The following is a 230,686-nucleotide window of genomic DNA, read 5'->3' as shown; positions in this document are numbered from 1 at the left end:
TTGACCAGGCGTCCATGATTGTACTTGGACAGCATTTGATAAATCATCTGTAATAACCAAACCATCAAAGCCTAATTGTTTCCGTAGTAAACCATCAACCATTTTGGATGAAAAAGCACCGGGAAGATTAGGGTCAATTTTATCATAAATAGCGGTTGCGGTCATAATCGAAGGTGTCCCAGAAGAGATTAAATCTTTGAAAATTTGAACAGATTCGCTATTGGAATTCGTTTGGTCATCTCTAACACCTGCACTGATATCTGTATTGCCTGTCACCGCTCCAAGCCCTGGAAAATGTTTAGCAGTTGTCAAAACCTTGGCTGCTTTCATGCCTTCCGTAAATGCTTGAGCATGGCTTATGATACTTGCTTTATCATAAGCATATTGGCGACTCCAATAGCCAATTGGAGCATTTTGTGGAGCAAAGTCGGCAGATAAAACTTGGTCAGCAACTGGTGCTAAGTCAAAATTCACTCCAGCTGCGTAAAGTTCACTTCCCCAAGTTTGTGATTCCTTTTGTAATTTATCAGCTGCCCAACTTCCTTGAGTTAATCCATCAGGAATCTGTGAAAAACCCTGACCTTGGAGAACTTGAACATTTCCTCCCTCTTGGTCACAGGATATCAAGAGTTTGCGATTAGCCGGTGCTAAGCCTTGTAGTTTGTCAGTAATATCTTTCATTTCTGGGACACTGAGATTAGAGCGACCAGTCAAAATAATACTACCTACTTGATACTTTTCAATCGCATCAAAAGTTGCCCGAGTATAGTTATTTGCTGGCATTCCTGTCATAAATAACTGACCAACTTTTTGTTCCAAAGTCATCTGCTCAATATTTTTATCCATATTTTTTGGGGAAGTTGAACTCCTTTTAGTTTCTGACAATTGACTTTTCTTTTTTGTTTTAGACGATTCTTGTTCGTTTAAATGCCCCGCCAAACCAAGAACTCCTGATAAAATTAATGCACAACCAAGAACAAGAGCTAGAAAAACAACTGGTTTTGCTTTTTTCTTTAAGCGCTTAGTCATTTTTGGTTGACCTCCTTATAACTTGCAAATACTGCATCAGCCATAAGTTGATAACCTACGTTATTTGGGTGGAAATGGTCTTCTGTATAAAGTAAGTTATTGGAAACTGCATCGGATGTACTGCCAGATTCAACCGCTTGTTTATCTCCTGAACCCTTATAAAGTAAGTCATTGATTGGAATAAAATAAGTGTTCTTTTCTTGACTTACAACGCCAGCAGTCGCTGTATTCCAGCTATCAATCACATTCTGCATGACTGTAAGCTCAGGAAAATTAAGATAAAAAGGATTGTAAATTCCGAGGACATAAATCTGCGCTTTGGGATTGTCTTCGCGAATTTTATCTAATAATTTTTTCACCCGTGCTTGATAAAGTTGCTCTGGCTTAGTAAAATCTTTTTCTGTCATTGATGAGAGTTTGCTGACATTATCACGAATGACTTTTAAGACGTCATTTCCTCCAATGGTAATCGTAATGATATCAGCCTTTTTTAAGCCGTCAGTAATTTTTTTACTTTTCATCATACGATTATAGATTTGAGTACTTGTATCTCCAGCTTTCCCAAAATTTTGACTACTGACAGAGCTATCTGTCTTATTCTCAATATCTTTGGCAAATAAAGGGACAAAACCACCTTGTCCTGTGGCATCTCCAACTCCTTCTGTCAGTGAATCTCCTAAAGCTGCATAAGTCAGATTTTTTGCTGACAGAGTTGAAACTTTTTTGTCAGCTAAAAATCGGTCCCCTGCCTTTGGAAAAAGGAGCAAAAAGAAGCCCAAAATTAGCAAAATTGCCAGCAACAAGCCGGCAAATGTATGTATAAAATTTTTCATCATATTTTTAGATTTATCATTCATAATCAATCATAATTGCCCAAGCTCCAGGACCTGTATGAGTGGCAATTGTCGTGTTGGTATCTAAAATTGAAATAGGTTTTTCAACAAATTTTTGCAAAACTTCTTTCGCTTTTTGTGAAAATTCTAAACCTTGAGCATGAGAAATTCCAATTTCACGGATTTTACGTCCAGAACTACTAATAGAATCTGAAAGTTCTTCAAGCCATTTATAAAAAGTTTTACTTCCACGTCCACGTAAAAGAGTATTCAATTCACGGTCTTTCAAAGTTCCAATAACGCGAACTTGTAAAAGACTTCCAAATAGTCCTGTCATTCGACTGACACGACCACCTTTAACCAAATTTTCTAATGTTGAAAATCCGATAAAAAGCTCTGTATTTTCTCGAATATATTTAATTTTTTCTAAAATTTCTTCTTTAGATGCTCCTGCTTTTGCTAGGCGCGCTGCTTCAACCACTTGGAATTTTTGTGCTTGGTCAGTAAAGTCACTATCAATGACCGTTACGTTACGACCTGAAAGCATTCCCCCTTGGCGTGCTGCTTCTACTGTTCCTGACAATGCTTCTGTTAAATGAATGGAGATAATCTCATCATCCTCAGCAGCAATTTTTTCATAAACCTCGGCAAAAACACCAACTGGTGGCTGACTTGTTTTAGGCAAGTTTTTTGATGCAGCCATCTTGACCATGAAATCTTCAAACTTCAAGTCGTCGTCTGAATACATTGTTCCATCGATCGTTACTGACAACGGAACAATAGTAATGTCAAGTTCACGAGCAATTCCTGGCTCAATCGTAATGGATGAATCTGTCACAATTTTTATTGGCATATTTACTATCTGAACTCCCATTTTTCTCATAAGAGAAAGTCGGCAGTCCAATTCCTTTTCTATACAATTTGTGCTATCATATATTATAACAAATTTTCAGTTGGAAAGAGCAAAAAAGGTTGATAATATTATTTTTTTGATTCCAAAAACAAATTAAAAATTGCTCAAAAGCTGAATAAATCAATAAATTGGAGAGACCAAATGGAAGAAACACAAGGTTCAAAAACCTATCAGATTCTCAATGAGATTTTCAATGCAGTTACTCATGGAGCAGGAACTGGTCTAGCAATTGCAGCATTAGTTCTTCTTGTCATTAAAGGTGCCGCATCTGGTTCTGCACTTGAAGTGGTTGCTTTTACAATCTATGGAGCTTCGTTAGTCATTCTTTTTCTATGTTCAACTTTAGCGCACAGTTTACATTTTACTAAAGCAGTCAAAGTCTTTCGAGTTTTTGACCACAACGGAATTTTCTTTTTGATTGCTGGAACTTATACCCCTTACTGTTTAGTTGCTTTAAACAATTGGCTAGGTTGGATTGTCCTAGCAGTTATTTGGATATGTTCTATTTTAGGGATTGTTTTAACATCAATCTACTTACCAAAATGGGGTAAAACACCAAAATTATCAACCATTTTATACGTCGTTCTCGGTTGGATGATTTTAATTGTCATTTATCCTTTATGGAATGCCCTGCATCCCGTAGGTTTCTGGCTTTTAGTCGCTGGTGGCGTTGTTTATTCTGTTGGAGCACTCATCTATCACTTTAAATTTCCTTTTGCCCATGTGGTATGGCACCTCTTTGTTTTACTGGCTGCAATGCTCATGTTCTTCTCTGTTTACCTTTATGTGGGATAAGATAAAAAACCGTTCGGATGAACGGTTTTTTTATTTATAAATACCAGCTATAACATACCCTTCCAGCCTTTTTTGTAAAATCTCCGATTCTTCCACATAAATTTTGGTTTGGATTGTTTTTTTTAAATTTGAATAGTGAAGAATCACTTGATGAGAACCCGGAAATTCACGCAAAATTTGTGAAATTTTTTGATTATACTTCTCATCTTTTAAATTTAGCCAAAGTTTTCTATCCGTTTCCAAAGCTGGGCTTATTCGGTCAGCAACCATCTGTAATTCATCATTACGTTCTGTTACTTTTCCACTGATGAGATAAAATTTTCCTTGTTCAAGTTCACTTGAAAATTGACGATAAATCTCTGGAAAAAGTGTCACATCAAATTTTTCACGACTATCAGATACTGTTAAGAAGGCCATTGTTTGCCCTGTCTTTGTCCGATGCGTTCTAATGTAATTGATTTCAACCAAGATAGTCATTCGTCTATTTTTCACAAGTTGAACAAGTGGTGTAAAATTATCTTCAAATCTGCGAGCTAGATTTTGCAAAGGATGTGGTGTTACCCCAATTCCTAATAAATTTTTTTCAAAATCGTATTTTTCAGTTTCTGAATAATCTTCTGCCTCATGATAGGCAAAGCCCCCACCAGAACTTGCCATAAAAATATCATCACTATAATAGTTTAATAAATTAGCATGGTCAGCCAAATTATAAGCTAATTTCCCTCGATTTGAATCTGCATAATCAAAGGCTCCAATCTGAATCAAAGGGAGAATGTTTTCTTTTTTATGAAAATTATTAGGTAGTTTTTCGACAAAGTCTGCTAAATCTTTGTAGGGTTGATTTTCAACAATCCATTTTGCTAAATCACGAGAAATTCCTTGAACGTGAGCCAATCCTAAACGAATCTTTTTATTTTTTACAAAATCGCCAATTTTCATCAGATTGATGCTTGGTTTTTCTATTTCAAACCCATTTTCTAACGCATCTAAAATCATTACTTCACGTTTGCGATCACGTAATTGAATTTCATAAAATTCATCAGGAAAATGTGCCTTAAAATAAGCAATTTGAAAAGCAAGTGCCCCATAAGCAAAACCGTGTGAACGGTTAAAACCATAATTAGCAAAACGTTCAATTAAGTCATAGATTTCTTCTGCTTTTTCTTTAGAATGGCCATTATGGCTTGCTGAATCTAAGAAATCTTCACGCAACTTTTCTAACTCAGACCCTTTTTTCTTAGAAATTGCTCGTCTAAGAAGGTCAGCTTTCCCAAGAGAAAAGCCAGCAAAAGCTTGAGCCACCTGCATAATTTGCTCCTGATAAATCATAATTCCGTATGTTGGCTTTAAGATTTCACTAATAGAATCATCCACAGTAGGCACAATTTCTTTCCCATGTCGTCGAGCAACAAATTGTGGAATAAACTGTGATGGACCAGGACGGAAAATTGAAGTTGCATCAACAATATCATCAAATTTACTTGGGGCAAGATTTCTTAAAAAACGTCGCATTTGTGGATTTTCAAACTGAAAAATTCCCATGGTATTTCCAGACCGAAAAAGGGCCAATGTGTCTTCATCTTCCAAATTTATTTTTAGTGGATCAATATCAATTTTTTGACGTCTTTTCACCAAATCACGTAATCTAGAAATTATTGTTAAATTACGTAATCCCAAAAAGTCAATTTTCAAAAGTCCAATTGCTTCAACATCTGGCGCCTCATATTGCGTCAAAGCCAAATCTTCTGACGGTTTTAATGATACATAATTCACCAAAGATTCTTCAGAAAGAACGACACCTGAAGCGTGTGTTGAAGTCTGACGGGGCATTCCCTCAATTCGTCTTGCAACTTCATAAATTCTTTTCAATTTTCCATTTTTTAACACTTCAGCTTTAAAACGTTGATTATTTTCATACTCATCAGCCAAAGTTCCAAAACGACGCACAAGCATCCGAGTCAAATTGGATAATTCAGCTTCAGTCATTCCAAAAGCTTTACCAACATCTCTAAGCGCCTGTCTTTTACCCAAGGTTGAAAAAGTAACAATTTGTGCGACATGGTCTGAACCATATCTGTTTTTCATATAGGCCAATAATTCAGCACGACGGTCATCTGGCATGTCAATGTCAATATCGGGCATGGCGACACGTTCTGGATTCAAAAAACGTTCGAAGAAAAGATTATGTTGAACAGGGTCAACTTGTGTAATTCCTAAAACATAGGCAACTAAAGAACCGGCCGCTGAACCACGCCCCATTCCACAATAAATTTCTTGTTCACGGGCATAACGCAACAAATCCGCGACAATCAAGAAATAGTCATCAAATCCCATTTGATGAATGACTGACAACTCTTTTTCTAAACGTTCTTGATAAACTGACAAATCTTGCAAATTTACTGACGAGACTTCTGTCAGTAAATTTTTTTCTTCAAGTCGAGCTGACAAACCTAAAGTCGCTTCTTCTCGTAAATGTTCAACTGCCTGTCTCTTCTTATCGAATCTAGGAAGCTCCAATTTTTCATCGAACTGATAAGCAATCTTTGCTGTTAATGCTGACAGATTTTTCAAAGCCTGTGGAAAATATTTCAGGAAGTAAGTCTCATAAGCTTCTGGTCTTTGAAGAAGTTCATTAGAACTGATTGTTAAACTTTCATCGAAAGAAACTCCATCACGCACTGCATGCAAAATTGCTAAAATTTCATTATCAGCAAAATTCAAATAGCGAATAGCAGGAAAAGGAAGTGTTGGTAAATTAAATTTAGCCCCTTTATCTGTCAGTTGATCAATCCCAATAAAAGCTTCATCAGCTACTGACGAAAGTTCTGTCAGCTCGCTCAAACTTCCGTAAGTTTCAGGAATAATCAAGGCGATTCCTGATAAATGATTTTGAATATCAGAAAATTGACGGCGTCCATAGTTATGAAGCGTCGAAATCCGAAGTAAGTTTTTATAACCTTCAGTATCTTTAGCAATAAAAGAAAAAGCAATTGGTAAACCCCGCCATTCAAAATTTAGCTCAATACTAATAATGGGTTGCAAATTAAATTTTTGAGCTTTTCTGACAAAACGAAAAGCAGCATGAAGATTCCCAACATCGCAAATTCCAACCGTTTGATAACCTAAACGGTGCGCCGTTTCCAAATAGTCATCAACTTTAACGACACTATCTAAAAAACTATATTCAGTTTTTGTATTCAAGGGTGCAAACATATTTTCCTCCTTTCTTGCTAAAACGACTGGTATTTCTTAATTAAAAGATATTAATTTTATTATACTATATTTTAGCTTGAACTTGGGATAAGTTTAGACAAACTAAGAACAAAAAAAGCGTCAAATTTTAGTTATTAAACGCAAACAAAAGTAATTAAATTTAACTAAATTGATATCAAAAAAACAACTTAACGGCTGACAACGTCCAACATTTTTGACATTTTTTGATTTTAAAACTGCTTTCATTCTTATTTTTAATTCGTTTTTATTACAAAAAACTAAGATGTTTCACCTTTTTATTAATCGTAATAAAAAAATTATAAAAACTAAAAGAATCCTTTAACAACAGCATTTATAGGTTATAACTTAGCAATTTGACGAGAACTTTTTTTTGCACTATAATGAGCAAGCCATGTTTATTTATTACTAATTTTTAATTAAACAATCACTAAAACTAAAAATAGAATGGGAAAGGTGTAATGACAGTGCTAGTATTAGCTGGAACAATCGGAGCAGGAAAAAGCTCTTTAACTGAGATGTTGGCGGAGGAATTGAAAACACAAGCTTTTTATGAGAGTGTTGACGATAATAAAGTTTTGCCATTATTCTATGAGAACCCTCAAAAATATGCCTTCTTATTACAAATATACTTTTTAAATAAGCGATTTGATTCAATCAAAAGAGCCTTGTCTGATAATAATAATGTATTAGACCGCTCGATTTATGAAGATAGTCTGCTTTTTCATTTGAACGCCGATTTAGGACGAGCAGATGAAACGGAAGTCGAGGTTTATGATGACTTACTTAACAATATGTTGGAAGAAATTGATAGTTTATCTTTCAAAAAAAGGCCTGATTTACTCATTCATGTCAAAGTTTCTTTTGATAAAATGCTAGAAAGAATCAAAAAAAGAGGACGTCAATTTGAACAATTGGAATACGATCCAAGTTTATATGACTACTATAAAGAATTAAATAGCAGATATGATACTTGGTTTGAAGACTTTGATATTTGTCCCAAAATCCAAATTGATGGCGATAAATATGATTTTGTGGAGGACGAACAATCAAAAATTCATGTTTTGCAACAAATCAAAGAAAAATTAAAAGAAATTGAAGGAGAAAATAATTAATGAATGTCACCGTCTTTCTTTCTTCAAGAGATGGAAAAAATCCAATCTATAAAGATACAAGCGAAAAATTAGGAATATTACTTGCTAAATCAGGCCATACCCTCGTCTATGGTGGTTCCGAAGAAGGATGTATGGGAATGGTCTCAGATGCAGTCATTCGTCATCAAGGTAAAGTTATTGCCGTTTATCCTGATGGAATTCTCCCTTTAGAACCACCTCGTCAAAATGCCAGTCAACTTTATTTAACAAGTGGAATGGATGAGCGCAAACGTAAACTCATTGATTTAGGAGAAGCTTTTGTCATTTTAGCTGGTGGATTTGGGACAATGGAAGAAAGTTTTCAACTTTTAACTGAGATGTCTATCAACCAAACCGCTGTCCGCCCAGTCATTTTTGTTGGTCGAAAATTTTATCAACCTCTTTTTGACCTACTGCGCTTGCAACTTAAGGAAGGAATGATTTCTAAAGAAGTCATAGATGCCATTTCTCTTGTTGATACCGCCGAAGAAACCATAGAATTATTAGGAGATTTGAAACTTGAACAAGTTGTTTAATCAAGCAGTTAACGTTAACGTTTACCTTGCCGCACCATTTTTTAGTGAAAGTCAAATAAAAAAAGTTGAACTTTTAGAAAATGCACTTTCAAAAAATAAAACAGTAGCAAACTTTTTTAGCCCAATGAGATGTCAACATCCTGAATCTTTACCACAAGAAGTTGAAGCTTTTACCCCTGAATGGGCCAAAGCGACAATGGAAAATGATGTAAATGAGGTAAATAAAGCAGATATCATTGTTGCAATTGTTGATTTCGATCATCAAGATACTGATTCTGGAACAGCTTGGGAGCTTGGCTACGCCATTGCTTTAGAAAAACCAACCTATCTTATTCGTTTTGAAGATACTATTCCAGCAAATATAATGCTCACTGAGCGAAATAGAGCTTTCTTCACCCAGATTGAACAAGTTGAAGAATATGATTTTTTAGAGTCTAAACTAATCCCATATAGTGGAAAATACCAATAGTAAAGAGATAAGTACCTGCTTATTTTTATCTTCTCCTTTATATATAAAATTTGAAATTTGTCATAATTTGTACTATACTATAGGCGGATAGAAAATAATGGAAAGAAGCGTAAATATGAAACTTATTGTCACACTTTTTTGGTCGCTTGCTCTTGGACAAGTTGTAGGTTATGTTGCAACTGCTCTTGCTGGCGTTCCAGACCCTGAACTTTGGACAACGATTATCTCGCTTATCTTTGGTCTTTTTGTATATCTTTTCCAAGCTGTAGCTGTGGAAAAAGAGGCTAAAGCAAACTAAATTACTGATATTTTATCAGGTTCTTTCGCTAAAAAGTGTTTGAAAATAAAAACTCTTGCTCTGCAGGAGTTTTTATTTTAGTCCTGAGGCTTGCAAATTTCTTAAAATACCTTATAATTTAATATGGACATATTTAAACTGTCCTTTAAAAACCTAAATGAAAGGAGAGCGCTCAAGCTTTGAAAGGTCGACCCAAACCCGCAATTATTATGATTACTTATTCTGTCAAATTGACCAAGAGTAGATTGGCGCTCTTCTTGTGCCAACTTTTTGATTTTAATTCAAAAAACTTGACCCATTTCACAAAATAAGAAATTAGATTTTACAAGCTTGAACCATGCTATAAAATGGCTCCAACTCCAATTAATAAAAATAAAGTCGTCTGTCTTGTTAACGGTCGTGTTCATCGCCGGTCAGGAGGAGATTTCCTTGAGAATCTTGACCCTAGCCTTCAAACCGTTATCATGCGCGATTACCCAGAAGCAACCAGTCATGATTTCATCTGTAATGAACATCAGGTTAAATTCCGTTTGGAGGTCTTAGATACCCTTTTTCATCTTGACCTGCAAAAAAACTTTACCGTTAATGATTTACTTAATGAAGAATTAACTAAGGCAAATTTTGAGATTCATGACGTGGAAGAACAACTTCAAACCCAAGAAACTATCGGTGAACGTGTGGCTGATAAAGTTACTGAATTTGTCGGTTCGTGGGCTTTCATTCTAACTTATCTTGGAATTTTAGTCGTTTGGATGTTTGTTAATGTCTCTGGTATTTTCGGAGTCGAGTGGGATAAATATCCATTCATTCTCCTCAACCTTTTTCTATCGATTACGGCCGCAATGCAAGCCCCTTTGATTATGATGAGTCAAAATCGTGCTGCACACCATGACCGCTTGTCTGCTAAAAATGACTTCCAAGTCAATGTTAAATCAGAAAAAGGGGTAGCTGCCCTCCATGAAAAACTTGACCATTTGATGATGGATGATCAAGCTTCAAATATGCAAATTCAAAAAATTCAAACCGAAATGCTTGGAGATATCCAAATTCTTCTTAACGAAGTTTATCAACAAAACCAAGATATTCGTGAGCGTTTGGATGATGTCGAAGATCAACTTGATGATTTTGAAGAAACCTTTGATAGTTTTGAAGAAACTCTTGACAGTATTGAAGAAAATACTGACGATGAGGAAGAGGAAGACATGGCTAATTCTGATTAAAAAAGTCTGTTCAAATGAACAGGCTCTTTTTTTAACTAAAATAATCTATTTTTTCCTGAATTTCACAGACTGATTGTTTGAGCTTAACTTCTTCTTCAAAAGTTAAGGGAAATTTTACAAGGGCCTCTACTCCCTCTTTACCAATCAAAACAGGGGTAGAAATATAGGATTTAAACTTTTCATCATAATGTGAACAGATAGCAATACTCTTAGCATCAGAAAGCACCAGATTCATCAGAGATACTGTTGCTGCAGCTATGGCAACATTAGTATAACCTTTCGTATTAAAGACAGCAAAGCCTCCTTGACGCGCTTTTTCTTCTAGATCTTCTAAATCTAGATTTTTTTCTTTAGCAATCTCTAAAAAAGATTGTCCCCCAACTCTGACCGTTGACCAAGCGGTAAATTGTGAGTTTCCATGTTCTCCAAGGACATATCCTTCAATAGCCCGCCCATCAATCTTTAATGCTTTACTTACTTGTGCTTTCATTCTTGCAGTATCTAAATATGTTCCCGTTCCAATAATATGACTTTGAGGGAGGTTCAGTAATTGAGAATAGAGATTGACAATCACATCATTTGGATTAGTTGTTGCAATCAGAATTCCTTTGAAATTAATCCTATTTAATTGCTCAGAAACTTCTTTAATTTCTGGAATATTTGCTTTTAATTCTGTAAAACGGTCTCCGCCAGGTTTGATTAGTTCAATATGGCCTAAGGTCGATAAAATGATATCGGCATTTACTAAATCAGTATATTCTCCAACATAAATTTTGACATAGAACGGCAAAAGAGAAAGGGCATCTAGCAGGTCTAGAACCTCTGCTTCAGCTTTTTCTCTTTTTTTATCAATAATGACCAACTCATCTACAAGACCTCCTTGAACAATATCAAGAGCCACCGTTGCTCCAACATGACCACAACCAATTAGACCTACTTTACGCATCTTTTCACCCCTTTTTCTTCAGATTTAAATTGAATATATTATAATACAAAAAGTATGGGAAAACAAGCTATATTTTAAATATTCTGATTATTTAAAACAAATAAAGAACCTCCTAATCTCGGAGGTTTTTTAGCCTATATTATTTACTATTTTCAACCGCTACACGAATGAATTCTGTGTAGAGTTCTTCTGGACGGTTTGGACGTGATTGCAATTCTGGGTGATATTGACATGCCACGAAGAATTTTTTATCAGAAAGTTCAACGATTTCAACCAAACGGTTATCTGGTGAAACTCCTGAGAATACGAAACCAGCTTTTTCAAAGTCTTCACGGAATTTGTTATTGAATTCATAACGGTGACGGTGGCGACGTTGAACCACTTCAGCATCATTGTAGGCTGCTTTAGCGCGTGAGCCATTTTTCAATTTAGCTGGGTAAAGTCCAAGACGTAGTGTTCCACCCATGTCTTCAACATCAACTTGGTCACGCATAATGTCAATGACTGGATATTTTGTTTCAGGGTCTAATTCAAATGAATGAGCTCCTTCAAGTCCAAGAACATTACGAGCGAATTCAACTGCTGTCAATTGCATTCCAAGACAGATTCCAAGCATTGGAACGTCATTTTCACGCGCATATTTAATGGCTGCAATCTTACCTTCTGTGCCACGATGACCAAATCCTCCAGGAACAATAATCCCTGCAGCATCACCAACAAGATCAGCAACATTTTCATCAGTTACATCATTAGCATTAACCCAGTTAATATCAACTTCGGCATCAGATGAATAACCTGCATGTTTAAGCGCTTCAGTCACTGAAATATAAGCATCTGGTAATTCTACGTATTTACCAACCAAAGCAATTTTTACTTTTTTCTTGAGGTTCATGACATGGTCAACCATTGCTGACCATTCTGTCATATCTGCTTTTGGTGCATCAAGTTTTAAATGGTCACAAACGATTTGGTCCATATTTTGTGCTTGAAGGTTCAATGGAATTTGGTATAAGTGTTCAACATCAAGCGATTGAATGACTGCTTCTGGTGCTACGTCACAGAACATCGCAATTTTATCACGCATTTCTGTCGTGATTGGAACTTCACTACGTAATACGAGCATGTTAGCTTGGATACCATATTCACGAAGTGTCTTAGTCGCATTTTGGGCGATTTTAGTTTTCAATTCTCCAGCAGCACGCAAGTGAAGAATTGGAACAGCGTGAATGTACATGACGTTGTCCGCACCAACTTCGGCTTTCATTTGGCGTAAAGCTTCAATAAATGGCAAGCTTTCCATATCGCCAACCGTTCCACCAACTTCTGTGATAATGATATCTGCATCAGTTGTTGTTGCTGCACGTTTAATTTTTTCTTTCAACATGTTAGTCACATGCGGTACCATTTGGACAGTTGCTCCGAGATATTCTCCCTTACGTTCTTTACGAAGAATCTCACTGTAAACTTTACCGGAAGTAACATTTGAATATTTATTTAAATTGATGTCAATGAAACGTTCATAGTGACCAAGGTCAAGGTCAGTTTCAGCACCATCATCAGTAACAAAGACTTCACCATGTTGATAAGGGCTCATTGTCCCTGGGTCGATGTTAAGGTATGGGTCAAATTTTTGGACAGTGACTTTAAGCCCACGATTTTTAAGCAAACGACCGAGCGATGCCGCTACGATCCCTTTACCCATTGACGAAGTACCACCACCAGTGACGAAAATATACTTAGTTGACATCTAAATCTCCTCTAATCTTTTTACAAAACAGAAATAACTGGGAAAAACAAAAACAGCTCCCCAGAGGGGAGCCTACCGTTACTGATTTTTTATAATAAAAAACCAGTGCCCGAAAATAATTATATCTGATTTTTCCTTTTTTGTCAAAAGTCTGTTTTTTTATTTTTCATGAACCATTGTAATATCAGATTTTTTCTTTTTATTTGTATTAGAAGCTATAAGCTTCACTTCTTTTTCAATTCAGAGCTTCTAAAAAATCTTCTTGTAAATTATTTTTAAATGCAATACCAAAATCTTCTAATACTTTTTGAAGCGCATATAGACTGTAAGCCACTTTATTTGGTCTCGCATTCTCTCCCATGTGCCCAATTCTTAAAACTTTACCTGCCAAATAATCAAATGATCCTGTGATCATCACTCGATAGTTCTCACGCATTTTCCTTAAGATTTCTTGATCATTCAGACCTTCTGGCACTTTAATAACAGAAACGGTGTTTGAATAGCCATTCTGCAAATAAAGTTCCAAAGGAGAATTTTCAATTGCTTGTCTTGTCGCATGACCAATCATCGCATGACGTTTCAAGATTTCTTGGTCGGCAAGAAGATTATCTATCGCTTGGTCTAATCCATAGATATCAGAAATTGGCATGGTATATGGAAACCATTTTTTTTCATAATAATCTTTAAAAGTAAGGAGATTACAATAAAAACTTGCGATGGGGCTTTTTCTCTCTGTCATCGCTTGATAAGCCTCTGTTGAAATAGATGCAATTGTTAAGCCTGGTGGAGCTGAAATCACTTTTTGAGAGCCACCAAGAGCGATGTCAATTTGCCACTTATCAACTTGTAAATCTTCACCACCCATCGCCGCAACCGAATCAACAACGGTTAGAATTCCATATTTTTTTAAGAGAGGACAAATGCTTGAGAGGTCATTTAAGACGCCTGAGGGTGTATCACAATGAACGACTGTTGCATATTTAAAGTCATGGTCTTTTTCTAAAAATTTTTCTAGAATTTCTAAGGAAAATGCTTCTTTTCCTGAACTCTCCAGTAGAATTGCTTCACCTCCGTAAAGCTCAATGAAATCACTAAAGCCATGACCAAAAATACCATTATCAAGCACAAGTACGCGGTCACCTTTTTCGGTTAACGAAGCACAAGCCGCTTCCAATCCTAAAATTCCTTCACCAGCTAAAACTCTGACATCGTTTTTGGTTTTTAAAAATTGAGCAAGTTTACTACAAGTTTTTTTGTAAAAGTCATAAAAATCTAAATCAATATCCGGATTCGTTGTTGCCTTTGCTCTTGCTAATCGAACATTTTCAGCCACCTCAGTCGGACCTGGGGTCATGATTAACATCTCTTTCATTTATTTGTACCTCGCACGTTCTCCACCAATGAGTTTAGGACGTGATTTAAGAGCTGTTACATGAGCGCCACCAAGTTCTCTTAAAATTGGACGGACGGGAATTTGGACGTGCTTTACGTGCATTCCGATACTAGTATCACCAATATCTAAACCGGCTTTGGCAACAATATGTTCTACCTCAACTGGAGATTTAAAGAGCTGGTAGGCGGCAACTTGACCACTTCCACCAGCGTGGAGTTGCGGAATCACAGAAACGATTTCCCAGTCTTTTTTTTCGGCTAATTCTTCTTCAATGAGTAGGGCACGATTAAGATGTTCACATGCTTGGACCGCCAGATAAATTCCTTTGTCTGACAAGGTCTTGTGTATGACAGAAACAATGACCTGACCGATTTCACTAGAACTGGCATGGCCAATTAAACCACCATTTACTTCTGATGAAGATAAACCAAGAACAAAGACTTGACCAGCTTTAATTTCTGTTTGTTTTATGACATCATCGATAATGACTTGTGTGTCTTTTTTAAGCTTTTCTAAATCCATTTAAAATACCTGTCCTTTCAATGAGCGGGCTCAAGACTTTTGCTAAAGCAAAGCCAACCACAACTTGAATAATATTTACCCAAAGTCCCGCAATGGCTGAACCCCAGCCATACATTAATCCACCAACAATAAAATATCCTCCAACCATAAAGACAAGACTGACCAAAAAGTTAAGCCATTTGTATCTTGTTAATCCTGCGAGATAGCCTTGCCCGCCATGAATAATTAAGCTGAAAAACATGTAGTTACTGTAGCCTGCAGTCAAATCAAGTAGAAAGGCTGCAAAGCCCCCAACTATTGCCGCCTCTCGTTTACCAAATAGAAAGACTGCTGTATAAATTCCGACATCCAAAAGAGTTAATATATTACCGGCTGAACCTGGAATAGGGAAGGTAAATAGGCGACCTAGAACAAAAGTGACTGCTGTCCAAATCGCAAGTAAAGTTAATTTTTTGATATTTCTGTTGTCCATGAGTTTCATCTCCTACTTTTCCTAGAAGTTTGGTTTACTTTTGGAAATTTATTTTTTATTTTGAAAAACACCATATTCATTTGCATTTTGAATGGCTTGATAAACGAAGTCTTTTGCATTCTTGACTGAATCTTTAAAGAGGTGATTATAAGCCATATTAGCCGCAATCGATGAAGCAAAGGTACAACCTGCTCCGTTGTTATTATTTTCTATAATCGGGCTTGATAATTCATAAAAAGCTTTTCCATCATAAGCAAGGTCAATGGCTTGTTTTTGGTCAAATCGATTTCCTCCTTTGATGACGACATTTTTTGCTCCAAAATCATGCAAAAGTTTGGCTGCTTCTTTCATCTCTGATTTACTTTTTACTGACAGCCCTGTCAGTATTTCTGCTTCTTTGAGATTCGGGGTAATTACAGTCGCCAAAGGAAAGAGTTGGCTGATGAAAAGGTCACGCATTTCATTGACCGAATAGTCAGCATTTTCTTTAAAAACAATGACTGGGTCTAATATAATTGGAGTATCAGATTTCACTGACAGAGCTGTCAGCCAGTTTTTGGTCAGTTCAAGTATTTCTTTATTGGGTAATAGTCCTATTTTTATGGCTGAAAAGTCCACATCGCTTAAACTTTCCAACTCTTCTTGAAAGAGTTCTTTTTCTACTGGATGAACAAAAAATTTATCTTCTTTGACAGTTACAATGCTTGTTAAGGCGCAAAAGCCATAAAGCCCATTGGCTGCAAAAGTCGCTAAATCAGCTTGCATCCCGCCTCCGGATAGGATATCTGAACCTGCAATTGTTAGAATTTTTTTGCTTTCATTTAAATTCTTTGGCATCTTCTCTCCATTAATTTTACTGACAGTAGCTTTTAGATGTCAGTATTTTCCGCATATTTGACTTCTTTCAAATATAAACCTTCAGGTGCCGCTGTTGGTCCTGCAAAATCTCTATTTTTAGAGGTCAATATTTTATCTATTTGGCTGACAGGCATTCGGTCATTACCAATTTTAATGACTGTTCCAACCATGTTTCGCACTTGTTTATACAAAAAGCCATTGCCACGAAAAATAAATTTGAAATTTTCTTCGTCAAGACGGATAATTTCTGCCTGATAAATCGTTCTTACTTTGTCATCAACTGATGAACCCGATGCTGTAAAACCTGTAAAATCATGTTCTCCAACCAACTTTGACATTGCTTCTTGCATCCGCTCAAAATTAAGTGGATAGCGAAAATAGGCTTTAGAATGTCTTTGAAATGGACTTCGTGTAATTGAATTTTCTAGATAATACTCATAGGTTTTTTCATGCTTTTGATATCTTGCATGCCAATCATCTGGGACAAGTTCCACTTTTTTTACTGCAATATCTGCTGGGGTTTGAGTGTCTAAACCAAATCGCAGACGTTCCAAATCACGAACTTTGCCCTTTAAATCAAAATGAATGACTTGACCAAAAGCATGAACTCCAGAATCTGTTCGGCCTGAGCCTTGTAAAATAACTGGCTCAAAAGAATTTAACTTCGTCAGTATTTTTTCAATTTCTTTTTGAACTGTTCTTTGATTTGTTTGGCTTTGAAAACCTACAAAATCTGTGCCATCATAGGCTATTGTGGCTTTGTATCTTGTCATTTTTCTATTATAGCACAATTTTTATTAGGACTTTATTTTCTTTTTTTATAATGGTTTATCCTTTTTTAATATGTTTCTTTTAAATTGCTTTTCGTAAAAAAGTATAAAAAAATGCCCCACTACGAAGGTGGGGCGAGGTTTGGCACCATGATCCGAGGGGGATTCGAACCCTCGACCGTTCGCTTAGAAGGCGAATGCTCTATCCAGCTGAGCTATCGGACCAAATTATTTCTGTCAGTAAATTTTTAAGCTAAAATTACTGACAGAAACAAGTTTATCATATTCTCTTATTTTTTTCAATTATTGACTTGTACCGTAGCCATAGTTCCCTGTGTTTGTATCATCTGTTCCATAGCTAGATGTTGTACTGTCATTACTATTATTATAGCCATCATTGTAAGTATTATCTTGTTGATAAGTAGAATCAGAACTTGAGGTTGCCGTGGAATCGCTTGATGAGCTAGAGGAGCCAGAACTTGAATCTGATTGAACTGAGCCACCACTTGTCGAAACATAATTCCCTGAATTTTTGGAATTCAAAGAAACAAGATTTCCTTGCGTATCAACACCATAAGTCACCGTTGATTTTCCTTTTTCAGTTACAGTAGCTGACGGAAGATAATAAAAAGGTGCTGTTCCTGAGCCAAAAACTGATTCATAAGTAATCAAACTGCTTGGCAAAGTGGTCACTGTTGATTCATCAAGCGATTTCTTCATGATATTTTGCATCGCGAGATAAATATCTGTTGGCATAAATTGATAAGAAGCACCATCAACCATTTCACCAACGCCTTCATATTGAATAGAAACTACTTTGTTAAAGCAATCTTTATAACCTAGTAATGAAGTAATTGTTGAAGCATTAATTGGGATATTAGTTCTAAAATCTTTTGAGGCTTCATTCAAAAATTGTTCATAGCGTGTGATATTATCTAAGGCTAAAATTTTCTTCATGAGTGCTGCAATGACTTCACGTTGGTGAGCTGCCCGACCATAGTCACCATTTGGTAAATGATGTCGGTCACGGGTATAAACTAAGGCTTGGTCACCATTAATATGTTGTTTTCCAGGTGGAACTTTCGCAGTATATTGCGGCTCTGTATCTGAAATATAGAGAGTTTGGCCTGTGGTATTGTTAATATCAATCCCACCAACATTATCAACCATATTAACTAGTCCATCAAAATTGACTGTTGCAAAACTGTCAATATTAATACCAGTCTGAGCACTAATAGTTTTCATAGCATAACTTACGGCATTTTTTAAACCGTCAGAAGATGACCCTGAGTTATAACCTAAGGGATAGGCTGCATTCATTTTTTGCTTAGAAACAATGTTTCCGTCAGCATCTAAAATGTTAGTCATCGTATCACGTTCAATTGAAACCATTGTTGTCGTGTGCGTTTTAGGATTAAGTGTCATCAGAATTTGTGAGTCAGAATTCCCATTCCATGAATCGGAAGTTCCACGCCCTTCGCCTCCTGTGTCAACCCCCATAAGTAGGATTGTTAGAGGTTCAGTTGCCTGAATGACTTGTTCTGTCTTTTTATTCCCAGCATTAGTGTAAGTCATTTTAAAGGCTTTTGTTGTACTGTTCAGAACGGTTAATGTATATCCGCCTGCAGCAATTGCCGTTACTAAAATAATACTTCCAAGCATGAGAAGTGTTTTTATCCAAAGCTTCATATTAGCATTATATCAAAATTCTGATTTTTCACAACAAAAAAAGAAAAATTATATTTTAATTTTTCTTTAATTATATTTAATTTTACTGACAAAAGGGTCAACTATTAGTCAAAAAATAAAACATATTCGCAAACATCAATTAATTGACCATTTTCATCTCGGGCGCCCCATTTTTTGACATTTTCTAATTCAAAATCAAACTTTTCATAAAGATGACATGCTTTTTTATTACGTGCTTGGACAGTTAATTCCAAACGTTTGATTGTTCCAACTTCTTCTACCCACTCAAGTGCATCTTCTAGTAGAATCGTCCCAATGCCATAGCCTTGATAATCTTCTGACACAGCGATAAAAAGTTCCGCAATATGACGTACTCGATAATGATAATCCGCCGTCAAATGCAAAATACCAGCAATTTCATCACCAACGAATGCAAGAAAATAAGCATTATTATCTTTCTCAGCTTGTTGATTTAAAAAGTCCGTCATTTCTGCTTCAGAGATTAAAATTCCTACTTCATCAATGGTCAAAAAATTACTTTCTGTTCCAACCTTATTGAGAAATTCAATGACTCTAGAACTGTCGGCGCCATTTGCTTCTCTAACAATTAGCTCTGTAGTCATAAGTTATTAACGAGCTCCTCATATCTTTTTCCATGTGGTTTCAAAATAATTTCACGTTCTTGATCGTTGACCAAATCTTTAGAATACTTATCAAAAATGACTTCCAGATAATTTTCTGGCAAATCATCGCCTAACATTTCGCCCCATTCAATGACCGAAACCCCATCACCGAATAAATAATCATCTAAATCAAAACTATCCGGATCATCACCAATGCGATAAACATCCATATGATGGAGTGGCAAACGTCCTTCCAGACTTCTGACAATTGTATAAGTCGGACTTTTAACCATTTGATGAATCTCTAAACCCAAAGCCAAGCCTTTGGTAAAAGTTGTTTTTCCAGCCCCAAGCTCGCCAGTTAAAACAATAACATCTTGAGCTTCTAATTTTCTTCCCAATTTTTGTGCAAATTGTAACATTTCTTCTTCGTTAAATTTCATGATTTTATTATAACACATCCCCTAAGACACTATCTAACGTTTGCAACTGATGAATCTAAAAATAGTCAAACCATAGAAAATTCCAGTGTTGCCACTTCAAAAAGTTTATCTCCTACATTATCACAGTCTTTAACATAAAAGCTGTCAGTAAATTTTACTGACAATTTTTCAAAAATTTGGGCAAAATAAAAAACCTTAAATGGCTTTTTATCTTCTTCTGCGACGATATTCTTTTTGTTGTTTTTTATGATTTTTGAGCAATTCATCCGCCTGCATATTAATTTGCTGAGTTTCTGTCAGTGCTTTTTCTTCATTTGGCGTTTTTTTAGAACTTACTGATGGCTCAGCTATCATTGAATTTGAAGGAGTTTTCCCATTTTTAGAACTTTGTGCCTTACTGACAGGATTTTTCTTCTTGCCACGGCCACGCAAATGACGCACAAAGGCAATAATTCCCCCAATGATTGTGACTGATGCTGACAAACTGGTCAATGTCATCAAAAGAATATTGTTCCCCTTTGCATTATTGTTGACGGTTTCATTAATAATTGTGGTTGAATTTTTAGTTTCTTTTTGACTGCCAGAATTTTTATCTGTTGAACTGTCTCGATTTTCTACTACCGGAGGCGTTTGATTTTGCCCAACATTATCTGTCTGATTTTGAGCAGTTGTACTTGTTTGTGTTTGATTTTGACTTGTCGAATTCGTTCCTTCAGAGGAACTTGTATTTTGTGAACTACTGCTAGCTGAATTTGAGGTACTTGAAGTCTCGGTTGAGCTTTGAGCTGTTGCATCTCCTGAACTTGCTGAAGTCCCGGTTGCCGTTTCTCCATAAGCAATCGTTCCAAAATTAAGCAAGGATATCAGAACTATACTATAAATAATTTTCTTCATAATCAAATTCTATGATAGTTTTCTTAAACGAACTTAAAATTCATTAATGTAATAAATAAACAATGAGGTATTTTGATATTTCTTTCAACCCTTTTTTGGTACAATGAACTTATGAATAAATCAACGTTTTCTTTAAATGATACTGCATGGGTTGATTTTTATCAGCTCCAAAATCCTCGTCAAAACGAAAATTATACTTTTCCTGCTATTATTATCTGCCCTGGTGGTGGTTATCAACATATTTCACAAAGAGAATCTGACCCTCTTGCCTTAGCTTTTCTCGCCAAAGGTTATCAAGTGCTTCTCCTTAATTACACCGTGATGAACAAAGGAACAAACTATAACTTTTTATCACAAAATCTTGAAGAAGTTCAAGCTGTTTTTTCTCTGATTCATCAAAATCATAAAGAATGGCAAATCAATCCTGAGCAAGTTTTCTTACTTGGTTGCTCTGCCGGAGGGCATCTGGCCGCTTGGTATGGTAATTCTGAACAAATCCATCGACCAAAAGGAGTTATTCTCTGCTATCCAGTAACTTCCTTCACTTTTGGTTGGCCTAGTGATTTGTCACATTTTAATTTTGAAATTGAAAATATCTCAGAATATAATATTTCGGAAAAAGTTACTTCCTCAACTCCTCCAACCTTTATTTGGCATACGGCTGATGATGAGGGTGTTCCTATCTATAACAGCCTTAAATATTGTGATCGACTCTCAAAACATCAAGTTCCTTTTGAAGCTCACTTTTTTGAATCTGGACCTCATGGTGTCTCTTTGGCTAATCGTACAACCGCTCCTTCTGATGCATATTGTCTTCCGTCAGTACATCGATGGATTTCTTGGGCATCTGATTGGTTGGAAAGACAAATCAAAAATTAAAAAATACCACTCAAAGGTGGTATTTTTTATTGGTTTTATGTAATTTATTAATTACGAATTATTTTTGCTTTTGAAGCCAAACTTCTTTCAAAAATTCTAATGTATAGTGTGAAGTATCAGGCACAATGACGATATCATCTCCCAAATCTTCTGGGCGCCCTACACCAATTGGTAAAGCCCCTGAATCTTTGATGGCTTGAATTCCAGCTTGAGAATCCTCTAACCCAATTGATTCAGAGGGGGCAACACCCACTGCATGTGCTGCTGCAATAAAAATATCTGGTGCTGGTTTTGATGCTGCAACTTCAGCCGGATCAGCAATTGCATCAAAATATCCAGTTAAATTCATTCTCTCTAATAAAAATGGACCATTCTTAGAAGCCGACGCTAAAGCAATTTTGATTTTATTTGAACGTAAATCTTTGAGTAATTGTAAAATTCCAGGATAGACATCGGCTGGCGACACATCCTGAATCATTTTCACATAATTATCATTTTTTCTCTTAGCAAGTTCTTTAAATTCCTCAGCTGATACTTTTTTATCAGCTAAATCTAGAATTTTCTGAAGCGAGTCTTCTCGTGAGACCCCTTTTAATTGCTCATTAAATTGGCGGTCAACACCATTAATGCCAATTTCTTCAGCCAAAGCTTTCCAAGCTCTAAAATGATACTCTGCGGTATCTGTAATTACACCATCTAAATCAAACAATACTGCTTTAAACATCTTTTTACCTTCTTTCTCGTCATTTTAAAAATATATTTTTAAGCAATGACTTTCCAAAATTACTGACAGAAATTCTGTCAGTAATTTTTTTATTAAAAAATAATTGTAAATCCTTGTATCAAAACTTTATTAAGAGTAAAACCATTTATTTTAAATCAAATTTAGTCTGCACTCCGGCTTTTAATTGAACCTCATCATCATAAACTTTGGTCAGTAAATCCGCCGACGCTGTCAGTAATAATTGTCCATTTTCAATCAAAATTTCAACTTTAGTTCCTCTAAAAATTTGATTAAATTTCAATTTTGTCCAGCTTTTTGGTAAATAAGGAGCAATTGCAAATTGGCCATCTCGCAGACTCAGACCAGCAAATTCATTTTGAATCACCTCGAGCGTTTCGCCCATGACCCCAATATGAACCCCTTCGGCCGTTGTTCCCCCTTGAATATCATAATAATCACTGCCAATTGCTGTAATCAAGAAATCCAACGCTTCATCAAAATCCCCTAATTTCACATCAATCCCAGCAAAAACCGGACGTGAAGTCGTTGAACCGTGAACAGTCCTAGCAAGATAATAATCACGGTTGACTTTCAACCAATTTTCGGGCAACTCATAAGCCAATTGTTTGACCAACTTAGTCACATGCTCCTGACCCAAATTGTAGATTAACATCAGCGTATCAGCCTGTTTAGCCACTTGATATTCGTCAGGGGAAATACCTTCGGCCTTCATCAAACGGTCAATGCGATGAATATCCCCATATTTTGCTTCATAAGCTGCAAAGTCCACTTCCTTAAGCTCAAAATATTTAGCATATTGCGCAATCACACCATTTTCATCAATATCTAGATACAGTTTTTTCCGAACTTTTTGAGCTTTTTCAAGTAATTCCTTAGGAATTTCAAATCCTTTTTCTGATAATTCTGTCAGCCAATTTAATTGCCAAGTGAGCATTAAATTAGTATAGGCATTATCACAGATTCCCCCTTCTTGCCCAGGATAGGCCTCATGATATTCATCAGGTCCCATGACCCCATCAATATGATAACGGCCGTCATCTCCTAATTCGGCTTTATTTAACCAAAACTTTGTCGTTTCAATGATTAAATCTAAACCACCGTCAGTCAAAATGCTTTCATCTTCTGTCAGTTGTGAGTAAATCCATAAATTATATACAATGGCTAAACTAACATGCCTTTGACGCCGGCTATTATCTGGTTCCCATTCATTATTTACTGTGTTCAAATGAACAAATTGCGATTGTTCATCACCAATTAAGCCGGACTGCCAAGGAAACATAGCTCCTTTTTCTCCATCAACCTTCGCATTTTCCTGCGCTGCGGTCAATCGATTGATTCGGTACAAGAGCAAATCACGCGCCGTTTCTGGCTCATTAGCCGCATAGTAAGGAAGAACAAAAATTTCATCCCAGAAGATATGGCCCCGATAGCCTTCACCAGTCAAGCCACGTGAACCTACTGATGCATCTAAAAACTGATTAGCACCATGCTGTGCCGCTTGACGAATATGGAAAATGTTCATCCTGACCATTCTTTGTAAATCTTCATGGTCTGATTCGATAACAATATCGGCATCTGACCAAACTTTTTCCCAATAATTCGTATTATTTTCTTGAATTTTACTGACAGAAGTTGCTGACAGCTCTGTCAGTACAAACTCAACAGGATTTTTACTTTCATAAGAACTTGCAATGACAATCGTTTTGTCAAACTGAACTTCTTGATTTTTTTGTAAGTCAATTTCAATTGCTTCTGCTAAAATCTCATCATTCTCAGAATCTATTTTTTGGAAAGCCAATCCATTCAAAAATGATTTAGAAGCAATTGCAAGTTCAATTTCACTTGTTCTTGTTTTAGCAACCAAAAGTCCTTTGGAAATTTTTGTTACTTCAAATTCTTTACTATCAAAAGCCCGATAACGTTCAACATTTTGATTTAAAACTGAGCCATCAGTAAAAGTTTCAATTCTTAATTTACAAGAGAAGTCAGCAATAATTTCACCAACAAAACCAAAATCATGAAAATTAATTGGATCTACAAACTTTGTTGTTACTAAAGTCAAATTTCCTTTGGCCAATTTCACCTGATAACGTTCAATTTGCAAAGCATTTTTAAAATCAATTGTAGCTTGCTTTTCAACTGACGCTTCAAAATCAACCAATTCACCATCAATATATACTTTTATTAATTGAGGATTTGGCCAATTTACCATATCTTCATTAATGACATCATGTCCTGCGACTTCTGTACTCGTCCGGTTGAAGACACCAGCTACGTACAAGCCAGGATAATGATTGTCAGAACAAGTTGACCATAAAGGCGCACCTCGAAGCCCTAAATAACCATTTCCCAATGACATTAAAGATTCTTGACCATAAGAACGTTTCCCTACTTCTTTTTTATCATATTGGATTATCCAATCTTTTTCAGTCATTTTTCCCCCTCATATAAAACTAAAGGAAGCAGAATTTATCAGCACTGCCTCCAACTGAGTTTATTAATTATTTAACTGCATCTTTAAATGCATTTTTTTGTTCAACACCTTCTCCCATTACATCTGTATCTTTATAACCAAAGAACCAAACCAATAGGAAAGTTGCAACCGCACATACCGCAGTGGCGATCCAGAAGAGCATCAAGTTACCCGCAGGAGCGTGATGTGTCAAAGGATTAGAAATAAAGTTAGGGAAACCAATCAAAGAACCTGAGAACCCAAACATTTGTAATCCGCCAAATCCAGCAACACCTGCACCAATCGCGGCACCAATTGAAGACATGATAAAGACACGCACATATTTCAAATTAATCCCATACATTGCCGGTTCAGTTACCCCACAAAAGGCTGAAATTGCTGCTGGAGCAGAAAGTCCTTTGAGGTCTGCTTTTTTAGATTTAAAGAAGACAGTCAAGGCACCAACCCCTTGAGCGAGCATTGTGAAAGAAACAATCATATTGAGTGAACTTGCTCCAGTAGCCGCCAATTCTTGTGAAATAAGTGGTACAACCAACCAGTGCAACCCAAAGATAACCAAACATTGATACAAACCACCAACGATAATACTTGCAATTCCTAAATTCAATGACAAGATATGATCAATCACAAATGACAATCCAGAAGAAATTGTAGAAATAACTGGACCTACCAAAAGTAAAACAATTGATGCGGTAATAAAGAAAGTAATCATTGGTTGGAAAATTGGACGCAAGGCAAGTGGTAAAACTTTTTTCAACCAAGCATTCAGTGGTTTAGCAATTGCCACGGCTACAATGATTGGGAAAATTGTATAAGCATAGCTTGGCAAAGCAACGGGGATTCCAAAATAACTTGTATTAAAAGTTACTCCAAGGAAATTTGCAACAGGAGCAGCTGCTTCAACAACAACATTTTTACCTGCCGCATTCGTTCCAACATGCGCATTTACCAAGTTAGTAATCCCTGGATTAATCATAAATCCGCCGACTGCAGCACCAATAAATTGTAAAACAGTATCTTTAGGTGCCAATTGTTTTGCTGCTGAAAAACCAACCAAAACAGGTAAGAAGTAAAAGGGCGTCATTGCCAGTGTTGAAATAATGACATAAGTTGAACTTGCAGGATCAATCACTTCGATTAAGCGATTTCCCTTAACAAAGATACTAAGTAAACCATTAATCATCCCACCAGCTGCAAGTAAACCAATAATAGGAATCATTGACCCAGTAATTGTTCCAATGACCACTTGGAAAGCATGAACAATCGGATTTTGTTTTTTACCATTAGCTGGTGCTGTTGCAGCGACTGCTTGTGCCGTTGCCTCATCATCAACTACCGCATCACCAAGTTGTTCAACAACTTCATCATAAACATCCTCAACCGCTTGTCCAATAACCACTTGATATTGATTCAAGTTTGAATTATAAACCGCGCCTGCCACACCAGGTAAGGCTTCAATTGCTGCTGTATCGGCTTTATCCTTGTCCTTTAAAGTGAAACGAAGACGAGTGATACAATGAATAACTTTTGTGACATTTTCAGCGCCACCTACATTTGCGATAATATCAGTCGCAAGTTGTGAATAATTTGCCATAAGTTCTCCTTTTGCTTCATTATCTATGAAGCATTTCATAATATAAAATAATAATTGACGAGTTTAATAGTCACAAAATCTATATCCAAAGTTCTCGTCTTCTTTGTGCTATAAATTTATTGGTTGATATTTTTACTTACTTAACACTTGCCTGACCTAATTCATCACGTGCATTGGCTGAACCATATTTAACCTCAAAGCCAGATAAAAGGTCTTTAGTATTTGTAAAAATAACCATTGTTGTCTTATCCAAACCAGCAGCTTCAATCTGCCCCCAATCAACAGTTCCCAGCTCATCACCACCATTAACAATATCATCCACTTTAACTTTAATTTTAAATGGTGCCCCTTTAAGAGCTACTGTATCAATACCTAGATGTAAAAGAATATCTAAGCCATCAGCACGTTTAAAGCCAATTGCATGTCCCTGAACCAAAGTTACTTTTGCAGAAACTGGAGCAAAAATTTTATTTTCTTTGGGCTCAACTGCAAAACCATCACCCATTATTTTCTTTGAAAATACCGGATCGTTTACTTTTGAAAGTTCAATAACTTCTCCAGAAACTGGATTATATAGCCCTTTATCGTCTTTCAATTCTTTCTTTTTTCCTATTCCAAACATAAGAATCTCCTATCTTTTGAAGTTGTACGTACAAGTTAACAAAATCATTGTATCATATAAAAACGTTTTCAGCAAGCGGTAACAATTATTTTTATGATAAAATATAAAGTATGAAGAAATATGAAGTGATTTTGCAAGATTTAGAAAAAAAGATTTTTAACGATATCTATAAAACGAACGATATTCTTCCAAGTGAAAATGAGCTCTCTGCTAATTACGAGAGCAGTCGTTCAACAGTCAGACAGGCTTTAAAAATTTTAGAAGAGAAAGGGCTTATTCAAAGACGACATGGCTATGGTAGCATTGTCCTCGCTCACGATAGGCTCCTTTTCCCTATCTCTGGCTTAACTTCATACAAAGAACTACAAACCTCTATGGGTTTCCATAGTGAAACTGAGGTCATTCGATTTGAAAGACTTGAAATTAACCCTAAACTTTCAGAAACAACTGGTTTTGCCGTTGGTGAACACGCCATAAGTATTCTCAGAAGGCGCAAAGTAGATGGCAAATTTTCAATTTTAGATTGGGATTTATTTTTAGAAAAATATTCCGAAGGTTTAACTCCAGAACATGCTAAAATTTCAACCTATGACTACTTAGAAGATACTCTAGGGCTTGATATTGCCTATGCTCAAAAGGAAGTCACGATTGATTTTGCCTGCGAAGATGACTTTAAATATCTTGACTTAAATCCCAAAGACCATCATGTCGTTTCTGTCAAATCCCATGTTTATCTTGCTGATAATACTCTTTTTCAGTATACTGAATCTCGACATCAAGTCGACCGCTTTCGTTTCACAGAATTTGCCAGACGACAAAAAAGATAAAAAAGCTCTCCCAATAAGGAGAGTTTTTACTTGATAATAAAAAGCAAGAACAAAATCAGTTCTTGCTTTTTTTCTTTATTTTACACCAATTTCTGCTTCAACAACTTCAACAATGGTATCTACAACATGATTGACCTCTTCATGAGTTGGCGCTTCAGCCATGACACGCAAGAGTGGTTCAGTTCCTGAAGGGCGAACTAAAATACGACCTTTCCCATTCATTGAAGTTTCCATTTCTGAAATTACTTTTTGAATCGCTGGCACATCCATTGCTGATTTTTTAGCTGCATTATCTTTTACCCGAACATTAACTAATTTTTGTGGATAAATTGTAACTTCACTTGCTAATTCAGATAAAGATTTGCCAGTTTCACGCATTACTTTCAACAATTGAATGGCTGAAAGTTGACCATCTCCTGTTGTATTGTAATCAAGGAAAATCATATGACCCGATTGTTCACCACCGAAGTTGTAATTATTTTTCTTCATTTCTTCAACAACATAACGGTCACCAACGGCTGTAATCACTGAATTAATCCCTGCTTCTTCAAGCGCTAAATGGAATCCAAGATTAGACATCACAGTTATTACTAGCGTATCTTGAGCCAATTTTCCTTGTCCAAGAAGATATTTCCCAACGATAAACATAATTTTATCGCCATCAACAATTTCTCCATTTTCATCAACGGCAATCAGGCGGTCAGCATCACCGTCAAAGGCAAGTCCGAGGTCACTTCCTGTTTCGACAACTTTTTTAGCCATCGCTTCAGGATGAGTTGAGCCTACTTTTACATTGATATTGAGTCCATCAGGATTTTCACCAATAACTGTCAAATTCGCTTCTAAATCAGCAAAAACGGCACGAGCAGAAGTATAAGCTGCACCATTAGCTGTATCAAGAACAACCTTATAGCCTTCAAAATTACCTTCTGCTGTTGTTTTTAAGAAAGCTTGATATTTACGAACACCTTCGATATAGTCATGCAGCATTCCTAAGCCTTGAGCAGATGGACGTGGCAATGTGTCTTCTTCAGCGTCAATCAATGCTTCAATTTCAAGTTCTTTTTCATCCTCTAATTTATAACCATCACCACCAAAGAATTTAATTCCATTATCAAGTGCTGGATTATGGCTGGCTGATATCATGACCCCAGCAGAGGCACCATCTTTTTTAACTAAATATGCTACACCTGGTGTTGCAATGACTCCTAAATCATAAACTTCAATCCCAACAGACAAAAGTCCTGAAATCAAACTGCTCGCAAGCATTTGTCCAGAAATTCGTGTATCGCGACCAACATAAACTTTTGGTGTACCTAATTCATGTTGACTAAGGACATAGCCACCAAAACGACCAAGTTTAAAAGCCATCTCCGGCGTTAATTCAACATTTGCTTCCCCGCGAACACCGTCTGTTCCGAAATATTTACCCATTTTTTCTTGTCTCCATTTTTATTATTTTTATTTGACTCTGAAAATTTATCCACTTATTTTTACAGGTGTTAATGTTACTTCAACTTCTTGTGGATCAGCACTTACTCCTGTTGCACGTATAGGAACAGTTACTTTCGTTTCTTTTACAACTCCAGAGATATCCACTGATGCTTCAACCTCGTTGATTGCTTCTAAAGCACTTTTTTCTCCTGAGAGAGTAACTGTTTTATCAGATACTTTTGTCTTAATAGATGATAAAGTCTTATCAAGCGTTCCTTTTTGTGTCACTTTAACCGGCACATCTTTAGTTAATTTATTTACTACAACTTTTAAATGAGTCGTTGAAGGTTCAATTTGTGCTGGAAGAATTTTACCTGTGCTGTCTACGGCATGAAGAGTGACTGTGCCTGAATAATTTTCATTTAAATTAACATCATTTGGTAAAGCAGCTTCAATTGCTTGAATTTTTTTGATGCTCTCTTCCCCGGCAGTCACTTTTACCTTTTCATCACTCACTGAAAGTGAATCAATTGTAAAACCTTCTGGCAATTGAGTTGAATCAGCTTTTGGTGTTACTTCAAACTCTTTCTTCACTTTGTCTTCTAAAGTGATATTCATTGTTTTAGGTTCAATCGTTGCCGTTACTCCGCCAGGCAGTTGTTCAATCCGAATTGGTACATCAAATTTTCCTGTTTTTAGTTTGGTCAAATCAACACTTAAAAAGAAATTTCTTGTGTCCGAATTTTCTTCATTAGTGATAGACAAGCGATTATATCCAGAAAGATGAACCGTCGCAGTGCTGTTATAACCACTAACGAAATATTTATTAGAATTATATTTTAATTCTACTGGAACGTTATTAATTGTGGCTGTGTAAACTTCTCCAGACTGATTAGTTCCCTGATTACGGATGGATGTTGCATTAGCATTAAAGAAAAGGACAATCGCAAAGAAAACAGAGGCAAGGATATAAAATGTTTTGGAATTAAAAAATTTATTTGCCATTTTTCTTTCCTCCTGCTTTATTTTTTCTATTCTTCCCTGTTCCTTTTTCATTTTTTTCAACTTTAGGAACTAAAATGGCCACTAGAATATCATGGAATTTTTCTTTGGAAATATCCGCGAAAAATTCTCCATTGTGAGCGATTGAAATTCCACCAGTTTCTTCGGAAACCACTAAAATTAAAGCATCTGAGACTTCAGAAAGTCCAATTGCAGCACGGTGTCTAGTCCCAAATTGTTTTGAAATCCCCGATTTTTCGGTCAAAGGAAGATAGGCAGAGGTTACAGCAATTTTGTTTCCCTGAACAATGACCGCGCCATCGTGCAAAGGTGTATTTGGAATGAAAATATTAATAAGTAATTCGCTAGTAATATCCGCATCTAAACGAATCCCTGTACTTACAAATTCATTTAAATTTTGCCCTTGCTCAATCGCAATCAAAGCGCCAATTTTTCGCTCAGACATGTAAGCAAAAGATTTCTCGTAAGCTGAAATATGCCCATCAGGGCTACTTTTTCTCGTTGGTGTAAATAATGTGGTTGTTCTTCCTAAGCTTTCAAGCGCTCGCCTAATTTCAGGCTGAAAAATGATAACTCCGGCGATAACCCCATATGTAATAACTTGGTTGAGTAACCACTCAACTGTTGTAAGTCCAATAAGTCCGGCAATAATTCTGATAAAAATGAAAATAATCACACCACGAACAAGCGTCATTAATTTTGTTCCTTGTACAAACCTAATCGCTTGATAAAGGAAAAAACTGATAATTGCAATGTCTAATATTGCAATAGCAATTCGCAGAGGTGATTCATTCAATTCAAAAATCTTTTGCCAAAACTCAAGGTTAAAAAATTGATTGAAGTCGGTCAAAAGTCCCCCTCCTTTTATATTGTTAGTCTAATTATACCAAAATTTTACGTGAACTGCTTTATTCCCAAATAAAGATTTATCATCTTGTTCTTATTCCCTTAATCTATCTGTAATTTTTACATTAGCAAAACTGTAGTTTTTAGCTGACGAGAATAAAAAAGTTACTGACAAAAATTCTGTCAGTAACTTTTCATTAGTAAGAATATATTATTTTTTAGCCTCACGTTCTGCTTTACGAGCAGCTCGTCTTGCTTCACGCTCAGGATCAACTGGACGTTTCTTACGTTCTTTTGGCAGAGTAACTTCTATAGTCCCCTCTGATTCAGGATTTTTTTTCGCCAGTGCTTTTGCTTCACGTTCTAAATACTTATCTAAATCTCCTGATGTTCTAGCATAACGCATAAATCGTTTACGAGAATCTTTGACAGCTTTAGCATACAAACTTTCTGCATGTTCAGCATCAACTTTTAATAGATTACCAAAACGAGATTGTGTCAATAAGAAATCTCTAACTTTACTAAAATTAGGTTTTTTGAAATCAAGAATCATCGGATTTTTACCCAAATCTTCAAGAAGAGGATTATAGCGATAAAGTTGCCAATAACCAGAATTCACGGCTTCTTTTGCTTCATCAAGTGCTAAATGTATTCCTCCATATAAACCATGTGAAATACATGGAGTATAAGCAATAATGACTGAGGGACCTTTAAATTTTTCAGCTTCATCAAAAGCACGGATTGTTTGCATCATGTTTGCTCCAGAAGCAATCTGAGCCACATAAACATCTCCGTAGGTCATTAGCATCGCTCCTAAATCTTTTTTCGTATTAGATTTACCGCTAGCAGCAAATTGTGCAATTGCTGAAGCTGGAGTTGCTTTAGAAACTTGTCCCCCAGTATTGGCATAGACTTCGTTGTCCATAACTAAGATATTAACATCAGCACCTGAAGCTACAATATGATCTAAACCGCCAAAACCAATATCATAGGCCCAACCATCTCCACCAAATATCCATTGGGTTGGTTTTACAAATTGATCTTTTTGTTTATATATTTCATCCAACTTAGCTGAGTTGAAGTGTTCAGAAGCAAGCATTCCCTTCATTTTTTCGGCTCTTGCTCGTGTTCCTTCTGAATCTTCTAAGTGTTCTACCCAGTCTTTCGCCAATTTTTGCAAATCATCTGACATTTCTGGCAAGGCTTCAAGGACTTGGGCTGCTAATTTTTGACGTCTGGTTTGAGAAGCTAACCACATTCCATATCCGTATTCCGCATTATCCTCAAAGAGTGAGTTTGACCATGCAGGGCCTTGTTCAAACTCATTTGTTGTATATGGTGTTGCTTGTGTTCCACCATAAATGGCTGAACAGCCAGTTGCATTGGAAATCATCATTCGGTCACCAAACATTTGTGTCAATAATTTAATATATGGTGTTTCACCACAGCCTGAGCATGCTCCTGAAAATTCAAAAAGTGGTTTTTCAAATTGACTAGCGGCAATTGTACCTGGACGAGCTGGATTTTCTTTTGTTTTAAGGGTTTGCGCAAAAGCCCAATTGACAGATTCTTTTTCTTGTCCCTCATAAGGAATCATTTTTAAAGCTTCACCCTTTTTAGGACAGGCTTCAACACATAATCCACAACCTGTACAGTCTTCAACAGAGACCTGAATCCGATATTTTAAGCCATCAGCTCCTTTATAATCCATAACATGGAAACCTTCTGGTGCTTGATTCCATTCGTCTTCGTCGACTAAAAATGGTCTGATGGCAGCATGAGGACAAACAAATGAACATTCATTACATTGAATACAAGCTTGGGCATTCCATTCAGGAATTTCTAAGGCAATTCCCCTTTTTTCAGAAGCACTTGTTCCCAATGGTTCATCTCCAAAAGTCATTTTGTTATCGACTAAGGTTTGTACCGAAAGTTCATCACCTTCAAAGGCATTGGTTTTATTTACAATTTCAAAAACATATTTTTTACGAGAACTTTCTGTCGTAAGAACTTTCGTTTTTTCTTCTTGAGTTTCAGCCCAGCTTTCTGGAATCTTTACTTCATGCAAGCCGTTCAAAGCAAGTGCCATTGCATTCAAATTTTGTTCAACAATGGTTGGTGATTTCTTTGCATATTTTTGAGCATCCTTTTTCAGAATCTCATAGGCTTCATCAAAAGGCATAACATGAGCCAATTTGAAAAAGGCGACCTGCATAATCGTATTAATTCTGCGTTCCATTCCGGTTTCATGAGCAATTTTCATGGCATCAATCGTATAAAATCGAATTTGATTTTCGGCAATGAATTTCTTCATTTCATTCGGAAGATTTTTTGAAAGTTGTTCTAGATTCCAACTTGTGTTTAATAGAAATAGGCCTCCAGCTTTCAAGCCTTTGGTCAAGTTATATTTACGTACATAAGTCATGTTGTGACAAGCAACAAAATCAAGTGTAGCTGTCATATATTCAGAAGTAATTGGCGAATCACCAAAACGTAAATGTGAAATGGTTAATCCACCTGATTTTTTTGAATCATATTCAAAAGCGGCTTGAACATATTTATCAGTATGGTCACCAATAATTTTGATTGCTGCTTTATTGGCACCAACTGTTCCATCTGAACCAAAGCCCCAGAATTTTGCTTGAAATGTATCTGCTGGTGTTAAATCAAGGACTTTTGAATTTGTCAGAGACAAGTTTGTAACATCATCATTAATTCCGATTGTAAACATACGTTTTGGTTGTGCTTTGACTAATTCATCAAAAACACTGACGATGTGTTCTGGACGAGTATCTTTTCCACCAATTCCATAGCGGCCACCAATCACTTGTTTAACATTAGAATTGAAAAGCGCTGATTGAACGTCAAGGAAAAGAGGTTCTCCATTTGAACCAGATTCTTTTGTACGGTCTAAGACCGCTACTGATTTGACTGTCTTTGGTAATTTTTCAAGAAAGTTTTCCAATGGAAATGGACGATATAAGTGAACATTGATAAAACCAACTTTTCGGCCTTGTCCATTTAAATAATCAACTGTTTGCTCAATTGTCCCAGCAACAGAACCCATAGAAACAATGACTTCTGTCGCATCAGGTGCGCCATAATAATTGACTAAATCATAATCTGTCCCACGAAGTTTATTGATTTTTCCCATGTATTTTTGAACGATTTCAGGAAGAGCTTCATAGTAAGAATTGACCGTTTCCCTTTGTTGGAAATAGATATCTGCATTTTGATTTGTCCCTGAAACTGTAGGATGATCAGGGTTCATTGCACGGTCACGAAAATCAGCTAATTTTTCTTGATTAACCATTGGTAATAAATCTTGATAATCAATAACATCAATTTTTTGAATTTCATGAGAAGTTCTAAAACCGTCAAAGAAATTCAAGAAAGGAACTGAACCTTCAAGTGTTGCTAAGTGGGCAACTGCTGACAAGTCCATCACTTCTTGAACAGATGACTCTGCTAACATGGCAAACCCAGTTGTTCTGGCTGACATCACGTCAGACTGGTCTCCAAAAATATTAAGCGCCCCAGCCGCTACGGCACGAGCTGCGACATGAATAACTGCTGGCAAAAGTTCACCAGCCATTTTATACATATTTGGAAGCATTAAAAGGAGCCCTTGCGAAGCGGTATAAGTTGTCGCAAGCCCTCCTGCTTTAAGAACACCGTGCATGGCACCTGCTGCACCGGCTTCTGATTGTAGTTCTATAATTTTTACTGTTGAGCCCCAGATATTTTTACGACCAGCAACTGACCACGCGTCAGTATAATCTGCCATTGGTGAACTTGGGGTAATTGGATAAATTACGGCAATTTCTGAAAAGGCGTAAGCAATATGTGCTGCCGCCATGTTTCCGTCCATTGTTTTTTTCATTTTTTTCAAACCTTCTCAGGAGAGCATTTATTCGACATTTTTACGGCATAAAGAGCGGTGTCGGTGTTCTTTATGTGATTTAGTACTAAATCGAAAAAGATGAGAGCTTTCCTAATAATATTATTTTGACTAAGTTAATTTTAGCATTTTAAGCCTGAAAAGTTGAAGCTGCTTAGTGTCAATTATCTTTGACATTATCGTTGAAAAGCCTTTATTTACAAGACCTATCAGTAATTTTTTCACTTACAAACTAAAAAAGATTCTATCAATTAATGACAGAATCTTTAGAGATAAGAGGGCGTAAATTTTAATCAATGATGCGATGTTCAGTTTGAGCATCAAAGAAATGTGATTTGTTTAGGTTCAAAGCCACTGTAATTTTTTCTCCTGGATTGCGGAAATCACGCGCTTCAACACGAGAAACAAATTCAGTTGAACCAGCTCTAAGATAAAGCATAGTTTCTGCTCCAAGAAGTTCAGAAACGACAACTTCAGCTTCAATTGTTTGATTTGGATAGGCTTGTTGTGCCAAATTGCTTGCTTGAATGTCTTCTGGACGAATTCCAAGAATCACTTCTTTTCCTTCATACCCTTGTTCTTTAAGCAATTTTGCTTTTCCTTCAGGAAGGTCCATATTCAAACCTTCATTATTTGTTAATTTTCCAGAAGCAACTTTGACATTAAAGAAGTTCATCGCAGGACTACCGATAAAACCGGCAACAAATTTATTAGCAGGTTCATTATAAAGCTCTTGTGGTGTTCCGATTTGTTCAACACGACCAACTGTCCCTGTTTTATCAGAGTTTGGTGATGATGACATAATAACAATACGGTCAGCAAGAGTCATCGCTTCAGTTTGGTCATGGGTTACATAGATTGTTGTCGCTCCAATTCGACGGTGAATTTTTGCAATTTCTGTACGCATTGAAACACGAAGTTTAGCATCCAAGTTTGACAAAGGTTCATCCATGAGGAAAACTTTGGCATCACGGACAATCGCACGTCCCATTGCTACCCGTTGACGTTGACCACCTGATAAGTCAGCAGGTTTACGGTCAAGCAAATCAGAAAGACCAAGAATTGTTCCAGCTTCTTCAACACGACGTTTAATTTCATCTTTTTTGAACTTACGAAGTTTCAAACCAAAGGCCATGTTATCAAAAACGGTCATATGTGGATAAAGCGCATAGTTTTGGAAAACCATGGCAATATCACGATCTTTTGGTGCGACATCATTCATGATTTTACCGTCAATTTTAAATTCGCCTTCAGTAATATCTTCAAGACCAGCGACCATTCGCAATGTTGTTGATTTACCACAACCTGAAGGACCAACGAATACAATGAATTCTTTATCTTTGATATCAATGTTGAAATCTTCAACAGCGTATTGCGTCGCATTGGGATATTTTTTGTAGATTTTGTCTAAACTGAGTGTTGTCATTTTTTCTCCTCTAATAACATTTGTTCTTTAATATTATTCTACTGTAAACGTTTTCTGTTTTCAATCAGTGATTTGCCTAAATTAATTGTACAAGTTGCACATTTTACTGACAGAATTATTAATGTAGTTGACAATTCTCTTAGCCTCAACTAAAATGCTCCGAGCCGTCGTATTTTACTGACAGAAAAAGTTACTGACAGATCTGTCAGTAACTTTTTAATCTTCTTCATCTTCATCTTTAATTTTATTGGCTTCTTCGGCAAATTTTTGCGCAACTGCTTCTAATGCCAAGGTTTCTTCGTCTCCAAGGTAATGGTCATCGTTGATTTCATCAAGGTTTACATACATATCCAAATGACCTTTGAGATTATCAAATTGAACTGGAGCATCTCCACCATATTCTCCATCTAAATTAAGAAGAATTTTTTGACCGCCTAAGGCTTCGATTTCTATTTTACTTGTTTTAATGTATTCCAAATTAACATCATCCAAATGTTTTCCATTAGCTACAATCGCAAGTAAAGCAATAAGTTCAAATAGATTATCTGTTTTCACCAAAATCAGTGTGAAAAGTCCATCATCTAATTTAGCATCAGGTGCAATCTTTTCAAAGCCACCAACTGAATTAGTAAGTGCGGCAAAGAACATTGAAATATCACCCTCAAATACGCCTTCATCATGAACAACACGAACCGGTGCTTTACGCACACGAGGTAAAAGTTCTGCACCCTTTGCTAAATAGGCCAAATAACCAAAAGCCGTTTTTAAATGACTGGGAACACTGTAAGTAAGTTCTGTCAAACCGCCCCCAGCAGCGATATTAATAAAATACTGTTCATCTTGTGTTTCTCTGATTACGGCATGACCGACATCAATATTTAGAATCTGATTTTTACCAATAATTTCAATCGCTTCAAGCGGTTTTCCTCTTGGAATTTTTAAAGCCCTAGCAAAGTCGTTTGTCGTTCCCGTTGGAACAATAGCTAATTGAGGACGTTTCTCAAAAGGAGAAATTCCAGCTACAACTTCATTAATAGTACCATCACCACCAGCCGCAATGATTAAATCAAAGCCAGCTTCTGTTGCTCTTGCCGCCTCTTTTTTTGCGGAATCTTGTTCTGCTGTGGTTTGATAAGCACTGGCCTCATAACCATATTGCTCTAATTTATCCAAAATATCTGCAATATGTTTTTTTATAATTTCTTGACCCGATGTCGGATTGTAAATCAATCTCGCCTTCATCATTTTCTCCGAAACCTTCTCTCATCCATTCTTAAAAAATAATTTACTGACAAACTCCCAAAAGAGTGACCCCACCAATTGAACCAAAGTTCAAATTTCTGTCAGTAAATTTACGCTCTCACTAAAGTCTGTCAGTAATATTCAATACAAATTAGTTTATAAATCAAGCAAATCTTGCTCTGACCAGATTTCAATTCCTAAGTCTTGAGCTTTTGTCAGTTTGCTACCTGCTTCTTCTCCGGCGACTACCAAATCAGTTTTCTTAGAAACAGAACCAGAAACATTTGCTCCCAACGCTTCCAATTTTTCTTTTGCTTCTGAGCGCTTCAAAGTCGTCAATTTACCTGTTAAGACAACTGTCTTACCTGATAATATTCCTTCAACATTAACAGCCCCTAAATAATCAAAATTTAAACCAGCATTTTCAAGTTCATCCAGTAAAATTTTTGCTCCGTCAGTTTCAAAATAAGAAACGACAGCCGTAGCAATGACCCCACCTAAAGATGGAATTTCAGAAATTTCTTCTTCTGTTGCTTTAGAAAGCGCTCGAAGATTAGCAAAACGTTCCAAAAGTAATTTAGCCGCTTTACCACCAACATGACGAATTCCTAAACCAAATAATAATTTTTCCGCCGAATTTTCACGACTCTGCGCAATTGCTGACACAATTTTTTGAGCCAATGTTTCTTTGACCTTATCTAATGTCAGTAAATCTTCAATCGTCAATTGATATAAATCAGCAACATCAGCCACCAATTTTTTATCAAAAAGTTGTGAAATGACTGACGGGCCTAAGCCCACAATATTCATAGCATCACGACTAGCAAAATGAATTAGTTTTTCCCGAATTTGCGCCGGACATAAGGGGTTAACACAGCGTAAAGCCACTTCATCTTCAAAATGAATTAACTCCGAACCACACTCTGGACATTTCGTTGGAATTTCTAAGCCTTCAAGACCTTCTGGCCGTTTGTCCAAAAGTACTTTCCCAACCTTCGGAATAATATCCCCTGCCTTATAAATCAAGACATGATCACCAATACGGATATCCTTTTCCTCAATATAATCTACATTGTGCAAAGTTGCTCGAGCAACCGTTGTCTGTGCTAAAAGAACCGGGGTCATATTTGCTGTTGGGGTGACAACTCCTGTCCGACCGACAGTCCAGTCAACAGACAAAATTTCTGTTTCTGCTTGTTCAGCTGGAAATTTGTAAGCAATCGCCCAGCGCGGTGCCTTAACCGTAAAACCTAATTCCTCCTGCTCAGCAAGATTATTAACTTTTACAACAACCCCGTCAATGTCATAGGGCAATTCGTCACGCAGACGGGTAGCCTCTTCAATAAATTCCCAAATTTCATCCATATTTCGAGCAAATTTACGTTCAGGATTGACTTGGAAACCAAGTTCTTCAAAATATTCTAAGACTTCTTCTTGAGTGTCATTGGTTGCTGGACTTGCTTCTTGATAAAGGAAAGTTGCAAGACCACGTTTGGCAACTATTTTTGTATCAAGTTGACGTAAAGTTCCAGCTGCCGCATTTCTTGGATTAGCAAAAGGAGCTGCTCCTTCAAGTTCACGCTCTTTGTTCAGTTTAGCAAAATTCTTACGTGGAAGATAAGCTTCACCACGTACCACAATATCAATTGCTTCTTTAAGCTTTAAAGGAACATCCTTGATTCTTTTCACATTTTCTGTGATATTTTCACCCGTTGTTCCATCGCCCCGAGTCGCTGCAGTCATAAGCAAACCATTCTCATAATAAAGAGACAATGAAAGACCATCAATTTTTAATTCACAAATATACTCTGGATTAGCAATTTCCTTGCGAACTCGTTCTTCCCAAACTGCTAATTCTTCACGCGAAAAAACATCCCCTAAACTATAGAGATTATAAGGGTGTCTAAATTTAACAAATCCGTCTAAAATAACCCCACCTGTTCGGTGCGTTGGAGAATCCGCTCTAGTTAGTTGTGGATTTTCAGCCTCCAATTTTACCAATTCTTGATAGAGTCGATCGTACTCACTGTCTTCTACCGAAGGCTCATCTAAAGTATAATATTCATAAGCATACTGATTTAATTTTTCCGTAAGCTCTTTAATTTTTGACTCGATATTCATAGCTCCTATTTTAACACAAAAGACCAGTCAGTATGATTACCGAAGCACATCAAAAAGACAAATTTCTATTAAAAAAATGATGTAATTTAAAACAAAAAAACCTGCTTTTCCAAGCAAGTATCTTTTTTTATTAAGGCGACGGTCGGATTTGAACCGACGATTAAGCTTTTGCAGAGCCATGTGTTACCACTTCACTACGCCGCCACAACATTAACTATTATAGCGGAAAAATAAATTTATGGCAAGCATGAGCTCACTCTACTTCCAGTTAAATCATTTGAGTCACGACCGACAGGCTTTAACAATCATTTGCTAACTCCAAATCAATAAAAAATGACTTGAGCTATGCAACTTTTCTGTTTTAATTACCAATTTTAAAATTTGTTTCTGTGTCCATAAAGACCAAATCCCGCTGAACATTTTCTCTGCTGACAACATGAAATCTTCTTCCATCTTTTTGAATCAAAAAATCGCCAACTAAAGCCAAATCTCCTGAAATTGACTCAAAATTTAAAACGTTTTTATTCCATTCATTCCAAGAAAGCCGTTCTTGTTCAAAAGCCTGCCTAACCCATATTTCATGAATTGGTCGATGCGAAATTTTCCAGACTTCTACAAGCTGTCCCCTATATTTTGCTTGCATAAAACCCCTTTCTGTTACACATGAACTACTCAGTAAAGATATTTTAGCAAAATGAACAAATTTGTCAAAAGCTAGTTGGAAATTTAACCCTTGTTCTTTTCATATCGGAAACGTTTTTACATGAAAATAACTTATAATCTGATATTTTTACTTTATTAGGCTTTAAAGTTCACCAAAAATTAATAAAATACAGTTACGTACCCTTTATACTACTTTTTCCACTTTTGGAGTGTTTTCTTTACATTCCAATAAAAATAAAAAGACACTTTCGTGTCTTTTATTTTTAAAGTTCTTCACCATTTGTTGCGATAACTTTTTGATACCAAGTAAAGGAGTCTTTTTTCGAACGTTCTAATGTCCCATTTCCTTCGTTATCCTTATCTACATATATGACGCCATAGCGTTTTTTCATCTCACCTGTCCCAGCAGAAACAAGGTCAATAAAGCCCCACGGAGTATAACCCATTAAGTCAACTCCATCATAATCTACAGCATTTTTCATTGCTTCTATATGAGCTTTTAAATAATCTACTCGATAAGGGTCATGAATACTTCCGTCAGCTTCAACTTCATCTACAGCACCAAAACCATTTTCAACAATGAAGAGTGGTTTTTCATAACGTTCATAGAACCAATTCATTGCATAACGTAATCCTAAAGGATCAATTTGCCAGCCCCATTCAGAAGCTTTAACATATTCATTTTTGACTAAATCTTTATCTTCATTGTAATCAAAAGTAGGAGCTTTACCATGGTCTTTAATTGCAAAACTCATGTAGTAAGAAAAACCAATATAATCTACTTTTCCTTCTTCCAATGCTTTCAAATCATCATCAAGAATATCAAGTTTAAATTCCTTACGGTCAAAATAGGCTTTTAAATAGCTTGGGTAATGTCCGCGAACATGAACATCTGCAAACCAATAGCGACGTTGCATAGCAACGGTTGAAGCCATCATATCTTCTGGTTTACAAGTTGCAGGATAAATCGGACACATGGCAATCATACATCCAATTTGGAAATCTGGATTGATTTTATGTCCCAGAGCGACAACTTTGGCAGAAGCAACCAACTCATAATGAGCCGCTTGATACATCATTTCTTCACGTTCTTTTTCGCTTGCTCCTTCTGGGAATTTTAAACCAGAATTAGTAAATGGTGCAAAATCACGCAAATAGTTTGCTTGGTTGTTGATTTCATTGAAAGTCATCCAATATTTAACTTTATCTTTATAACGATTCATTACGACTTCTGAAAAATGGACAAAGAAATCAATGAGTTTACGATTACGAAAGCCACCATATTCTGTCACTAAGTGATAAGGAAGTTCAAAGTGAGATAGAGTAATTACAGGTTCAATCCCATGTTTTAAACACTCATCAAATAAATCATCATAGAATTGCAATCCTTCTTCATTAGGTTCTGCTTCATCTCCATTTGGAAAAATACGAGTCCATGCAATGGAAGTTCTAAAACAATTTAATCCCAATTCATCAAAGAGTGCAATATCTTCTTTGTAGCGATGATAAAAATCAATAGCTTCATGATTCGGATAATTTTCTCCCTCAATTACCCCATCTGTGATTTTTCTCTCTACTCCATTGCTCCCTGCTGTCATGACATCAGCAACAGAAACTCCCTTTCCGCCGGCATTCCATCCTCCTTCAAGTTGATGTGCAGCAACTGCTCCTCCCCAGAGGAAGTCTTTTTTTAAAGTCATAATTTCTCCTTTTAAATTTTTAGAATTAACATTTTTAATAAGATAAGCTCAAGAATTCTTGAGCTCATCTAAAATTTGCTATTATTCAGCAGCATTAATTTCAGCTTCTGTTTCAGCTTCTTCTTTAAGAAGAATATTGTCATAAGCTTTGGCAAATGGCCAGTAGAGAAGTGATGTCAATGCAAGGATAATAACTTGCCAAACCATACCTTGCCAGCCACCTACAAGGTATCCTGAAAGAACTGCAGGTGTTGTCCATGGAACATAAGCTCCGTTAAATGGTGGAATGATTCCTAGATAAATCACTAAGTAAGTCAAGATTCCTGAAATCAATGGTGCTAAGATAAATGGAATTGCAAGAATAGGATTTAAGACAATAGGAAGACCAAAGAGAATTGGTTCATTAATATTGAACACTGCAGGTCCAATTTCCATACGTCCTAAAGTTTTACCTTGAACTGATTTTGCACTCACTAAGAGGAAGATAACCAAACCAATGGTCAAACCAGAACCAGTAACTGTCAAGTATTGGTCCATGAATGATTGTGTAACGATGTGGGCTCCATTTGAAAGACTGAGATGTCCTGCTTTATAGAGGGCAGCATTGTCAGCAGAGTTGGCTTGAAGCAATGGTCCCATAATCCCACCGATGATTGTCGCTCCGTGAACACCGAACCACCAGATAAATACTGGCATAAAGGCAATAACGAAGACGCCGACAGGACCATCAGTTACGTGTTGTAATGGAGTTTGAATCCATTTATAAACTAATTCAATGAAAGTTGTGTTGAATCCGATTGTTGTAATTCCGTGAACAACTCCAGCTAAGGCAATGATTGCTCCTGCAGGAACAAGTGAAGTGAATGATGCCGCAACGTTTTCTGGAACTTGTTCTGGCATTTTAATTGTGATGTTACGACGCATAAAGCCAGTGTAAATCCAACCGACTAAGAGTCCGACGATGATTGAAAGAACCATCCCTTTCCCACCTAACCAAGCTCGGTCAATTACTCCCCCTACTTGATAAGCAGTTGAAACTTTAGTTGGGTCAGTAACAGATGTTACTTGATGAATTGTGTCTGGTTGCAACAAGATGTGAACGATAATACCAGTTAAACCAGCAGGAACTCCTTCATAACCTGCATCTCGAACCCACGCGTAAGCAATACCGAATACGGCAAGCAAGGCCATAATACCAAATGAAGCATTATTAATTTGTAAAAAGAGTGGGCCCAATTTGATTTTGTTCATGAAGTCTTGGCCTGCTTGGAATGGCAATTGACCAAGAATCAAGAATACTGAACCAATAATGATAAATGGAATAGGATAAATCATACCATTTTTGATTGCCGTGACTGCACGGGTATTCAAAAATTTCATCATTGGAGGCATGATTTTGTTTTGAATAAAATTGTTCATGGTTGAACAGTCTCCTTTACTTTTTTTGATGAACTGGTTTCACGTTCATCTTTTCTACATTTTCATTATAACACTAAAGAGCAAAAGAAAGAAAGCGGTTTCTCGTTTTTCCAAAACTTTGGTTCTGTACCACTCGTGAAGACTAATGTGCCAAAAATGTCATATAAGTTTCCTTTAAGGTTGCGAAAATTAGCCTTTCAAATTATATTTGTTATCTCAATTTAACTTTTTTTGTTTTATCCATCAAATGATTAGGAACGGCTGAGCAGATAAAAAAGCCAATTTGGCTTTTTAATTTGATAATTGATAAACCAAATCTGTTAAACGCTCAGTCAAATAAACTGTTGGTAATTGACTCGTCAAATCATAATGCGTATTGATTCGGTGTTCATTAATTCGATAAGTAAGGACAAAATCGCTCAGTTCAGCAATACTTGAATTCAATTTTGGTGTGATACATGAAATATAGACATCTTTATTAGAGCGCAGACTGGTCAGTACTTCAATGATTTCATTCGTTTCCCCAGAGATGGATAAAGCAATTACCAAAGTGTTGGTTGTATTTTGTAATTTTGAAGCAATTGGATAAGTCACATCACTAAATGAAAAGGTATTAATTCCAACTCCCGCTAATCTTCTGGCTGCATAATCACAAATTAAACCGCTGGAACCTACTCCTGTAAAAATGATATTGTCACTTTCAATGACTCGATGTGCCAGATTATCCAAACGTTGTTCAATATCGTTAGAGAAAATATCTAGTGAAAAGGGAATTGCCGTATTTGAGCTTCCTTTTTCCAATTCTTTTTTATCAATAATGTACTCTTTAAAATCTGTATATGAATCATAACCCATTTTATGAATGAGACGCATGACGCTAGAAGTTCCAACATGTGCTTCCAGAGCAATGTCACGGACTCGCATATAAGGAATTTTATCAACATTATCTCGTAAATAACTATAACAAGTTCTTTCCGTGTAGGTTAATTTTTGAAAGTCAACATTTCCAAAAAAACTCATCATTCTCTCCTTTCTTCTTTAAACTTTTTGGTTAGAAAAAAGTTGCGTCTCCGCAACTTTTAATCTTGCTTTTCTAATAAGCTAGGAGCTATATTATTTGTTTTCAAGTGCTTGCAGGCGTTGTTCTTGACCGACAACTTCTACAGCAAGGTCTTTAAAGGTAATCGCATTCATTAAGTGGTCTTGAGCATGAACCATGTAAAGATTCCAACCAATTTTTTCGCCTTGAGCTAAACGTGTCAAAAGGTCAGTCTGAACGTCATGTGCTTCACGAAGTTGTTCGCTCGCTTCGTTTAATGAACTTTCAGCTTCGGCAAATTCACCAGCTTTGGCTTGTTGAATGGCTTGGAAGGCTAAACCTTTGGCATTTCCTCCACTCATGATAATGCCCATTACAACACCCATGTAGTCATCACTTGTTGGATTCTCGTATTTATCAGTCATTTCTTATCTTCCCATTTCTCTTTGCTTAGATTTTTACATAGTAAAAGAGCTTTCGCTCTTTCACAAGTTTGAAATTTTCAAACCTTAATTCATCAAGTTTTCAGCTGCTGCAAGAACTTTATCTCCGCGCATCATTCCATAATCTTGCATTTTGATAACGTCCATTGGAACACCAGCGATTTCAGCTTTTTTAGCAACTTCACCTTTCATGAAGGCAACTTGTGGGCCTAAAAGAAGAACGTCAGGTTTTGGTGAGCCTGTTCCGGCAAGCATGTTATCAATGTCCGCTGTTGATTTTGCGAAAATTTCGTAATCTTTCCCGTTATCTGCTGCTGCTTTTTGCATTTTTGATACCAAAAGTGATGTTGACATACCGGCTGCACATGCAAGTGCAATAACTTTATCTGCCATAATTATTTCTCCTTATTCTTAACGTTTTATAATTTAACGTTCTTTATAAAAATAATTATAACGTTTTCATTTTCATAATGCAAGCGTTATCTATTTTTTGAAAGTGCTTTAAAAATTTTACTAATTAGTTTATTTTTCGCTTTATAGCAAGCTTTAGGAGACTTTTATGTCATAAAATAAAAAAGCTACTATCAAATAGTAGCTTTTTGAAATATTTGTTTCTCTTTTTGGAACAAATTTATTATTTTTTAAGATGATAATCAATCGATTTATGAGCTAAAATTTCTAAAATAGCTAGTACTGGGAGTTGCGTGGTCAGATTTCCTAAAGGATACTGTTTGGACCATTCGTTAACAAGATTGTACGAGAGTTGGTAATCAGCAAGTTTAGCAACGGTGCAATCTTCATTATTTGTAATCGAAATAATTTTTGCTCCGCCCGCTTTAAACTCCAATTCTTTATTAACAACTTGTTCTGTTTCACCTGACACAGACATGATTACTGCCACAACATTTCCCATTCCCTGAACTTGAACAGCTTGAAACGGGTCAGAAATAACGAAGCTTCGTAATCCAGTATTTACAAAATATTTAGTAGCATACTCACTTAATGAACCAGATGTTCCTAAACCTAAAAACACGGTATAATCAGCTTTAGCAATCATTTGTGCAGCATTATTGAGTTTTGCCTGATAATTATCTGTATTCATTCGACGTAAAAACATGTTGAATTCGAGCATATTATCATAATGTTGCTCTTCTGGTGTTTTTTCTTTGAGTTGATTTTTGAGGTAAAATTTTAAATCAGACCAACCTTCAAAACCAAGTTTTGTACATAGTCGGACAATTGTCGAAGTTGAAACATGGGCTTGACTTGCTAAATCACGAATTGTCATTTGTTGGACTTCTTCAGGTGATTTAATGATAAAATCAAAAACTAGCGTTTCAAGCTCGTTAAGTTTACTGATTTGTTCGGGTAGAAACATCATTTTTTACTCTCCGTATTTGGAAATATTTAGCTCCGCCACAAATTCTTCTAAAAATTTACTGACAGAATCATTGTTTGAAAGGATTTGCCAAATTTTAGCAAAGCTGTCAGTAAAAATTACTGACAGCTTTTATCCTTATAATAATTGAAATTTTCTTAGCCTTTTCCAAAAACGAAAGCATAGATTAAGCCAAGAATTTCATGACCATAATAATTAGGATAATAAAGAGGATTATTGACTTTTGTCTTTGCAGCAAAGCCTTCTACTTTTACACCTTCTTGTTTTGCTAGATACAAGGCTCGGTAAAGATGAAAATCGCTAGTGACAATCACAGTTTTTCCGTCAAAATATTTTTTGGAATAAGCGATATTTTCCGCGGTATCACCCGCCTTATCTTCACTAATAATTCTGTCAGCCCTAATATGATGAGTTATCAGATAATTTTTCATACTAAAAGCTTCACTAACAGGCTCGTCAGCTCCTTTTGCTCCAGACACAATAATTTTGGCTTGCGGATTATTCTTAGCAAGCAAGAGCGCTGCATCTAGCCGCTCTTGAGTAATCTTGGCTGGTTTTTTATTTTGATTTATTCGTGAGCCAAGGACTAAAATTGTTTTAATGTCTGTGGAGTTTTCAGCAGTTCTGTCAGTAGATTTGCTGAGAATCAAAGCAAGACAAATTACTGAAATCAAAAGAATCAGACCAACAAAAGCGCCTATAATCTTAAAAGTCTTTTTCATTAATTAGAAACTTTGTTTACGAGAATCACGTGTTTTACGGGCATTTTTATTACGCTCAGCACGGCGTTTTTTCTTGTTATCTTCTTCAATTTGCCATTTAATTGCACGTTTGTAACCTGGTTTAACGTGTTTTTTACCTTTTTTAAGGGCACCAATGGTTTTTGTTGAAATTTCATCTTGTTTTTTCGTCCGTTTTTCACGACGGTCACGGTCATAAGAATCAACAATTTCACCATCTTTAATAGCTTTTGGCTGGAATGTAACACCCATTTTTTCAATCTCACGAATACTTGAATCATCAGAAGGACTATAGAGTGTAATGGCTGTTCCTTGTAATCCATTACGGCCAGAACGACCCACTCGGTGAACAAAGAAAGTTAAATCTTTTGGAATTTCATCATTGATAATGTGTGACACACCTTCAATATCAATTCCACGCGCGGCAATATCGGTTGCCACAACATATTGATAATCCAAATTTTTAATTGAATTCATGATACGTTTACGTTCACGTGGCGGTACATCACCATGAATTTTTGCAACTTTAAGTCCGTTACTTGTCAAGAAATGATGAATGTCATCAACACGACCTTTGGTATTGGCAAAAATCATTGCCATGTATGGATTCGTTGCTTTTGTCAATTGGAGCAAAAGTTGGTTATGAGAACTTCCTTTGGTAGAAACAAGCCAATTTTCGATTGTATCTGAAATTACTGTCTTATTGGCGATTTTTTGCATGACAGGATTATGCAAATATTTTTTCAAAAATGGTTGAAGTTTTTGAGGAATAGTTGCTGAGAAAACTAGCATTTGCACGCGTTTACCAAAACTTGAAGCAATTTGGTCAACATCTGCCAAAAATCCCATGTCAAGCGTCATATCCGCTTCATCAACAACAAAAGTATTAGCAGTATGCACAATTAAAGCATTAGAATTGATTAAATCATGGATTCGACCTGGTGTTCCAATTACGACATGTGGTTGTGATGATTCCAATTTTTTGATTTGACGGGCCTTATCAGTCCCACCGACAAAGTTTGAAACACGAAGCTTGTCATTAACTTTTGTAAATTCTTGAGCTGCTTTGTAAATTTGAGTAGCTAATTCACGTGAAGGAGCCGTAATGACTGCTTGCACTTCATCAAGATCAGTATCAATTTTTTGGAAAATTGGGAGTAAAAAAGTGTGTGTTTTTCCTGAACCAGTTTTTGATTCCCCTACCAAGTCACGGCCTGAGAGAACAATTGGAATCAATTTTTCTTGTACTTCAGTTGGTTTTTCAAATTTGATATTCTCTAACGTTTGGTTAATATAATCTTTAAAATTAAAGTCTGTAAATTTCATTTTTTTCTTTCATTTGTTGAGGATTATTCGTTTCATTTAAAAAATGACGAATCTCTGTTTTTGCTGATTTATCCATGGAAGGGACTTTTTTCTATTATATCAGAAAAAAAACATTTAAGAAACCAGTTCTTGCCACTATTTAAACTCATTTTTAAAATCTGTCAGCATTTTTATTTTTAAAATTTACTGATGGCGCTAAAATTAGAAAAAATTGCTGACAGCTGTTCAACGTTGAAGTCAGTGATTATATTATAAATAAAAAGTTACTGACAGAAATCCTGTCAGTAACTTTTATTTTCCATTATTCATTAACTTTACTTTTTAAAACCTTATGTTCAAGCTTACTAGGCCAGAAACTTGAAGTTTCAAAAAGATTTGATTCTTCAAAAACTTCTTCTGAGCTAAATTTATCACCAACTTCATTTGTTCTTAAAATTTTAGTAACTTTAAAGGCACAGATGACTAATAATATAGCCACACAAAGTAAGAAAATGACTGACAGACTTCCTTGAATCATTGTATTACGCATGGTTGCTTGCGCATTCGTTAATGCTAGACCAGATAATTTACCAGAAGCCACTTGGGCTTTTGCTGCTGAATAAGAAGCAAAGTAACCAATATTGACATCACTTGAAAAGATTTTTTGCCAACTGGCCGCAAAAGTTACACAAACATCCCAAACTAAAGGAAGTGCTGGAATCCAAACCCATTTAAGATAACCTTTACGGATAACCATGACACAAACAATAGCTAGAGCTACCGCCGCAATTAATTGATTAGAAATCCCAAAGAGCGGATACATGATTTTTATTCCACCATTCGGATCAGAAACGCCCATCAAAAGCAAAGCACCCCAAACTCCAACAATCACTGCTGTCGTTATAATTTTACTAGGTAACCAATCATCATCACCTAAGCGACCTAATTTTTTGAAGCCACGCAGGGCATCATTAAGTAAATAACGAGTCGATTTTGTTGCCGCTGAAACAGCGGACAGGATAAAGAGCGCCTCAAACATAATCGCAAAATGATACCAGAATCCCATCATATTTGTCCCACCAATAAGTGGAACCTTATGTAGAATATTTGACATTGAAACGGCTAAAGTTGGTGCACCACCAGTCCGTGAAACGATTGATTGTTCACCTACATCTTTTGCCACTTGCTCAAGTGCTTTTTCACCAGTCGTTCCTTCCCAGTCAATACTGAGTTTTGAACCATCAGGCATCATGGCTACATTTGGAATTGCTTTGGCAGCATTATATTCGGCACTTTTATCTGCTTGATAACTTGAAGCTGCGAGTTTTTGAATACTAGCTTGAGGGGTATTCATAGAATAATAAATTCCAGGATTAAGAGAAATCGCAGCGACTAAAGCCATAATAGCAACAAATGATTCAAAGAGCATCCCACCATAACCAATCATTCGCGTTTGTGACTCTTTAGCAATCAAATGAGGCGTTGTTCCAGAAGACATCATTACATGGAAACCAGACAAGGCTCCACAGGCAATCGTAACAAATAAGAAGGGAAAGAGGGAACCAGCAAAAGCAGGACCATCTGTATTATGTGCAAAATTAGTCAGAGCTGGAATCGTAACATCTGGACGCACACCAACTACAGCTATTGCTAAAACAGCAATTGTACCAATTTTCATAAACATGGATAAGTAATCACGAGGCGTAAGTAAAATCCAAGCGGGGATAATGGCTGCAATAAAAGTATAGCCCATGACCCACCAAACTAAAGCAGTTGGCGAAAGCATGAAAATATGCGCAAATGAAGATTCCGAAACCCAACGGCCACCAAAAATAGCAACTAAAAGGAGAATAAAACCAATCGCTGAAATTTCATTCACATGCCCTGGGCGAATATATTTCAAATAAATTCCCATTAACAAGGCAATTGGGATGGTCATCCCAATCGAAAAGACTGCCCAAGCAGAATTTGCCATCGCCGTCACACAAATCAAAGCTAAAACAGCAAGAACAATCATTGTCATGATAAATACAATAAATGAAGTCAAGCCACCAGCAAATCTACCAACTTCATCATGAGCCATTGCCCCAATAGATTTTGCTCGACGACGATGAGAATACCAGAGAACAAGCATATCTTGTACCCCTCCGGCAAAAATAACTCCGAAAATAATCCAAATTGTCCCTGGTAAGTAACCCATTTGTGCCGCTAAAACTGGTCCAACCAAAGGCCCAGCTCCAGCAATTGAAGCAAAATGGTGACCGAATAAAACAACTCGATTGGTTGGGTCGAATTCTTTTCCGTCATTATGGCTTTCCGAAGGAGTTGCCCGTAAATCATTTGGACGCATAATCTTACGTTGAATATATAAAGCATAAAAACGATAGCCAATCAAATAAGAACAAACTGCTGCAATAACAAACCAAATCGCATTAATCGTCTCTCCTTGAGCCAGAGCAATCAACGACCAAGCAAGACCACCTAGTAAAGCGACCGCCACCCAAATGATAATTGATAGAAGACTGGGTTTTGGTAAATGTTTTTTCCAGTCTTTCATTGTTTCTTGAAAATTTGCCTGCTTTAAATCTTTAATTCCGACAATTTTTCCTTGTTTATTCCGCAACAAAAATAGCTCTTCTTCTTCGGTAAAGTTTGAAGAGTTTCCAATATCTTTCATAATCCTCTATTCCTATGCAATTATTAATGCATTTGACCTTCCATATTTTTTTAAAACAAAATGTAACCGATTACATTAATATTTTAGCACTATTTAATCAAAAATATAAACATTTAAGTTTAAAAAAATCTCCTTAAAACATCTTTTTGTAAAAATAAGATAAATTTCCAAAAGAATAGTCTAACATTAAAAAAGGTTTCTCTAAAATAAAAAAAAGCTCTCCTTAAAGGAGAGCCTCATTCATCATTTTATTTTGCTTTAGCATAAAGTTCGTTAACTTTATCCCAGTTTACAAGATTAAAGAATGCTTCAATGTAATCAGGACGTACATTGTGATATTTAAGATAGTAAGCATGTTCCCAAACATCAAGTCCTAAAACTGGTGTCAACCCTTCAGAAATTGGATTATCTTGATTTGCAGTTGATACAACTTTCAATTTTCCAGCTTCATCAACAACTAACCAAGCCCATCCTGAACCAAAACGACCTGTGGCTGCAGCTTTAAATTCTGTTTTGAAAGTTTCAAAACTACCAAATTCTTTCGCAATTGCATCCCCAATTTCGCCGTCAGCATGGTTTTCAGAACCGTCAGTGTTTGGACGAAGCCAAAGCCAGAATTGACTATGGTTCAAATGACCACCACCATTGTTACGAACAGCTGTACGAATGTCTTCTGGAATTGCTGACAAATCTGTCAATAATTCTTCAAGGCTAAGGTCATCAAGTTCATTATGTTTTTCAATTGCTGCATTAAGATTATTCACATAAGTTTGATGATGTTTTCCATGATGCAAACGCATTGTTGCTTCGTCAAAGAAAGGTTCAAGCGCATTTGGCGCGTATGGAAGTTCAGGTAATGTAAATGCCATAGTAATTTCTCCTTTTAAGATGTGAACCCATTTTGAAGTCTTAATACTTTGGTATTTTGACTAGATTGAGAATGAATTCAGTTAGTTTATTTTTTTAATTCTATTCTCATTATAGTCGTTTTTGAAACCATTGCCAAATGATTTGATTTGTAATTTATTATTTTCTTTGTTGGATAAAATTAAGCATATTAGTCGAGTAAAGGAGCTCAACCTTTCGACATTCTTCAATATTTTTTGAACCAGTTAAAACAAATAATTTATTCAAATCTTGTTTCCATTGTTCAATAACTTCTTCTACTTTTTCAGGCCCTGTTTGCATAAGATTTTTCAAGATAAAACCAGCAGAACTTGACAAATCAGCCCCTAAAATTAAAGATTTAAAAATCTCTTGAGCCGAAGTAATTCCACCTGTTGCAATCAAACTTTTTCTATTATCAGCCATTTTAGCTTCTAAAAGGCTCTCAAGCGTTGACAAACCAAATTCATCCAAGTTAAAACCATTTTTACTCCGTTTACGTTCAATCCAAGCAAAATTAGTTCCGCCAGCTCCCCCAATATTTATTCCTGAGACAGCTGTTTTTGCGAGTGCTTTGAAGGTTTTTTGTGAAATTCCAAAACCGACCTCTTTGACAATGACTGGAACTTCTAATTGACTTGCAATTTCATTAATATTTTCTAACCAATAAAATTCACGGTCTCCTTCATCCATTGGCAATTCTTGCGCTGTATTGACATGAATTTCTAAAGCATTTGCCTCAATCATATCCACCGCTCGCTTGGCATTTTCTAGAGAATGACCTGCGCCGATATTGGCAAAAAGAAAACCAGAAGAGTGTATTTTACGAACTTCACTGAAACCAGCAGCTAGTTCTGGAAACTTCAAAGCAATCGATTGAGAGCCGACCGCCATAGCTAAATGTTGATTTTTCGCAATTTCTGCTAATTGACGGTTGATTTTATCTGCTCGCTCTGTTCCACCAGTCATAGCTTCAATATAAAAAGGAAATTCAAAATTCTGTCCAAATACTTCTGATGAAAAGTTGATTTTTTCAGTAGATAATTCTGGCAAACTATTAGGAATGATTCGACTATCAGAAAAAGTCAGGCCCGAGGTCTGATTTTTTTCTTCACGCCAATATTTATAAGCTAACGATAAGTGTTCATCTTTGCGATGTTGATGGATTTCTTTTTCAGTTTTCATCAGTTATTTCTCGATTCATTAAGATCTAACTCTGCTTTTTAGCAGACTTATCTCAGTTATTTTTTTGAGCAACCTTAAATTTTTCAAGATTGATTCCATATTCCGATAATTTATTTTGGACTTCAGCAATAGCTTGGGTATTTTGAGCAAATAAAATAATATTCTCCCCAAAACCGGCCCCAGAGATTTTAGCAGCAAATTCAGGATAGCTATTGAGTAAGTTTAAAGCAATAGCTAATTCTTTAGTCATATAACCTTCTGGAATATTCTCCAAAAGCAAAAGTTGATTTTCTGATAACTTTTCTTTGAATAAAGCAAAATCTTGAATGTCAATCGCCGTTGCCAATTCAATGACCAGCTCATTTGAAGCTTGATAAAATTCATCAGAAAGCTTTATTTTTATTTTTTCACTCGTTTTTGCCGCTTTTCCTGTTTGAACCACATAAGTTGCCCAAGGAATTTCGAGAGGTATGACTCGCTTATGATTTTGATAAAAAACAGAACCACCATACATAATAGCAGCAATATCGCCCATTGAACCTGAGCCTTGAACTTCAAAATGCGTTTTTGCGGCAATTTCAAAACGTTTTTCAAGTGACAACTGCAAATCAAAAAACTGATTGACTGCATTAACTAGACCACAAACGACTGAAGCACTTGAGCCGTAGCCTTTTTTATTTTCACCAAAACCTAAATCACTGACAATCTCAAGAGAAATTTCTGGAGATGATGATAAAATTTTACTGACAGATTTTTTTTCAAAGCTGTCAGCAGCTGACAAAGTATTTTTTAAAGCTGTCAGTGCAAAATTCCACGGATTTTCTTTAGTAAATTCAATTTTAGACAAAGAAAATTCAAAATCAGACAGTCCAACATTTGTTTTGAAAATTGATTTCCCTGTAGTAGCTGAAATTCTTACTTCAAAATTTGTTTCAATTGTTGTGATAAGGGCGAGATTTCCTTCTTTTGTGACTGAATATTCCCCCGCAAAAAAAAGTTTTCCTGGCACTTTGATTGTCATTTTCTTCTCAGAGATATTCATAAGCGCCCCCAGCACGTGCGATATCAAATGTTAATTCTGGAAATTCCGCTTGTAATTTAGCTAAGAGAATTTTTTCAGTCGCGTGGTCAGTAATAATTTTGACGTTTGGACCGGCATCGATAGTCACAAAAGCAAGCAATCCTGATTGGTAAGCCTGATTCACAAAGTCAATCACGCGTCTTGTTTCATGCGTGAAATAATCAAAAGGTTGGTTAGAGAGACGATTTTGTTCATGCATACCTAATGCATTATCCTGAGCAATTAGACCAACTTTTTCAATATCAGCATTTAAAATGGCCTGCTTCATTTCTTCCAGTTGAATGGCTGATTTTTCAACCCAAGCACTGTAAGTTGGTGCAGTTTGTGCCAATTGCATGCCCTTAGTTGACGACATTTTTTTCTTTTCAGCAGAGATTTCAGCAACAATCATTGAAAGACCAATATCTTCGTTGTAAAAAGATTCCGCAAAGGAAGATTGATGATCTTCTCCTTTATTCCAAACTGAAAAATTTCCAAAAATTGACCGAGAAGCCGACCCTGAACCGCGTCTAGCTATTCGTGACATTTCTGAATCATCTTTTTCTAAATCTAAAAGTCCAAACATAGCAGCTGTCAGAGCAGCAAAACTTGAAGCACTTGAAGCCAAACCAGCAGCTGTTGGCACATGATTTTCTGATTGAATCATTACTTTAGGGAAATTTCCATATTGTCCACGCATCATTTCCAAAAATTGACTGACACGGCTGCTATCTGCCACTTCAGAATTCAAAATCAAGGAATCAGACTCATTGTCAGTAAATTCAACAGAGGTTGTTGTATAAAATGGCTCCAGAGTCATTGACAAAGAAGAGGTTGTTGGAATATTTAGAGCGATATCCGCTTTTCCCCAATATTTAATCAAGGCGATATTTGTATGCGCCCTTGCAGTAACAATATTTTTCATGAAACTATTATATCAAAAATTTGATTCTTTCTTCTCTCCTATCATTTCAATAAGTTATTTTTACACTAAAAAATACATTTTTCAGACTAAATGATGAATTTACAGCCAAAAGAGAAACAAAAACTTGATTTTCAAGAGGAAATTTTATAAAATTGTCAGGTACGTTTTTGTATTCATAATTATGATATTGGAAAAAGTTTATCGAATTTTTCCTTCGATAAGACTTTAATTTAACCAAAATATGCTAATTTGCAGTTCACATTTTCAAAATGAGAAACTAATCTAGCAGGAGAATTGTTAATAATGACTATCAATAAAATGGGGACGGGAATTGCCCATTCCAAACTAATCTTAATTGGAGAACATTCCGTTGTATATGGTCAGCCAGCAATTGCCTTACCTGTAACAATTCTTAAAACTACAGTGACAATTACCTCATCAAAATATGGCCAATACATTGAAAATAACGAATTTCGTAGAAGACTTGATTTAATGGGAGATGAATTTGAAGGAATTCGTCAACTCATTATGCGCTTACTCTCTAAATTTCATTCATCAAAAATGCCATTCTCTTTAGAAATTGATTCAAATATTCCTCAAGGACGTGGCTTGGGAGCTTCTGCTTCATTGGCAACTGCCATTATCAGAGCTTTTTATGATTTCTTTGATGCTGAACTTCCGCAAAAAGATTTACTCTTTTATGCCAACTTTTCAGAAAATATTACTCACGGAAAATCTTCTGGAATTGATGTGGCAACTGTAAATTCTGAACACCCTTTGTGGTTTATTAAAGACAGCACAATTGAACCCTTTGAACTCAATCTTCATGGTTTTATCGTGATTGGCGATACTGGTGTTCACGGCTTTACGAGTCAAGCCATCAATATTGTTCGCGAAAAACTTGTTGAAGAAAAAGAAAAAACACAAGATTCAATTAATCATTTAGGTCAATTAGCGACCGATTCAAAAGATTTTTTGATGACAGACAAACTCAAAGAATTTGGTCATGTCATGAATAAAGCTCACGAAAGATTATCTGATTTGGGAGTTTCTCATCCACGTCTAGATAATTTAGTCGAAACCGCTCGTAAAAATGGTGCACTTGGTGCTAAATTAACTGGTTCAGGGCTAGGTGGCGTCATGGTTGCCCTTGCTGAAAATGAAAAAGATGCTATTCGTATCAGTCAACGTCTTCTAAAAAATGGCGCTAAAAATACTTGGATTTACTCATTTTAAGATGGTTGATGACCATCTTTTTTTGTTATAATGAATCTATCAATTTGCACTAAGGATAACTTATGGAAAATCAATACGAAATTCTTCAATCACTCATCGAAAAAATGGAAATTGTTACTGTTGGCTCGGCTGTCAGTAAAACAAAGCTAAATCGTAAAGAAATCATTGATTTTGTACGTTCACAACGTTCTTTAAGAATTTTTGATGAGGAAAATCAAAAATGGATTAACGAAAATGTTGACGGGCACTGTTAAATTTTACTGACAGAAATTTTAATCAATCAAAAATATAAAAAAGTTACTGACAGACTGCCTGTCAGTAACTTTTTGCTTATAAATCATGAAATTCTGCATATAATTCTTGACGATTTAGACCTCGTTCTTTAGCAATTTGTTTAATGGCAACATTGGGTTTTACACTTTGTTCAACTAAAACTTTAACTGCTTCGAGCGCTGTCAATTCTGGCTCTTGAACTTCTTGAGCCACTTCATCCGCTCCTGAAACAATAATTAGGCATTCCCCTTTTATTGGTTGGTCCGTTAAAGATTCTAAAACCTCTGAAATCTTACCACGACGATATTCTTCATAAATCTTCGTTAATTCGCGAACTAAAACAACTTCTCTATCCCCATAAATTTCCTGCATGTTAGCCAAAGTATCCCCAACTCTAAAAGGACTCTCATAGAAAATTTGTGTTTCTGGATAAGAAAGCTTACTTTTCAAGAACTTTTGCTGCTCCCCTTTTTTTCTAGGAAGGAAGCCATAAAAAATATGAGGTTGAGGAACTAATCCTGAGGCAATCAAGGCAGTAATTCCTGCTGAGGCACCAGGAAGAGCGATAACATCAATTCCTTCATCAATTGCAGCTAAAACTAAATCATGGCCTGGGTCAGAAATTGAAGGCATTCCAGCATCAGAAACCTGTGCAATAGATTGTCCTTTTTTCAAAAAATCAATTAATTTAGGAATTTTTTCTTGGGAATTATGTTCATGAAAAGATTCTTGCGGAACTTTAATTTCAAAATGGTTTAAAAGGCGCAAAGTATTTCGCGTATCTTCTGAACAAATCAAATCTACAGTTTTCAAAGTTTCAAGAGAACGTAGAGTCATATCTTGCATATTGCCAATTGGTGTTGGAACCAAATAAAGACTTCCAGCAGTTTTTAGGCCTTTAAATGACCGTTGAATATTAAATTTATTTTCCATCAGCGATACAAAAGCTCCAAACAATCTAAACAAGATTCCCCTTCAGCCAATCGTTCTGCATAATGCAGATGGCAAACATGGAAACCTTCATTAAAAATTTGAATCAAGTTAGGATTTGGCTGGTCTTTAGGCGTTTCTTTTTTAACTTCTTTTTTCTCAAATTCTGCCAAACGGTCACGCAATTTTTCTAATTCCATGCGTAAGGTTGCATTTTCAGTCATTGATGATTCAAGCACTTGGCGAATTCCTGAAATTTGCGTTAATGTGGTATTTAATGTATTTTCAAGTTCGCCCAGTTGGTCGAAAACATCATATTTATCAGCCATGATTCACCTCAATTTCTGCAAGTTCAAAATCCTTGCTATATTCTCCAAAGCGGATTTTTACTCTATTTTTTAAAACATTTAAGCCAACAACTTTTCCTTTTCCTTCTGAGGTAGTTACAAACTCACCAAAATCTGGGAAAAGTTGTTGGGCTTCTTTATAAAAACTATCTTCATAAGTTAAACAGCACATCAAACGACCGCAAAGACCGTTCAATTTATTTTGTTTCAAAGATAGATTTTGATTTTTGGCCATTTTGATTGAAACATTTGGAAATTCATAAACAAACTCAGAACAGCACAAAGGACGCCCACAAGGTCCAAGTCCCCCATGAATTTTCGCCGCATCTCTTGGCCCAATTTGGCGAAGTTCAATCCTAATTCTAAAAGTTGTTGCCAACTCACGCAAAAGCAATCGAAAATCAACACGATTCTCTGCCGTAAACGAAATAAAAAGTTGCATTTGGTCAAAATTATAAGCAACATCAATAATTTTCATTTCCAAACCTTGTTCGATGACAAGTTGGCGAACTTTATCTTTGGCTTGTTTAGAACGTTCTTCAAGTTTTGCAATAACTTGGAGATCATCCTCATTTACTTCACGCACAATCGTGTGGTGAATTTCAAGATTCGCTTCTTCAGAAATTTCACGTACAATTTTTCCGTAAAAGTTTCCCTTATCTGAACGAAGGATAACTTCTGTTTGTGGAGCAAGTTCTATATCACTTATTGCAAATACATTTGATTCGCCATGTGCAAATTTTATTTCATAAATCATAATATTCTCCTGATATAAGATTTTTCAATCAAAGGATAAGTTTGACAAGTTTCATAAAACAAGAAAAGTTAAACTTGACTCAAATCGGACATTGCTTTTCCACATTTTTATTGCCTGAAATGTTTTTAAAAGTTCCTGACTCATTCTTTCTTGATTAAAAAGTTGTAATAAAAGTTCAAACGCTTGATTTTGTTTTTCTTTGTCATCAAAAATTTCGACTAATTCTTTCAAATACAAGAACGCCTCGTCAGCAGATGTTTTTAGAAGTTTTACAAATTGTTGAAGTCTTTGAAGCCCTTCGTTAAACCAGCTCTGCTGAGCTAATTCTAATGCTTTGTCAGTCGAATTACAGATTTCCGCAAGAAGTTCTGCTTGTGTTTTTAAAATACCATTCTTTTCCAAAAAATCTTGTAAGTATTGAACATTTTTTGGAAAATTAATAATTTGTGTCCGTGATTTTATTGTTTGTAAAATCATATTTTCATTGTCTGTCAGTAAAAAAACAACAATTTCTGTTTCTGGTTCTTCAATTGATTTCAATAAAGCATTTGCTGCATTAGGATGCATTTTTTCAGCTTCCTTAATTAAAAGCACTTGTTGATTTCCCTCATAACCAGATTCATTGAAAACTTGTGTCAGTTCTCGAATTTGTGCTGTTTTAATCGTTTGTCCATCAGGTTCAACGATATGTAAGTCGGTAAATTCTTGTTGGGCAACAAGACGACAGGAACGACAATGACCACAAGGCAAAGCATTTTCAGGATTCTCACAAAATAAGGCTTGGCTCAGCCAGATTGCTAATTCAAAAGAACCAAAACCCCCTGAAAATAAATAAGCATGACTTAATTTTCCATGTTGCAAAATCGTTGAGAACTGCTTATAAAGTTGAGGCTGAATATCTTTTATTTCCACAAGAAACCTTTCTAAATATTTACCAAATCTAGTCTAAATAACAAAATTAAAAAAACTATTTAACATCCTCATTTTTTGAAAAATGTAAGTATTTTTTAGCATTCTTAATTTTGCTGACAGATTAAATTGTCTTTAAAATTCACTGACAAATCTTTTTTTGAGGACGGAAAGTGTATCAGCTACCACTTTTTCTAAAGGTTGACTTGCATCTATTTTTACAAAACGCTCAGGTTCTTTTACAACAATCTCCAAATAACCTTCACGAACTTTACGATGCATCTCAGCTCTTTCCAAATCTAAACGATTTACCTCATCAGCTCGATTTTTCATAATTCGCTCAAGGGCAACATCCGTATCAACATCAAAATAAAGCGTCAAATCAGGCTTCAACCCATCTGTTGCAAAATAGTTAAGCCAATCAACAACTTCGACACCCAAATCACGGCCATACCCCTGATAGGCGACAGATGAATCAATAAATCGGTCAACAATGACAACTTTACCCGCTTGTAAAGCTGGCAACATTTTTTCTTGCATATGTAAACGACGCGCCGCCGCAAAAAGCATTAACTCGGTTTTAGAATCAATCTCTGTATTCTTTGGATCAAGAATAATTTGGCGAATTTCTTCCGCCACTCGAACACCGCCTGGTTCACGAGTTGGGACAATTTCGCGCTTCATTTTTTGGATTTCAGGTAAAATTTCTTTTAAAACCGTTGTTTTTCCTGCTCCATCGGGTCCCTCAAGGGAAATTAGAATTCCATTCATAGCCTCTATTATACCAAAAAAACAAATATTTTATCTTTTTTCTAAAAATAATAGGGTCTCTTTTTGCGTAATTTTACTAAAAATTGTATAATATAACTGAAACAGCTTACTTGATTTGTTAATTCAAATAAATACGAGTAACATTCAATAAAAAATTTTCCACTTGAAAGGACAACTATGAAAAAAATTCTTGTTGTTGATGATGAAAAACCAATATCAGATATCGTAAAATTTAATTTAACCAAAGAAGGTTTTGAAGTCTTTACAGCTTTTGATGGTGAAGAAGCTCTTGAAGCATTTAAAGAAGTACAACCTGACCTTATTCTGCTTGATTTGATGTTACCTAAACTTGATGGTCTTGATGTTGCACGTGAAATCCGTAAAACTTCTGACACTCCAATTATTATGGTGTCAGCTAAAGATAGTGAATTTGACAAAGTAATTGGTCTTGAACTTGGTGCTGATGATTATGTCACAAAACCATTCTCAAACCGTGAACTATTAGCTCGTATTAAAGCAAACTTGCGTCGTATCAATGTCGCGCCTGCTGAATCTACTGACAATGTCAAGAAAGAATTGATTATCGGAAACCTCCGTATCAATCCAGCACACTATGCGGCTTATAAAAATGATAAACAACTCGACCTTACACACCGTGAGTTTGAATTGCTTTACTACCTTGCTCAACACCTTGGCGAAGTGATCACTCGTGAAAACCTTTTGGAAACCGTTTGGGGTTATGACTACTTTGGAGATGTTCGTACAGTTGACGTTACTGTTCGTCGTTTACGTGAAAAAGTTGAAGATACTCCAAGCCGTCCACAATATGTTTCAACACGCCGCGGGGTTGGCTACTACATGAGCAACCCACATGATTAAATTTTTTAATTCAATGATTTTTAAAGGAGTAGTTGCACACCTACTTCTTTTCGTCATCCTTTTTATGAGCAGTTTTGATTACAATTTTGCTCATTTAAGTACTTTTATTGGTTATTACTTATTTTCACTCGTCTTTGTTTTAGTCTTTCTCAATCAGCAACATCGCATGATTGTGAATGTTTCTAAACAGATGAATGACATAAAAAATGGCTATTTAAATCGGGATAAAATCCCAAAAGGGACGAGTGAAATCAATGAATTATATGATGAAATTTTAAAACTTGGTGAAGATATTGTTCGCACGCAGAACAATCTTGAAAATCAGCGTAATCAATTAGATAGTATTCTCGCATATATGGTTGATGGCGTCATTGCCACCGATCGTCGTGGAAATATTATTATGGCCAATAAATCAGCTTTGCATTATTTGAATACAGATAATGATCTCTTGATGCAAAAAAATATTGTTGAAGTTTTAAAAATTGCTGACCAATATAATTTTTATGATTTATTAGAAAAAGAACCTGAAATAACTATTGAGACACATGATGCTGGGAATGAATCCATTTCGCTCCACATTAAATTTGCCCTCTTTCGTCGTGAATCTGGTTTCATCTCAGGAATTATTGCCGTCTTACATGATATGACTGAACAAGACAAGGCCGAACGAGAGCGCCGTCTCTTTGTTTCCAATGTTTCTCATGAACTCCGAACTCCGCTCACCTCAGTAAAAGCCTACTTGGAAGCACTAGAAGACGGAGCCATTGAGGATAAAGAAACAGCTTCATCCTTTATTAATGTTTCACTTACTGAAACTAATCGGATGATTCGAATGATTTCCGACCTTTTGACTTTATCAAGAATGGATCAAGACCGAATCGTTCTTAATAAAGAAATGATTAATTTAATTGCCTTCTTAGACTATCAAATTAACCGTTTAGACCAAATTTTAGAAACCGAATCAAACGATTTAATCTCTTCTAATTTCACTCTAGTCAGAAAATACTCTGAACAGCCCATCTGGGTCGAAATTGATACCGATAAAATTGCTCAAGTCATTGACAATATCATCGGAAATGCAATTAAGTATTCACCTAAAGGTGGAACTATTACAATTTCCGTTGAAAAACGTGAAAGTGACGTTCTAATCTCCATCAGTGACCAAGGAATGGGAATTCCAAAATCTGATTTACTTAAGATTTTTGACCGTTTCTACCGAGTTGATAATGCTTCAAGAAATTCAAAAGTTGGGGGGACAGGTTTAGGCCTTTCCATTGTCCATGATATTGTTAAAATACATGGCGGAACAATTTTTGCAAGCTCCGAAGGAGAAGGAAAAGGAACGACCTTTAGTTTCACTCTTCCATATTCTTTAGAAGCCGCAGATGACTGGGATGATGGCACTGATGAGTTTGAATTTGAGGATAATGAATAATTTCCCCTAAAAAGAGTCCATACATATTTGTGGACTCATTTTTTGAATAAACCTAGACTTTTACCACAAAAAACTCTCTTAAGCTAATGAGTTTCCTGATAAATTTATTTTCAAATAAAATATAAAAGCTCATGGCAATCCCACTATTTTTCTGCTACAATAGACTGTATGACTGAACAAAATGGCTTTAAATATTCCATTTTAGCCTCTGGTTCAACAGGAAATTCTTTTTACTTAGAAACTCCAAAGAAAAAAATTCTTGTTGATGCCGGACTATCTGGAAAAAAAATAGAAAGTTTACTATCAGAAATTGACCGTGACATTCATGATATTGATGCTTTATTAATTACCCATGAACATAGTGACCATATCAAAGGGATTGGTGTTTTGGCAAGAAAATATGGTATTGACCTTTACGCAAATGAAGATACTTGGTCTGAACTAGATAGTAAAAATGCTTTAGGAAAAATCCCTGTTGAACAAAAACATCTGTTTGAAATGGGAAAAACAATGACTTTTGGTGATATTGATATTGAATCTTTCGGCGTGAGTCACGATGCTATCGCACCACAGTTTTATCGTTTCATGAAAGATAACAAAAGTTTTGTTATGCTAACTGATACAGGTTATGTATCCGATAGAATGCGTGGAACCATTGAAAATGCAGATGCTTATCTTATGGAATCAAACCATGACATTGAGATACTCCGCATGGGAGCCTATCCTTGGCGGACAAAGCAACGTATCCTAAGTGACCAAGGCCACTTATCTAATGAGGACGGCGCTGAGGCTGCTTTTAGTATTCATGGTAATAAGACAAAACGAATTTTTCTAGGGCACTTGAGTTTAAATAATAATATCAAAGAACTTGCTCATCTTACTATGGATGGTTACTTACAGCAACATGATGTCGATACCAAAAAGGACTTGAAGATCCTTGATACTAGTCACGAACATGCTAGTCAACTTTACGATATTTAGTTACTCATCAGCAAATAAAAAAAGAACCCTAAGGGTTCTTTTTTATTACATCATACCACCCATTCCCATGCTAGGGTCCATTGGAGGCATAGCTGGAGCAGCTGGTTCTGGCTTATTAGCAACTACTGCTTCAGTAGTCAAAATTAAACCAGCAACAGAAGCCGCGTTTTGCAAAGCTGAACGAGTTACTTTTGCAGGGTCAACAATTCCTTCTTCAATCATATTAACCCATTGACCAGTTGCAGCATTGAAACCTGTACCTACTTCTTCTGAACGAAGCTTATCAATGATAACTGAACCTTCATATCCTGCATTGGCAGCAATTTGACGAACTGGTTCTTCAAGAGCACGGCGAACAATGTTAATACCTGTTTGAATATCTCCTTCTTCTGAAAGTTTATCCAAAGCAGCAATAGCATTAACAAGTGCTGTACCACCACCAGAAACAATACCTTCCTCAACGGCTGCACGTGTTGCATTAAGTGCATCTTCAATCAAGAGTTTCATTGCTTTGAGCTCTGTTTCAGTTGCAGCACCAACTTTAACAACTGCAACACCACCAGCTAATTTTGCAAGACGTTCTTGTAATTTTTCACGGTCAAAATCAGAAGTTGTTTTTTCAATTTGCGCTTTAATAATAGCTACACGATCAGAAATAGCATCAGCAGAACCAGCACCTTCAACAATTGTTGTGTGGTCTTTATCCACAGTTGCTTTAGCTGCTTGTCCTAAAGCTTCAAGAGTAGCATCTTTAAGATCAAGACCAAGTTCTTCAGTAATTACTGTACCACCTGTCAAGATAGCCAAATCTTCCAATTGAGCTTTACGACGATCACCAAATCCTGGTGCTTTTACAGCTACAACATTGAAGACACCTTTAATCTTATTAAGAACAAGCGTTGGCAATGCTTCTCCATCAACATCATCAGCTACAATAAGAAGTGGACGATTTGTTTTCAAGATTTGTTCAAGGAGCGGTAAAATTTCTTGAATGTTTGAGATTTTTTTGTCGGTAATAAGAATATAAGGATTATCTAATTCAGCAACCATTTTTTCTGTATTAGAAACCATATATTGACTCAAATATCCACGGTCAAATTGCATTCCTTCAACAACATCGAGTTCAGTTTGCATCCCTTTTGATTCTTCAATGGTGATAACTCCGTCAGAACCTACACGTTCCATTGCATCAGAAATATACTCACCCACTTTTTCACTACGTGATGAAACGGTAGCTACTTGCGCAATTGCTGATTTATCGTGGACAGGAATTGCCATCTCTTTAATTGACGCAACAGCTGTTTCAGCAGCAAGTTCAATTCCTCGGCGAATACCAACTGGATTTGCACCTGCGGTAACATTTTTTAAACCTTCACGAACGATAGCTTGTGTCAAAACTGTCGCTGTTGTTGTACCGTCACCTGCGATATCATTTGTTTTTGAAGCAACTTCTGAAACAAGTTTAGCTCCCATATTTTCAAAATGATCTTCAAGTTCAATCTCTTTGGCAATCGTTACACCATCGTTTGTAATTAAAGGTGATCCATATGATTTTTCAAGAACAACATTGCGACCTTTTGGTCCAAGGGTTGTTTTTACTGTATCAGCAAGAATATCAATCCCACTCATCATCGCTGTTCTAGCATCACTTGAAAATTTAATATCTTTTGACATTTTAGCTCCTTTTTAAGAATATATTTTTAATTTTATAGATTTTAAGATAGACAAAAGACAACCAAAAAAATGATTGCTTTTATAATTTTACTCTACAATTGCAAGAAGGTCTGAATCTTTGAGAATCAAGAATTCTTCACCATCCATTTTTACGGTCGTTCCAGCAAATTTTTCAAAAATTACTGTGTCCCCTACTTTTACGAGTGGAGAAATCAGTGTTCCATGATGATTTGTTTTCCCTTCACCGACGGCAACAACTTCAGCTGTTTGAGGTTTTTCTTGGGAAGCGCTTGTTAACACAATTCCACCCATTGATTTTTCCTCTTCTTCTTTTACACGTAAAACTACGCGATTCTCTAAAGGTTTCAACATTATATTTTCCTCCATTTTTTATTTTTTAGCACTCTTATTAAACGAGTGCTAACATATTCTTATTTTATCTCAATGGTCAGATTTAGTCAAGAGAAAACATTTAGATTTTATGAAATAAATTAGAAAGGGAGTTCTTCCGCATCAAGTAAGGTTTCTTCAGTCTTTATAGCGCTTTCTCGTAAAGCGATTGTTGCCCTACTTTCAAGTAAATCATAACTCAGTCCTAAGATTTCTGTGACATAATGTTTTTGATTTTGCTTATCCGTATAATTTCTAGTTCTAATTTCTCCTTCAATTGAAATAAGACTTCCTTTTTTTGCGTAAGAAACTAAAGTTTCTGCAGATTTTCCCCAAATAATAATTGAAATAAAATCTGCCTCTCGTTCTCCTTTTTCATTTTTGAAACGGCGATTAACTGCTAAGGTCACACGGACATATGATTTATCATTTGTTGTTTTTGAAATTTCTGGCGCACTGGTTAAGCGTCCAATTAACATGGTTTTATTCATAATAAAATCCTCCTAACTTTTTATACGTAAAGTTAGGACATTTGTCACAAAAAAAATAAAAAATCTATCAATTGATAGATTTTTATGGTTTATTTTGCATTTAAAGCTGCAACAGTCATGTAATTATATGGACTATTGAAGTGTGGTAAGAAGAATAAATCAAGTAAGGCTAATTCATCAATCGTTTTCTTTTCTTGAATAGCTAAACTAAACATATTAATATTTCCTGCAATTATTTCACTCTTGCTAGCAAGTTGAGCACCAATAATTCTGCGACTTTTTGTTTCATAAACGATACGAATTTTCACACTATCATTATTTTCATGAAGGAACCATGCTTTTTGCTTATCTTCAAAATCACTAAATGAAACTTCTAGGCCGATTTTTTTCGCAGCTTTAACCGACAAGCCCGTAGAAGTCATATTGTAACCAAAAATAGAGATTCCATTAGAACCTTGTACACCAACAGACTCTATTGATTTTCCTCCAATATTATGACCAGCAACAATCCCTGAGCGAACAGCGTTTGAGGCAAGGGCAATGTAGGTGAAGTCTTGTAAAGCATTAGAATAGATTGTGGCAACATCTCCTACAGCATAAACATCTGGGTCACTACTTTGTTGATGTTTATCCACTTTGATTGCTCCATTTTTAAAGGTTTCTAAATGTTCACCAGCCAATGCACTATTGGCTGTAAATCCAATACAATTAATAACGAGGTCAACATCATAAGTTGATTTATTAGTTACAATCTGTGATACATGACCTTTTTCATTTGCCTTAAACTCTTGAGCCAATTCCCCAAAATGGAGTTCAATTCCATGTTGGGCAAGATTTTCATCCATTCCTTTAGCAAACTCTTCATCATAATATGAAGCAAGTGAAGTACTTTCTGCATCAAAAAGTAGAACTTCTTTTCCACGACGTTTGGCAGCTTCAGCAATTTCTGTCCCAATATAACCAGCACCAATCACAGCAATCCGTTTCACATCATTCTTAGCAAACTCTTCGTCAATGGCTTGCCCTTCTTGAAAAAGTTTTAAAAAATGAATGCCTTTAAGATCTTTTCCTGGCAAGTTAGGAATAATTGGACGTGAACCTGTTGCCAGAACGAGTATATCATAACTTTCTGTAATCTTTTCTCCAGTTTTTGACTTGGCATAAATCATTTTATTAGTAAAGTCAATTTCTGAAACTTCTGTTTCTGTTAATATCTTTACTCCCTTTTTTTCAAAATCTTCTGCTTTGGCATAAAACAGCTCATCTGGTTTTTCAATTTGTCTTCCGACCCAAATAGCTGTCCCACACCCCAAGTAACTCATATTACTGTTACGGTCAATCATAACAATCTCATGGCCTGGATATTGATCAATTAATGTATTTGCTGTAGCAATGCCTGCGTGGTTCGTACCGATAACTACGATTTTCATGCTAATAATTCTCCTTTAAATGTAAAATTCTTTTTACATTATTCAGTTTAGCATAAGTCCTTCTATTTTCTTTTGTAAGCGCTTGTGAACTTTGTGAAAAATTTATTTTATTTTTTTTAGATAAAAAAACTGCCAAAATAAACTATTTTGACAGTTTTATTATTATGCTTGCCACATTGTTTCTGAATCAAAAGCTTTACCAGCGGATAAATCTGATGATAATTCAATGATTCCACGAACCTCAGGAGCATTTGGTAATTCAAGTTCACGAGCTGAACAAAGCATTCCGTAAGATTGAACACCACGAAGGGCTCCTGGGAAAATCAATGAGCCGTTAGGCATCATAGCACCAGGTAAAGCAGCAACTGTTTTTAAGCCAAGAGCTGCGTTTGGAGCACCACAAACAATTTGTACTGGATCGGCAAAACCAACATTAACTTTACAGATATGTAAATGGTCTGAATCTGGATGATCTTCCATTTCAACAATTTCAGCGACAACAAATTTGGGTTGTGCATCGTGAACAAGAACATCGCTAAATCCTGATTTACCAAGCTCTTTGTTCAACGTTTCAATATCATCAGATGATAAGACGACTTGACCATTTCCTGACAAATTAGCCAATAGAGATTTCGCTTCAAAAATATTCCAAGCAACCGTCGCTCCAGTTTCTTCAATAAAAACACGAGCTACTTTTCCCTTACGTTCGAAGTTTACTTTTTCTCCCTTATCATTTGCAGTGATAAGCATTAAAACGTCACCGACATTTGTGTTGTATGTTGCAATCATTTTCTTATTTTTCCCTTTTAATTTCTTAACTTTGTTTATTATAGAATATAATCCTTAATATATCAACACTTATCCTGCGATGATACTATTTCGCACTCGCTAAGAAAGTATTGACTTCTTCTTTTGTTTTACGTAATTTATTTACTAGACGAGCTTTTTCTTTGCCATCCTCAATCACGACAAAACTTGGAATTCCCATAATTCCCCATTCAATCGCAAGATCCATATATTCATCACGGTCTACTTCAACAAATTTAAAGTCTGGATTTTCTACTTCAATTTCTGGCATTTTTGGCTTAATAAAATTACAATCTCCGCACCAACCAGCCGTGAAAAAGAAGACTGTCTTTTCCGGTCCTTTTACAAGTTCGGCTAAATTTTCGATATTTTCTGGAATAATCATTCTACATTCTCCTTTTATTTCTAAATGAATACTAAGCTTTCTTACAGAATTTCTTCATTTTTTTCAAAGACTTCTAAAGTTTTAGCATTGATTTCAAAAGTGATTGCCTTATTTTCACTGACAAGTCCTCCCTCAAAAAGAGCACCCGTAGTTGGCTCCTCAAAAATCCAAAAAGCGTCTATTTTTCTTGTTGAAAAATGTTGCCGAGCTCTGTCAGTAAGTTCATGAATCACTTCTTCTTCCATAGTTTTATAGCCATGATAAGCAACGTGAGCAACTGTTGCACCCGCAATAATTCCCAAACCAAACTTTAGTATTTTTTTCATATGGAAATTTTAACATATTTCTTGGTATAATTATAGTGTAAATCATCAAAATTTTTGCTGACAAATCTGTCAGTAAATTTTTCAGTATTCCGGAGGAGAAAAATGGAACTATTCGACAAAGTAAAAGCACTGACAGAAATTCAAGCGACTTCTGGTTTTGAGGGACCTGTTCGTGACTATTTAAAAACACGCATGATTGCTCTTGGTTATCAACCAGAATTTGATGGTCTTGGTGGTATATTTGTCACTAAAACTTCAAAAGTAGCAAATGCCCCACGTATTATGATTGCAGCCCACATGGATGAAGTTGGCTTTATGGTCAGCTCAATCAAAGCTGACGGAACATTCCGGGTCGTTCCACTTGGGGGTTGGAATCCTTTAGTTGTCTCTGGACAACGTTTTACATTATTCACACGTACAGGTAAAAAAATTCCTGTCGTAACTGGTGGGCTTCCTCCACATCTTCTTCGTGGAACTGGTGTTACTCCTCAAATTCCTGCCATTTCTGATATTGTCTTTGATGGAGCTTTTGAAAATGCTGCAGAAGCTGCAGAATTTGGAATCGCTCAAGGTGATGTAATCATTCCAGAAACTGAAACAATTCTCTCTGCTAATGGTAAAAATATTATTTCTAAAGCTTGGGACAATCGTTATGGTTGTTTAATGATTCTTGAACTTCTTGAATTTTTAGCTGACAAAGAATTACCTGCTACATTGATTATCGGAGCCAATGTTCAAGAAGAAGTTGGCCTTCGTGGAGCCAAAGTTTCTACAACTATGTTCAAGCCTGATTTGTTCTTTGCTGTTGATTGTTCACCTGCTAGCGATACGTTTGGTGATGACAACGGTCGTCTTGGAGAAGGAACAACGCTTCGTTTCTTTGACCCAGGTCATATTATGCTCCCTGGAATGAAAAATTTCTTGCTTGAAACTGCTGATAAGGCTAAAGTTAAAACCCAAGTTTATATGGCTAAAGGTGGAACTGATGCAGGTGCTGCCCACTTAGCTAATAATGGAGTCCCTTCAACAACGATTGGTGTTGTTGCTCGTTATATTCACAGTCATCAAACAATTTTCAATATTGATGATTTCAATCAAGCAAAAACTTTCTTGAGAAATATCGTAACATCACTTAGTACTGAAAAAATAGCTGAAATTAAAAACTATTAAATTTAAAAAACAAAAGAAAAAATCACTAGGAAACCTATCCTAGTGATTTTTTGTATTTTATTGACCAAAGTTATAATTAGGCAATATCTTTTTCCAACCAGCAGCTATATCACTTGCCGAACCACCAATAGAAAAATCATATGTGGTTGTAGGGGCACCAGACTTTGTAGCCCAAAAGCTTGTCGTAGTGTCTCCACCGAGATTAACCTCTTGTGTCTTACCATTTGATAATTTAACATTAACTTTTCCTGGTTTTTCACCCGTAGAAACTAATACTTTACTCTTAGTCACATTTGGATCACTATTAGGGTCAGTAAATTTTTGACCAGGTCCGAAAATATTTGGATCGGCAGCATTAATTGCATTCACCAAATTAGCTGTAAATTTTGCGTTATTAATAAAACCTGAATTCTGAGACATTGCAGAATTGTCATCGTGACCAGCCCAACTACCAAGTGTCACTGAAGGTGTCGAAAGCATCATCCAAACGTCTGTATAATTATCAGTTGTTCCTGTTTTACCAGCCCATTGAACATTAGTTGCAAGAGAAGAATTAAGGCTTTGTAGCTCACCATAAAACTTACTTGTTTTTTGAGATTTGATAGCATCTTGAAGCATATATTCCATAATGGTAGATGTTGCTTCAGAATATACTTGAGTCCCCCCAGTAGTTTGATGTTGATAAATTACATTTCCTGTATCATCTTTGATACTATCAACAATATACCATGGTTCATATTTTCCACCATTGGCTAAAGTTTGATAACCATTCGTATGTTGAACCACCGTTGGATCAATTCCTCCTCCAAGAGGAAGTGACTCTACAGAATAATCTGCAACATCATATCCCATCTTCGTCATGTAAGGTTCAACAGATTTTCCTTTATTCAAAATCGTTTGGTAGGTCCAATAAGCAGGAATATTATAAGAAACATTCAAGGCTTCTGAAAATGGCATCATCTCCGTTCCCTTATTGCCGACGTGTTCGATGTCTTGCCCACTCGAATATTTTGCGGGATAGTTAGATAGAACACTTGCAGAACCCATTAAGCCCATGTCAATTGCCGGTCCATAAGCTAGTATTGGTTTGATTGAAGAACCAGGTGAACGTTTAGTATCAAAGGCATGGTTTACTTGGCTTTGTGAGAAGTCTAATCCACCAATAAAGCCATAAACAGCCCCTGTTTTATTATCCATTAAGACATTACCAGTTTGAATAAGACCCGTACCGTCTTGCATCAAACCACTGTAATTAGTTACGGCATTTTGCATTGCATCATATACTTGTTGATTGATAGTTGTAGTTACTGTATAACCACCGTTTTGCAATGACTGTTCAGCTAATTCTCGATAACGTTGTTTAGTACTATCATTTCCTAAATCAGTTGCCGAAACTTTATCTCGCTTAATCAAATAATTATAGATATCAGTAATTGCTTCATTATAAACAACATTATATAAATAACCATGTTCTTGTGATTGAGCTACTCCTGGTTGTAAAAATTCTGTTGAAATATCATAAGCTTTGTATTTCTTGTAATCAGCTTCTGAAATATAGCCCCCACGATAAAGATAAAACAAGACTTCTTTTTGACGTTCAAGACCATAACTCATGTTTTCTTTTGACTTTAGAGAACCATCAGCCGCATAAGGAGAATAGACGATAGGGCTTTGTGGCAACCCAGCAATAAAAGCAGCCTCAGGTATTGTTAAATCCTTAGCAGATTTTCCAAATATACCAAGAGCAGCTTCTTGAATCCCTGCAATATTTTGTCCTTTATTATTTCGCCCAAAAGGTGAGACATTTAAATAATCAGTCAAAATTTGGTCTTTACTCAAGTAGCTATTAAGTTTAAGAGCATAGACAATTTCACTAGCTTTACGTTGGAAGGTAACACTATCTCCTAAAACTTGTTGTTTAATTAACTGTTGGGTAAGGGTTGAACCACCAGAACTTGTGCCACCACCTACTGAACCAAGAATTCCACGAACAACTGCCTTAGGAACCACGCCCTTATTCGTTTTAAAGCTATCATCTTCTGTTGCAATTAAAGCATTTTTAACATTAGGAGAAATCTCGTCACTTTTGACAGTAACACGCACCAAATCACTAGAGATATCCGAAATTGCTTGACCATTACTATAATTAATGACAGAAACGCCATGAATATCATTAATTTTTGCAAGCATTTCCGTTTTATTTGGTGTCTTCGTTTGCTCAACCAATCGAGCAAAATAGCCTACACCTGTCGCCGCACCAAAGACACCCACTAAAGCAAAAATTATTCCAAAAATTACAATTAGTCCGCGGACCACCTTAAAAGTGATTGACCAACCCGATTTTTCATCATTATCTTTAGGATTTTTGGACAGAGAATTACTTTGTTTCCGCCGCTTATTTTCCATTTTTTCTTTTAAACGCGCACGTGCTTCTTCTTGCGAGTCAATTGAGGATTTTTTCATGCCTTTATTATATCAAATTTAAAATAATTTTTCGCCACTTTCAGAATTTTTTTTATTAATTTGTTATAATGTAAAACAGTGCTGTTAATTTTTTTACTTTTTATCCAAAGTGGACAGCTCAATCATTATAGAAAGGATTTTTTTATGAACATTTTTGACGAACTTAAAGCACGTGGTTTGGTTTTCCAAACAACGGACGAAGCTGCGCTTTCTAAAGCGCTGACGGAGGACATGGTTTCCTATTATGTAGGATATGACCCTACCGCTGATTCCCTTCATTTAGGTAATCTTGTACTAATTTTGACAATGAAACGTCTACAAATGGCTGGACATAAACCTTATGCGCTTGTTGGTGGTGCAACTGGTTTGATTGGTGATCCTTCTTTCAAAGATTCAGAACGTTCACTTCAAACAAAAGACACTGTAACAAAATGGTCTGGAAAAATCCGTAGTCAGCTTGAGCGTTTCCTGGATTTTGAAAATGGTGAAAATAAGGCAGAAATGACCAATAACTACAACTGGTTTGAAAATCTGACTTTTATTGATTTCCTCAGAGATGTGGGTAAACATTTCACCGTTAACTACATGATTTCTAAAGACTCTGTAAAATCACGGATGGAAAGTGGAATTTCTTATACAGAATTTGCTTACCAAATTATGCAAGGTTATGATTTCTACGAATTGAACCAATTGCACAATGTTACTTTACAACTTGGTGGTTCTGATCAATGGGGAAATATGACTGCTGGAACAGAGCTTTTACGTCGTAAAGCGAACAAGCAAGGTCATGTTATTACTATTCCATTAATTACAGATTCAACTGGTAAAAAATTCGGTAAATCAGAAGGAAATGCAATTTGGCTTGATGCTGATAAAACATCTCCTTATGAAATGTACCAATTTTGGCTTAATGTTGATGATGCAGATGCTGTAAAAATGTTGAAAATTTTCACCTTCCTTTCATTAGAAGAGATTGCTGAAATTGAAGAACAATTTGAAGCAGCTCGTCATGAGCGTTTGGCCCAAAAAGTTTTGGCTCGCGAAGTTGTCAGCTTAGTTCACGGAAAAGCAGCTTATGAACAAGCAGTTAAAACATCAGAAATCTTATTTGGCGGTGGAGATTTGCGTCAGTTAGATGCTAAATCAATCTTAACTGGTCTTAAAGCAGCTCCACAACATCAAGTTACTGATGATGAAGATTTAACTTTAGTTGAACTTTTAATCTCTGCTGGAATAGCTCCTTCAAAAAGACAAGCTCGTGAAGATATTACAAATGGTGCGATTTATATCAATGGTGAACGTGTTCAAGCCCTTGATTATGTTATTACAGATTCAGATAAAATTGAAAATCGTTTAACTGTCATTCGTCGTGGGAAAAAGAAAAACTTCGTTTTGACTTATTAATAAAACAAAAATTCTGTTCTAAATGGGACAGATTTTTTTATTAAAAAATTTGAGCATTGCTCTTTCTTTTAGGCCACAATATGTTATAATAACTGTACTGAATATGTTTTTAGGTGATCAAAATGATAGATAAAAAATTTGAAGATAAGTTAAATAAATTGCGTGAGATGTACATCAATAAACGTCCTGAAGAATCTGAAAAACTTGATGATAGTAAGAAATTTGAAGCTTTCATGGCCCTTTCGGATGAAGAAAAAGAAGAAAAGCTCAACGCTAAACTTGAACTACTTACTGATAAGCTCGTTACCCTTGATGAAAAATTAGGGGATTTGTTGGCTAAAAATGCAAGTGCCGATGATATTTCTGAGCTTAAATATTATATTGATGCAGTTAAAAATAAAAAATTAATTCTTGAACAAAAACTTGAATTAATTAAAAATGGTGAGTTTGATGCTGCTCGTAAAGAACGTGTAAAACGTCAACTCACTGATTTGGAACTCAAACGTTGTAAAGCGCTTTTAGGTAAAAAAGACTGCTCAAAAATCAATGAAAAAATTGCTTTGAAGAAAAAAGCAATTAATCGTTTGAAATAAATTATGTAGATTAGGTACGGTAGAGCTAGCTTTGATAGCTCTACTTTGTACTTTTTAGCGCTCATTAGTCAATTACACAGAAAGGACTCTATGCTCCATATTATTTTTTATGTCATTGTTTTCCTTTTGGTATTAGTTTTTTCAAATGTCCTTAACAAAGTTTTCCCAAAACTTGCCCTCCCTCTTATTCAAGTGGTTTTAGGACTTATTTTGGGCTTTTTTGGTGCTGACGAGGTTTTACATGTCGCACCTGAATTTTTCTTAGGATTTATTATTGCTCCTCTTCTTTTTAGAGAAAGCGAAGAAGCTGATGTCAAACACATTTTAAAACATAGTAAAATTATTTTAGTTTTAATTTTCCCTCTTGTCTTCATTACGACCCTTGGATTGGGTTTGATTTCGAATTGGATTTACATGGGATTACCTTTAGCTGCTTGCTTTGCCTTAGGAGCAAGTCTCGCTCCTACTGATGCTGTAGCTGTTGGAGCTTTATCAAAGAATTTCTCTTTCCCTCGTCGGGTTATGAGTGTTTTGCAAGGTGAAGGTTTGCTCAATGATGCTTCCGGAATTATTTCTTTTCAGATTGCTTTAGTTGCTTTAGTTACTGGTTATTTCTCTTTCCCAGATGCAACAATGAAATTAGTTATTTCAGCACTTGGTGGAGCTGCTATTGGTTTTACTTTAATTTACATCAAAGGACTTGTCTTAAGACTTCTGGAAGATGTTGACGCACGGGATGTTTCTGGTTATCTTCTTTTAGAGCTTGTTGTTCCTCTTGCTGCCTTTCTCATTTCCGAAGAATTACATGTTTCTGGAATCATTGCTGCAGTTGTTGCTGGAGTCATGTCAGCAAACGGTCTTAAGAGAACTACTTTATTTGATGCTCAAGTTGAAAAACTCAAGAGTACAATTTGGGATACTTTAACATTTATTTTAAATTCCTTTGTCTTTCTTTTCTTAGGAATTGAACTTTATCAACTTGTAGTTCCACTTTTAGTTGATCCTGTTTATTCATCAGCACTTTTAATTGTTCTTGCTCTTGCCTTGACTGCTGGATTATTTGCACTCAGATTTATTGTCATTGCTTTTTATTATTGGCTTCGCTCCCTTAAACAAAAACAACCGTTTTCTGCTTATTGGAATGATGTATTTCTCCTCACTTTTGCTGGTTCTAAAGGAACAGTAAGTATCGCAACGATTCTTTTGGTTCCACGAACTGTAGATGTTCAACCCGTTCTCGTCTTTCTAGCCGCTGCGGTAACTGGCTTAAGTTTCTTAGTTGGAATGTTCATTCTTCCTTTCTTTGCGGTTAAAAAAGTTTCTAAAGTTAATAATATCTCTAAAATTGCGATTTTATCTGAGGTAGTTGATGAATTACATCAGGATATGAAATCGGCTAAAAACCCTCAGGGTTATGATATCGCTATTGATGCTTATCAGGAACGAATTCAACAATTAATTATTGAACAAGAGTCAACAGATATGGCGATTGATTACAATGATTTGCAACTTTTGATTATCCGAATTGAATCTGAAGGTCTTGAAGTTGCCTTGCGTGAAAATAAAATTTCAATGTATACTTACCGAACTTATCAACGATATATTCGCTCATTAGAAACAAGTATTGTCCATTCACTGGTTTCCAGTATCCAATTTGTTTATGTTATTGCCTTGCGTGCTTTTCATTTACTTACCTCTCGTGTCTTACATGTTGACTTTTATTTCAAGAAAACAAAGGCGGCAATGGAAACAACACGAGATGAAATTACTGAACTTTATTTCAATAATACCGAACTTATCTTGCAAGCTCTTGATAATTTAAATGGTGTCTTTGATGAGCAACTATTGAATTTCTTGCAATCAGAACGTTTAAGAACATCTGAAATCGTCGCAACTGGTGGTCATATTTCACGGATGATGAATAAGGCTCAGCCTAACAACATTACCGAAATGATGCGGGCCTATTATTTGGAACGTAAAGTCATTTTTGAACATGAACTTTCTGGAGCAATTACTGCACGAGAAGCCAAAGATATGCGTCTTAATGTTAATATTCTTGAAGATTATTCACTTGCAAGTAATCATCATACATTACTTTTTGACTTCTTAGAACGTCGGAAAAATAAAAATTAAAATAAAAAGTTACTGACAGACCTGTCAGTAACTTTTTATTTTTCAATTCTAATAATCGTTTCTAACTCAATATTTCCTTGAATCGCTCTTGAAATCATGCAAGAACTTTCTGCCCGTTTGGCAAGTTTAATTGCTTTAACTTCATCTGACTCTTTTGTCAATTTCATAGCGACATGATAAGTTATTTTTTCATAAGTAAAGGTTCCTTTTGTCACATCAACTACTCCTTTAGCATCTACTTTCAGATGTTCCAGGAGAATATCATTTCGCTCAAGCATGGCAGCTAATGTAATCGAATAACAGGTACTGGCTGCTCCGAGTAGCATTTCATCAGGATTTGTTCCGACTCCTGGACCATCCATAGTTTTAGGAATTGAAATTTTTTCATTCAGTGCCTCAGCCTGTAAGTCACCGATGGAATTTCTTCCCCCTACCCAATCAATATGTGAATTAAAAAGATGTTTTACCATTTTTTATCCTTTCAATTTACTGACAGAAAAAATATGACTCTCCTATTTTCTGTCAGTAAATTCAATAAAAAGTCTGTTCAATGACAGACTTTTCTTTAGAATGTTTGAGCTTCTAACTCTACTTTATTAATGAATTCAGCAAGAAGTTCTTCTGTTTTTTCTGGATCATAAGCATGTCCTTCAACGGCAATTTGTCTAAAATCGCTACCGATAAAATTGAAGATTGCTGACATGTAAATTGTTGCTGGATCTTGTGCTCCATAAACTCCACCATTAGCTTGTAAGTGCAAGACTTTTTTGCCATTTGCTAAACCAACAGGACCTTCGGCTGTATATTTGAATGTTTTACCAGCAACATTGACTGTATCAACCCAAGATTTAAGTTCAGCAGGAATCATCAAGTTATACATTGGATTAGCAATGACTACTTTATCAGCTGACAAAAATTGTTCTGTAAAACCAGCAAAACGAGCCAATTTATCTTTTTGTGAAGCTGTAAGTTCAGCATTCTCACCTGCGAACATTGCACTGACCAATTCAGTATTCAAAGTTGGAATATCAGCACTGAAAACATCTAGTTCTTCAATTTCATCTTCTGGATGAGCAGCTTTATAGGCTTTGACGAAAGCATCAAGACCTTTGAGTGAAAGTGAATAATCAGCAGTAAGTGGGTGACCTTTTACAACAAGAAGTTTAGACATATTTTGTTCCTTTATAGAAATTATTTTTGTGTTATAAAAAATATTATAGCAAACTTTTCTAAATTATCAATATATTTAGTACGTGAAAATTTACACATGTAAACATTTCACTGACAGAAATTCTGTCAGCAAAAAAAACAATCATTTAGATTGTTTTTATTTTACTTTTTACGTCCCAACAAACGGAATAAGCCAAGAACCCAAGTCACTAAAACAAGAAATGTTGAAAAATAGAAGGCCACGTGGAAACCGTGTAAAAAGACATCTGGTTGATTGTGCAAATAAGTTGTTACCTTATAACCCAACTGATTAGACATCGCTGTGAATAAAATCAATGTTGCTAAAGACGTCCCTAAAACAAAGGCCATATTACGGGCAAGAGAATTAACTGACCCAGCAATTCCTAAATACTTACGGTCAACAGTTTCCATAATCAAAGCATTGTTTGGGCTTTGGAAAATCCCCATAGACATTCCTTGAATCAAAAGAATAACAACAACTAGCCATGGAGCAGAATGCGGATTTATCAGTAAATAGCCGAGCTGTGACAAAACAATCCCTGAAATTCCTACAAAAGTAACAATTTCTTTATCCATTTTATCTGCTGCCGAACCTGCTAATGGGCTAGCAATCAGCATAGCAACAGGATAAGCCATCATAATCATCCCTGCCAAGCCTGGCCCATAATTTCTAAAATCTTGTAAGTAGAATGGTAACAAAATACTTGAGAACATCGCTACTGTAAAATTAAAGAGAGCCATAATAATACTCATTGAAAATAATTTTGATTTAAAAATTCCTAAATCAAGCAAAGGCTGAGCGACCTTTTTCTCTGTTAAAATAAATATTCCAAAGAGAATAAAGCCAAGCAATGCACCAATAATAATTAAGGGTTTGGTCCAACCCAAAGCTTGCCCAAAATTAAGAGCTAAGAAAAGCAAAACAATAACAGAAGTCATTAATGTTCCACCTTTAAAATCAATATCCGACCATTTTCCACTGGTTTTTTCTTTTGGCAAAGCATGATTTCCAAAAATCCATGCTAAAATTCCGATAGGGACATTTATCCAAAAGATATAATTCCATGAAGCGACCTGTAAAATCAGTCCTCCAAGGGCAGGTCCAGCGATTGAGCCAACCGATACAAACATCGCTGAAATGGAAAGTGCTCTTGCTCGACTTTCAGGTGGGAAAATTTCTGAAATAATTCCAAAACCGGTTGCCATAAACATTGACGCCCCAATAGCCTGAATCACCCGTGCAAAAAGAAGAAAACCTAAGCCCCAACCAAAATTTAACCCAGCAAGTGCCGAGCCTAAAATAAAAATTCCCCAACCAATGCGGGCAATTCGTGATTTACCTATTAAATCGCCTAAACGGCCAAAAATCAGTACAATCGCTGAAATTACAATTAAATAGATTGTCACCACCCAAGTGATTTGAGAAGTAGAGACATGAAGCTCCTTTGACATTGTTGGTAGAGCAATATTAACAATTGAACCATCCAATGTTGACATAAATGTAAATATCCCTAAGGCAATTAAAGCCTTTATTCTGTCTGACATAAAATCCTTTCCTATAAATTGAGTATTATCTTCTTTAAATAAAATTCCTAATAAGTCTTGCTATACTGATGAACTCAATTAATTTTTTCTAAGTTTATAAATAACGTTGGTAATTATATCCTTGTTTCCAATCTTTGTCAAGTTTAGACTATTAATCGTAGTTTCCTAATCAAATGAAAATGCTACTCATAATATTATAAGTAGCATTTTTATTATAAGAAATCAGCAAATTCTTCTTCTTCAGTTTGGTCCCAGTTTTCACCAGTAATTGTTGTAAGCATAATTCCTTTGACCGCACGGTCAACCATCCCCTCAACATCCATTCTCTTTTCATATTGAATACAATTTTCAAGTTTTGGATTTGTTTTTGGAGAAGGTGGTGCAAAGACAGTACAACAATCTTCAAATGGTAGAATTGATAAATTAAAAGTATCGATTTTTTCAGCTATTTCAATAATTTCATTTTTATCCATTGTTACTACTGGTCGAATAACTGGAGTATTAGTTACTTCATTAATGGCAGACATTGAGCCAAGCGTTTGGCTAGCAACTTGTCCCAAAGATTCTCCATTAATAATCACTTTTCCACCACGTTCTTCACGAACCCGATCAACCACGCGCATCATAAAACGGCGTGTAATTGTCATCAAATATGCTTGTGGAGCCTTGGCTTTTATTTCTTCTTGAATCTCGGTAAATGGTACTTCAATAAAGGTAATTGAACCTCCAAAAACGGTTAATTTAGCTGCTAAGTCTTTGGCTTTCTTCAAAGCTCCTGGTGAAGTGTAAGGAGGGCTAGCAAAGTGAACAGCCTCAATCTCAACTCCGCGTTTCAACGCTAAATAACCTGCAACTGGTGAATCAATTCCACCTGAGAGCATTAGATGTCCACGTCCTGCTGTTCCGACTGGCATTCCTCCAGCACCTTTTATATCTTCAAAACTAAGATAAGTCGCATCTTGTCTGATTTCAACGCGCAATGTGATATCAGGCTTTTTCATTTGTACTTTTGCGTAAGAGAAATTATCAAAAACAACATCTCCTAAAGCAATATTTAATTCTGTTGAATCTAATTCAAAGTTATGGTCAGCTCGTCTGGTAGCAATTTTAAAAGTCTGCCCTTCGCTATAAATTTCCTTAAAAAGTGCCACAACTTCTTCTTTGATAATGGGCATTGATTTTTCGACTTTGATTGAAGGTGAAAAATTTTGGATTCCAAAAACTTTTGTTAAACGATTTGAAACTTCAGCATAATCTGCTCCATTAAGTTCAATGTGTGCTCTATCTCTTACTGCTGTAATTTTTAATTCAGGCATATCTGCAAGGACTTCGCGGATATTTTTTGCCAAACGATTGATAAAGTAACCACGATTTTTTCCTTTGGTTGAAAGTTCACCATAACGAACCATGATTTCATCATATAATACAGTCATTTTTATTCTCCTATATTCTTTTGCATACTTTTAATCATTAAATACTTCAAAAAATTGAATGATTTAAGTTAAAAAACCAGTCAAATCTTCTTTAATTAAAGAAAAAAAGCACGCAGCGTTCTAATTATAACACAATGTGTCCCTTTTTTTATAGGCATTTTTAAAATTATTGTCTCATTTATAAAGGATTTCTTAAGGCTCTATTGAGCTTGATATACTCTATTTTTAAAGCAAAATAAAAAGCCACTAGATTATTGACCTAGTGGTAATTTTTATCAATGATTTATTTTTATATACTTTCAGGAGAATATTTTTCAGACATAATCTGAACTAATTTTGATCCTAAAAAAATACAGTATCTGATGAGCACATAAGTAACGATTGCAATTGCTATAAGGATTTCCATATTCGCTAATAATTCTAAATTCAGGAACTGAAAAACGCTGAGTTTACTTGTTAAATTTACCGCAGTTGCAGAAATAACGAGAGGAAATGTAAAGGCAGCATAACTAGGATAAAAGGCACTTCTCAAAAGTTTTGTCAGCAAGCCTAAAGTTATAAAATAGATAGCTTGCGATAAAATAAATAAAAAGATAACGAATATTTTAGATTTTGCTTCTACAACAGTGAGGTATCCTACTAAACCAAGTGAACCCGGTGCCGTGATAATTGTAATCAAAGGAAGTAAAGATTTGTGCATTTTTCGTAAAATGAAAACTCTATGCATAACAATAGGAAGAAGAATAAAGTAAAAGAGTAATGTTATCCAAACCACAACTTTACCCACTTCAAGACCGAAATCTGGTGATGTTGCCGATATTACCCCAATGCCTACAAAAGTAATAAACCAGCTTGGATAAACATCATGTATTTTTAATTCTTTTGGTAGCACATGAAGATAAATAAAATACATCATTAAGATAAGATGCAAGATTAAAGCAGTCCACCAAGTAACATTCGCAAGAAGACTAAAGCCGGACAAACGTTTTAAAAATACGCTTAGTACCATTAAAGACATCGTAAAAGTTGGTGAAACAGAGGCTACAATTGGGTCATTCAAAGTCGAAATTGTATGTTTCATTGCCAGTACTATCTTGAGCAAAATTAAAAACATCAGGAATAAACCTAACATATCGTAAGAATTTCCTAAAATAGGGTAACCTTTACTGTAAAGGAGATTCCCTAAGGATATTAAACCCAAAATTAAGCCACATATCGGGAGGGGAATTTGTTTTAAAAATGATATGAATTTCGAATACATCATAGACTTCTCTTTCTATATTTTTTATTAATTCGTCTTTAATAATTGATTCTATTAATAATATATAATAGTTGATTTAATTTGTAAAATAAATTATTATAATCATATAAATTAAAAAAAATAATTTGTTATTTTGTATTTTAAGGAGAAAATCACATGTTTTCATTATTTGAGACCTTTATCGTCGTTTATGAAACTAAAAGTTTTACCTTAGCTGGAAAATATTTATTTATTTCCCAACCCACTGTAACCGTGAGAATTAAGAAACTCGAAGAAGAATTAAAATCAACATTATTTTTAAGAGGAAAACACCAAGAAATCATTCCGACTGAAGCCGCCATATTATTCTATCCCAAAGCTATTGCCTATCTAAAAAAATGGGAGGAAGACCAAGCTGAAGTTCAAAAAAAATCTCTTGCAAAACATCCTTTCAAAATTGGGGTTTCACACAGTGCTGCTCTAAGTATTATGCCAAGAATCTTTAAAGTATTTGAAGGCGAGTTGGAACATTTAGATGTAGAAATTAATATGTATGACTCAGAAAAAGTATTTGAATTAGTTGCAAATCATGATTTACATTTTGGAATCATTGAGCGATTACTCATTAGCGATCAAACCGAAACATTTCCTTTATTTTTAGATGAATTAGTACTTGCTGGAAATACGGATTCAGAAACATTCTTTACCAGAGAATCTGGTTCAGGAATTGGATATTATATCAAAAGATATCTCAAATCCGCTCCTTCTGCTCAAAGAAACATCGTTCGTATGAATAGCAATGAGATGATTATTTCCCATATCAAAGCAGGCTTAGGTTCTTCTTTAATTTCTAAATCATTTTTAACTGATGATATCCCTTATCAAGAACTTGGGAGTAATTATCATAGAGAGTTTCTAGGAGTTTCTTTTGATGAAGAAAAAGACCCTATGATTCAAAAATTAATTAGTAAAATAAAAAAAGAAACCGAAATTCATTAGAATTAATAAAAATAGAAAAACATGAGCAAACTGCTTTTGTTTTTTTATTATTTTTATTAATAATAATGATAAAATAAATTCATTTTACACATTATAAAAATAGAGATAAAATAATTATAGATTTTATAAAAGACATCAGAAAAAGGGGTTGAAGGAGGAGATAGAATTGGCTTTTATCATCATTAGTTTTGTAATTTCTATCATTTTAATTTTATGTACTATGATTAGTTATCTTTGGCTTTTTAACAGATAGGCTTTATAAAAAAATATATATAAATTGAAAAGGAGCTAAAAATGAAAATTACAAGCAGAAAAGTAGTTGTTATAGGAACAGGTTTTGTTGGAACAAGTATTGCTTATTCAATGATTAATCAAGGACTTGTTAATGAGTTGGTTTTGATAGATGTTAATCAGGATAAAGCTGAGGGTGAAGCCTTAGATTTATTAGATGGCGTTTCTTGGGGGCAAGAAAATGTTATTGTGAGAGCTGGAGATTACAAGGATTGTAAAAATGCTGATATTGTGGTCGTTACGGCTGGTGTGAATCAAAAACCAGGTCAATCACGTTTAGATTTGGTCAATACAAATGCTAAAATTATGCGCTCAATCGTGACTCAGGTTATGGACTCAGGTTTTGATGGTATTTTTGTAATTGCTTCAAATCCTGTGGATATTCTTACCTATGTCGCTTGGGAAACTTCTGGTCTTGATCAATCTCGAATTGTCGGAACTGGTACAACTTTGGATACTACTCGTTTTAGAAAAGAGTTGGCCACAAAGCTAGAAATTGATCCACGGAGCGTTCATGGATATATTATTGGCGAACATGGCGATTCTGAAGTTGCAGTTTGGTCACACACGACGGTAGGTGGAAAACCTATTCTTGAATTTATTGTTAAAAATAAAAAAATAGGGGTTGAAGATTTGTCTAATTTGTCAAATAAGGTAAAAAATGCTGCCTATGAGATTATTGATAAAAAACAGGCTACTTATTACGGCATTGGAATGAGTACAGCTAGAATTGTCAAAGCCATCTTAAATAATGAACAAGCAATTCTACCAGTTTCTGCCTATTTACGTGGTGAATATGGTCAAGAAGGTGTCTTTACCGGTGTTCCATCTATTGTAAATCAAAATGGTGTTAGAGAAATCATTGAACTAAATATTGATGCTTATGAAAAGAAACAATTTGAAAAATCTGTCAGTCAACTTAAAGAGGTAATAGAATCTATTAAGTAATCTATCCAAACCTTACAAACATAAAGGAAAATAAAATGCTTGCTCTACTCTTTTTAGTCATTGCTTCACTTTGGGGATTAATCTGGTTTAACATTAATGAGTCCGATTGATTAATAATTTTTTACTAGGTTCAAAAATTTAACTGATAATAATTAGCACAAAAAAGTCACTAAATCTCTGGTTTAGTGACTTTATTATCGTTTTAATTCTAATTATTTGATTAAAAGGCTTATTAAAATAAGTGCAAGAACTACTTGAAAGACTAAAGTAGATAAACCATAAATCAGTAATTTTTTTCCTGCTTTTATAAATTCAACCAAATTTAGTCGTAAACCAATAGCAGCTAAGGCAATGGTTTCACACCAACCGGATAGAAATTTTGCGGTAGCTGAAACTTCCGGCACAAAATGAATCAATGTATCTAAAGTACAAAGCACTAAGAAACCAAGAACATACCAGGGTAAAAAAGAATTTCTTTTAATTTTTATTTGAGTAGGTCCTTGTTCATTTCTTTTTTGTTTTTTACTTCTGAAACCAAAATATAAAACAACAAAAACGAGCATGATAATTCGCATAATTTTAAATAGAGTGGCTAAGGTTGTTGTGTTTGGATTTACCATTGTTGCTGAAGCAACGACTTGACCAACAGATTGTTCTGTTCCACCAATCAGTGCCCCCCTTAATAAATCATTATTACCGAATATCCAAGTTCCTAAAAATGGAAGACTTAGCATTAAAATAGTTCCCATAAGATTGACCATCGCAATCGATGTTCTTTTCTCACTGGTTTCAGCTCCAATAACTGGTTCAACTGCGGCAATTGCTGATGAACCACAAACTGCATTCCCAGAAGCCATTAGGGCAGAAACATTAGCAGAAAATCCTAGTTTTTTACCCATAAACAAAACAAAAATAATTGTTGAAATCATTTGTATTAGTATAAATCCTACTCCGGAGAATCCTAACTTACCAATGGTTTGGAAAGTGACTGTGGCCCCTAAAAACATCACTGAAAATTCCAGAAGTTTTTTTTCTGACCAAGCTGTTCCTGCAAACAAAGTGACTTGTTTGAAGTACAAATTACCTAAAATAATTCCTAATAATATTGCAATGGTTGCTGAACCTAAACTATGGAAGATGAAACGATTGAGTAAATAACTTACTATAGCAATGGCAAATGAGAGCAGAAATCCTGGCAAAATACTCATTATGCCCTGTCTATCATTTTTAATATAATTTTTTAATTTTAACATTTTTCTACTTTTTCCTTTTTTAATTGTCTAGCATCAATTAGTTTACACAATCTCCTTTATTTTGTAAAATAAATTATTATCATTTTTAAAATTACTTTTATTAATTAAAGGAAGATTTATGTTCGCTTTACTCGAAACTTTTATTGCTGTGTTTGAAACCAAAAGCTTTACCAGAGCTGCTAATCAATGTTTTATTTCACAGCCAACCGCAACTGTTAGAATTAAAAAATTGGAGGAAGAACTAAAAGTTCACCTTTTTTCAAGAGGGCAACACCAAGAAGTAATTCCCACAGAAAGTGCCCACCTTCTTTATCCTAAGGCTTTAAAAACGCTCAATGATTGGAATGAATTACAATTTTCCCTAAAAAATCAGACACCTAGTCGTAAACCTTTTAAAATTGCTGCTTCCCATAGTTCAGCAACTACTGTTTTACCTTTGATTTTTAAAAATTTAATTCCTGAACTTGAACAACTTAACATTGAATTAATGATGCTTGATTCTCAAGAGGTTTTTGATTTAATTCGTAATCATGAAATTCATTTTGGAATTATTGAAAAACCGATGATGGATGAAACCATCGAAACTTTCCCACTTTTTAAAGATGAACTCGTTCTTGCTGGCAATCCAGAAAGTGACATCTTTTTTATTCGCGAAGCAGGGTCTGGTGTGGCTCATTATACACATAATTATCTTAAAGAAAATAATCTTAATCCAAAGAATTTGGTCAGCGTCAATAACAATGATATGATTGTCAGTCAACTTAAGGCTGGCATTGGCCTGTCATTGATTTCAAAACGATTTATTAATGAAAATATTGCTTTTCAAGGTCTTGGCGAACGTTATCAACGCATTTTTTATGGTCTTTCTTTTTTGTCTGAACAAGACAAATTGCTCAAAACTGTGATTAAAAAAATCAAAAATTTAAGTGAGTTTTAAAAAATTTACTGACAGAAATTCTTTAAGGTCATTCATCATTTTCTAAATTTCTGTCAGTCATTTTATCAGCATTTTTTACTGACAGTAAAAAAATCTTCTCAAGCCTATGCTTAAAGCGTTTACTGACAAAAAAATTTCTGTTAATTTTTTGAAAATATGTTAAAATAGAGAGAATAAAAAATTACAAGGAGTACTATTTTGGCTGAAATCGAAGAACTTAATGACCAAATGAAAGTCCGCCGTGAAAAAATGGAAAACCTGCGCGAAGCGGGAATTGACCCATTTGGACATAAATTTACACGTACGCACAACTCACAAGAACTACACGAAGCTTATGACGAAAAGACGAAAGAAGAATTGCATGAACTTGCACTTTCAGGAATTGTCGCTGGTCGTTTGATGACTAAACGTGGTAAAGGTAAAGTCGGTTTCGCCCATCTTCAAGACCGCGAAGGCCAAATTCAACTTTATGTTCGTAAAGATGAAGTCGGCGAAGAAAATTATGAAATTTTCAAAAAAGCTGACCTCGGAGATTTCCTTGGTGTTGAAGGCGAAATCATGAAAACTGACATGGGTGAATTGTCAATTAAAGCAAAAAAATTGACTTTCCTCTCAAAAGCGCTTCGTCCTTTGCCTGAAAAATTCCATGGTTTGACTGACACTGAAACACGTTATCGTAAACGTTATTTGGATTTGATTTCAAATAAAGAAAGCTTCAATCGTTTTGTCACTCGTTCTAAAATTATCAGTGAAATCCGTCGTTATATGGATGGTCGTGGATATCTTGAAGTTGAAACTCCAGTACTTAACAATGAAGCCGGTGGTGCTGCTGCTCGTCCATTCTACACACATCATAACAGTCTTGATATTGATATGGCGCTTCGTATTGCAACTGAATTACACTTGAAACGTTTGATTGTTGGTGGAATGGAAAAAGTTTATGAACTTGGCCGTGTCTTCCGTAACGAAGGAATGGATATGACTCATAATCCAGAATTCACAACAATGGAATCTTATGAAGCTTATGCTGATTTTGAAGATATCATGGATTTGACAGAAGGAATCTTCCAACATGTTGCTAAAACAGTGGTTGGTCAAGATGTTCTTGAATACGATGGTAAAGAAATTAATGTTGGCGGAAAATTCAAACGTGTTCACATGGTTGATGCCATCAAGGAAGTTGCTGGAGTTGATTTCTGGCCTGAGATGACTTTTGAAGAAGCAACAGCTCTTGCAAAAGAACATGATATTCATGTTGAAAAACATTTCACTTCTGTTGGTCATATTATTAACGAATTCTTTGAAAAATATGTTGAAGAAACTTTGATTCAACCTACTTTCGTTTTTGGTCACCCAAAAGAAATTTCACCACTTGCTAAAATGAATGAAAAAGACCTACGTTTTACTGACCGTTTTGAACTTTTCATCAACGGTAAAGAATACGCCAATGCTTTCAGCGAATTGAATGACCCAATTGACCAATTGGAACGTTTTGAAGCTCAAGCTAAAGCTAAAGAACTTGGGGATGATGAAGCAACTGGTGTCGATTACGATTATGTTGAAGCACTCGAACACGGTATGCCACCAACAGGTGGACTCGGTATCGGGATTGACCGCTTAGTAATGCTCTTTACTGGCACAACTTCAATCCGTGACGTTTTGCTTTTCCCAACTATGAAATAAAAAATAAAAACCGCTTTTGGCGGTTTTTTTTATTTCTGTCAGTAAATTTTTATTGGCAAAAGTACTGACAGAAATTATCTACACTTAAATTTTAACTTATTCAAATTCAAAACTTTGATCAGCAACATAAATCTGACTTTGGGGAATTCCAACGGCTTTTATTTTCTTATCTTTACTAATAAAAATAGCGCCATAAACTTCCGGATTTTCTGTCAGCCAATTTTCAATTGGACCGTCAGCAAAAAATAATCGGGTCGTTTCAATTTCACCATCAATTGATTTTTGGGATAAAACAGTAACACTGGCCAGCTGATTAAGGTGTGGATAACCTGTTTTGGAGTCAATAATATGATGGTAAATCTTATCATTCACTTTCAAGTAACGCTCAGAAATTCCCGAAGTCACAACAGAACCTTCACCAGACAAAAGCTGTAGCACAGGTTTTTTATCATTAGTTAAAGGATTTCTAATGCCTATGCGCCATTTTTTATCTGTCTGATGCGGAGCTTCTCCCACCAATAGAAGATTTCCTCCTAGATTAATGATGCCGGAGGAGATACCGTAAGCATCCCAAAAATCTTTAATCCGGTCGGCAATATAACCTTTTGCTATCGCTCCTAAGTCAATTTCCATCCCTTTTTCTGGCAAAAATATTGAAAATTCATCATCCCTTAGAATAATCCTATCTGGATTAATTATTTTTAACTTTTCATCTATTTCTGCTTGAGTTGGCAATTTAGCATCTGAAAAGCCAATATGCCAAAGTTTAACGAGAGGACCAATTGCTGCATTAAAACCAAATGCTTCCTTGCTTTTTTCAAGCGCTATTTTTGTTAAGCCATAAACTACTCCTGATACTTGAACAGGCTCTATTCCTGCTTTATGATTGACAGCCATCAATTCTGATTGGTCACGATTTACCGTAAAAAGCTGCTCATAATACTTGATTAATTGATAAGTTTTATCTAATAGCTCCTCGTCTTGATGACCATAAATTGTTAAGCTAATGACTGTCCCTAAAGCTCGATAAGTTTTGGAAATTTTCAAGGTTGACTTTTTTTCTAAAATTTTCATCAGTCTTCTTCTTCCGATTTTCCTCTTAATTCTCCAATATCATCAAACTCCCAAGTTTCTCCCTCTTCCAAAAATTGTAGATAGGCCGAATTTTCAGGTTCAATCACTTCTTCATACTCAGAAGCTCCTGTATCTGCATCGGAAAGAACTGGCAATCCTTGATTCGTTTCTTTAGTCCACCAAACTTCATCGGTTTCTGTAGAGTTTTTACTTTCCTCACTCTCAATTATTTCTTTATTATTCTCTTTTTTTGGCGAAGGAAATCTCATCGGTTTTAATGTTTTACTGTAAATCATAAAATTATTAAAACAATGCTCCAACCAGCTAATTGTCCGTTCATCGATCAATTCATCTTGTTGATTAAATGCTTCAGCTGCTCGTCCTAAAAGAAATTGATTGGAAGGTAAAACAAAAGCATCCAGACCCGGTGAACTCAAAATTTGTCGAAGGTTTTCTTGGGCAAAAACAGTTCCCATATTTCCAAGAGAAACCCCAACAATCATAACCGGTAGACTGTTCAATGGCTGAGGTTTTATCCATGACAGCCATTCTATCAATGATTTCAAAGCAGCAGTAATCGCATGATCATATTCAGGCGTTGAAAAAATCAAACCATCCGCTTCTCTTATTGCCTCTGCAATTTTCTGAACCCCTTCAGGAATTTCTCTGATATCCTCAGAAAATAGTGGCAGGTCTGTAATTTCTACTATTTCAATTTGTGCTTCTTTTGTAAAATGTTTTTTCATGTACCAAAGGAGTTTTCGATTATAAGAAAAACTAGCATTGGTCCCAACAATGGCGATAAACTTCATCCCATTTCCTCTTTCACTTGGTAATTTTGGGTAAGTAACTCTTAAAAAATGTCCTTACTTCTCTTTATATTATAAATAAAAAACCACAACTCTATACGAATTGTGATTCAGATATTATTTTTCCCGACTCAAATCTACTTCTTCAAGTGGAATAATTTTTGTATTATACTTCCATTTATAACCAAAATAAAGAATAATGAAAATAGGAATTGCAGCGTATAAAGCTAAGCCTTCACCCCAGTGCTCACTAAAAAGCATGGCTGGGTCAAGATTAATGGCAATTGCCGCAGTCATCAAGAGCGCAACAATTGGACCAAATGGGAACCATTTAGCTTTGTAAGGAAGATCTTCCAATTTTTTCCCTTGAGCAATATAGGCTCTTCTAAAACGGATATGACTGATAGAAATTCCAAGCCAAGCAAGAAATCCTGTTAGTGATGATAAATCAACCAAGAAAAGATAAATTTGCGTTCCAAATATTCCAGTTAAGAAAGCAATAAAACAAATAATTGTTGTGGCTAATAGGGCATAAAAAGGAATTCCATTTTTTGCTGTTCGTCCAAAGAATTTTGGTGCGCCTTTTTCTTGTCCCAATGAATAAAGAATACGTGTTGAAGCATACATTACTGAATTTGCTGATGAAATTACCGAAGTAAGAATGACCGCATTCATAACTGAAGCTGCAACTGCAAAGCCAATATTTTTAAAGACAATAGTAAATGGACTCATGACAGCTGTCGAATTTGGATTTAACAAGCGAGGGTCTTTAAAATTGATAATTGCAGCAATCACAATGATTGAAAAGATGTAAAAAAGTAAGATACGCCAGAAAATAGAGTTCATTGCTTTAGGAATTGACTTACCTGGGTCTTCAGATTCACCTGCGGTAATCCCTAAAAGCTCAGTTCCTTGAAAAGAGAATCCGGCAATAAGTAAAACTCCAACAAATCCTGAAATTCCACCAACAAAGCCATGATTGCCAGCACTTAAATTGGCAACGACATCAACATTTCCTTGTCCCAAAACTCCAAAAATGGTAAGTAAACCAATAGCTAAAAAGAGGACAATCGTAATCACTTTAATCGTTGATAACCAATATTCTGTTTCCCCGAATGCTCCAACCGCCATAACATTAATAATAAAAATTAAGACCGTCGCAATTCCTGAAAATATCCAAGACGGAAGGTGCGGGAACCAAAACTGCGTAATCAATCCTGCTGTCGTTAAATCCACGGCAATGGTAATCGCTCCATTGAGCCAATAGTTCCACCCTAATGCAAAGCCAAAAGCAGGATCAACATAACGACCGCCATAATCGGAGAATGAACCTGAGGTAGGCAAATATGTCGCCATCTCACCTAAGGAAGTCATTACGAAGTAAACCATAATACCAATAAAACAATAAGCAAGAACTGCGCCCCAGGGACCTGCTTGACTAATTGTTGCTCCTGAGGTTAAAAATAAACCTGTTCCAATTGTACCACCCAATGCAATCATGGTGATGTGGCGCTGTTTAAGGTTGCGCTTGACCTGATTTTGATTTTCCATAATCTTTGCTTTCTAATCTCTTGTTTTTTTCTACAAACCAGAGCACGAACAAATAAAAAGACCAGTTGTCTTTACAACCGGTCTCTTGAGAATCACCGGCATAGATACTTGAGCGTACTCTAAAGCTGTATCTATACCTACTGTATGACACAACTCTTATCTATGCAAATGATGATGGCGTAATGAGAAGTTATTCATTTCGTGATTCTCCTTTCGTGATTTTTCTATATTCTATACCTTTTTTTTGGAAATTGCAAGAATTAATTTGATAAAAATTTATAATTACTCATTTTTATGTTAAAATATTCCTATGAATACGAATAAAAAAAATAATACAATTCTTTTTACAATCTTTGGGATTGTCTTAGTTATTGTCGTTGGACTCCTTGTTTTCTTTGCAAATCGTCCAAAAACAACTGATAATACAGCAAGTAGTACAAGCACTTCTTCAAGCCAAAAAGTTGATTATCCAACAAATTATAAATTACATGATGCAGTAAAAAATTCTACAACTGCCCTTAATGATTTGACTTTGCCACAACTTTCTACAACTGTTGCTGAGGATGAAGCTGAGGTCGAAATTAAAACGACTGCTGGAAATATCAATATTAAACTTTTCCCTAAATTGGCCCCTAATGCGGTTCAAAATTTCCTTGTTCTTGCCAAAAATGGTTACTACAAAAACAATGAATTCTTCCGTGTCATCAAAGATTTCATGATTCAATCTGGTGACCCTTCTAATCAAGGAACTGGTACTGCTTCAATTTTTGGTGGGAAAACATTTGATACTGAAATTTCTAATCAACTGTACAATATCCGCGGCGCACTTGCTTTAGCAAATACCGGCCAAGCAAGCTCTAGCAGTTCACAATTTTTCATTGTGCAAAATTCCCAAGATATGACCAGTCAAATTCAAGACAAGACTAAATATCCTCAAAAAATAATTGATGCTTATAAAAAAGGGGGATACCCTAGTTTAGACGGAAGTTACACTGTCTTTGGTCAAGTTATCTCAGGAATGGATGTCGTTGATAAAATCGCTAAAGCCGAGGTTACATCAAGTGGTTCTGGCGAAGCTTCATCTCCTGTTGACCCTGTAAAAATTAAATCTGTTAAAATTCTTAAAAACTGGAAATTTTAATAAATAAAAAGTTACTGACAGAAAATCTGTCAGTAACTTTTTTATTTCAATAAGTTTTTCATATCTTCTGGCATGTCTAATTCAACATGAACCATTTCGTCAGTAAAAGGATTTAAGAACTGTAAATGATGACAGTGAAGGGCTTGACGTGAAATCAAATCATGATTTCCACCGTATAAATCATCACCAATTAAAGGATAACCCAAATGAGAAAAATGAACACGAATTTGGTGAGTTCTGCCTGTATGCAAAATAATATCAAGAAGGGCTAAATCATTTTTTCGCTCAGCAACAACGTAAGAAGTCAGGGCATCTTTTGCTTTTTCATCAAAGCGAACTTGCCTTTGAATAATCGAATCATCACGACGTCCAATTGGTAAATCAATTCGACCAGAATCTGGCAAATCTTGGCCATTTACAATAGCAAAATAGCGTTTTTCCATCGTGTCGCGAAATTTATGTTGATTCATTAAAGCATGTGCATAACGATGTTTAGCTAAAAACATGATTCCACTGGTATCACGGTCTAGTCTAGTGATAATATGCACCGTTTGATTAGCATAATTTTTTTGACTAATATATCCTTTGACAGCATTTGACATGGCACCAGTCGGATGCAAGGACCCTGTAATTGATGGCTTGCCTGCTGGCTTTTCAACCACTAAATAGTGGTCATCTTCAAATAGGACATTGAGTGGAAAATCATCAGGAATTAACTTTTCATTATCTGGCTCATCTGGGACTGTGACCGTCACCAAATCATCCTTTTCCAGACGATAAATGGCATTTTTTTCCTGACCATTAACTGTTATTTTTCCACCATCAAATTTTACTTTTGTCAGCAATCTCCTAGAAATACCGTGACGGCTTAGCATTGATTTAACCATGCTTCCTTCAATCTCGTTTCTAAAAGCAAACTGCATTACTCAACCTCCCCAATAAAGGACTTACTGACCCGTTCCCAAAATGGTGTATGAGCACAATTTGCAAAAGAAATCGTTGTTCCATCCAAAGAAAACTCAATTGATTTGATATTTTTGTATTCAAAAGTCAACTGATCAAAAGTCAAACTATAATCATCCTCTGGCGCAGGACAAACGGTAATTGTATCTTTCTCAGCTACAATCATTGGTGAACCTAATGTTCGATAAACGACATTGTTCAAACTTGCAATTTCAGCAACTTGCATTGCTTTTACTCGCGGATGAACAACGGCTCCTCCAATTGATTTATTGTAAGCCGTTGAACCTGTTGGAGTTGAAATTGACAAGCCGTCCCCACGAAAACGTTCAAAAAGATAATCAGAAATTCTAACATCACCAACCATCGTTTTACTTGCACGTCGAATCGTTGCTTCATTGAGAACGTGCCGTACAATTTGATATCCGTCAGTAAAACTAACTTGAACACGAATGAGTGGATAGTGAATCGCTTGAGCTGGATTTTCATCATAAAGAGCCTCTACGACTTCAAACAAATCTTCGTCAGTAAAATCAGTATAAAAGCCCAAATGCCCCGTATGAACACCCAAAAATCGCACACGATCTAGCTGATATTCGTACATGTGCATTGCTCTTAGAAGCGTCCCATCTCCTCCAACTGAAATCACAATTTCAGGATTAATATCATCAAAAACGAAATGTTCAGCTTTCAAAATCTTGCTCAATTTATTGAGCGTTTTTTTGGATTTTTCACTCGAATTTCCAATAAGCCAGACTTTTTTACCAAAGTTCATTTTCTTCACCATTTTCTTTTTTAAAGTCTTGTTTTTGCTGAGGACTATCAAAAAGTAACTGTGCTTCTTGAATATCCTCACGGATTTCGCCCATTTCCAAATCAAGTTGAGCAGCTTCACGCGCTGCATTAGTCAATCTTGCCTTGACATCCTCAGGAATCAAGCCCCCGTACTTGTAATTAAGGGAGTGTTCAATCGTTGCCCAAAAATTCATGGCTAAAGTTCTAATTTGAATTTCAGCATTGACAATTTGGAAACCATCAATTGTATCAATTGGATATTCAACAATTACATGATAAGAACGGTAACCAGAAGCTTTTTGGTTATTAATATAATCACGTTCTTCAATAATTTTAAAATCTTTGCGTTTACGTAAAAGCTCCAATACATCCCAAACATCATCAACAAACTGGACCATCACTCGAACACCAGCAATATCTTCCATTTCAGCTAAGTTTTCTCGTGTGTAACCACGAAGTTTGGCCTTATTTCTGATTGATTCTCGACGTTTCACGCGCCCCGTAACAAATTCAATCGGAGAATAAAGTCCTTTCTTCAAATATTGCTTACGAACGCCCCGAAATTTTATTTTTAACTCACCAACTGTTTGGATATAAGGGTCCAAGAATTCTTCCCAATTAAACATTTTTTCACTTTGCAAAAGCAATTGCTCTCACATACTCCTTTTTTGAGTATTTAAATCTTAAACGATTTCTGACTTCTATATTTATTAGAATCACATCTAATATTTTAACATAAGTTTGCTTTATTCACATTATTGCTACTTAAATGCTTTAAATTTCAATAAAAAAAGAGCAATCATTTTGCCCTTTTTAGTTCTTAATTATATTTTTTACTTTTATCTTTTTTGAAAAATATCTCTGTAGTTCAATAACAATAATGATTGAAACGATAATCAATAAAGTCCATGAAGAGATTTTACCTAAATCAACAAATTGCCAAGCTTTTAACTGATAAGAATAAGTCCAAGCACTAAAATAAGAACCAATATTCTCTGCAAAATAAATAAAGAGACCGATTAAAAAGAAACTCAAAATTGCCGGCATTTGATAACGTTTTGTCCGCAATACAAAAGAAAATTTAGTTTTCCAGAAAATCATTAAAATAAAGAGATAAAAGATATTTCTGAAATCAAAGCCAAAGGTTCCACTAAAAAAGTTGAGATAAATAAGAACAGAAATACCAATGGACATCAACCAATGCGGCCAATTGATTGCTTCTAAATCAAACTCTTTTATTGCCCGAACAATATATGAGCCAATTGCCGAGTACATAAAAGCACTGTATAAGGGAACATCCATAATTTTAAATAAGCCGGCATCTGGATAGGACCAACTCCCATGCTTTACTTTAAATATTTCTAAAATCATTCCCAAAACATGGAAGACCATGATTGGAATTAAATCATAAGCTCGCTCATATTTGCTGACCAAAAGTATCATTTGAATGACGATGACACAAATCAATAAAGTGTCATAACGTGCAAGATGTGGAATTTTGATGAAGGTAGTCACAATTAATGACAGAATAATGGTAATTGCAAAAATTGCTGACCGAAATTGTTTCAAACCAAAATCCCAAAAATCTTTTAAATGATATTTCTCTTCTACTTTTTCCATAGCCTTAATTCTATCATATTTTCAGTCCTTGTCTAGTCTCCTTCATTTTTAAAACTTCCCTTTGTTTCTCTGCTTTGAGCCAGCTTTTCTCTTTCTTCAACTTAGGGCGCAACTTTACTTATAGTCAGCCTTTTGATATACTTTTAATTAATATATCGTTTAACCCAACTGAAAGGAAAGATATTTTCTTTAGAAAATTATCTTAAAAATTAATTAATGAGTACGAATTTGGAGATTGAGTATAAGTCGCTATTGTCGCTGGCTGAGTATGACCAGCTCAAAAAACTCTTTACTCACGTAACCCCTGTTAGGCAAACTAACCACTACTTAGATTCAAAAGATTTTAAATTACGCAAGAAAAAATTGGCTTTGCGTATTAGAACTTTTGATAAGTCCGCAGAAATGACTTTAAAAGTTCCGCAAGAAGTTGGAAATATTGAATATAATATTGATCTCAGTCTTGAAGAAGCTCAACAACTCCTTGGCGAGCGAAGTATTGTCTGTGGAGAGACTGATTTAAGTGAAATCTGTGAGTTACTGACTGCAAGAGATATTAATCTTGAGGAAATCACTTTAATTGGAAGTTTGACGACGATTCGTTATGAGCAACATCTTCCAATTGGGCTTGCTGCATTAGACAAGAATGATTATCTAGGGCATACTGATTATGAGCTTGAGCTTGAAGTAGATGACAGCAAACAAGGGAAAAAAGACTTTTTTGACTTTTTAGATAAAAATCGAGTTGAATATCGTTTTTCAAAATCCAAAGTTGTTCGTTTTTTAGACTGTTTAAGACATTTACGAAAATAATTTTTAAAATTTTACTGACAGAATCCTGTCAGTATTTTTTTATAAAAAAAATGTCTGACAAGTATCAGGCAGTTTTTTCAATTTGTTCTAAGTATTGTTGTAAGAGGGCATGAGGACAATCTTCAATTTTCAAACATTCCTCATTAGTCATAATCAGACTTGCTGGAGAGGCTTGAAAATCATTTTTTCTAAAATCTTTTAACATTAAAGCGAGATGTCTTTTAGCAAAAGAACGATATTCCATAAAATTCAGAGTAGACACGCCGATTTCTTTCAAAATCTGCTGACGAACTTGAACTGTATAATCTAAAATCGTCGTTTCTTCTAAAACATCCTGCAACAATAAGAGAAAAGCTCTTCCTTGTTTTCGTCCGTAAAGATTTACAGTTAGATAATCAAGTGATACTTTTCGCAAACGGTCATAACAAGCATTTAACGAAACAATATTTTTAGGCAAATCTTCTGCATCCCGTAGTTGCTTAGCCGCAGGTAAAGTGACAATCGGATATAAATGCCAATCATTATGATCAAATGGTTCTAAATGGTCTAAAATGGGAGTGAAGTAATAATGAGTCTCCAACATAGTTTTTCTTCCTTGGTTTTGGGTATCGTTTCATGGTTGAGAAGAAGTGATAATCAGAATCTATAGAATACAACTTTTTTACAAATTCCAAACTTCATCTAATGAAGCAGTATTACTCTACCAAGTCTCCTCTCTTTTTTTACTATATTAACAAAAAAAGTCTGCTCACTCAAATAATACACAATACCAATTACATTATTGACACGTGAGCTCACTTTTATTCCCTTACTTACAAGCGCTCAATTTCCTCTTTAACGGCAAGATTAGTTTGAGCAAAAGCTTCAGAAAAGTTTTGGTCAAGTTCTTTAATATGACCCACACGTACCTTTTTAACAAATTTCAAATCTTTTAATTTACTCAATAAATCTGAAAGATTTTCATTATTGACATAGAGTAAACTATAATTTGATTTTTGGCTTGTATAAACCACATCTCCAAATTTACTTAATTGTCTTGTTCCTTTATATGAATAGCAATAAACATAAACTGCAATTCGCTCCTTTATAAAAAGGGGGCGAATTTCTTTTTTCTCAATGCTTTCCATGATGTCGTCCATGTTGCCCTCCTTTCAACGGTAAATTCTCATCAACATAAATCTGTTCCGAAATACTATTTGTAATTTTCTTAGTCAAAGCTGTCAAAATTTGTTGAAGGTCATTTTCTGCCAAACGAAAGGCATAAACCTTCTCATTCAAATTTATTTCATGCTGAAGCGCTCTTAGCTCTGGGCGAAAAGCGATATATTCAGAATTATCCTGTAAAGTTTTAAGCTGACTTTGTAAATTTTCATCTGCCATAAAATCAGCTTTAGCTTTCTGATAAGCTTCAACTTCTGGAAATTTCAAAAACTCGTCCATTATCTTTTCCAACAAATTATCTATTTCTAATAGATTTTGGTCGATTATTAACATATTTTTATTATATCATAAATATCAAATGATACCCTTTACTGTTATTTTTAGCAAAAAAGAATATGACTCTTGATACAAATTTATTAATTTGGTATAATAATTAACACATTATTGGAATTATCTGATAATTTAAGGGAGGAAAACTTTTGGAAAATCTTCAAGAGAAACATGAAGCTCAACGGGGCTTACAGAACCGACATATTCAACTTATTGCTATTGCTGGAACGATTGGTACCGGACTTTTTCTAGGAGCTGGGAAAACCATTCAAATGACTGGTCCAAGCGTTATCTTTGCTTATATTCTTATTGGGATTGCGATGTTCTTTTTCTTAAGAACAATCGGAGAAATGCTTTACAACGACCCTAGTCAGCATTCATTTTTAAATTTTGTCACAAAATATTCAGGCGTCAGGACAGGTTACTTCACTCAGTGGTCTTATTGGTTAGTTATTGTTTTTGTTTGTATCTCTGAATTGACAGCAATCGGAACTTATATTCAATTTTGGCTTCCTCAAGTTCCACTTTGGTTGATTGAAATTGTCATGCTAGCTCTTCTTTTTGGACTTAATACTTTAAATTCTCGCTTTTTTGGTGAAACTGAATTTTGGTTTGCGATGATTAAAGTAGCAGCAATCATTGGAATGATTGTCACTGCGATTATTTTAGTAGCTGGTAATTTTCACTATAGCACTGTTTTAAGCGGAAAAACCGTTCATGACTCTGCTTCACTAAACAACATTTTTGATGGCTTTCAACTCTTCCCACACGGTGCTTGGAACTTTGTGGGTGCCTTACAAATGGTTATGTTTGCCTTTACTTCTATGGAATTTATTGGAATGACTGCGGCAGAAACAGTTAATCCTAAAAAGAGTTTACCAAAAGCAATTAATCAAATTCCAGTACGTATTTTACTTTTCTATGTTGGAGCACTTTTGGCTATTATGGCTATTTTCAACTGGCACTATATTCCGGCTGATAAATCTCCATTTGTTATGGTTTTTCAACTTATTGGAATCAAATGGGCAGCGGCGCTCATTAACTTTGTTGTCCTGACTTCTGCTGCTTCAGCGCTTAATAGTTCATTATTTTCAGCAACACGAAATATGTACTCACTTGCTCAACAGCATGACAAAGGAAGATTAACTCCTTTTACAAAACTTTCTAAGGCGGGAATTCCTATCAATGCCCTTTATATGGCAACTGCTCTCTCGCTTTTGGCTCCTGTCCTGACTCTTATTCCTCAGATAAAAAATGCTTTCGATTTTGCAGCCTCTTGTACGACTAATTTATTTTTAGTGGTTTACTTTATTACCCTCTACACTTATTGGCAATATCGCAAATCTGAAGATTACAATCCTAAAGGTTTCTTGACACCAAAACCTCAAATTACCGTTCCCTTTATCGTAGCTATCTTTGCAATTGTCTTTGCTTCTTTGTTTTTCAATGCTGATACCTTTTATCCGGCCTTGGGAGCAATTGTCTGGACAACTTTCTTTGGACTCTACTCGCACTATAAAAAAATCTAAGCGAGTCATCTTTTCCTAGACAGAGTGACTTCTGAAAAACTAAATGAAAAAGCGTATAATATAATATTATGAATACAAATCAAAATGAAGAAAATAAGCCCTCACAACGTGGTTTAAAAAATAGGCATATTCAACTTATTGCCATTGCTGGAACAATTGGTACGGGATTATTCCTCGGTGCCGGAAAATCGATTCACCTCACCGGCCCATCAATTATTTTTGTTTATTTAATAATCGGTGCGCTTATGTATATTCTCCTAAGAGCTATCGGGGAGATGCTTTACCAAGATCCCAATCAACATTCCTTTTTAAATTTTGTGTCACGTTATCTCGGTGAAAAACCTGGTTACTTTATTCAGTGGTCTTATTTACTGGTTGTTGTTTTTGTAGCTATGGCTGAGCTAATTGCTATTGGGACTTATATTAATTTTTGGTTGCCGGATTTACCAATTTGGATGACAGAAGTCTTTGTATTAGTTCTTCTAACTTTATTGAATACTTTAAATCCAAAATTTTTTGGAGAAACCGAATTTTGGTTTGGGATGATTAAAATTGTGGCGATTATTGGTTTGATTTTAACGGCAATAATCCTCATTTTTAGTCATTATCATACAGGAACTGATACTGTAAGTGTAACTAATATCACCAAAGGCTTCGAGTTCTTCCCAAATGGGCTTTCTAATTTCTTTGAAAGCTTCCAGATGGTCATGTTTGCTTTTGTTTCGATGGAATTCATCGGAATGACTGCAGCAGAAACAGATAATCCTAGACCAACTTTGAAAAAAGCGATCAACCAAATTCCAATTCGGATTGTCCTCTTTTATGTTGGGGCACTGTTGGCAATTATGAGTATCTACCAATGGCGCGATATTCCGGCTGATAAATCACCATTTGTTACCATTTTCCAACTCATTGGAATTAAGTGGGCAGCGGCTTTAGTGAACTTTGTCGTACTAACTTCTGCTGCTTCGGCTTTAAACTCTGCCCTCTTTTCAATCACTCGTAATCTTTATTCTTTATCAAAACTCAATAATGATAAAATACTTAAACCATTTACTAAATTTTCAAAAGCTGGTGTACCAGTAAATGCTTTACTTTTCACCTCATTATTAATTCTATTTACTCCATTCATCTCGATGATTCCTGCGATTTCTAATTCTTTTGTCTTTATTACCAGTGTCGCAACCAATCTTTTTCTAGTGGTTTATCTGATGACCTTAATTACTTATCTTAAATATCGGAAATCAAGCGATTTTGATCCTAAAGGGTTTGTTTTACCTGCAGCCCACATCTTTATTCCATTAGCGATTGCTGGATTTGTCTTAATCTTTATTTCACTATTCTGCTTTAAAGATACAATTGTTCCGGCTATTGGTTCTGTGATCTGGGTTCTTATTTTTGGACTATTTACTTTCTTTAAAAAAATAAAAACAGCTGAATAATCAGCTGTTTTTTTAATCTTCAAGTTCGAGTTCAATTTCTTCAGTTTCGACTACTTTTTCTTCTTTTTTAGCTTTAGTTGCCTTAGCTTTTGTTGAAGTATCTTCTGTAGTTTCTGCTACTTCTGCTTCATCAAGAAGACCGTGTGCGGCACGAACTTTATGGTCAATTTCATCAAAGATTTCTTGATGTTCTTTGAGATAGTTCTTCGCTTTTTCTGCTCCTTGACCAATTTTTTCGTCATTGTAAGCAAACCAAGCGCCTGATTTTTTGATGATTCCTTCATCAACAGCAATGTTTAAAAGTTCACCGGTTCTTGAAATTCCTTCACCAAACATGATATCAACGAGAGCAACCTTGAATGGTGGAGCCACTTTATTTTTAACGACTTTGATTTTTGTGATTTTACCGATTTGGGTCTTGTTATCTCCAGAACCTTCTTCGATTTTTGTTGAACCACGTACATCAAGACGTACAGAAGCGTAGAATTTCAATGCACGACCACCAGGTGTTGTTTCTGGCGAACCAAACATAACCCCAACTTTTTCACGCAATTGGTTGATGAAAATAGCTGTTGTTTTTGTTTTATTAATATGTCCTGCAAGTTTACGCATGGCTTGTGACATCATACGAGCTTGAAGCCCAACTGAACTGTCACCAATTTCACCGTCAATTTCGGCTTTAGGTACCAAAGCTGCAACTGAGTCAATAACAACTAAGTCAACTGCACCAGATGTAATCAATTTTTCAGCAATTTGAAGCCCTTGTTCACCATAGTCTGGTTGTGAAAGTAAAAGTTCATCGATATTGACACCGAGCGCTTTTGCATATTCTGGGTCAAGCGCATTTTCAGCATCGATAAAGGCTGCAATTCCACCTTCTTTTTGAACCGCTGCAACGGCATGAAGAGCGACTGTTGTTTTACCAGAAGATTCTGGTCCGTAGATTTCAACGATACGTCCTTTAGGATATCCACCTGCACCAAGCGCAATATCAAGTGCAAGTGAGCCTGAACTTACTACTGACACTTTCTGGTTGGCTGCTTCGCCAAGTCGCATAAGTGAACCTTTCCCAAAGTCTTTTTCAATCAGAGCAAGTGCATCTGCCAAAGCTTTGTCACGTTCAGCGCCATATTTTTTGGTAATATCATCAAAATTTGTTTTTTTCTTTGTTGCCAAATTTTATCTCCGTTATTCTTTATTTATTGTTTAATTATAGCATTTTTCAGGATTTTTTATAAGCCCCTATATTCTATCTATACGTTTTTTTATTAACTTTGTCACTGAGTTTTTTAAATTAATTTTTAAAAGCTGTCAGTAAAAATCAAGTCATTATTTTTGCTGACAGAATGGGCAAAAGTGGGTCCCCCGACCAGCCACTTTTATTTTTTGAATTTCATTGCCACAACGCACACATTTTTCCCCTGTTTTTCCATACACTCGTAATTCGTCCTGCATCTTTCCTGTTGAACCTAAGGCACTATAAGTTCTGATGCTTGAGCCGCCTAATTTAATTGCTTTTTGCAAAATTTCAATGATAGAATCATGTAAAAGATGAATAGAATTTTCTGTCAGTTGATTTGCCACTTTTTCTGGATGAATCTTTGCTAGCCAGAGCACTTCATCAACGTAAATATTTCCAAGTCCAGCCACTAATGTTTGTTCAAGTAGAAAAGGTTTAATTTTCTTTGTCGATTTCTGCAATTTTTCTCGGAAAATCTGTTCATCAAAAGTTTCATAAGTTGGCTCCGGACCAATGTTTTTCTTCAAAAAATATGGAAGGACTTGGTCAGTAGAAATCAATTCCCAAGTCCCAAATTTTCTTACGTCAGCATAAATTAATTGTTCGTCAGTAAATTTAAGGGCTAAATGGTCATGTTTTTCCATTGGAACATTGAGACTTGCAAGTCGATATTTTCCTTCCATCCGCAGATGAGAAATCAAACAATCTTTCTCGCCAATTTCAAAAATTAAATATTTTCCGCGACGTGAAATGCCATGAATGGTTTTTCCTGTCAATTCTTTTTTCAATTGCTCAAAACCAGTTAAAACCATTCTTGGATAAGTGGCTTCTATAGATACAATTTTTTGTCCAACAATTCTTTTTTCAAGCTCTCTTCTCACTGTTTCAACTTCTGGTAACTCTGGCATTTTTCCCTCACATCAAAAAATTTACTAACAAGTCTGTCAGTAAATTTTAATTCATTTTTTACTGACAACTTTCTTTTGTATTCTTAATTAAATTTAAATATAAAAAAATCACTGACAATTATCATTAGATAAGTTTCATCAGTGACTATTTTAACATTTCTCATTCATTTTTTTATGATAAAGATTTCAAAATTTATTTTCCAGAATCACCATAATTTGATAAGACGCGAGCTGATGGGTCAGTAACTTCTGCCCCAACCCAATCGCGATTTGGCATCCAAAAATCAAGAATCCAATCTTCATATCCTGGATAAAATTCTTCAAAAATCTCACGATACATCAATGATTCTTTGGTAAATGGTGTATGTTTTGGATACTTTTCACTGGCCTTTGCTAAGTCTTCATCAGAATATTTTTCGTCAGCAAATTCTTTTAAATAGTCAACCATTGAGTGACCAACAGCGTCAGAAAAAGCAGCTTTTTCTCTGAATAAAATCTCATCTGGCAATAGTTCAGTCCCTTCAAAAGCATGACGCAAGAGATATTTCCCTTTGCCATAAGTATTCAATTTTCTGCTGGGATTAATAGACATGACATAGGCCGCAAAATCCAAATCAGCAAAAGGAACACGCGCTTCAAGAGAATGAGCCGCTAAACAGCGGTCAGCCCGCAGGACGTCATACATATAAAGTTCATGCACTCGTTTTTGAGCTTCTTTTTGAAAGGCACCCGCTGATGGAGCAAAGTCAGTATATTTATAACCAAACATTTCATCAGAAACTTCACCAGTCATCAAAACTTTCAGTTCTGTATTCTCATGAATATATTTACAGATTAAATACATGCCAATAGAAGCCCGAATAGTTGTGATATCCCATGTTTCTAAGTGCCAAATCACTTCACGGACTGCTGAAAGTACATCTTCTTTTGTCATCAGAATTTCGGTATGGTCAGTTCGTAAGAAATCTGCCACTTCACGAGCATATTTCAAATCAATCGGATCGGTTTCCATTCCAATAGCAAAGGTTTTGATTGGACTTTCTAATTCCTTAGCTGCAATCGCACAAACCAATGATGAATCTAAACCACCTGACAAGAGATATCCCATTGGAGCATCAGCATGAAGACGTTTTTTGACTGCACGTTCCAATTTGCGACGAATATGTCCTGAAATTTCAGCCAAAGGTTCTTCAACAATTGTTGAAACCTCAGCAATGTCATTAAAAACATGAAATTCACCATTGGCATAGTAGTAACCTGGAGGAAATGGTGTCACATCATTACATGTTGAAATTAGTGCTTTGGCTTCGGATGAAAACGAAATTTTGCCTGTTACTTTATTATAACCATAAAAAAGTGGACGAATCCCAAATGGGTCACGAGCGGCAAAAATTTCAGCAGTGTTTTCATCAACCAAGACAAAAGCAAATTCAGCATCAAGCATTTTTACCATTGTTTCGATTCCAGTAGTTTCAAAAAGTGGTAAAAGAACCTCACAGTCAGAATCACCAGTAAATTTATAACCTTTTGTTTCCAAGAACTTACGGAGACTTAAAAAGTTATAGATTTCACCATTACACATAACTCTTTTGCCATTTAAACCAAAGGGTTGACGTCCCAAGTCTGATAAATCCATGATTGAAAGTCGGCAAAAACCAAAATCATTTCCCAAAGTATCACGAACATGCTGTTGGTCATCTGGTCCTCGATGCTCAATCAATTCCAAATTACTTTTAAACTCTTCTATCGTTAAATCAGATGTTTCCATAAATAAAAAACCGCACATAATTTCCCCCAATAATAATTATAATTTTCAATATTATATCACAATTGTCTGGAAATTTCATAATAAAACAAAAATAGCGATAATTCGCTATTTTCATTACATATAATCATCACGATTGTAGCCAAAGTCAGCTAAATCCATTTTTCGGTCGCGCCAGTCATTTTTGATTTTGACCCAAGTTTCAAGATAAACTTTATCCCCAAGCATAATTTCAATATCTCGACGAGCCATTTTCCCGATTTTACGAATCATATCGCCGCCTTTACCAAGAATAATCCCTTTTTGGCTCTTGCGTTCAACAATAATTGTTGCCATGATATGAATCTTTCCAGTTTCTTCATCTCGAGTCATTTGGTCAGTAGTGACTGCGATTGAGTGTGGAACTTCTTCCCGAGTTAATAATAAGATTTTTTCACGAATCATTTCTGAAACAAGAAAACGCTCAGGATGGTCAGTGATTTGATCTTCTGGGAAATATTGAGGACCCTCGTCCAATTTTTCAGAGAGCGTATCAATTAATCTTTCTGTATTATTCCCTTGTTTAGCTGAGATTGGAACCACTTCAGAAAACTCCATTTGTGAAGTATAATCGGCTACAATTTCAAAAAGACGGTCAGGATGAATTTTATCAATTTTATTGACGACCAAAATGACAGGAACTTCTGCCTTTTTCAAGCGCTCAATAATCATATTTTCACCGGTTGAACGTGGTTCATCAGCCGCAACCATGAACAAAACGACATCACATTCACGTAAAGTCGAATAAGCAGATTGAACCATGAAATCGCCTAAAGCATTGTGTGGTTTGTGAATACCTGGCGTATCAATGAAAACAATTTGTTCATTTTCTGTAGTATAAATTCCTTGAATTTTATTTCTTGTTGTTTGAGGTTTATCTGACATGATGGCAATTTTTTGTCCCATCACGTGGTTCATAAATGTTGATTTTCCAACATTTGGACGACCTAAAATCGCCACAAATCCTGATTTAAATTTATTATTTGTCATAGCGCTATTATAGCATAAAATCAGTCCTTTTTAAGTAAAATTCTAAAAAATGATTGTGAAAATTACTGACAGAATCATCAGTAAAGCTGACAAATTCTTTATTCGCCGATTTAAAGCTCATTAAGCAATCGCTTTAAACTGACGAAAAGCGACAGAGTCTTTAAAAATCATTTGTCATCTCCGTCAGCTTGTTAAATCCAATTATGTTCAGTACAAATTTACTGACAGAATAATCTTGTATTCAAAAACTACTGACAGATTTATTGTTTAACTTTCAAACAATAAAATTACTGACAGCTGACAAAAGAAAAAACCATCAGCTAACTGATGATTCCTCTATTTACCGAAATTTCTTGACTATTTTTATTTGTCACCACGGCTACGCATTACGAAGCCAGCTGATTTTTCAGTTCCTGTGGTACGTTTACGAGGAGTTTTTTCTCCTTGTTTACGATCGTCAAAACGACGGTCATCACGTTTTCCACGGTAACCGCCACGGTTATCATCACGGTCTTTCCAGTTGCGTTTACGATCTCCACCGCGTTCGCCATCTTTACCATCACGATTTCCACGGTAACCGCCACGGTTGCCATCACGGTCGCCATTTCCACGACCTTTGTAGCGTCCGCCGCCACCTTTACCTTTTTTCTTGAAGCCTTTTCCTTCACCATTATATGGCAATGGACGTTCAGCTGTAATCTTAACTTCTTCTTGATTATCAGGGTCTTTTACGCGACCTTGAAGAAGTAAAGCAACCAATTCTTTAGCATCAAATTTTTCAAGTAGACTCGCTGCTTGTTTGTCAAATTTAGCCAATTTTGCTTTAGCTGAATCATCAGACAAATCACGAAGGACATCATCCATAGCTACTGAGAGTGACGCTTGGTAAGCTTCTTCTTTTGTAGGTGGTTTCAAGCCTTTCATTGGCTTTTTAGTCATATTTTCAATGGCACGAAGATAACCCATTTCATTGTATGAAACAAATGTTACTGAACGTCCTGATTTACCAGCACGGCCGGTACGACCGATACGGTGAACATAGCTTTCTTGGTCTTGAGTAATGTCGTAGTTATAAACGTGAGTAACTCCTGACACGTCGAGTCCACGAGCAGCAACGTCAGTTGCAACCAAAACGTCAATATGTCCTGCTTTGAAATCACGCAAAACAGCCAAACGTTTATTTTGGTCCAAATCTCCGTGCATTCCTTCAGCACGGTAACCGCGCAATTTAAGACCACGAATCAATTCATCAACACGACGTTTTGTACGACCAAAAACAATTGCAAGTTCTGGACGTTCAACATCAAGCAAACGAGTCAAAACATCAAATTTTTCAAATTCTTTTGTTTTTACAAAATATTGATCAATACGGTCAGCAGTCATTTCTTTGGCTGCAATTTTGATGTGTTCAGGATTCTTCATGAATTTCACACCAATTTTTTTGATGTCATTTGGCATTGTTGCTGAGAAAAGCAATGTTTGACGAGCTTCTGGTGTTTTTTCAATGATGAAATGAATGTCTTCCAAGAATCCCATATTCAACATTTCATCAGCTTCATCAAGAATCAAAGTTTCAAGTTGATCCAATTTAATTGCTTTACGTTTAATCAAGTCAACCAAACGTCCTGGTGTTCCCACAACAATATGTGCACCAGCTTTAAGACCTTTAATTTGTTTTTCAATACTTGAACCACCAAAAACAGTACGAACTTTAAGCCCTTTTGATTTACCAAAACGGAAAAGTTCTTCTTGTCCTTGAACCGCAAGTTCGCGGGTTGGAGCAATAACGAGTGCTTGAATAGCTGGATTAGAAGCATCAATTTTTTCAATTGTTGGAAGACCAAATGCTGCTGTTTTACCAGTTCCTGTTTGCGCTTGACCTAGAACGTCACGCCCTTCAAGTGCAAGTTTAATTGTTTGTTCTTGGATTGGTGTTGGTTGTTCATAACCAATCTCTGTAAGTGTATTTACGATTCCTTCTGACAGGCCGAGTTCACTAAATTTCATTTTTTACCTATATTTCTACTGCGTGTTCCCACGCCAAACTTTTTATTACAGGGTACGAAACCCTTGCTACAGGCGAAATTTATGTGACTCGCCTGACGTAACTTATCTATTATAGCATAATTTTTTGACTGAAAATGCTTACGCCCTTTACTTTTTTTAAAATATTTTCATAAAAAATATACTGACAAAGCTGTCAGTAAATTTTTATGATATTTTTTAAAGAATATAAGCTTTTCTACTATATAAAATATCTGTCAGTAATTTTATACTGAAAATTGTTCCATTAATTCAACATCTGGATATTTATCTTTAAACCAACGCATAGCAAATTCATTTTCAAACAAGAATAAAGGATGGTCAAAACGATCTCGTGCCAAAATATTACGTGAACTAGACATTTTTTCATCTAAATCTTCTTCTTTAATCCAACGAACCGTTTTTGTCCCCATTGGTGTCATGATTGTTTCAGAATTATATTCACGCTCCATCCGGTCTTTAAAGACTTCAAATTGAAGTTGCCCAACCGCACCAAGCATAATATCACCAGTTGTATAAGATTTGTAGAGCTGAATGGCTCCTTCTTGTACCAATTGGTCAATTCCTTTTTGGAAAGATTTTTGTTTCATCACATTTTTCGCTTGGACACGCATAAAGAGCTCAGGGGTAAATGTTGGCAATGGCTCAAAAGATTTTTTCAATTTACCTGTGGTTAATGTATCCCCAACCTGATAAGTTCCAGTATCATAAACCCCAATAATATCACCAGCTACAGCATTCTCAACATTTTCTCGCGATTCAGCCATAAATTGTGTGACATTTGAGAGTTTCACTTTCTTACCCGTCCGAATAAGATTAACATCCATTCCTCGTTCAAATTCACCAGATACAATCCGAACAAAAGCAATTCGGTCACGGTGACGTGGGTCCATATTTGCTTGGATTTTGAAAATGAAACCAGAAAAATCAGGATTTAAAGGTTCAATTTCTTCTTCGTCCACCGTTTTGTGTGAATGAGGCTCTGGTGCATATTCTAAAAATGTTTCAAGGAAAGTTTCTACCCCAAAACTAGTTAAAGCCGAACCAAAGAAAACTGGTGTCAATTGCCCTGCAACAACTTCTTCCTCAGAAAATTGATTCCCTGCATCCAAAAGTAATTCAGCATCTTCTAAAGCTTGAGTAAAGAATGGATTTTTTGTCAAAGGATGACTAGCCGGCACTTCCCCATTTTCATCAAATTCAACAAAACGTTTGCCATCCTCATGTTGATAAACTTCCACACGACGATGCGTAAAATCATAAAGTCCTTGGAAATTTTTCCCCATTCCGATTGGCCAATTCATTGGTACACTCGCAATCCCAAGAATTTCTTCCAATTCAGAAAGTAAATCAAGCGGTTCACGTCCATCACGGTCAAGTTTATTAATGAAAGTGAAAACCGGAATCCCTCTGCGTTTTACAACTTGGAAAAGTTTTTTCGTTTGTGCTTCAATCCCTTTAGCACTGTCAATAACCATGACCGCAGCATCAACTGCCATCAATGTTCGGTAAGTATCTTCTGAGAAATCTTCGTGCCCAGGCGTGTCCAAGATATTAACACGTTTGCCTGCATAATCAAATTGCATGACAGAACTTGTTACAGAAATTCCACGTTCTTTTTCAATATCCATCCAGTCTGACTTAGCAAAATTACCAGTTTTACGAGCTTTTACAGTCCCCGCTTCCCGAATGGCTCCCCCAAATTTCAATAATTGTTCTGTAATCGTCGTCTTACCAGCATCTGGGTGACTGATGATGGCAAAAGTCCGGCGTTTTTTTATTTCTTCTTGTAAAGTCATTTATACTCTCTTTTTCTTTAATTATTCATTTATATTTTTAATTTATTTTACATTGGTTAAGCCTCAAAAAAATAGTTCTTTTAATTATATCAAAATTTGCCCTGATTTTATAGTTGATTTTTACAAATCTTACCAACAAACTAAAGAGTTAAAAAATTCATTCGATTGGTAATTAACCAAAAGAAAAAACAATCAGCAAAACTAATTGTTTTATCATTAAATTTTTTATTTATACAGTAGCGTTTTTCTTGTAAATTTCTGCCTCTGCCTCTGTTGAGAAGACAAAATGTCCTGGGGTAATTTCCCGCATTTCACGTTCTTGTCCATCCAATTCAGCCGTTGGGTCATAAATAATTGGAGTCCGTTCCCGCTCAGAAATAGGGTCTGGTGACGGAATTGAACTTAGCAAACTCTTAGTATAAGGATGAATTGGATGATTGTAAACTTGGTCAGAAGTTCCAACTTCCAAAATTTTCCCCCAGTGCATGACACCAATTCGGTCAGAAATATATTTAACCATTGACAAATCATGAGCGATAAACAAGTAAGTCAAGTTTTCTTTTGCTTGAATATCTCTCATCAAGTTAACAACCTGAGCTTGAATTGAAACATCAAGTGCTGAGATAGGCTCATCAGCTACGACAAATTTAGGTTTTACGGCAAGTGCACGTGCAATCCCAATCCGTTGACGCTGTCCACCAGAAAACTCATGCGGATAACGTGTCAAATGATCATCATTCAATCCAACCAAACGTAAGAGTTCCAATACACGAGCATCACGTTCAGCCTTTGTTTTTACTAAACCATTAGCATCAAGTCCTTCAGCAACGATATCTTTAACGCGCATCCGTCCATTCAATGAAGCTTGTGGATCTTGGAAAATCATTTGTGCTTCTGAACGATACTCACGCAACTCCGAACCTTTTAAATTACGAACATCTTTACCTTCAAAGAGAATTTCTCCACCAGTAATGAAATTATCATAAAGTTTAAGAATTGCTCGACCAATCGTCGTTTTACCAGAACCAGATTCTCCAACGAGACCAAATGTTTCTCCTTCATAAATATCTAAAGAAACATTATTAATTGCCTTATTAGCCCCTTTCTTTCCTTTATTAAAAGTCAAATCAAGGTTTTTTATTTCAATTACTTTTTTAGGTTCTGTCATCATTTATCCCCTTTCAATTCTTCCCAGCGTTTCCAGCGTGCCAAGATATTATCGGAAGGCGTTACTTTTGGTGCTCGTGGGTCTAAAAGCCAAGTTTTGGCAAAATGTGTTGGAGATACTTCAAAGTATGGAGGTTCTTCTTCAAAATCAATTGCCAAGGCAAATTTATTACGTGCTGCAAAGGCATCCCCTTTTGGTGGATTCAATAAATCAGGTGGAGTTCCTGGAATTGAAACCAATCGGTCCACACTTGAATCAACCGTTGGCATTGAATCTAAGAGTCCCCAAGTATATGGATGTTGTGGGTTATAGAAAATTTCTTCAACTGTTCCGTATTCAACAATTTCACCCGCATACATTACCGCCACTTTATGTGCAAAACCAGCAACAACTCCCAAGTCATGGGTAATGAAGACAATTGATGAATTAATTCTTTCTTGCAATTCAGCCATCATATGCATAATTTGTGCTTGAATTGTAACGTCAAGCGCAGTTGTTGGTTCATCTGCAATCAAGATTTCAGGGTCAGCAGCCAAGGCAATCGCGATAACTGCACGTTGACGCATCCCGCCTGACCATTGGTGTGGATAATCATTAATATGCACTTCGGCATCAGGAATTCCGACTTGTTGCATCAATTCGAGGGCCCGTTTCATGGCATCGGCTTTGCTCATTCCTTTGTTGTGTTTCAACAAAGGTTCAGCAATTTGTTTTCCAATACGCATTGTTGGGTCAAGAGAAGTCATTGGGTCTTGGAAAATCATTGAAATTTCATTTCCACGAATTTTTTGCCACTCTTCCTCTTTTAAATCAAGAAGGTTACGCCCTTTAAATAATAATTCACCTTGTGGTATTACCGCATTTTTCGCATTCAAGCCCATCAAAGTTTTTGTTGTTACTGATTTACCAGAGCCAGACTCACCAACAATCGCTAGGGTCTGTCCTTTTTCTAAATCAAAAGAAACATCACGAATCGCTTTAACATCTCCAGCATAGGTGTGGAAATTGACATGCAAATTTTTAACTTCTAATACTTTTTCTTCTGCCATTTCTAATCCTCACTTGCTCTAGGGTCAAATGCATCACGCAAACCATCTCCAAAGAAGATAAATGTGAGTGAAAGCACAGACAATACTACTGCTGGAATAATCAATTGGAATGGATAGAATTGCAAGCTTGCAATCCCATCATTAATCAAAGTCCCCAAAGAAGACGTTGGCGGTTTAACCCCAAGGTTAATCGCTGATAAAACAGCCTCATACATAATCATACTTGGAATATCAAACATGATTTGGACAACAATAACCCCTGAAACGTTTGGCAACAAATGTTTTACTGCAATTTTCCAAGTAGATTGTCCTAAAGTTTTTGAGGCCAAGACGAAGTCACGCTCCTTATAGGAGAGAACCATGTTCCGTACCTGCCTGGCCATCCCGGTCCATGCAAATAGACCAATCGCAATAATAATTGATGAAATTCCTTGTCCCAAAAGTAGAGCAAGCATTGTTACTACAACTAAGTTAGGTACAGATTGGATGATTTCAATAATCCGTTGCATGACCATATCGACTTTTCCGCCCATCCAGCCGGAAATAATCCCATAGGTCACCCCGATTACTAAGTCAATCAAGGCGGCAGCAAGGGCAATAATCAATGAAATACGCAAACCAACAATTGTTCGTTTAGCTAATGAACGACCATATTTATCAGTCCCGAAGACATATTTGTCTTTGCTTGGAACATCTTGTGATTTATAGACATCTGTTCTTTCAGTAGAACCCGGTGCTTTAAATTCACCATTCCAAAATGGTAAATCACCTGATAGTTTTGGCGGAAGATTTCCATAAACTTGTGATTTATTTGGATCAAAGTAATTTGCCTTTGATTGTGGTACAACAAATGCTGAGATTACTGAGAAAACCAATGTAATCGCAATAATCCACATGGCAACCAAAGCTACTTTATTTTTCTTAAAACGACGCCAAGCATCTTGGAAAAAACTCAAGGCAGGTTTCGCAATTTTTTCTGTTGAATCTGAACCCTTTGAACCAACAAGGGTGAAGTCTTTATTTAAATTTTCCATTTCGACAAACCCTTTCTAGAGACGAACTCGTGGATCAACAATTGCAGTCAGAATATCTGTAACTAAGATAAATAGCATCAAGATTACTGCATAGACAATTGTTGTTGCCATAATAACTGGGAAGTCTTTGGCTGGAATTGAATCAACAAATTGTGAACCAATCCCGGGGATTGAAAAGATTTTTTCAATCAAGACCGACCCTGTCAAAAGATTGGCAGCCATTGGCCCAATCAAAGTCAACATTGGAATCAATGAATTACGCAATGCATGTTTATTGACCACTTCTTTTTCAGAAAGTCCTTTAGCACGAGCTAACAAGATGTAGTCAGAAGATAAAGACTCAATCATTTCAGAACGAACAAAACGAGTTACCACAGCCATTGGAGCAAAAGAAAGAGCGATTGTTGGCATAATTGTTTGTGAGAAGGTTCCCCAACCAGAAATTGGGAAAAGATTCAAATTAAATCCTAAGTAAAGAAGGATTAAGGTACCAATTACGAATGAAGGAACTGAAATCCCAAGGACTGAAACAAAACCGAAAATTCCATCAAGGATGCCATTTTTACGACGAGCGGAAGCTTTTCCCATAAAGGCTCCAAGAATTGTCCCAAGAATAAGCGCTTGAACTCCAAGTTGCATTGAAACTGGTAAACGTTGAGCGATCATTGTAATAACAGGTTGGTTTGTATAAACAAATGATGTTCCAAAATTACCTGTGAACATGTGTCCTACATAGATAAAGTATTGTTGCCAAAGCGGTTTATCTAAACCATAGGCATGTTTTAAAATTTCCAGTTGATCTGGCGTTAGTTTGGGATTTGAGAAAGGTGTTCCGGGCATGACTTGCATCATAAAGAAAGTCAATGTCACAATCAGGAACAAAGTCAGAAGCAAAAGCCCCAAACGTTTAAGAATATATTTAATCATAAAAAATTTCCTAATCTAAGCAAAAGATAGGGTTGGCAATCTGCCAATCCTAACTTTCTTGCTCTAAAACTCTATTATTATTTGAGGTAAGCTGTTTTGAAGTCATACATTAAACCAGTTGAACCAAAGCGTACATCCTTAAGGTTAGGATTACGGAGGACTGGAGTTGTACGGAAGTACAGCGGATTGAGATTTGATTCTGTATAAAGTGCTTCTTCAGCCGCTTTATAGTCTGCATAGTGCTTTTCAGGATCAAGCGCATCTGTTACTTCAGCTGCTTTAATGGCTTTATCATAAGTAACGTTATTGATTTTACCATTATTATTTGGTCCATCTTTTACAAATAAATCAAGGAAAGTTGACGGTTCAGCATAGTCACCACCCCAAAGTGAGATAACCATATCAAAGTTACCAGTAGTAGAGTCATTCAAACGTTGTTTAAATGGTACTGATTTGATATTCAAAGTCAAACCTGGAAGTTGTTTTTCCCATGCTTGTTTAAGGAAAGTTGCTGAGTCTTTAGAAGCTGATGTATCATCAGTTGTTAAAGTCAAAGTAAGTTTAGTTTCGCCAATTTCGCTCAATCCTTTAGCCCAAGCTGCTTTAGCTGCTGTGGCATCGTATTTATATGGTTGTGCTGCATACTTAGCAAAGTCTTCACCAGTATTTGTTTTAGCCATACCCGCTGGTGTTAAGCCTGTCGCAGGATTCGAAGCAGGCGTTACTGTATCAACATATTGTTGGCGGTCAGTAGCAAGGTTGAAGGCTTCACGAATGTTCTTGTTAGCAAGAGCTTTATTTTTCCCAGATTGATTATATTGAATGTAAGCTGTTGTTGCTTCATCCAAAGATACGACATCTTTATTATTTTTATTTGCTTTGAAAAGGTCTGGGTCACCAATACTTGCTTGGACAATCTTACCTTGTTTATAAAGGTTAAATGAAGTTTTAGGGTCTTGAACCACTTGGAAGTCGATTTCTTTAGTTTTAACTGCGCTCTTATCCCAATAATTGTCATTCTTCACGATTGAGAATGTTTGGTTTGAACCGTTCCAACCTTTTGATTTTTCAAATTTATATGGTCCAGAGTAAACCATTTTCTCTGAAGATGTTCCGTATTGTTTCCCATATTTTTCAACCACTTTTTGGTTGAGTGGGTAATAAACAGAGTTAGCTGTCAAGAATTCAAAGTATGGTGTTGGTTGTGCAAGGGTAACAACAAATGTTTTGTCATCAGTTGCTTTAACACCAAGTGTTGATTTATCAGCTTTACCACCATTAATCTCGTTGGCGTTTTTAACTGGGCCAAGGAGGTATCCGTATTCTGAAGCAGTCGCTGGATCAACCGCACGTTGCCAAGAATAAACGAAGTCTTTAGCTGTCAAAGCATCACCGTTTGACCATTTCAAGCCATCACGAAGATGGAAAGTATATGTCAAGCCATCTTTTGATACATCAACTGATTTTGCCAATTCTGGCTGTGCTTTACCATCTTTGTCCACACGTGTCAAACCAGCATTGGTATTACCAATAATGATATTTGAATATTTATCTGTCGCGAGTGATGAATCCAATGTTTGAATAGGTGATGTCAAATTCCATTGAATGTCTTTTGATGATGACGATGAGCTAGAACCGCTATTGCCGCATGCTGCAAGCAAAGCTGCCGAACCAAGTGCAACTGTACCTAAGGTAACTTTTTCCCAAGTCTTCATGTAATTTCCCTCTTTCATGAATTGTGTCTGACTTCGCAATTTTTATTATTGTCAGAAAATTTATTATATTGGTATTATACTTAATTCAACCTGAATTGTAAAGTATAATGGTTATGTTTTCTGAAAATTAACATTTAATTTTTAAATAGCGGAAAGTTTTCACAAACTTTTGAAAAAGATTTATTACTACACTTTTATTTAAAACACTTTCATTTAATTGGGCTCTGACTGGTTCGTGTTTTATTTTTGCAGAAAGAATATTCAATAAAAAAGATAAATTTTCAAAAAATTTATCTTTTTGTATTTTTTATTTAACATAAGCCGATTTTAGGTCGTAAGCTAAACCGGTTGAATGAAATTCTAGGCCTGTAATTTTAGGATTCATTAAAGCTGGATTGGCTTGAAAATCAACTGGATTGATGTAGGACCCTTGATAGAGGGCTGCTTCTGCCGCTTTGTAATGTTCATCTACTTTGGCTGGTTCAAGAACGTCTGGCGTTGTTGTTGCTGCTTTAAAGGCATCATCATAAGTTTTACTAGAAAATTTACCGTCATTATATGATTGGCCTGTCGTAAAGAGTTGCAAGAAAGTTGAAGGTTCAGCGTAATCTCCACCCCAACCTGAGAGAACCATATCAAAATTTCCATTTTGAGCGTCATTCAATCTTTGTTTGAATGGAACAAGTTTTAAATTGACAGTCAAGCCTGGTAGATTTTGTTGATAGGCTGTTTGTAAAAAGTTGGCTGTTGCTTCTGACGGTACTAAATCTCCAGCAGCTTCAAGGGTAAGGGTGAGCTTGGTTAAGCCAAGCTCTTTTAATCCTTTTTCCCAGAGGTCTTTTGCTTTTGTCGGGTCATAGCGATAATCTTGTTTTGCATAAGTTGCAAAATCTTCTCCTGTTGAGGTCTTGCTCATTCCCACTGGTGTAAAGCTTGTCGCAACGGTCGAACCTGGTAGGGCTGTTTTGACGACTCCTGCTCTGTTAGTTGCCAAATTTAAGGCTTCACGAATATTTTGATTAGCTAGTGCTTTTTGAGCATCTGGACTTGAGGCATTTTTACCGGATTGATTGTATTCAATATAGTCTGTCCGTGCTTGTTTAAAGACAGTATAACCTTTCGTCTTTTTATTGGCATTAATCAAATCAGTTGTTGAAAGGAGTGTAAAATCAAGTTTTCCTTGTTTATAAAGTTGTGCTCCCGTATTCGCATTTGAAATGACCTGGAAATCAATTTGTTTAGATTTGACTGCCGACTTATCATAGTAGTTTGGATTGGCATAAATTGAAAAAGTTTTATTGGTTCCTGTCCAACCTTTATCTGATTTGAACATGAATGGTCCATTATAAACGGTTTTATCTGAGGACGTTCCATATTGTTTGCCATATTTATCAACAACTTTTTGGTCAAGGGGGTAATAAACAGGTTCTGACAAAAGAAATTTAAAATATGGTGTTGGTTGTGCCAATGTGACTGTAAATTCTGTATCTGACTCGGCTTTAATTCCTAGACTATCGAGTGATAATTTACCAGAAATAATATCATTAGCCCCAGAAACTGCCCCCATCAAATAGGCATATTCTGAACCAGTTTTAGGGTCCACTGCTCTTTTCCATGAATAAACAAAATCTTTAGCAGTCAACTTGTCACCGTTTGACCATTTCAAATTATCTCTAAGAGTAACCGTGTAGGTCAAGCCGTCTTTTGAAACGTCAATTGATTTTGCAAGTGCTAAGGCAGCATTTCCTTTAGAGTCAACGCGTGTCAATCCTTCTTCCACATTTCCAGCAACATCATAAGAATACTGGTCAGTTAAAATTGTAGTATCAAGTGATGCCACATCTGTGGGAATTGAAAATTTGATGTTTTTTTGCTCACTTGTTTTTGTGCCACAGGCCACTAAAATAATTCCTGACAGGGCAATAATGCTGGTGAGTCCAATAATTTTTCCTTGTTTCATCTGCTTTCTCCAAATCGTAAAGATACTATTGAATTTTCATATTATTCTGAAAATTAAATGTGGACTTATTATACTTTTTCAAAAATACATTGTCAAGAATATTGTTGTATTTTTCTGATAATTTAATGAAAATAAAAAAATACTAACTTTCTGTCAGTATTTTTTATCATTATAATTTTTCAACAACCTCTGAAAGTTTCATGCTATTTGAACCTTTGAATAATACTTGGTCAGTTGGTTTCAAATCTGCTGACAGACTTTCTGTCAGTAAATCTAAATCTGTAAAATAGCTGACCGCTTTGTCAGTCGAAATTTCTGCCAAGTTTTTCATCATTTCACCATAAAGATAGACTTTATCAATTTTATTGAAATCAATAGATTTCAATAAATCTTTATGGAGTTGGGCTGCACTGGGTCCAAGTTCTAACATATCAGCAAGAACTGCAATCTTTCGACCATTCTCATTTTTAGGAATGGCTTGGAAAGTTTCCAAAATCAAACGCATTGCTGTCGGATTGGCATTATAAACATCACTCAAAAGGTCTGCACCATTTTTTGCTTTTTTCCACTCTGTCCGATTTCTGGTCAGCTCTACTTCTTTCAAAGCTTTTTTTATTTCGGCTTCTGAAAGTCCATAATGTAAGCCAACAAAAGCAGCTAACATAGCATTCGTCGCGTTATATTTACCAGGAACTGGAATAGTAATTGATTCATCTAAAAAATTAGTTTCAAAAGTTAATTTTTCTTTGTGTTCGACTAATTTTGTAATAAATAAATCTTCACCGGGCAAACCAAAGCGAATAATTTTTTGATTGTCTGGGATAAAAGCATTAATAATTGGGTCAGCAGGGGCAATAAGCTCACCATGCAAACCAGCCGTAATCCCCATTTTCCCTTTAGCAATATTTTCGCGACTTCCCATATGTTCAAGATGTGCTTCACCAATTAAGGTAATGACAGCAAGTTCAGGCTTAGCAAGTTCTGATAAAAAATCAATATCACCAGGGTGATCCATTCCCATTTCCAAAACTAATTTTTCAGTATCGTCCGGCATATGTAAAATGGTGTAGGGTAAGCCGATTTCATTATTGTGATTTCCTTGTGTTTTGTATGTTTTAAATTTCTTAGACAAAACAGCAGCAATCATGTCTTTGGTTGTTGTTTTTCCATTTGAACCTGTCACCGCAATGACTGGAACTTTTGTCTTTTCAAGATAATATTTTGCTAATTTTTGGAAAGCAAGCAGATTATCGTCAACCAAGAGATGAGCTTGTTCGACTTCTTTTTCTGAAAAGCTGATTATTGCTCCATTATCAAAAGCGATTTTGATGAAATCATGACCATCTCGTGCCCCCTTAAGTGGCAAAAAGATATCCCCTTTTTCAATCAAACGGCTGTCAAATTCAATTTTATTGACTGACAAATCTGCCAGTTGCGACCAATCATTTTTTGCGCCAACGACTTGGGCGATTTCGTGAATTGTGAGTTTCATAGTGACTCCATTATAACACTTTTTACTGACAAAAAAATCTGTCAGCAATCGATTTACTGACAGATTTGTATTTTTTATAAAAGATGATTTTCACGTGTTTCAAAAGTTTCTTTAGCTAAATCAACTAACTTTTCAATTAAATCAGAATAAGATAAGCCCATATTTTCCCAAAGCAATGGATACATTGACCATTGTGTGAATCCTGGAATGGCATTAATTTCATTGAGATAAACATTTCCATCCTTAGTCACAAAGAAATCGCAACGTGACAAGCCCGTCCCATTAACTGCCTTGTACGCTTTTATAGCATATTCTTGCATTTTTTGAGCTAAATCAGCAGGAACTTTTGCTGGAATGTCCATTTGAATTTTATTATCAATATATTTTGAGTTGTAATCATAAAACTCAACATCTTTCACAACTTCACCTGGAAGCGTTGCAGACACGTCACTATTATTTCCCAAAACAGCACATTCAATTTCACGTGCATCCACCCCTTGTTCAATGACAACACGGTTATCATATTTATAGGCTTCGCTTAGCGCAGGTTGAAGGTCTGCTAAATCATCAACTTTTGAAATTCCAACACTAGAACCCATATTAGCAGGTTTAACAAAAACTGGAAATTCTAATTTTTCGACTACTTCTTGAGCAATTTCTCCTTGATTTTCGTCAGCAAAAGCTGCAACATAAGGAACCTGGGGTACACCAACCGCTTCAAAAACGTGTTTTGCCAATAATTTATCCATTGTGCTTGAAGCAGATAAAATATTTGGACCAACATATGCCAAACGTAAAATTTCTAAAAATCCTTGAATCGAGCCATCTTCACCCATTGGTCCATGTAAAACTGGGAATACAACGGCATCTTTTTCGTAAATTGCTGCTGGTGAAATCTTTGGATAAGATTCTGCCAAATCATTTGTCAGTAGTTTTTCTTCTTCAGCAGGTTTGTCAGTAAATTCTTGCGTTTTTATGAATTCACCACCCTTAGTGATAAAGTAAGTTTTTACAACAAAACGAGAATAATTAACAGCTCTCATCACCGATTCTGCTGATAAAACTGATACTTCTCGCTCAGCAGAACGACCACCATACAACAAAATTAATGTTTCTTTTGACATATTTCTTCCTTTTTTACTGACAGCTTTGTCAGACACTTCTTTTTACTGACAGCATGCGATATTTTTACAATACAATTCTGTCAGCAATTGTCTTTTTTATTTTACCACAGAAAAAATCAAATTTCCAACCGATTCTCTACCGCTTTTGATAAAGTAATTTCATCTGCGTATTCTATATCAGATCCTACAGCTAATCCACGAGCCAAGCGAGTCACTTTAATTCCTGCAGGCTTAATCATTCGAGCCAGATACATGGCGGTTGCTTCTCCGTCAGAAGTGGCATTAGTTGCAATAATCACTTCTTTAACCTCTGAATCCATTAATCTTGTAATCAATGTTTTAACATTAATTTCGTCAGGAGAAATCCCATTCATTGGACTAATCGTACCATGCAAAACATGATAAAGTCCTCGATATTCCCGAATTTTTTCCATAGCAAGAACATCTTTAGATTCTTCAACGACCAATATAGTTGTTCGATCACGCGTTGGATCGGTACAAATGGCGCAAGGATCACTTTCTGTTAAATTACCGCAAATCGAGCAAAAACTCAAATCCCGTTTTGCTGACAGAAGATTTTTTGCAAATTCATTGACATCTTGATCTTCCATGCCAATCGTATAAAAAGCCAATCGAGTCGCTGTTTTTTGACCAATCCCTGGTAATTTTGAGAACGACTCAATCAGGCGAGCAATAGGTTCAGGATAATACATATTTCACCAATTCTTCACTTGTAAATATTTTATTCAATTTATTAATTTTACTATAAAAGACTGAAAATGAAAAGGAAAGGTGATAGAATTCTCAATCACTTATAAATAAAAAGCCTCTCCTATCAGAGAGAACTTTTTTTAATTTTTACGAAAAGCCTCATTTGAATAATACAAATCAGTAATTCCCGTTACAATACTTTGGTTTGCTTTTGTTCCACTTGAAGCATTACTTTCAGTATTATCTGGAAGTACAACCGCAATAGCAATTTCTGGGTTGTCAGAAGGAGCAAAAGCCACTGCATTATTAGCTGTTACAATAACTTGACTACCATCTGCCAATACTTTTGTACTTTCGGAAGTCCCTGTTTTACCAGAGATAGAAACCTTTGATGAATCCATTGAACGACCAGTAGTCAATCCACCAGCCCCATGAACAACAGCATACATCCCCTGATGAAGAACATCCATATTATCGGGAGTGATATTTACCTTATCCATGATTTTAGGAGTAATATTTTTGATAAGCGTGCCAGGTTGTCCGTCAGTTCCACCTTCATAAATTCCTTGGACAATGTGTGGTGACAAACGAGTTCCGTTATTTCCTAAAGTTGCCGCATAAACCGCCAACTGAAGCGGCGTATAATTATCATACTGACCAAATGATTCATACAATACATTGACCCCAGAAGCCGCTTCAGATTTAGCTGAAGGGAGATATCCCGTTGATTCTCCAGGTATATCAAAACCAGTTGATGCCCCTAAACCATAAGAAGCAAAAGCCTTACGAAACTGCTCATAAACTTTTACTCGGTTGGTATCATCCAAAAATTGATTAGCTGCCGTATAAGGAGCACCTAACATTCTCATTGCCAATTGCATCATGTAAGTATTTGATGAATATTGCAAAGCTTCAACAGCTGTTAAAGCCATTGGTGAAGCGTCTCCCCACCAGTCATTGATAGGATTAGAATCTTTAAATTGAATAGACTGCGCCGTTAAAGTGTCATTTCCAGAAATTACACCAGCATTCCAAGCAGCAGTCAATGTTCCCATTTTGACAACAGACCCCGGTGTGAAGACACTTTGGAAAGTCCCTAAAGTATTTTCCGTAATTGTTCCTGTATTAGGATCCCGTTGATAGCCAGATAAAGCTAAGACTGCCCCCGTTTTAACATTTAACACAACAGCATAAGCCCCTCTATTATACTGACCATAGCCTTGGGCAATCAGTTGATCTAATTGTGTTTTAACAATATTATTAACCCCGTTTTGGAAATCTAGGTTAATAGTTAATTTTAAATCATCCCCACGTTTTCCTTTTTGGATTGTTTTTGTTCCAGAAACATCACCATTTTTGTCAAATTTAACCTTACTGATATTATGTGTTCCTTGAAGTTCACTTTCGTATCCCTTTTCAAGAAGCCCAGTTCCCACACGGTCATTACGTTGATAACCTTTTTTAAGATAGGCATCCAAATCCTCTGCTGGAATTCCTGATTTTTGTGAAGTAATAGTTCCCATAAGTGGTGTCAAAGAATTTTGAGCATATAAACGGTCCCAAGAAGTTCCAATTGTAATTCCTGGTAAATCGCCTTCTTGTTCGGCAATTGTCGCTTGTTGCTCTGCTGTAATATTTCCAGTAGCAATTTTAGTAGTGTTAAAAGTAGTAGTACTATTCATTTCTTTTAATAATTTTGCGGCAAAAGTTTGTTCTGCTGTAAAGTTCAAGTCACTATCTTTAACTTTACTTAATTCGACATCATAAATTTGTGAACCAGTTAAATCATTACCATGTTTATCTTTCTTTTCCTTTTCAGATAAACTATTAGCTATTTTTTCTAGATTTTTAGAATTAGCCAAGAAATAGTCTTTTTTATCACGCGTTGTCAAATCAGCAACATCAATGTTATTAGATAAAATAGTTGCTAACTTATTGGCTACCTGATACATTTCATCAGCAGTAGCATTTTGACTTCTTGTAAATTCAACAGCCTGTACCGCAACTGTAGATGCCAAAGCTTTTCCTGTTGCATCATAAATATTTCCGCGAGGCGCACCTTCAATAATTTGAACATCTCCGCCTGCACTAATTGATTTTTCGGCGTAGAAATGTGAATTCAATACCTGCATATTGAAGAGCTTTCCAATTAAAATCATAAACAAAACAAAGATAACAAAAAATAAGAGGTTCACTCGTTTTGGAATTAATTTAGTTGGATCTTTTAAAATTTTTACTTCTTTATGTGATTTTTTAGACTTATCGGATTGCTTGCGCTTATCATTTTTTCTTTTATTATCTGACATTTCGACTCCAAGAATGAGTTTTATAAATAGTTTTTACATTCAAAATTTGTACTTAAACATTTTACCACATTTATGAAAACTTTTCCTTACAATTTTGATTCCTATCAATTTAATCAAATAAAAAAAGAAAACTCAAATACGTTTTCTTTTTTGTCATCTAAAATTTTAGTTCCTTATCAAATAATCAAAAGCACCTAGAGAAGCGGTCGCCCCAGTCCCCATTGAAATAATAATTTGCTTATAAACACTATCCGTACAATCTCCCGCTGCAAAAACACCAGGAAGATTTGTCGCTCCAACTTTATCAGTCAAAATTTCTCCACGTGCGGATAAGTCAATTGTTCCCTCCAACCACTGAGTATTCGGAACTAAACCAATTAATACAAAGACACCAGCAAGTTCCAAATGAACAGTTTCTTTAGAGCCACGAACTTGATAATTCAAACCTCTAACCTTGTCATCTCCTAAAATCTCTTTTGTTTCTACATTGGTGATGACAGTAACATTATTTAGGGTCGCAAGTTTTTCTTGTAAAATTTTGTCTGCTTTAAGTTCAGGTAAAAATTCAAGAACAGTAACATGTCTAACCAAACCAGCTAAATCAATAGCTGCTTCGATTCCTGAATTTCCGCCACCGATAACCGCTACATCTTTTCCTGCAAACAAAGGGCCATCACAATGTGGACAGTAAGCGACTCCTTTGGTTTTAAATTCTTGCTCTCCTGGAATTCCCAAATCTCGCCAACGAGCGCCCGTTGAAATAATGACTGACTTACTTTTTAGAAGTGCTCCATTTTCAAGACTCACCTCAATCAAATCTTTTTTCTTTAGCTTAACTGCTTTTTGCAAGTTCATCAAATCGACAGGATATTTTTTCACATGTTCTTCAAGCTGACGACCAAGTTGAACCCCTTCAACATAGGGCGTTCCAATGAGGTTTTCAATTCCTAAAGTTTCTAGTGGTTGACCGCCAAAGCGTTCAGCGATTAAACCTGTCCGAATCCCTTTACGTGCAGCATAAATAGCTGCACTTGCACCAGCAGGGCCTCCACCCACAACTAAAACATCATAAGGGTCTTTATCAAAAAAAGCTTCCGAACTCTCTGGACCAGTAATTTTTTCTAGTAATTCTTCAAGACTAGCTCGTCCATTATGAAATTCTTCACCATTTTTGAAAACAGTTGGAACCGCCATAATTCCTTTTGCTTCCACTTCTTCTTGAAACATTCCCCCCTCAATCATTGTATGACTAATATTGGGGTTGAGAATACTCATTGTGTTTAATGCTTGGACAACATCTGGACAGTTATGACAAGTTAAACTCACATAAGTTTCAAAGTGAAGTGGATTTTGAATCGCTTGAATTCGCTCAACTAATTCTTGTTCAATCCGTGGAGGGCGTCCACTTACTTGGACAAGCGCCAAGACCAATGAATTCAACTCATGACCTAATGGTAGCCCTGAAAAAAGGACTCCAGAAACACCTTCTCTTTCAATAGAGAAAGCTGTTTTTCGATTGAGTTTTGCTGTTTCTTTTGAAATCATTTCGGACAAACTTGCAAGTTGATCTGTAAATTCTACTATTTTTTTCCCATTTTCGCTCTCTAAATCTGCATCAACTTTTAAAATAATTGGATTTTCCAACAAATCCATATAAGGCATCAACTGAGCACGAAGAGTTTCATCTAAAATCATATTAAACCTTTCTGTCATTAAGTTTCTAAAGACAAATAAAGTGAGCCAAGACTCACTTTTTTATTCTATATTTTACCTACAAGGTCAATACCAACGTGAAGACTTGCTCCGTCCTCTTTCCACTTAGCGGGACAAACTTCCCCTGGATGATTACGCACATATTGAGCAGCTTTAATCTTATCGACCAATTGACTTGCATCACGTCCAATACCATCAGCCGTAATTTCAAGCGCTTGAATCACACCGTCTGGGTCAATAATAAATGTTCCACGTTGAGCCAATCCTGCTTCTTCATCAAGAACATCAAAAGCACGTGAAATTTTTTGTGAAGGGTCTGCAAGCATTGGATAAGTAATTTTTGAAATAGCATCACTATGTTCATGCCAAGCAGCATGGACAAAATGGGTGTCAGTTGAAGCTGAGTAAACTTCTACACCAAGCGATTTCAAGGTTGGATAAGTTTCTTCTAAATCTTCTAACTCTGTCGGACAAACAAATGAAAAGTCTGCTGGATAGAAACAAAGCACAGACCATTTTCCATAAAAGTCTTTATCGGAAACTTTGATAAATTTCCCACCAAGATAAGCATCTGTTGAAAATTCTTCTATTTTTTTACCTACTAATGACATAAGATTCTCCTTTTTCTTCTTTAAAGCTTTACTATTAAATTATCTCAAGAATAAAATGAAGAATCAATTAATTTGTTCAAAAACTTACAAACTATTGAATTGATTACAAAAAAATACTCTAAGTCCTAAATAGATGAGTATCTATTATAACTTAGAGTATTTTCATTCAAATATTATGCTTTTTTAGGAGCCAAGTAGTATTCGTTTTGAACGTTCAAGTTGTCATCAAATTCGAAAACAAGTGGTGGGAAGTTAGGGATTTCAACATCCATAATTTCGTCATCAGAAAGTTTTTTGATTTGTTTAACGAGTGCACGGATTGAGTTACCGTGAGCACCAACGAAGACATTTTTTCCTTCTTTCAAAGCTGGAGCGATTTGGTCTTCCCAGAATGGAAGAGCACGTTCCAAAGTAACTTTGAGGTTTTCAGCATCAGGAATCAATGAATCTTCAAGACCAGCGTAACGACGGTCTCCGTGAGCTGTATATTTATCATCATGATCCATTGCTGGTGGCAATACATCATATGAACGACGCCAGATGTGAACTTGTTCATCACCATGTTTTGCAGCAGCGTCAGCTTTGTTCAAACCTGTCAAACCACCGTAGTGACGTTCGTTCAAGCGCCATGATTTAACAACTGGTACCCAAAGTTGGTCTGAATATTCAAGAGCAAGGTTAGTTGTTTTGATAGCACGTTTCAATACTGAAGTGTAAGCAATATCAAATTCGATTCCAGCTTCTTTAATCAATTTACCAGCTTCAATCGCTTGTTTAGTTCCGTTTTCAGAAAGATCAACGTCAGCCCAACCTGTGAAAAGGTTAGCAAGATTCCATTCAGATTCACCGTGACGTGCAAATACTAATTTTGGCATTTTGTGTATTCTCCGTTTATTTTTACTTGAACGAAATTTAGTTCGTTCATTTACAAAGTTAATTTTACTACATTTTTCCTTTTTTTTCTAGCTTTTATTTTCTGTAAGCCCTTTTATTTACTGACAGAAGCTTTGGCTAACCTAAAAACGATTTCTTCATTTCCATTTTTTAAAAATTACTCATGTAGTTCTATTGGTAAGTCACCTGGATCATAGAAAAAAAGCATTTTTCTGTCAGTAATTTCGTCCTGACGAATTTCCTCCACTTTGACTCCTTGACTTATTAAATAATTTCTATCTTCTTCAATATTTGTCGTTTTAATAGCTAAGTGGCGATAGCCTTTTGCTTCTGGATAAGTTAAGCGTTTAGGGGCATCAGATTTGATAAATAATTCAATTTCTGTTTCTTCATTCATCTTTAAATCAAGCTTGATATCTCCTTTTTCTGGACGATGATTTTCTCGAATGATTGAAAATCCTAAAATATCAACGTAGAACTGACGAGATTTTTCATAATCTGCGGCAATGATAGCGATGTGATGAATTTTATTGAAAGCTGGTTGGTACATCTTGCGGCTCCTCTTCTAAGTTCTCTTATTCTAAAATTTGAACTTCTTCACCCATACTTTTTAAAGTTTGGACATGACCTTCACCCCACGAGCAAAGAATATCTAATAAACCATTTAAAGTTTCACCATAAGGGCTCAGAGAATATTCAACCTTCGGTGGAACTTGATTATAAACCTTACGGACGATAATATTATCAATTTCTAATTCTCTTAATTGCTGAGTCAGCATTTTTTGACTGATTCCTGGAATTTGACGTCTCAATTCTCCTGGACGACTTGGATTATGTCTTAAATTACACAAAATAATTGGTTTCCATTTTCCACCAATAACATCCATTGTCGCTTCGACACCAATATTATAAATTTTTTTCAAAATTAATTTCCTTTCTAATCCCATATTTTATCCAATTATTACTTTTTAGTATGTATGACACAAAAAAGTAGGTACTGTTCAAGAGGTTTTATTTATTATATACTAATTTTCTGCCAAAATAAAATATATGAGGAGCAAAAAATGAAACTTAATAATCAGATTGAAATTCCGGAACTTGGTTTGGGAGTTTTTCAAATTCCAAATGACGAAACCGCTGATGTTGTCAAAAACGCAATTGTTAACGGATATCGTTTAATTGATACAGCTAAAATTTATGAAAATGAAGAAGGAACTGGTCAAGGAATTAAAGAAGGTTTGGCCTTGACAGGACTTTCTCGTGACGATCTTTTCATCACTTCAAAACTTTGGGGAGATAATCATTCTTATGAAGAAACAGTTCAAAACTTTGAAGAAAGTTTGAAAAAATTGGATTTAGATTATCTAGATTTATATCTTATCCACTGGCCAGGCACACATTATGCTTACAAAGAAGCTTGGAAAGCAATGGAAGATTTATATAAAGCAGGCAAAATAAAAGCGATTGGTGTCAGTAACTTTCAAAAATCACATTTAGAAGAACTTCTTAGCTATGCTGAAATCACTCCCGTTTTAAATCAAATTGAACTCCATCCAAAATTATCACAAGAAGAACTTCGTAATTTCTTAGAACTTCATGATATCAAGGTTCAAGCTTGGTCACCTTTGATGCAAGGTCAATTATTAGACAATGAAGTCCTCAAAAAAATTGCTGATAAACATGGAAAATCTGTGGCTCAAATTATTCTTCGTTGGGATATTCAACAAGATATTTTAGTAAATGTAAAATCTAATAAAAGTGAACGAATGATAGCTAATCGTCAAATTTTTGATTTTTCACTTGACTCTGAAGATATGAAAGCTATCAATTCACTCAATGAAGAACTTCGTGTCGGTCCAGATCCAGAACATTTTAATTTTTAAGAAAGAAGCATAATGAAAAAAATATCTCCCAGTCTCACTCTTCTAGCTCTAGCAATTAATGCTTTTGCTATCGGCTCAACCGAATTTATCAGTGTTGGTTTAATGCCAATGATTGTCAACACCTTTAATATTAGTTTATCTCAAGCGGGTTTAACCGTTTCTCTTTATGCTTTAGGGGTAACGGTTGGTGCTCCCTTATTAACTATTCTTACAGGAACTTGGAATCGAAAAACTTTGATGGTTTCGATTATGGGTCTCTTTATTCTTGGTAATTTACTGTCAGCTTTCGCTCCAACTTTCCTTTTACTTTTAGTAGGACGGGTTCTTGCCTCACTTGCTCATGGTATTTTCATGTCAATTTCCACAGTCATTGCTGCTGATGTTGTTCGACCTGAGAAAAGGGCCTCAGCAATCGCCCTCATGTTTACAGGACTAACCGTTGCTACTGTCATTGGTGTTCCTTTAGGGACTTTCATTGCTCAGCACTCTAACTGGCATATGTCATTTGTTTTCATTGTTGTTATTGGCTTAATTGGACTGATTGCTACTAGTATTCTTGTTCCAAAAGGGCTTCCAATTCCCGGAAAAATTAATTTAAGTGGGCTTGCTAGAATTTTTACTAACAAATCAATTTTAATGTCTCTTTTTATTACCGCTTTTGGTTATGGAGGAACTTTCGCGGCTTATACTTATCTTACACCAATCCTTGAAGGAACTTTTAGATTTTCAGCAAGTACAGTAGTGATTATTCTGGTTGCTTATGGTGTGATGGTTGCCATTGGTAATTCACTAGGTGGACATCTAGCAAATAAAAATATCCTACCTGCCCTTCAAAAAATGTTTGCGGCTTTAGCTTTGAGTTTACTTTTTCTTTTTATCAGTGCAAGTTTAGCTTCGCAACCTTTGGGATTGATTGCAACTTTACTTTTGGGCTTGTTTGCCTTTATGAATGTCCCTGGTTTGCAACTATACGTTGTTCAATTGGCAGAGAAATTTACTCCAAAAGATATTACTCTAGTTTCAGCTTTTAACATTGCAGCTTTCAATGTCGGAATTACTTTAGGCTCATTTGTTGGAGGACAAATTTCTAAAGGCTCAAGTGTTGTCTTTACTCCACTTGGGGGAATCATTATCATTCTACTTGCAATGTTCCTCATTCGTTTGGCTCAAAAAGACCAAGCAAGTAAATTATAATAAGTTATAAAAATACTCTCTGAAAATTATTCAGAGAGTATTTATTTTAGCTATTGTTTAAAATTCATAGTTTTCAAAGTAAACTTCAAGACTACGTTTATAAGAAGTCGCCGCATTTGATAATAAATGTCCACGATGCTTGACTAAAATCAAACTATTTCCATTGTCTCCCTCCATAGGGACAACTGTTACATTATGGACGCTCTCTTTATCAATAAAACCAAGACCTGTTGCGTAGGCATCTGTCCGTTCTAAAATTCCATTTAAACTTGCACGGTCAGTGACGTTATAAATCAAGGTATTTTCAAAAGTCTCAACCAAATCTTCAGAATAGTAAAGAAACTGTTCATTTTCTTGTGTAAATCGCACACGATCTAGCGGTTTTAAATCATCATCTGAAATTGTTTCACGTTGAGCTAAGGGATGGCCTTTGCGAATATAGATATGCGTTTGCGATAAGAAAATTTCTTCGTAATCTAATTCAAGTTTATTGAGCATTCTTAAAATCCCTGAGCGATTTTGTTTATTGAGATAAACCACTCCAAGTTCACTGTGCCCTTGCGCCACTTCTTGCAAAATATTATAAGTGGTTGACTCAAAAATTCTAAAATTTTTGATTTCAGGATTTTTCTTTGCAAATTCCACTGCAACTGGTGCTAGAAAATCATAGTGTTGACTGGCAACTGAGAAAGTCTTATCAGACTCTTTTGGCTTAGAATATTTTGATTCAAAAGTTTCAAAATTACGTAAAACAGTCTGTGCTTGTTCATAAAAACGTTCGCCTTCAATAGTTAAAGTCGCACCTGTATTTGTTCTCTCAAAGATTTGAAAACCTAGTTCTTGCTCCAAGTCTTTAACCGCAATCGACATTGAGGGTTGACTAACAAAGAGTTGCTCTGAAGCCTCACGAAAAGTTCCACTATTAGCAATGGCGACGACGTACCGTAATTGTTTAATATTCATGTCATAAAGTCCTTAATTTTTTACAAAAAAAGTGTATAAGTTGATTATACACTTTTTCTTTTTATTTTGTAGCTTTAATGATAGCGTCAGTGTAGAGTGACAGCTCTTCTTTAGCCGCTGTTGGTCCGCCAAAGAAGTAAACTTTGTCGTAGTCCATTGTAATCACATGTCCTTCTTTAACTGCTTTGAGGTTTTGCCAAGCTGGATTATTTTTTAATGCAGCATATTGTTCTTTATCTTTATCTGCAAAGTCAATAAAGATGTAGTCTGCATCGAATTCTCCTAAGCTTTCAGTATTTACTTCAGCATAACCTACGCCTTTTGAGAGTTCGGCCATTTTGCTTGATTCTTTAAAGCCTAAACCAGTCGTCAAAGCTTGTCCGCCACGAGCAAAATTGTCACCGAAGGCATAAACCTTATCTCCTTGGAGTTCAAGAAGTGAAATTGTGTTTTTAGCTGGTTTAACATCAACCTTTGCCAATTTTTCTTTTTGCTTATCGGCTTCTTTTTTAAAGCTTTTAAGGAAACTTGCTTTTTCATCTTCGCGATTAAGGAGTTTAGCAAAGTGATCCAATGATTTATTCATTCCTGAGAGGTCCTTATAATTGACAAGAACAGTAGGGGCTACTTTTTGATAGTCTGCTACCTGGTCTTTATCAACTGTAATAATCAAATCAGGATTTTGAGCAATCAATTTTTCCATATTGAATTTTGGTGCTCCTAAATCAACCATATTCTTCTTTTGGTCTTTTGATAAGAAGGTATTTGGAAAGGCCCATGAATCTGTTCCAACAACATTTGCACCTAATGAAGCGACTTCATCTGGATAATTTTGAACAGCAATACGTTTAGGATTTTTAGGAACTTTGACGTCCCCATTTAAAGCGTGAAAGGTCACTTTATCATCGCTTGATGTCGCTTTTTTTGATGATGAATTTGATGAACAGGCAGCTAAAGTAAGTAAAGCTCCTGCAGCGATTAGGGTTGTGAGTACTTTTTTCAAAAGATTCTCCTCTATTTTTAGGCTATTTTTTAAAAATAAGCCGATATTTTTTTATAAGAAATTTACTAAAAGTAAATTAATTTCTTAAACTTTTTGAATAAGATAAATATAGTATGGAGCGCCAATAAAGGCAACTACAAAACCTAAAGGTAAACTTGATGGTGCAATGATTGTTTGTGAAATAATATCAGCAAAAGATAAAATAATCATACCAGAAAGTGCGGTTGCAATTAAACTTTTTCGTGATTTAAAACCAGCGATTTCACGAGCAATATGAGGGGCAATTAAACCAACAAATGCTAATCCTCCAACCAATAAAACACCTACAGCTGCAAAAAGGAGCGTTAACAAGTAAAGATAGATTTTCGTTTTTTGAACTTCTAATCCTAAAGTAGTTGCCATTTCTTCGCCAAGTGAGAGGATTTCAAGTTTTCTTAAGAAAAATGGCAAAATAATCAAGCCAATTACTAATAAGAGAACACAAATGAACAAATAAGTGCTTCCCGTTTGCCAGATATCTCCTGACAGCCAAACTGCAACTTTCTGAAAGTCAAAGGCATTGACTGAAAGCTGACCAATTGTGATTAATGCTTGGAAAAAAGCGGTAATTGCAATTCCTGTCAGTAAAACTCTGACAGAAGAAACTTGCTTTCTTAAGGCAAAAAAGTAAATTAAGACAAATGAAAGAAGGGCACCTATTAAAGCAAAAATAGGATAGGAAAAATTCCAAAGCCCTGTCAGCTTAAAATGGTCAGCAATCAGTAAAAAAGCAACACTTCCTGCCGAAGCACCAGAGGTTATCCCAATTGTTCCGCTATCAGCTAAAGGATTTTCTGTAATATTTTGGATAATAAAGCCTGATAAGGAAAGAGCAATTCCAGCTGACAGGATTGTTATTAAACGAGGAAGACGAAAATTAGGAATTAGGATTGATAGAATTTGAGGATTTGTTGAAAATTGCGTCAAATCAACCACTATCAAAACCAAAAGCAGGACAAAAAGTAAAGTGAATTTTCTTTTCATTTTATTTTGCCTCCTTTGTAATAACCCAAAGAAAGAAGGGAGCGCCTAAAAGCATGGTTAGACTTCCTGCTGGAAATTCGTAAGGTTTAAATAAATTTCTGGATATCAAATCAGCTAAAACAAGCAATAACATTCCTGTCAGTACTGACAGAATTACATTTTGCCAAAAATTAGCTCTGACAAGCTTCTTGGCAATATGTGGAGCAATCAAACCGACAAAGCTGACCACCCCAACTGAGGCAACAGTTACACCAGAAGCCAGCGCAACTAAAAACATAATGACTAAACGAACAAAATTGACAGAAATCCCAAAAGATTGAGCAAGCTCATCACCAAAATTCAATAAATAAATTTGTTTTGAAAATAAAAGCAAGAGGATAAGAAAAATAAGACTTACTACTGCCATCAAAAGAACTTTAGTATTAGTTATCCCTGAAAAAGAACCCACAATCCAGCGAAAATAGGCCTGTGTATCGTGGCTGGCAAAAGTCAAGGAGCTGGCCAAACTAGTTGCAAAAAGTCCAACTGATGTTCCAACTAGTACAACTTTTAATGGCTGAAAATGCGTTCTCGCAGTCAAAAGCATGACGACTGCTAAAGCAATAAATGCTCCTAGTGATGAAACTAGAACTGAAATCCCATCATTTGTTGACCAACCCAAAGTTAAAATGAGTGATAAAGCCAAGCTCGAACCGCCAGAAATCCCTAAAGTTGCCATTTCGGCAATTGGGTTTCTAGTCATAATTTGAACAATAAATCCACTGACGGATAAGAGAAATCCTGTGAGATATAGACTTATTAATCTTGGAAATCTTAATTGTAAGACCATTTTATTTACTAAAATTTCTGTCAGAGGAACATTTTTATTCCCAAGCATCAGGTATATTACTGATAAAAAAAGTAAAGAAAAAACTAGGGCAAAAAAGATTGTCAGAAAATGTTTTTTAGGCATCTTTCACCCCAGTAATCATTAATTTTTTGGTAAAGGTATCACATCCTAAAGTGACATCTAATCCAAAGCATTCTTTCAACGTTTTTTGAGTAAATAACTCATCAACAGTTCCTTCTTCAACCACTTCTCCGTCTTTTACAAGGACTAGATTGTCAGCAAAACGAGCGGCATGGTTTAAATCGTGAATGACGTAAACAATGGTTTTATTTCTCTTTGTCGCCAAATCTTTTAATAAACATAAAATATCTAACTGATGAGCTAAATCTAGATAAGTCGTTGGTTCATCTAATAAAATAATCTCACTATCTTGAGCTAAAATCATCGTGATAAAAACTCTTTGTTTTTGTCCACCAGAAAGTTCTGATATCTTACTTTCTCGAATGTCCCAAATCTTTGTTTCTCTCATCAATTCTTCTATGAACAAAATATCTTCTTTTGAGAGACGTTGTTGCATTAATTTTTGATGTGGGAAACGTCCTAAACTGACAAGTTCATAGACTGTAATATCAGCTGGGGCAGTAATTGATTGAGGCAAGAGAGCTAAAATTCTAGCAATTTCACGATTAGAATGTTGACTTAAAGGTTGATTATCAAAGATAACCTGTCCATCCGATTTAATTAAACGTCCAAGTGCCTTTAAAATCGTTGATTTCCCAGAACCATTGACTCCAATAATAGCTGTCGTTTTTCCTTTTTCAATCGACAGCGTTACGTTTTTCAATACCTGCTCTTTTCCATAAGACACATTGATATTTTTCGCACCAAAATACATCGTTTTCTTTCCTTTTCACAACGGTTGGTTGATAGTTAAAAAGCTCATCAACGGTTGTCCCTAGGGTTTCCGCAAGTTTGAAAGCAAGCGTTAACTCTGGATCGTATTTGTCATTTTCAATCGCATTAATCGTCTGACGCGAGACGTGAGCGATATGTGCAACATCCTCTTGTGAAAGATGAGATAATCGGCGCAATTCACGTATTTTATTTTCCATGTTTTTCCCTTCTAATTCTTTTGGAAGTTCTTTTTTAAGATTTAATTCAAATTTTATTATCTTTTGCAAACAATTGGCTTGTCAAAAGTTTTTTACAAGTCCTATTATGCCATTTTCCACCCATTTTTGCAAGATAAGAAAAAAGCAGAAAACCTGCTTTTTTCTTAATGAAATGGATTAAAAAATCGGCCCTGATTTACAAAGAAGAGAAGAATAACAATCACCACTCCTAAAAGCGCAAGCAAGATAACCAAGTAATCTTTAACATTCAAAGGTTGATAAGAATACCAACTTCTTTTCTTCTTTTTACCAAATCGTCTAAGCTCCATAGCTGTGGAAATAGTATCAATTTGTTCTAAACTGGAAAAAATTAAAGGGAGTAACAATTGAACATTTAATTTTATTCGCGAAAAAAGTCCTACTTTTTTTGATAAATCCATTCCTCTGGCCTGTTCAGCATTACGGATTGCTAAAAATTTTTCTTGCATATCAGGAATATAGCGCAGCACTAAGGAAACCGAATATGAGGAACGATAAGGCAGACCAATTTTATTTAAACTACTGGCAAATTGGCTCGGATTAGTAGTTAAGATAAAGAGTAAAGCGAGCGGAATGGTTGAAAAATATTTCAAGACGAGATTAAAAAGGTAAAAAAGTTCTTCTAAAGTAAGAGGTCCCCAAAGGATTGTTTTTGAATCATAAAGTCGCGCGCCATATCCAGGGTCAAAAATAAATACAAAAAGCAGATTTAAAATCGCAAAAATTGCTGCAAATTGGGCAACCCTTTTTACTGATGAAAAAGGAATTTTAGAAAAATAAAATAAAATTACCGAAAATAAAGCAACAAAAGCCAAATATCTCGTGTCATAAGTCACCATACTGCTGATAGAAATTAATAGAAAGAAAAGGAGTTTTGCTGTTGCATTCAGTTGGTAAATAAAAGAATTTCCAGCTTGATAGCCTAGAACACTAAGTTGATTATTCATGCTTTAATCTCTCCTGATTCTGAAAATTGATGAAAGCTTTTGTCAGTAAAACGGGATTGGTATCTGTTTGTCTGGCAAGTTGATAAAGGCTTGGTTGACTTAAATTGCCCATTTTTACAAAATCTTCATTTTCTAAAATTTGATAAGGACTGCTGTCAGCAATAATTTCCCCGTCAGCAAAAACAAGGGTCCGGTCACTATATTCTGTAATTAAATACATATCGTGCGTAATCATAATCATTGTTAAATGAAGACGGCGGTTAAGTTCGTCAAGAAAATCCATGATTTCCCGATAAGATTGTAAATCCTGAGCAGCTGTTGGCTCGTCAAGGACTAAAATTTCAGGTTCTAGTATTAAAATACTAGCAATCGTTTCTCTTTTTTTCTGACCATAACTCAAAGAAGAAATTGGCCAATTTCTAAAAGGATAAAGCCCACAAACTTTCAAAATTTCTTCAACTTTATCTTGAATCATTTTTTCATCAACATGACGGAGTCGTAAACCAGCTGCCACCTCATCACTGACAATATTTTGCGAAATCATCAGATTTGGATTTTGCATAATATAGCCAATTTTTTTCGCACGTTCAGAAATAGAATCAGCAATAATCGATTGCCCTCGGTATAAAATTTCGCCACTCGCTTCAACAAAATGACAGAGTGCATTGGCAAAGGTTGACTTACCAACTCCATTTTTCCCGACAATTGAAATTTTTTCTCCTTCTTGAACTTCTATATTAATACCTTTTAGAACTTCATGTTGAGCAAAATTTACTGATAAATTTTTTACTGACAGAATATTATTTTTGCTGACAGCCTTGTCAGTAAATTTATAGGTGTCTAAAAAATCTGTCAGTAATTTTTTTGCTGACAGGACTTCCAAACTTTTTAGGTCAGAAAAATCTGTCAGTAATTTTGTAGCATTTGCAGCTTTTAATGCTGAGAGATAGAGGGGCTCGCGTAATGAATTTTCATTAAAAATTTCTGTTTTTAATAATTCAGCAGGACTTCCAATTGCAACAATTTCGCCGTCGTTGACCACGACAATTTTATCAATACCAAGCGGTAAAACTTCTTCGATTCTGTGTTCGATGATAATCGTAGTGACTTCATTATTTTCATGAATATCCTTAATCAAAGCCATTGTTTCTAAGCAAGTTTGCGGGTCCAAATTAGCTAAAGGTTCATCAAAAAGCAAAATTGGCGATTCATCAATCAAAACACCAGCTAAAGAAACCCGCTGCTTTTGTCCTCCCGACAAATCTTGGGGGCGATGATTCAAGAGTTTATTTGTTTCTGTTTTGTCTGACCAATAGGCCACTTTACTGACCAGTTCATCATGAATCAGACCATCATTTTCCAAAGCAAAAGCAATATCCTCAGCAACGCTCAAACCAATAAACTGGCCATCAGTATCTTGCAAAATCGTCGACACCTTTTCAGATAATTCAGCAATTGAAGTCCCAAAGGGCAAACCAGCAATTGAGAGTTCCCCACTTGCTTCTCCTTTATGTAAATGAGGCAAAATCCCATTAAGACAAGAACCAATCGTTGATTTACCTGAACCAGAAGGACCGACAATCAGTACTTTTTCCCCAGGAAATATTTCCAAATTAATCTTTTTTAAAGTTGGATTTTTTTGTAAATCATATTTAAATGTAAAATCTTTGAACGAAATTAAGGCTTCCATTTTTATCCTTCTTTTTAGAGATACTTTATTTTTTGTGCTTTATTAAACCGATACAAGCGTAAAAGCAGCAAATATTTGCTGCTTTTATTTTAGCATATCTGGAGCTTTTTATTCTTTATCGAGTGAGCCAGATTTGGTTCTGGTAGCAGCATAGAGTTTGAGTAGTAAAGCTCCTGCTACGGCAATAGTCAATGCATTTACTAAACCAGCAACAATTCCTTGTGTGAAGACCTTATTTGCCGGTTCACTATAAACTAAAACATCCCCAATTGGGGCAATAATTCCCCAAACTACGACATTGGCTAAAAATTGAACAATATTAAAACGAATGATTTCTTTATTTCCAAAAATTCCTTGAGTCAAAGTTTCTCTTTTGACTCCAAAAGCTAGAAATAAGCCCATTAAACCTGAGCCTAAAACCCAAGTCCACCAAGGCGCACCATAGAGAAATGAATCTTTAAGGGCATGACCAATAAATCCGATCAAGAAACCAGCTAAAGGGCCAAATAAGGCTGAAAATAGGGCAAGGACCGCATATTGCAATTGAATACTAGTATTTGGAATTGGTGTAGGAATATTAATTAGCCAACCAATAATCACAAACAAAGCAGCTCCAATCCCAGTAGCAACAACAATTTTTACAGAGTTATTTTTCATTGTTTCTCCTTTTTATAAAATATTTTTATCTAAAATTATTTGATAAATTATCGATGTGAAACCCGTCTAGCTAAGAAATCACCAACAAGCTGAACCAATAAAACAAAAATCAAGATTAAAATGGTTGCAAACCAAGTCACATCATTGGCAAAGCGATTATATCCATAAGAAATGGCCGTATTTCCTAGTCCACCAGCTCCAATCGCACCAGCCATTGCAGTCAAACCAATCAAGGAAATTAAAGTAACGGTTGAAACACGAATTAAACTAGCTAATTCTTCACGAAGATAGACCGTGAAAACAATATCGAGAAAATCAGCTCCCACCGTTTGAGCTGCTTCAACTTTTCCATGGTCAACAGACTCAAGCGAAGCTTGAACTTGTCTGGCATAAAAAGGAGCCACTCCTAGAGCCAATGGAACTAAAGCCGCAGTAACACCAATCTGCGTCCCCACCAAAATTTTAGTCAAGGGAGCAATTGCTGCTAATAAGATAATAAAGGGAAAAGCCCGTCCGATAGAAACAATTTTATCTAAAATCCAAAATAATGGTCGATTAGGTGTAATCCCATCTTCAGCAGTCACCACAACACCAATTCCAAATATCAATCCCAATAAACCACCAATAAGTGCTGAAATAAATGTCATATAAAGCGTTTGAACAATTGCTGTCCACCAACCCGTCTCACCTGTCCATCCTAAATAAACCACATTAGGAAATGTATGTGCAAACCATTCTGCCATTAGTCTACCGTCCTTTCAATTTTACCTAAAACTTCAAATTTTAAATGTCTTTCAACGAAATATGCCTTTGCGGCAGCCCGATGTTCACTTGAACCTTTTAAGGTCAAAACTAATGAACCAAAAGGTTGTCCTTGAAGTAACTCAACATTACCATAGAAAATGTTAGTTGTTACATCAAATTTTTTCGTAATATCAGAAACCACAGGGTCTTCAAGCTCTGAACCTGAATAATCTAAGTGAATTAATTCTTCGTCATCTGCTAATTGTGCCAGAAGTTCTGTTCTAGAAAGACTGGCAATAAAACGATTGACCGAACTTGTTGTTTCAATAAATTGTTTCGTCAAAGCTTCTTTAGGTTGTGCAAAAATATCAATTAATGAATTTTGTTCAATGATTTCACCATTTTGCATAACAGCTACTTTATTAGCAATTTCCTTAACCACTTGCATCTCATGTGTAATTAAAACAACTGTGATTCCTAATTTTTCATGAAGAGATTTAAGTAAATCTAAGATTTGATTGGTTGTTTTTGGATCAAGTGCTGATGTTCCTTCATCTGAAATCAAAATCTCAGGGTCATTAGCAAGCGCACGCGCAATAGCAACTCTTTGTTTTTGTCCCCCAGAAAGCTGAGCTGGATACTTATCAGAAAGCTCTTCTAAATCAACCAATTTTAATAATTCGGTCACTTTATCCGTTTTTTCCTTTTTTGTAAGATAACGTTTTTTCCCGTTTTTATCTTCGATTTGGCTATGTTGTAAAGCAAAAGCCACGTTATTGAAAACTGTTTTTTCACTTAAAAGATTAAAATGTTGAAAAATCATCCCAATCTTTTGACGAAACTCACGTAATTTCGCGCCAGTAAATTTTACAGGATTTTCACTATCAAAAATCTTCTCACCATTAATCACAATTTGACCTTTGGTCGGTTTTTGAAGGAGATTAATGGTTCTGACCAAAGTTGATTTACCAGCCCCAGAATAACCAATTACTCCATAAATATCCCCTTTTTCAATGTGTAAAGTAGCATCTTTTACTGCTGTGACTAATCGTCCTTTCTGATGAAATTGTACAGAAAGATTATTTAATTCAATAATTGCTGTCATATTGTTTTCCTTTATCTTTTTTCATTCTCTGTCAGTACTGACAAAGTTATTTTCTCTTTTGTCAGTACTGACAGAAAATCTCGTCTCTGACGAGTTTTCTTAGTTACAATTTTAAATTCCAAGCGGGGAGTTCTCCACCATCTGGATATTCTTTTTTAATGGTATCAGCGATATTTTTTTGCTCATAAGCCTTGACCACTTCTTTATAAACTTTATTATTTTTATCAGACTGATTTGCCGCAATAAAATTAATCCATTGAGCTGAATCTTCATTTAAAGGTTCTTGATAAATTGATTCTTTCTCCGAAATTTTTGCTGAAATAGCAAAATTATAATTAATGACTGCTGCAGCAACAGAATCAAGCGCACGTGGGGTTTGACTTGCATCAATTTCTTTGATAATTAAGCCTTTAGGATTATCTCTGATATCTTTAACCGTTGCTAATGCTCCTCTAGAAGTATCAAGTTTAATGAGTCCTGCATTTTTTAAAACATAAAGGGCGCGTCTTTCATTGGTAACATCATTTGGGATAGCAATCTTACTTTTATCAGGAATTTCCGTCACATTTTTATACTTTGTCGAATACAAATGAATCGGCGTAATAATTGTATCACCAATTGATACGATATTTCCATTATTAGCTTTATTCCATGATTTCAAGTAAGCGTAATGTTGAAAGGCATTGAGGTCCACTTCATGGTTAGCCAAAGCTTTATTGGGCTAATCTCCGTCAGTAAAATTTACAAATTTTAAAGTAATCCCAAATTGGTCTTTTGCATTTTTTTGAACTTGTTTCCAAATGGCATCTTCTTGTTTCCCACCAGGCATCAAACCTATTTTTACGATTTTACTGACAGAAGTAGATTTACTTTTTCCCTGTCTTAAAGTAAAAGTGATTAGACCCACGATAATAACCAGCAAAAGCAAACTTCCAAAAAGAATTTTTCGATTTCTTGGATTCATAAATAAATCCTTTCATTTTCAAAGTTTCAAGTTCCAAGCTGGCAATTCTCCGCCATCTGGATATTGTTCTTTGATTGCTTTTTCTGTCGCTTTTGAAGCATAAGCCTTGGCAACTTCTTTGTAAACTTTATTATTTTTTTCTTTACTTGTCGCAGCAATAAAGTTAATATACTGAGCAGAAGTTTTGTTGAGAGGTTCCATATAGACAGACTCAGAATTTGGTAAGCTGGCTGCGGTTGCATAATTATAGTTAACCACTGACAAAGCAACAGAATCAAGCGCACGCGGTGTTTGGCTTGCATCCACTTCTTTGAATTTCAATTGATACGGATTTTCTGTGATATCTGGCAAACCAACTAATTTGCTAGAATCACTTGTTGTCAATTTAATCAAACCTGCACTTTGGAGCACGAACAATGCCCGACTTTCATTTGAAGCATCATTTGGTATTGCAACGGTTGACCCTTCTTTTAAATCTGACAATTTGCTGACTTCTTTTGAATAAATGTGCATTGGTGTAATATAAGTATTTCCTACTGCCACAATATCACTCTTATGTGCTTTATTCCAAGTTTTCACATAATTATAAGATTGAAAGGCATTGACATCAATATCTCCCGAAAGAAGTGCTTCATTAGGTTGATTATAATCAGAAAAATAAACAAATTTTAGCTTTAAATCATATTTTTCTTTGGCGGTTTTAGCTACTGATTTCCAAACCTCTTGGTCTTGCTTGTCCCCACTCATGATTCCAACTTTAACTGTTTTTTGAGCGGTTGATTTTTTACTTGCTTGATGATTTAAACTAAAGAAAGCAACCAAAGCAACAACGATAATCACTGCAAGTGCAACAATAATATTTCTATTTTTCGGATTCAAATTTTTCCCCAAATTCTACTGAATACTTATAAAATATTCTATTTCACAAGTGTTCAGACCTTCTTTGAACGATAAGCCTCTCAATGAAGAGAGACTTATTTGAGTATTAAAAACAATTATTTTAATTTCAAGCCCCAAGCAGGAATTGTACTCTTGTCCGGATAAGCCTTAGCAATAGTTTTTTTGGTTGCTTCTGTTTCATAAGCTTTGACAACATCTTTATAAACAGTGTTGTTTTCGTCTTTTTTATTAGCAACAATAATATTAATCCATTGTTGGCTATCTTTATTAACTGGTTCTGTAAAAATGGCATCAGATTTCTTTAAACCAGCAGTAACGGCATAATTATTATTGATAACTGCTGCATCGACTGAATCTAAAGCACGCGCAGTTTGTGAAGCATCAAGTTCTTTAATGACCAAATTTTTTGGATTTGATGTGATATCTTTGACAGTCGCCAGTGTTTGACCAGAAACATCCAATTTAATCAAGCCCGCAGACTTCAAGACATAAAGGGCACGACTTTCGTTAGAAGCATCATTTGGTACCGCAATGGTTCCACCCTCTTTGATATCTGAAATATTTTTGAGTTGTTTTGAGTAAACGCTGATTGGCGAAATCACTGTATCCCCAATCGCCACTAAATTGCCATTATTTGCTTTATTCCATGCTTTTAAAAAAGCATAATGTTGAAAGGCATTTAAGTCAATATCGCCATTTTTCAATGCTGTATTTGGCTGAGTATAATCCGTAAAGTGTGTGAATTTCAAAGTAATTCCATATTTATCTTTAGCAGTTTTAGATACCGTTTGCCAAATGCTGTCATCTTCTTTTGTTCCTGTCATTATCCCAATTTTCACTGTTTTATTTACCGTTTTATTTGCTTGAGATTTTTGACCAAAGCCGATAAATGCAGCAATAGCTACAATAATAACAACAATTATTCCAATAATTATATTACGATTTCTAGGATTCATAATCTTCTCCAATTTCTACTGACCAAACCGTTCGTAATCAGTTTGAGTCTTCTGTCAGTAAAATTTATTAGCCCTAAGGCAGAAATTTCTAAAGTAGAAATTTCCAAAGTTTTCACCTAACCGTTACTTTTTAACGAAATTACTTAGTCGAGTTTCAATCCCCAAGCAGCAATTTTTCTCTTATCAGGATAAGCTTTCTCAATTGCTTTTTTCGTTGCTTCAGTTTGGTAGGCTTTCACAACTTCTTTATAAATTTTGTTATTAGCATCTTTTTTATTTGCAACGATGATATTAATCCACTGCTCGCTATCTTTGTTTACAGGTTCAGTATAAATAGACTCTTCAACCGTTAATTTTGCTGTTGTTGCAAAATCGTCATTAATTACTGCCGCTGTAATTGAATCAAGCGCACGCGGTGTTTGTGCCGCATCTAATTCTTTAATGACCAAATTTTTTGGATTTGAATTAATATCTTTGACTGTCGCAAGTGTATCACCTGATACAGAAAGGCCAATCAAACCAGCATTCTTCAAGACATAAAGTGCGCGACTTTCATTTGAAGCGTCATTAGGTACTGCAATTGTATCTCCTGATTTAATTTGGCTCAATGAAGTAATTTTTTTAGAATAAAGACGAATTGGTGAAATTGTTGTATTACCAATTGCTTTCAAATCACCGTCATTAGCTTTATTCCAAGCATTCAAGAAAGCATAATGTTGGAAGGCATTCAAATCAATATCGCCGTTTTTCAAAGCTGTATTTGGTTGTGTATAATCTGTAAAATGAGTGAATTTTAAAGTAATTCCATATTTATCTTTAGCTGTTTTAGAAACAGTTGACCAAATGGCATCATCTTCTTTTGTTCCTGTCATTATTCCAATATTCACAGTTTTATTTGCCGTTTTACTTCCACCAGATTTATGATTAAAACCGAAAAATGCAGCGATAGCAACAATTACAACAACAATAACGACAATTAAAATATTTCTGTTTCTTGGATTCATTTCTTCTCCCTTTTTTCTAATTGATTTATTTTTTAAAATCAATTATTCCCCTTTTGATAAACTTTTTACATCTATTAGAAAAATTAACCGTGCACCTGTTAATTTTTCTAATACTAAACAAATTCTTCAAGATAAAGCGCTCATGCTAAATAAAAATAGCTCATTTCATATAAAGAAACGAGCTATATCGTGGTACCATTCTTGATTTAAGCACTTTTTAGTTCACTGAAAATTTTCAGATTCCAAAGGCAACTTTCAAGTTCAATAACGAGAACCATTCCGTCAAGAGCTTAGTTAAACCTCACTCTTGCTACGCTTATCAAGCCATTTTCATTGCTTCACTCAGGCTTGCTCTCACCGCTACAAGCTCTCTGTGCTGACCTTCACAATTACTTACTCGACCGCTTTTATTTTGTCCGAATTTGTGTATAGACTTATTCTAACAGACTTTCGTTTTTTTTGAATTATTGATTTTTTATGTTGCCTTAAATATTTTTTAAGTTTAATTTATAAAATAGATTAACAATCTTAAAAAAATGCTTTTCAACTTAAAATATGCTAAACTTAATGAGTAAAAATAAATATTTGCACAATGGGTCTATTGACAAAACTGTCAGTAGCGAGAAATACCATCTGACCTGATCTGGGTAATGCCAGCGTAGGAATGTGTTAAGACAAATGTCTAATTTCTAACCCTCCTTTTGTGCGCATCAAAAAGGAGTTTTTTTATGTCTAATTCTAAGTTCAATGTCCGTTTGTTAACGGAAATTGCCTTCATGGCGGCACTCGCCTTCATCATCAGCCTTATTCCAAATACTGTTTATGGCTGGATTATTGTTGAAATCGCCTGTATCCCAATTCTTATTCTCAGTTTTCGTCGCGGCCTAACAGCTGGACTTGTCGGTGGATTAATCTGGGGAATTCTGTCAATGATTACTGGACACGCTTATATTTTAACCTTGTCTCAAGCTTTTCTTGAATATCTCATCGCCCCTGTTTCACTTGGAATTGCTGGACTTTTCCGCCAAAAAACAGCCCCTCTAAAACTTGCACCAGTTCTTTTGGGAACTTTTGTTGCTGTTCTTCTTAAATACTTCTTCCATTTTATTGCCGGAATCATCTTCTGGAGCCAATACGCTTGGAAAGGCTGGGGAGCCGTTGCTTATTCTCTTGCCGTCAATGGAATCAGTGCAATTTTGACTGCTATTGCTGCATTTGTCATTTTGATCATTTTCGTCAAAAAATTCCCTAAACTTTTCATTTATAGCAATTACTAATAAAATCTGTCAGTAACTTTTACAAAAAAAATAAATCTGTCAGTAAAATTATTTTATCTTGTCAGTCAGCACAAATTCTTCTATAATAAAGCTATGTCTAAAAAGCAAAAATTAAAGAAAACACTTGTAGAACAAATTCTTGATAAGGCAAAAATTGAGCATACTGGACTTGCTATTAACGCTTTAGAAAGTAATAGCCTCCCTGAGGATATCAGTCGCAGTGATATTTATAAAACACTAGCACTAATCGGCGATAAAACTGGCCCTGTCATTGGCATTCTTCCACTGACAGAGCATTTATCAGAAAAAAAATTGGCCAAAGTTTCGGGCAATAAAAAAGTAAGCATGATTCCTCAAAAAGACTTGCAAAAAACAACAGGTTATATTCACGGTGCAAATAATCCTGTGGGGATTTGGCAAAATAAAAAATTCCCGATTTTCATTGATTCTATTGCCTTAGAGCACGACTTTATCGTTTGTTCAGCTGGCGAAGTTGGGCGTAGCATAAAAATCGCTCCTAAAGTCCTTGCTGACTTTGTTCATGCTCAATTTGTCGAAATTAGAGAATAAAATTACTGACAGAATTTCTGTCAGTAATTTTTTGTTTATTAAAGCAAGAGTTTGCAAAAATTCTTCTTTTTTAGTATATTTTATTTTATACATAAAACAAAGGATTCTTAATGCAAAATACAAAATTATATTCTTTAACCCTAATTGCTCTTGGTGCAGCAATTATTGCGGTTCTCTCTCCTCTGTCTATCCCAATTGGTATTGTGCCCGTCACCTTACAAACACTTGCCGTAGGACTTGTTGCCACAGTACTAAAAGCGCGTGAAACTTTTTTTGCTATCTTACTCTATCTCCTGCTAGGATTTATTGGAATTCCCGTATTCACTGGTGGGACATCAGGAATTGCGGTTCTTTTTGGCCCAACAGGTGGTTTTCTAATTGCCTTTTTAATAATGGGAACTCTTATTTCTTTTGGCCTTCATCAAATTAATTATAAGACCATCCCTGCTTTTATCATAAATATTGTAGGACACCTGCTTATGTTAGTTATCGGAACATTGTGGCTCAAATTTTTTACCAATGTCGACTGGTCATTGGCCTTAAAGCTTGGATTCACACCATTTGTCATTGTTGAAATTATTAAAGCTGTCCTTGTCACTATCTTTGGCTTAGCACTTATTCGTGCACTTTCTCACACAAATAAATACTTTACAAACTAAGGCAAAACCGATACAATTAGTCTATGTTTATAAAAGTACTTATGGCGCTTTATCCCCTTATTGTCTTTATTGCATTGGTTTTCATTTTCAAGTTTTTTAGACTTCGTCACTTAACCAATCGCAAACTAAAAATTCCAGATGTTTTTACAATATTTCTCATCTTAGGGATGCAAATTTTTTCTAAAAATGTTACAAGTATCAGCATCATTCCATACTACCTGCTAATCATTTCTGGCTTAGCGCTTGTTTTGTTGTTGCTTGATTTGCTTTATTATAAACAATTTACCTATCGTCGCTTTTTAAAACTCTGGTGGCGCTTGACCTTCTTTATTACTTTGATTATTTATCTTATCCTTATTGTGATAACATTTACCCATTAAAAAAAGCCCTGAAATCTCAGGGCTTTTATTTATTTCCTAATTCTTTTAAGAGAACACCAAATTCTTCTTCAGATAAAGTAATTCCTTTACCCATTTTTTCATGGTCAGGTGACCAAGTACGAATGTCATATTTAGGTTCGGCATCATTCCAAGAAACACGATTTAATTCTTTACGCCAACCTTTTGCATTTTCAGAGAGAACAATCAATTCTTCAATGATTTCAAATTTTAATTTATCAGCCATCTTATTTCCTTTCTCATTAGTCTATACGAAAATAAATCACTTTTGTCACTCTTCAATCAATTGAATATCTACACCAACAGCAGTCAATTTTTCAATAATGTGGTCATAACCCCGTAGGATAAACTCAATATTAGAGATTTTTGTAGTTCCACTGGCAATAATTCCAGCAGTAACCAAAGCCGCACCAGCACGTAAGTCAGTTGCTTGAACACAACTACCAGTTAATTCATTAGGAGCGTCATAAATAATTCGATCATCTAAAACAGAAATATTAGCACCCATACGAGCTAATTCAGGGACATGATTGACACGTTTTTGATAAATCGTATCAACAATTGAACCACGACCTTTTGCTTTCAATAAAAGTGGTGTAATTGGTTGTTGCAAATCCGTCGCAAACCCTGGGTAAGGAACAGAAGTAATATTGACTGATTTTAGATTTTCTGATTTATGAACTTCAATACTATCTTCACGAATGGTCAAACCTACACCCATTTCTTCAAGTTTAGCAATGAAAGATTCCAAGTGTTCATAAATAACATTTTCAATGATGACACCATCTCCCATAGCAGCTGCTAAGGCAAGATAAGTTCCCGCTTCGATACGGTCAGGAATCACCGTATGTTGAGCACCGTGCATTTCATCCACTCCAGTAATGCGGATAATGTCAGTTCCAGCTCCTCGAACTTGCGCGCCCATATTATTTAGAAGTGTCGTCACATCAATAATCTCAGGTTCACGGGCAGCATTTTCAATGATAGTTAAACCTTTTGCACGACTAGCAGCAAGCATAGTATTAATAGTTGCCCCAACAGAAACAACATCCATATAAATGGTTGTTCCAACTAATGAATCACCAATCACTTCTAAGTGCTCAGCTTCTTCTTCTTGAATCTTCCTAGCCCCTAGAGCTTTAAAGGCTTTATCATGCAAATCCGTTGGACGAGGGCCTAAATCACAGCCACCAGGCAAGCCTACTGTTGCCTGACCAAAACGTCCCAAAAGTGCCCCATTGAAATAATAAGAAGCACGTAAAGAGTTGATTTTTCCATAAGGAAGAGGACGAGAAACAACACTGCGTGTATCAATCACAAGTCGTCCTTCTTCAAGATTTCGTTCAATTTTTGCTCCCATGATTTCCATGATTTCGACTAAACTTGCGACATCAGAAATATCTGGAACTCCTTCAAGCGTTACAACATCGTTAGCTAAGATAGTTGCTGGAATCAAAGCGACTACTGAATTTTTTGCGCCAGAAATTGGGATGGTTCCTGAAATACGCTTCCCACCATTAATTACTATTTTTTTCATATTATTTCAAAATCACTTTTCACATTTTTATTGTCTTAAAAAAATTATATTTTTAAGAACCGCTCTCTATTTTAACATTTTATAGTAGTTTTTCATAGACTTTTTTATCTAAATAAAAAATCACAGCTAAAATTTTAACTGTGATTTTATTTTCCATTGCTTAACTGAATAATCTCTTATTCAAAAACAAATTGATTATGATAAAGTTCAGAGTAGAAGCCACCTTGAGCAACGAGTTCATGGTGATTTCCTTCTTCGATAACTTCACCATCTTTAAGAACAACAATCTTATCTGCATTAAGAATTGTTTTCAAACGGTGAGCAATAACGAATGAAGTACGACCAGCAATAGCAGCTTCCATCGCCCATTGAATTTGTTGTTCAGTTACTGTATCCACATTTGAAGTTGCTTCATCCAAAATCAAAAGTTCTGGATTTGTCAAAATGGTACGTGCGATAGAAATTTGTTGTTTTTGACCAACTGAGAAGACTGATTCATCATCTGAAACATGTGTTTCGTACTTGTCAGGTAAGCTATCAATGAAATCATGAATGTGAGTTGTCTTAGCCACTGTTTCAATTTCTTCTTGAGTAGCATTTGGTTTACCAAACTTGATATTATCAGCAATCGTTCCATCAAAGAGAACAGACTCTTGCAAAACAATTCCGACATTTGAACGCAAGCTATCTAAATCAAATTCACGAATATCAGTTCCATCAAATTTAATTGCTCCACCATTAACATCGTAGAAACGGTTCATCAAGTTCATAACTGTTGTTTTACCTGAACCAGTTGGACCAACGAGGGCAACCATTTGTCCTTTTTTAACATCAATATTAACTTTTTTGAGGACTGGTTTTCCTGAAAGATATTCAAAATCAAGATTTTCGATTTGAATCCCGTCTTTAATCGTATCAAATTTCTTACCATTTTCAGGACGAACTTCTTCTGGTTCATCAAACATGACATTCAGACGAGTTGCCCCTGTGATGGCAAGTTGAAGTTGACCAAAGTTTGATGAAATTTGCATGATTGGGTTGTAGTAACTTTGAACGTATTGAACAAAGGCAACCAAAAGCCCTAAACCTGTGGCAATTGACATGCTATCATCGTTAAGAACATAGGCCGTTCCACCAAAGATAACAATGGCAATTGATAAAAGTTGGAAACCATTCATCAATGGGAAAATCATACCAGACCATGCTTGAGCAGCAAAGGTACGTTTTTTAACATTTTCGTTATGTTCCAAGAATCCATTAATAGAATCTTCTTGCAAACCTTCAACGATAATTGCTTTTTGCCCAGAGATTTTTTCATCCATATAGGCATTAAGTTGTGAAACTTCTTCTTGTTGTTTGTCTGTTGCTTTTTTCGATTGACGAATGATAATCACAGCAGATAAAATGGCAACTGGAGAAGCAGCAACTGTCAACCAAGCAAATGTCACATCTTTATTGAAAATCTGGATAATGACACCCACAAAGACCGCAGCATTTGAAATAACAGAAACGAGTGCTTGGTTTAAAGTATTTTGAATGTTATCCAAGTCAGATGTGAAACGAGCAAGGATATCACCATCTTGATGACGGTCAAAATATGAAATTGTCAAACGTTCAAGTTTACCAAACAAACCTTTACGCATATGATTTGTTGAATGAGCAACGATACGGCTAAAGAGCAAGGTATAAATCAACATTGATACACCTGTTGCTACATAGACTGCAAGCAATTGCCACATTCCTTTCATGAATGTAGAAGTGCTGGCTGCATGTGAAGTTGCCACTGTTTTAAGTGTTTCTAAAGTTGTTCCTTTAGGAAGATTAGCAGTGATTTGGTCTTGTGCTGCTTGTGGCAAAGATTTCACAACTTCAGGAACATTGTGCCAATCTACTGTTTGGTGCATTTGTTGGCTTAATTGTTGAGCAATTTGTTGTAGTGCATCTTGGGATTGACCAGCATGTTGATGTGTAAAGAAGTCAGTCACATATTTAGTCAAATTAGTGATGGCGTCCCCCAAAAGTGATGGAGAAACAACCTGTAACCAAGTTGCTAAAATGATGAAAATCATAATTACAGCAAATTGGAGTTTATATCTTTTCAGATAGAGGTAAAAAAATCGGATGGCACGTGTGGTGTCAGACATTTTTCTTGTTGATTTGGTATTTTCCATGTCTTAGTCCTCCTGTGCTTTCTGTGTGTCGTAGATTTCTTGGTAAATTTTATTCTCAGCAACTAATTCTTGGTGAGTTCCTTGACCAACAAGTTTTCCTTGGTCAAGAACCAAAATATTATCTGCATGAACCACTGATGAAATCTTTTGAGCAATAATAATTGTGGTTGTGTCTTTAAGGTCTTTATTCAAAGCTTCTTGAACAAGTTTTTCAGATTTAGCATCAAGGGCTGATGTTGAGTCATCTAAAATTAAGACATTTGGATTTTTAACAACTCCACGTGTGATTGAAAGTCTTTGCTTTTGACCACCTGAGAAGTTATTTCCGCGTTCTTCCACTTCAGAATCATATTGACCATCTTTAGTTGTAATAAATTCTGCGGCTTGGGCAATGCGTGCAGCACGAGTCATTTCTTCATCAGTTGCATCGGCTTTCCCCTGTTTAATATTTCCAGCAATTGTTCCTGAGAAGAGAATTGCTTTTTGAAGAACAATAGAAATATTTTTCTTCAATGTTCCACGGCTAACTGTTTTAAGATCTTTTCCACCAACTGAAACGGTACCTTCTGTTGGGTCAAAGAGTCTTGGAATCAATTGTGCCAATGTAGATTTACCAGCACCAGTCGCTCCGACAATCCCAACCATTTGACCAGGTTCTACTTCAAAGCTAATATCTTTAAGTGTTGGTTCTTCATCATTTGGATAAGAGAATGACACATGGTCAAATTTGACAGAACCTGAAAGAACTTCATCTTTAGCATTTTCATCAAATTTCATGGCTGGATCAGTATTTAACACTTCATTAATACGACCAATTGATACCATACCACGTGAAGCAAACATTGAAATCATACCACCCATGATAATGGCAAACATAATCATTCCCATATAAGTCATGAATGTAGCAATCCCACCAATACTATCTTGGGCAACTGTTGTTGACTCTGTTACAAAAGTTGAAACAAAGTAAATAGCAAGCCAAATTGCTCCTTGAGCAATCACAGTAAAGAGTGGAATCATTGCTGAGAAGAGTTTTCCTACTGCCCAGTTATGATCGTAAAGTTCATCAGAAGTTTCATCAAAATCTTTGATTTGATTTTTTTCTTGAACGAATGATTTAACGACACGTGAACCACGCAAGTTTTGTTTAGCAATGGCGTTAATACGGTCCATCAATTTTTGGAAAGCCATAAAGTGAGGGCCCATGCGTCCCATTAAAACGGCTGTGACTAATACGATTAAAACAATTAAAAGAACTGTAATCCACCATAATCTTGGAAGAGTCGTGATAGAAAGAACAACCGCACCAATCAAAAGGACTGGAATCCGCATCAAAATTTGGAAAACCATCATCATCAAGTTTTGAACTTGTGTGACGTCATTTGTCATCCGAACAACAAGGTTTCCGGCATTGAACTTTTCAACATTTTCATAAGAAAATGTATTGATTTTTTTGTAAGTCGCTTCACGAACGTCTGCTCCAATTTCTTGGGCAATACGTGCCGCTGAAAGTGTACTAAAGATAGCAAAAATTATCCCTATCCCAGCAACAACCAAAAGCTCAACTCCATATCCTGAAACCTTGTCAGCCATTTGATGACGGCTATAAGTTGTTGATGACATTACGGTCATAATTCGTTTCATGATTTGGGGCTGGTAAAGCTGTACTCCTGCATAAATAAAGGTTGAAACGATTGAGAATAAGGCAACCCATTTATGCTTCATGATTGATTTGAAAATCATAAAATTCCTTTCTAGAGTTAAATAATGTAAATAAGTTTACATTAAATTGAATTTTCAATTTCATTTTACTTCAAAATAATTTCAATAAATTTTTTGAGAAAATAATTATAACATTATTTTTTTTAGTAAACAAGCATTAATTGTTAATGCTGTTAAATATTACAATAGTTAGTTTCAAAAAAGATAAACTAACAAAAATATTGTAACGCTTTTCAAAGTTTAAGTCAACAATTTGCGACGAATATTTTTTTACCTTCATCCCTTATTTTGTAACTTAAATTTTAATTGGAAATTATTTATTAGATTCATCTTTTTTATTTGCTTCTAAATTTTCAATAATTTCATCGACTCTAGACCAAGATTCAAAAGCAAGTCGCATATTTTCATGACCAATTTCTGTCAAGCGGTAGTATTTACGACGGCCACCTTGGCTTTCGTCTCCCCAATAAGAACTGATAATCCCATCCTTTTCAAGTCTTTTAAAGATTGTATAGAGCGTGGCTTCATTAAGCTCCATTTCTCCATTTGAGGCTTCTTTGACTTGCTTGATAATGCCATAAACATAATTATCCCCTTGTTTTAAGACATTGAGCAAAATGACATTGGTTTGGGCGCGTAACATTTCCTTTGGTATTTCTGCCATTCTTTTTCCTTTCTATCATTTTAAACAAAGTATATTATACTTCACATTACTATGTAAGTCAAGGTACTTGAATTTTTTATATAATTATTTTATTTTTGACTGATTTCTACTACATTAATATAGTAGAAAGTGGGTATTTTTATATAAATTAGTCAGCCCTTATTTTTTATTTATATTTTGTGAGCCCTTGTTATAAAAGCATTTTTTGGCAATAGATACAAACTTTCATTCAAAATTTTGTTATAATGGAATGATGTAAATTTGGGAGGATTCATATGGCAGCTTCAAGTACAAACAATCTGAAACTCGCTGAAAAAGGAGTTTGGGTTTCTATTATCGCTTATATTGTTTTATCCATTGGACAAATTGCTTTTGCAGCAATTGTGCATTCTAGTGCTCTTCAAGCTAATGGTTTTAATAATGTGACTGATATTATGGGAAATATTGCAATTTTGATTGGTCTTCGACTTGCTCGAATTCCAGCAGATAGTGATCATGTTTATGGTCACTGGAAAATTGAGTCAATCGCTAGCTTAATTTCTAGTTTTATCATGTTTTTCGTTGGTTTTGAGGTTTTAAGAGAAACAGTTATGACACTTCTTTCTGGTAAAGAAGAAGCCATAGACCCACTGGGAGCTCTTGTTGGTCTATTCTCAGCTTTTGTCATGCTGGGCGTTTATCTTTATAATCGGGCATTGGCTAAAAAAACGAACTCACAAGCGCTGTCAGCAGCAAGTAAGGACAATCTCTCTGATGCGGTGACTTCTATTGGAACTGTGGTTGCTATTTTAGCAAGTAGTGTAGGCTGGGAGTGGCTTGATACTGCGATGGCTGTAGTTATTTGTGGTTTCATTTTAAAGACTGCTTATGATATTTTCCATGAATCTGTTTTTAGTCTCTCTGATGGTTTTGATGAAAATCTTGTCGAAGAATATCGCGAAGCAATTTGCTTAGTTCCAAAGGTAAAAGGGGTTAAGCTTGTCCGAGGTCGTTCTTATGGAAGTAATATTTTCCTTGATGTAGTGGTTGAAATGTCTCCTGATTTAAGTGTTTTCGAAAGTCATGAAGCGACCGAGTTCATTGAGAAAATGTTAATTGACAATTATGGTGTTTATGATGTCGATGTCCACGTTGAACCTGCTGCCTTACCTGAAGAGGAACATTACGCCAGTCGCTCACTTGAACTTTTGGCAAAAGAAGAACAGTTTTTAAATCTGGAAAATTTGGACAAATTAACTGACAGCACTTTTCAAGAAATTCTTGCTGATGGAAAAATCATCAGTGCTTCTGATAAATTGATAGATTTTGCAAAAATTACTGACGAAAATTCTGTCAGTAAAAATAATGACTCTAAAAATTCATTGACAAGTCTGTCAGTAATTCCATTAGCAATAAATCACTATAGTAGTTCACAAGTCAGCAAGAAAACATTTATTTTAACTTATGATTACTGGAAAAATGAACAAAATTTTGTGGTTACAAGTATCTGGCGACGCAATGACTATTGGCGCTGTATTTATAGACAGACAACTTTAAAAAGAGAGGAAAAGTGATTATGACCAATCTTCAACAAAATCAGGAACAAATCATGACTTCTTTAACTGATTTATTTAATAAGATTGATGCCTATTACAAGCCGCAAATGGAGGCTGAATTCTCAAATATTTCGTTATCAGAAATTGAAACGATTGAATTTATTGCTAAAACCCCTTATCCAAATGTGACCAAATTAGCGCATCATCTCTACATGACACGTGGTGCTGCCAGTAAAATCGCTAAAAAACTGCTCAAAAAAAATCTCGTTGAATCTTATCAAATTCCTCAAAATAAAAAGGAAATCTATTTTCGCTTAACAAAAGAGGGTCAAGAAATTAATGACCGTCACGAAAGTTTGCACCAAAAATTTTCAGAAAAGGATCAAGTTATCTTCGATGAATTAACTGATGAGTCTGTCAGCAATATTTTAGAATTTCTCAATAAATACAATAATCATCTTGATTCTGCTATTCGGAATAATATTGAAAAATAATTCTGTCAGTAAATTAATTTTTACTGACAGTTTTTTTTGTTTGTTTTTTGTTGACACGGAAACAATGTTATGATATACTATTTTTGTTTCCAGGGAAACTGTGTAGAAAAGTGAAATCACAAGTCTATAGATTTCACTTTAGCAGACGCAAGTCTGCGCAAAAAACTTCCTAAGAAATCATCATCAATTATTGTAATTGAGTTCAGACCGCTAGAAGTTTATGAAAAAGACAAAATTTTGAACCTGCCTGCTGGGCAGAACCACCAATTTTTCTAAATTTCATCGCTTCAACCCAGTCGGGCTCATATCTTATGGAGGTTTTACCTATGAAAATTAATAAACACGCCCTCACTTTTGGGATTATCACCACTTTCCTGACAGGACTTGGTTTTACAATCATCTCACCAGTCGTTCCTTTTATGGTCGCACCTTTTGCTAATGCTCATGACCAAGCACTCATTGTTACTAGTTTAATGGCAATCTATGCACTATGTACTTTCTTTGCCGCTCCTGCTCTTGGTTCTTTATCAGACCGCTTTGGTCGTAAACCTATCTTACTGATTTCTTTAGCTGGCTCTGCTCTTGGTTATCTTATCTTTGGCTTAGCTGGTAGTCTCTGGATGCTTTTTCTCGGACGAATCATTGATGGTTTAACTGGTGGAAATATCGTGACCCTTTTTGCTTACTTCGCTGATATTACTGATGAAGAAAATCGAACTAAAGTTTTTGGTTGGACAGCCGCCGCTGTTGGTGTTGGAACAATTTCTGGCCCAACAGTTGGAGGACTTCTAGCTCATTTTGGCAATTCAGTTCCCTTTTACTTCGGCGCCCTAATCTCAATCGCCAATCTTCTTTACGGTGCATTCGTAATGAACGAGAGCTTGCCCGAAACTCATCGCACACGTAATTTTTCCCTTAAACAACTCAATCCTTTCACTCAACTTTTTCAGCTCTTACGCATGAAAAATCTCAATCGTCTGCTCTTTGCCGGTATCTTACTTTGGCTACCAAATGGTGCACTCCAAGCAATTATTAGTCAATTTTCATTAGATTCTTTTGCTTGGACGCCTGTATTAATTGGTCTAGCCATATCCATCATGGGTTTAATGGATATCTTGACTCAAATCTTTATCATGCCAAGACTTCTAAAATTAGCTAATGAAGATAAACTCATCCGTTTGGCACTAGTCTGCGAAATTATTGCTTACCTTCTTTTCGCACTTTCTGCTTTTTCTAAAATGTGGCCCTTCTTCATTCTGGCAATGTTTATCTTTGCTTTTGGAGATAGTATTTTTGGAACTGCCTTTAACGGTAAACTTTCAAAATCAGCGACTTCTTCCGAACAAGGTAAACTTCAAGGTGGCAGTCAAGCACTTCAAGCACTTACTCGCGTGATAGGCCCTTTAATTGGTGGACAAATCTATATCAGCTTTGGTCATTTCGCTCCAGCACTCATGGGATTTATCTTTCTAATTATCGCTCTACTTGTGCTATCAAAAACAAAGTCAGACCAAGAATGAATAAAAAAAATCACCTCAAAAAGGTGATTTTTTATTTATTATAATTTTTCAGAAATTTCTTTGATTGATTTATCAACGTCAGCCTTTTGGCTATCAATCAAAGCAACACGTGCTGTGATTTGCTTGATTGCCATTTCGATTGAACGTTTCAAACCTTGATTTTCTAATTTTGGCTCAAAGAAAGCTTTATATTCTGCTAATTTATCAGCAGTTTTAAAAGTATTTCCTGGATAGATAACAAATTTATCATAACTCATATCTCCACCCAATTTTTCTTCAAGGAATGCCCAATTTGCTTTTTCCCAAGCCCAAGCAGCATCTTGTGAGAAATCATTGCGCAAAAGGTAGAACCAAGAGAAAGCAATATCTTGTGGCTTAACAATATCAGCATTTTTGAAGCTTTCAAGCAATTCAGCAATGACTTTTTCATCCTTGATTAATGCGACAGCCCCTTCAAGCTCACGTTTAAATTCTTGCAAGCTAGTTTTAACATAAGTTTCACGATAAGTTTTAACCAATTCAGCAGAATTTGTCGTCTTAATTTCATTATTTAAAACAATTGGACGAATATCAGCCGGAATTCCTGCTAGATTTTCTTTATGTGCTGCAAAGATTTGGCTGGCTTTTGCTTTGGCATCTGCATTCTCAGCATACAAAGTCTTACTCAAAACAATTCCACGAAGGCTCTCATCACCAGCAGATTCGCCAGCAACTTTATTCCAACCTAAGCGAGCATAGTTTTTAGCGAAAAGTTTTCCTACCAAGCTTTGGAAAGCTTTTTCAGTTTCTGAATCTTCATCAACAAAAAGTTCCAATTCGCTAATGAGTTGACTCAAACCAGTATTGACAAGGTAAGATTCTTCATTAGTAAATGCCGGCAAGATATTTACGACATCAGCATAAGAAATTACACCTGCTTTAGCCAATAATTTACGATCTTGCAAGATTTGGAATTTAGTGACATTCTCCAAAGTCTCAACTTCTGAGAGGAGGTCTGTTAACAATTGTCCTTTGTAATCAATAATGTAATGAGCCATATTTGCATCATTCAAAAAGAGGGGTTTACCATTATTTTTTGATTTCAAAGCAGCAAAACCAGGAATTTCAACTTTTTCAGAAGAAAGTAAGTCTGGCAATCCTGACCAATTTGTATTCAAAGGAACATTCCACAAACGTCCTTTATCAGCACCCTCACCAACGAAGAATTGTTTTTGACTCAAAACTAAAGTATCATCAATGACTTCGGCAGTAACGACAGGGTATCCTGGTTGGTTAACCCATGAATGCATGAAAGCTGCCACATCTTTTCCAGAGACTTCAGCCAAGGCATCCCAAAGATTATCTCCGACTGTATTTCCATATTGGTGGCGTTTGAAGTAAAGGGCTAGGCCAGCAGCAAAATCTTCATCTCCAAGCCATTTACGAAGCATAACCATCAAACGTGAACCTTTGGCATAGACGATTGCTGGGTCAAAGAGCGTTCCAATTTCATCTGGGTGAGTCACTTCAACGTGGACAGATTGAACTCCATCAGTTGCATCACGATTCAGTGCCATATTGGCTTCTGAGATTGAGAATGATTCCCAAACGTTCCAACTTGGTTCCAAAGCATCCATACAAACATATTCCATGTTGTTGGCAAATGATTCATTGAGCCACAAATCATCCCACCATTGCATTGTTACAAGGTCACCGAACCATTGGTGTGCCAATTCGTGTGCAATAACGGTTGCTACATATTGTTTGCTTTGAATTGTTGCATTTTCAGGGTCAACAAGCATGCAGACTTCACGATAAGTGATACATCCCCAGTTTTCCATTGCTCCTGCCGAAAAGTCAGGTAAGGCAATGTGCCAACTGTGTGGGAGTGGATATGGCGTTTTATAGTAATCTTCATAAAATTCAATTGAACGAATAGCAATATCAAGCGGGAAATCAAGCGCAGCTTCACTATGAGCTTTCGTTGCAAAAGCACCTACTTCAACACCAGATTTTGTTTTTCCTTTTTTAAATTGAAGTTCACCGAATACAAAAGCCAAAAGGTAAGAACTCATTTTGACAGTACGTTCAAAAACGTGAATTCCGTTAATATTCAAGAGTTCTGGCATGTTTGAAACAATGATGTCGCCTTCTTCTTCATCAAATTTTACTGACAAATCGAAGGTTGCTTTTGCTTCTGGTTCATCAATAGAAGGAAAGGCTTGACGAGCAAAATGGCTTTCAAATTGTGTACCAATGAGCATTTTCTTTTCGCCATTGACTTCATAGTATGAAGGGTAAATTCCCATCATGTTGTCAGTCAATTCAGCTTCATATTCAAATGAAACAGTCACGCGCCCTGTTTCACCAATTTTAACAATGATTTCTTCATCTTCTTCATTTTCAATGAAGTTTGTGTCGACACTAAAAGCACGAACTTTACTAAAGTGTAAACCTTTGGCATGAAAGGCAATAACACTATCTTTTGCTTCCCCAGTAATTGCCACTTGACCTTTTATTTTCTTGGTTTTACGGTCAATATCGAGGAAAATCTTATAATTCTCCGGAACAAAAGTTTCAATTAAACGTTTTACAGCCATGTTTTCTCCTAAATATTCAGTATTAATCTAATTATATCAAATTGAATAGAAAATTTCGAGTACAAAGAAAAATTACATCTATTCTTTTTACTACTAAAAAAGCTGCCTGTTGATAGCTTATAAATAGAAGACAAGCATCAATTGCAATTATCCCCTATTTTGTCAGTTATAACTATTTAGTAGCTGCTAGTGCTTTTTCATAATTTGGTTCATCAGAAAGCTCTGACAAAACTTCACTATAGACAATTTGACCATTTTTCACAACAAAGACGCTTCTGGCAAGACGTCCTTCAAGAGGACCACCATTTAAAATAAGACCATAAGCCTTTCCAAAAGTTCCATCATCAGCAAGAATTGTCATGTCAACACCTTCGGCTGCACACCAATTTTTTTGCTCATCTGCTGTATTATTTGAAATACTCAAAAAGTCAATTTCAGAATGTTTTGCTGCTTCAAGATTAAAATGTTTGGTTTGAAGTGAACAAACTCTAGTATTAATATCAGGAAAAACACTAATCAAAACAGGTTTTTCAAGTTTTGATAATTTAATTTTATTTCCTTTTAAATCTGTCAGTTCAAAATCAGGTGCATCACCACTTATTGTCGGATTTAGTGTTGCTATTTTTTCACCATGAGATGTGATATTCATTGTCATTAATGCTCCTTTGTTAATCTTTATGACTTCATTTTATCATAGAATCTCAACTCATTTGGCTCTTATTGCTCATATTTTACTGTTAAATATTGACTTTCTAAAGGACTTGGAAGTAAAAGTGAGTCATCTTCTGATTTCACAAATTGATAATTGATTTTTGGAATTATTACTGTATGTTTCATGCTAGGCTCCTCCTTTTGATAAATAAAAGTATATCAGTAAAAACTTTAGAAAAACTTAGCTCATTCTCAAGTATAACTTAATAAAATAAATACTGACAGATTTTTTTAGCACCTATTATTCTGCTAAAATTTCTGTCAGTAAATTTATTTTAGAACTGTGAAGTTATGATTCACACTTGCCTCAATTATCGGATGTTTCTTCAAATAATCAGCAATCAATTCGGTCATATCAACAGTAATTTCTCTAACAATCTTGTCCGCAGAAAACATTGGATAATTTCCACCCCCAACTGCGCGATATTGATTGACGACAATTTCTAAAATATCGTCATCCTTTACCTGATGCCCCTTGAAATTTAAACGTACAATTCGCTGACCAATTTCTTTTTGCAAATCGATAGCATATTCAACCCCTTCATACATATCATAATTATAATATTCAGGTTTTGGTTCAATAAATCGTGGACTAAAAACAATTTCGCCACTTTCGTCAAGTTCAAGATGTTCCGCTGTCCGCTCTAAGGCAGCCTTTAAATCTGCACCTGTCACTCTTAAAACAGCTAAAGTGTTGGGATAAATATAATTTGTCAGAATCGATCTCATCGTAATTTCTTTTGCAAAACCCTTCGCTTCATTATTAAAAAGTGCAGTCCCAGAAATTTCGGTCCCTGTCGCTTCCATTTGTATTTTATTAATTAATTCAATATAAGGATGTTCAATCAATCGAGCAGTCATTGGATCACGAATAATCATTTCTCCATGAACTTCTCCCATTGGCTGGTCTAACCAATCCTCTGCTTCTTCACTCACAACGGATATCAGCTGATTGACCTCCGATGAGACTTTGCAATTCTCCGTTTTATGAAGTCTAGCGTTTGAAGCCACAACTTTTTTATGATTATCTAATTCAAGTTCTATTTCGCCAACAAAAGCACCACGATAGCCTGGTTGAATAACTGGAACTCCAAAAAGATGGTCAGCAATTTCACGATGCTGGTGTCCAGTCACTAAGGCATCAATGTAATCTTTATACTCTTCAACTAACTGATAAGCCTCATTTTCCCCTGTCAAACTTTCTGTCGGAAGACCTGTCTGTAAATCTCGCTCAAAGCCTCCATGATATGCAACAATCAAAAGGTCAACTGATTGGCGCAAATCGGGCAGAATATCTTTTGCAGTTGTCAGAATAGATTGGAAAGTCAAATCTTTGATAATTGACGGTTTTTCCCAATGTGGAATATATTGTGTCAAAAAACCAACAATTCCAATTTTCACCCCCTGCGCTTCAATGATTTTATAAGCAGGGCCAAAAGCAGGTTGACCTTCATTATTCAATACATTCGCAGCCAAAATAGGATAATTTACCTGATTAACATAACTTTTTAAATAATCAATCCCATAATTAAACTCATGATTACCAAGCAATCCCACATCATAACCAAAAGAATTAGTGACATTGACCAAGTCTTTAATACCGCGACTTGATTTTTTAGCTAGATAATAAGCCAAGGGTGAACCTTGCAATAAATCACCATTTTCAATTTTTACAATAATTTCACCCTGCTCTTGAGCCACTGCTGTCAGTTCATCTATTTTAGATTTGGCTTTGGCCATTGAAAAAGGCAAATTCATTTCTCTTTCGGTGAAGTTTGTTGGGAGAACAAAACCATGTAAATCACTCGTTTCTAGAATTTTTATTTTCATATTATTTATCCCTTTGCTAATTTTTTCCGAATTCTTGATGAAATGAGTTCAACAAGGATAATTAAAACTAAAAGTCCCAACAAAATTGCACCAACGGCTGACCATTTATAACCAGACATTGCAAAACTCAATGGCGCACCAATTCCACCGGCACCAACTAATCCCAAAATGGCTGCATCACGCAGATTCATATCTAAACGGTAAAGTAAAATCGAATATAAATCTGGTAATAATTGGGGTAAAACTCCAAAACGAATTTTTTGAAATGTTGTTGCACCAGCTGCGTCCATAGCCTCAATAACACCCATATCCAAATCTTCAATAGCTTCAATAAATAGTTTTGCAATCATCCCAATTGACTCAAAACCAAGCGCCATTACACCAGCTGAAGAACCTAAACCAACGACTGGAATAAATAAAAGGGCATAAACAAAAGAAGGAATTGTCCGAATCGCCATCAAGACAAAACGAATCAGATAAGCTAACCAATTCGGAACCAAATTAGTCGCTGCAAGAAAAGAGAGTGGAATGGCAACAATTGCACCAACCAAAGTCCCAAGCAAACCAATTGCAAAAGTTTGTAGCAAGAGATAGGGTAAGCCAGTTTCAGTTAGGTTAAACATTAAACTGGTGTCTGGATGGAAAATCCCTGTGAAAATATTTTTGGCGATTAAAGCTCCATGTTCTGAAACGCCATGATAATGGACGACTGAAGTCGACCAAATCGAAACTGCTAATAAAACAATAAATATCAAAAGATAATAAAACCAGTTTTTAGGTCTATGATTATATTCTTCAATAATTTGTGAATTCATTTTTCCTCTCATTCCTAGGCAATTTTCTTACGAATTAATGCGCTGATTGAATCAATAATCATGACTGTAGCTAGAATAGAAATTAAAATCATACCAACAGAGGAAAAGTCGCGAAAATTCACTCGGTCATTTAAGATATTTCCTATCCCTCCAGCCCCAACATATCCCAAAATTGCAGCATAGCGGACATTTCCCTCAAATGCATAAAGAGCAGTTGAAAGATAAGTAGGTAGGACTTGAGGAAAAACAGCAATGAAAAAGGCTTTTAAAGGACTGACCCCTAAAGCTTCTGCCGCTTCAAAAGGTCCCATATCAACGGTTTCAATCACCTCAAACAATTGTTTTCCTATGAAAGAAAAGGTAAATACAAAAATTGCAACAACTCCAGCAAAAGTTCCTAGACCAAAAATATAGGTTGCAATTAAAGCCAAAACCAAAGTTGGCAAAGTTCTTGCTAGCATAAAAATCAAACGAATGATGCCATTAACAAAACGATTTTTAAGGATGTTATTTGCCGCTAATATCGCAAATGGAACTGACAAAATTGCTCCAAGTAAGGAAGCAAAAAAGCTCATCTTAATCGTATCTAATAGTGGGGGAAGAACTTTATGAAAGTAAGCCCAATTTGGGGGAATCATACTTGCTAATTTTTGAAAAAAGAGACCACTTCTGTTAAGCGCACTAAAATCAAAATTTGTAAGAATAACAGAAAAAGCAATCAGTAAGATGATAATTAACCAAGTCAACCAAGTTCGACTGACTTTTTCTTCAACAACTTCTCCTGTAATAAGTTTTATTTTTTTAGGCTTAAAAATTTTATCGTACATTTAGGCCTCTTTTCTATAAACTTCATCCAAAATTTCTTTGGTTACCTCTTGCGAAGGACCATCATAAACAATTTTCCCTTTTTTTACAGCAATAATCCGCGAAGCGTATTCTAAAGCAAGTTCAACATGGTGAATATTCAGTAAAATTGTTTTATTGAATTCTTCATTAATTCTTCTAAAATCATCCATTACTTCTTTAGCTGTGACTGGGTCAAGTGCTGAAACAGGTTCATCAGCGAGTAAAATTTCACTTTCTTGACTAAGAGCACGAGCGAGTGATACACGTTGCTGTTGTCCACCTGAAAGTTGATCTGCTCGGATATAAGCTTTATCTAAAATTCCTACCTTATTCAGAGAATCTAAGGCAACAAGTTTATCTTCTTTTGAAAACAAACCAAAAATGACCTTAAATAAACTCATATCTGGTACACGAGCAAACATTACATTTTTCAAAACCGTCACTCTAGGAACTAAATTATAGGATTGAAAAATCATTCCCACATGTCTTCGAAATTTTCTTAACTCTTTTCCTTTAAGTTTTGACACTTCTGTATCATTCACAATTAACGAGCCTGAAGTAATATCATTTAAACCATTAACACAACGAATCAGAGTTGATTTTCCTGCTCCCGATGTTCCAATAATAGCTACGAATTCTCCTTGATTGATTTGTAAATTAACATCCGTCAAACCTTTTGTGCCATTTGGATAAATTTTTGACACATTTTCAAATTTTATCATTACTTCTCCATCCTTCTTCACTAATGAAGGCTTTTTAATTAATATTAGTCAATTTCCACAAAAAGAGTCTGGAACTCATTGAGTAACCCAGACCCTTATTAAATGATTTATTTGTTCATTAGTTGGCTTTACTCATTGAATTTGCCACTTTAATGGCTGTTTTATAGTCAGCTTTTGTTGAATCAACATAGCCATCATGTGAATAAATGGCAATGACTTTCTTTCCTTCATCAGTTTTAGCCATATCTTTAATTGCTGCTGAGAGTGCTTTTTTAAAGTCGGCCGTCATGATTTTTGATTTTTCTGAAACCATGATTCCATCATTGGCAATGGCAGGTGTCACACCAATCACATTTGTATCATCCCAAATACTTTCTTTTGCACCGAAAGTTGTGGTCCACTTAGTAGCGTCATCCATTCGTGCATCAGCATATTCTGGCATTACATCAATTTGACCTGAAGCAAGTTGAGCCATTGCTGAATCATAAGAATCCATAGTAACTGTATTTTTTAAATCACGAATTGAATGTTTAAAGTTCTCAGTTAACCATTGCGAAGGATACATATAGCCTGCCGCAGATGAAGTTGATTCAAGCCCCCATTTTGCATCGTTTAAATCTTTCCATGTCAAAGTTCCGTCGTTAGCTTCTTTAGCTAACTTTTTGCCCATTGGAGAATTACCAGCAATGATCAGCGAACGGTAAGAAGTCACTTCTTTATCGGTTTTAGTTGTTGGTTTATGCTCATTCCAATATTTTGCAGAATCTGAGCCATCATTTGAAAGTCCTTTACGTGTTGCCATCAAGAGTGGAGTTGAACCATCTTGATACATGGCATAAGTTGTCGCTGACATTCCATAACCGACGTCAACTGAACCAGCATCAAGCCCTTCACCAACCGCTTGATAATTTGTACCAACACTAGTATCAATATTTTTTACTGTATAGCCTTGTTTTTTCAATTCAGATTTCAAAATATTTGCGATTGGTTTAGTCGCTGTGGTAATATCGTCCGGATTTTTGGATGGAATAAATGAAATCTTTAAATTTGAAATGGTTTTGCTATCAGATTTTGATGCAGAGCTACTATTTCCACAAGCTGCAAGTAATGATACTGCAATTAGTGCACTTGCTGTAAGTCCAATGACTTTCTTCGATGTCTTTTTCATTATAAAAATGAATCTCCTTAAGATTTTTATCAATCGGTTGATGAATCGGTGTGCTTCACAAAATAATTCTAACCCATTTTAATTTATCTGACAATGACCTTTTTGTAAATATTCTGTTAACAGTTACTATTGTACGTAAATACCGAACTTTATTTTATAAAATTACATTATTTTGTTTTTTTATAGATTAATTTTTTATAAAATACAAAAAAACAGCTTACATAGTTTGTATATACCAAACTTTAGCTTGATGATGTATTGTTTGATAAGGCTGTCAAACTTTCTGCTATAATAAAGTTATGAAAAATTTAACTTTTACGGTCAGCATGTCTGACCTTGGTTTAGAAATTCGTCTTCCATCAACTGCCTTTTTACGTATTTTTGATCAGAATAATGCACGTTTTGATTTGCAAAATGATGAGCTTTTCTTTTTACTAAAAAAAGGACAGATTAAAATGATTGCCAATGATTTAGAATTAATTCCTAAGTTAGAATTTGATAAAGTCGTGATTTTAAATATGGCTGCCTATGATTTAGAGCTGGAATATCTAACGCAATATTTAGTTAACTTGGCTGAGGAAGCTGGCATTATTTTACGTGATAAAGCCGAGCCAATTAAAATTCCAAGCAATATCGAAAAAGCTTGTGCCACTTCTGCTGACGAGTTTTTGACTGCTTTAACTGCTTTTGGCATTAAATTAGAAAAGAAAAAAGCTTTTTCTCCTAAAGCACAACATCGCTGGAAAAAAGGACTTTCTGAAGTTGAATTTTTTGTTAATCGTTCCGACAGTAAAGCGACCATTATTTGGGAAAAATCCAATCAACTCGTGATAAAAGCCGGAGCAAAAATCGCCGAAAGCGGTGGAATGAAATCTGATGGTACACCAGGTTTAGCCTATCGTTTTACACAGACTTTAAGAGAAGAACAAAAAGCCAATTGGGATGCTAAAACATTCACAACTACTGAGGATATTGTCTTAAAATCAGTCAATGAAGTGGGACATTTCCTTTACTTCGCTGGAACGAATAGCTGGTTACAATTGGTCGATAAAGAAGGACGGACAATTCATGAATTATCTGTGGTTTAGTAATTCTTACTAAAAGATGACAATAGGACTCCCAATCTGTGAAGTTCCCCTTGCTAATCTTTTTTTGTGGAGTTATAATATAGCAAAAGGAGGCGGTTATATGACTACTGCTTATCTGCTACTTGGCAATGACAAATCGCTAGAAACACCCGCGGGATTACAAATTGGAAAAATGTTTGCTTACAAAGAAATGGAAAAACTTTGGTTAAAAAAAGCTCAAGTGATAGTTGGCAATGACATTCAACTCCAAAAATATATTTGTCCGAATTACTGACGAAAAAAAATGAAATAATTGATTATATCTTTTGTTATCCAGAGCTCAAACTTCATCTGAAAGAGCTTAAAGAAAGTTTTCCACAGACAAAAATATTAATGATTAATCAACTCTAAATAAAAAAAGTTACTAACAGAACTGTCAGTAACTTTTTATTTATTTCATTAGTTCATAGTAAAGTTGGCCCATATTTCCTTTAAAATCAAGGACTTCATCAGCAATTTTTACTTCAACAACTTCAATTTCATCAGCAATGGCATTATAATCGCTTTGTTGAAGGGCTAGGAAATCGTTGACTCCGTCAAATTCTTCAGTAAAGGTCATACCATTTTGAAGTTTTCCAATTAATTTCATCATTAAACTTCTCTTTCTTCTATGTCTTCAAAAACGAGACTAGGTTTTGCATTTAAATCTAATCCTGCTTGAACATTTTCTAAACCTTTTTTCCATTCGATATATGCTGCTGCTGCAATCATTCCAGCATTGTCACCACAGAGTCTTAAAGGAGGAATAATTAACTTTTCGTCAGTAATTTCTGCTGACAAACGTTCGCGTAAGCCTTGATTTGCTGATACTCCACCGCCAATTATTAGCGTTTTAACTGGATATTTTTCCATGGCTAATTTGGTTTTGGCCATAAGGACATCGACGACCGCAGCTTGAAAGGAAGCAGCTAAATTTTCTAAATCATCAGCAATCACGTCATTTCCTTTTTGATTTTCGTTATGAACGAGATTAATAAAGGCTGATTTTAAGCCTGAAAAGCTAAATTCTACTTCATGTGTGTTCATCATTGCTCGTGGGAAATTGTAAGTATCAGCTCCTTTGTGTGCTAATTCATCAATGACTTTTCCACTCGGATAAGTCAGGCCCATCACTCGACCAACTTTATCATAAGCTTCACCGGCAGCATCGTCACGAGTTTCACCAACTTTTTTATAGCTTCCTTCTTTTTCTACGTAAACAAGTTCAGAATGTCCACCTGAAACCAAAAGGGCCATAGCTGGATATTCAATGGTATCCACTAAACTTGCAGCCATCAAATGACCGGCCATGTGATTAACTGGAATCAAAGGAAGATGATTTGCCCATGCAAAAGTTTTTGCTGCCATGATTCCAACTAACAAAGCGCCATTTAAGCCTGGACCTTCGGTCACCGCAACGGCCGTCAGTTGGTCAGTCGAAATTTCTGCTTCTTCAAGTGCTGCTTCAATACAAACAGTAATTTGTTCGACGTGATGACGGCTGGCAATTTCTGGCACAACTCCACCAAAGCGTTTATGACTATTGATTTGACTGGCAATGATATTACATAATAATTCATTTCCATTCTTTAAAATTGCCACTGAAGTTTCATCACATGAAGTTTCAAAGGCTAATATATAATTATCTTTCATTTTTAAAATTGCTCTTTTCTCATTAACAAAGCATCTTCAAGAGGTTTGTCATAATAATTTTTTCTTGTATGATAAATCTTAAAACCAAATTTTTCATAACATTTTTGAGCGGCAAGATTGGACTTCCGAACTTCCAAAAATAAAGTCCCACTAAATGTTGACACTTCTGTCAGTAAAAAACTCGCTAGTCCTTGCCCCTGAAAATCAGGATGAATAGCGATATTTGTAATTTCTAATTCATCCATTATTGTTGAAATTGCTAAAAGACCAACAATTTGCCCCTCTTCTTCTAGGAAGAAATAATCGGAATTTTCATTGATTATATCAGCTAAAATGTAAGCTCGTGTCCACGGTGATTCTTCGTAAGCAAGTGACAAAAGTTCATAAATCTGAGCTGATAGGTTTTCTATGGTTGGAAAATATTTTTTATCTTCTAATTTTTCTTCAAAGTAAGAGAGATGTTTTAGTTTCATTTTTTCAATTTCTTAATCATCCAAATGGCATCAGCACCGTCTTCATAGTACTCTGGCAATAATTTGTCAGTGACAAAACCTTGCCTACGATAAAGTCCTTGTGCTTTAGTATTGTCACGACGGACTTCCAAAGTCATCTCATTTTTTCCGAGTGCGCTCATCAATACAATCAGTTGTTCAATCAAAGTTGAAGCAATTTGTTGTCCTTGAAAGGCTTTAAACACTGCGAGATTAGTGATATGTGCATCTTGACCATGGTGATTGATTCTAGTTCCAATAAAACCAATGACACTGCCAGAAATTTCGGCCACAATGAAAAAGGCTTCATCATTTTTGACAATTTCATGTTCAAAATGAGAGAAGGTCCATGGAATATCTCCATTGTAAACATCTCGTTCAATCGCAAGCAAAGCAACAATATCAACTCTGTCTGCCAATCGATAGTGAACACCTTCTCGGTCATGTTCAAGTTCAATGTCAGCCATTTCTAAATAACGACGAGGATTAAATTTTTTTCCACTAAACCCTTTGAACGTAGTCGTCAGGAGTGTTTTCAGCTTTTTCATGACTTTCCAACCATTTCTCTTCGGCCTCAACTTTTTTGAGGTAATTTGGCACAAAAGCGTGCACATTTTCAGGAGTTAATTTTTCAGCAATCTTAGCAATTTCATAGGCTGACGGGAGCTTTTCTAAACTGTCAGAAATGATTTGTTCTTCAGAGAAACCAGCATTTTGAATTGCTTCAACGAAATTATCAGTTTCTCCTGTGAAAATAATTTGTTCAAATGAAGAAACTTTTTCTGATAAATCAGCCAAAAATTCACTAAAATTGCAATGTTGATCCGCAATTATTTGCTGATCATTTTTATAAAGAGCTGCATAGGCATTTCCACGTCTTGCATCAATTATCGGAAGCACGTAAGCATTTTTGTCTTGAACACGATTAGCAATTGCCAATAAACTTGATAGACCAACAAGCTCTTTATTTAAGCTAAAAGCCAATGTTTTTCCAACTGTCGCAGAAAGTCGCAAACCTGTATAAGAACCAGGTCCTTGTGCTACCGCAATCCGGTCAAGTTCTTTGGCTTCAAGACCAACTTGAGCCATCAAAAAATCAATGCTTGTCATCAAAGTTGTACTGTGATTTTTTTTCAAATTTAATGTTACTTCACCAAGTAATATTCCGTCAGCAACCACAGCTACTGACAAAGCCTTTGATGAGCTATCAAATGCTAATATTTTCATTTTTTACCTATAATATTTCTGAAAGTATGTTATTTTTTAATTACTGATAGACTTTTACTGACAGCCACTTATCCAATGCGACCTATCTACAAATAATTTTTATCTTCTCTGTCATCAGTTCTACTTCCTTATATTTTACCACGCTTGCCTTGCAAGTTCCACCATTATTTTTTAGGAAGCGCTTCATTTATAAAATTAATGAACTCAACTTTCCATTTCCTTGCAAATATGCTAAAATGATAGTAATTGCAAAGAACAGCAAACACGAACTATTAGGAAAGGAACGAGCTTTTGCTCGTGATTTATAGAATGATTTTTAAAGTTTTCTACCAAAAAGATAATACCCGCTCACCACGTCGTGAGACTACTGAGGCTCTTTACCTCGACCTTGATGTTGCTACTAAAGAAGAAGGAGTTATCCTTGCACGCGAACTTCTTGCTAAAAATACTGCCTACCATGTAGAGTTTATTGACTCACTTTCTGATGAATCTGTCGAATATGAAAAAGAAACTGGCGTATTTGAAATCACAAGCTTCTAAGACTGACTGGAGTATAAAGGAGAGCACTTTAGATTTTTGTCAAAAATGACAGTAATCTAAAGTGATTTTCTTGTATCTTTAAAATTCTGTCAGTAAATATTACATTAAAAAACCGAACTGACCAACTTGTCAGTCAAAAAATAAAATAAAAAATCCAAAGAATAGGAGAAACATGCCAAAGCAACTTAAAATAAAAGCTGATGAAGTCGCAGTTTACGCCATTGGCGGACTGGGCGAAATCGGTAAAAATACTTACGGCGTTGAGTATAAAGATGAAATTATCATCATTGACGCCGGAATTAAATTCCCAGAAGACGATTTATTAGGTGTTGACTACGTCATTCCTGATTATACTTACATCGTTGAAAATATTGATCGTATCAAAGGTCTCTTCATCACTCACGGACACGAAGACCACATCGGAGGAATTCCATTCCTCTTGAAACAGGCCAATATTCCAATTTATGCTGGACCATTGTCACTTGCGCTCATTCGTGGAAAGCTCGAAGAACACGGGCTTTTACGTGATGCTAAACTTTATGAAATTCATGCAGATTCAGTCATTAAATTTAATCATTTAAGTCTTGACTTCTTCCGCACGACTCACTCAATTCCAGAACCTTTAGGGATTGTTGTAAATACTCCTCAAGGTAAAATTGTGGCTACTGGTGACTTCAAGTTTGACTTCACACCAGTGGGTGAACCTGCTGACCTTCACCGAATGGCTGAACTTGGAAGCGAAGGCGTTTTACTCCTTCTTTCTGACTCAACCAATGCTGAAATTCCAACTTTTTCACATTCTGAAAAAGTCGTTGGTGCAAGCATCATGAAAATTTTTGAACGTATTGAAGGTCGAATTATTTTCGCTTCATTTGCCTCAAATATTTTCCGTTTGCAACAAGCCGTTGATGGAGCAGTTAAGACTGGACGCAAAATTGTCGTTTTCGGTCGTTCAATGGAAAAAGCAATCGTGAATGGTTTGGAACTCGGTTATATCAAAGCTCCTAAAGGAACCTTCATTGAACCAAATGAAGTTAATCAATACGCTTCACATGAACTTTTGATTATGTGTACAGGTTCGCAAGGTGAGCCAATGGCTGCACTTTCAAGAATTGCCAACGGAATGCACCGTCACATTACCTTACAAATGGGCGATACGGTTGTCTTCTCATCAAATGCTATTCCTGGGAATACCCACGGTGTTAACCAATTGATTAACAAAATCGCTGAAGCTGGTGTTGAAGTTATTTATGGTAAAATGAACAACATTCACACCTCTGGTCATGGTGGGCAACAAGAGCAAAAACTCATGTTACGTCTCATCAAACCGAAATACTTTATGCCTGTTCACGGTGAATATAGAATGCTCAAAATTCACGCTGGACTTGCTCAAGATACTGGTGTCCCTAAAGAAAATTGTTTCATTCAAGAAAATGGGGACGTCCTTGCATTAACTGCTGACAGCGCAAGATATGCCGACCATTTCCTAGCTTCTGATACTTATGTTGATGGTTCAGGAATTGGTGATGTCGGAAATGCTGTTCTTCACGACCGTCATGAACTTTCAGAAGACGGAATTGTCCTTGCGGTTGCAACCGTTGACTTTGAAAAGAAAACCGTTCTTGCTGGCCCTGACATGCTTTCGCGTGGATTTATCTATATGCGTGAGTCTGGTGATTTGATTCGTAGTGGTCAACGTGTCCTTTTCAATGCCATTCGTGAAGCGATGCATGAAGAAAATGCAAATGAAGCTTCTGTGGCTCGTGCGATGCGTGAAGCACTCTCACCATTCCTTTATAAACAAACTGAACGTTCACCACTTGTTGTTCCAATGATTATGACACCTGATGAATAATATTTATTAATAAAAAAAGGCTGAATATATAATGATCCAGCTTTTTTTATTGTCCTAAAGTAACACCTTAGAAATAAAAATATCTAAATAAAGCTCATTCCAACAATAGATTATACCAAGTAGAAATATATTCTAAGATTATAGTAATCATAGCTAAATTTTACTTTATAAAAATTTAATGCTATTATTATAAAGTAATAAAAATGGAGAATAAATCTTATGAAAAAACAATCCTTTGGTCAGCTACATTTTTGAGTTTATTTGCCTTAGCTGCCTGTTCAAATTCTAAAAGTTCTGAAAATCAGACCAAAAAAGAAACTACTTCTAGTTCTAAAGTTACCTCAAGTTCAAAAACTAGCAATAGTAAAAATTCTGCTACTCATTCTACGAGCTCTTCTGCTTCAAGCAGTCAAGCAAATACCAATAATTCTGAAAAAGTACAAAAAAGTTCTTCACCTTTATCTGGATATAGCGCTGAACAGGTTGAGTATGCACGCGTAACCGAAACCCTTCTAAGTTATTACAAATATGATTATCAACCTGTTTCTATCAGTGTTACTAAAAATGGAGCTAATCACCAAGTCTTTCCTTTTTCCGGTTCTGTAGTTGTTCCTCAGGACACAGTAACATTATCTTTTAGTTCTGATAATACAATGGCTGGAACCACTATTGTTACCTATAGTTCTAATCATAATGGGTCAATCAATTTTTATAAAGATCCAAATCATTACCAAGACGAAAGATATCTTAAAGATTCTGCTTGGGTAAAAGAAGAATCTCAAAAACTATTGGACAGTAGCCAAACGCTTGCCATTCCAACTTCATTTGATGAACAAGCTGCTCAAATCATTTCTAAGATAGAAATTAAATAATAATAATTCATCTAATCTAAAAAACCTCTGATTATTCAGAGATTTTTTTGTATTCTTTGGTAAATCTTTGATGAAGTTCTTCTTTTTCTTCTTGACCAATAAAGGCGCCATCAATTGCGTAATGATTTATTTTTTCAAAATCAGAAAGAGAAAAATCTGGGTACCAAGCTGAGATTTTCTCATATTCTTTGCTTAAATTTGTAGCCGAAACCATTCGATTATCGGTATTTAATGTCACGTGTATTCCTTTGTCATAAAGTTCTTTAAAAGGATATTGCGCAAGCTCTGTCACCGCTTTTGTTTGAAAATTGCTAGTCGGAGCCATTTCTAAAACAATTTGTTTTTCAATCATCATTTTTTGTTCGGCTTCGGACAGATTTTTAGTCATAATTCCATGTCCAATGCGACTTGCCCCCATTGCAATTGAATCTAAAATATTTTTCTCACATGCTGGACATTCTCCAGCATGAAGCGTCACATTGACACCCTTAATTTTTATATCATGAATCAAATCTACAAATTTTTCCTGTGGATAATTTAATTCATCACCCGCCATATCAAATCCGACAAAATGTTCATCAGGAATCTTGTCAAAAAGTGGCAGCAGTTTTTGTAATTTTTGAATTGGTTCTTGTTTTAATCCACAAACGAGTGCATTTGCTCTTATATCAAAATCATTTTCTGCACGAGAAAGGCCGGCGATGACAGCCTCTACTGCTTCTTCAAGGGTTAGATTTTCTAAGAGATGTTGACTTGGAGCAAAACGGATTTCAATATATTTAATATTATCATTTGCTGCCTGTCTGACAACATCATAAGCAGCTAACTCTAAATTCTTATAAGTTTGCAAAAGTGGTAAGACGAAATCAAAACGTTGCAGGTATTCTAGCAAATTTTTTGTATTTTCTGGGGCTTGTGCCTTTTCTAAAATTTCCTCATCGGACATTGTCATATGAATTCCAGCATTTTTAGCGAGTTCTTTAATGACTGACAAGCTAAGCGAACCATCAAGATGGCAATGAAGTTCAACTTTTGGTATTTGAGCAATAATTTCTGATTTAAGCACGAGTTTCTCCCTTTTCTTTTTCATCCAATATTATTTTACATGATATAAAAGATTTCGAGCTAAATAGCTCGAAGTCCTTCAAAAATGTATTTTTACTATTCTACGCTTTTTTGTGAGAAAAAGCAATTATCATCTTTACGCATTTATTTTATCTTGTGGATAAGATTTTTTTGGCTCAATTAAGCCATTTTTTTGTAATTATCCCCAATTTATCTTAACTTATTCACAATTTTTGGGGAAAAAGTGAAGAAAATGTGGATAAACTTCTTAATTCTTAATAAAAAACAAGCGGAATTTTTAATTTCCGCTTGTTTTTAAGATTAATTTTCCTCGACATTTTCCACAGCGATACTTTTTTGTATCAATTTTTCTTTGTCGAGGATAAAGTTGGCCGCAATTTTGACAGCTATAATAATATTTTATCTTCTTATCAATCACTGAGGGAGCATATCGTAAGCCACCAACTTGTGACAGAAGCCTTTTAAAATCAGCATCTCGATGTTTATAACCTCTTTTAGACCGATACAGATGATAATGAGTTAATTCATGAAGTATCACTCCTTCAAAATCTTTAAGTTCAGCCATTTTAGGATTAAAATCAAGATGTAAATCTTTGGGAAAGAAACGACCACCAGTTGTCCGTAGGCGTTGATTCCATTTTGCTTCGTGGTCAAATGATTGCTTAAAATATGTGAGTGATATTTCTTTTACTTTTGCTGTCAATTCTTGATTAGTTAACACTTTTCCTCCTTTGACAGGCTCGCACAGACGACTGTCAGTAAATTTTACTGACAGCTTCGCTTAATGAAACTAGAATCAAAAAAATTTACTGACAGATTATTTTTCTCGTGGGTTCACTAAGGTTAAATTAATTTTCCCTCTTTGTAAATCGAGAGATTTAACCCAAACCGTTACGATTTGTCCTACAGCGACAACATCACTTGGATTTTTGACAAAAGATTTGCTCAAATCAGAAACGTGTGCCAAGCCATCATTTTTAATTCCGATATCAATAAAGGCACCGAAATCAACAACATTACGAACTACACCTTCAAGTTGTTGACCAATTTGTAAATCTCCAGCTGACAAAACATCTTGTCTTAAAATTGGGGCATCAAAACTATCACGCAAATCACGGCCTGGTTTTTGTAAATCATTGATAATATCAGTCAATGTTTCCTGACCAAGACCAAGTTTTTCAGCCATTTCAGGAATATTTACTGACGAAAGTTTGGTCAGCAATTCTTCGTTACTGACAGGTTTATCAGCGGAAATTTCCGCCAAAAGTTGTTCCGTCACTTTATAAGATTCTGGGTGAACACCGGTGTTGTCAAGGAAATTTTTACCTTCTGGAATTCTTAAGAAACCTGCCGCTTGTTCAAATGCTTTAGCTCCCAAACGTGGGACTTTTTTTAGTTCCGCTCTTGTTTTGAGTGCACCATTTTCTTCACGATATTTTACTACATTCTGTGCCAAACTTTTATTAAGGCCAGCTACGTGTGAAAGCAAACTAGGACTGGCTGTATTGACATTAACACCAACTTGGTTAACTACTGTTTCCACGACAAAATCAAGATTTTCTGTTAATTTTTTCTCAGAAACATCATGTTGATATTGACCAACACCAATGGCTTTTGGTTCGATTTTTACAAGTTCAGCCAATGGATCTTGCAAACGGCGTGCAATCGAAATTGCTGAACGTTTTTCAACAGTCAATTCTGGAAATTCTTCACGTGCCAACTCGCTCGCTGAATAAACAGAGGCTCCAGATTCACTGACAATCACATAATAAACATCAGAAAAATTATTTTCCTTGAGTACTTCTGCAACAAAACTTTCAGATTCGCGACTGGCAGTTCCATTCCCAATCGCAATCATATTCACACCATATTCTCGAATGAATTTTGCTAAATCTTTTTTCGCTTGAGCAATTTGACCTGCATTTGCTGGCTTCACAGGATAAATGACCGTTGTCATCAATAATTTACCTGTCTCATCAACAATAGCAAGCTTTGCTCCAGTACGGTAAGCAGGGTCAAATCCCATGACTACACGCCCTTTAAGCGGAGCCACCAACAAAAGATTTTTCAAATTTTCGCCAAAAACTTCGATGGCAGAAGCTTCAGCTTTTTCTGTCAGATCAGTCCGAATACTACGTTCCATAGCCGGAATCAATTTTTTCTTGACAGCATCTTTAATCGCCACTTGCATCATTGGATTATTTTGAGCAGCAAAACGGGCGGCAAAATAACGTAAAATTTTGTCTTCGTTATTTTCAAATTTTACTGACAGAATCCCCAATTTTTCACCACGGTTTAAAGCCAATACACGATAATTTGGTAATTCTGAAACTTTTTCTGAGAATTCATAATACATTTGAAAAACTTGCTTTTCATCAACGGCATCTTTTTTCAAACTACTTGTCAGTAAACTATTGTTTTTGATTTCACCAGTCAGCCATGAACGCAACCGCGCATCTTCAGAAATCGCTTCTGACAAGATATCCACGGCACCTTCCAAAGCTTTTTGAGGACTTGTAAAATTCTCATTGACAAATTTTTCAGCTTCTTCTTCAAGATTTGCTGAATTTTTTACAATCAATTGAGCTAAGGGAAATAAACCATTTTCCTTTGCAATCGTTGCTTTTGTGCGCCGTTTTTCTTTGTAAGGCAAATATAAATCTTCAACTTCTGTCAGTTTTTCAGCAGCCAAAATTTGTGTTTTAAGCGAATCAGTCAACTTACCAAGCTCTTCAATTTTTGACAAAACAGCCGTTTTACGTTCTGATAATTTTGTCAGTAAATTATCTTCATCAATAATTTTTTTGATTTCAACTTCGTCAAGTGAACCTGTTGCTTCTTTACGATAACGAGCAATAAACGGAACTGTGTTCCCCTCTGCCGTCAATTCTAATACTTTTTCAACTTGTGAATTTTTAATATTCAACAATTCAGCAATTTTTTTAACATTTTCCACTTAGAAATAATCCTTAACTAGTTTTTGTCATCAATTTTAAAGGACAGTGTCCTACCTCTATTTTACCAAAAAAGTCACAAAAAAATCGCTCCCAAACAGGAGCGATTTCAAAATGCAAATAAGAAATTACATCATTTTGTTGTAGAATTCAACGATCAATGCTTCATTGATTTCTGGGTTGATTTCATCACGTTCAGGAAGACGAACAAGAGTTCCTTCAAGTTTATCAGCATCAAATGATACGAAGTTAGCGCGACCTTTAGTAGCTTCAACAGCTTCAAGGATTGCAGGAACTTTCATAGATTTTTCGCGAACTGAGATCACTTGACCAGGTTGTACGCGGAATGATGGGATATCAACGCGTTTTCCGTCAACAAGGATATGTCCGTGGTTTACGAATTGACGTGCTTGACGACGAGTAGTCGCAAGACCAAGACGGAAAACTACGTTATCAAGACGTTGTTCAAGCAAAGTCATGAAGTTGAAACCAACAGTTCCTTCTTTAACTTTAGTTGCAGCAATGTACAAGTTACGGAATTGACGTTCAGAAAGACCGTATGAAAAACGAAGTTTTTGTTTTTCAGCCAATTGAAGACCGTATTCAGAAAGTTTTGAACGGTTGTTTGGACCGTGTTGTCCAGGTACGTAGTTACGACGAGCGATTTCTTTACCAGAACCAGAAAGTGAGATACCGTAACGGCGTGATTGTTTCCATGATGGACCAGTGTAACGTGACATAATTTATGTCCTCCAAATATTTTATTTGAAGAATATTGACAGCCTCGAATTCGTTCATTTTACCTTCGCTTATAGCTTCAGTTACTTGACACAAGGAGTATAATAGCTTACGCTCCCTGACATAACAGCAAAATGTTGACGAGCTTTCTAGCTGACTGCTATATTCAACTTTTCTATTATACCAAAAATCCTTATTTTGTCAATATTTTTCACATTAGAACAAGTGATTTAAATAAAAAAACTCATCTGTAAGAGATGAGTTAGAAAATCAAGAGATTAGGATTCAATTTTAATTAATCTAAAATTCCTAAACAAAAATTATTTTTCTTCTTTTTTAGCTTCTGGTTTTGGTGCAGTTCTTACGCCTACTGCGTTGAAATGTTTTTTACCGTTACGTTTACCAAATTTATGTGATTTATATGCCATGATGGCTCCTTTCATTTAATGCTCGCTTTTAATAATTTTCTAAACTCACATTATCACTTGAATTTTATCATATCTTGATAACACTTTCAAGAATTATGGAAGATTATTTAATTTTGACATCAAAAAAACTCATCCACGAAAGATGAGTTAGGGTTAGTCGGTAATCGGGAAGACAGGATTCGAACCTGCGACACCTTGGTCCCAAACCAAGTACTCTACCAAGCTGAGCTACTTCCCGTAGCTAATATTAAATTTTTGAAACTTCTTTGTTCAGTATCTCCACTTTTAAAAGTACTTGTAAAGTAAATTTGCTTCGCAAATTCCTATCCACAGCCTCAAAGCATGCTTTGAGCTCTACCAAACTGAGCTACTTCCCGGACATGAAGTGCTTGACGCTTTAGCGTTTAGCAATTCAGTTCTTCGCGCTTATCACGAAGTTCCAAATATTATTTTAGAATTTTTAAATTCTTACCGATACTTCTCTCATTTTATCTAAAATATCAGTATCAAACAAAAAAATGACTTTCGCCATATTCTGTTTATGCAAGCGGTAGGATTCGAACCTACAACCGCCTGATTCGTAGTCAGGTACTCTATCCAGTTGAGCCACGCCTGCGTTTCTCTCAAACGACTATATTAGTATATCAAGTTTCCCATAAGTTGTCAAGAATAAACTCATTGGATATGAATTTTTTAGAATAAACCTTCGTTAAAAACGAATAAAAAGAGCAGAATCACTTCTCCTCTTCTTATTTTATTACCTACCAAAATAAACTTGTTGAGCCTTAGCTCCCCCATCTTGTACTGTTAGCAAAGTGCTGACCGTTACAAAGGTATAACCTTGTGCTTTCAAATTTTGAATAATCTGCGGCACCGCATCTACTGACCATTGATGAATATCATGCATCAAAATGATTGCTCCATCATGAGCGTAAGTCGAAACATTTTGAACAACTGGAGCACTTGTACGATAACGCCAGTCATTAGTGTCAACAGTCCAATTAACTGCACTTAAATTTGTTTGACTTAAAACAGATTTATTATAACTTCCATAAGGTGGACGGAAGAGTGTTACGTTTTTACCTGTAATTTTATTAATTAACTGATTTGCACTCTCAATTTCTTGCTTTTGTTGGTCTGGTGAGAGTGTTACCAAGTCTTTATGGTCCCATGTATGCGAAGCGACTTCATTTCCTCTATCAGCTTCTTCTTTAATAATTTGGGGGCAGGCTTGGGCTTGTTTTCCTAAAGCAAAAAAGGTTGCTGGAACTTGTGCATCTGATAAAATTTTTAATAATTGAGGGGTCGTATTAGGGTTTGGTCCATCATCAAAGGTCAAGGCAATCAATTTTTTATTTGCATATTGATTTTGAACGTTCGCAATACGCTCCGCTTCTTTTTGACGTTCAATAAGTATTTGTTTGTCAGCATTTACTTGTTTTGCCAATGCTTCTTTGTCTGATTTCTCATATGGAGCCTTTAATAATTCTAAAGCCTCTTCTGAGCTTTTTATTCCTTCTTCACTTATATTTTCATGGGCTTTTGCAACAATCTGGTTCACTTTGTCAATCTCTGACAAATAGTTTGTCAATTGGCTCATTGATTTATCTAAAGAAGTTTTATCTTTAACATGAAGCTTATCAATTAACTTATGAGCCTGTTCAATATCGTTTGCTTTTCTTGAATCATAGGCCTTGTCTTTTGCATTTCTCGCCTCATCTACTTGTTTTTCATAAGCAATTTTTTGCTTTTGAACTCCTTGATCATAATAATAGGTTCCTACTCCCGCTACCACTATTAATAACGCACCTATAAGCAAGGTAAGCTTCCAAAAAGCTTTTTTTGCTCCTTTTGATTTTAATCTTCTTTGTTTCATTATTCTTCCCTAAATAACTTTTATCATTTCAAAAAAGTTCAATTGTAACAATTTAACTACTGAATGATTTAAAAAAACTCTATCCTCCTATCTTAACATATCCATTCTTAAGATTAAAGCCATTAATTTATTGTTTTTTCATCTTCTGATAACCTATTAACTTTAAATTGTAAAAATTGGCTAATTGTATCAACAGCAAAATTGAGAACATGCTCGTCTGGATTCATTTTTTGTGAATGAAGGGGAGCATCACTATCAATTCCTAACCAGAACATGACTCCAGGAATTTTGCTCAAAAGGTAACCAAAATCTTCACCAGTCATGGCTGGAGCGATGTCAATAAGATTAGCCTTAGTTTCTTTTTTGAAAAATTCCATCAGTTCTTTAGCAAGTTCAGGTTGATTTTCAACTGGAAGATAGCCGCCTTGTTTAAGTTTAAGCTCAATTTCCATGTTAAAAGATTGCGCGATTCCATTTGCAAGTTCTCTTAAACGTTTTTGGGTCAATTCATTGACTTCTTGGGTCAGACTCCGGATAGTTCCATGTAAAAAAGCACGTTCAGCGATAATATTATTCGTTGTCCCAGATTCCATTTTTCCAAATGTAACCACTGCTGAAGCTAATGGATCCACATTACGGCTTACAATCGTCTGAACCTGAGTGATAAAATAAGCGGCTGCTACCAAAGCGTCATTTGCTGTGTGAGGAAAAGCAGCATGTCCTCCTGTTCCAATAAAGGATAATTCAACTTCACAAGTTCCTGCAAAAAGCGTATGCTGATTCGTAGCGATATCACCTACTTTTAAATCTGGTCGGACATGTAATCCATAAAATTCATCAGGAAGCCAATTTTCAAATGCTCCAGCATCATACATTAATTTTCCACCCGCTTCATTTTCTTCAGCAGGTTGAAAGAGAAAGAGGAGATTATCTCTTGGTTGGCTTTCACTCATTTTTTCCAATAAACCAAGAGCAACGGTCATGTGAATATCGTGTCCACAAGCGTGCATTCGCCCATTTTTACTAGCATAAGGTAAATCGGTTGATTCCTCAATAGGCAGACCGTCAATATCTGTCCGCCAACCAATTGTCTTTTGACCCTGACTTCCTGCTAGATAAACTAGAATACCGGTTTGCCATGTTCTCACTTGAATAAATGGTTTATTTTGAGTCAGTTCTTGAATAATGGCTAGTAAATACTTTTGAGTTTCGTATTCTTCAAGACCAATTTCAGGAATTTGGTGAAGCTGCCGTCTGATTTCGATTAAATTTATCATATTTTTTCCTCGTTACTAAGCTAAATTTCAATCTTTTTTATTTATTTTACTCTTTTTTGGCTGTATATTGCTCTTTTTAGCAAAAAAACTTTTGCTAAGATTAACAAAAGTTCAGAAATAAGCTATTTCTTTAATTTTACAAATTTCTAAGGGCATCTTCTAAAGCCGTTTTTTGTTGTGTTTTTTCATCTATTTCTTTGATAATTCGAGCTGGAACACCAGCAACAACAACGTTTTCTGGAACATCTTGGGTAACAATTGCCCCTGCTGCAACAACAGAACCTGAACCGACTTGTACTCCTTCGATTACAACCGCATTGGCTCCCACAAGGACATTATCCCCAACACGAACAGGTTCAGCACTTGCAGGCTCAATAACACCAGCCAAAACAGCTCCAGCACCAATATGAGAGTTCTTACCAACCGTCGCACGGCCACCCAAAATTGCCCCCATATCAATCATTGTGCCTTCACCAATTTCAGCTCCGATATTGATGATAGCCCCCATCATAATGACCGCACTATCGCCAATAGTTACTTGGTCACGAATAATTGCTCCTGGCTCAATTCGAGCATTGATTTCTCTGGTATCAAGGAGAGGAACAGCTGAATTTCGACCTTCAAGTTCTAGCGTGTAATCTTTATTCTCAGTCAAGCCAGAAAGCAATGGACGTACTGCTTGCCAATCTCCAATGATAATTTTTAAGCTGTAATGTGTGTGAAAATCTCCCAGAACTTGGATTCCTTTATTGGCTAGTGCCTTAAAATTTGGACGCCCATTTTCAGCAAGAAAACCAGCTGCTTTAAAACTAGGCATTCCTGACAAGGTTACCTTGACACGTGTTTTTTTCTCAGAGTTCCCGATAAATTGAATTATTTCTTGTGCTGATAGTTTTTGTGCTTCCATTTTTACTCCATTCTAGGGCCATTCAGTTATTGATGACACTTTATAGGCCTTTTTATGATTCTGTCAGTAAAAATTTACTGACAGAATCATTTTACCTACAATATTATTGTTCTATATTATAGCAAATTATCAAATATTTGGAAAATTTTCAATTCTGCTTAAAGAAAAAACAGCCGAAACTGTTTTTTTACTGACAGAACTGTCAGCATTTATTTTATAAACTCAGAAAGACTTTCTTTCTTTTTATCAAATTTGATAAAAGTTCCGTCAGCACTTCTCTTCATAAGTGTTGGAACGGTTTCTACTTCGTGAGCTTTACGAATCGCTTGTAATTCTGGATTGAGGTCTGTATTTTCTGTGTCAACGTAATAAATCATTTTGTCAGCATAGTCAGGAAGAGCCTTAACAAATCTTCTGGTCCAAGGACAAGTGACACGTCCAAAAAGTACAAATTGGCCTTCTGTCAGCTCTGACAGACGTTCTGGCGCAAGTGGAATTAGTCCTTTTAAATTTTCAAAAAATTCAGTGCGCATTTCTCCAGTGTAAGGTCTTTCGACCCATTCACCAATAACAATAAAGGTATTGTCCTCAGGAGCAATAAAAGAAAACATGAATCTTCCATCAACAGCTGGCGTAATTGGACTTACAGGAAGTCCAAGTTCAATGATTTTATCATGAATTTCATCAATTGTTTCTACTGAAATTGCTAAAGTTTCAGGATTTGGGTCATAGGTTTCATTAAGTGCTACTTCATCTTCCAAACCTAATTCTTTCCAAAAAATTTCTGCATTTTCCAAGCTATTTACGTTTAAAGTAATCATTTTTTCTCCTCTTGAGCATTTATTTAGGAAACTTTTGACCATAAAATAAGTAAAATTGTCATTATGATAATAGATACAACGAGCAAGCTATCTCGCATTTTCCATTTGAGTTGACGGTATTTTGTACGTCCATCTCCCCCTTGATAGCCTCTGCTTTCCATTGCGACTGCTAAGTCATCCGCACGGCGGAAAGAACTGACAAATAATGGAATTAAAATTGGAATGACTGATTTAATTTTTTTCAGTAAATTTCCTTCACCAAAATCCATTCCTCTGGCTTTTTGAGCATTCATAATCATTGTTGTGTCATCCATTAATGTTGGAATAAAGCGTAAAGAAATAGATAACATCAAACCTAATTCGTGAACAGGGACTTTGATTTTTTTCAAAGGTCCTAAGCCTTTTTCGATTCCATCAGCCAAGGTCAATGGTGGCGTGGTCAGCGTCAAAATTGTTGACATAAAAATAATCAAGACAAAACGAAAGAAAATATAAACAGCATTAATCAAAGATTCTGTTGAAATTTTGATAAACCATAGACTAAAAATGACATGCTGACCATTAGTAAAAAGCATTTGGAAAATAACTGTGAACAGAATTAAACCAATCATTGGCCGTAGGCCTTTTAAAAAATAGGAAACTGAAATTTTGGATAATAAAACACCCGCTAAAGTGTAAAGCACTAAAAGAAGATAACCTAACCAATCGTGAGCCAAAAAGATAATGACAACAAAAGCAATCATCACCAAAAGTTTTGAACGCGGGTCCATGCGGTGAATGATACTATCACCTGGAATATAACGTCCCATCAGCATATTTTGCATCAGTTTTCACCTCCTGATTTTACTGACAGACTTGTCAGTAAATTAACAAGTTCAGCTCGTGTGATTGGCAATTTTTCAAAAGTATAGGCTCCTGTTTTTTGAAGTTGGTCAGCAAAATGAGTCGCTTTTGGCACTCCCAATTCATGTGCTTTCAAAAAATCAACTTCTTGAAAAACATCTGACGGAGTACCACAGCTGATAATATGTCCTTTTTCAAGAAGATAAACATAGTCAGCATAATCGGCCACGTCATCCATTAAATGAGTGACTAAAACAACGGTTTGACCCGTCTGATGAATACTCTCAAAAAGTTTCATCATCTCAATTCTAGCTTTTGGGTCAAGGCCCGCTGTTGGTTCATCAAGTACCAAAACTTCTGGTTCCATCGCGAGAATCCCAGCAATGGCCACACGACGCATTTGTCCTCCTGAAAGTTCAAAAGGAGATTTTTCCCAAAATTCTTTTGAAAGACCGACCATTTCCAGTTTCTCAGCAGCAATTTTCTCAGCTTCTTCTTTTGAAATTCCAAAGTTTTGTGGTCCAAAAGCGACATCTTTTAAAACCGTTTCTTCAAAAAGTTGGCTTTCAGGAAATTGAAAGACTACACCTACTTTTTTGCGGACAGGTTTAATCTCTTTTTGTTTACTTGTTGAAGTGACAACAATATCACCTACTCTAACCGTCCCTTGTGTAGGCTGCAACAATCCATTCAGATGTTGCAAAAGTGTCGATTTACCAGAACCAGTATGCCCAATCAAAGCCGTGTAACTTCCTTTTTTGACTTCTAAATCAATGTCAAAAAGGGCACGACTGGCAAAGGGACTGTTGGGCTGATAAGTATAATTTACTTTTTCAAATTTAATCATTTTTCTTTTTTCTCAAATCCAATAATATCCATTTTAATGACAGAAATTCTAGCATACTAGAATTTTATTAAGTCACCGATTCAAGGACTCTCATTAATCGCCTTGAACTGACGGAAACTTCATTTATCCGCCAATTTCACACTCACGTTAATCGCGTGTAACTGACAGAAATTCTGTCAGTAAATTTAGCGCAACTTATCAGCCAAAAGCTCTACCAATTCGTCTTCTGACAGATACTTTTCTGGTAAATCAAAGCCATTTTTTCGCAGGTCTTTCATTAAATTTGAAGAGAAGGGAACATCTAGTCCAATTTCAACCATATCCTCACTCGTTGCAAAGAGTTCAGACGGTGCCGCTTCCTTAATTATTTCTCCTGCTTTCATCACTAAAATTCGGTCAGAGCTTGCTGCTTCATCAAGGTCATGAGTAATAGATAAAACGGTCAGTTGATATTTCTCTTTAATTTCATGAATCACGCGCATAATCTCTTGACGCCCGGTCGGATCAAGCATTGAGGTTGATTCATCAAGAATAATGATTTCAGGTCGCAAAGCAATAATTCCGGCCACAGCTACCCTTTGCTTTTGTCCACCAGAAAGTCTCGCGGGTTCGCGGGTTTTGAAATCAAGCATATTGACAGCAAGCAAAGCTTCGTCAACTCGTTTAATCATCTCTTCCCGTGGAATTCCTTGATTTTCCATACCAAAAGCGACATCATCTTCAACCGTTGCCCCAACAAATTGGTTATCCGGATTTTGAAAAACCATCCCAATCTTTCGACGAAGATTCCAGACATTTTCAGCAGTCAAAAGTTCTCCATCAATTTTGACTTTTCCTTCAAATTCTTCAAAAAGACCATCAATCAGTCGAGCAGTCGTCGATTTACCAGAACCATTTTGGCCAATAATCGAAACCCATTCCCCTTTTGTAATCGAAAAGGAAACACCATTAAGCTGATTTACATCGCTTTCTTTTTCATATTTAAAAACTAAATTTTCTACTTCGAGAATTTTATTCATAGCCCTTATTATACCAAATTTTAGACACTTTTAAGCATTTAGTTTTATATTTCTACTAAAAATGACATTCTTTATCGCCAAAACAAAACATTCAAAAGTCATTGCTAAACGAGAAGGGATTTTGTTATAATATTAAAGTAATCGGAGAAGTGTCCGAGTGGCCGAAGGAGCACGCCTGGAAAGTGTGTATACGTCACAAGCGTATCGGGGGTTCGAATCCCCTCTTCTCCTTTATAAATTCACATTCTTAAAAATAAAAAAACATTAATTATAAAAATTAATGTTTTTTTATTTTTATCTATTCTGGAAAACTAGCAAGAGCTACATCTTTTCCTAATTCTTCTTCAATTCGCAAGAATTGATTATATTTTTCAACCCGTTCACTTCGAGCCATTGAACCTGTTTTTATTTGGCCAGCATGCATGGCTACCGCAAAATCGGCAATGTAGCTATCAACTGTTTCACCTGAACGATGAGAAATCATTGTCTTATAGCCTGCTTTTCTCGCTAAACTAATGGCTTCAATCGCTTCAGTTACTGTTCCGATTTGATTAAGTTTAATCAAAATAGCATTTGCTACACCTTTTTTAATTCCTTCTTTGAAAATTTCAGGATTTGTCACAAAAATATCATCACCTACTAATTGAATTTTTTGACCTTGAGCTTTCGTTTGAGCTGCAAAGCCATCCCAGTCATGTTCAGAAAATCCATCTTCAATGGAAATAAGTGCTGGATATTTTTCAACTAAATTTTCATAGTAAGTCAATAGTTCTTTAGAAGTCAATTTTTGCCCTTCAAAACGATAAACTTTTTCTTTATCATCATAAAATTCACTTGAAGCTGGGTCAATGGCAATCGCAATTTCTTCACCAGGAACATATCCTGCACTTTCAATTGCTTGATAAAGTGTAGCAATTGCATTTTCAGTAGAACCAAGTTTAGGGGCAAAGCCACCTTCATCGCCTACGGCTGTTTCTAGCCCTTTGTCAGCTAAAATTTTCTTCAGAGTATGGTAGATATTTGCAATTTTTTCTAAACCATCGCGAAAGCTGTCCCGTTTGACTGGTGTAATCAAAAATTCTTGAACGTCAATTCCTGAATCGGCATGTACTCCACCATTAATGACATTGAAAAATGGTTGTGGAAGTTCCAAATCAACTCCACCAAGATAGCGATAGAGTGGAATTTTTTCACTATTCGCTGCCGCACGAGAAATGGCCATTGAAACCCCTAAAATTGCATTAGCCCCTAAACGAGATTTATTTTTTGTCCCGTCAAGTTCAATCATCAGATGATCTAATTTTGCTTGATTAAATGGTGATTGTCCTTTCAAGGCTTCATAAATTTCGCCATTGACATTTGCGACGGCTTTAGAAACGCCTTTTCCTTGAAGGCGGTCTCCACCATCTCTTAATTCAACTGCTTCGCGGTCTCCGGTTGATGCTCCTGAGGGTACTGCTGCGCGTCCTAATGTTCCATCTGTTAATCTAACATCTACCTCAACGGTTGGATTTCCTCTAGAATCAAAAATTTCTCTTGCGTGGATGTTTTCGATTGTGACTGTCATAATAAATCTCCTTTTCTTTGCCTTTATTGCCTTGTAAGTCAAAGAAAAAATGGCAGACTACAAGGCAAAAAAAGGCTTTGCTTTGTAGGCGCCATTAGATTCAAGCTATTTCTTGAAACGGTTTCGGGTGTGCACCATACCCATCTACTATTAATTTACCACTTTATTTTTATGAGGTCAAATTTTTGAAACTTATATTTTAAAAAATACATTTATCATTAAGCAAAATTGTGTTATAATCACTATAATTCGCTCCTGTCAGTAAAGACAGAGCATCAGTAAGGAATGACATGAAAACACTACTTGTTCTATGTGAAGTTAAATATTGGCATGATTTTAGAGAGGGCTTGGCAAAAGTTGGCGTTTCTTTTCTTGGTTTTGATAAGAAAAAACCTAATCGATTTGAGATTGACCAACTTGTTGCCAAAGCTGATTTCGTCGTTATGAGAAACCGAAATGTGGCTCATCATTCAGTTCAATTTGCTAAAGAAGCTTGTAAAGCAACCGATACACCCTTTTGGATTAGTAGTAATTTCGGTTTAGAAACCATTATCAAGCAGCTTTCTCAAACTTTTCCAGATGAATCTTTTGAAAGCACCGACCAAAATAAGAAAAGCAAAAGAAAAATTGAAAATAGAGTTCTACAAAAGCAAAATTCTTTAGCCGAAAGTGCCCAAAGCAAAGAAAGTCAAAATTATTTAAAAGGAAAAAAGAAACATCTCCCTCTAAAATCGGCGCTAAAAGATTTCAAAATTACTGACGACGAACCAGATTTTACAAAATTATTTAAAAAATAAGCGCTGACGCATTTGTCAGTGCTTATTTTTAGTGACAGAATTTCTGTCAGAAGATAGCCGTTGGCACTTTAGCGCTTACGGATATACTCAAATGTCCATCAGTAACTTTTAAATTAATTTTTCTTTATGAATTTGTTCAAAAGTTTTTTCACCATCATTGAGTTTTTCCCAAATGACAACTTGTCCTTGTTTTCGAGATTTTGGTACATCGATAATCCGCTGATTTGATGACCCACGGAATTGGAGCATTAAGTTTTTCTTTGATAATTCAAAACGACCGTCAACTAAAATATCTAACAAATCAAGCATTTCTAATTTGTCATCTGTTTCAAGTAGCATCTCTTCCCATGTATAACCTGTCCATGACCAAATATCTTTATCCGGTAACTCACGACGAATCCGTTTGAGCAAAGGAATCAAAAATGTCGTATTCAAGAAAGGTTCCCCACCAAGAAGCGTCAGACCTTGGACATAAGGCTGAGCAAGGTCAGCCATAATTTTATCTTCAAGCTCTTTGGTATAGGGCGTTCCATAACGAAATGACCAAGTGGCTTGATTATAGCAGCCCTCGCAATGAAACATACAGCCGCTCACATAGAGTGAGCAGCGCACCCCTTCGCCATCAACGAAATTGAAGGGTTTATAATCTGCAATATAATTTTGTGAGAGTTCATCAGCTCTCCATTCTCCTGGTTTTGGATTGTTCATACTTATTTCTCCGCAAAATATTTTGATTTCGCTTCGTCAACTTCGACTGAATCAATCAAATTTCCATCGTTCAAAGCTCCGACAGAACCATTCATATGTTTTACACGTGATGAAATTTCTTTGTGACGACCATGAACCATTGGACGTGCTTGCGGATTTCCAAGATATCCACAAGTTCTTTTGACAACGTCACAGGTTTTAGGATCATCATTGCCACATTGTGGACATTTAAATCCACGTTCCGTTGCCGCAAAATCTCCTTCAAAGCCACAAGCATAGCAGTGGTCAATTGGTGCATTTGTTCCAAGATATCCAATACGATCGTAGGCAAAGTCCCAGACTGCTTCAAGAGCTTTCGGATTTTGTTGAAGAACAGGATATTCACAGTAATGAATGAATCCACCATTGGCATAAACAGGATAGTCTTTTTCAAACTCTAATTTTTCAAATGGAGTTGGATTTTTACGCACATCATAGTGGAAAGAATTAGTATAGTAATCTTTGTCAGTAATATCTGCAACTGAACCGAATTTTTCTTTATCCATTCGGCAGAAACGGTCAGTTAAACTTTCTGACGGTGTTGAGTAAACAGAATAATGATAACCAGAGGCTTTAGACCAATCTTCACAATCTTCATGCATTCGTTTCACAATTTCAATTGTAAAAGCTTTAGCTTCAGGATTATTTTCCCAAGTTGGGCCATAAAAAGTAGTCGCCACTTCATAAAGTCCAATGTAACCTAAACTTACAGTTGCACGTTCTTTATTGTACAATTCATCAACTGAACCTTCGGCATCAAGGCGTCCCAATGCACCATTCATAAAGAGAATAGGTGCATTTTTAGGTTGTGCTTCTTTAGCACGTTCAACACGAAAAGCAAGGGCATCATGAGCAATTTCAATTCTTTCATTGAAGATTTCCCAGAATTTTTCTTTATTTCCAGCGGCTTCAAGAGCAATACGTGGAAGGTTAACTGTAACAACTCCAAGATTATTACGTCCAGCAGTCACGTCATTCCCATTTTCATCTTTCCAGCCTTGCAAGAATGAACGACAACCCATTGAAGCTTTAAATGAACCTGTTAATTCAACAATTTTATCATAGCTCAAAATATCAGGGTACATCCGTTTTGTTGAACATTCAAGTGCAAGTTCTTTGATGTCATAGTTTGGTGTCCCTACTTCGAGGTTAAGTCCACGTTTGAGTGTGAAAATTAATTTAGGGAAAATGGCAGTACGGTGTTCTGAACCTAAACCACCAATCCGGACATTCAAAATTGCTTTTTGAATTTCACGCGCATACCAATCGTCTCCAAGACCAAAACCAACTGTTACAAAAGGCGTTTGACCATTTGAAGTAAACAAAGTATTAATTTCATATTCTAAAGATTGCATTGCATCATAGATATCTTTGGCTGTTTTTTCACGAGCATAAGCTTCTTGTTTTTCAGCACCATCAATCCATTTTTGTGCATCTTTTAAATGTTTTTTATAATTTAATTTCGCGTAAGGCGCCAATACTTCATCGGCACGGTCAAATGAACAACCACCATATTGTGAACTAGCCACATTAGCGATGATTTGACTGGCTTGCGCAGTTGCTGTTTGAATTGATTTTGGCGAATCTACTTGCGCATTTCCAAGTTTAAAACCATTTTCAAACATATTTTTAAAGTCAATCAAACAACAGTTAGCCATTGTAGTAAATGGACTATAATCAAGGTCATGATAATGAATATCACCCTTTTGGTGAGCGTTTGCCACATGTGGCGGAAGAAGTTTCAAACCAATTGCTTTGGAAACCGCACCAGCTGTCAAATCACGTTGAGTATTGAAAACGTTAGAATCTTTATTGGCATTTTCATTAACGACAGTTTGGTCGCGATTAATTAATTTTTCAATCGTGAAATTGATATCCGTTGCTTTGGTACGGGCCAAATCACGGTTAGCACGATAAGAGATATATTCTTCAGCCAATTGAGTTTCACCAGACTCAAGGAGTTCTTGCTCAACAATCGATTGAATTTCATAAATTTTGACATTTTCAGAAAAACGAGTAAAGATTTCACTGACTACTCTGTCAGTAAGTTCTGAAAGAACCGACATATCTGTCAGTTCGACTTTTTTAGCCGCTTTAGTCAAAGCATCAAAAATTTTCTCACTGTTAAATTTCACTGAGCGTCCGTCGCGCTTTATCACATTAATTTCTTCTAGTGTTACATCTTGATATTTTACTTCACTTTTCATATTAACCATCCTCTTCAATTACATCATCTATTTTATCAAATTCTCGGAAATGACACAATATATAGGCTAAATTATGTAAACACACACAATATCTTGTGTTGCTTGTTTTCATTCCCTTTTCTCAATTTCGCAAAGCAAAATATAATCTCTTTGTATTTAAAATGTAATCATTGCGTCTTAAATCAGATTTTTTATCTAAATTCTCACATTTTCTAGCCAATATAAAACATTAAATAAAAAACGTTTACAAACCGCCACATAATTGTCATCTTTTTCTTCCATTAACCGTGGTAAAATAGGGTAGTACTTATTTTATTCTGTATTTTCAGGAAAGGAATTATTTATGCCAGTTTCTCGTATTAAAGTTAAAAATAGACATTTAAAAAAGAAAGCCAAAAAACCACTGGCTTTTTATAAACCAGCGACCAAATTTGCTGGCGCTGTTCTCATTGCAGGAACTTTGACGACCACTCACGAGCTTTTGCTCCAACAAACAAGCCCAATGGTTCAGGCTGCAACCAATTCGACAGAAGCTTTTATTGAAAGTATTGCTGCATCAGCAAAACCAGTTGCCGATAGTAATGGTCTTTATCCTTCAGTTATGATTGCTCAAGCTATTTTGGAAAGTAACTGGGGTTCAAGCCAACTTTCTCGTGCCCCCTATTATAATTTATTCGGTATTCAAGGAACTTATCAAGGAAAAAGCGTTGTTTTTAAAACTCAAGAATATCTCAATGGTAAATGGGTCACAAAAGATATGCCATTTAGGGTTTATCCTTCCTTTAATCAAAGTTTCCAAGATAATGCTTATGTTTTAAAAACTACAAACTTTGGAAATGGTCCTTATTATGCTAAAGCTTGGCGAGCAAACGCGGCAACTTATCAAGCTGCAACCGCAGCTTTAACAGGAAAATATGCAACTGACCCTAATTATGGTGCTTCACTGAATCGAATTATTTCTCAATATAATTTGACTCGTTTTGACGGTGCTTCTTCTGCTGGTACTTCTAATTCCGGTGGTTCAACAGCTACAAATACCAATAATAATTCAAATACAAGCTCAACCACTTATACAGTTAAATCTGGCGATACACTTTGGGGAATTTCGCAAAAATATGGAATTAGTGTTGCTCAAATTCAAAGCGCAAACAATCTTAAAAGTACAGTCATCTATATTGGGCAAAAGCTTGTATTGACAACTTCAAGTTCTTCGTCTAATACAAATAGTTCAACTTCTTCAGGAAATTCTGCCGGAACTACAACGCCTACTACTTCGGTCACTCCTGCCAAACCAGCTTCACAGACGACGATTAAGGTTAAATCTGGTGATACGCTTTGGGGACTCTCTGTCAAATATAAAACGACGATTGCTCAACTCAAGAGTTGGAATCATTTGAATTCTGATACAATTTTCATTGGACAAAACTTGATTGTTTCACAATCTGCCGGTTCTTCAAGTTCTTCAACAGGTTCAAGCTCAGCCTCTACGAGTTCAACTTCTAACTCTTCTGCAGCTTCAAATACCTCTATCCATAAGGTTGTTAAAGGAGATACGCTTTGGGGACTTTCACAAAAATCTGGTAGCCCAATTGCTTCAATTAAGGCTTGGAATCATTTATCAAGTGATACCATTTTAATTGGTCAATATCTTCGTATTAAATAAATTGTAATTTATAAAATATAAAAAGAATGAAAGTTAATTCATTCTTTTTTTAATTCTTTTAAAACAGACTGAAGATGAATCGATTGAGTCGGTTCAGACATGCCAACAGTCATTTCCCAAGGTGTTGTTTCTTTTTCAAGCGCGAGTTCAAGAAAAACGCGTTGAAAAGAAGTTAATTCTTCAGAACTCATTAAATAATCAATATCTGTTTTTGAAAGTAAAATTTTGTCCCGTTGAATCACTTTATTTAAATAACGGACCCAAAGTTCTAAATTCCATTTAGACTTTTGAGCAGCATTCAGGAGATATTCAATCCACGTCATTGCAATAACCTCAGTATTTTTGGATTTTTTCGTAAATAATTTTTTAAGGCTTCTTCGCCGTAAGCTAAACTAAAAGCCTCTAAAATGACCGCTGGGTCTGCTGAACCATCTGTATGTTTAAATCGTTCTAAGAGAGGATCTGGGCTTTCAATTTTTAATTTTTTCATTATTTTTGCGATGTCTGGAACATCTTTGGTTCGGCCAGCCTGTATTTTATCGATAAGAATAGATTCGAGTGATGACAGACCAACAGTCAAATGACTTTCCACAAAAATAATTGTTTCATCTGTTTTTGAATGAGACATGACTTCGCCGACTGCTTGACTCAACCAAGGTTCATTAGAGGTTCCGACATGAAATTCTTCACCAATTTCTTGAATGATTTTTTCAACTTTTTCGGTACTTTCATAAAAGGCATCTATATCCTCTGTTGCCTTCATTCCATAGTATTCAAGGACGAAACCACCAACACAATGTAAGTGAAGTTGCAAATTTTCTTCTGAAAGTTTTTCGTTCAAGCGGGAAAATAATTGATGATAATCCAAATTTATACCTCGCACTCACCTTCAAAATTTTTCTTATTTCTCACTCCATTATCAATTATCATAAGGATTTTGTCAAGTTGAAGTTACTGACAGACCTGTCAGTAACTTTTTACCAAAATTAGGCATTCGTGATTTCTATTTGACAAGAACGCATTGTTTCAAGTGCTGCCAAATGTTTTTCAGGTGAAACTCCAGCACAGCAAGAAACATCAACACTTATTTTTACTTCTGGCGCATAGGCTTTGATTAACAAGGCATTGGAAACAACACAAATATCCGTACAAATTCCGACAAGTTCAACTTCATCATAATTTTCATCTCGAATAAATTCTGCCAATGTTCTGGAACCAAAAGTTGTTTTTTCAAAAATTTTAGCAAAGCCAACTTGAGCTTCTTTACGAATTTCCCAACCAAAAGTACCATTTTGACAATGAATAACTGGCAGATTTTTGCCTTCTTGTGTCGTTAAATAATCTTCAAAATGGGTGTCTTGGGTTGCTAGACGATTTTCTTTAGAATATTGAGAGAGTTTTTCAATGACATTTGGGATAATGGCTTGTGCCTCTTTTGTGCCCAAACTTCCATCAATAAAATCATTTTGAAAATCAACTAAAACAAGTGCTTTTTTCATCATTTCTCCTTGATATTTGATCATTTTTCTTTATTATAGCAAAAATCTAAAAAGCCTGTCAGCAAAATTTTACTGACAGACCTTTTTTAAATTACTGACCAAATTCTCTGCTGTCTTTTAAGAGATGTAAACAATCTGTCAGTAAAATATGTTCATAATTATTCTTTAGAAATCAACTTCATCAGGGTTTTTAGCCAAACCAGCTTTTCCATGAAGGCTGTCAATAAAAGCAATATCTTCAATACTTAAATCAAAATCAAAGATTTCTGCATTTTCTTTAATTCTTGCAGGGGTTACTGATTTAGGAAGTGGTAAATATCCTTTGTGAAGAGACCAACGCAATACCACTTGAGCAATACTCTTGTTGTATTTACTTGCCAAGTCTGCAAGTTCTGGAACTTCAAAGATTTTACCTGTTCCAAGTGGGCTGTAAGCCTCAGTCAAGATATTGTTGTCAACATTAAAACTTACAATTTCTTCTTGTTGATCACTTGGGTTGACCATAATTTGGTTAACTGCTGGTTTAATTTCAGCAAATTTCAACAATGGTTTTAGGTGACGTGGGTGGAAGTTTGAAACACCAATTGCACGGATCTTACCAGCTTTTACACCTGCTTCCATGGCTTTCCAAACTGCAAGATTACGTGTTTCAAAATCAGGGCGGAATGCTTTAGGATTTGGCCAATGAATGAGGTACAAATCAACATAATCAAGTCCCAATTTTTTCAAGGATTCATCCAAGGCTTTCGCAGCGTCCTCTGTTGTTCCTACACCCCAAAGTTTTGTTGTAACGAAAAGTTCCTCACGGGGAATTCCTGAATCAGCAATTGCTTGACCGACTGATTCTTCATTTTTATAAACTGCCGCTGTATCAATATGACGATATCCTGCTTCAAGTGCTGTTTTTACCGCATTATAAGCTTCTTCTCCGCTCGCAGATTGCCAAGTTCCAAAGCCAACTTTTGGAATTTTAATGCCATTGTTTAGTGTGTAAGTGTCTGTTAATGTCATGATTTTTTCTCCTTAGTAATTTTTGAAATACAACAACTCGTCATCAATGAAACTATTTGGACTTTTATATTCTTTCAATTGGAAACCATAGTTCTAACTCTTCAGGATTTTCTGCTGAAATTGATTGATGTTCTTGTACTGCTCCAACAATTTTTAAATCATTTTGAGTTAAATAATTCCACATATCTGAATAAGTCTTGTTCATTTCATAAGTTGTTGTTTCAACAACGAAATAACGAAAGCCTGGAAGTGTCCATTTAGTCCAATTTTCAGGCTTTTGCGCTGAATTTTCAACTTCAACACCTGCCAGATAGAGTCCACCATTATTCCATGGTTTAAATTGCCCTGACTCATCAGACATGGCCCCCCAAATTGTGAGTGGCTGCTTAATCAAATGAATAATTTCCTCAAAAGCGTTGGTTGCTTCTTGCCAGAGTGGTGGAATCCAAATGTCAGCTTCTTGTGCTTTACCTAAGCCTTCTTTTCCAATGATGGAGAAAGATGACTTTTCAACTTCTCTGATGTTCACTTCCCCTCCTCACTCTTTTTGACAATGATGTTTCTTGCTTTTTTAAGCAATAAGGCTTCTTTTGAAACCGTTATAAAGTCATTTTACCACTTTATAATTAAAATGAAAAAATATTTCGCTCAAAAAATGATAGAATAGAATTAGAATTTAAAATAAAGGAGGAGATACTAATAAGGCTGACTTTTATCAGCTGAGTTTTGTATCCTATATCTTATGGCTGAAGTAGAATCTTTTCAATTAGACCACACAAAAGTACTTGCCCCTTATGTCCGCTTAATCGGTAGCGAAACTGGGCCTAAAGGCGATGTTATCACTAATTTTGACGTTCGTTTTGTTCAACCTAATGCGAATGCCATTGGAATGGCCGCTTTACACACTATTGAGCATAGCATGGCTAGTTTAATTCGCGATAGAATTGATGGCATGATTGACTTTTCACCTTTTGGATGTCAAACTGGTTTCCACATGATTATGTGGGGTGAACATAGTTCAGAAGAAATTGCTAAAGTAATTAAATCTTCTCTAGAAGAGCTTGCAAGTGACGAATTTGGTTGGGATAATGTCCCTGGTGTTGCTGAAAAAGAATGCGGAAATTACCGTAATCACTCACTTTTCGGTGCTAAAGAATGGTCTAAGAAAATTCTTTCTGAAGGAATTTCTACTGACCCTTACGAACGTAAAGTAATTTAAAGTTTACTCCAAAAGTTCAGCATTTTTAAATTACAAGTGCAACTTCATTTCCTTTAGTAAGGAATTTAATCGGTCAAATTTTTACTGACAGCTCTGTCAGTAACTTTTTGACTTTTATCAGTCAAATCCACTTAGAAAGGAACTGAATTCAGTAGGCACTTTACTTACTGAAACCTAATTTATCTTATGGGAAAATATCAACTTGATAATAAAGGACAGAAATCTGTCGGAAAATTTCACGAAAAAAACTCAACGGTAGGCGGAAAAGGCATTAATACAAAGAATGCCACTCAAGCTAAAATTGAAGCCCTCCGTGCCAAAATGGAGAATAAAAAGAATGACAAAAAAGCTTAATATTGCCTATGTTGGTTTTGGTAAATCAACAAATCGCTATCATATTCCTTACGTGAAAGAACGTGAGAATATTGTGATTAAACGAATTGTCAACCGGACTTTAGGAAAACGTCCTGAACAAGCAGAATTAGAAGCAAATGGAACTTTGTTCTCCACCGACATCGCTGATATTATTAATGATGATTCAATTGATTTAGTAGTCATTGTGACTCCAGCTTTTGCTCACTATGACTATGCTAAGGAACTCCTTTCAGCTGGAAAAAATGTACTCTGTGATAAACCATTAGTCGAAACCTTGGAACAAGCTAAAGAATTGGTAGCTCTTGCCAAAGAAAAAAATCTTTTCTTCATGCCTTTCCAAAATCGACGCTTTGACAGCGACTTTTTAACCGTCAAAAAAGTGATTGAGCAAGGTTATTTGGGTGATTTGGTAGATATCACTGTCAATATGGACCACTTTAGACCTAATGATGCCAGTCAAGGTGGAAATTTTGATGGCGCTTGGTATGGTCACGGTGTTCATTTAGTGGACCAAATGGTTTCACTTTTTGGCGCTCCCAAAGAAGTTCAATATGATATTCGAGCAACAAGAGATTATGACAGTGTCGATGATTATTTTTCTGTCAATCTTCTTTATCCAAACTTGCGAGCAACTGTTGCTGCTACTGAAGTCGCTGCTCTACCACATCCAAAATGGCTTGTTTATGGTACGAGAGGAACTTTCATCAAAATGGATGTTGACCAACAAGAAAATGATTTAAAAGTTGGCATGTTCCCAGGTGATGAAGGTTTTGGGCAAGACAGTCCAGCTGATTTTGGGCAACTTACCTATTTCAATCAAAATGGTGACCGCATTGTGAAGCATATTCCAACGGTTGCTGGTGATTATGGTAGAGTTTATGATTCAGCTTATGAATCAATTATTAATGGAGCTGACAAGTTGGTTTCCGATGAACAAATTTTGGCTGTCATTAAAACTTTGGAAAATGGTTTTTCTAAATAATAATAAAAAGACTTATCAACTGATAAGTCTTTTTTTACTGACAGCCTATTTTTTCTTATTGGCTTTTTGTAATTTACTGACCAAACCTTTGAATTGACCTTCAAAAGTCAGGACATTATTGAAAATATCTTCGCCATCATTAAGCATTTTGACAGTTACCCAGCCTAAGGCTTCTGTAATTGTTGTCGCCACTGTGGCATTAATTGCTCCACCTGCAATTGTTCCCACCGCAGGAACAAATTTTAAAACATTCCCTACAAGGCTTCGACCTAAACCAACAACAACTAATTCCTTAGTGATTCCTTTTGCCAATGCTTCTGACCAAGAAGCCCCAAATATCTTATAAAGTCGCATCATCATTGTCAATTGAATCGGAACAAGCAAGACGGCATCTGAAAAGGGAATTGGTGAAAAGCCAACAATTGCCGCCGTCAAGGTAGCGAAATGAATGGTTTCATGGCATTTCCTTCGCGTTTGACTGTCCACTCCAACCAAAAATTCATCAAAGAGGTGGTCAAATTTCTGAGAATTGCTAGCTAAAAACTGCTCTGCTTTCGCTTTTGAAACAGTTAAAGAAGAACTGATTATTTTTGCGGAACGAGCAGGCATTTTTTTGAGCACTTGATTAAAAAACTCCTCAAAAGCTGCATTGCTTTCTTGATCATTTTCTTTTATTTTCTTGTCTGATTTTTTAAACATTATCGCTCCTTCTCGCCTATTTTTAACTCATTATAACAAAATAGGCGCTTAATAAACAAAAAAATCAATCAAAAAGAGACTGATTTTTTCGATATCTTATTTTGCAAATTGCGAATTATAAAGGCTGGCATATAATCCGTTTTCTTTAAGGAGACTTTCATGGTTCCCCATTTCCACAATATTTCCATTTTCCATAACCAAAATCTGATTGGCATCACGAATAGTTGATAAACGGTGAGCAACGACAAAGCTTGTCCGTCCTTTTAATAGACGATTCATCGCTGATTGAATCAGGCGCTCCGTTCTTGTATCTACACTGGATGTGGCTTCATCCAAAATCAATATTTCTGGATTTGCTAAAAAGGCACGGGCGATGGTTAATAACTGCCTTTGCCCCTGAGAAATATTGCTTGCGGCTTCATTCAAAAGGGTTTGATAACCTTGAGGTAAAGTGGTGATAAATTCATCAGCATGTGCCATTTTAGCTGCTTGAATCACTTCTTCTTGTGTTGCTTCAAGACGACCATACTGTAAATTATCCATAATTGTCCCTGAGAACAACCAGGTTTCTTGTAAAACCATTGCCATTCGTCCACGTAATTGTTCACGGTCAATTTCGCGAAAGTCTTTTCCTTCAAGTAAAATTTTTCCCGAAGTGACATCGTAAAATCGTTCGAGCAAGTTAATCATTGTTGTTTTACCTGCTCCAGTTGGTCCCACAATGGCAATCATTTGCCCAACTTCAACGGAAAAATTAACATCTGTCATTAAGGATTGATTTTCATTATAAGAAAATGCGACTTGGTCAAAATTGATGAAATCAGTCTTGTCAGTCGCTCCTAAATTACTGACAGCTTTTTTTGAACTTTCGTCAGCAACTTTTTCACTGACAGGAATTCCGTCAGTCATTTCTTTTTCATCTAATACTTCAAAAATTCGTTCGGCTGACGCAACTGTAGCCTGAATGGTATTGAGCATATTCGAGATATTTGTGATTGGCTGTGCAAATTGATTGGTATATTGCAACATGGCTTGAACATCTCCGAGATTAACCGTCCCTGAAATAACTTTAAGACCACCAATTACGGCCATGGCTAAGTAATCTAAATTATTGATAAATCGCATGGTTGGATAAATCAAAGTCGATACAAATTGAGCTTTCCAAGCTGATTTATAAAAATTATCATTTCTTTTTGCGAATTCTTTTTCAGCTGAGGCTTCATGATTGAATGTTTTAATGACCGCATGCCCTGCATAATTTTCTTCAATTTGGTCATTCAATAATCCCAGATTTTTTTGTTGTTCAGCAAAGAATTTTTGCGATAAAGGTGCGACAATCCTTACCGTAATCATTGCCAAAGGAACTGTGATAAAGGCGACGAGTGCCAACTGCCAAGAAATTGTCAACATGAAATAAATAGTTCCAACAAATTGCAAGAGACTTGTGATAAGCTGAATCAAAGTTTGATTTAAAGTCCCTGAAATATTATCCATATCATTTATCATTCGACTCATGATATCCCCATTACTATGGCTATCATAATATGAAACTGGCAATTTTTTCATTTTGTTTTTAAATTCATGACGTAAAGTATAAACTGTTCGTTGCGAAATGCGTGTCATAATGCTTTGTTGCAAAATCCCAGAGATAAATGAAATCAGATAAATGACCATGACATAAAGCAAAATAGATTCGACCTTAGCCATGTCAATTTGAATTGCGGTATGATTTTTTAGACTTTTTGTTACGCCATCAAATATCACTGTGGTTGCATTTCCCAAAATTTTGGGTGCCTGAACCGACAAAATGACTGACAGCGAAGCAATTAAAATTGAAAAAAGAAGTCCCCATAAATCTCTGCGCATATATTTGAAAAGTCGAATAATCGTTGGAAAGAAATTTTGAGCTCGCCGACCTTTTTGAAAACGGTCAGCCCCTTTGCCACCTCGATTGAGATAATTTCCTCTCATCATTGGTCATCACCTCCTCTGGCGGTCAAATGTGCAATTGAAACACCCATCTTGACCAAATCATCATCCGAGAGTTGAGATTGCATTGTTTCTTGATATTGCGGACATGATTTTGCCAAACTTTCATGAGTACCAAGTCCTACGGCAATTCCATTTTCTAAAACTAAGATTTGGTCAGCTGACATAACGGTTGCGATTCTTTGAGCCACAATCACCTTGATTTTATTTTTATGTTTTTCCGAATGATTAATAGCTGTTCGTAATTGTCTGTCAGTAGCAAAGTCCAAGGCCGAAAATGAATCGTCAAATAGATAAATTTCTGCCTCTTTAATCAAGGTTCTAGCAATCGAAATTCTTTGTTTTTGACCACCAGAGAAATTTGCGCCATTTTGTTCGACCGCCAGCTCAAGTCCACCTTGTTCACGAACGAAATCAGCAGCTTGTGCAATTTCCAAAGCTTGCCACATTTCTTCATCTGTTGCATCACTTTTCCCAAATTGAAGATTCGAGCGGACAGTTCCCGAAAAAAGTTGAGCTTTTTGTTGCGTAAAAGAAACTTTTTCATGCAAGTCATACTGTGAAATTTGGCGAATATCAGTACCATCAATTGTGACACTTCCATTTGTTGGGTCAATTAATCTGGCAATCAAATTCAAAATCGTTGATTTACCAGAACCAGTCCCCCCAATAATTGCTAAGGTCTGACCAGCTGCTACATTTACTGACAAGTCACTTAGCGCTTGTCTTTTTGCTTCATCAAATTTGAAAGATACATGATTAAGAGCTAGAGAATTGCGGACAGAATTGCTTTCAGACAACTTGTCATTTCCGTCAGAGGATAGCCGTTGGCGCTTTAGCGCCTCTACAGATATGCTCGAATTTTCATCAGTAATTTTATCTTTAGATTCTAAAATTTCTCGAACTCGAACAGCTGAAACCTGAGCTCGTGGCACCATGACAGCAACTGCTGATAATTGCATAAATGACATCAAAATCTGTGTGGCATAGGTCAAAAAGGCAACTAATGAACCCATTTCCATCATATTTTTACTGATAAGATGAGCGCCAAACCAAACAATTCCAATATTTGTAAAACTGAGAATAACTGTCATAATTGGCATTAACATCGCAATCGTCGTCAAAACCACTTGACTGGTATGTGTCAAATCACGGTTAGCCTCATCAAATTTATCAATTTCATATTGGTCTCGTCTAAAAGCACGAATCACCCGAACACCAGTTAAACCTTGTTGAAAAATCAGATTAATTTTATCAACTTTTGTTTGCATTGACCGAAACCGTGGCATGGAAATAGCAATATTAATAACGACAGCCAAAGTTAAAATAGGCAGGGCAATCAAAAAAACCAGCAGTAAATCATGTGATAATTTCCAAGCCATGAAAATAGAACCAATGAGCATCATTGGCGCCATGAGCATCATTCGTAACATCGTTTGAAAGACATTTTGCAATTGAGTCACATCATTTGTTGTACGTGTAATTAAAGTTGCATCACCAAATTCCTGAAAGTTGCGCTCGTCCATGAATAAAACTTTCTTAAATAAATCATGGCGTAATTTCAGGCCCAATCCTTGAGATTGTTTGGAAGCAAAATAAACATTTCCAATTGCCGAAAGCCAACTGGCCAGAGAAACGAAAAGCATAATTAGACCCATAAACCAGATATATTTCATATCAGATTGACCAATACCTTTATTGATAATATCCGCTGTAATCGTTGGAAGCCAAAGATTAGTCACAACTTGAATAACTAACAAAAAAAGTGCCCAAAATACAGGCCAAAAATTTAAATATCGCCTTCCAATCGTTAGCATAATTTCCCCTTTTCCCCAGAAACTACCCTTAGTAGTTTTTCTTTATTTTTCTTAGTTTTCATTCAAATATTATAGCACTTTTATCAGAAATTAACAGAAAAGTTACTGACAGAATGATTAATTTAGTAAATAATTTTACCAAATATTTTAATCATTCTGTCAGTAACTTTTTAATGAATTTCGACTGCTGGATAGTCCTCAACATAGCTTTCTCCTTGACTTCCTAGATAAGTGACTTTTCTTTCTGAAAAATCAGCTTCATAAGAAATCACATCAGCTTCCCAAGTGGCACTCAAGAATTCCGGAAAAGTCGTTTGTCCAGCTTGGTCAGCCCGCAAGGCCTTAATCAAAGCTTCTTGGTCAAAAAATGGCACCTCATGAAAACCACTCACCATTGGTGAATTGGTCACGCTAATTACGCCAGCGCTTGTCCAAAACGTACTTTGTCCGGCAGGAAGGGTCCAAACATTTTTTAAAACTCCAGCTTCTCGCATACATTCAGCCAGGTATGGAAAACCACCTACTTTTGGACGAATTTTCTCTGCTTTTTTCATGGCGCCTTGCACAAGTTCAATTGCATTCATCTTTTGACCTCATCTTCATTTATTTTGATGATTAATTATAACAAAAATTCTAAGAAAAAAATGCTGACGGAGGACTGAAATTTTCGTCAGTAATTTTTTTATTCCCAACTTCAATACTCCCCTTGTCGCATTGAACTGACAGAATTAATCAGCATTCATATTTTTTCATAAATAATGGAATTTCTTCAATCAATCGACTTGGCAAGACCACATATGTTTTCTGAGTTAAGACGCTTGCAATTAAACTATGCAAATAAGTTGCAGCAGCAACTACTTCCTCTGTTTCTCCATGAAACTGAGCTAAAAAGCCACCAACCATCCCGGCTAAAGTGTCCCCCATTCCCCCAGTTGCCTGAGCTGGACTTCCTATTTTCAAGATAAATGATTCCCGATTTGGCGCAAAAATTCGTGTTTCTGAAGATTTAGCAACGACAATCGCTCCGAGTTGATTAACAAAATCTTGAACTTCTTCTTTGGTTTGTTGACCAATTTTCAAACCAGAAAGTCGTTCCAATTCCATTTCATGAGGTGTAAAAACCGTATTTTCAGGAAATGGTAAGTCTAAATGCTCTCTAGCAAAAAGGGTCAGTGCCGAACCATCAATGACCAACTTTTGATTTTCTGTCAGTAAATTCAAAACTTCTGTCAGTAAATCTAGTCTTTCTAAGCCCAATCCTGGACCAATAACAATAACATCAGCAGCTTTTGCTACTTCTCTTAGCTTTATCAAATCATCAAAATCTAAAGTCATTGCTTCTGGAAGTCTTGCCTGTAAAGCACTATGATTTTCTTTAGCCAGTGCCACAGAAACTAAGCCCGCACCTGAATAAACTGCACTTGTCGTCGCCAAAATAGCCGCACCACCATATTGACGATTACCGCCAATCACTAATAAGCGACCATAAGTTCCTTTGTAAGAAGCTTTTTTACGTTTTTTAATTACTTTTGCTAAAATTTCATCAGTCAGTTCAATCATAATGCTATTTTACCGCATTTCATATTGATTTCCAATATCAAATATCAATATTTAAAAGCCTTATCGCTCGCTGAATTTAAATTTACTATTTTTCAATACTCTTTCCCCTATTTCTGCTCACATCATGTTAAAATTAAAGCATGACAAAATCAGCTAAAACATTTGACGTTATCGTTGTTGGCGCAGGCCCTTCTGGAATGATGGCTGCCATCTCAGCCGCGCAAAACGGAGCAAAAGTTGCTCTTATTGATAAAAATAAAAAAGTCGGAAAAAAATTATTAATGACAGGTGGCGGACGCTGTAATGTGACAAATGCCCGCTCTGTTGACGAAATATTAACAAATGTTCCTGGAAATGGTCGTTTTCTTCATTCAGCCTTTTCTCAATTTTCTAACCTTGATATTATCGAATTTTTTGAAAGCAATGGTGTTAAATTAAAAGAAGAAGACCACGGGCGCATGTTCCCTATAACCGACAAATCAAAAACAATTGTTGATGCCCTCTTCAATAAAATTTTGAGCCTCCATGTTTCTTATTTTCCAAGCCAAGCGGTTGATAAGCTTCTCATTGAAAACGGAGCGGTAATTGGTCTTGAAACGGATAGCGAGAGCTTTTTAAGCCCTACAATTATCCTCTCAACAGGCGGACGCGCTTATCCTTCCACAGGTTCAACTGGTGATGGCTATCGTTTAGCACGCTCAGCAGGGCATAGTATTTCACAACTCTATGCCACTGAATCTGCCCTGATTTCTGACGAACCATTCATTTTAGACAAAAGTCTTCAAGGCATTTCCCTACGCGAAATCAAACTCTCAGTACTCAATTCTAAGGGAAAAGCAATCATCTCTCATCAGCATGATTTATTATTTACGCATTTCGGAATTTCTGGTCCAGCTGCTCTGCGTTGTTCAAGTTTCATTAACCAACTTCTTGCTAAAGGTGAAAAAATGGTCACAGTCAGCTTAGACCAATTCCCCGAAAAAAAGTTGGGCTCTTTGAAAAATGAACTGACTAGCCTTTCTAAAACAGATAAATCAATTAAAAATGCCTTCTCACGATTGACCCAAGAACGTATGCTTCTATTTATCCTTGAAAAAGCTGGAATTGACCCTAGTCTTTCTGCCAAGACGCTATCTGAGCAGCAAATTGATAAAATCGCTAGTCTTTTCAAAAATTGGCAAATCACAATTAGCAAAACTTTACCAATTGAGAAATCTTTTGTAACAGGTGGCGGTGTTTCTCTCAAAGAAATAAATCCTAAAAGTATGGAGAGTAAACAAACCCAAGGTTTATTCATGACCGGTGAACTTTTAGATATTAATGGATACACTGGCGGTTATAATATTACCTGCGCCTTTGTGACAGGTTTTGTTGCTGGAAAACACGCTGCCCAAATCGCATCTTATTTCCAACAATAAGTCAGCCCTAGCTCAGGCTTGCACATTCTTTATAGAAATGGTACTATATTAAAGTACTGTTTTGCGGTGGTGGCGGAATTGGCAGACGCGCAGGATTAAGGATCCTGTCAGGAATTTTCTTGGTGCGGGTTCAAGTCCCGCCCACCGCACTAATATTAACTCGGCTAAGGCTGAGTTTTTTTATTGTCTTTTTTGGAAAACAAATAAAAAGTACCAACACTGGTACTTTTAAAATTCCTCATAATGTTCAAAAAGTACTTCTAAATCTGCTATTTCACTTAACAAAGTTTGGCCAACATTTGTATCCTTGACTCGTTTTCTTTGGTCAACTTCGGCTACCAGGCGTTTCAGGCTTATAATATCCGTCCCTTTTTCAACTGCTTCTTTAACGGTTGAAAAGGGTTGATGCGCAACCAGTTGAATGCCAAAACTATTATAAAGAAGAGTATACCCAGCAATTCCTGTTTCCTTTTGATAAGCTTTTGCAAAACCACCATCTATCACAATCAACTTTCCATCTGCCTTGATTGGATTTTCACCATTTTTTTCTTTGATAGGGGTGTGCCCATTCACCAAATGTCCCCCTTCATCTAAACCAAAGTTTTCTAAAATTTTCCTGATAATTTCAGCTTCCTCACGCAATTGATAATAAGGATTTTTCTTTTCCACATGCGTTTTCTTATCCTTGATATAATAGCGTTCAAAGGTTGTCATTGCCGTTTTACCAAATAATGAAGAGCATTCTCCCACCCAAAGATACCACATCAAATCTGTTGCTAAATCCGTCGAGTTTTCTGGATGAGCAAGACATTTTCTAACCTCTTGGTCAAAGAAATCAAGTAAATCACGGCCAGCATGAGCCTCTTTGTTAACCGTAAATGATTTAAAATCACCATTTTCATGTAAGGGAAGACAGCCATGAATCAACAAGTTTCCATTGTAAGAAAGATACATGGCTCCCTTTTCTTGTAAAAATTCAACATGACGTTTAAGTTTATCAGAACTTCTAAAATTATTTAATAAATGACTGATTATTTTTTCTTCTTCAGCAGTCAAACTTTCAGGCTGCTCAGGATTTACTGTGGGCGCTTGAAAATCAGTTAATTCATAAACTTCAGTTCCCAATTTTATTGTTTTTTCGGAAAAATCAATGAAATGAAGCACATCACGATGTTCAAGTTGAAAATCAGGTCGGCGTTTTATCAACTGACTCTCTAACTTAAATTGTAAAATGGCTGTGGCTTCTTGTAATTTATTAAGGAGTGCCTTTTCATCATCTGACAAACGAACCCCGTCGACCAAGCGTGGTTGAAAAGTCTCACTTGGCTCATAATAACGTTCAGCATACTCTAAAATCATCCGTAAATTAATCCCATAAGATTCTTCAAGAATATCGAGATTTCCATAGCGGGCACAGATTCTAATTACATTCATCATGGCTAAAGGTGAACCACTAAAAGCTGCCATCCATACAATATCATGATTGCCCCATTGAACATCAACTGAGGGCATTTTTATTAAGCGGTCAATGATTTTATCTGGATAAGGTCCTCGATCATAAATATCTCCCACCACATGAAGGTGGTCAACCGTCAATCTGCGAATCGTATCTGCAAGTGCAACAATTAAGCGAGTAAGTTCACCCAAATTTTGCAATTGCGAAAGGATTGAATCAAAATAATCTCTTTTATCAGTCGTCGAATCCACTTCATTGATTAACTCTTCTAAGATATATCGAAATTTTTCTGGAAAAGCTTTTCGGACTTTTGATCGAGTATATTTTTGACCGACAAATTTTACAGTCTTTAAAAGATAAACTAAATTGATTTGACAATAGTTCTCAAATTCTTCTGTCTCTTTTAGTTGACACTCAGAATCTAGTTTTTCTTGTGGATAATAAATCAAGGTTGCAAGTGATGATATTTCTGTCGCAGAAAATTCTGGAAAACAATCTCTAAGTTTTTCTTTGATACTGCCAGAACCATTTCTCAAAACATGATTAAAAGCATCATATTCACCATGCACATCACTCATAAAATGCTCTGTTGCTTTTGGTAGTTCACAAATAGCACTCAAATTAATAATTTCTGTCAGTACTGCTTCCTTTGACGAAAACTGTTTTTTTAGTAATTGATAATATTTTTTATCCATAATAAAAGTAAATGAGGTTTCGATCCCTCATTCACACTCTGCTTTCTATCTAAAAAAGTCGGGAATTATTAGACTTATTCTTGCATTTTATCATATAGAAAGCAGATAGTAAAGCGCTCACATTTGTAATTAATCATTATTTCTGTCAGTAAAATTTTTACTGACAAAAAAATCTGTCAGTAATGACAGACTATTTTTTGATTTTAATAAATAATACTTTAAGATAATTTCCTTCTGGAAAGCTGTCAGCAATATGAAAATCAGCTGGTAATTTTTCTTCTTGGAAAACGGTAAATTTTACTCCCTTATTTTTGAGCACTTCTTCAATCATTTGACGGAATTTTTTATCAGAAACATTTGCTGCATTTGTTGATGCAATTAATGTCCCATTATTTTCTAAAATTTCAACAGCTTCTTTAACAAGGTCGCCATAATTTTTAGCTACTGAAAATGTTTTTTTACCATTTCTGGCAAATGAAGGAGGGTCGAGGACAATCATGTCATAAGTCAATTCTTTTTTCTTAGCATAATTAAAATAACCAAAAACATCCATCACATAGATTTTTTGACTCTCTGGTTCAATTCCATTGACCAAAAATTGTTCTCTCGTTTTATCAAGCGAACGTTTCGCCAAATCGACTGACGTTGTTTGACTGCTTCCTCCAAAAGCTGCTGCAACTGAAAAAGCGCCTGTATAACTAAACATATTTAGTAAAGTTTTACCAGTTGAAAGACCGCCCGCAAGTGCCCCGCGAACATTTTTTTGGTCAAGAAAAATTCCTGTCATTAACCCTTCATTTAGATAAGTCGCATAAGTCACGCCATTTTCCATGACCAACAAAGGTTCAGCCGCTTCTTGGCCAAAAATATGTTGACTTTCTAAAGCAGCCTCAGAAAAACGAAGTTTTTCATAAGCCCCTTTAATATCTGGGAACACGACTTGAAAAGCCTTAACAATCGCTTTTTTTTGACTATATATAAATTGATTGTACCAAGAAAAGACAGCAAAACCATTATAAAAATCAATGGTTAAGCCGCCTAATCCATCTCCTTCACCATTAAAAAGACGAAAGGCGTTCGTTAATTCATCCTGATAGAAGTTCGCCCGTAAAGCGCGTGCATTGACAAATTTTTCCACATAAAAATGATGGTCAATTTTTACTGACGAAGAATCTAAAAGCCAACCCACTCCTTTATTTTGTTTTGAAAGATAACCTGTTCCAAGCGCTTGCCCTTTTTCATCAAAAAATTGTGCAAAATCATCCTCCAAGAGGGGTGAATTTAAATCTTCTGCCACCAAAAGTGGATAGCCAGCTCGCAATTTCTTTGCTGCTTTTGTCCGTACTGTAATTTTTTTCATGCTTTAATTATAACAAAAAAGTACTTTCTTTTTCTTTTAAAAACCAAAATAACCACCAGATAGACTATCCAGTAGTTATACAGTCAAAAGCATATTTTTAAGTCCGACGAACATTTTTCAAAGCTAAAACATTCGCAAGATAGAGCAGAGCCGCAAAAAGTAGCATAATGAGCAAATCAAACCAGATTCCAGAGAATCCTACTCCTCTTTTAACTACCTCTTGCATGGCAGAAATTCCATAATAAACCGGAATACAATGAGCGATTGCTTGAAGAATGACAGGCATCGTATCCACAGGAATCAAACCAGAAAATAAAAATTGGGGAACAATCGCTAAAGGAATCATCTGTACAAATTGAAATTCTGTTTTTGCTAATGTGGATAAAAGTAATCCAAACAATAAAGCGATGATGGCGATAAAGAAATTAATGACAAAGACCCAACCAATATTTCCGTTATTATGAACCCCTAAAATCCAATAAGTAAAAACAACCATGAGTGCTGTTTGAATCATTGCAAGAATTCCATAACTCAAAGTATAGCCCGTCACGATTTCAGTTCGTTTCACAGGAGTGACTAACATTCTCCCCAGCGTCCCTGAGGTTCGCTCGTTCACTAATGAAATACCTGAAATTAGAAGCACCAAGAAGAAAGCAAAGGCTCCAACTAAAATCGGTGCTAAATCATCAAAAGTAGCATTTGTACTACTAGGATCTCCGTACAAATAGTGACTCGTTACTTTATACTGCTCTGTATCAACCCTGAAATTTGTTGAAAAACTTTGACCTGATGTTTGAGGTAACTTACTTATCAAATTTTGCAGAGCCTGCTTAGTCTCCTCTTTAGTTTCCTTAACTTGGCTTTCTTGAATGACTTGTGTTAAAAGTAGCTTAATCGCAGAACTTGTTCCATTTGACTGATTAGCATAACTAACATCAATATTTTTTCCCGAAATACTAACAATTGCACTCAAATCTTTCTCATTCATTGTTGAGCGATTATTTTCAGAAACACTAATCACTTTCAGATGTGCTTTATCATTTGGCATATCCTTCAAAGCTCTTGTTAATTCTGTATTATCAGACTTCAAACCCACTCTGTAAGCATTATTTGACGGTACTTGAAAGAGAAAGTACATGAGCGTCAAAATAAATATTGGAGCTAAAAACATCATTGCCAGCGTCCTAGGGTCACCACGCCGTTGAAGCATAATTCGTTTAAAGATAGCAAGTGTTCTCATTTCGCTGCCCCTTATTTTCTAACTCTAAATTTTTTCCCGCAACAATAAAGGCTTCCTCAACCGAGGCAACTTGATACTTTTCCTTAATTTCCTTTGGCGAACCTTCTGCTATAAATTTACCATTTCTAAGCATCAGTACGACATCACAACGTTCAGCTTCATCCATAACATGCGTCGTAATTAATATTGTTTTCCCTTGATTTGCTTGATTTCGCAGCTCTTCCCAAATTTCTTGACGCAATTCTGGATCAATCCCAACAGTTGGTTCATCTAAAAGTAAAATCGGAGCATCCGTTTGCAGAGCAATAGCGAGTGATAAGCGCCTTTGCATTCCTCCTGAATAATTAGAAATTGATTGATTTAACTGCTTAGTCAGATTTACTGTAGCAGCTGCCTTATCAAGTTTTCCTTGTAAATCCTTTTTTTTGATTCCTTGCAAAGAACCAAAAAATTCTAAATTTTGTTTGCCGGTCAATTCCTTAAATAGGGCGTCTTCTTGCGCCATATAGCCTAATTTCCCTAATACTTCTCTGTCAGGAATTTTTCTTTCAAGAATCTTAACATTGCCAGAATCCAATTTTTGCATTCCAACAATGGCCTTGATAAAGGTTGACTTACCAGCTCCAGAAGGTCCAATCAAACAAATAATTTTTCCACTTTCAAATTCATAGGATAAATGGTCTAATATTGCCTTATCGCCAAATTTCACACTAATATCATTAATAGCAATCGGTGATTTCATATTATTCTCCCTCAAACAATGAATGAGTGCTCGTTCATTTTTCTTGTTGAAGTAATTTTATCACTTCAATTCATGATTGTCAAAAATTAAACTTTGAGTGTCTTTATAGTAATTTCAGTGGCAAATTCTATTTCTTCCTCTAATGACATATTGTTAATTCCCAAAACTCTTTTACCTATATAGGTCGCTAAAGGATAAAAAAGAATCTGTAGAATTTTTTCAATCGGAAGATTTTTTATTTTTTGTTCCGCTTGGAGGCGAACAATTGTTGGTAAAACTAACTGTTTGGCCTGTTGCTCGAAAAATTTTTTTAAGTCTTCAACAAAAACGGAATTAACAAGCATTTGTCCCAACATCAAGCGAATCACATTTATATTTTTATCGGCAAAATAAAAACGGTCAGCAATGGTTACCTTAACGAGCTCTTCCACGCTTTCAAATCCTTTGCCAAATGTATTATCATTAAATTGATTGGCGACAGTATCCATTGTCCCCTCAAAGATAGGTGCAAGTACCGCTACAAGAATGGCTTGTTTCGTGGGGAAAGTGTGGTAAACAGAACCAACAGAAACTCCCGCCCTTTTTGCAATTTGTTGAGAAGTTGTCGCTTCAAAGCCTTGTGATGCAAAGAGCTCTAATGACGCCTGTAAAACTTTCTTTTGCTTTTCTGTCAAATTTTCCATTTTTTTTAGGGTATCAGCATAAACCTCATTTAATGTTTGTTCTTCAGACATGATATCTCCTTTTAAACTGAATAAATGATTACTCATTCATTATAATATTTTGAAGAATGAACATCAAATAAAGTCTAATAAAGCTATATAAAAATAGCATTTTGTAGTATAATGATAAGAACTTTAAGCTTTGAGGAACTTAGCACAAATCACTTATATCTTTATAAAGGAGTTCATATGACCTGTACAACATTTCTCGTCGGTAAAAAAGCCTCATTAGATGGCACAACTTTAATTGCACGAAACGAAGATGGTGGAGATAAACCTAATCCCCAACGTTTTGTTGTCATCAATCCTGAAAATCAACCCAAGCACTATCGCTCTATCGCCACAGCTTGTGAATTTGACTTACCAGAAAATCCCCTATCATATACTTCTACACCTGATGCGGATTCAACCTATGGTATATGGGCAGCGGCTGGAATTAATAGTGAGAATGTTGCCATGACTGCGACAGAAACCTCAACAACAAATAGTCGTATCTTGGGATTGGACCCTTATGTTGAAGCAGGACTAGGTGAAGAAGACTTCACAACAATTACCCTCCCTTATATCCAGAGTGCGCGTGAGGGTGTTGAACGGATGGGGCAACTCTTAGAAAAATATGGAACTTATGAATCAAACGGGATGGCTTTTTCTGATAAAGATGAAATTTGGTGGTTAGAAACACTAGGTGGACATCAATGGGCAGCTATTCGTATCCCCGACGACGCTTATGTTATTGCTCCTAATCGTCTTAATATCGATTGGTATGATTTTGAAAGTTCTGACACGATTTATTCAACTGGTTTGAAAGAATTTATTGATAAGAACAAGCTTAATCCAGACTTTGATGGTTATAACCTTCGTCATATTTTTGGTTCAAGTACCATTAAAGACACGCGCTACAACAATCCACGCGCTTGGTATGTACAAAACTATTTTTCTCCAGAAACCACAGGAAATGACGATCCATTTAACCAAGATTTACCTTTCATCTGCCATGCCAATCGCAAAATTTCCATTGAAGAAATTAAGTTTGTCATGTCAAGTCATTATGAAAATACAGCTTATGACCCATACAGCACAACATCAAGCGCCGCAGAACAAAAATTGATTCGACCAATTGGACTCAATCGTAATTTGGAACTTCATGTTTTACAAATTCGAGATAATATAGACAAGGAGCTTGCTGGCATTCATTGGCTTGCTTTTGGACCTAACAGTTTCAATAGCCTTGTTCCATTTTATGCTAGAGTAAGTGATACCCCTACTTGTTATCGCGATACAAAAGCCGACTTTGACCCAACCAAAATGTATTGGTTGACTACAATGACCGCTGTTCTAGGAGATAGTAATTTCCAAGGCTATGTCGATAAAAGAGACAATTTTGACCTAAACACAATGGCAAAATTAAGAGCCTTACAAAACGAAACCGACAAAGGAAGTGACCAATCACTTGAAGCAGTGAACGAAAAACTTGCACAGATTGCTCTGACTGCTCAAACTGAACTTCTTGGTAAAATGGTTATTTCTGGTTCCAATCACATGAAACTTCGCTTTGATTTTAATGATTAAAAAAATACGGATGGATTATCCGTATTTTTTAGATACTATCAATGGAGCGTCAACATCCATTGATAGAGTAGTCCAGCAATTACAGCACCAACAATTGAACCAGTTGCTGGAATCCAAGCATAGCCCCAGCCGGAAGTTCCTTTATTTTTGATTGGTAAAAGGGCGTGCATTATTCTCGGACCTAGGTCACGTGCTGGATTCATCGCGTAGCCAGTTGTTGGTCCTAAAGAAAAACCAACTGCCATAATAAGAAAACCGACAATAATTGGACCAAAACCACCTTCCAGACGATAATGGCCCATTGCCATAATCAGTATCATGAGTAGCGCCCCATCAAAAGCTTCTCCTAAATAATTGGACCAAGAATGACGAATAGCGGGTGCTGTGGCAAAACTTGCCAAGATTAGAGAAGAATCTTTTGTTTCTTCCCAATGAGGATAATAATGTAACCAAACGGCAACAGCACCTAACATAGCACCTAAAAATTCGGCTACAATAAAAGCAAATGCTAAGCCAATCTTTATTTTCCCTAAGACAAGAAAACCAATGACCAAGGCTGGATTGAGATAAGCGGGTGAAAAGAAGCCAACTACCCAGACAGCGACAGCAACTGCTAAGCCCCAACCAATTGCAATAGTCACCCAACCTGCATTTTCCGATTTTGTTTTACCTAAAACATTTGCTGCGACAACCCCATTTCCTAATAATACAAGGATGAAAGTGCCCAGAAATTCTCCCAATATTTGCAATGTCATTGCTTTACCTTATTTTTCTATCATCATTTTTTCTAACTGCTCTTTTATTGCTTCAAAAGTTGCTCCTGCTTCTAAGAGAGCACTCGCTGTGTAAGCTCCCTCAATGAGCGGGACATTAAAAATGGTTAATTCTTTGTCTGTCATTTCAGAAACCAAATCCAAATTCATTCGAGCACTTCCTAAATCAAAAAATGTTAAGAGATTGTCTGCCTCATTTTCTTCAATAGCATTCATAACTCGGTCAAATGAGGTGCCTATTTCGCCATTTTCTAAACCACCTATAGCGGTTAGCGAAATATTTTTAGCGACTTCACGAATTAATTTTTTTAGTCCTGAGGCAATCTCAGGGGAATGAGAAACGATTACAATTCCATAAGTCATGCTACTACCTCCAAAAGTGTTTCAAATAAATAAGCACTTGATTGTGTTCCAGGGTCAATGTGTCCAATTGAGCGTTCTCCAAGATAAGAAGCTCGTCCTTTTGTAGCTAAAAGTCCTGCACTTGCTTTAACAACTTTTTCTAAATTATCTTTGGAAGCTGAATCAGTTTGTAAGTCATTTAAAAATGCTGACCAGATATCAACCATCGTTTTTTCACCGACTTGAGCTTTTCCTCTTTTTTGAATAGCTTCTAGTCCAGCATAAATTAATTCACTTGTATCCAAAGTTTCTGTGGCAGTCTTACTCATGGCTAGAAAGGCTGAACCATACAAAGGACCAGAAGCTCCTCCTACTTTTGACATTAGGGTCATAGCCACTTTTTTAAAGATTTCTGAGACATTTCCAAAGTTTGAAACTTCCAATGCTTTCATTGTTTCAGACATCCCACGAGCCATATTTGCACCATGATCCCCGTCACCAATAGGTCCGTCTAGTTCGCTTAGATAAGCTTTATTTTCTTGTATTTTTTCGTTGAATTTTCCTAACCATTCAATGGTTGTATCTATTGTTAACATTCTCTCTCCTTATCCCCAAGAAATAGTTTTCACGTCTTCATTAAGATTTTTGAGCCATTGGTCATCTTCCAACTTAATCATTGTAAGTGACAAGCCTGCCATATCAATTGAAGTCATATAATTCCCAACTTTTTTAAAAAGAATTTCAATATTTTCTTCTGTCAGTAATTTTGCAACATCATTCATAAAAATGAATTGCTCCATTAGTGGCGTCGCTCCCATACCATTTACAAGAATTCCATATTTTTGACCAGCTTCAAATTTGAATTCTTCTTTCAACTTTCCAACCAGTTCTGTTGCTAGCTCATAAGAAGTTTTCATTTTTTCCCGACGGTATCCGGGTTCACTATGAATTCCTACGCCATATTCAATTTCATTATCATCAAGAACAAAACCAGGTTTTCCAACTTCTGGAACTGTTGCGGCTGACAAAGCTAAGCCAATAGTCTTGATATTCTTGACGACCTTATCAGCCAAATCTTTGATTTCATCTAAAGAAGCCCCTTGATGGGCAGCTGCGCCTAATATTTTATGAACAAGGACTGTTCCAGCAACTCCTCGTCTTCCTTGAGTATAGAGCGAATTTTCAACGGCGATATCATCGTCAACAATAATTTGCTCAACCTTAATCTCTTCCATCTCAGCCATTTCTCGTGCCATTTCAAAATTCATCACATCGCCTGAATAATTTTTGATAATTAAGAGTACTCCAGCTCCTTCGTCAGCAGATTTGATTGTCTCATAAATTTGATCAGGCGTTGGTGATGTGAAAATAGCTCCACAAACAGCTGCTGACAGCATTCCTTCCCCGACAAAGCCAGCATGAGCCGGTTCGTGTCCAGAACCCCCGCCTGATACTAAGGCAACTTTTCCACTTTTAGGACTTTTACGTTGAATAATTTCAAAATCTGGAACTTTTTCAATCAAATCCCCGTAAGCATAGGTTAATCCGTCTAACATTTCTGAGACCACATCTTGTGGTTGATTAATAATTTTTTTCATCACTCATCCTCCTGAGTTTCTTATGTTATACTTAGTATAAAATATAAAGTCCATAAAAATAAGGGACAAATCGCAAAATGTGTCCGCTTTCTTTTTAAATATGAAAAAATCAATCATTACACAAAAAATTATTGCTAAAGCTTTTAAAGACCTGATGCAAAGTAATGCTTATCACCAGATCTCTGTCAGTGATATCATGCAAACTGCAAAAATTAGACGACAAACTTTTTATAATTATTTTCAGAACCAAGAAGAGCTTTTATCTTGGATTTTTGAGAATGATTTTGCCGAATTAATTAATGATAATTCGGATTATTATGGTTGGCAAAATGAACTCTTACTCTTATTACGCTACTTAGATGAAAATCAAATTTTTTATCTAAAAATATTTGTTATAGATAAAAATTTTGAACACTTTTTCCTTATTCAATGGGAAAACTTACTTGATAAGGTTATTTTTGACCAAGAAAAAAAGTCTGACTATCATTGGTCAGACTTAGAAAAATCTTTTATATGTCGTTATAATGCTGCAGCAATTTGTGCAATAACTAGAGAATCAATCATTAGAGGAAATTCTTTAGAAAAGCTTTATTCTCAGATTGTAAATCTTTTACTTGCTCAAATTAAAATTTTTGAAAGCTGATTACCATGCAAAAGCTCCCGTTGGAGCATTCAGATAGTCCAACCATTTAGGATCTTTAACAGAACAAAGTGTTAATGAAATTCCTGACATATCACAACTTGTCATTAGGTTTCCAACTTTGCAAAACTTAACAGATAAGCCTTCAAGTTCTAAAAGGCGCATCACATCATATTGAAAACTATAAAGTTCCATTAATGTTGTTGAACCCAAACCATTTACAAGCAAAATATAATTTTTATTTGCTTTTTTTTGCCAGTTAATTTCTGCTTTTAACTTATTTACTAACTCTACGGCAATACGCTCTGAGTCTTCAAATTTTTCAACACGATAACCGGGTTCTCCGTGTATTCCAATTCCAAAAGAAACTTCATCTTCAGCTAGAACAAATGAAGTCTTTTGATGAGGAAAATGAACAGGTGCTAAGGCAACACCCAAAGTATAAATTTCTGGGGAAAGTGACAGAGCTAATTGTTCAATTTCATCAATACTTCCGCCTTCTTTAGCAAAAGCACCAAGAATTTTATGAAGTAAAATTGTTCCAGCAACTCCTCGATGTCTTTTATGAAAATTATAAGCATTCACCGAAATATCATCATGGCTGACAATATATCTTACATCAATTCCTTCATTTCTCGCTTCTTTTATTGTCTCATTAAATTCCTTTAAGTCAGCTTCAAAATTTTTGATGATCACAAAAACGCCTTTGCCTGAGTTAACTTGGCGAATAGCTTTTAAAATATTTTTAGACTTTGGTGGTATAAATAGAGGACCAGTCACAGCTGCCGCAAGCATTCCTGACCCAACGTAACCTACATGGGCCGGTTCATGACCACTTCCTCCACCTGAAATAATTGGAACTGTTTTTTCATTATATGTATTATCATAGAGAATTCCAGTTTCTGGTAGATAAGTCAACTGAGGGTAAGTCAAATCAATCCCTTTTAACATCTCCTCTGGAATTTCATTTGTTGAAGTATAGAATTTCATATAACCAAATTATAGCACAGATACAAAAAGAGCTTGATTTAAAAAATCAAACTCTTTTTATTTATTAGCTTTTAGATTTATTTTTCAGTCAAAGCTGCAAGTCCTGGAAGTACTTTACCTTCGAGGAGTTCCATTGAAGCTCCACCACCAGTTGAAATCCATGAGAATTTATCTGCATAGCCAAGGTTGATTGCTGCTGCTGCTGAGTCACCACCACCGATGATTGATTTAACACCTGGTTGTTTAACGATAGCTTCCATCAATCCAACAGTACCTGCTTGGAAGTCTGGGTTTTCAAATACACCAACTGGACCATTCCAAACAACTGTTTTAGCACCTTCAAGTTGTGTGTTGTAGTCAGCAATTGTTTTGCTTGCTACGTCAAGTCCCATGAAGCCTGCAGGAATATTTTGGTCTGCAGTTTCTTTAACTTCTGTGTAACCAGCAAATGCGTTAGCAACTTTGTGGTCAAGTGGCAAAATCAATTTTCCAGCTGCTTTTTCAAGCAATTCTTTAGCAAGATCAAGTTTGTCATCTTCAACGAGTGAAGTTCCGATTTCGTAACCTTGAGCTTTCAAGAATGTGTAAGCCATCCCACCACCGATGATAACTTTATCAGCTTTTGAAAGAAGGTTTTCGATAACACCGATTTTATCTGAAACTTTTGAACCACCAAGGATTGCTACGAATGGACGTTCTGGAGCTTCAACTGCTTCTTGGATATAAGCAATTTCGTTTTCAAGAAGGAAACCAGCAACGGCTTTATCAACATTTGCTGAGATACCAACGTTTGATGCGTGAGCACGGTGAGCTGTACCAAATGCGTCATTAACGAAGATTCCGTCACCAAGTGAAGCCCAGTATTTACCAAGTTCTGGGTCATTTTTAGATTCTTTTTTACCGTCGATGTCTTCAAAACGAGTGTTTTCAACGAGAAGGATTTCTCCATCTTTAAGTTCGTTGATTGCTGCTTCAAGTTCTGCTCCACGAGTAGTTCCTGGGAAAACAACATCTTGACCAAGTTTTTCAGAAAGAGCTTTAGCTACTGGTGCAAGTGATTTACCAGCTTTGTCAGCTTCTTCTTTAACACGTCCCAAGTGAGAGAAGAGGACTGCACGTCCACCTTGTTCAAGGATGTATTTAATTGTTGGAAGCGCAGCAGTGATACGGTTATCATTTGTGATTACGCCATCTTTAATTGGAACATTAAAGTCAACACGTACGAGGACTTTTTTGCCTTTAAGTTCAACGTCTTTTACAGTCAATTTTGCCATTTGGAAAAATTCTCCTTATAAGATATTTTTGTTGAGATTGAAAAAGCACCATGCTGATTCAATTCAAATCGATAGGTTAATTATATCACAAATTCGAATAATTTGGCTTTGAGAATTTTACTTTTAGCTTGTAAAGGGTTACTTTTAAAAGATTTTTACTGACAGATTTTTTTATTTTTAAAAATGAATTTAAAAAGGGCTGTCAGTAATATATTTTTGAATTCCATAAGCGACACCATCTTCTGTATTGCTTTTCGTAATCACTTTTCCTATTTTTTTTAAGTCATCAGAAGCATTTGCCATGACAATTGGTAACCCAACAGCTTTTAACATACTTAAATCATTTTCATTATCGCCAAATGCTGCAAGTTCGCTTTGCTCTAACTGTTCTCTTTGAGCAATAAATTGGACTGCTTTAGCTTTTTGAGCTTCAAGATGTGTAATCTCAAGATACGTTTCCCAAGTTTTTTGAATGATTATATCAGGAAAATTTAGCTTTTCTAAATGTTTTTTAATTTCTTCTAACTTACTTTCATTTGGTGTAATCAAAAGAATTTTAAATATTTCTAGTCTTGGTCGCTCAGTTATCAATGTTTCCAAATCTACTAACTTAGGAACCTGTGGAGTAAATTGCATTTCTTGTTCGATGTCTTTATCAATCTTTTCAACATACCAATCGCTTAAACTGTACAGGGATAGATTTATTTCAGGATAATCTTTTTTGATTGTCTTAATTAATTCTTGAGTGCTAGCATGAACCAATGGATTTGCCTTAATAACTTTATTTTTAGCAAAAATAAGCCCGCCATTAAAAGCAACTTGTGAGCTTTTTAAATTCAATTGATTAATTAGACTCTCCATCGCTTGAGGTGCTCTTGCTGAAACCAAAGAAAACGGAAGATTAGAGTTTTCAATCACTTCTTGAGTCTTTTTGGAAATTTTACCTTGGTCATCAAGTAAAGTCCCGTCTAGGTCAGAAAAAATATGTTTAATCTTAGTCATCTTATCCCCCTCTATCCTCTATTTTAACAAAATTTACTGACAGCTTTGTTAGTAAAAGCTAATGAATAAAAAAATCACTGACAGAAGTCAGTGATTAAAAATTCTAATTAGTATTTTTTACGTTTACGTGCTGCTTCTGATTTACGTTTACGTTTTACAGAAGGTTTTTCGTAGTGTTCACGTTTGCGAAGCTCTTGAAGAGTTCCAGCTTTTGTTACTGAACGTTTGAAGCGACGGAGTGCGTCGTCAAGTGATTCATTTTTGCGTACAAGTGTTTTTGACATAGATTTTCACCCCATTTCCAGCTCGAGAGTTCGTGGTCTTTCACACGACTTTCCTATTATATCAAATGGAAAAGACCTTGTCAAACTAGACTAGCTTTGTCGCCTCCTCATTTAAGCGTTCTTGATGAATATTAATTTTTTTATCCAAATAAGCCATCGATTTTTCAAGTTCGGCTAATTCTTTTTCCATTTCCTTTTTACGAGCTTTTAAAACTCCAATTATCATTTCATGCTTATCTGTATTGGCAAAAACTTCTTTAATTTGTGCTAGACTCAATCCGGCACAGCGATAATGGCGAATGGCATTAATTCTTGATTCTGTTGCCTCGTCAAAATCACGAATTCCAGCTTTAGTGCGTGGAACTGAGATCAATCCTTCTTTTTCATAGAATCGTAGATTGTAGGCTGAAATTCCTGTTCTCCCTGCAACTGTCGCAATCGTGACCATTTTTTCTCCTTTGAACTTATAAAAATCACTTTTTTATGGCAATTTTACTTTTTTATTTTATTAATTAATAAAAAGTCAATTTTTTCTCTTGACTTAGAGTAACTCTAACTTGCTATAATATAGCATGTTGATTTCAAAGTGTCAACCACCGCATTTTGAATCTTATTTTAAAATAGAAAAGAGTAAAAATTGAATAAAATACAAGAAAAACGTTCCATAAGAGCCTTTATGCTCTCCAATGTGATGGCAGGTTTAGAAGGGTCAATCGTAGCGACCGCTCTACCTGCAATGATGGCGGAATTACATGGAATTAAATTAATGAGTTGGGTTGTAACCATTTATATGCTTCTCATGGCGGTTTCTTCTCCCATTTGGACGAAATTAGCCGAACGCTTTGGATATAAACAAATGTTTGTGCTTGGCACACTCTTATTTACAATAGGTTCTCTCGGCGAAGGATTAGCCATTAATATGCTAATGGTTATTGTCGCACGCGCGCTCATGGGACTTGGTGCTGGTGTGATGATTCAACTTCCTTTTGTCATCTATGGAATGATGTATCAAGCCGATGAGCGAAGACGAGTGATTGGAAATACTGTCGCTGCTTATTCATTTTCAACTATTGCAGGACCAATTGTCGGGGGGCTGATTGTCACTTTACTTGACTGGCGTTGGGTCTTTTTCATCAATATTCCAATTGGGATTTATATGGCTTTTATTGTTTGGAAAAATTTCGACTTGAAAACAGACCATACTAAAAAATCAATTGATTTTGCTGGCTCTGCTTCTTTATCCATCGCTGTCATTGTAATAATGTTGCTTTTCCAAATGATGGGAGATGCAGTCATTAATCTTCCTCTCCTCCTTACTTTATTAGTTGTAAGTTTTCTCTTTTTCATCGGATTTTATTTTGCTGAAAAACGGGCAGTTGACCCAATTGTTCCACTTGAACTTTTCAAAAACCCTTCATTTATCGCTAAAAATATCATGTTTTTCATGCAATATGGCTTCTTTGGTTTTTACACAAATTATCTGCCTACTTGGGGACAAGGAGTCATGGGCGCAACGGCTTTAGTCGGCGGAATGGTTTTGATTCCATCAGCAATCATGCTGGTTATAGGCACTAGAAATGTCAATCATCTCATTCAAAAAGTGGGAGAAAAGAAAACAATCTATATTGGATTTTCCATTATGGTTTTAGGGGCAATTTTCTTATTTAGTTTGCCTGAACATGCCTCAATTATGATGCTCTTTGTGGCAACAGCAATTCTTGGAACTGCCTTTGGAATTGTCAATATCACCTTGCAAGTTGCGGTTCAAGAAAGTGTTGCTAAGCATTTGATTGGTGCAGCGACCGCGGTTAATGCACTACTAAGAACAATGGGAACAACGCTTGTTTTATCTGGGCTATCCATTGCCCTTAATCGTACATTTACTGAGGCAACAGCACATAATCCAAAACTTACAACAACACTTCTTAATCAAATTTCTGATGCAAAAGCTTTAAAAAATATTCCAGTAAATCTTATTGCCCCTTTGCGTCACACCTTATTTAACGGCATGCACTTGCTTGCTCTTATCTCAGGATTACTTCTTTTCATCGCTCTTTTTGTCAATTGGCTCGACCCTTGGAAAAAAGGCTTAGAATAGGAAAAAAACTGCTGACAGGCTCGTCAGTAGTTTTTATTTTGCTGACAAAACTTCTGTCATAGGATAGCCGTTTGCGCTTTAGCGCATTTACGGATATGCTAGTATTTCCGTCAGTAATTTTTGAGTTCATTAAAGTCTGCAATTGCTTTTTCTAATAAATGATGTAAACTGTCAGCATCATTTTCTAACCATTCTTCCCAAGCCACACTATAAACTGCTCGAGCTAGGCGAACAGCTAATCTTGCACTTCTTTCACCATAAGCTGTCAGTAAATATTCAACTAAGAGTTCTTCGATTTTACTTTGTTTTAAAAGTTCACGTTCTTCCAAATCTGGGTGACTGGCAATTATTTTTTGTCTTTTGACTGTTCTTTCTCGATGTTCATCAAAGAAGTCTGCAGCGTAAAAATAACTTTCAAGAACAATAGCCATAGGATTATTCGCTTCTGATTCTTTCATTTTCGTCAGTAACATTTGGCTGTATTGCTCACCTCCAGCAAAGAAAATATCTGCTTTATTTTTAAATTTACGAAAAAATGTTCGCTCTGTTAAACCAGCTTTGGTGGCAATTTGTAGAACAGTTGTATTCTCATAACCTTGCGCTGTAATCAATTCCAAGGCTGCTTCATATAATTTTTCTTGACTTGTTTTTTTCATCTCTTCCCCTAAATGTCAGTTTGTGACATTTCCCTTGACAAGACTCCTCTAAAGGATTATACTATTCTCAAATGTCAGTTACTGACATTATATAAAATGCCTTTAAAACTGTCAAGAAAAGTTGATAAAGCACATTAAGGAGAAAATAAATGGTTAAAGCACTACAATACAAAACATTTGGTAAACCCGATGTTCTTCAACTCGTGGACCTTCCTCTCGTCCATCCAAAAGCTGATGAAGTTTCTATCAAAGTCAGTCATGTTGGACTCAATCCAATGGATTGGGCTATTATGGGAAATCCTGAAGTGGCTCCAAATTTTGGTGTCAAACTTCCCCAAACTTTTGCCTATGATTTTGCTGGAATAATCGATGAAATTGGTCCAGAAGTGACCGACTTTAAAGTTGGCGACCATGTTTTTGGAACAACAATGAGAGGTGCAGCAACCGAACAACTCATTTTTTCAACGAAAGAACGTGGACTTTTTCATAGACCCAATTTTGTAGAAGATGACGTCGCCTCTACTCTTGCCGTGGCTGGCCATACTGCGGCAGTTGCTCTGCGAAAAGCTCACGTAACAGCAGGGGATACTCTTTTAGTTGGTGGTGCAGCCGGTGGCGTAGGAATTTTTACGGTTCAACTTGCTCAAATTTTAGGCGCTAAAGTAATCGGTACTGCTTCTGACTCTACCGCTGACTTCCTACAAGATTTAGGTGCCGAACAAATAAGTTATGGCCCGGGTCTGGCTGACCGTTTGAAAAATAAAGAAATCACGGCGGCTATCGATCTATTCAGCCATGAAACGCTTAAAGCTGCTCTCGAATTAGAAGTCAAAGCTGATAAGATGTCGACTGTCATCATGTATCCAGAGCCTCCAGCTGGGATTCCAACGGCTACAGGTGGCGAAGCTCTTCCTTCTGATATGGAAATGATTTTAAATGCCATCTCTAATCATCAACTGACGGTTCCAATTGCAGCTAAGTACTCTATCGATGACTATTTGGAAGCAATCAACTTACAGATGAATCGTCACGCACATGGAAAAATCGTTCTTTATTTTTAAATAAATAAAAAAGCAGTCAAATCAGACTGTTTTTATTTACTCCAATCAATCGGACTTTGACCAGATTCAACCAGAAATTCATTGGTTTTTGAGAAAGGATGCGAACCAAAAAATCCACGACTTGCTGACAAAGGTGACGGATGCGCCGCTTCTAGGATGAGATGCTTACTTCCATCAATTAGTTTGGCTTTCTTTCTAGCAAACCCCCCCCAAAGAATGAAAACTTTTGGTCGCTCATCATCTGAGGCAATCTTGATAATTTCGTCTGTCAACGGTTCCCAAATTTTACCAGCATGGGCATTTGAAGCAAACTCAGGTACGGTCAGAACTGCGTTTAGAAGTAAAACACCTTGTTCGGTCCAAGCCGTCAAATCACTGTCATCTTTAGAAAAACCTTCCTCACGCAATTCTTTTTGGATATTAACAATCGAGTCTGGACGATTCACTTTGAAAGTAGCAGGATAAGAAAAAGCCAAGCCTTGAGCTTTCCCGGGCTGAGGGTAAGGGTCTTGCCCAACAATGATAACCTTTGTTTGTGCCAAAGGAGTCAATTCAATCGCCCGAAAAATTTGATTTTCTGGTGGATATACTTTGCCCTCTTGATAAGTCTGATTGATAAATTCAATCATTTTAGGAAAATAATCTTCTGCTAGTCGATTGCGTAAGGGTTGTGACCAATCTGTTTTCTTCATTTTTCTTGTCCTCTCTCCACAAAAATTCGGAGGGTTGTTTTCAATTTTTCTGTTGCTGTCTTTCTGAAATCACTGATATAAATTTCTCGATGATGAAATTCTTTGTGAACAGCTTTTAAATCATGTTCTTTAGCATACTCAAAGAGTTTCTCAAAGCTTTCCCCTTCGTCATCAAAAGAACCTAAATGAATGGTTTGCAGACATAATCCGTCTTGAATAGCTTCAAATTTAACTTTTGATAAATCAAATCCTTTTTTACTCTCAACTAACTTCTTAGCTTTTTCAACTATTTCAGAATCCACAAAATCGGGCATTCTAATCATCAATCGCCAAATAAAGTCATTTTTATCTAGTTTACCAGCTCTAGGTTCATTTTTACTGGTCCATAAACCTTCAAGAGGTGGAACCACAAAAGGTTGGAAATTTTCAATTATAAAGTCTGGGTTTCGATAAGACATTGAAATCATATAGGCTGTCGCATACAAATATTGAATGGCTTCTTGAAAAGCTGGACTTGTTGGTGCTCCTTTGCCATCTATCATTAGATAATTAAGGGCAGGCAGCTCAATTAAAGAAATTCCTTTTGGTAAATAATAATTTTTATCAGATTTTTTATAATCAATTTTCGGGATAGACATGCTTTTATTATATCAAATTTATAAATAAAAAAACCTGCCTTAATGACAGATTTTTTATTTTCAAATTAGAGATTTGCAACGTTATGATAAACTTTTTGGACGTCATCGTCATCTTCAAGAGCATCAATGAGTCCTTCAAAGATTTCTAAATCTTCAGGTGAAAGTTCAACTTCTGATTGAGGAATCATTTCTAATTCTGTTGTTGAGAACTCAGTAATTCCAGCTTCTTTAAGTGCTGCAATTCCTTTATGAAGGTCTGTTGGTTCTGTATAAACAACAATATTTCCTTCTTCTTCGGTCACATCACGAACATCAACTTCAGCATCAAGCAAAATTTCAAAGATATGGTCAGGGTCAGTTCCTTCAAAAACAATCACCCCTGTATTGTCAAACATATAGCTGACAGCACCGGCTGCTCCGATATTCCCACCATTTTTGTGGAAAGTAGTACGGACATTAGCGATTGTACGGTTAACATTTGAAGTCAAAGTTTCGGCGATAACCATTGAACCATTTGGTCCAAATCCTTCATAACGTCCTTGAACGAAAGTTTCATCACCACCACCTTTGGCTTTATCGATTGCTTTATCAATAACGTGTTTTGGAACTTGCGCTTGTTTGGCACGTTCAATAACGAATTTTAATGATGAATTTGATTCTGGATCTGGTTCACCTTGTTTAGCAGCGGCATAGATTTCAACACCGAATTTTGCATATACTTTAGAAGTTGCACCGTCTTTAGCGGTTTTTTTAGCAACAATATTGGCCCATTTACGTCCCATTGGAATAATCTCCTTGAAATTTTATTTAAATTATTGGCAGAGGATTAATCTGCATGATTTTTTCTATCATATTATATCACAATTTGTAAAGGCTCGTCTATGAGAAATCAAAAAAATCCCGATTTTACGGGATTTTACTTTAATTTCATCAGGGATTATTCTTGTGAGGAAATTTCATTAGAGTTTTCTTCACCTTCTTTTATTTTCATTCTTAATAAGAACACGGCAGCAATAATCCATAAAACAAGCGAAACAAATATAATAACCCAAGCAAAGATTCCTGCAATCAGTGTTAAAATTGCTGCTGCATTGCTCAAATTGAATCTTCTATTTTGGCGAAGTAAAATAATCGCAAGGACAAATGTTGCTATTCCCACAAACCCAATAATAATTTTGATAAACATAGCAGGGCCAGAATTTGCTGCATTAAATCCGGCTTCAAAGCTGTTTGAACCAGTTAAATTGAGTGCTTGCGATAGTGAAGCCATTGAAACGATGGTTGAAAGCACAACCAAGGCAGCACCAATGATGTTAAGAATCCCCGTCACTTTGACAAGATTCTTCATGCTTTTTTCAGTCATAATAATAATTCCTTTTCTTTTTATCATAACATATTTTTTACGTTATTTACAAATATTTATCGTAAATGTCTATCTGATTGATGAACGAATTGGTTTTCGACCAAAATTTTGTTCTTCAAATTGAACATTTCCTAATTGATAAATTTCATCAGCTTTCTGTGTCAAGTTGTCCCATGGGTTTTGCCCAATTTTACTGATAATTTTTCCCCGATTTTGAGCTAAAATTTCTTGACCAGTTTTTGAAAAGCCTAGCACATGAATTTGTTCTGGTAAATCAAACTGCTTTGGAATATTTAACAAAATATAAGTTAAAAGCCTACGAACACGCGCTTTCGTATAACGTTTGGTATAAACTTGTTCGACCAATTCATCAAGATTTTTAGCAGATTTGACCGCCTTTTTTAAGCGGACAGAAAGTTCTTGATTGACTTGAAAAATATTTTCCAAGTGCTCATCAACTCGAATTTTATATTGCAGAAGTGGAAAATAAGCTGCCCAATTAGTTTTTGGACTTGCATAAGTCGCTAAAATGGCTGACGGAACATGATTTTTTATTGCTGACAAGTCTGTCAGCACCGATTTATTACTGACAGATTGATTAGTTTGCTCTGTCAGTAAATTTTGCCTTTCTGTCAGTGAAAATAACTCCTGACGGAGTGCGGTTGCACTAGCAAATCCTTCTGTCAGCTCTAGTGAATGAAATTTTCCGACGCGTTTAATCGCTTGTAAATTAATTTGTTTACCTGCCGCTGCTTTAGCATAGGCAAGAGCTAAGACGTGATTTGGTGTGTTCCCGTCAAATTCAATTCCCGTAAAATGCTGCCACATTTTTTGAGTTTTTTCAGGGTAGGAAAACTGGTCAGCTAATGATTGAATGTAACTTTCCATTTCCTCCCCTCTTTTTTCATAAATATCAGCAATTTCATTATAATCAATTGCTGATTCTGAACCAAAAGCCAGGTCAGTAATTCCAAGATTTTTTAAAATAGCCACAGCACCACTTGCAAAAAAATCAGCTGCCTGTACCGAAACAGTGACAGGTAATTCAACCACTAAATCAGCACCACAAGCTAAAGCCATTTGTGCTCTCGTCCATTTATCAAAAATAGCAGGCTCACCTCGCTGCATCCAATTCCCTGACATGGCTACTATTTTTATGCCCTCAATCTGGTCCAAAAGATATTCATGTCCCTTATGAAATGGATTAAATTCGGCAATAATTCCTGTAATCTTATTCATTTTCTACCTCTAAAAAAATCTGTCAGTAACTGACAGAAATATTTTTTCGATTATTTTTTACAGACAAAGAACCAACGCGCACTTTCTTCGCTCGGCGCCTCGTCAGTAAAATCTGCACAGACCATCGCTTCTTTAAAGCCAGCAGTTGCCAAGCGTGCGAGATAATCGTCGATTGGATAAGTCCGTTCTTCATGAACTTCGTCTTTTCGTGTAAATTTCCCATCAGAACCCTGAATGAAAAAACTTAATTCATGGACAATAGAATGTGGAACTTCTCCTCCAAATGAGTCCCATAAAAAAGCAAAATCTTCCGCATTTTCATGGTAAGAGTAATTGGGGAAAACTTCATCTACTTGATAAATTGAATGCACATCAAAAATAAAAGTTCCACCTTCATTTAGTATTTCAAAAACACCATCAAACGTAGCTTGTAATTCATCCAAATTTTCCAAATAGCAAAGTGAGTCAGAATAGCAAGTTACCGCATCAAATTTTCCAAGTCCAGAAAGTTCGCGCATATCCCCAGCAGTAAAATCAAGTTGATAACCAGCTTGTCGAGCTTTTTTACTGGCCAAAGTTAACATTTCTTCAGAAATATCAAGTCCAGTCACTTTGTAGCCTTCTTGGGCCAAACGAACTGATAAAGCACCAGAGCCACAAGCTAATTCAAAAACTGATTTTGTTTCTTTTGGTAAATGTCTTTTTGTAAAATCAAGCCATTGCTCATAAAGTTCTTGGTCCATGACCTGATCATAGACTCTCGAAAAATCTTCGTAAAATGCCATTTCAGCCCTTTCTAGAATTACTGACAGCTCTTTTAATAGGGCTGTCAGTAAATTTTAAAATAAATAAGAGCTCTGTCAGTAAGACCGACAAAGCTATTAATTATTCAGCCATAAATCCAGAAATATCTACCATTGGTGCATCAGACCAAAGTTTTTCTAAATTAAAGTGTCCACGTTCATCATGTCCAAAGACACTGACTACGATATCACCAAGGTCAATCAAAACCCAACCTGTTTTTGCATCGCCTTCAATATGACCTGCTGCTTTTGCTCCAGCAAGTTCAGCCGCTTCAGCAATATTATCAGCAATTGCATCTAACTGACGGCTATTCATTGCTTCCATGATCACAAAATAATCTGCAACAAATGTCACTTCAGACATATCTAAGGCCACAATATCAAGTGCTTTTTTATCATCGGCTGCTTTTACAACCACTTCAAGTAATTTTTTTGAATCCAATTCTTTCCTCCGAGACTTTTTGCCTCTTTTTATTCATTAAAAATCTTTTTAAGATTTATTATTCATTTTCTCTAGATCCTTTACAATCAAATGTAAAAACTAGACCCACTTATTTTAACATAAAAAGTTACAGCAACCAAAAGTTGCCTGTTATATTCATTATTTTTAGAGAAATTTTAAAAAACGCTTCTGTGAATGATTACTGGTATAACCTTGATGTTCATAAAATTGATGCGTCTCATGCCTTTGCACTCCGGAGTTCAGTCTAATAACTTTAATCTCTCTCGCTTTAGCCTTTTCTTCTAAGGCATTAAGTAATTGAGCCCCAATTCCCTGTCCTTGATTTTTTTCATCCACAACTAAACCTAAGACATTTAGCATCACTTGTTCAGCATAAACCGGAGCATAAATTTCCGCTTCGATGAAAGCTGTCACTCTTTCTCCCAATTCAAAAACAAGAAATTCATGGTCAGCATCTTTTAAAATACGTGCAAGATTTTTCTTGACAGCCGCTTCAGAAATTGGATAACCAAGTACTCCAGAAAGGCGAGCAATGTCAAGATAATCTTTCATTTCAGCTTTTCTAATCATTCATTTTCCTCTGTTCATAATAAGCAGTTTATCTCTAACGATATTTCAAGACAAATAACCAATAAAAGCATTATAGGCTTCAAAAGTTTGAGGGTAAATGGTCAAACGACGTTCTGCCAAATACTCAACCAAACGCATGGTTTCAAAAGCAACTGCTTGATTTAAATCTTGATTAGCAACGGCACGGGCTTCAATGACCCCAGGAAATGTTCGACCTTCCTCAATGTAATCTGCTACATACAACACCTTAGCCAAACCAGACATTTCTTTATCTCCGACCGTATGAATCTCAATCGCCCTTAAAATTTCTTCATCTTCAAGTCCAAAATCTTCACGCATTTTATAAATTCCGACTTTTCCATGCCAAATATTATTATCCCAATTTTTCAAATCAGAATCTAAGCCATATTTATCAATCAAGGCTAGAAAAGTTTCATCATCCACTTCTTTACAATAGTCATGTAAAAGTCCAGCTAAACTTGCTTTATGCGGGTCAACTTCATATTTTTGCGCTAACGCAATCGCTGCTTTTTCCACACCGAGCATATGTTCAAAACGTGATTTTTTGACCATGATAGCAATTTTCGCTAACAAATCTTCTCTTGATAAATTTACTTCTGGATAAAAGTCAAACATATAAGCCTTCTTTCAAAATGTAATCTAAAACCTTCGGTGCCAAAAGAAAATGTGGTTT

Annotated in this window: 219 protein-coding genes, 6 tRNA genes, 1 pseudogene and 2 riboswitches (2 of these 228 cut by a window edge); of the genes and pseudogenes, 51 read left to right on the top strand and 175 right to left on the bottom strand. The window is 35.8% G+C overall.

Annotated features, from left to right (window positions below):
* The 3 genes in view from MKX45_RS03765 to MKX45_RS03755 are tightly spaced (each overlapping or abutting the next) and all read right to left on the bottom strand, a layout consistent with a single transcriptional unit that may run on beyond the window.
* A protein-coding gene (locus tag MKX45_RS03765; protein ID WP_340816817.1) for a glycoside hydrolase family 3 protein crosses the window boundary here: on the bottom strand, window positions 1-1,029 show its 5' portion. The gene continues 183 nt to the left of window position 1, outside the view; 1,029 of the gene's 1,212 nt are visible here — the first part of the coding sequence; the start codon lies at window positions 1,027-1,029; its stop codon lies off the left edge, out of view.
* Window positions 1,026-1,886, bottom strand: coding sequence for an SGNH/GDSL hydrolase family protein (locus MKX45_RS03760; protein ID WP_278216461.1), 861 nt, complete (start codon window positions 1,884-1,886; stop codon window positions 1,026-1,028). Before MKX45_RS03760 ends, MKX45_RS03765 begins: the two co-directional genes overlap by 4 nt.
* Window positions 1,879-2,715 (bottom strand): DegV family protein, encoded by an 837-nt coding sequence (locus tag MKX45_RS03755; protein ID WP_014570388.1) that lies wholly within the window; start codon window positions 2,713-2,715, stop codon window positions 1,879-1,881. The genes MKX45_RS03760 and MKX45_RS03755 overlap by 8 nt, the downstream gene beginning before the upstream one ends.
* Before the next feature lie 201 nt (window positions 2,716-2,916).
* On the opposite strand from MKX45_RS03755, the gene trhA reads away from it, so the two are divergent.
* Entirely contained in the window at window positions 2,917-3,570 is a 654-nt protein-coding gene (trhA, locus tag MKX45_RS03750) for a PAQR family membrane homeostasis protein TrhA (protein ID WP_039114674.1), read from the top strand.
* 30 nt (window positions 3,571-3,600) lie between these two features.
* Here trhA and MKX45_RS03745 read toward each other — a convergent pair whose 3' ends face one another.
* Window positions 3,601-6,783 (bottom strand): DNA polymerase III subunit alpha, encoded by a 3,183-nt coding sequence (locus tag MKX45_RS03745; RefSeq protein WP_340816816.1) that lies wholly within the window; start codon window positions 6,781-6,783, stop codon window positions 3,601-3,603.
* 479 nt (window positions 6,784-7,262) lie between these two features.
* Here MKX45_RS03745 and MKX45_RS03740 point away from each other — a divergent pair, with 479 nt between their 5' ends.
* The 5 genes from MKX45_RS03740 to MKX45_RS03720 all read left to right on the top strand — a co-directional run bounded on the left by MKX45_RS03740 (window position 7,263) and on the right by MKX45_RS03720 (window position 10,457).
* Window positions 7,263-7,916, top strand: coding sequence for a deoxynucleoside kinase (locus tag MKX45_RS03740; protein WP_003131506.1), 654 nt, complete (start codon window positions 7,263-7,265; stop codon window positions 7,914-7,916).
* A complete protein-coding gene (locus MKX45_RS03735) occupies window positions 7,916-8,470 on the top strand; it encodes an LOG family protein (protein WP_003131507.1) in 555 nt (184 codons plus the stop codon). The genes MKX45_RS03740 and MKX45_RS03735 overlap by 1 nt, the downstream gene beginning before the upstream one ends.
* Window positions 8,454-8,939, top strand: a complete 486-nt coding sequence (locus MKX45_RS03730) for a nucleoside 2-deoxyribosyltransferase (RefSeq protein WP_340816815.1) — start codon at window positions 8,454-8,456, stop codon at window positions 8,937-8,939. The genes MKX45_RS03735 and MKX45_RS03730 overlap by 17 nt, the downstream gene beginning before the upstream one ends.
* 97 nt (window positions 8,940-9,036) lie before the next feature.
* Window positions 9,037-9,237: a YjzD family protein gene (locus tag MKX45_RS03725; protein ID WP_012897261.1), complete on the top strand. Its 201-nt coding sequence runs from the start codon at window positions 9,037-9,039 to the stop codon at window positions 9,235-9,237.
* Between the two features lie 347 nt (window positions 9,238-9,584).
* Complete coding sequence (locus tag MKX45_RS03720) at window positions 9,585-10,457, top strand: DUF1003 domain-containing protein (protein ID WP_039114668.1); 873 nt, start codon at window positions 9,585-9,587, stop codon at window positions 10,455-10,457.
* A gap of 31 nt (window positions 10,458-10,488) precedes the next feature.
* On the opposite strand, the gene MKX45_RS03715 is transcribed toward MKX45_RS03720, so the two are convergent.
* The 12 genes from MKX45_RS03715 to MKX45_RS03660 form a co-directional block, all read right to left on the bottom strand.
* Complete coding sequence (locus MKX45_RS03715) at window positions 10,489-11,403, bottom strand: lactate/malate family dehydrogenase (RefSeq protein WP_058208089.1); 915 nt, start codon at window positions 11,401-11,403, stop codon at window positions 10,489-10,491.
* A 139-nt stretch (window positions 11,404-11,542) separates the two neighbouring features.
* A complete protein-coding gene (locus MKX45_RS03710; RefSeq protein WP_340816814.1) occupies window positions 11,543-13,150 on the bottom strand; it encodes a CTP synthase in 1,608 nt (535 codons plus the stop codon).
* A 235-nt stretch (window positions 13,151-13,385) separates the two neighbouring features.
* Window positions 13,386-14,522 (bottom strand): pyridoxal-phosphate-dependent aminotransferase family protein, encoded by a 1,137-nt coding sequence (locus MKX45_RS03705; RefSeq protein ID WP_039114661.1) that lies wholly within the window; start codon window positions 14,520-14,522, stop codon window positions 13,386-13,388.
* Window positions 14,523-15,065, bottom strand: a complete 543-nt coding sequence (locus MKX45_RS03700; RefSeq protein WP_039114660.1) for a TIGR01440 family protein — start codon at window positions 15,063-15,065, stop codon at window positions 14,523-14,525.
* Entirely contained in the window at window positions 15,046-15,546 is a 501-nt protein-coding gene (locus MKX45_RS03695; protein ID WP_161934609.1) for an ECF transporter S component, read from the bottom strand. Before MKX45_RS03695 ends, MKX45_RS03700 begins: the two co-directional genes overlap by 20 nt.
* A gap of 39 nt (window positions 15,547-15,585) precedes the next feature.
* Window positions 15,586-16,374: a bifunctional hydroxymethylpyrimidine kinase/phosphomethylpyrimidine kinase gene (locus MKX45_RS03690; protein WP_023188975.1), complete on the bottom strand. Its 789-nt coding sequence runs from the start codon at window positions 16,372-16,374 to the stop codon at window positions 15,586-15,588.
* Window positions 16,375-16,406: 32 nt separating this feature from the next.
* Window positions 16,407-17,168 (bottom strand): tRNA pseudouridine(38-40) synthase TruA, encoded by a 762-nt coding sequence (truA, locus tag MKX45_RS03685; protein WP_340816813.1) that lies wholly within the window; start codon window positions 17,166-17,168, stop codon window positions 16,407-16,409.
* 148 nt (window positions 17,169-17,316) lie between these two features.
* Window positions 17,317-17,390, bottom strand: a tRNA-Arg gene (locus tag MKX45_RS03680).
* Window positions 17,391-17,468: 78 nt separating this feature from the next.
* On the bottom strand, window positions 17,469-18,854 hold the full coding sequence (locus MKX45_RS03675; protein ID WP_003131524.1) for an LCP family protein: 1,386 nt from the start codon (window positions 18,852-18,854) through the stop codon (window positions 17,469-17,471).
* A gap of 104 nt (window positions 18,855-18,958) precedes the next feature.
* A complete protein-coding gene (locus MKX45_RS03670; protein WP_023188978.1) occupies window positions 18,959-19,477 on the bottom strand; it encodes a GNAT family N-acetyltransferase in 519 nt (172 codons plus the stop codon).
* Complete coding sequence (gene tsaE, locus MKX45_RS03665) at window positions 19,474-19,920, bottom strand: tRNA (adenosine(37)-N6)-threonylcarbamoyltransferase complex ATPase subunit type 1 TsaE (RefSeq protein ID WP_023188979.1); 447 nt, start codon at window positions 19,918-19,920, stop codon at window positions 19,474-19,476. Before tsaE ends, MKX45_RS03670 begins: the two co-directional genes overlap by 4 nt.
* Window positions 19,921-20,127: 207 nt before the next feature.
* Entirely contained in the window at window positions 20,128-20,814 is a 687-nt protein-coding gene (locus tag MKX45_RS03660) for an ATPase (protein WP_340816812.1), read from the bottom strand.
* Window positions 20,815-20,925: 111 nt separating this feature from the next.
* Between MKX45_RS03660 and MKX45_RS03655 the strand changes: the two genes are divergently transcribed.
* A complete protein-coding gene (locus tag MKX45_RS03655; RefSeq protein WP_023188981.1) occupies window positions 20,926-21,693 on the top strand; it encodes an alpha/beta hydrolase in 768 nt (255 codons plus the stop codon).
* Window positions 21,694-21,751: 58 nt separating this feature from the next.
* On the opposite strand, the gene pgmB is transcribed toward MKX45_RS03655, so the two are convergent.
* The 4 genes from pgmB to MKX45_RS03635 form a co-directional block, all read right to left on the bottom strand.
* The gene (gene pgmB, locus MKX45_RS03650; RefSeq protein ID WP_012897250.1) at window positions 21,752-22,417 is read right to left on the bottom strand and encodes a beta-phosphoglucomutase; all 666 of its coding nucleotides are present in this window, start codon (window positions 22,415-22,417) and stop codon (window positions 21,752-21,754) included.
* A 145-nt stretch (window positions 22,418-22,562) separates the two neighbouring features.
* A complete protein-coding gene (locus MKX45_RS03645) occupies window positions 22,563-24,872 on the bottom strand; it encodes a glycoside hydrolase family 65 protein (protein ID WP_039114648.1) in 2,310 nt (769 codons plus the stop codon).
* Between the two features lie 67 nt (window positions 24,873-24,939).
* The gene (locus MKX45_RS03640) at window positions 24,940-26,505 is read right to left on the bottom strand and encodes a PTS transporter subunit EIIC (protein WP_025016545.1); all 1,566 of its coding nucleotides are present in this window, start codon (window positions 26,503-26,505) and stop codon (window positions 24,940-24,942) included.
* Window positions 26,506-26,641: 136 nt separating this feature from the next.
* Window positions 26,642-27,127, bottom strand: coding sequence for a PTS sugar transporter subunit IIA (locus MKX45_RS03635; RefSeq protein WP_012897247.1), 486 nt, complete (start codon window positions 27,125-27,127; stop codon window positions 26,642-26,644).
* Window positions 27,128-27,237: 110 nt separating this feature from the next.
* On the opposite strand from MKX45_RS03635, the gene treR reads away from it, so the two are divergent.
* The gene (gene treR, locus MKX45_RS03630; protein ID WP_003131538.1) at window positions 27,238-27,954 is read left to right on the top strand and encodes a trehalose operon repressor; all 717 of its coding nucleotides are present in this window, start codon (window positions 27,238-27,240) and stop codon (window positions 27,952-27,954) included.
* Between the two features lie 75 nt (window positions 27,955-28,029).
* Here the strand turns inward: treR and glmM are convergent, their stop codons facing one another.
* From glmM to mvaD, 22 genes are all read right to left on the bottom strand, one after another.
* The gene (glmM, locus tag MKX45_RS03625; protein ID WP_340816811.1) at window positions 28,030-29,388 is read right to left on the bottom strand and encodes a phosphoglucosamine mutase; all 1,359 of its coding nucleotides are present in this window, start codon (window positions 29,386-29,388) and stop codon (window positions 28,030-28,032) included.
* A gap of 45 nt (window positions 29,389-29,433) precedes the next feature.
* Window positions 29,434-30,393 (bottom strand): CdaR family protein, encoded by a 960-nt coding sequence (locus MKX45_RS03620; protein WP_012897245.1) that lies wholly within the window; start codon window positions 30,391-30,393, stop codon window positions 29,434-29,436.
* Window positions 30,383-31,261 (bottom strand): diadenylate cyclase CdaA, encoded by an 879-nt coding sequence (gene cdaA, locus MKX45_RS03615; RefSeq protein ID WP_003131542.1) that lies wholly within the window; start codon window positions 31,259-31,261, stop codon window positions 30,383-30,385. The genes MKX45_RS03620 and cdaA overlap by 11 nt, the downstream gene beginning before the upstream one ends.
* A gap of 207 nt (window positions 31,262-31,468) precedes the next feature.
* Window positions 31,469-35,140 carry a pyruvate:ferredoxin (flavodoxin) oxidoreductase gene (nifJ, locus tag MKX45_RS03610; RefSeq protein ID WP_340816810.1) on the bottom strand — a complete coding sequence of 1,224 codons (3,672 nt, stop codon included), beginning with the start codon at window positions 35,138-35,140 and terminating at the stop codon, window positions 31,469-31,471.
* A gap of 307 nt (window positions 35,141-35,447) precedes the next feature.
* The gene (locus MKX45_RS03605; RefSeq protein ID WP_003131545.1) at window positions 35,448-36,584 is read right to left on the bottom strand and encodes an ABC transporter ATP-binding protein; all 1,137 of its coding nucleotides are present in this window, start codon (window positions 36,582-36,584) and stop codon (window positions 35,448-35,450) included.
* 216 nt (window positions 36,585-36,800) lie between these two features.
* Window positions 36,801-37,829, bottom strand: a complete 1,029-nt coding sequence (locus tag MKX45_RS03600; RefSeq protein ID WP_012897243.1) for a diacylglycerol kinase family lipid kinase — start codon at window positions 37,827-37,829, stop codon at window positions 36,801-36,803.
* Between the two features lie 153 nt (window positions 37,830-37,982).
* On the bottom strand, window positions 37,983-39,947 hold the full coding sequence (gene ligA, locus MKX45_RS03595; RefSeq protein ID WP_039114641.1) for an NAD-dependent DNA ligase LigA: 1,965 nt from the start codon (window positions 39,945-39,947) through the stop codon (window positions 37,983-37,985).
* A gap of 133 nt (window positions 39,948-40,080) precedes the next feature.
* A tRNA-Cys gene (locus MKX45_RS03590) sits at window positions 40,081-40,151 on the bottom strand.
* Between the two features lie 157 nt (window positions 40,152-40,308).
* The gene (locus tag MKX45_RS03585) at window positions 40,309-40,590 is read right to left on the bottom strand and encodes a hypothetical protein (RefSeq protein WP_003131548.1); all 282 of its coding nucleotides are present in this window, start codon (window positions 40,588-40,590) and stop codon (window positions 40,309-40,311) included.
* A 283-nt stretch (window positions 40,591-40,873) separates the two neighbouring features.
* Window positions 40,874-42,310, bottom strand: a complete 1,437-nt coding sequence (locus tag MKX45_RS03580) for a 6-phospho-beta-glucosidase (protein WP_003131549.1) — start codon at window positions 42,308-42,310, stop codon at window positions 40,874-40,876.
* An 81-nt stretch (window positions 42,311-42,391) separates the two neighbouring features.
* Window positions 42,392-43,729, bottom strand: a complete 1,338-nt coding sequence (locus MKX45_RS03575; RefSeq protein ID WP_003131550.1) for a PTS sugar transporter subunit IIC — start codon at window positions 43,727-43,729, stop codon at window positions 42,392-42,394.
* A 291-nt stretch (window positions 43,730-44,020) separates the two neighbouring features.
* Complete coding sequence (locus tag MKX45_RS03570; RefSeq protein ID WP_012897241.1) at window positions 44,021-44,752, bottom strand: MurR/RpiR family transcriptional regulator; 732 nt, start codon at window positions 44,750-44,752, stop codon at window positions 44,021-44,023.
* Between the two features lie 90 nt (window positions 44,753-44,842).
* A complete protein-coding gene (locus MKX45_RS03565) occupies window positions 44,843-45,193 on the bottom strand; it encodes a PTS lactose/cellobiose transporter subunit IIA (protein ID WP_003131552.1) in 351 nt (116 codons plus the stop codon).
* Window positions 45,194-45,277: 84 nt separating this feature from the next.
* Window positions 45,278-45,604, bottom strand: a complete 327-nt coding sequence (locus MKX45_RS03560) for a PTS sugar transporter subunit IIB (protein ID WP_003131553.1) — start codon at window positions 45,602-45,604, stop codon at window positions 45,278-45,280.
* A gap of 241 nt (window positions 45,605-45,845) precedes the next feature.
* Window positions 45,846-46,592 (bottom strand): MurR/RpiR family transcriptional regulator, encoded by a 747-nt coding sequence (locus tag MKX45_RS03555; protein WP_010905323.1) that lies wholly within the window; start codon window positions 46,590-46,592, stop codon window positions 45,846-45,848.
* A 155-nt stretch (window positions 46,593-46,747) separates the two neighbouring features.
* Window positions 46,748-47,332: a YdcF family protein gene (locus MKX45_RS03550; protein ID WP_278215946.1), complete on the bottom strand. Its 585-nt coding sequence runs from the start codon at window positions 47,330-47,332 to the stop codon at window positions 46,748-46,750.
* A 3-nt stretch (window positions 47,333-47,335) separates the two neighbouring features.
* Entirely contained in the window at window positions 47,336-48,676 is a 1,341-nt protein-coding gene (locus MKX45_RS03545; RefSeq protein ID WP_017864136.1) for a DEAD/DEAH box helicase, read from the bottom strand.
* A 301-nt stretch (window positions 48,677-48,977) separates the two neighbouring features.
* Window positions 48,978-51,332, bottom strand: a complete 2,355-nt coding sequence (locus MKX45_RS03540) for a carbon starvation CstA family protein (RefSeq protein WP_058208490.1) — start codon at window positions 51,330-51,332, stop codon at window positions 48,978-48,980.
* 248 nt (window positions 51,333-51,580) lie between these two features.
* On the bottom strand, window positions 51,581-52,201 hold the full coding sequence (locus MKX45_RS03535) for a superoxide dismutase (RefSeq protein ID WP_003131560.1): 621 nt from the start codon (window positions 52,199-52,201) through the stop codon (window positions 51,581-51,583).
* 157 nt (window positions 52,202-52,358) lie between these two features.
* The gene (gene fni, locus MKX45_RS03530; protein WP_033900479.1) at window positions 52,359-53,402 is read right to left on the bottom strand and encodes a type 2 isopentenyl-diphosphate Delta-isomerase; all 1,044 of its coding nucleotides are present in this window, start codon (window positions 53,400-53,402) and stop codon (window positions 52,359-52,361) included.
* Between the two features lie 52 nt (window positions 53,403-53,454).
* On the bottom strand, window positions 53,455-54,444 hold the full coding sequence (locus tag MKX45_RS03525) for a mevalonate kinase family protein (protein WP_021721904.1): 990 nt from the start codon (window positions 54,442-54,444) through the stop codon (window positions 53,455-53,457).
* Entirely contained in the window at window positions 54,431-55,387 is a 957-nt protein-coding gene (gene mvaD / locus MKX45_RS03520) for a diphosphomevalonate decarboxylase (protein WP_023188990.1), read from the bottom strand. Before mvaD ends, MKX45_RS03525 begins: the two co-directional genes overlap by 14 nt.
* Before the next feature lie 303 nt (window positions 55,388-55,690).
* Between mvaD and mvk the strand changes: the two genes are divergently transcribed.
* A complete protein-coding gene (mvk, locus tag MKX45_RS03515; protein ID WP_003131564.1) occupies window positions 55,691-56,623 on the top strand; it encodes a mevalonate kinase in 933 nt (310 codons plus the stop codon).
* A gap of 62 nt (window positions 56,624-56,685) precedes the next feature.
* Window positions 56,686-56,877, top strand: coding sequence for a hypothetical protein (locus MKX45_RS03510; RefSeq protein WP_012897234.1), 192 nt, complete (start codon window positions 56,686-56,688; stop codon window positions 56,875-56,877).
* A gap of 76 nt (window positions 56,878-56,953) precedes the next feature.
* On the opposite strand, the gene rsmI is transcribed toward MKX45_RS03510, so the two are convergent.
* The 5 genes from rsmI to tmk all read right to left on the bottom strand — a co-directional run bounded on the left by rsmI (window position 56,954) and on the right by tmk (window position 60,610).
* On the bottom strand, window positions 56,954-57,829 hold the full coding sequence (gene rsmI, locus MKX45_RS03505) for a 16S rRNA (cytidine(1402)-2'-O)-methyltransferase (protein WP_003131568.1): 876 nt from the start codon (window positions 57,827-57,829) through the stop codon (window positions 56,954-56,956).
* Window positions 57,829-58,155 (bottom strand): DNA replication initiation control protein YabA, encoded by a 327-nt coding sequence (yabA, locus tag MKX45_RS03500; RefSeq protein ID WP_003131570.1) that lies wholly within the window; start codon window positions 58,153-58,155, stop codon window positions 57,829-57,831. Before yabA ends, rsmI begins: the two co-directional genes overlap by 1 nt.
* Entirely contained in the window at window positions 58,148-58,930 is a 783-nt protein-coding gene (ricT, locus tag MKX45_RS03495) for a PSP1 domain-containing protein (RefSeq protein ID WP_010905316.1), read from the bottom strand. The genes yabA and ricT overlap by 8 nt, the downstream gene beginning before the upstream one ends.
* A 51-nt stretch (window positions 58,931-58,981) precedes the next feature.
* Window positions 58,982-59,842: a DNA polymerase III subunit delta' gene (locus MKX45_RS03490; protein ID WP_003131573.1), complete on the bottom strand. Its 861-nt coding sequence runs from the start codon at window positions 59,840-59,842 to the stop codon at window positions 58,982-58,984.
* Between the two features lie 132 nt (window positions 59,843-59,974).
* Window positions 59,975-60,610 (bottom strand): dTMP kinase, encoded by a 636-nt coding sequence (tmk, locus tag MKX45_RS03485; protein WP_012897230.1) that lies wholly within the window; start codon window positions 60,608-60,610, stop codon window positions 59,975-59,977.
* Between the two features lie 177 nt (window positions 60,611-60,787).
* On the opposite strand from tmk, the gene yycF reads away from it, so the two are divergent.
* From yycF to MKX45_RS03470, 3 genes are all read left to right on the top strand, one after another.
* Complete coding sequence (gene yycF, locus MKX45_RS03480) at window positions 60,788-61,489, top strand: response regulator YycF (protein WP_003131580.1); 702 nt, start codon at window positions 60,788-60,790, stop codon at window positions 61,487-61,489.
* Window positions 61,482-62,924, top strand: coding sequence for a sensor histidine kinase (locus MKX45_RS03475; RefSeq protein ID WP_012897229.1), 1,443 nt, complete (start codon window positions 61,482-61,484; stop codon window positions 62,922-62,924). Before yycF ends, MKX45_RS03475 begins: the two co-directional genes overlap by 8 nt.
* Window positions 62,925-63,092: 168 nt before the next feature.
* On the top strand, window positions 63,093-63,905 hold the full coding sequence (locus MKX45_RS03470; protein ID WP_003131583.1) for an MBL fold metallo-hydrolase: 813 nt from the start codon (window positions 63,093-63,095) through the stop codon (window positions 63,903-63,905).
* Between the two features lie 45 nt (window positions 63,906-63,950).
* Here MKX45_RS03470 and groL read toward each other — a convergent pair whose 3' ends face one another.
* The 7 genes from groL to MKX45_RS03435 form a co-directional block, all read right to left on the bottom strand.
* The gene (gene groL, locus MKX45_RS03465; protein WP_340816809.1) at window positions 63,951-65,579 is read right to left on the bottom strand and encodes a chaperonin GroEL; all 1,629 of its coding nucleotides are present in this window, start codon (window positions 65,577-65,579) and stop codon (window positions 63,951-63,953) included.
* 87 nt (window positions 65,580-65,666) lie between these two features.
* Window positions 65,667-65,951 carry a co-chaperone GroES gene (groES, locus tag MKX45_RS03460; RefSeq protein ID WP_003131589.1) on the bottom strand — a complete coding sequence of 95 codons (285 nt, stop codon included), beginning with the start codon at window positions 65,949-65,951 and terminating at the stop codon, window positions 65,667-65,669.
* 119 nt (window positions 65,952-66,070) lie between these two features.
* The gene (locus MKX45_RS03455) at window positions 66,071-66,460 is read right to left on the bottom strand and encodes a single-stranded DNA-binding protein (RefSeq protein ID WP_010905314.1); all 390 of its coding nucleotides are present in this window, start codon (window positions 66,458-66,460) and stop codon (window positions 66,071-66,073) included.
* 89 nt (window positions 66,461-66,549) lie between these two features.
* Window positions 66,550-67,890 (bottom strand): H2O-forming NADH oxidase, encoded by a 1,341-nt coding sequence (gene nox / locus MKX45_RS03450; RefSeq protein WP_039114608.1) that lies wholly within the window; start codon window positions 67,888-67,890, stop codon window positions 66,550-66,552.
* Window positions 67,891-68,052: 162 nt separating this feature from the next.
* The gene (ytpR, locus tag MKX45_RS03445; RefSeq protein ID WP_003131594.1) at window positions 68,053-68,679 is read right to left on the bottom strand and encodes a YtpR family tRNA-binding protein; all 627 of its coding nucleotides are present in this window, start codon (window positions 68,677-68,679) and stop codon (window positions 68,053-68,055) included.
* Between the two features lie 85 nt (window positions 68,680-68,764).
* The gene (locus MKX45_RS03440; RefSeq protein ID WP_003131595.1) at window positions 68,765-69,082 is read right to left on the bottom strand and encodes a thioredoxin family protein; all 318 of its coding nucleotides are present in this window, start codon (window positions 69,080-69,082) and stop codon (window positions 68,765-68,767) included.
* A gap of 41 nt (window positions 69,083-69,123) precedes the next feature.
* The gene (locus MKX45_RS03435) at window positions 69,124-69,408 is read right to left on the bottom strand and encodes a hypothetical protein (protein ID WP_012897223.1); all 285 of its coding nucleotides are present in this window, start codon (window positions 69,406-69,408) and stop codon (window positions 69,124-69,126) included.
* A gap of 102 nt (window positions 69,409-69,510) precedes the next feature.
* Here MKX45_RS03435 and pepA point away from each other — a divergent pair, with 102 nt between their 5' ends.
* Complete coding sequence (gene pepA / locus MKX45_RS03430) at window positions 69,511-70,578, top strand: glutamyl aminopeptidase (protein WP_340816808.1); 1,068 nt, start codon at window positions 69,511-69,513, stop codon at window positions 70,576-70,578.
* A 57-nt stretch (window positions 70,579-70,635) separates the two neighbouring features.
* Here pepA and MKX45_RS03425 read toward each other — a convergent pair whose 3' ends face one another.
* Window positions 70,636-73,041, bottom strand: coding sequence for a transglycosylase domain-containing protein (locus MKX45_RS03425; RefSeq protein WP_039114603.1), 2,406 nt, complete (start codon window positions 73,039-73,041; stop codon window positions 70,636-70,638).
* A 144-nt stretch (window positions 73,042-73,185) separates the two neighbouring features.
* Between MKX45_RS03425 and tyrS the strand changes: the two genes are divergently transcribed.
* The 3 genes from tyrS to MKX45_RS03410 all read left to right on the top strand — a co-directional run bounded on the left by tyrS (window position 73,186) and on the right by MKX45_RS03410 (window position 77,171).
* Complete coding sequence (gene tyrS, locus MKX45_RS03420; RefSeq protein WP_003131599.1) at window positions 73,186-74,445, top strand: tyrosine--tRNA ligase; 1,260 nt, start codon at window positions 73,186-73,188, stop codon at window positions 74,443-74,445.
* Between the two features lie 122 nt (window positions 74,446-74,567).
* Window positions 74,568-75,038 carry a hypothetical protein gene (locus tag MKX45_RS03415; protein WP_010905310.1) on the top strand — a complete coding sequence of 157 codons (471 nt, stop codon included), beginning with the start codon at window positions 74,568-74,570 and terminating at the stop codon, window positions 75,036-75,038.
* A 90-nt stretch (window positions 75,039-75,128) separates the two neighbouring features.
* Window positions 75,129-77,171 carry a cation:proton antiporter gene (locus MKX45_RS03410; RefSeq protein ID WP_003131601.1) on the top strand — a complete coding sequence of 681 codons (2,043 nt, stop codon included), beginning with the start codon at window positions 75,129-75,131 and terminating at the stop codon, window positions 77,169-77,171.
* Between the two features lie 35 nt (window positions 77,172-77,206).
* On the opposite strand, the gene MKX45_RS03405 is transcribed toward MKX45_RS03410, so the two are convergent.
* From MKX45_RS03405 to MKX45_RS03385, 5 genes are all read right to left on the bottom strand, one after another.
* A complete protein-coding gene (locus MKX45_RS03405) occupies window positions 77,207-77,641 on the bottom strand; it encodes an OsmC family protein (protein WP_340816807.1) in 435 nt (144 codons plus the stop codon).
* A 95-nt stretch (window positions 77,642-77,736) separates the two neighbouring features.
* The gene (locus MKX45_RS03400; RefSeq protein WP_015425833.1) at window positions 77,737-78,342 is read right to left on the bottom strand and encodes an FMN-dependent NADH-azoreductase; all 606 of its coding nucleotides are present in this window, start codon (window positions 78,340-78,342) and stop codon (window positions 77,737-77,739) included.
* Between the two features lie 161 nt (window positions 78,343-78,503).
* Window positions 78,504-79,907, bottom strand: coding sequence for an MFS transporter (locus MKX45_RS03395; RefSeq protein WP_340816806.1), 1,404 nt, complete (start codon window positions 79,905-79,907; stop codon window positions 78,504-78,506).
* A gap of 212 nt (window positions 79,908-80,119) precedes the next feature.
* Window positions 80,120-81,340, bottom strand: a complete 1,221-nt coding sequence (gene thiI, locus MKX45_RS03390) for a tRNA uracil 4-sulfurtransferase ThiI (RefSeq protein WP_012897217.1) — start codon at window positions 81,338-81,340, stop codon at window positions 80,120-80,122.
* A 289-nt stretch (window positions 81,341-81,629) separates the two neighbouring features.
* Entirely contained in the window at window positions 81,630-82,604 is a 975-nt protein-coding gene (locus MKX45_RS03385) for a TDT family transporter (RefSeq protein WP_003131606.1), read from the bottom strand.
* A gap of 153 nt (window positions 82,605-82,757) precedes the next feature.
* Between MKX45_RS03385 and MKX45_RS03380 the strand changes: the two genes are divergently transcribed.
* Both MKX45_RS03380 and MKX45_RS03375 read left to right on the top strand, forming a co-directional pair.
* Window positions 82,758-83,579, top strand: a complete 822-nt coding sequence (locus MKX45_RS03380) for a LysR family transcriptional regulator (RefSeq protein ID WP_012897215.1) — start codon at window positions 82,758-82,760, stop codon at window positions 83,577-83,579.
* 294 nt (window positions 83,580-83,873) lie between these two features.
* Window positions 83,874-84,818 carry an L-lactate dehydrogenase gene (locus MKX45_RS03375; protein WP_003131609.1) on the top strand — a complete coding sequence of 315 codons (945 nt, stop codon included), beginning with the start codon at window positions 83,874-83,876 and terminating at the stop codon, window positions 84,816-84,818.
* A gap of 212 nt (window positions 84,819-85,030) precedes the next feature.
* Here the strand turns inward: MKX45_RS03375 and MKX45_RS03370 are convergent, their stop codons facing one another.
* Window positions 85,031-86,026 (bottom strand): YeiH family protein, encoded by a 996-nt coding sequence (locus MKX45_RS03370; RefSeq protein WP_080756646.1) that lies wholly within the window; start codon window positions 86,024-86,026, stop codon window positions 85,031-85,033.
* A 163-nt stretch (window positions 86,027-86,189) separates the two neighbouring features.
* Between MKX45_RS03370 and MKX45_RS03365 the strand changes: the two genes are divergently transcribed.
* Both MKX45_RS03365 and lysS read left to right on the top strand, forming a co-directional pair.
* Window positions 86,190-87,008: a LysR family transcriptional regulator gene (locus MKX45_RS03365; protein ID WP_021722006.1), complete on the top strand. Its 819-nt coding sequence runs from the start codon at window positions 86,190-86,192 to the stop codon at window positions 87,006-87,008.
* Between the two features lie 198 nt (window positions 87,009-87,206).
* Window positions 87,207-88,691, top strand: a complete 1,485-nt coding sequence (gene lysS, locus MKX45_RS03360; RefSeq protein ID WP_340816805.1) for a lysine--tRNA ligase — start codon at window positions 87,207-87,209, stop codon at window positions 88,689-88,691.
* Between the two features lie 96 nt (window positions 88,692-88,787).
* Here the strand turns inward: lysS and MKX45_RS03355 are convergent, their stop codons facing one another.
* The 3 genes from MKX45_RS03355 to MKX45_RS03345 form a co-directional block, all read right to left on the bottom strand.
* Entirely contained in the window at window positions 88,788-89,765 is a 978-nt protein-coding gene (locus MKX45_RS03355; protein WP_023189927.1) for an FAD:protein FMN transferase, read from the bottom strand.
* Window positions 89,765-90,577 (bottom strand): NADPH-dependent FMN reductase, encoded by an 813-nt coding sequence (locus tag MKX45_RS03350; protein WP_021723379.1) that lies wholly within the window; start codon window positions 90,575-90,577, stop codon window positions 89,765-89,767. Before MKX45_RS03350 ends, MKX45_RS03355 begins: the two co-directional genes overlap by 1 nt.
* A 114-nt stretch (window positions 90,578-90,691) precedes the next feature.
* A complete protein-coding gene (locus MKX45_RS03345) occupies window positions 90,692-92,125 on the bottom strand; it encodes an amino acid permease (RefSeq protein ID WP_010905304.1) in 1,434 nt (477 codons plus the stop codon).
* 310 nt (window positions 92,126-92,435) lie between these two features.
* Here MKX45_RS03345 and MKX45_RS03340 point away from each other — a divergent pair, with 310 nt between their 5' ends.
* Window positions 92,436-93,266, top strand: coding sequence for a peptidylprolyl isomerase (locus MKX45_RS03340; protein WP_003131617.1), 831 nt, complete (start codon window positions 92,436-92,438; stop codon window positions 93,264-93,266).
* A 41-nt stretch (window positions 93,267-93,307) separates the two neighbouring features.
* Here MKX45_RS03340 and MKX45_RS03335 read toward each other — a convergent pair whose 3' ends face one another.
* The 4 genes from MKX45_RS03335 to MKX45_RS03320 form a co-directional block, all read right to left on the bottom strand.
* Window positions 93,308-94,189 carry an RluA family pseudouridine synthase gene (locus MKX45_RS03335; protein ID WP_017864117.1) on the bottom strand — a complete coding sequence of 294 codons (882 nt, stop codon included), beginning with the start codon at window positions 94,187-94,189 and terminating at the stop codon, window positions 93,308-93,310.
* On the bottom strand, window positions 94,189-95,001 hold the full coding sequence (locus MKX45_RS03330; RefSeq protein WP_003131619.1) for an NAD kinase: 813 nt from the start codon (window positions 94,999-95,001) through the stop codon (window positions 94,189-94,191). The genes MKX45_RS03335 and MKX45_RS03330 overlap by 1 nt, the downstream gene beginning before the upstream one ends.
* Window positions 94,988-95,647, bottom strand: coding sequence for a GTP pyrophosphokinase (locus tag MKX45_RS03325; RefSeq protein ID WP_025016557.1), 660 nt, complete (start codon window positions 95,645-95,647; stop codon window positions 94,988-94,990). The genes MKX45_RS03330 and MKX45_RS03325 overlap by 14 nt, the downstream gene beginning before the upstream one ends.
* Before the next feature lie 187 nt (window positions 95,648-95,834).
* Window positions 95,835-96,641 carry a DUF817 domain-containing protein gene (locus tag MKX45_RS03320; protein WP_340816804.1) on the bottom strand — a complete coding sequence of 269 codons (807 nt, stop codon included), beginning with the start codon at window positions 96,639-96,641 and terminating at the stop codon, window positions 95,835-95,837.
* A 216-nt stretch (window positions 96,642-96,857) separates the two neighbouring features.
* Here MKX45_RS03320 and MKX45_RS03315 point away from each other — a divergent pair, with 216 nt between their 5' ends.
* Window positions 96,858-97,451 carry a CYTH domain-containing protein gene (locus MKX45_RS03315; protein ID WP_278215964.1) on the top strand — a complete coding sequence of 198 codons (594 nt, stop codon included), beginning with the start codon at window positions 96,858-96,860 and terminating at the stop codon, window positions 97,449-97,451.
* A gap of 64 nt (window positions 97,452-97,515) precedes the next feature.
* On the opposite strand, the gene MKX45_RS03310 is transcribed toward MKX45_RS03315, so the two are convergent.
* From MKX45_RS03310 to MKX45_RS03300, 3 genes are all read right to left on the bottom strand, one after another.
* The gene (locus tag MKX45_RS03310) at window positions 97,516-98,034 is read right to left on the bottom strand and encodes a hypothetical protein (protein WP_003131623.1); all 519 of its coding nucleotides are present in this window, start codon (window positions 98,032-98,034) and stop codon (window positions 97,516-97,518) included.
* 229 nt (window positions 98,035-98,263) lie between these two features.
* Window positions 98,264-98,578 carry a YlbG family protein gene (locus MKX45_RS03305; RefSeq protein ID WP_003131624.1) on the bottom strand — a complete coding sequence of 105 codons (315 nt, stop codon included), beginning with the start codon at window positions 98,576-98,578 and terminating at the stop codon, window positions 98,264-98,266.
* Entirely contained in the window at window positions 98,565-98,945 is a 381-nt protein-coding gene (locus MKX45_RS03300; RefSeq protein WP_010905299.1) for a YlbF family regulator, read from the bottom strand. Before MKX45_RS03300 ends, MKX45_RS03305 begins: the two co-directional genes overlap by 14 nt.
* 146 nt (window positions 98,946-99,091) lie before the next feature.
* Here MKX45_RS03300 and MKX45_RS03295 point away from each other — a divergent pair, with 146 nt between their 5' ends.
* Both MKX45_RS03295 and MKX45_RS03290 read left to right on the top strand, forming a co-directional pair.
* Window positions 99,092-100,471: an amino acid permease gene (locus MKX45_RS03295; RefSeq protein WP_278215965.1), complete on the top strand. Its 1,380-nt coding sequence runs from the start codon at window positions 99,092-99,094 to the stop codon at window positions 100,469-100,471.
* A 68-nt stretch (window positions 100,472-100,539) separates the two neighbouring features.
* Window positions 100,540-101,913 carry an amino acid permease gene (locus tag MKX45_RS03290; RefSeq protein ID WP_003131627.1) on the top strand — a complete coding sequence of 458 codons (1,374 nt, stop codon included), beginning with the start codon at window positions 100,540-100,542 and terminating at the stop codon, window positions 101,911-101,913.
* Window positions 101,914-101,925: 12 nt separating this feature from the next.
* On the opposite strand, the gene recA is transcribed toward MKX45_RS03290, so the two are convergent.
* The 21 genes from recA to MKX45_RS03185 form a co-directional block, all read right to left on the bottom strand.
* Window positions 101,926-103,089, bottom strand: coding sequence for a recombinase RecA (gene recA, locus MKX45_RS03285; protein ID WP_023189932.1), 1,164 nt, complete (start codon window positions 103,087-103,089; stop codon window positions 101,926-101,928).
* Window positions 103,090-103,242: 153 nt separating this feature from the next.
* Window positions 103,243-104,061: a DNA-formamidopyrimidine glycosylase gene (mutM, locus tag MKX45_RS03280; RefSeq protein ID WP_340816803.1), complete on the bottom strand. Its 819-nt coding sequence runs from the start codon at window positions 104,059-104,061 to the stop codon at window positions 103,243-103,245.
* Window positions 104,062-104,254: 193 nt separating this feature from the next.
* On the bottom strand, window positions 104,255-105,847 hold the full coding sequence (gene asnB, locus MKX45_RS03275) for an asparagine synthase B (protein WP_010905297.1): 1,593 nt from the start codon (window positions 105,845-105,847) through the stop codon (window positions 104,255-104,257).
* Window positions 105,848-105,943: 96 nt separating this feature from the next.
* On the bottom strand, window positions 105,944-106,855 hold the full coding sequence (gene era, locus MKX45_RS03270) for a GTPase Era (protein WP_003131632.1): 912 nt from the start codon (window positions 106,853-106,855) through the stop codon (window positions 105,944-105,946).
* 363 nt (window positions 106,856-107,218) lie between these two features.
* The gene (locus MKX45_RS03265; protein WP_012897199.1) at window positions 107,219-108,862 is read right to left on the bottom strand and encodes a DEAD/DEAH box helicase; all 1,644 of its coding nucleotides are present in this window, start codon (window positions 108,860-108,862) and stop codon (window positions 107,219-107,221) included.
* A gap of 263 nt (window positions 108,863-109,125) precedes the next feature.
* Entirely contained in the window at window positions 109,126-110,697 is a 1,572-nt protein-coding gene (locus MKX45_RS03260; RefSeq protein WP_340816802.1) for a peptide chain release factor 3, read from the bottom strand.
* Window positions 110,698-110,926: 229 nt separating this feature from the next.
* Window positions 110,927-111,868 (bottom strand): ABC transporter ATP-binding protein, encoded by a 942-nt coding sequence (locus MKX45_RS03255; RefSeq protein ID WP_025016563.1) that lies wholly within the window; start codon window positions 111,866-111,868, stop codon window positions 110,927-110,929.
* Window positions 111,865-112,914 carry an ABC transporter ATP-binding protein gene (locus MKX45_RS03250; protein ID WP_003131637.1) on the bottom strand — a complete coding sequence of 350 codons (1,050 nt, stop codon included), beginning with the start codon at window positions 112,912-112,914 and terminating at the stop codon, window positions 111,865-111,867. Before MKX45_RS03250 ends, MKX45_RS03255 begins: the two co-directional genes overlap by 4 nt.
* A 2-nt stretch (window positions 112,915-112,916) precedes the next feature.
* Window positions 112,917-113,948: an ABC transporter permease gene (locus tag MKX45_RS03245; protein WP_003131638.1), complete on the bottom strand. Its 1,032-nt coding sequence runs from the start codon at window positions 113,946-113,948 to the stop codon at window positions 112,917-112,919.
* Window positions 113,949-113,963: 15 nt separating this feature from the next.
* Complete coding sequence (locus MKX45_RS03240; protein WP_003131640.1) at window positions 113,964-114,875, bottom strand: ABC transporter permease; 912 nt, start codon at window positions 114,873-114,875, stop codon at window positions 113,964-113,966.
* 77 nt (window positions 114,876-114,952) lie between these two features.
* Window positions 114,953-116,590: a peptide ABC transporter substrate-binding protein gene (locus MKX45_RS03235; RefSeq protein WP_340816801.1), complete on the bottom strand. Its 1,638-nt coding sequence runs from the start codon at window positions 116,588-116,590 to the stop codon at window positions 114,953-114,955.
* A 307-nt stretch (window positions 116,591-116,897) separates the two neighbouring features.
* Entirely contained in the window at window positions 116,898-118,550 is a 1,653-nt protein-coding gene (locus MKX45_RS03230; RefSeq protein WP_340816800.1) for a peptide ABC transporter substrate-binding protein, read from the bottom strand.
* 169 nt (window positions 118,551-118,719) lie between these two features.
* Window positions 118,720-120,042, bottom strand: coding sequence for a UDP-N-acetylmuramoyl-tripeptide--D-alanyl-D-alanine ligase (locus MKX45_RS03225; protein ID WP_021722376.1), 1,323 nt, complete (start codon window positions 120,040-120,042; stop codon window positions 118,720-118,722).
* A 74-nt stretch (window positions 120,043-120,116) separates the two neighbouring features.
* A complete protein-coding gene (locus tag MKX45_RS03220; RefSeq protein ID WP_012897191.1) occupies window positions 120,117-121,166 on the bottom strand; it encodes a D-alanine--D-alanine ligase in 1,050 nt (349 codons plus the stop codon).
* 116 nt (window positions 121,167-121,282) lie between these two features.
* Window positions 121,283-121,879, bottom strand: a complete 597-nt coding sequence (gene recR, locus MKX45_RS03215; RefSeq protein ID WP_003131648.1) for a recombination mediator RecR — start codon at window positions 121,877-121,879, stop codon at window positions 121,283-121,285.
* 138 nt (window positions 121,880-122,017) lie between these two features.
* The gene (locus tag MKX45_RS03210) at window positions 122,018-124,183 is read right to left on the bottom strand and encodes a penicillin-binding transpeptidase domain-containing protein (protein ID WP_340816799.1); all 2,166 of its coding nucleotides are present in this window, start codon (window positions 124,181-124,183) and stop codon (window positions 122,018-122,020) included.
* Window positions 124,184-124,348: 165 nt separating this feature from the next.
* The gene (ahpF, locus tag MKX45_RS03205; protein WP_340817258.1) at window positions 124,349-125,878 is read right to left on the bottom strand and encodes an alkyl hydroperoxide reductase subunit F; all 1,530 of its coding nucleotides are present in this window, start codon (window positions 125,876-125,878) and stop codon (window positions 124,349-124,351) included.
* 65 nt (window positions 125,879-125,943) lie between these two features.
* Window positions 125,944-126,507, bottom strand: coding sequence for an alkyl hydroperoxide reductase subunit C (ahpC, locus tag MKX45_RS03200; RefSeq protein WP_003131651.1), 564 nt, complete (start codon window positions 126,505-126,507; stop codon window positions 125,944-125,946).
* 173 nt (window positions 126,508-126,680) lie between these two features.
* Entirely contained in the window at window positions 126,681-127,382 is a 702-nt protein-coding gene (locus MKX45_RS03195) for a phosphoglycerate mutase (protein ID WP_003131652.1), read from the bottom strand.
* Between the two features lie 176 nt (window positions 127,383-127,558).
* Complete coding sequence (gene gloA2, locus MKX45_RS03190) at window positions 127,559-127,951, bottom strand: SMU1112c/YaeR family gloxylase I-like metalloprotein (protein ID WP_278215971.1); 393 nt, start codon at window positions 127,949-127,951, stop codon at window positions 127,559-127,561.
* A 25-nt stretch (window positions 127,952-127,976) separates the two neighbouring features.
* Complete coding sequence (locus tag MKX45_RS03185; protein ID WP_003131654.1) at window positions 127,977-128,324, bottom strand: winged helix-turn-helix transcriptional regulator; 348 nt, start codon at window positions 128,322-128,324, stop codon at window positions 127,977-127,979.
* 141 nt (window positions 128,325-128,465) lie between these two features.
* On the opposite strand from MKX45_RS03185, the gene MKX45_RS03180 reads away from it, so the two are divergent.
* Together MKX45_RS03180 and MKX45_RS03175 are read left to right on the top strand one after the other, a co-directional pair.
* The gene (locus tag MKX45_RS03180) at window positions 128,466-129,284 is read left to right on the top strand and encodes an aldo/keto reductase (protein ID WP_340816798.1); all 819 of its coding nucleotides are present in this window, start codon (window positions 128,466-128,468) and stop codon (window positions 129,282-129,284) included.
* Between the two features lie 12 nt (window positions 129,285-129,296).
* Window positions 129,297-130,478 (top strand): MFS transporter, encoded by a 1,182-nt coding sequence (locus MKX45_RS03175; RefSeq protein WP_340816797.1) that lies wholly within the window; start codon window positions 129,297-129,299, stop codon window positions 130,476-130,478.
* Window positions 130,479-130,535: 57 nt separating this feature from the next.
* Here the strand turns inward: MKX45_RS03175 and MKX45_RS03170 are convergent, their stop codons facing one another.
* From MKX45_RS03170 to MKX45_RS03100, 15 genes and pseudogenes are all read right to left on the bottom strand, one after another.
* Window positions 130,536-131,441 (bottom strand): LysR family transcriptional regulator, encoded by a 906-nt coding sequence (locus MKX45_RS03170; RefSeq protein ID WP_012897186.1) that lies wholly within the window; start codon window positions 131,439-131,441, stop codon window positions 130,536-130,538.
* Window positions 131,442-131,502: 61 nt separating this feature from the next.
* Entirely contained in the window at window positions 131,503-132,444 is a 942-nt protein-coding gene (locus MKX45_RS03165) for an iron-hydroxamate ABC transporter substrate-binding protein (protein ID WP_340816796.1), read from the bottom strand.
* Between the two features lie 84 nt (window positions 132,445-132,528).
* Window positions 132,529-133,467, bottom strand: a complete 939-nt coding sequence (locus MKX45_RS03160; protein ID WP_340816795.1) for a FecCD family ABC transporter permease — start codon at window positions 133,465-133,467, stop codon at window positions 132,529-132,531.
* Window position 133,468: 1 nt separating this feature from the next.
* Entirely contained in the window at window positions 133,469-134,419 is a 951-nt protein-coding gene (locus MKX45_RS03155) for an iron ABC transporter permease (RefSeq protein ID WP_340816794.1), read from the bottom strand.
* Window positions 134,412-135,191, bottom strand: coding sequence for an ABC transporter ATP-binding protein (locus MKX45_RS03150; protein WP_014570376.1), 780 nt, complete (start codon window positions 135,189-135,191; stop codon window positions 134,412-134,414). Before MKX45_RS03150 ends, MKX45_RS03155 begins: the two co-directional genes overlap by 8 nt.
* Window positions 135,115-135,408, bottom strand: a complete 294-nt coding sequence (locus MKX45_RS03145; protein ID WP_010905285.1) for a helix-turn-helix transcriptional regulator — start codon at window positions 135,406-135,408, stop codon at window positions 135,115-135,117. Before MKX45_RS03145 ends, MKX45_RS03150 begins: the two co-directional genes overlap by 77 nt.
* Window positions 135,409-135,572: 164 nt before the next feature.
* Complete coding sequence (locus MKX45_RS03140; protein WP_340816793.1) at window positions 135,573-136,394, bottom strand: energy-coupling factor transporter transmembrane component T family protein; 822 nt, start codon at window positions 136,392-136,394, stop codon at window positions 135,573-135,575.
* Window positions 136,387-138,084: an ABC transporter ATP-binding protein gene (locus MKX45_RS03135; protein WP_340816792.1), complete on the bottom strand. Its 1,698-nt coding sequence runs from the start codon at window positions 138,082-138,084 to the stop codon at window positions 136,387-136,389. The genes MKX45_RS03140 and MKX45_RS03135 overlap by 8 nt, the downstream gene beginning before the upstream one ends.
* A gap of 108 nt (window positions 138,085-138,192) precedes the next feature.
* Entirely contained in the window at window positions 138,193-138,741 is a 549-nt protein-coding gene (locus tag MKX45_RS03130) for an ECF-type riboflavin transporter substrate-binding protein (protein WP_340816791.1), read from the bottom strand.
* 47 nt (window positions 138,742-138,788) lie between these two features.
* Window positions 138,789-139,484 (bottom strand): methionine ABC transporter permease, encoded by a 696-nt coding sequence (locus tag MKX45_RS03125; protein ID WP_003131669.1) that lies wholly within the window; start codon window positions 139,482-139,484, stop codon window positions 138,789-138,791.
* Window positions 139,484-140,590: a methionine ABC transporter ATP-binding protein gene (locus tag MKX45_RS03120; protein WP_003131670.1), complete on the bottom strand. Its 1,107-nt coding sequence runs from the start codon at window positions 140,588-140,590 to the stop codon at window positions 139,484-139,486. The genes MKX45_RS03125 and MKX45_RS03120 overlap by 1 nt, the downstream gene beginning before the upstream one ends.
* A gap of 103 nt (window positions 140,591-140,693) precedes the next feature.
* Window positions 140,694-141,554, bottom strand: a pseudogene (locus MKX45_RS03115) (MetQ/NlpA family ABC transporter substrate-binding protein).
* An 18-nt stretch (window positions 141,555-141,572) separates the two neighbouring features.
* On the bottom strand, window positions 141,573-142,433 hold the full coding sequence (locus tag MKX45_RS03110) for a MetQ/NlpA family ABC transporter substrate-binding protein (RefSeq protein ID WP_058224085.1): 861 nt from the start codon (window positions 142,431-142,433) through the stop codon (window positions 141,573-141,575).
* 116 nt (window positions 142,434-142,549) lie between these two features.
* Complete coding sequence (locus MKX45_RS03105) at window positions 142,550-143,410, bottom strand: MetQ/NlpA family ABC transporter substrate-binding protein (protein WP_340816790.1); 861 nt, start codon at window positions 143,408-143,410, stop codon at window positions 142,550-142,552.
* 143 nt (window positions 143,411-143,553) lie between these two features.
* Window positions 143,554-144,414 carry a MetQ/NlpA family ABC transporter substrate-binding protein gene (locus tag MKX45_RS03100; RefSeq protein WP_021722387.1) on the bottom strand — a complete coding sequence of 287 codons (861 nt, stop codon included), beginning with the start codon at window positions 144,412-144,414 and terminating at the stop codon, window positions 143,554-143,556.
* A gap of 582 nt (window positions 144,415-144,996) precedes the next feature.
* Window positions 144,997-145,096, top strand: a riboswitch (TPP riboswitch).
* A 46-nt stretch (window positions 145,097-145,142) separates the two neighbouring features.
* Between MKX45_RS03100 and thiT the strand changes: the two genes are divergently transcribed.
* From thiT to MKX45_RS03080, 4 genes are all read left to right on the top strand, one after another.
* On the top strand, window positions 145,143-145,691 hold the full coding sequence (gene thiT, locus MKX45_RS03095) for an energy-coupled thiamine transporter ThiT (RefSeq protein ID WP_021722388.1): 549 nt from the start codon (window positions 145,143-145,145) through the stop codon (window positions 145,689-145,691).
* A 93-nt stretch (window positions 145,692-145,784) separates the two neighbouring features.
* On the top strand, window positions 145,785-146,261 hold the full coding sequence (locus tag MKX45_RS03090) for an aminoacyl-tRNA deacylase (protein WP_015425787.1): 477 nt from the start codon (window positions 145,785-145,787) through the stop codon (window positions 146,259-146,261).
* Between the two features lie 110 nt (window positions 146,262-146,371).
* A complete protein-coding gene (locus MKX45_RS03085; RefSeq protein ID WP_003131681.1) occupies window positions 146,372-146,920 on the top strand; it encodes a biotin transporter BioY in 549 nt (182 codons plus the stop codon).
* Window positions 146,921-146,943: 23 nt separating this feature from the next.
* Window positions 146,944-147,300: a DUF3397 domain-containing protein gene (locus MKX45_RS03080; protein WP_015425786.1), complete on the top strand. Its 357-nt coding sequence runs from the start codon at window positions 146,944-146,946 to the stop codon at window positions 147,298-147,300.
* Window positions 147,301-147,325: 25 nt separating this feature from the next.
* Here MKX45_RS03080 and MKX45_RS03075 read toward each other — a convergent pair whose 3' ends face one another.
* The 5 genes from MKX45_RS03075 to MKX45_RS03055 all read right to left on the bottom strand — a co-directional run bounded on the left by MKX45_RS03075 (window position 147,326) and on the right by MKX45_RS03055 (window position 153,412).
* Window positions 147,326-147,544, bottom strand: coding sequence for a YdbC family protein (locus MKX45_RS03075; protein ID WP_003131683.1), 219 nt, complete (start codon window positions 147,542-147,544; stop codon window positions 147,326-147,328).
* A gap of 45 nt (window positions 147,545-147,589) precedes the next feature.
* The gene (locus MKX45_RS03070; protein WP_340816789.1) at window positions 147,590-148,855 is read right to left on the bottom strand and encodes a UDP-N-acetylglucosamine 1-carboxyvinyltransferase; all 1,266 of its coding nucleotides are present in this window, start codon (window positions 148,853-148,855) and stop codon (window positions 147,590-147,592) included.
* Window positions 148,856-149,031: 176 nt separating this feature from the next.
* Window positions 149,032-151,026, bottom strand: a complete 1,995-nt coding sequence (gene lmrD, locus MKX45_RS03065) for a multidrug efflux ABC transporter LmrCD subunit D (RefSeq protein WP_340816788.1) — start codon at window positions 151,024-151,026, stop codon at window positions 149,032-149,034.
* Between the two features lie 3 nt (window positions 151,027-151,029).
* A complete protein-coding gene (gene lmrC, locus MKX45_RS03060) occupies window positions 151,030-152,751 on the bottom strand; it encodes a multidrug efflux ABC transporter LmrCD subunit C (RefSeq protein WP_047205617.1) in 1,722 nt (573 codons plus the stop codon).
* Window positions 152,752-153,061: 310 nt separating this feature from the next.
* Window positions 153,062-153,412 (bottom strand): PadR family transcriptional regulator, encoded by a 351-nt coding sequence (locus MKX45_RS03055; protein WP_003131688.1) that lies wholly within the window; start codon window positions 153,410-153,412, stop codon window positions 153,062-153,064.
* 275 nt (window positions 153,413-153,687) lie between these two features.
* Between MKX45_RS03055 and MKX45_RS03050 the strand changes: the two genes are divergently transcribed.
* The 3 genes from MKX45_RS03050 (at window position 153,688) to MKX45_RS03040 (ending at window position 156,961) form a co-directional block, all read left to right on the top strand.
* Window positions 153,688-154,965 (top strand): cation diffusion facilitator family transporter, encoded by a 1,278-nt coding sequence (locus MKX45_RS03050; protein ID WP_021722392.1) that lies wholly within the window; start codon window positions 153,688-153,690, stop codon window positions 154,963-154,965.
* Window positions 154,966-154,967: 2 nt separating this feature from the next.
* Entirely contained in the window at window positions 154,968-155,441 is a 474-nt protein-coding gene (locus MKX45_RS03045) for a MarR family transcriptional regulator (protein WP_003131690.1), read from the top strand.
* Window positions 155,442-155,767: 326 nt separating this feature from the next.
* Entirely contained in the window at window positions 155,768-156,961 is a 1,194-nt protein-coding gene (locus MKX45_RS03040; RefSeq protein WP_340816787.1) for an MFS transporter, read from the top strand.
* 38 nt (window positions 156,962-156,999) lie between these two features.
* On the opposite strand, the gene MKX45_RS03035 is transcribed toward MKX45_RS03040, so the two are convergent.
* From MKX45_RS03035 to MKX45_RS03005, 7 genes are all read right to left on the bottom strand, one after another.
* Window positions 157,000-159,540, bottom strand: coding sequence for a M1 family metallopeptidase (locus tag MKX45_RS03035; RefSeq protein WP_340816786.1), 2,541 nt, complete (start codon window positions 159,538-159,540; stop codon window positions 157,000-157,002).
* A gap of 172 nt (window positions 159,541-159,712) precedes the next feature.
* Window positions 159,713-160,195 (bottom strand): thiol peroxidase, encoded by a 483-nt coding sequence (locus tag MKX45_RS03030; protein ID WP_017864087.1) that lies wholly within the window; start codon window positions 160,193-160,195, stop codon window positions 159,713-159,715.
* 326 nt (window positions 160,196-160,521) lie between these two features.
* Window positions 160,522-162,081, bottom strand: a complete 1,560-nt coding sequence (locus tag MKX45_RS03025) for a bifunctional metallophosphatase/5'-nucleotidase (protein WP_023189961.1) — start codon at window positions 162,079-162,081, stop codon at window positions 160,522-160,524.
* Between the two features lie 5 nt (window positions 162,082-162,086).
* Window positions 162,087-162,896, bottom strand: coding sequence for a phosphonate ABC transporter, permease protein PhnE (gene phnE / locus MKX45_RS03020; protein WP_010905273.1), 810 nt, complete (start codon window positions 162,894-162,896; stop codon window positions 162,087-162,089).
* Between the two features lie 14 nt (window positions 162,897-162,910).
* Complete coding sequence (phnE, locus tag MKX45_RS03015; RefSeq protein ID WP_021722397.1) at window positions 162,911-163,723, bottom strand: phosphonate ABC transporter, permease protein PhnE; 813 nt, start codon at window positions 163,721-163,723, stop codon at window positions 162,911-162,913.
* Entirely contained in the window at window positions 163,724-164,464 is a 741-nt protein-coding gene (gene phnC, locus MKX45_RS03010) for a phosphonate ABC transporter ATP-binding protein (protein WP_340816785.1), read from the bottom strand.
* A 118-nt stretch (window positions 164,465-164,582) separates the two neighbouring features.
* On the bottom strand, window positions 164,583-165,632 hold the full coding sequence (locus tag MKX45_RS03005) for a phosphate/phosphite/phosphonate ABC transporter substrate-binding protein (protein WP_039114560.1): 1,050 nt from the start codon (window positions 165,630-165,632) through the stop codon (window positions 164,583-164,585).
* A 299-nt stretch (window positions 165,633-165,931) separates the two neighbouring features.
* Between MKX45_RS03005 and MKX45_RS03000 the strand changes: the two genes are divergently transcribed.
* Complete coding sequence (locus MKX45_RS03000; protein WP_021722405.1) at window positions 165,932-166,720, top strand: hypothetical protein; 789 nt, start codon at window positions 165,932-165,934, stop codon at window positions 166,718-166,720.
* 100 nt (window positions 166,721-166,820) lie between these two features.
* Entirely contained in the window at window positions 166,821-166,994 is a 174-nt protein-coding gene (locus MKX45_RS02995; RefSeq protein ID WP_340816784.1) for a hypothetical protein, read from the top strand.
* A gap of 156 nt (window positions 166,995-167,150) precedes the next feature.
* On the opposite strand, the gene MKX45_RS02990 is transcribed toward MKX45_RS02995, so the two are convergent.
* Genes MKX45_RS02990 through tsaB form a run of 5 tightly spaced genes read right to left on the bottom strand, consistent with a single transcriptional unit; the run spans window position 167,151 to window position 170,109 of the window.
* Window positions 167,151-167,351, bottom strand: coding sequence for a DUF4649 family protein (locus MKX45_RS02990; RefSeq protein WP_003131704.1), 201 nt, complete (start codon window positions 167,349-167,351; stop codon window positions 167,151-167,153).
* Window positions 167,351-168,391, bottom strand: a complete 1,041-nt coding sequence (tsaD, locus tag MKX45_RS02985; protein ID WP_340816783.1) for a tRNA (adenosine(37)-N6)-threonylcarbamoyltransferase complex transferase subunit TsaD — start codon at window positions 168,389-168,391, stop codon at window positions 167,351-167,353. The genes MKX45_RS02990 and tsaD overlap by 1 nt, the downstream gene beginning before the upstream one ends.
* Before the next feature lie 2 nt (window positions 168,392-168,393).
* Complete coding sequence (gene rimI, locus MKX45_RS02980) at window positions 168,394-168,864, bottom strand: ribosomal protein S18-alanine N-acetyltransferase (protein ID WP_012897153.1); 471 nt, start codon at window positions 168,862-168,864, stop codon at window positions 168,394-168,396.
* Window positions 168,861-169,430 (bottom strand): ribosomal protein S18-alanine N-acetyltransferase, encoded by a 570-nt coding sequence (gene rimI, locus MKX45_RS02975; RefSeq protein WP_010905268.1) that lies wholly within the window; start codon window positions 169,428-169,430, stop codon window positions 168,861-168,863. Before rimI (MKX45_RS02975) ends, rimI (MKX45_RS02980) begins: the two co-directional genes overlap by 4 nt.
* Entirely contained in the window at window positions 169,384-170,109 is a 726-nt protein-coding gene (gene tsaB, locus MKX45_RS02970) for a tRNA (adenosine(37)-N6)-threonylcarbamoyltransferase complex dimerization subunit type 1 TsaB (protein ID WP_021722407.1), read from the bottom strand. Before tsaB ends, rimI (MKX45_RS02975) begins: the two co-directional genes overlap by 47 nt.
* Before the next feature lie 309 nt (window positions 170,110-170,418).
* On the opposite strand from tsaB, the gene MKX45_RS02965 reads away from it, so the two are divergent.
* The 3 genes from MKX45_RS02965 (at window position 170,419) to MKX45_RS02955 (ending at window position 173,376) form a co-directional block, all read left to right on the top strand.
* Window positions 170,419-170,649: an RNA polymerase epsilon subunit gene (locus MKX45_RS02965; RefSeq protein ID WP_003131711.1), complete on the top strand. Its 231-nt coding sequence runs from the start codon at window positions 170,419-170,421 to the stop codon at window positions 170,647-170,649.
* Window positions 170,650-170,821: 172 nt separating this feature from the next.
* Window positions 170,822-172,504, top strand: a complete 1,683-nt coding sequence (rnjA, locus tag MKX45_RS02960) for a ribonuclease J1 (RefSeq protein WP_340816782.1) — start codon at window positions 170,822-170,824, stop codon at window positions 172,502-172,504.
* Window positions 172,505-172,707: 203 nt separating this feature from the next.
* Window positions 172,708-173,376: a hypothetical protein gene (locus tag MKX45_RS02955; protein WP_023189976.1), complete on the top strand. Its 669-nt coding sequence runs from the start codon at window positions 172,708-172,710 to the stop codon at window positions 173,374-173,376.
* 31 nt (window positions 173,377-173,407) lie between these two features.
* Here the strand turns inward: MKX45_RS02955 and add are convergent, their stop codons facing one another.
* The 13 genes from add to MKX45_RS02890 form a co-directional block, all read right to left on the bottom strand.
* Window positions 173,408-174,466: an adenosine deaminase gene (gene add, locus MKX45_RS02950; protein WP_074453816.1), complete on the bottom strand. Its 1,059-nt coding sequence runs from the start codon at window positions 174,464-174,466 to the stop codon at window positions 173,408-173,410.
* Window positions 174,467-174,739: 273 nt separating this feature from the next.
* Window positions 174,740-175,183: a SprT family protein gene (locus MKX45_RS02945; protein ID WP_010905264.1), complete on the bottom strand. Its 444-nt coding sequence runs from the start codon at window positions 175,181-175,183 to the stop codon at window positions 174,740-174,742.
* A gap of 96 nt (window positions 175,184-175,279) precedes the next feature.
* Window positions 175,280-177,418, bottom strand: a complete 2,139-nt coding sequence (locus MKX45_RS02940) for a Tex family protein (RefSeq protein WP_058210920.1) — start codon at window positions 177,416-177,418, stop codon at window positions 175,280-175,282.
* Between the two features lie 126 nt (window positions 177,419-177,544).
* Entirely contained in the window at window positions 177,545-178,156 is a 612-nt protein-coding gene (gene rpsD, locus MKX45_RS02935; RefSeq protein ID WP_004255752.1) for a 30S ribosomal protein S4, read from the bottom strand.
* A 590-nt stretch (window positions 178,157-178,746) separates the two neighbouring features.
* Window positions 178,747-178,820: transfer RNA gene (locus MKX45_RS02930), tRNA-Pro, on the bottom strand.
* A gap of 304 nt (window positions 178,821-179,124) precedes the next feature.
* Window positions 179,125-179,198 (bottom strand) — tRNA-Arg (locus MKX45_RS02925).
* A gap of 141 nt (window positions 179,199-179,339) precedes the next feature.
* On the bottom strand, window positions 179,340-180,458 hold the full coding sequence (locus MKX45_RS02920; protein WP_021723048.1) for a polysaccharide deacetylase family protein: 1,119 nt from the start codon (window positions 180,456-180,458) through the stop codon (window positions 179,340-179,342).
* Window positions 180,459-180,580: 122 nt separating this feature from the next.
* Entirely contained in the window at window positions 180,581-181,735 is a 1,155-nt protein-coding gene (locus MKX45_RS02915; protein ID WP_340816781.1) for an N-acetyldiaminopimelate deacetylase, read from the bottom strand.
* Window positions 181,736-181,871: 136 nt separating this feature from the next.
* Window positions 181,872-182,642 carry a 2,3,4,5-tetrahydropyridine-2,6-dicarboxylate N-acetyltransferase gene (dapD, locus tag MKX45_RS02910; RefSeq protein WP_340816780.1) on the bottom strand — a complete coding sequence of 257 codons (771 nt, stop codon included), beginning with the start codon at window positions 182,640-182,642 and terminating at the stop codon, window positions 181,872-181,874.
* 209 nt (window positions 182,643-182,851) lie between these two features.
* Window positions 182,852-183,463 carry a thiol-disulfide isomerase gene (locus MKX45_RS02905; protein WP_340816779.1) on the bottom strand — a complete coding sequence of 204 codons (612 nt, stop codon included), beginning with the start codon at window positions 183,461-183,463 and terminating at the stop codon, window positions 182,852-182,854.
* A 23-nt stretch (window positions 183,464-183,486) separates the two neighbouring features.
* Entirely contained in the window at window positions 183,487-184,287 is an 801-nt protein-coding gene (locus tag MKX45_RS02900; RefSeq protein ID WP_004255779.1) for an energy-coupling factor transporter transmembrane component T family protein, read from the bottom strand.
* A complete protein-coding gene (locus tag MKX45_RS02895; protein ID WP_015425751.1) occupies window positions 184,287-185,153 on the bottom strand; it encodes an energy-coupling factor ABC transporter ATP-binding protein in 867 nt (288 codons plus the stop codon). Before MKX45_RS02895 ends, MKX45_RS02900 begins: the two co-directional genes overlap by 1 nt.
* Window positions 185,154-185,338: 185 nt before the next feature.
* A complete protein-coding gene (locus tag MKX45_RS02890; protein ID WP_004255784.1) occupies window positions 185,339-186,172 on the bottom strand; it encodes an energy-coupling factor ABC transporter ATP-binding protein in 834 nt (277 codons plus the stop codon).
* Between the two features lie 143 nt (window positions 186,173-186,315).
* On the opposite strand from MKX45_RS02890, the gene MKX45_RS02885 reads away from it, so the two are divergent.
* Window positions 186,316-186,403 (top strand) — tRNA-Ser (locus tag MKX45_RS02885).
* 67 nt (window positions 186,404-186,470) lie between these two features.
* Here the strand turns inward: MKX45_RS02885 and eno are convergent.
* Complete coding sequence (gene eno, locus MKX45_RS02880) at window positions 186,471-187,739, bottom strand: phosphopyruvate hydratase (protein ID WP_023189985.1); 1,269 nt, start codon at window positions 187,737-187,739, stop codon at window positions 186,471-186,473.
* A 78-nt stretch (window positions 187,740-187,817) separates the two neighbouring features.
* A riboswitch (Fluoride riboswitch) is annotated at window positions 187,818-187,890 on the bottom strand.
* A gap of 139 nt (window positions 187,891-188,029) precedes the next feature.
* On the opposite strand from eno, the gene MKX45_RS02875 reads away from it, so the two are divergent.
* Window positions 188,030-188,536, top strand: a complete 507-nt coding sequence (locus MKX45_RS02875; protein WP_081199176.1) for a DUF2325 domain-containing protein — start codon at window positions 188,030-188,032, stop codon at window positions 188,534-188,536.
* Between the two features lie 108 nt (window positions 188,537-188,644).
* On the opposite strand, the gene nrdG is transcribed toward MKX45_RS02875, so the two are convergent.
* Window positions 188,645-189,250 carry an anaerobic ribonucleoside-triphosphate reductase activating protein gene (nrdG, locus tag MKX45_RS02870; protein ID WP_025016575.1) on the bottom strand — a complete coding sequence of 202 codons (606 nt, stop codon included), beginning with the start codon at window positions 189,248-189,250 and terminating at the stop codon, window positions 188,645-188,647.
* Window positions 189,247-191,490, bottom strand: coding sequence for an anaerobic ribonucleoside-triphosphate reductase (nrdD, locus tag MKX45_RS02865; protein WP_010905257.1), 2,244 nt, complete (start codon window positions 191,488-191,490; stop codon window positions 189,247-189,249). Before nrdD ends, nrdG begins: the two co-directional genes overlap by 4 nt.
* A gap of 343 nt (window positions 191,491-191,833) precedes the next feature.
* Between nrdD and MKX45_RS02860 the strand changes: the two genes are divergently transcribed.
* Window positions 191,834-193,153 carry a LysM peptidoglycan-binding domain-containing protein gene (locus MKX45_RS02860; RefSeq protein WP_010905256.1) on the top strand — a complete coding sequence of 440 codons (1,320 nt, stop codon included), beginning with the start codon at window positions 191,834-191,836 and terminating at the stop codon, window positions 193,151-193,153.
* 38 nt (window positions 193,154-193,191) lie between these two features.
* On the opposite strand, the gene MKX45_RS02855 is transcribed toward MKX45_RS02860, so the two are convergent.
* From MKX45_RS02855 to MKX45_RS02835, 5 genes are all read right to left on the bottom strand, one after another.
* On the bottom strand, window positions 193,192-193,476 hold the full coding sequence (locus tag MKX45_RS02855) for a hypothetical protein (RefSeq protein ID WP_003131192.1): 285 nt from the start codon (window positions 193,474-193,476) through the stop codon (window positions 193,192-193,194).
* Window positions 193,473-194,021, bottom strand: a complete 549-nt coding sequence (locus tag MKX45_RS02850; protein WP_003131191.1) for a DUF6036 family nucleotidyltransferase — start codon at window positions 194,019-194,021, stop codon at window positions 193,473-193,475. Before MKX45_RS02850 ends, MKX45_RS02855 begins: the two co-directional genes overlap by 4 nt.
* Before the next feature lie 118 nt (window positions 194,022-194,139).
* Entirely contained in the window at window positions 194,140-194,652 is a 513-nt protein-coding gene (locus tag MKX45_RS02845; RefSeq protein ID WP_021723424.1) for a cysteine hydrolase family protein, read from the bottom strand.
* Between the two features lie 165 nt (window positions 194,653-194,817).
* Window positions 194,818-195,663 carry an aldo/keto reductase gene (locus MKX45_RS02840; protein ID WP_021723425.1) on the bottom strand — a complete coding sequence of 282 codons (846 nt, stop codon included), beginning with the start codon at window positions 195,661-195,663 and terminating at the stop codon, window positions 194,818-194,820.
* 64 nt (window positions 195,664-195,727) lie between these two features.
* Window positions 195,728-196,192, bottom strand: coding sequence for a GyrI-like domain-containing protein (locus MKX45_RS02835; RefSeq protein WP_010905253.1), 465 nt, complete (start codon window positions 196,190-196,192; stop codon window positions 195,728-195,730).
* Window positions 196,193-196,405: 213 nt separating this feature from the next.
* Here MKX45_RS02835 and MKX45_RS02830 point away from each other — a divergent pair, with 213 nt between their 5' ends.
* From MKX45_RS02830 to MKX45_RS02820, 3 genes are all read left to right on the top strand, one after another.
* On the top strand, window positions 196,406-196,882 hold the full coding sequence (locus MKX45_RS02830) for an S-ribosylhomocysteine lyase (protein ID WP_003131187.1): 477 nt from the start codon (window positions 196,406-196,408) through the stop codon (window positions 196,880-196,882).
* 186 nt (window positions 196,883-197,068) lie between these two features.
* Window positions 197,069-197,236, top strand: a complete 168-nt coding sequence (locus MKX45_RS02825; RefSeq protein ID WP_003131184.1) for a hypothetical protein — start codon at window positions 197,069-197,071, stop codon at window positions 197,234-197,236.
* Window positions 197,220-198,239, top strand: coding sequence for a Gfo/Idh/MocA family oxidoreductase (locus MKX45_RS02820; protein ID WP_017864067.1), 1,020 nt, complete (start codon window positions 197,220-197,222; stop codon window positions 198,237-198,239). The genes MKX45_RS02825 and MKX45_RS02820 overlap by 17 nt, the downstream gene beginning before the upstream one ends.
* Window positions 198,240-198,284: 45 nt before the next feature.
* On the opposite strand, the gene MKX45_RS02815 is transcribed toward MKX45_RS02820, so the two are convergent.
* The 5 genes from MKX45_RS02815 to MKX45_RS02795 form a co-directional block, all read right to left on the bottom strand.
* Entirely contained in the window at window positions 198,285-198,938 is a 654-nt protein-coding gene (locus tag MKX45_RS02815) for a YcjF family protein (RefSeq protein WP_010905251.1), read from the bottom strand.
* Between the two features lie 96 nt (window positions 198,939-199,034).
* Entirely contained in the window at window positions 199,035-200,912 is a 1,878-nt protein-coding gene (locus MKX45_RS02810; protein WP_340816778.1) for an ABC transporter ATP-binding protein, read from the bottom strand.
* The gene (locus tag MKX45_RS02805; RefSeq protein ID WP_010905248.1) at window positions 200,909-202,744 is read right to left on the bottom strand and encodes an ABC transporter ATP-binding protein; all 1,836 of its coding nucleotides are present in this window, start codon (window positions 202,742-202,744) and stop codon (window positions 200,909-200,911) included. Before MKX45_RS02805 ends, MKX45_RS02810 begins: the two co-directional genes overlap by 4 nt.
* 170 nt (window positions 202,745-202,914) lie before the next feature.
* On the bottom strand, window positions 202,915-203,328 hold the full coding sequence (locus tag MKX45_RS02800; RefSeq protein ID WP_340816777.1) for a DUF1398 domain-containing protein: 414 nt from the start codon (window positions 203,326-203,328) through the stop codon (window positions 202,915-202,917).
* Window positions 203,329-203,476: 148 nt separating this feature from the next.
* Window positions 203,477-204,304 (bottom strand): NAD(P)H-hydrate dehydratase, encoded by an 828-nt coding sequence (locus MKX45_RS02795; RefSeq protein WP_039114532.1) that lies wholly within the window; start codon window positions 204,302-204,304, stop codon window positions 203,477-203,479.
* A 140-nt stretch (window positions 204,305-204,444) separates the two neighbouring features.
* On the opposite strand from MKX45_RS02795, the gene MKX45_RS02790 reads away from it, so the two are divergent.
* On the top strand, window positions 204,445-205,722 hold the full coding sequence (locus tag MKX45_RS02790) for a BaiN/RdsA family NAD(P)/FAD-dependent oxidoreductase (protein ID WP_340816776.1): 1,278 nt from the start codon (window positions 204,445-204,447) through the stop codon (window positions 205,720-205,722).
* A gap of 63 nt (window positions 205,723-205,785) precedes the next feature.
* Window positions 205,786-205,871 (top strand) — tRNA-Leu (locus tag MKX45_RS02785).
* A gap of 79 nt (window positions 205,872-205,950) precedes the next feature.
* On the opposite strand, the gene MKX45_RS02780 is transcribed toward MKX45_RS02785, so the two are convergent.
* From MKX45_RS02780 to MKX45_RS02760, 5 genes are all read right to left on the bottom strand, one after another.
* Complete coding sequence (locus MKX45_RS02780; RefSeq protein ID WP_195918582.1) at window positions 205,951-207,873, bottom strand: fructose-1,6-bisphosphatase; 1,923 nt, start codon at window positions 207,871-207,873, stop codon at window positions 205,951-205,953.
* A 190-nt stretch (window positions 207,874-208,063) separates the two neighbouring features.
* Window positions 208,064-209,233, bottom strand: coding sequence for a class I SAM-dependent rRNA methyltransferase (locus tag MKX45_RS02775; protein ID WP_060416356.1), 1,170 nt, complete (start codon window positions 209,231-209,233; stop codon window positions 208,064-208,066).
* Window positions 209,234-209,330: 97 nt separating this feature from the next.
* Entirely contained in the window at window positions 209,331-210,473 is a 1,143-nt protein-coding gene (locus MKX45_RS02770) for an ABC transporter permease (protein WP_340816775.1), read from the bottom strand.
* Window positions 210,451-211,215, bottom strand: coding sequence for an ABC transporter ATP-binding protein (locus tag MKX45_RS02765; protein WP_340816774.1), 765 nt, complete (start codon window positions 211,213-211,215; stop codon window positions 210,451-210,453). Before MKX45_RS02765 ends, MKX45_RS02770 begins: the two co-directional genes overlap by 23 nt.
* 86 nt (window positions 211,216-211,301) lie before the next feature.
* A complete protein-coding gene (locus tag MKX45_RS02760; protein ID WP_025016583.1) occupies window positions 211,302-211,949 on the bottom strand; it encodes a TetR/AcrR family transcriptional regulator in 648 nt (215 codons plus the stop codon).
* Window positions 211,950-212,126: 177 nt separating this feature from the next.
* Here MKX45_RS02760 and MKX45_RS02755 point away from each other — a divergent pair, with 177 nt between their 5' ends.
* Window positions 212,127-213,506, top strand: coding sequence for a C69 family dipeptidase (locus MKX45_RS02755; protein ID WP_058208250.1), 1,380 nt, complete (start codon window positions 212,127-212,129; stop codon window positions 213,504-213,506).
* A gap of 38 nt (window positions 213,507-213,544) precedes the next feature.
* Here MKX45_RS02755 and MKX45_RS02750 read toward each other — a convergent pair whose 3' ends face one another.
* Genes MKX45_RS02750 through dhaK form a run of 4 tightly spaced genes read right to left on the bottom strand, consistent with a single transcriptional unit; the run spans window position 213,545 to window position 216,219 of the window.
* Window positions 213,545-214,261 carry an MIP/aquaporin family protein gene (locus MKX45_RS02750; RefSeq protein ID WP_017864058.1) on the bottom strand — a complete coding sequence of 239 codons (717 nt, stop codon included), beginning with the start codon at window positions 214,259-214,261 and terminating at the stop codon, window positions 213,545-213,547.
* Between the two features lie 9 nt (window positions 214,262-214,270).
* Complete coding sequence (gene dhaM / locus MKX45_RS02745) at window positions 214,271-214,642, bottom strand: dihydroxyacetone kinase phosphoryl donor subunit DhaM (RefSeq protein WP_003131161.1); 372 nt, start codon at window positions 214,640-214,642, stop codon at window positions 214,271-214,273.
* Entirely contained in the window at window positions 214,639-215,217 is a 579-nt protein-coding gene (gene dhaL, locus MKX45_RS02740) for a dihydroxyacetone kinase subunit DhaL (RefSeq protein ID WP_003131160.1), read from the bottom strand. The genes dhaM and dhaL overlap by 4 nt, the downstream gene beginning before the upstream one ends.
* Before the next feature lie 9 nt (window positions 215,218-215,226).
* Window positions 215,227-216,219 carry a dihydroxyacetone kinase subunit DhaK gene (gene dhaK / locus MKX45_RS02735; RefSeq protein WP_340816773.1) on the bottom strand — a complete coding sequence of 331 codons (993 nt, stop codon included), beginning with the start codon at window positions 216,217-216,219 and terminating at the stop codon, window positions 215,227-215,229.
* 100 nt (window positions 216,220-216,319) lie between these two features.
* Between dhaK and dhaS the strand changes: the two genes are divergently transcribed.
* Window positions 216,320-216,862 (top strand): dihydroxyacetone kinase transcriptional activator DhaS, encoded by a 543-nt coding sequence (dhaS, locus tag MKX45_RS02730; protein ID WP_340817257.1) that lies wholly within the window; start codon window positions 216,320-216,322, stop codon window positions 216,860-216,862.
* On the opposite strand, the gene dhaQ is transcribed toward dhaS, so the two are convergent.
* From dhaQ to MKX45_RS02705, 5 genes are all read right to left on the bottom strand, one after another.
* Window positions 216,863-217,849, bottom strand: coding sequence for a DhaKLM operon coactivator DhaQ (dhaQ, locus tag MKX45_RS02725; RefSeq protein ID WP_021723339.1), 987 nt, complete (start codon window positions 217,847-217,849; stop codon window positions 216,863-216,865). It abuts the gene before it with no gap.
* Window positions 217,850-217,926: 77 nt separating this feature from the next.
* Complete coding sequence (locus MKX45_RS02720) at window positions 217,927-219,123, bottom strand: phosphoglycerate kinase (protein WP_012897069.1); 1,197 nt, start codon at window positions 219,121-219,123, stop codon at window positions 217,927-217,929.
* Between the two features lie 189 nt (window positions 219,124-219,312).
* Window positions 219,313-220,125 (bottom strand): Cof-type HAD-IIB family hydrolase, encoded by an 813-nt coding sequence (locus MKX45_RS02715; protein WP_021723338.1) that lies wholly within the window; start codon window positions 220,123-220,125, stop codon window positions 219,313-219,315.
* Window positions 220,126-220,232: 107 nt separating this feature from the next.
* Window positions 220,233-220,409 carry a 30S ribosomal protein S21 gene (gene rpsU, locus MKX45_RS02710; protein WP_003129844.1) on the bottom strand — a complete coding sequence of 59 codons (177 nt, stop codon included), beginning with the start codon at window positions 220,407-220,409 and terminating at the stop codon, window positions 220,233-220,235.
* An 85-nt stretch (window positions 220,410-220,494) separates the two neighbouring features.
* Entirely contained in the window at window positions 220,495-220,857 is a 363-nt protein-coding gene (locus MKX45_RS02705) for a MerR family transcriptional regulator (RefSeq protein WP_010905229.1), read from the bottom strand.
* A gap of 228 nt (window positions 220,858-221,085) precedes the next feature.
* On the opposite strand from MKX45_RS02705, the gene MKX45_RS02700 reads away from it, so the two are divergent.
* Window positions 221,086-222,507 carry an MDR family MFS transporter gene (locus MKX45_RS02700; protein ID WP_340817256.1) on the top strand — a complete coding sequence of 474 codons (1,422 nt, stop codon included), beginning with the start codon at window positions 221,086-221,088 and terminating at the stop codon, window positions 222,505-222,507.
* A gap of 110 nt (window positions 222,508-222,617) precedes the next feature.
* Here MKX45_RS02700 and MKX45_RS02695 read toward each other — a convergent pair whose 3' ends face one another.
* On the bottom strand, window positions 222,618-223,163 hold the full coding sequence (locus MKX45_RS02695) for a TetR/AcrR family transcriptional regulator (protein ID WP_021723336.1): 546 nt from the start codon (window positions 223,161-223,163) through the stop codon (window positions 222,618-222,620).
* Between the two features lie 149 nt (window positions 223,164-223,312).
* On the opposite strand from MKX45_RS02695, the gene MKX45_RS02690 reads away from it, so the two are divergent.
* Entirely contained in the window at window positions 223,313-224,224 is a 912-nt protein-coding gene (locus MKX45_RS02690) for an NADP-dependent oxidoreductase (protein ID WP_039114525.1), read from the top strand.
* Window positions 224,225-224,256: 32 nt separating this feature from the next.
* Here MKX45_RS02690 and MKX45_RS02685 read toward each other — a convergent pair whose 3' ends face one another.
* The 10 genes from MKX45_RS02685 to MKX45_RS02640 form a co-directional block, all read right to left on the bottom strand.
* On the bottom strand, window positions 224,257-224,916 hold the full coding sequence (locus tag MKX45_RS02685) for a uracil-DNA glycosylase (RefSeq protein WP_340816772.1): 660 nt from the start codon (window positions 224,914-224,916) through the stop codon (window positions 224,257-224,259).
* Window positions 224,913-225,554, bottom strand: coding sequence for a GyrI-like domain-containing protein (locus MKX45_RS02680; RefSeq protein ID WP_340816771.1), 642 nt, complete (start codon window positions 225,552-225,554; stop codon window positions 224,913-224,915). Before MKX45_RS02680 ends, MKX45_RS02685 begins: the two co-directional genes overlap by 4 nt.
* A 65-nt stretch (window positions 225,555-225,619) precedes the next feature.
* Window positions 225,620-226,336 (bottom strand): YebC/PmpR family DNA-binding transcriptional regulator, encoded by a 717-nt coding sequence (locus MKX45_RS02675; protein ID WP_010905223.1) that lies wholly within the window; start codon window positions 226,334-226,336, stop codon window positions 225,620-225,622.
* Between the two features lie 155 nt (window positions 226,337-226,491).
* Complete coding sequence (locus MKX45_RS02670) at window positions 226,492-226,917, bottom strand: hypothetical protein (protein ID WP_340816770.1); 426 nt, start codon at window positions 226,915-226,917, stop codon at window positions 226,492-226,494.
* A gap of 69 nt (window positions 226,918-226,986) precedes the next feature.
* Window positions 226,987-228,156 carry a nucleotidyltransferase gene (locus tag MKX45_RS02665; protein WP_021723333.1) on the bottom strand — a complete coding sequence of 390 codons (1,170 nt, stop codon included), beginning with the start codon at window positions 228,154-228,156 and terminating at the stop codon, window positions 226,987-226,989.
* A gap of 50 nt (window positions 228,157-228,206) precedes the next feature.
* Entirely contained in the window at window positions 228,207-228,941 is a 735-nt protein-coding gene (locus tag MKX45_RS02660) for a class I SAM-dependent DNA methyltransferase (protein ID WP_340816769.1), read from the bottom strand.
* A gap of 100 nt (window positions 228,942-229,041) precedes the next feature.
* A complete protein-coding gene (rsfS, locus tag MKX45_RS02655) occupies window positions 229,042-229,401 on the bottom strand; it encodes a ribosome silencing factor (RefSeq protein WP_003129832.1) in 360 nt (119 codons plus the stop codon).
* 165 nt (window positions 229,402-229,566) lie between these two features.
* Complete coding sequence (locus MKX45_RS02650; RefSeq protein ID WP_021723332.1) at window positions 229,567-229,992, bottom strand: GNAT family N-acetyltransferase; 426 nt, start codon at window positions 229,990-229,992, stop codon at window positions 229,567-229,569.
* Between the two features lie 45 nt (window positions 229,993-230,037).
* Window positions 230,038-230,628 carry a bis(5'-nucleosyl)-tetraphosphatase (symmetrical) YqeK gene (yqeK, locus tag MKX45_RS02645; RefSeq protein ID WP_340816768.1) on the bottom strand — a complete coding sequence of 197 codons (591 nt, stop codon included), beginning with the start codon at window positions 230,626-230,628 and terminating at the stop codon, window positions 230,038-230,040.
* A protein-coding gene (locus MKX45_RS02640; RefSeq protein WP_012897052.1) for a nicotinate-nucleotide adenylyltransferase crosses the window boundary here: on the bottom strand, window positions 230,621-230,686 show its end. 534 nt of this gene lie beyond the right edge of the window; the window shows 66 of its 600 coding nt (coding positions 535-600); the start codon falls outside the window, past its right edge — the gene reads right to left on this strand; its stop codon occupies window positions 230,621-230,623. Before MKX45_RS02640 ends, yqeK begins: the two co-directional genes overlap by 8 nt.

The sequence above is a fragment of the Lactococcus sp. FSL W8-0209 genome, from assembly GCF_038006585.1.
Lineage (GTDB): Bacteria > Bacillota > Bacilli > Lactobacillales > Streptococcaceae > Lactococcus > Lactococcus lactis.
The sequence above is the reverse complement of the archived record's forward strand: the minus strand, read 5'-3'. Positions and strand labels throughout refer to the sequence as shown.

Excerpts from the sequence above, each read along its gene's own strand:
- MKX45_RS02795 (WP_039114532.1), bottom strand. The coding sequence starts at position 204,304 with ATGATTGAACTGACTGATGAAATTTTAGCAAAAGTAATTAAAAAACGT.
- MKX45_RS03715 (WP_058208089.1), bottom strand. The coding sequence starts at position 11,403 with ATGCGTAAAGTAGGTCTAATTGGTTGTGGTCATGTTGGAGCAACGGTG.
- MKX45_RS03130 (WP_340816791.1), bottom strand. The coding sequence starts at position 138,741 with ATGAAAAATAACTCTGTAAAAATTGTTGTTGCTACTGGGATTGGAGCT.
- MKX45_RS02800 (WP_340816777.1), bottom strand. The coding sequence starts at position 203,328 with ATGAATGCAATTGAACTTGTGCAAGGCGCCATGAAAAAAGCAGAGAAA.
- tsaE (WP_023188979.1), bottom strand. The coding sequence starts at position 19,920 with ATGAAATTTAACGAAGAAGAAATGTTACAATTTGCACAAAAATTGGGA.
- MKX45_RS03425 (WP_039114603.1), bottom strand. The coding sequence starts at position 73,041 with ATGAAAAAATCCTCAATTGACTCGCAAGAAGAAGCACGTGCGCGTTTA.
- MKX45_RS03265 (WP_012897199.1), bottom strand. The coding sequence starts at position 108,862 with ATGAAATTTAGTGAACTCGGCCTGTCAGAAGGAATCGTAAATACACTT.
- treR (WP_003131538.1), top strand. The coding sequence starts at position 27,238 with ATGAAGAAATATGAAGTGATTTTGCAAGATTTAGAAAAAAAGATTTTT.
- MKX45_RS02890 (WP_004255784.1), bottom strand. The coding sequence starts at position 186,172 with ATGAATAAAATTCTCGAAGTAGAAAATTTAGTTTTTAAATATGAAAAA.
- MKX45_RS03160 (WP_340816795.1), bottom strand. The coding sequence starts at position 133,467 with ATGAAAAGAAAATTCACTTTACTTTTTGTCCTGCTTTTGGTTTTGATA.
- MKX45_RS02700 (WP_340817256.1), top strand. The coding sequence starts at position 221,086 with ATGCTCTCCAATGTGATGGCAGGTTTAGAAGGGTCAATCGTAGCGACC.
- eno (WP_023189985.1), bottom strand. The coding sequence starts at position 187,739 with ATGACAGTCACAATCGAAAACATCCACGCAAGAGAAATTTTTGATTCT.
- dhaQ (WP_021723339.1), bottom strand. The coding sequence starts at position 217,849 with ATGAAATTCTATACTTCAACAAATGAAATTCCAGAGGAGATGTTAAAA.
- yabA (WP_003131570.1), bottom strand. The coding sequence starts at position 58,155 with ATGGCTGATAAATATGATGTTTTCGACCAACTGGGCGAACTTGAAAAT.
- MKX45_RS03620 (WP_012897245.1), bottom strand. The coding sequence starts at position 30,393 with ATGGCAAATAAATTTTTTAATTCCAAAACATTTTATATCCTTGCCTCT.
- glmM (WP_340816811.1), bottom strand. The coding sequence starts at position 29,388 with ATGGGTAAATATTTCGGAACAGACGGTGTTCGCGGGGAAGCAAATGTT.
- MKX45_RS03370 (WP_080756646.1), bottom strand. The coding sequence starts at position 86,026 with ATGAGTATTTTGCCAGGATTTCTGCTCTCATTTGCCATTGCTATAGTA.
- MKX45_RS03070 (WP_340816789.1), bottom strand. The coding sequence starts at position 148,855 with ATGAAAAAAATAGTAATTAATGGTGGGAAGCGTATTTCAGGAACCATC.
- MKX45_RS03045 (WP_003131690.1), top strand. The coding sequence starts at position 154,968 with ATGACCAATCTTCAACAAAATCAGGAACAAATCATGACTTCTTTAACT.
- MKX45_RS02720 (WP_012897069.1), bottom strand. The coding sequence starts at position 219,123 with ATGGCAAAATTGACTGTAAAAGACGTTGAACTTAAAGGCAAAAAAGTC.
- MKX45_RS03235 (WP_340816801.1), bottom strand. The coding sequence starts at position 116,590 with ATGAAGACTTGGGAAAAAGTTACCTTAGGTACAGTTGCACTTGGTTCG.
- MKX45_RS02765 (WP_340816774.1), bottom strand. The coding sequence starts at position 211,215 with ATGAAATCACCGATTGCTATTAATGATATTAGTGTGAAATTTGGCGAT.
- MKX45_RS03355 (WP_023189927.1), bottom strand. The coding sequence starts at position 89,765 with ATGAAAATTTTAGAAAAAAAGTCAACCTTGAAAATTTCCAAAACTTAT.
- MKX45_RS02685 (WP_340816772.1), bottom strand. The coding sequence starts at position 224,916 with ATGAAGAAAACAGATTGGTCACAACCCTTACGCAATCGACTAGCAGAA.
- MKX45_RS03250 (WP_003131637.1), bottom strand. The coding sequence starts at position 112,914 with ATGGCAGAAGAAAAAGTATTAGAAGTTAAAAATTTGCATGTCAATTTC.
- MKX45_RS03440 (WP_003131595.1), bottom strand. The coding sequence starts at position 69,082 with ATGATTATTCCAGAAAATATCGAAAATTTAGCCGAACTTGTAAAAGGA.
- MKX45_RS03435 (WP_012897223.1), bottom strand. The coding sequence starts at position 69,408 with ATGAAAAAAATACTAAAGTTTGGTTTGGGAATTATTGCGGGTGCAACA.
- MKX45_RS02650 (WP_021723332.1), bottom strand. The coding sequence starts at position 229,992 with ATGATTAGAAAAGCTGAAATGAAAGATTATCTTGACATTGCTCGCCTT.
- MKX45_RS03700 (WP_039114660.1), bottom strand. The coding sequence starts at position 15,065 with ATGGATTTAGAAAAGCTTAAAAAAGACACACAAGTCATTATCGATGAT.
- trhA (WP_039114674.1), top strand. The coding sequence starts at position 2,917 with ATGGAAGAAACACAAGGTTCAAAAACCTATCAGATTCTCAATGAGATT.
- ligA (WP_039114641.1), bottom strand. The coding sequence starts at position 39,947 with ATGAATATCGAGTCAAAAATTAAAGAGCTTACGGAAAAATTAAATCAG.
- ahpC (WP_003131651.1), bottom strand. The coding sequence starts at position 126,507 with ATGTCATTAGTAGGTAAAAAAATAGAAGAATTTTCAACAGATGCTTAT.
- MKX45_RS03745 (WP_340816816.1), bottom strand. The coding sequence starts at position 6,783 with ATGTTTGCACCCTTGAATACAAAAACTGAATATAGTTTTTTAGATAGT.
- MKX45_RS02810 (WP_340816778.1), bottom strand. The coding sequence starts at position 200,912 with ATGATGAGAGGAAATTATCTCAATCGAGGTGGCAAAGGGGCTGACCGT.
- dapD (WP_340816780.1), bottom strand. The coding sequence starts at position 182,642 with ATGGAAGCACAAAAACTATCAGCACAAGAAATAATTCAATTTATCGGG.
- groL (WP_340816809.1), bottom strand. The coding sequence starts at position 65,579 with ATGTCAAAAGATATTAAATTTTCAAGTGATGCTAGAACAGCGATGATG.
- MKX45_RS03055 (WP_003131688.1), bottom strand. The coding sequence starts at position 153,412 with ATGGCAGAAATACCAAAGGAAATGTTACGCGCCCAAACCAATGTCATT.
- MKX45_RS03455 (WP_010905314.1), bottom strand. The coding sequence starts at position 66,460 with ATGAATAAAACCATGTTAATTGGACGCTTAACCAGTGCGCCAGAAATT.
- pgmB (WP_012897250.1), bottom strand. The coding sequence starts at position 22,417 with ATGTTTAAAGCAGTATTGTTTGATTTAGATGGTGTAATTACAGATACC.
- rnjA (WP_340816782.1), top strand. The coding sequence starts at position 170,822 with ATGCCAAAGCAACTTAAAATAAAAGCTGATGAAGTCGCAGTTTACGCC.
- MKX45_RS02905 (WP_340816779.1), bottom strand. The coding sequence starts at position 183,463 with ATGATTACTTTAAACGTAAATAGCTTGGAAAATGCAGAAATTTTTTGG.
- MKX45_RS03405 (WP_340816807.1), bottom strand. The coding sequence starts at position 77,641 with ATGGTAAAACATCTTTTTAATTCACATATTGATTGGGTAGGGGGAAGA.
- MKX45_RS02755 (WP_058208250.1), top strand. The coding sequence starts at position 212,127 with ATGACCTGTACAACATTTCTCGTCGGTAAAAAAGCCTCATTAGATGGC.
- MKX45_RS02825 (WP_003131184.1), top strand. The coding sequence starts at position 197,069 with ATGGGAAAATATCAACTTGATAATAAAGGACAGAAATCTGTCGGAAAA.
- MKX45_RS03600 (WP_012897243.1), bottom strand. The coding sequence starts at position 37,829 with ATGATGAAGGCGAGATTGATTTACAATCCGACATCGGGTCAAGAAATT.
- MKX45_RS03135 (WP_340816792.1), bottom strand. The coding sequence starts at position 138,084 with ATGGAAGCCTTAATTTCGTTCAAAGATTTTACATTTAAATATGATTTA.
- MKX45_RS03255 (WP_025016563.1), bottom strand. The coding sequence starts at position 111,868 with ATGATGACAGAACCTAAAAAAGTAATTGAAATAAAAAACCTTGATTTG.
- MKX45_RS03760 (WP_278216461.1), bottom strand. The coding sequence starts at position 1,886 with ATGAATGATAAATCTAAAAATATGATGAAAAATTTTATACATACATTT.
- MKX45_RS03550 (WP_278215946.1), bottom strand. The coding sequence starts at position 47,332 with ATGAAAAAGACTTTTAAGATTATAGGCGCTTTTGTTGGTCTGATTCTT.
- MKX45_RS02995 (WP_340816784.1), top strand. The coding sequence starts at position 166,821 with ATGACTACTGCTTATCTGCTACTTGGCAATGACAAATCGCTAGAAACA.
- MKX45_RS03345 (WP_010905304.1), bottom strand. The coding sequence starts at position 92,125 with ATGGAAAATCAAAATCAGGTCAAGCGCAACCTTAAACAGCGCCACATC.
- MKX45_RS02915 (WP_340816781.1), bottom strand. The coding sequence starts at position 181,735 with ATGATAAATTTAATCGAAATCAGACGGCAGCTTCACCAAATTCCTGAA.
- MKX45_RS03415 (WP_010905310.1), top strand. The coding sequence starts at position 74,568 with ATGATAGATAAAAAATTTGAAGATAAGTTAAATAAATTGCGTGAGATG.
- MKX45_RS03245 (WP_003131638.1), bottom strand. The coding sequence starts at position 113,948 with ATGGAAAATTTAAATAAAGACTTCACCCTTGTTGGTTCAAAGGGTTCA.
- MKX45_RS02760 (WP_025016583.1), bottom strand. The coding sequence starts at position 211,949 with ATGTCTGAAGAACAAACATTAAATGAGGTTTATGCTGATACCCTAAAA.
- MKX45_RS02820 (WP_017864067.1), top strand. The coding sequence starts at position 197,220 with ATGACAAAAAAGCTTAATATTGCCTATGTTGGTTTTGGTAAATCAACA.
- tsaB (WP_021722407.1), bottom strand. The coding sequence starts at position 170,109 with ATGAAAATATTAGCATTTGATAGCTCATCAAAGGCTTTGTCAGTAGCT.
- MKX45_RS03225 (WP_021722376.1), bottom strand. The coding sequence starts at position 120,042 with ATGAAACTCACAATTCACGAAATCGCCCAAGTCGTTGGCGCAAAAAAT.
- dhaS (WP_340817257.1), top strand. The coding sequence starts at position 216,320 with ATGAAAAAATCAATCATTACACAAAAAATTATTGCTAAAGCTTTTAAA.
- nifJ (WP_340816810.1), bottom strand. The coding sequence starts at position 35,140 with ATGAAAAAAACAATGGACGGAAACATGGCGGCAGCACATATTGCTTAC.
- yqeK (WP_340816768.1), bottom strand. The coding sequence starts at position 230,628 with ATGTTTGACTTTTATCCAGAAGTAAATTTATCAAGAGAAGATTTGTTA.
- dhaK (WP_340816773.1), bottom strand. The coding sequence starts at position 216,219 with ATGAAAAAAATTATTAATCAACCACAAGATGTGGTCTCAGAAATGTTA.
- MKX45_RS03155 (WP_340816794.1), bottom strand. The coding sequence starts at position 134,419 with ATGCCTAAAAAACATTTTCTGACAATCTTTTTTGCCCTAGTTTTTTCT.
- MKX45_RS02705 (WP_010905229.1), bottom strand. The coding sequence starts at position 220,857 with ATGGTCACGATTGCGACAGTTGCAGGGAGAACAGGAATTTCAGCCTAC.
- dhaL (WP_003131160.1), bottom strand. The coding sequence starts at position 215,217 with ATGTTAACAATAGATACAACCATTGAATGGTTAGGAAAATTCAACGAA.
- MKX45_RS03400 (WP_015425833.1), bottom strand. The coding sequence starts at position 78,342 with ATGTCTAAACTTCTTGTTGTAAAAGGTCACCCACTTACTGCTGATTAT.
- MKX45_RS03690 (WP_023188975.1), bottom strand. The coding sequence starts at position 16,374 with ATGCCAAAGAATTTAAATGAAAGCAAAAAAATTCTAACAATTGCAGGT.
- MKX45_RS03140 (WP_340816793.1), bottom strand. The coding sequence starts at position 136,394 with ATGAATAATCAACTTAGTGTTCTAGGCTATCAAGCTGGAAATTCTTTT.
- MKX45_RS02860 (WP_010905256.1), top strand. The coding sequence starts at position 191,834 with ATGCCAGTTTCTCGTATTAAAGTTAAAAATAGACATTTAAAAAAGAAA.
- MKX45_RS03220 (WP_012897191.1), bottom strand. The coding sequence starts at position 121,166 with ATGTCAAAAGAAACATTAATTTTGTTGTATGGTGGTCGTTCTGCTGAG.
- MKX45_RS03470 (WP_003131583.1), top strand. The coding sequence starts at position 63,093 with ATGACTGAACAAAATGGCTTTAAATATTCCATTTTAGCCTCTGGTTCA.
- ahpF (WP_340817258.1), bottom strand. The coding sequence starts at position 125,878 with ATGATTTTAGATGAAACTCTTCGTGCTCAGTTGATGCCTTATATGGAT.
- MKX45_RS03120 (WP_003131670.1), bottom strand. The coding sequence starts at position 140,590 with ATGACAGCAATTATTGAATTAAATAATCTTTCTGTACAATTTCATCAG.
- MKX45_RS03720 (WP_039114668.1), top strand. The coding sequence starts at position 9,585 with ATGGCTCCAACTCCAATTAATAAAAATAAAGTCGTCTGTCTTGTTAAC.
- MKX45_RS03725 (WP_012897261.1), top strand. The coding sequence starts at position 9,037 with ATGGAAAGAAGCGTAAATATGAAACTTATTGTCACACTTTTTTGGTCG.
- thiT (WP_021722388.1), top strand. The coding sequence starts at position 145,143 with ATGTCTAATTCTAAGTTCAATGTCCGTTTGTTAACGGAAATTGCCTTC.
- MKX45_RS03535 (WP_003131560.1), bottom strand. The coding sequence starts at position 52,201 with ATGGCATTTACATTACCTGAACTTCCATACGCGCCAAATGCGCTTGAA.
- MKX45_RS02780 (WP_195918582.1), bottom strand. The coding sequence starts at position 207,873 with ATGGATAAAAAATATTATCAATTACTAAAAAAACAGTTTTCGTCAAAG.
- MKX45_RS02775 (WP_060416356.1), bottom strand. The coding sequence starts at position 209,233 with ATGAAAAAAATTACAGTACGGACAAAAGCAGCAAAGAAATTGCGAGCT.
- MKX45_RS03755 (WP_014570388.1), bottom strand. The coding sequence starts at position 2,715 with ATGCCAATAAAAATTGTGACAGATTCATCCATTACGATTGAGCCAGGA.
- MKX45_RS02990 (WP_003131704.1), bottom strand. The coding sequence starts at position 167,351 with ATGATGAAATTAATTGGAAAACTTCAAAATGGTATGACCTTTACTGAA.
- MKX45_RS02955 (WP_023189976.1), top strand. The coding sequence starts at position 172,708 with ATGGAGAATAAATCTTATGAAAAAACAATCCTTTGGTCAGCTACATTT.
- MKX45_RS02750 (WP_017864058.1), bottom strand. The coding sequence starts at position 214,261 with ATGACATTGCAAATATTGGGAGAATTTCTGGGCACTTTCATCCTTGTA.
- mvaD (WP_023188990.1), bottom strand. The coding sequence starts at position 55,387 with ATGAAAAATATTGTTACTGCAAGGGCGCATACAAATATCGCCTTGATT.
- gloA2 (WP_278215971.1), bottom strand. The coding sequence starts at position 127,951 with ATGTACCAACCAGCTTTCAATAAAATTCATCACATCGCTATCATTGCC.
- MKX45_RS03170 (WP_012897186.1), bottom strand. The coding sequence starts at position 131,441 with ATGAATATTAAACAATTACGGTACGTCGTCGCCATTGCTAATAGTGGA.
- MKX45_RS03540 (WP_058208490.1), bottom strand. The coding sequence starts at position 51,332 with ATGAAAGATATTGGAAACTCTTCAAACTTTACCGAAGAAGAAGAGCTA.
- MKX45_RS02670 (WP_340816770.1), bottom strand. The coding sequence starts at position 226,917 with ATGACTGAAAAAAGCATGAAGAATCTTGTCAAAGTGACGGGGATTCTT.
- MKX45_RS02920 (WP_021723048.1), bottom strand. The coding sequence starts at position 180,458 with ATGAAACAAAGAAGATTAAAATCAAAAGGAGCAAAAAAAGCTTTTTGG.
- MKX45_RS03660 (WP_340816812.1), bottom strand. The coding sequence starts at position 20,814 with ATGAAGAAAATTATTTATAGTATAGTTCTGATATCCTTGCTTAATTTT.
- MKX45_RS03670 (WP_023188978.1), bottom strand. The coding sequence starts at position 19,477 with ATGACTACAGAGCTAATTGTTAGAGAAGCAAATGGCGCCGACAGTTCT.
- groES (WP_003131589.1), bottom strand. The coding sequence starts at position 65,951 with ATGTTGAAACCTTTAGAGAATCGCGTAGTTTTACGTGTAAAAGAAGAA.
- MKX45_RS02690 (WP_039114525.1), top strand. The coding sequence starts at position 223,313 with ATGGTTAAAGCACTACAATACAAAACATTTGGTAAACCCGATGTTCTT.
- add (WP_074453816.1), bottom strand. The coding sequence starts at position 174,466 with ATGAAAAAGAAAAGGGAGAAACTCGTGCTTAAATCAGAAATTATTGCT.
- nrdD (WP_010905257.1), bottom strand. The coding sequence starts at position 191,490 with ATGAAAAGTGAAGTAAAATATCAAGATGTAACACTAGAAGAAATTAAT.
- MKX45_RS03335 (WP_017864117.1), bottom strand. The coding sequence starts at position 94,189 with ATGCAGTTTGCTTTTAGAAACGAGATTGAAGGAAGCATGGTTAAATCA.
- MKX45_RS03410 (WP_003131601.1), top strand. The coding sequence starts at position 75,129 with ATGCTCCATATTATTTTTTATGTCATTGTTTTCCTTTTGGTATTAGTT.
- ricT (WP_010905316.1), bottom strand. The coding sequence starts at position 58,930 with ATGATTTATGAAATAAAATTTGCACATGGCGAATCAAATGTATTTGCA.
- MKX45_RS03510 (WP_012897234.1), top strand. The coding sequence starts at position 56,686 with ATGGAAAATCAATACGAAATTCTTCAATCACTCATCGAAAAAATGGAA.
- MKX45_RS02770 (WP_340816775.1), bottom strand. The coding sequence starts at position 210,473 with ATGAGAACACTTGCTATCTTTAAACGAATTATGCTTCAACGGCGTGGT.
- phnE (WP_010905273.1), bottom strand. The coding sequence starts at position 162,896 with ATGAATTCACAAATTATTGAAGAATATAATCATAGACCTAAAAACTGG.
- MKX45_RS02790 (WP_340816776.1), top strand. The coding sequence starts at position 204,445 with ATGACAAAATCAGCTAAAACATTTGACGTTATCGTTGTTGGCGCAGGC.
- MKX45_RS03575 (WP_003131550.1), bottom strand. The coding sequence starts at position 43,729 with ATGAACAATTTTATTCAAAACAAAATCATGCCTCCAATGATGAAATTT.
- thiI (WP_012897217.1), bottom strand. The coding sequence starts at position 81,340 with ATGACTGTATTATATGATGAAATCATGGTTCGTTATGGTGAACTTTCA.
- MKX45_RS02695 (WP_021723336.1), bottom strand. The coding sequence starts at position 223,163 with ATGAAAAAAACAAGTCAAGAAAAATTATATGAAGCAGCCTTGGAATTG.
- MKX45_RS03300 (WP_010905299.1), bottom strand. The coding sequence starts at position 98,945 with ATGTTAATAATCGACCAAAATCTATTAGAAATAGATAATTTGTTGGAA.
- tyrS (WP_003131599.1), top strand. The coding sequence starts at position 73,186 with ATGAACATTTTTGACGAACTTAAAGCACGTGGTTTGGTTTTCCAAACA.
- phnE (WP_021722397.1), bottom strand. The coding sequence starts at position 163,723 with ATGTACGATAAAATTTTTAAGCCTAAAAAAATAAAACTTATTACAGGA.
- MKX45_RS03675 (WP_003131524.1), bottom strand. The coding sequence starts at position 18,854 with ATGAAGCTTTGGATAAAAACACTTCTCATGCTTGGAAGTATTATTTTA.
- MKX45_RS03695 (WP_161934609.1), bottom strand. The coding sequence starts at position 15,546 with ATGAAACTCATGGACAACAGAAATATCAAAAAATTAACTTTACTTGCG.
- MKX45_RS02895 (WP_015425751.1), bottom strand. The coding sequence starts at position 185,153 with ATGATTAAATTTGAAAAAGTAAATTATACTTATCAGCCCAACAGTCCC.
- MKX45_RS02665 (WP_021723333.1), bottom strand. The coding sequence starts at position 228,156 with ATGAATAAGATTACAGGAATTATTGCCGAATTTAATCCATTTCATAAG.
- MKX45_RS03050 (WP_021722392.1), top strand. The coding sequence starts at position 153,688 with ATGGCAGCTTCAAGTACAAACAATCTGAAACTCGCTGAAAAAGGAGTT.
- MKX45_RS03090 (WP_015425787.1), top strand. The coding sequence starts at position 145,785 with ATGTCTAAAAAGCAAAAATTAAAGAAAACACTTGTAGAACAAATTCTT.
- ytpR (WP_003131594.1), bottom strand. The coding sequence starts at position 68,679 with ATGATTGCAACATACAACACAAATGTCGGTGACGTTTTAATGCTTATC.
- MKX45_RS03075 (WP_003131683.1), bottom strand. The coding sequence starts at position 147,544 with ATGGCTGATAAATTAAAATTTGAAATCATTGAAGAATTGATTGTTCTC.
- MKX45_RS03555 (WP_010905323.1), bottom strand. The coding sequence starts at position 46,592 with ATGATGTTTCTACCCGAACAAATCAGTAAACTTAACGAGCTTGAAACG.
- phnC (WP_340816785.1), bottom strand. The coding sequence starts at position 164,464 with ATGATAAAATTTGAAAATGTGTCAAAAATTTATCCAAATGGCACAAAA.
- MKX45_RS03565 (WP_003131552.1), bottom strand. The coding sequence starts at position 45,193 with ATGACTGATAAATACGAGAATCCAACAAGTGATGACTACATGGGTGTT.
- MKX45_RS03385 (WP_003131606.1), bottom strand. The coding sequence starts at position 82,604 with ATGATGTATTCGAAATTCATATCATTTTTAAAACAAATTCCCCTCCCG.
- yycF (WP_003131580.1), top strand. The coding sequence starts at position 60,788 with ATGAAAAAAATTCTTGTTGTTGATGATGAAAAACCAATATCAGATATC.
- MKX45_RS03025 (WP_023189961.1), bottom strand. The coding sequence starts at position 162,081 with ATGAAAATAAAAATTCTAGAAACGAGTGATTTACATGGTTTTGTTCTC.
- MKX45_RS03705 (WP_039114661.1), bottom strand. The coding sequence starts at position 14,522 with ATGAAAGAGATGTTAATCATGACCCCAGGTCCGACTGAGGTGGCTGAA.
- MKX45_RS03035 (WP_340816786.1), bottom strand. The coding sequence starts at position 159,540 with ATGGCTGTAAAACGTTTAATTGAAACTTTTGTTCCGGAGAATTATAAG.
- MKX45_RS02680 (WP_340816771.1), bottom strand. The coding sequence starts at position 225,554 with ATGTCTATCCCGAAAATTGATTATAAAAAATCTGATAAAAATTATTAT.
- MKX45_RS03545 (WP_017864136.1), bottom strand. The coding sequence starts at position 48,676 with ATGAAATTTACAGACTTTAATTTTAAAGATTATATTAACCAAACGTTA.
- MKX45_RS02855 (WP_003131192.1), bottom strand. The coding sequence starts at position 193,476 with ATGACGTGGATTGAATATCTCCTGAATGCTGCTCAAAAGTCTAAATGG.
- MKX45_RS03195 (WP_003131652.1), bottom strand. The coding sequence starts at position 127,382 with ATGCCAAAATTAGTATTTGCACGTCACGGTGAATCTGAATGGAATCTT.
- MKX45_RS02840 (WP_021723425.1), bottom strand. The coding sequence starts at position 195,663 with ATGACATTAACAGACACTTACACACTAAACAATGGCATTAAAATTCCA.
- rpsD (WP_004255752.1), bottom strand. The coding sequence starts at position 178,156 with ATGTCACGTTACACTGGTCCATCATGGAAACAATCACGCCGTTACGGT.
- MKX45_RS03570 (WP_012897241.1), bottom strand. The coding sequence starts at position 44,752 with ATGATGAGTTTTTTTGGAAATGTTGACTTTCAAAAATTAACCTACACG.
- recR (WP_003131648.1), bottom strand. The coding sequence starts at position 121,879 with ATGTATTATCCTGAACCTATTGCTCGCCTGATTGAGTCGTTCTCAAAA.
- tsaD (WP_340816783.1), bottom strand. The coding sequence starts at position 168,391 with ATGAAAGATAATTATATATTAGCCTTTGAAACTTCATGTGATGAAACT.
- MKX45_RS03330 (WP_003131619.1), bottom strand. The coding sequence starts at position 95,001 with ATGAACTTTGGTAAAAAAGTCTGGCTTATTGGAAATTCGAGTGAAAAA.
- MKX45_RS02845 (WP_021723424.1), bottom strand. The coding sequence starts at position 194,652 with ATGAAAAAAGCACTTGTTTTAGTTGATTTTCAAAATGATTTTATTGAT.
- fni (WP_033900479.1), bottom strand. The coding sequence starts at position 53,402 with ATGAAAACTGAAAAAGAAATCCATCAACATCGCAAAGATGAACACTTA.
- MKX45_RS03325 (WP_025016557.1), bottom strand. The coding sequence starts at position 95,647 with ATGTTTAATTGGGAAGAATTCTTGGACCCTTATATCCAAACAGTTGGT.
- MKX45_RS02900 (WP_004255779.1), bottom strand. The coding sequence starts at position 184,287 with ATGCAAAATATGCTGATGGGACGTTATATTCCAGGTGATAGTATCATT.
- MKX45_RS03315 (WP_278215964.1), top strand. The coding sequence starts at position 96,858 with ATGAGTACGAATTTGGAGATTGAGTATAAGTCGCTATTGTCGCTGGCT.
- MKX45_RS03340 (WP_003131617.1), top strand. The coding sequence starts at position 92,436 with ATGAATACGAATAAAAAAAATAATACAATTCTTTTTACAATCTTTGGG.
- MKX45_RS03735 (WP_003131507.1), top strand. The coding sequence starts at position 7,916 with ATGAATGTCACCGTCTTTCTTTCTTCAAGAGATGGAAAAAATCCAATC.
- MKX45_RS03305 (WP_003131624.1), bottom strand. The coding sequence starts at position 98,578 with ATGGAAAGCATTGAGAAAAAAGAAATTCGCCCCCTTTTTATAAAGGAG.
- MKX45_RS03210 (WP_340816799.1), bottom strand. The coding sequence starts at position 124,183 with ATGTCAGATAATAAAAGAAAAAATGATAAGCGCAAGCAATCCGATAAG.
- MKX45_RS02715 (WP_021723338.1), bottom strand. The coding sequence starts at position 220,125 with ATGACTAAGATTAAACATATTTTTTCTGACCTAGACGGGACTTTACTT.
- MKX45_RS03310 (WP_003131623.1), bottom strand. The coding sequence starts at position 98,034 with ATGTTGGAGACTCATTATTACTTCACTCCCATTTTAGACCATTTAGAA.
- MKX45_RS03350 (WP_021723379.1), bottom strand. The coding sequence starts at position 90,577 with ATGAAGTTTATCGCCATTGTTGGGACCAATGCTAGTTTTTCTTATAAT.
- MKX45_RS02815 (WP_010905251.1), bottom strand. The coding sequence starts at position 198,938 with ATGTTTAAAAAATCAGACAAGAAAATAAAAGAAAATGATCAAGAAAGC.
- rpsU (WP_003129844.1), bottom strand. The coding sequence starts at position 220,409 with ATGTCAAAAACACTTGTACGCAAAAATGAATCACTTGACGACGCACTC.
- mutM (WP_340816803.1), bottom strand. The coding sequence starts at position 104,061 with ATGCCAGAGTTACCAGAAGTTGAAACAGTGAGAAGAGAGCTTGAAAAA.
- MKX45_RS03640 (WP_025016545.1), bottom strand. The coding sequence starts at position 26,505 with ATGGCAAATTATTCACAACTTGCGACTGATATTATCGCAAATGTAGGT.
- MKX45_RS03005 (WP_039114560.1), bottom strand. The coding sequence starts at position 165,632 with ATGAAAAAGACATCGAAGAAAGTCATTGGACTTACAGCAAGTGCACTA.
- rimI (WP_012897153.1), bottom strand. The coding sequence starts at position 168,864 with ATGAAACTAAAACATCTCTCTTACTTTGAAGAAAAATTAGAAGATAAA.
- MKX45_RS03290 (WP_003131627.1), top strand. The coding sequence starts at position 100,540 with ATGAATACAAATCAAAATGAAGAAAATAAGCCCTCACAACGTGGTTTA.
- MKX45_RS02675 (WP_010905223.1), bottom strand. The coding sequence starts at position 226,336 with ATGGGACGTAAATGGGCCAATATTGTTGCTAAAAAAACCGCTAAAGAC.
- MKX45_RS03375 (WP_003131609.1), top strand. The coding sequence starts at position 83,874 with ATGAAAATTACAAGCAGAAAAGTAGTTGTTATAGGAACAGGTTTTGTT.
- MKX45_RS03260 (WP_340816802.1), bottom strand. The coding sequence starts at position 110,697 with ATGACTTTACAAGAAGAAATAAAAAAACGCCGGACTTTTGCCATCATC.
- MKX45_RS02965 (WP_003131711.1), top strand. The coding sequence starts at position 170,419 with ATGATTTTTAAAGTTTTCTACCAAAAAGATAATACCCGCTCACCACGT.
- MKX45_RS03475 (WP_012897229.1), top strand. The coding sequence starts at position 61,482 with ATGATTAAATTTTTTAATTCAATGATTTTTAAAGGAGTAGTTGCACAC.
- MKX45_RS03175 (WP_340816797.1), top strand. The coding sequence starts at position 129,297 with ATGAAAAAAATATCTCCCAGTCTCACTCTTCTAGCTCTAGCAATTAAT.
- MKX45_RS03100 (WP_021722387.1), bottom strand. The coding sequence starts at position 144,414 with ATGAATCCAAGAAACAGAAATATTTTAATTGTCGTTATTGTTGTTGTA.
- MKX45_RS03085 (WP_003131681.1), top strand. The coding sequence starts at position 146,372 with ATGCAAAATACAAAATTATATTCTTTAACCCTAATTGCTCTTGGTGCA.
- MKX45_RS02660 (WP_340816769.1), bottom strand. The coding sequence starts at position 228,941 with ATGGCATTTTACGAAGATTTTTCGAGAGTCTATGATCAGGTCATGGAC.
- MKX45_RS03655 (WP_023188981.1), top strand. The coding sequence starts at position 20,926 with ATGAATAAATCAACGTTTTCTTTAAATGATACTGCATGGGTTGATTTT.
- MKX45_RS03320 (WP_340816804.1), bottom strand. The coding sequence starts at position 96,641 with ATGGAAAAAGTAGAAGAGAAATATCATTTAAAAGATTTTTGGGATTTT.
- MKX45_RS02830 (WP_003131187.1), top strand. The coding sequence starts at position 196,406 with ATGGCTGAAGTAGAATCTTTTCAATTAGACCACACAAAAGTACTTGCC.
- tmk (WP_012897230.1), bottom strand. The coding sequence starts at position 60,610 with ATGAATGGAATTCTAATTTCCCTTGAGGGACCCGATGGAGCAGGAAAA.
- MKX45_RS02875 (WP_081199176.1), top strand. The coding sequence starts at position 188,030 with ATGAAAACACTACTTGTTCTATGTGAAGTTAAATATTGGCATGATTTT.
- MKX45_RS03525 (WP_021721904.1), bottom strand. The coding sequence starts at position 54,444 with ATGAATATCTCTGAGAAGAAAATGACAATCAAAGTGCCAGGAAAACTT.
- MKX45_RS03710 (WP_340816814.1), bottom strand. The coding sequence starts at position 13,150 with ATGTCAACTAAGTATATTTTCGTCACTGGTGGTGGTACTTCGTCAATG.
- MKX45_RS03365 (WP_021722006.1), top strand. The coding sequence starts at position 86,190 with ATGTTCGCTTTACTCGAAACTTTTATTGCTGTGTTTGAAACCAAAAGC.
- mvk (WP_003131564.1), top strand. The coding sequence starts at position 55,691 with ATGACTATCAATAAAATGGGGACGGGAATTGCCCATTCCAAACTAATC.
- MKX45_RS03580 (WP_003131549.1), bottom strand. The coding sequence starts at position 42,310 with ATGACTTTAAAAAAAGACTTCCTCTGGGGAGGAGCAGTTGCTGCACAT.
- MKX45_RS03635 (WP_012897247.1), bottom strand. The coding sequence starts at position 27,127 with ATGTTTGGAATAGGAAAAAAGAAAGAATTGAAAGACGATAAAGGGCTA.
- MKX45_RS03145 (WP_010905285.1), bottom strand. The coding sequence starts at position 135,408 with ATGGAAAATAAAATACGTGAATTGCGCCGATTATCTCATCTTTCACAA.
- MKX45_RS02805 (WP_010905248.1), bottom strand. The coding sequence starts at position 202,744 with ATGCTAACGATTGGAAGGCGATATTTAAATTTTTGGCCTGTATTTTGG.
- MKX45_RS03605 (WP_003131545.1), bottom strand. The coding sequence starts at position 36,584 with ATGACAACACTCAGTTTAGACAAAATCTACAAAAAATATCCCAATGCG.
- MKX45_RS03040 (WP_340816787.1), top strand. The coding sequence starts at position 155,768 with ATGAAAATTAATAAACACGCCCTCACTTTTGGGATTATCACCACTTTC.
- MKX45_RS03150 (WP_014570376.1), bottom strand. The coding sequence starts at position 135,191 with ATGTATTTTGGTGCGAAAAATATCAATGTGTCTTATGGAAAAGAGCAG.
- asnB (WP_010905297.1), bottom strand. The coding sequence starts at position 105,847 with ATGTGCGGTTTTTTATTTATGGAAACATCTGATTTAACGATAGAAGAG.
- MKX45_RS03380 (WP_012897215.1), top strand. The coding sequence starts at position 82,758 with ATGTTTTCATTATTTGAGACCTTTATCGTCGTTTATGAAACTAAAAGT.
- lmrC (WP_047205617.1), bottom strand. The coding sequence starts at position 152,751 with ATGAAGCATAAATGGGTTGCCTTATTCTCAATCGTTTCAACCTTTATT.
- pepA (WP_340816808.1), top strand. The coding sequence starts at position 69,511 with ATGGAACTATTCGACAAAGTAAAAGCACTGACAGAAATTCAAGCGACT.
- MKX45_RS03180 (WP_340816798.1), top strand. The coding sequence starts at position 128,466 with ATGAAACTTAATAATCAGATTGAAATTCCGGAACTTGGTTTGGGAGTT.
- rsmI (WP_003131568.1), bottom strand. The coding sequence starts at position 57,829 with ATGGAAAATAAATTTAATATTCAACGGTCATTTAAAGGCCTAAAAACT.
- MKX45_RS03395 (WP_340816806.1), bottom strand. The coding sequence starts at position 79,907 with ATGTCAGACAGAATAAAGGCTTTAATTGCCTTAGGGATATTTACATTT.
- MKX45_RS03105 (WP_340816790.1), bottom strand. The coding sequence starts at position 143,410 with ATGAATCCTAGAAATCGTAATATAATTATTGGAATAATTGTTGTTATT.
- era (WP_003131632.1), bottom strand. The coding sequence starts at position 106,855 with ATGACAAATAATAAATTTAAATCAGGATTTGTGGCGATTTTAGGTCGT.
- truA (WP_340816813.1), bottom strand. The coding sequence starts at position 17,168 with ATGACAAGATACAAAGCCACAATAGCCTATGATGGCACAGATTTTGTA.
- MKX45_RS03740 (WP_003131506.1), top strand. The coding sequence starts at position 7,263 with ATGACAGTGCTAGTATTAGCTGGAACAATCGGAGCAGGAAAAAGCTCT.
- rimI (WP_010905268.1), bottom strand. The coding sequence starts at position 169,430 with ATGAAAAAGCTGAAAACACTCCTGACGACTACGTTCAAAGGGTTTAGT.
- MKX45_RS03240 (WP_003131640.1), bottom strand. The coding sequence starts at position 114,875 with ATGATTAAATATATTCTTAAACGTTTGGGGCTTTTGCTTCTGACTTTG.
- MKX45_RS03560 (WP_003131553.1), bottom strand. The coding sequence starts at position 45,604 with ATGGCAGATAAAGTTATTGCACTTGCATGTGCAGCCGGTATGTCAACA.
- MKX45_RS03080 (WP_015425786.1), top strand. The coding sequence starts at position 146,944 with ATGTTTATAAAAGTACTTATGGCGCTTTATCCCCTTATTGTCTTTATT.
- nox (WP_039114608.1), bottom strand. The coding sequence starts at position 67,890 with ATGAAAATCGTAGTTATCGGTACGAACCACGCAGGCATTGCTACAGCA.
- dhaM (WP_003131161.1), bottom strand. The coding sequence starts at position 214,642 with ATGACTTATGGAATTGTAATCGTTTCTCATTCCCCTGAGATTGCCTCA.
- MKX45_RS03125 (WP_003131669.1), bottom strand. The coding sequence starts at position 139,484 with ATGGCAGAATGGTTTGCACATACATTTCCTAATGTGGTTTATTTAGGA.
- MKX45_RS03000 (WP_021722405.1), top strand. The coding sequence starts at position 165,932 with ATGAAAAATTTAACTTTTACGGTCAGCATGTCTGACCTTGGTTTAGAA.
- MKX45_RS03585 (WP_003131548.1), bottom strand. The coding sequence starts at position 40,590 with ATGCAAGCAAAATATAGGGGACAGCTTGTAGAAGTCTGGAAAATTTCG.
- MKX45_RS03230 (WP_340816800.1), bottom strand. The coding sequence starts at position 118,550 with ATGAAACAAGGAAAAATTATTGGACTCACCAGCATTATTGCCCTGTCA.
- lmrD (WP_340816788.1), bottom strand. The coding sequence starts at position 151,026 with ATGGAAAATACCAAATCAACAAGAAAAATGTCTGACACCACACGTGCC.
- MKX45_RS03030 (WP_017864087.1), bottom strand. The coding sequence starts at position 160,195 with ATGACAATGAATATCACATCTCATGGTGAAAAAATAGCAACACTAAAT.
- MKX45_RS03645 (WP_039114648.1), bottom strand. The coding sequence starts at position 24,872 with ATGACTGAAAAAGATTGGATAATCCAATATGATAAAAAAGAAGTAGGG.